218 protein-coding genes and 8 pseudogenes (2 of these 226 running past the window's edge) are annotated in these 228205 nt (G+C 62.7%); 120 read left to right on the top strand and 106 right to left on the bottom strand.

Annotated elements, in window-relative coordinates; all coding sequences use genetic code 11:
• The 5 genes from BSY239_RS14465 to BSY239_RS14445 form a co-directional block, all read left to right on the top strand.
• A protein-coding gene (locus tag BSY239_RS14465) for a DUF3375 domain-containing protein (protein WP_069047406.1) crosses the window boundary here: on the top strand, positions 1-903 show its 3' portion. 588 nt of this gene lie to the left of the window's left edge; only the last 903 of its 1491 coding nucleotides appear in the window; its start codon lies beyond the left edge, outside the window; its stop codon occupies positions 901-903.
• Positions 904-936: 33 nt separating this feature from the next.
• Complete coding sequence (locus BSY239_RS14460; RefSeq protein ID WP_069047405.1) at positions 937-1629, top strand: DUF4194 domain-containing protein; 693 nt, start codon at positions 937-939, stop codon at positions 1627-1629.
• Positions 1622-5044 (top strand): ATP-binding protein, encoded by a 3423-nt coding sequence (locus BSY239_RS14455; RefSeq protein WP_069047404.1) that lies wholly within the window; start codon positions 1622-1624, stop codon positions 5042-5044. Before BSY239_RS14460 ends, BSY239_RS14455 begins: the two co-directional genes overlap by 8 nt.
• Positions 5041-6252: a DUF3322 domain-containing protein gene (locus tag BSY239_RS14450; RefSeq protein ID WP_069047403.1), complete on the top strand. Its 1212-nt coding sequence runs from the start codon at positions 5041-5043 to the stop codon at positions 6250-6252. The genes BSY239_RS14455 and BSY239_RS14450 overlap by 4 nt, the downstream gene beginning before the upstream one ends.
• A gap of 222 nt (positions 6253-6474) precedes the next feature.
• On the top strand, positions 6475-6924 hold the full coding sequence (locus BSY239_RS14445; RefSeq protein ID WP_069047402.1) for a hypothetical protein: 450 nt from the start codon (positions 6475-6477) through the stop codon (positions 6922-6924).
• Positions 6925-7450: 526 nt separating this feature from the next.
• Here BSY239_RS14445 and BSY239_RS14440 read toward each other — a convergent pair.
• The gene (locus tag BSY239_RS14440; RefSeq protein WP_069047401.1) at positions 7451-8644 is read right to left on the bottom strand and encodes an ATP-binding protein; all 1194 of its coding nucleotides are present in this window, start codon (positions 8642-8644) and stop codon (positions 7451-7453) included.
• A gap of 735 nt (positions 8645-9379) precedes the next feature.
• Between BSY239_RS14440 and BSY239_RS14430 the strand changes: the two genes are divergently transcribed.
• Both BSY239_RS14430 and BSY239_RS14425 read left to right on the top strand, forming a co-directional pair.
• A complete protein-coding gene (locus BSY239_RS14430; RefSeq protein ID WP_069047399.1) occupies positions 9380-10726 on the top strand; it encodes a hypothetical protein in 1347 nt (448 codons plus the stop codon).
• Between the two features lie 3 nt (positions 10727-10729).
• Positions 10730-12100, top strand: coding sequence for a hypothetical protein (locus BSY239_RS14425; protein ID WP_069047398.1), 1371 nt, complete (start codon positions 10730-10732; stop codon positions 12098-12100).
• A gap of 553 nt (positions 12101-12653) precedes the next feature.
• Here BSY239_RS14425 and BSY239_RS14420 read toward each other — a convergent pair.
• Positions 12654-12926, bottom strand: coding sequence for a hypothetical protein (locus BSY239_RS14420; protein ID WP_069047397.1), 273 nt, complete (start codon positions 12924-12926; stop codon positions 12654-12656).
• A 138-nt stretch (positions 12927-13064) separates the two neighbouring features.
• On the opposite strand from BSY239_RS14420, the gene BSY239_RS14415 reads away from it, so the two are divergent.
• From BSY239_RS14415 to BSY239_RS14400, 4 genes are read left to right on the top strand one after another with little or no spacing between them, the layout of a single operon-like run.
• Positions 13065-13286 carry a type II toxin-antitoxin system RelB/DinJ family antitoxin gene (locus BSY239_RS14415; RefSeq protein ID WP_442905745.1) on the top strand — a complete coding sequence of 74 codons (222 nt, stop codon included), beginning with the start codon at positions 13065-13067 and terminating at the stop codon, positions 13284-13286.
• Between the two features lie 37 nt (positions 13287-13323).
• Positions 13324-14244, top strand: coding sequence for an ABC-three component system protein (locus tag BSY239_RS14410; protein ID WP_069047395.1), 921 nt, complete (start codon positions 13324-13326; stop codon positions 14242-14244).
• The gene (locus BSY239_RS14405) at positions 14241-14489 is read left to right on the top strand and encodes an ABC-three component system middle component 6 (RefSeq protein WP_069047394.1); all 249 of its coding nucleotides are present in this window, start codon (positions 14241-14243) and stop codon (positions 14487-14489) included. The genes BSY239_RS14410 and BSY239_RS14405 overlap by 4 nt, the downstream gene beginning before the upstream one ends.
• Positions 14486-16207, top strand: a complete 1722-nt coding sequence (locus tag BSY239_RS14400; RefSeq protein ID WP_069047393.1) for an ABC-three component system protein — start codon at positions 14486-14488, stop codon at positions 16205-16207. Before BSY239_RS14405 ends, BSY239_RS14400 begins: the two co-directional genes overlap by 4 nt.
• Positions 16208-16268: 61 nt before the next feature.
• On the opposite strand, the pseudogene BSY239_RS14395 reads toward BSY239_RS14400, so the two are convergent.
• The 3 genes and pseudogenes from BSY239_RS14395 to BSY239_RS23070 form a co-directional block, all read right to left on the bottom strand.
• Positions 16269-16544 (bottom strand): annotated as a pseudogene (locus tag BSY239_RS14395) (IS3 family transposase); the annotation flags it as partial.
• A gap of 4 nt (positions 16545-16548) precedes the next feature.
• Entirely contained in the window at positions 16549-17925 is a 1377-nt protein-coding gene (locus BSY239_RS14390; protein ID WP_083239989.1) for an IS30 family transposase, read from the bottom strand.
• A gap of 67 nt (positions 17926-17992) precedes the next feature.
• Positions 17993-18879 (bottom strand): annotated as a pseudogene (locus tag BSY239_RS23070) (IS3 family transposase); the annotation flags it as partial.
• Positions 18880-19029: 150 nt separating this feature from the next.
• Between BSY239_RS23070 and BSY239_RS14375 the strand changes: the two are divergent.
• The 17 genes and pseudogenes from BSY239_RS14375 to BSY239_RS14300 all read left to right on the top strand — a co-directional run bounded on the left by BSY239_RS14375 (position 19030) and on the right by BSY239_RS14300 (position 33698).
• A complete protein-coding gene (locus BSY239_RS14375) occupies positions 19030-19812 on the top strand; it encodes a hypothetical protein (protein WP_216637481.1) in 783 nt (260 codons plus the stop codon).
• Positions 19813-19845: 33 nt separating this feature from the next.
• A complete protein-coding gene (locus BSY239_RS14370; RefSeq protein ID WP_069047390.1) occupies positions 19846-20850 on the top strand; it encodes a DUF4917 family protein in 1005 nt (334 codons plus the stop codon).
• Between the two features lie 220 nt (positions 20851-21070).
• On the top strand, positions 21071-21343 hold the full coding sequence (locus BSY239_RS14365; RefSeq protein WP_069047389.1) for a 2Fe-2S iron-sulfur cluster-binding protein: 273 nt from the start codon (positions 21071-21073) through the stop codon (positions 21341-21343).
• A 227-nt stretch (positions 21344-21570) separates the two neighbouring features.
• Positions 21571-21768: pseudogene (locus BSY239_RS22150) on the top strand (isocitrate lyase); the annotation flags it as partial.
• A 182-nt stretch (positions 21769-21950) separates the two neighbouring features.
• Positions 21951-22619 carry an ImmA/IrrE family metallo-endopeptidase gene (locus tag BSY239_RS14360; RefSeq protein WP_083239987.1) on the top strand — a complete coding sequence of 223 codons (669 nt, stop codon included), beginning with the start codon at positions 21951-21953 and terminating at the stop codon, positions 22617-22619.
• Positions 22620-22671: 52 nt separating this feature from the next.
• A protein-coding gene (locus BSY239_RS22490) for an IS5 family transposase (RefSeq protein WP_156775492.1) occupies positions 22672-23435 on the top strand; the annotation gives its coding sequence in 2 pieces (ribosomal slippage) (positions 22672-22987 and positions 22987-23435; 765 coding nt in all).
• Between the two features lie 966 nt (positions 23436-24401).
• Positions 24402-25217 carry a hypothetical protein gene (locus BSY239_RS22145; protein WP_216637480.1) on the top strand — a complete coding sequence of 272 codons (816 nt, stop codon included), beginning with the start codon at positions 24402-24404 and terminating at the stop codon, positions 25215-25217.
• Between the two features lie 66 nt (positions 25218-25283).
• Positions 25284-25784 (top strand): hypothetical protein, encoded by a 501-nt coding sequence (locus BSY239_RS22485; protein ID WP_156775491.1) that lies wholly within the window; start codon positions 25284-25286, stop codon positions 25782-25784.
• Positions 25757-26326 (top strand): hypothetical protein, encoded by a 570-nt coding sequence (locus BSY239_RS14345; RefSeq protein WP_156775490.1) that lies wholly within the window; start codon positions 25757-25759, stop codon positions 26324-26326. Before BSY239_RS22485 ends, BSY239_RS14345 begins: the two co-directional genes overlap by 28 nt.
• Positions 26323-27240, top strand: coding sequence for a hypothetical protein (locus BSY239_RS14340; RefSeq protein ID WP_069047385.1), 918 nt, complete (start codon positions 26323-26325; stop codon positions 27238-27240). Before BSY239_RS14345 ends, BSY239_RS14340 begins: the two co-directional genes overlap by 4 nt.
• Before the next feature lie 749 nt (positions 27241-27989).
• Positions 27990-29156 carry a tyrosine-type recombinase/integrase gene (locus BSY239_RS14330; RefSeq protein ID WP_216637479.1) on the top strand — a complete coding sequence of 389 codons (1167 nt, stop codon included), beginning with the start codon at positions 27990-27992 and terminating at the stop codon, positions 29154-29156.
• A gap of 157 nt (positions 29157-29313) precedes the next feature.
• The gene (locus BSY239_RS22480; protein ID WP_156775489.1) at positions 29314-29766 is read left to right on the top strand and encodes a hypothetical protein; all 453 of its coding nucleotides are present in this window, start codon (positions 29314-29316) and stop codon (positions 29764-29766) included.
• A 296-nt stretch (positions 29767-30062) separates the two neighbouring features.
• Positions 30063-30425 (top strand): hypothetical protein, encoded by a 363-nt coding sequence (locus BSY239_RS14320; protein ID WP_069047381.1) that lies wholly within the window; start codon positions 30063-30065, stop codon positions 30423-30425.
• A 24-nt stretch (positions 30426-30449) separates the two neighbouring features.
• Positions 30450-30920: a hypothetical protein gene (locus BSY239_RS14315; protein WP_069047380.1), complete on the top strand. Its 471-nt coding sequence runs from the start codon at positions 30450-30452 to the stop codon at positions 30918-30920.
• A gap of 12 nt (positions 30921-30932) precedes the next feature.
• Positions 30933-31514 (top strand): RES family NAD+ phosphorylase, encoded by a 582-nt coding sequence (locus BSY239_RS14310; protein ID WP_083239985.1) that lies wholly within the window; start codon positions 30933-30935, stop codon positions 31512-31514.
• 194 nt (positions 31515-31708) lie between these two features.
• Positions 31709-32803: a hypothetical protein gene (locus BSY239_RS14305; protein WP_069047378.1), complete on the top strand. Its 1095-nt coding sequence runs from the start codon at positions 31709-31711 to the stop codon at positions 32801-32803.
• A complete protein-coding gene (locus BSY239_RS14300; protein ID WP_069047377.1) occupies positions 32796-33698 on the top strand; it encodes a hypothetical protein in 903 nt (300 codons plus the stop codon). The genes BSY239_RS14305 and BSY239_RS14300 overlap by 8 nt, the downstream gene beginning before the upstream one ends.
• Positions 33699-33806: 108 nt before the next feature.
• Here BSY239_RS14300 and BSY239_RS14295 read toward each other — a convergent pair whose 3' ends face one another.
• Positions 33807-34193, bottom strand: coding sequence for an HU family DNA-binding protein (locus BSY239_RS14295; RefSeq protein ID WP_056278518.1), 387 nt, complete (start codon positions 34191-34193; stop codon positions 33807-33809).
• A gap of 295 nt (positions 34194-34488) precedes the next feature.
• On the opposite strand from BSY239_RS14295, the gene BSY239_RS14290 reads away from it, so the two are divergent.
• Positions 34489-36015 (top strand): Fic family protein, encoded by a 1527-nt coding sequence (locus BSY239_RS14290; protein ID WP_056278516.1) that lies wholly within the window; start codon positions 34489-34491, stop codon positions 36013-36015.
• Between the two features lie 387 nt (positions 36016-36402).
• On the opposite strand, the gene BSY239_RS22135 is transcribed toward BSY239_RS14290, so the two are convergent.
• Positions 36403-37281 carry a P-type ATPase gene (locus BSY239_RS22135; protein ID WP_335583398.1) on the bottom strand — a complete coding sequence of 293 codons (879 nt, stop codon included), beginning with the start codon at positions 37279-37281 and terminating at the stop codon, positions 36403-36405.
• 702 nt (positions 37282-37983) lie between these two features.
• On the opposite strand from BSY239_RS22135, the gene BSY239_RS14275 reads away from it, so the two are divergent.
• The 15 genes from BSY239_RS14275 to BSY239_RS14205 all read left to right on the top strand — a co-directional run bounded on the left by BSY239_RS14275 (position 37984) and on the right by BSY239_RS14205 (position 47939).
• On the top strand, positions 37984-38469 hold the full coding sequence (locus BSY239_RS14275) for a hypothetical protein (protein WP_069047374.1): 486 nt from the start codon (positions 37984-37986) through the stop codon (positions 38467-38469).
• An 11-nt stretch (positions 38470-38480) separates the two neighbouring features.
• Positions 38481-38768, top strand: a complete 288-nt coding sequence (locus tag BSY239_RS14270) for a heavy-metal-associated domain-containing protein (protein ID WP_069048997.1) — start codon at positions 38481-38483, stop codon at positions 38766-38768.
• 47 nt (positions 38769-38815) lie between these two features.
• Complete coding sequence (locus BSY239_RS14265) at positions 38816-41008, top strand: copper-transporting P-type ATPase (protein ID WP_156775488.1); 2193 nt, start codon at positions 38816-38818, stop codon at positions 41006-41008.
• Positions 41009-41348: 340 nt separating this feature from the next.
• Positions 41349-41897, top strand: a complete 549-nt coding sequence (locus tag BSY239_RS14260) for a cation transporter (protein ID WP_335583397.1) — start codon at positions 41349-41351, stop codon at positions 41895-41897.
• Positions 41881-42267, top strand: a complete 387-nt coding sequence (locus tag BSY239_RS14255) for a DUF3703 domain-containing protein (RefSeq protein ID WP_083239979.1) — start codon at positions 41881-41883, stop codon at positions 42265-42267. The genes BSY239_RS14260 and BSY239_RS14255 overlap by 17 nt, the downstream gene beginning before the upstream one ends.
• 9 nt (positions 42268-42276) lie before the next feature.
• Positions 42277-42651: a hypothetical protein gene (locus BSY239_RS14250; protein ID WP_069047371.1), complete on the top strand. Its 375-nt coding sequence runs from the start codon at positions 42277-42279 to the stop codon at positions 42649-42651.
• 95 nt (positions 42652-42746) lie between these two features.
• Positions 42747-43271, top strand: coding sequence for a signal peptidase II (lspA, locus tag BSY239_RS14245; protein WP_069047370.1), 525 nt, complete (start codon positions 42747-42749; stop codon positions 43269-43271).
• Positions 43268-43684 carry a disulfide bond formation protein B gene (locus BSY239_RS14240; protein ID WP_069047369.1) on the top strand — a complete coding sequence of 139 codons (417 nt, stop codon included), beginning with the start codon at positions 43268-43270 and terminating at the stop codon, positions 43682-43684. Before lspA ends, BSY239_RS14240 begins: the two co-directional genes overlap by 4 nt.
• Positions 43681-44337 (top strand): DsbA family protein, encoded by a 657-nt coding sequence (locus BSY239_RS14235; protein WP_069047368.1) that lies wholly within the window; start codon positions 43681-43683, stop codon positions 44335-44337. The genes BSY239_RS14240 and BSY239_RS14235 overlap by 4 nt, the downstream gene beginning before the upstream one ends.
• Positions 44334-44966, top strand: a complete 633-nt coding sequence (locus BSY239_RS14230; protein ID WP_069047367.1) for an SCO family protein — start codon at positions 44334-44336, stop codon at positions 44964-44966. The genes BSY239_RS14235 and BSY239_RS14230 overlap by 4 nt, the downstream gene beginning before the upstream one ends.
• A 16-nt stretch (positions 44967-44982) precedes the next feature.
• Entirely contained in the window at positions 44983-45306 is a 324-nt protein-coding gene (locus BSY239_RS14225) for a YnfA family protein (protein WP_069047366.1), read from the top strand.
• Between the two features lie 163 nt (positions 45307-45469).
• Entirely contained in the window at positions 45470-45724 is a 255-nt protein-coding gene (locus BSY239_RS14220) for a hypothetical protein (RefSeq protein ID WP_236944076.1), read from the top strand.
• Between the two features lie 7 nt (positions 45725-45731).
• Positions 45732-47009, top strand: coding sequence for an MFS transporter (locus BSY239_RS14215; protein WP_069047365.1), 1278 nt, complete (start codon positions 45732-45734; stop codon positions 47007-47009).
• A gap of 27 nt (positions 47010-47036) precedes the next feature.
• Positions 47037-47495: a rhodanese-like domain-containing protein gene (locus BSY239_RS14210; protein ID WP_069047364.1), complete on the top strand. Its 459-nt coding sequence runs from the start codon at positions 47037-47039 to the stop codon at positions 47493-47495.
• Positions 47496-47588: 93 nt separating this feature from the next.
• Positions 47589-47939, top strand: a complete 351-nt coding sequence (locus BSY239_RS14205) for a hypothetical protein (RefSeq protein ID WP_156775487.1) — start codon at positions 47589-47591, stop codon at positions 47937-47939.
• Between the two features lie 23 nt (positions 47940-47962).
• Here BSY239_RS14205 and BSY239_RS14200 read toward each other — a convergent pair whose 3' ends face one another.
• Entirely contained in the window at positions 47963-48532 is a 570-nt protein-coding gene (locus BSY239_RS14200; RefSeq protein ID WP_156775486.1) for a Crp/Fnr family transcriptional regulator, read from the bottom strand.
• A 158-nt stretch (positions 48533-48690) separates the two neighbouring features.
• On the opposite strand from BSY239_RS14200, the gene BSY239_RS14195 reads away from it, so the two are divergent.
• A complete protein-coding gene (locus BSY239_RS14195) occupies positions 48691-49248 on the top strand; it encodes an aspartate carbamoyltransferase (RefSeq protein WP_069047361.1) in 558 nt (185 codons plus the stop codon).
• Between the two features lie 7 nt (positions 49249-49255).
• Here the strand turns inward: BSY239_RS14195 and BSY239_RS14190 are convergent, their stop codons facing one another.
• The 7 genes from BSY239_RS14190 to BSY239_RS14160 all read right to left on the bottom strand — a co-directional run bounded on the left by BSY239_RS14190 (position 49256) and on the right by BSY239_RS14160 (position 54532).
• Positions 49256-50005, bottom strand: a complete 750-nt coding sequence (locus BSY239_RS14190; RefSeq protein ID WP_069047360.1) for a putative sulfate/molybdate transporter — start codon at positions 50003-50005, stop codon at positions 49256-49258.
• Positions 50006-50078: 73 nt separating this feature from the next.
• The gene (locus tag BSY239_RS14185) at positions 50079-50363 is read right to left on the bottom strand and encodes a CopK family periplasmic copper-binding protein (protein WP_069047359.1); all 285 of its coding nucleotides are present in this window, start codon (positions 50361-50363) and stop codon (positions 50079-50081) included.
• Positions 50364-50469: 106 nt separating this feature from the next.
• Entirely contained in the window at positions 50470-50790 is a 321-nt protein-coding gene (locus BSY239_RS14180; RefSeq protein WP_069047358.1) for a hypothetical protein, read from the bottom strand.
• Between the two features lie 212 nt (positions 50791-51002).
• Positions 51003-51365: a copper-binding protein gene (locus BSY239_RS14175; protein WP_069047357.1), complete on the bottom strand. Its 363-nt coding sequence runs from the start codon at positions 51363-51365 to the stop codon at positions 51003-51005.
• A gap of 57 nt (positions 51366-51422) precedes the next feature.
• On the bottom strand, positions 51423-51914 hold the full coding sequence (locus BSY239_RS14170; protein ID WP_069047356.1) for a cupredoxin domain-containing protein: 492 nt from the start codon (positions 51912-51914) through the stop codon (positions 51423-51425).
• Between the two features lie 62 nt (positions 51915-51976).
• On the bottom strand, positions 51977-53365 hold the full coding sequence (locus tag BSY239_RS14165) for a multicopper oxidase family protein (RefSeq protein ID WP_069047355.1): 1389 nt from the start codon (positions 53363-53365) through the stop codon (positions 51977-51979).
• Positions 53366-53395: 30 nt separating this feature from the next.
• Positions 53396-54532 carry a hypothetical protein gene (locus BSY239_RS14160; RefSeq protein ID WP_156775485.1) on the bottom strand — a complete coding sequence of 379 codons (1137 nt, stop codon included), beginning with the start codon at positions 54530-54532 and terminating at the stop codon, positions 53396-53398.
• 113 nt (positions 54533-54645) lie between these two features.
• Between BSY239_RS14160 and BSY239_RS14155 the strand changes: the two genes are divergently transcribed.
• Both BSY239_RS14155 and BSY239_RS14150 read left to right on the top strand, forming a co-directional pair.
• Positions 54646-55329 (top strand): heavy metal response regulator transcription factor, encoded by a 684-nt coding sequence (locus BSY239_RS14155; RefSeq protein ID WP_056277296.1) that lies wholly within the window; start codon positions 54646-54648, stop codon positions 55327-55329.
• Positions 55329-56717 carry a heavy metal sensor histidine kinase gene (locus BSY239_RS14150; RefSeq protein ID WP_069047353.1) on the top strand — a complete coding sequence of 463 codons (1389 nt, stop codon included), beginning with the start codon at positions 55329-55331 and terminating at the stop codon, positions 56715-56717. The genes BSY239_RS14155 and BSY239_RS14150 overlap by 1 nt, the downstream gene beginning before the upstream one ends.
• A gap of 60 nt (positions 56718-56777) precedes the next feature.
• On the opposite strand, the gene BSY239_RS14145 is transcribed toward BSY239_RS14150, so the two are convergent.
• The 3 genes from BSY239_RS14145 to BSY239_RS14135 form a co-directional block, all read right to left on the bottom strand.
• The gene (locus BSY239_RS14145) at positions 56778-57353 is read right to left on the bottom strand and encodes a class I SAM-dependent methyltransferase (protein ID WP_069048996.1); all 576 of its coding nucleotides are present in this window, start codon (positions 57351-57353) and stop codon (positions 56778-56780) included.
• Between the two features lie 196 nt (positions 57354-57549).
• Positions 57550-58215: a transmembrane anchor protein gene (locus tag BSY239_RS14140; RefSeq protein WP_069047352.1), complete on the bottom strand. Its 666-nt coding sequence runs from the start codon at positions 58213-58215 to the stop codon at positions 57550-57552.
• 20 nt (positions 58216-58235) lie between these two features.
• Positions 58236-58973, bottom strand: coding sequence for a HupE/UreJ family protein (locus BSY239_RS14135; RefSeq protein WP_069047351.1), 738 nt, complete (start codon positions 58971-58973; stop codon positions 58236-58238).
• A gap of 182 nt (positions 58974-59155) precedes the next feature.
• Between BSY239_RS14135 and BSY239_RS22980 the strand changes: the two genes are divergently transcribed.
• From BSY239_RS22980 to BSY239_RS14105, 7 genes are all read left to right on the top strand, one after another.
• The gene (locus BSY239_RS22980; RefSeq protein WP_257784864.1) at positions 59156-59290 is read left to right on the top strand and encodes a hypothetical protein; all 135 of its coding nucleotides are present in this window, start codon (positions 59156-59158) and stop codon (positions 59288-59290) included.
• Positions 59291-59511: 221 nt separating this feature from the next.
• Positions 59512-59790: a metal-sensing transcriptional repressor gene (locus BSY239_RS14130; protein WP_069047350.1), complete on the top strand. Its 279-nt coding sequence runs from the start codon at positions 59512-59514 to the stop codon at positions 59788-59790.
• A gap of 59 nt (positions 59791-59849) precedes the next feature.
• Complete coding sequence (locus tag BSY239_RS14125; RefSeq protein WP_069047349.1) at positions 59850-61181, top strand: MFS transporter; 1332 nt, start codon at positions 59850-59852, stop codon at positions 61179-61181.
• A 214-nt stretch (positions 61182-61395) separates the two neighbouring features.
• Positions 61396-61770 carry a hypothetical protein gene (locus BSY239_RS14120; RefSeq protein WP_156775484.1) on the top strand — a complete coding sequence of 125 codons (375 nt, stop codon included), beginning with the start codon at positions 61396-61398 and terminating at the stop codon, positions 61768-61770.
• Between the two features lie 230 nt (positions 61771-62000).
• Positions 62001-62456: a DUF302 domain-containing protein gene (locus BSY239_RS14115; protein WP_083239978.1), complete on the top strand. Its 456-nt coding sequence runs from the start codon at positions 62001-62003 to the stop codon at positions 62454-62456.
• Positions 62457-62467: 11 nt separating this feature from the next.
• Entirely contained in the window at positions 62468-62701 is a 234-nt protein-coding gene (locus BSY239_RS14110) for a hypothetical protein (protein WP_083239977.1), read from the top strand.
• A 78-nt stretch (positions 62702-62779) separates the two neighbouring features.
• Positions 62780-64375, top strand: coding sequence for a multicopper oxidase family protein (locus BSY239_RS14105; protein WP_236944075.1), 1596 nt, complete (start codon positions 62780-62782; stop codon positions 64373-64375).
• A gap of 118 nt (positions 64376-64493) precedes the next feature.
• Here BSY239_RS14105 and BSY239_RS14100 read toward each other — a convergent pair whose 3' ends face one another.
• Both BSY239_RS14100 and BSY239_RS14095 read right to left on the bottom strand, forming a co-directional pair.
• Positions 64494-65867 carry a sensor histidine kinase gene (locus BSY239_RS14100; RefSeq protein WP_069047346.1) on the bottom strand — a complete coding sequence of 458 codons (1374 nt, stop codon included), beginning with the start codon at positions 65865-65867 and terminating at the stop codon, positions 64494-64496.
• Positions 65864-66547, bottom strand: a complete 684-nt coding sequence (locus tag BSY239_RS14095) for a response regulator (protein WP_069047345.1) — start codon at positions 66545-66547, stop codon at positions 65864-65866. Before BSY239_RS14095 ends, BSY239_RS14100 begins: the two co-directional genes overlap by 4 nt.
• A gap of 221 nt (positions 66548-66768) precedes the next feature.
• Between BSY239_RS14095 and dsbD the strand changes: the two genes are divergently transcribed.
• The 10 genes and pseudogenes from dsbD (at position 66769) to BSY239_RS23065 (ending at position 75373) form a co-directional block, all read left to right on the top strand.
• Positions 66769-68334: a protein-disulfide reductase DsbD gene (dsbD, locus tag BSY239_RS14090; protein WP_216637478.1), complete on the top strand. Its 1566-nt coding sequence runs from the start codon at positions 66769-66771 to the stop codon at positions 68332-68334.
• Complete coding sequence (locus BSY239_RS22860) at positions 68231-68632, top strand: thioredoxin family protein (protein ID WP_236944199.1); 402 nt, start codon at positions 68231-68233, stop codon at positions 68630-68632. The genes dsbD and BSY239_RS22860 overlap by 104 nt, the downstream gene beginning before the upstream one ends.
• On the top strand, positions 68629-69471 hold the full coding sequence (locus tag BSY239_RS14085; protein ID WP_069047344.1) for a TlpA disulfide reductase family protein: 843 nt from the start codon (positions 68629-68631) through the stop codon (positions 69469-69471). Before BSY239_RS22860 ends, BSY239_RS14085 begins: the two co-directional genes overlap by 4 nt.
• On the top strand, positions 69468-70319 hold the full coding sequence (gene dsbG, locus BSY239_RS14080) for a thiol:disulfide interchange protein DsbG (protein WP_236944074.1): 852 nt from the start codon (positions 69468-69470) through the stop codon (positions 70317-70319). Before BSY239_RS14085 ends, dsbG begins: the two co-directional genes overlap by 4 nt.
• Positions 70316-71266, top strand: a pseudogene (locus BSY239_RS22125) (substrate-binding domain-containing protein); the annotation flags it as partial. The gene dsbG and the pseudogene BSY239_RS22125, both read left to right, overlap by 4 nt.
• 66 nt (positions 71267-71332) lie before the next feature.
• Positions 71333-71668 carry a hypothetical protein gene (locus BSY239_RS22475; protein ID WP_257784879.1) on the top strand — a complete coding sequence of 112 codons (336 nt, stop codon included), beginning with the start codon at positions 71333-71335 and terminating at the stop codon, positions 71666-71668.
• A gap of 8 nt (positions 71669-71676) precedes the next feature.
• Positions 71677-72135, top strand: coding sequence for a phosphate-starvation-inducible PsiE family protein (locus BSY239_RS14065; protein ID WP_069047340.1), 459 nt, complete (start codon positions 71677-71679; stop codon positions 72133-72135).
• Positions 72136-72248: 113 nt separating this feature from the next.
• On the top strand, positions 72249-73583 hold the full coding sequence (locus BSY239_RS14060; RefSeq protein WP_069047339.1) for a bifunctional metallophosphatase/5'-nucleotidase: 1335 nt from the start codon (positions 72249-72251) through the stop codon (positions 73581-73583).
• Between the two features lie 116 nt (positions 73584-73699).
• Positions 73700-75202, top strand: a pseudogene (locus BSY239_RS14055) (IS5 family transposase).
• 24 nt (positions 75203-75226) lie between these two features.
• Complete coding sequence (locus BSY239_RS23065) at positions 75227-75373, top strand: integrase core domain-containing protein (protein WP_083239975.1); 147 nt, start codon at positions 75227-75229, stop codon at positions 75371-75373.
• 181 nt (positions 75374-75554) lie between these two features.
• Here BSY239_RS23065 and BSY239_RS14050 read toward each other — a convergent pair whose 3' ends face one another.
• The 19 genes from BSY239_RS14050 to BSY239_RS13960 form a co-directional block, all read right to left on the bottom strand.
• The gene (locus BSY239_RS14050) at positions 75555-76094 is read right to left on the bottom strand and encodes a TetR/AcrR family transcriptional regulator (protein WP_200959415.1); all 540 of its coding nucleotides are present in this window, start codon (positions 76092-76094) and stop codon (positions 75555-75557) included.
• A 34-nt stretch (positions 76095-76128) separates the two neighbouring features.
• A complete protein-coding gene (locus BSY239_RS14045) occupies positions 76129-77190 on the bottom strand; it encodes a flavin monoamine oxidase family protein (RefSeq protein WP_069047338.1) in 1062 nt (353 codons plus the stop codon).
• A gap of 130 nt (positions 77191-77320) precedes the next feature.
• On the bottom strand, positions 77321-77989 hold the full coding sequence (locus tag BSY239_RS14040; RefSeq protein WP_069048993.1) for a cupin domain-containing protein: 669 nt from the start codon (positions 77987-77989) through the stop codon (positions 77321-77323).
• A 41-nt stretch (positions 77990-78030) separates the two neighbouring features.
• Positions 78031-78651 carry a glutathione S-transferase family protein gene (locus BSY239_RS14035; protein ID WP_069047337.1) on the bottom strand — a complete coding sequence of 207 codons (621 nt, stop codon included), beginning with the start codon at positions 78649-78651 and terminating at the stop codon, positions 78031-78033.
• 451 nt (positions 78652-79102) lie between these two features.
• A complete protein-coding gene (locus tag BSY239_RS22715) occupies positions 79103-79351 on the bottom strand; it encodes a hypothetical protein (RefSeq protein WP_200959414.1) in 249 nt (82 codons plus the stop codon).
• Positions 79318-80064: a TetR/AcrR family transcriptional regulator gene (locus BSY239_RS14025; protein WP_235501463.1), complete on the bottom strand. Its 747-nt coding sequence runs from the start codon at positions 80062-80064 to the stop codon at positions 79318-79320. The genes BSY239_RS22715 and BSY239_RS14025 overlap by 34 nt, the downstream gene beginning before the upstream one ends.
• 144 nt (positions 80065-80208) lie before the next feature.
• Positions 80209-81402: an acyl-CoA dehydrogenase family protein gene (locus tag BSY239_RS14020; RefSeq protein ID WP_056278480.1), complete on the bottom strand. Its 1194-nt coding sequence runs from the start codon at positions 81400-81402 to the stop codon at positions 80209-80211.
• Between the two features lie 43 nt (positions 81403-81445).
• On the bottom strand, positions 81446-83227 hold the full coding sequence (locus tag BSY239_RS14015) for an acyclic terpene utilization AtuA family protein (protein ID WP_056278478.1): 1782 nt from the start codon (positions 83225-83227) through the stop codon (positions 81446-81448).
• A gap of 31 nt (positions 83228-83258) precedes the next feature.
• Positions 83259-83750 carry a PaaI family thioesterase gene (locus BSY239_RS22115; protein ID WP_082586013.1) on the bottom strand — a complete coding sequence of 164 codons (492 nt, stop codon included), beginning with the start codon at positions 83748-83750 and terminating at the stop codon, positions 83259-83261.
• Between the two features lie 38 nt (positions 83751-83788).
• Positions 83789-85429 carry an MBL fold metallo-hydrolase gene (locus BSY239_RS14005; protein ID WP_056278472.1) on the bottom strand — a complete coding sequence of 547 codons (1641 nt, stop codon included), beginning with the start codon at positions 85427-85429 and terminating at the stop codon, positions 83789-83791.
• A gap of 37 nt (positions 85430-85466) precedes the next feature.
• On the bottom strand, positions 85467-86921 hold the full coding sequence (locus BSY239_RS14000) for a vWA domain-containing protein (RefSeq protein WP_083239974.1): 1455 nt from the start codon (positions 86919-86921) through the stop codon (positions 85467-85469).
• Positions 86905-87873 carry an AAA family ATPase gene (locus BSY239_RS13995; protein WP_069047335.1) on the bottom strand — a complete coding sequence of 323 codons (969 nt, stop codon included), beginning with the start codon at positions 87871-87873 and terminating at the stop codon, positions 86905-86907. The genes BSY239_RS14000 and BSY239_RS13995 overlap by 17 nt, the downstream gene beginning before the upstream one ends.
• Positions 87845-88948 (bottom strand): acyl-CoA dehydrogenase family protein, encoded by a 1104-nt coding sequence (locus tag BSY239_RS13990; protein ID WP_172823115.1) that lies wholly within the window; start codon positions 88946-88948, stop codon positions 87845-87847. Before BSY239_RS13990 ends, BSY239_RS13995 begins: the two co-directional genes overlap by 29 nt.
• A 53-nt stretch (positions 88949-89001) precedes the next feature.
• Positions 89002-90177 (bottom strand): acyl-CoA dehydrogenase family protein, encoded by a 1176-nt coding sequence (locus BSY239_RS13985; RefSeq protein WP_069047333.1) that lies wholly within the window; start codon positions 90175-90177, stop codon positions 89002-89004.
• Between the two features lie 55 nt (positions 90178-90232).
• Positions 90233-92194 carry an acetyl-CoA carboxylase biotin carboxylase subunit gene (locus BSY239_RS13980; RefSeq protein ID WP_069047332.1) on the bottom strand — a complete coding sequence of 654 codons (1962 nt, stop codon included), beginning with the start codon at positions 92192-92194 and terminating at the stop codon, positions 90233-90235.
• A gap of 8 nt (positions 92195-92202) precedes the next feature.
• The gene (locus tag BSY239_RS13975) at positions 92203-93822 is read right to left on the bottom strand and encodes an acyl-CoA carboxylase subunit beta (RefSeq protein WP_056278454.1); all 1620 of its coding nucleotides are present in this window, start codon (positions 93820-93822) and stop codon (positions 92203-92205) included.
• 51 nt (positions 93823-93873) lie between these two features.
• Positions 93874-96006: a 3-hydroxyacyl-CoA dehydrogenase NAD-binding domain-containing protein gene (locus BSY239_RS13970; RefSeq protein WP_056278451.1), complete on the bottom strand. Its 2133-nt coding sequence runs from the start codon at positions 96004-96006 to the stop codon at positions 93874-93876.
• A 45-nt stretch (positions 96007-96051) separates the two neighbouring features.
• On the bottom strand, positions 96052-97260 hold the full coding sequence (locus BSY239_RS13965; protein ID WP_069047331.1) for an acetyl-CoA C-acetyltransferase: 1209 nt from the start codon (positions 97258-97260) through the stop codon (positions 96052-96054).
• A gap of 78 nt (positions 97261-97338) precedes the next feature.
• Positions 97339-98475, bottom strand: a complete 1137-nt coding sequence (locus BSY239_RS13960; protein ID WP_056278445.1) for an acyl-CoA dehydrogenase family protein — start codon at positions 98473-98475, stop codon at positions 97339-97341.
• 151 nt (positions 98476-98626) lie between these two features.
• On the opposite strand from BSY239_RS13960, the gene BSY239_RS13955 reads away from it, so the two are divergent.
• The 16 genes and pseudogenes from BSY239_RS13955 to BSY239_RS13880 form a co-directional block, all read left to right on the top strand.
• Positions 98627-99232, top strand: a complete 606-nt coding sequence (locus BSY239_RS13955; RefSeq protein ID WP_056278444.1) for a TetR/AcrR family transcriptional regulator — start codon at positions 98627-98629, stop codon at positions 99230-99232.
• Positions 99233-99297: 65 nt separating this feature from the next.
• Positions 99298-100047, top strand: coding sequence for an electron transfer flavoprotein subunit beta/FixA family protein (locus BSY239_RS13950; protein WP_056278441.1), 750 nt, complete (start codon positions 99298-99300; stop codon positions 100045-100047).
• Positions 100047-100985 (top strand): electron transfer flavoprotein subunit alpha/FixB family protein, encoded by a 939-nt coding sequence (locus BSY239_RS13945; protein ID WP_069047330.1) that lies wholly within the window; start codon positions 100047-100049, stop codon positions 100983-100985. Before BSY239_RS13950 ends, BSY239_RS13945 begins: the two co-directional genes overlap by 1 nt.
• A gap of 99 nt (positions 100986-101084) precedes the next feature.
• The gene (locus BSY239_RS13940) at positions 101085-102677 is read left to right on the top strand and encodes an AMP-binding protein (RefSeq protein WP_056278436.1); all 1593 of its coding nucleotides are present in this window, start codon (positions 101085-101087) and stop codon (positions 102675-102677) included.
• Between the two features lie 222 nt (positions 102678-102899).
• Positions 102900-103688: an enoyl-CoA hydratase/isomerase family protein gene (locus BSY239_RS13935; RefSeq protein ID WP_056278432.1), complete on the top strand. Its 789-nt coding sequence runs from the start codon at positions 102900-102902 to the stop codon at positions 103686-103688.
• 14 nt (positions 103689-103702) lie between these two features.
• A complete protein-coding gene (locus BSY239_RS13930) occupies positions 103703-104926 on the top strand; it encodes a CaiB/BaiF CoA transferase family protein (protein WP_069047329.1) in 1224 nt (407 codons plus the stop codon).
• Positions 104923-106905, top strand: coding sequence for an acetoacetate--CoA ligase (locus tag BSY239_RS13925; protein WP_069047328.1), 1983 nt, complete (start codon positions 104923-104925; stop codon positions 106903-106905). The genes BSY239_RS13930 and BSY239_RS13925 overlap by 4 nt, the downstream gene beginning before the upstream one ends.
• Before the next feature lie 31 nt (positions 106906-106936).
• On the top strand, positions 106937-107719 hold the full coding sequence (locus tag BSY239_RS13920) for an enoyl-CoA hydratase-related protein (RefSeq protein WP_056278424.1): 783 nt from the start codon (positions 106937-106939) through the stop codon (positions 107717-107719).
• A 51-nt stretch (positions 107720-107770) separates the two neighbouring features.
• Positions 107771-108928, top strand: coding sequence for an acyl-CoA dehydrogenase family protein (locus BSY239_RS13915; RefSeq protein WP_056278421.1), 1158 nt, complete (start codon positions 107771-107773; stop codon positions 108926-108928).
• A gap of 11 nt (positions 108929-108939) precedes the next feature.
• Positions 108940-110118, top strand: coding sequence for a CaiB/BaiF CoA transferase family protein (locus BSY239_RS13910; protein WP_069047327.1), 1179 nt, complete (start codon positions 108940-108942; stop codon positions 110116-110118).
• A gap of 16 nt (positions 110119-110134) precedes the next feature.
• On the top strand, positions 110135-111499 hold the full coding sequence (locus tag BSY239_RS13905; RefSeq protein WP_056278598.1) for an MmgE/PrpD family protein: 1365 nt from the start codon (positions 110135-110137) through the stop codon (positions 111497-111499).
• Positions 111496-112341, top strand: coding sequence for an HpcH/HpaI aldolase/citrate lyase family protein (locus tag BSY239_RS13900; RefSeq protein WP_236944073.1), 846 nt, complete (start codon positions 111496-111498; stop codon positions 112339-112341). Before BSY239_RS13905 ends, BSY239_RS13900 begins: the two co-directional genes overlap by 4 nt.
• A 34-nt stretch (positions 112342-112375) precedes the next feature.
• Positions 112376-113164 (top strand): citryl-CoA lyase, encoded by a 789-nt coding sequence (locus BSY239_RS13895; protein ID WP_069047325.1) that lies wholly within the window; start codon positions 112376-112378, stop codon positions 113162-113164.
• 85 nt (positions 113165-113249) lie between these two features.
• On the top strand, positions 113250-114296 hold the full coding sequence (gene bioB / locus BSY239_RS13890) for a biotin synthase BioB (protein WP_236944072.1): 1047 nt from the start codon (positions 113250-113252) through the stop codon (positions 114294-114296).
• 49 nt (positions 114297-114345) lie between these two features.
• Positions 114346-114762, top strand: a complete 417-nt coding sequence (gene panD, locus BSY239_RS13885) for an aspartate 1-decarboxylase (protein WP_069047324.1) — start codon at positions 114346-114348, stop codon at positions 114760-114762.
• Positions 114763-114787: 25 nt separating this feature from the next.
• Positions 114788-115881, top strand: a pseudogene (locus tag BSY239_RS13880) (aminotransferase class III-fold pyridoxal phosphate-dependent enzyme); the annotation flags it as partial.
• A gap of 32 nt (positions 115882-115913) precedes the next feature.
• Here BSY239_RS13880 and BSY239_RS22855 read toward each other — a convergent pair.
• The 4 genes from BSY239_RS22855 to BSY239_RS13865 form a co-directional block, all read right to left on the bottom strand.
• Positions 115914-116174, bottom strand: a complete 261-nt coding sequence (locus BSY239_RS22855; RefSeq protein ID WP_236944226.1) for a hypothetical protein — start codon at positions 116172-116174, stop codon at positions 115914-115916.
• 585 nt (positions 116175-116759) lie between these two features.
• Positions 116760-117191 (bottom strand): Zn-ribbon domain-containing OB-fold protein, encoded by a 432-nt coding sequence (locus tag BSY239_RS13875; RefSeq protein WP_083239972.1) that lies wholly within the window; start codon positions 117189-117191, stop codon positions 116760-116762.
• A complete protein-coding gene (locus BSY239_RS13870; RefSeq protein WP_069047323.1) occupies positions 117188-118390 on the bottom strand; it encodes a thiolase C-terminal domain-containing protein in 1203 nt (400 codons plus the stop codon). The genes BSY239_RS13875 and BSY239_RS13870 overlap by 4 nt, the downstream gene beginning before the upstream one ends.
• Before the next feature lie 12 nt (positions 118391-118402).
• The gene (locus tag BSY239_RS13865) at positions 118403-119086 is read right to left on the bottom strand and encodes a nitroreductase (RefSeq protein WP_069047322.1); all 684 of its coding nucleotides are present in this window, start codon (positions 119084-119086) and stop codon (positions 118403-118405) included.
• Between the two features lie 100 nt (positions 119087-119186).
• On the opposite strand from BSY239_RS13865, the gene BSY239_RS13860 reads away from it, so the two are divergent.
• Entirely contained in the window at positions 119187-121157 is a 1971-nt protein-coding gene (locus BSY239_RS13860; protein ID WP_069047321.1) for an AMP-binding protein, read from the top strand.
• A gap of 54 nt (positions 121158-121211) precedes the next feature.
• On the opposite strand, the gene BSY239_RS22710 is transcribed toward BSY239_RS13860, so the two are convergent.
• The 3 genes and pseudogenes from BSY239_RS22710 to BSY239_RS13845 all read right to left on the bottom strand — a co-directional run bounded on the left by BSY239_RS22710 (position 121212) and on the right by BSY239_RS13845 (position 122876).
• Positions 121212-121457: a luciferase domain-containing protein gene (locus tag BSY239_RS22710; RefSeq protein ID WP_083239971.1), complete on the bottom strand. Its 246-nt coding sequence runs from the start codon at positions 121455-121457 to the stop codon at positions 121212-121214.
• A 340-nt stretch (positions 121458-121797) separates the two neighbouring features.
• Positions 121798-122558, bottom strand: a pseudogene (locus tag BSY239_RS13850) (DODA-type extradiol aromatic ring-opening family dioxygenase).
• Between the two features lie 78 nt (positions 122559-122636).
• Complete coding sequence (locus BSY239_RS13845) at positions 122637-122876, bottom strand: CDGSH iron-sulfur domain-containing protein (protein WP_069047320.1); 240 nt, start codon at positions 122874-122876, stop codon at positions 122637-122639.
• A gap of 189 nt (positions 122877-123065) precedes the next feature.
• Here BSY239_RS13845 and BSY239_RS13840 point away from each other — a divergent pair, with 189 nt between their 5' ends.
• Positions 123066-123977 carry a LysR family transcriptional regulator gene (locus BSY239_RS13840; protein ID WP_069047319.1) on the top strand — a complete coding sequence of 304 codons (912 nt, stop codon included), beginning with the start codon at positions 123066-123068 and terminating at the stop codon, positions 123975-123977.
• A gap of 66 nt (positions 123978-124043) precedes the next feature.
• Here BSY239_RS13840 and BSY239_RS13835 read toward each other — a convergent pair whose 3' ends face one another.
• The 19 genes from BSY239_RS13835 to BSY239_RS13745 all read right to left on the bottom strand — a co-directional run bounded on the left by BSY239_RS13835 (position 124044) and on the right by BSY239_RS13745 (position 143990).
• Positions 124044-125021 carry an acyl-CoA dehydrogenase family protein gene (locus BSY239_RS13835; protein ID WP_069047318.1) on the bottom strand — a complete coding sequence of 326 codons (978 nt, stop codon included), beginning with the start codon at positions 125019-125021 and terminating at the stop codon, positions 124044-124046.
• Positions 125022-125036: 15 nt separating this feature from the next.
• Positions 125037-126206: an acyl-CoA dehydrogenase family protein gene (locus BSY239_RS13830; protein WP_069048990.1), complete on the bottom strand. Its 1170-nt coding sequence runs from the start codon at positions 126204-126206 to the stop codon at positions 125037-125039.
• A gap of 60 nt (positions 126207-126266) precedes the next feature.
• A complete protein-coding gene (locus tag BSY239_RS13825) occupies positions 126267-127436 on the bottom strand; it encodes an acyl-CoA dehydrogenase family protein (protein ID WP_172823114.1) in 1170 nt (389 codons plus the stop codon).
• A complete protein-coding gene (locus BSY239_RS13820; protein ID WP_069047316.1) occupies positions 127436-128860 on the bottom strand; it encodes an MmgE/PrpD family protein in 1425 nt (474 codons plus the stop codon). The genes BSY239_RS13825 and BSY239_RS13820 overlap by 1 nt, the downstream gene beginning before the upstream one ends.
• A gap of 33 nt (positions 128861-128893) precedes the next feature.
• Positions 128894-129544 (bottom strand): carbonate dehydratase, encoded by a 651-nt coding sequence (gene can, locus BSY239_RS13815; RefSeq protein ID WP_034694598.1) that lies wholly within the window; start codon positions 129542-129544, stop codon positions 128894-128896.
• A gap of 20 nt (positions 129545-129564) precedes the next feature.
• On the bottom strand, positions 129565-130353 hold the full coding sequence (locus tag BSY239_RS13810; protein WP_069047315.1) for an enoyl-CoA hydratase/isomerase family protein: 789 nt from the start codon (positions 130351-130353) through the stop codon (positions 129565-129567).
• Positions 130354-130445: 92 nt separating this feature from the next.
• Positions 130446-131366 carry an MBL fold metallo-hydrolase gene (locus BSY239_RS13805; protein ID WP_069047314.1) on the bottom strand — a complete coding sequence of 307 codons (921 nt, stop codon included), beginning with the start codon at positions 131364-131366 and terminating at the stop codon, positions 130446-130448.
• A gap of 82 nt (positions 131367-131448) precedes the next feature.
• A complete protein-coding gene (locus BSY239_RS13800) occupies positions 131449-133452 on the bottom strand; it encodes an acetyl/propionyl/methylcrotonyl-CoA carboxylase subunit alpha (protein ID WP_069047313.1) in 2004 nt (667 codons plus the stop codon).
• Position 133453: 1 nt separating this feature from the next.
• Positions 133454-134254 (bottom strand): enoyl-CoA hydratase/isomerase family protein, encoded by an 801-nt coding sequence (locus tag BSY239_RS13795; RefSeq protein ID WP_236944071.1) that lies wholly within the window; start codon positions 134252-134254, stop codon positions 133454-133456.
• A gap of 8 nt (positions 134255-134262) precedes the next feature.
• The gene (locus tag BSY239_RS13790) at positions 134263-135423 is read right to left on the bottom strand and encodes an acyl-CoA dehydrogenase family protein (protein WP_069048989.1); all 1161 of its coding nucleotides are present in this window, start codon (positions 135421-135423) and stop codon (positions 134263-134265) included.
• 20 nt (positions 135424-135443) lie between these two features.
• On the bottom strand, positions 135444-136637 hold the full coding sequence (locus BSY239_RS13785; RefSeq protein ID WP_069047311.1) for a CaiB/BaiF CoA transferase family protein: 1194 nt from the start codon (positions 136635-136637) through the stop codon (positions 135444-135446).
• Between the two features lie 23 nt (positions 136638-136660).
• Positions 136661-138268, bottom strand: a complete 1608-nt coding sequence (locus BSY239_RS13780; RefSeq protein WP_069047310.1) for an acyl-CoA carboxylase subunit beta — start codon at positions 138266-138268, stop codon at positions 136661-136663.
• Between the two features lie 46 nt (positions 138269-138314).
• Positions 138315-139457 carry an acyl-CoA dehydrogenase family protein gene (locus BSY239_RS13775; RefSeq protein WP_069047309.1) on the bottom strand — a complete coding sequence of 381 codons (1143 nt, stop codon included), beginning with the start codon at positions 139455-139457 and terminating at the stop codon, positions 138315-138317.
• A gap of 8 nt (positions 139458-139465) precedes the next feature.
• Positions 139466-140647 carry an acyl-CoA dehydrogenase family protein gene (locus BSY239_RS13770; protein WP_069047308.1) on the bottom strand — a complete coding sequence of 394 codons (1182 nt, stop codon included), beginning with the start codon at positions 140645-140647 and terminating at the stop codon, positions 139466-139468.
• Between the two features lie 29 nt (positions 140648-140676).
• On the bottom strand, positions 140677-141504 hold the full coding sequence (locus BSY239_RS13765; RefSeq protein WP_056278339.1) for an SDR family NAD(P)-dependent oxidoreductase: 828 nt from the start codon (positions 141502-141504) through the stop codon (positions 140677-140679).
• Between the two features lie 83 nt (positions 141505-141587).
• Entirely contained in the window at positions 141588-142004 is a 417-nt protein-coding gene (locus BSY239_RS13760) for a MaoC family dehydratase (protein ID WP_056278336.1), read from the bottom strand.
• A gap of 10 nt (positions 142005-142014) precedes the next feature.
• On the bottom strand, positions 142015-142458 hold the full coding sequence (locus BSY239_RS13755; protein WP_069047307.1) for a MaoC family dehydratase N-terminal domain-containing protein: 444 nt from the start codon (positions 142456-142458) through the stop codon (positions 142015-142017).
• 33 nt (positions 142459-142491) lie between these two features.
• Positions 142492-143676, bottom strand: coding sequence for a lipid-transfer protein (locus BSY239_RS13750; protein ID WP_069047306.1), 1185 nt, complete (start codon positions 143674-143676; stop codon positions 142492-142494).
• A 71-nt stretch (positions 143677-143747) separates the two neighbouring features.
• On the bottom strand, positions 143748-143990 hold the full coding sequence (locus BSY239_RS13745; RefSeq protein WP_156775483.1) for a hypothetical protein: 243 nt from the start codon (positions 143988-143990) through the stop codon (positions 143748-143750).
• A gap of 341 nt (positions 143991-144331) precedes the next feature.
• On the opposite strand from BSY239_RS13745, the gene BSY239_RS13740 reads away from it, so the two are divergent.
• From BSY239_RS13740 to BSY239_RS13685, 12 genes are all read left to right on the top strand, one after another.
• Complete coding sequence (locus tag BSY239_RS13740) at positions 144332-145510, top strand: acyl-CoA dehydrogenase family protein (protein ID WP_069047305.1); 1179 nt, start codon at positions 144332-144334, stop codon at positions 145508-145510.
• Positions 145511-145569: 59 nt separating this feature from the next.
• The gene (locus BSY239_RS13735; protein ID WP_069048988.1) at positions 145570-146370 is read left to right on the top strand and encodes an enoyl-CoA hydratase/isomerase family protein; all 801 of its coding nucleotides are present in this window, start codon (positions 145570-145572) and stop codon (positions 146368-146370) included.
• Positions 146371-146404: 34 nt separating this feature from the next.
• Positions 146405-147652 carry a thiolase family protein gene (locus BSY239_RS13730; RefSeq protein WP_069047304.1) on the top strand — a complete coding sequence of 416 codons (1248 nt, stop codon included), beginning with the start codon at positions 146405-146407 and terminating at the stop codon, positions 147650-147652.
• 9 nt (positions 147653-147661) lie between these two features.
• Positions 147662-148429, top strand: coding sequence for an SDR family NAD(P)-dependent oxidoreductase (locus BSY239_RS13725; protein WP_069047303.1), 768 nt, complete (start codon positions 147662-147664; stop codon positions 148427-148429).
• A gap of 31 nt (positions 148430-148460) precedes the next feature.
• Complete coding sequence (locus tag BSY239_RS13720) at positions 148461-149621, top strand: acyl-CoA dehydrogenase family protein (RefSeq protein WP_056278316.1); 1161 nt, start codon at positions 148461-148463, stop codon at positions 149619-149621.
• Positions 149622-149624: 3 nt separating this feature from the next.
• A complete protein-coding gene (locus tag BSY239_RS13715) occupies positions 149625-150425 on the top strand; it encodes an ABC transporter ATP-binding protein (protein WP_056278313.1) in 801 nt (266 codons plus the stop codon).
• Complete coding sequence (locus tag BSY239_RS13710) at positions 150422-152374, top strand: AMP-dependent synthetase/ligase (protein WP_236944070.1); 1953 nt, start codon at positions 150422-150424, stop codon at positions 152372-152374. Before BSY239_RS13715 ends, BSY239_RS13710 begins: the two co-directional genes overlap by 4 nt.
• Positions 152371-153258 carry a branched-chain amino acid ABC transporter permease gene (locus BSY239_RS13705; RefSeq protein ID WP_172823112.1) on the top strand — a complete coding sequence of 296 codons (888 nt, stop codon included), beginning with the start codon at positions 152371-152373 and terminating at the stop codon, positions 153256-153258. The genes BSY239_RS13710 and BSY239_RS13705 overlap by 4 nt, the downstream gene beginning before the upstream one ends.
• 3 nt (positions 153259-153261) lie before the next feature.
• Positions 153262-154314, top strand: a complete 1053-nt coding sequence (locus BSY239_RS13700; protein WP_056278306.1) for a branched-chain amino acid ABC transporter permease — start codon at positions 153262-153264, stop codon at positions 154312-154314.
• Positions 154315-154383: 69 nt separating this feature from the next.
• Positions 154384-155613, top strand: coding sequence for an ABC transporter substrate-binding protein (locus BSY239_RS13695; RefSeq protein ID WP_056278303.1), 1230 nt, complete (start codon positions 154384-154386; stop codon positions 155611-155613).
• On the top strand, positions 155607-156467 hold the full coding sequence (locus BSY239_RS13690) for an ABC transporter ATP-binding protein (protein ID WP_086124714.1): 861 nt from the start codon (positions 155607-155609) through the stop codon (positions 156465-156467). Before BSY239_RS13695 ends, BSY239_RS13690 begins: the two co-directional genes overlap by 7 nt.
• A gap of 47 nt (positions 156468-156514) precedes the next feature.
• Positions 156515-157615, top strand: coding sequence for a CaiB/BaiF CoA transferase family protein (locus BSY239_RS13685; RefSeq protein WP_056278300.1), 1101 nt, complete (start codon positions 156515-156517; stop codon positions 157613-157615).
• Positions 157616-157779: 164 nt separating this feature from the next.
• Here the strand turns inward: BSY239_RS13685 and BSY239_RS13680 are convergent, their stop codons facing one another.
• Genes BSY239_RS13680 through BSY239_RS13620 form a run of 13 tightly spaced genes read right to left on the bottom strand, consistent with a single transcriptional unit; the run spans position 157780 to position 171468 of the window.
• Positions 157780-158223 (bottom strand): PaaI family thioesterase, encoded by a 444-nt coding sequence (locus BSY239_RS13680; RefSeq protein ID WP_069047301.1) that lies wholly within the window; start codon positions 158221-158223, stop codon positions 157780-157782.
• Positions 158220-159098: an SDR family oxidoreductase gene (locus BSY239_RS13675; protein ID WP_056278294.1), complete on the bottom strand. Its 879-nt coding sequence runs from the start codon at positions 159096-159098 to the stop codon at positions 158220-158222. Before BSY239_RS13675 ends, BSY239_RS13680 begins: the two co-directional genes overlap by 4 nt.
• Positions 159095-159958 (bottom strand): SDR family oxidoreductase, encoded by an 864-nt coding sequence (locus BSY239_RS13670; RefSeq protein WP_008905438.1) that lies wholly within the window; start codon positions 159956-159958, stop codon positions 159095-159097. The genes BSY239_RS13675 and BSY239_RS13670 overlap by 4 nt, the downstream gene beginning before the upstream one ends.
• A 9-nt stretch (positions 159959-159967) precedes the next feature.
• Positions 159968-161566: an acyl-CoA carboxylase subunit beta gene (locus BSY239_RS13665; protein ID WP_069047300.1), complete on the bottom strand. Its 1599-nt coding sequence runs from the start codon at positions 161564-161566 to the stop codon at positions 159968-159970.
• 10 nt (positions 161567-161576) lie between these two features.
• The gene (locus BSY239_RS13660; protein ID WP_069047299.1) at positions 161577-162077 is read right to left on the bottom strand and encodes a biotin/lipoyl-containing protein; all 501 of its coding nucleotides are present in this window, start codon (positions 162075-162077) and stop codon (positions 161577-161579) included.
• A gap of 2 nt (positions 162078-162079) precedes the next feature.
• Positions 162080-163549, bottom strand: a complete 1470-nt coding sequence (locus BSY239_RS13655; RefSeq protein WP_069047298.1) for an acetyl-CoA carboxylase biotin carboxylase subunit — start codon at positions 163547-163549, stop codon at positions 162080-162082.
• Positions 163550-163592: 43 nt separating this feature from the next.
• Positions 163593-164801 carry an ABC transporter substrate-binding protein gene (locus BSY239_RS13650; RefSeq protein WP_069047297.1) on the bottom strand — a complete coding sequence of 403 codons (1209 nt, stop codon included), beginning with the start codon at positions 164799-164801 and terminating at the stop codon, positions 163593-163595.
• A gap of 55 nt (positions 164802-164856) precedes the next feature.
• Entirely contained in the window at positions 164857-166059 is a 1203-nt protein-coding gene (locus BSY239_RS13645; protein ID WP_069047296.1) for an ABC transporter substrate-binding protein, read from the bottom strand.
• 41 nt (positions 166060-166100) lie between these two features.
• Complete coding sequence (locus BSY239_RS13640) at positions 166101-167147, bottom strand: branched-chain amino acid ABC transporter permease (protein ID WP_056278277.1); 1047 nt, start codon at positions 167145-167147, stop codon at positions 166101-166103.
• Entirely contained in the window at positions 167147-168019 is an 873-nt protein-coding gene (locus BSY239_RS13635) for a branched-chain amino acid ABC transporter permease (RefSeq protein WP_056278272.1), read from the bottom strand. Before BSY239_RS13635 ends, BSY239_RS13640 begins: the two co-directional genes overlap by 1 nt.
• Positions 168019-169887 carry an AMP-dependent synthetase/ligase gene (locus BSY239_RS13630; protein WP_069047295.1) on the bottom strand — a complete coding sequence of 623 codons (1869 nt, stop codon included), beginning with the start codon at positions 169885-169887 and terminating at the stop codon, positions 168019-168021. Before BSY239_RS13630 ends, BSY239_RS13635 begins: the two co-directional genes overlap by 1 nt.
• The gene (locus tag BSY239_RS13625) at positions 169884-170666 is read right to left on the bottom strand and encodes an ABC transporter ATP-binding protein (protein WP_056278265.1); all 783 of its coding nucleotides are present in this window, start codon (positions 170664-170666) and stop codon (positions 169884-169886) included. Before BSY239_RS13625 ends, BSY239_RS13630 begins: the two co-directional genes overlap by 4 nt.
• Before the next feature lie 10 nt (positions 170667-170676).
• Complete coding sequence (locus tag BSY239_RS13620; protein WP_056278262.1) at positions 170677-171468, bottom strand: ABC transporter ATP-binding protein; 792 nt, start codon at positions 171466-171468, stop codon at positions 170677-170679.
• 627 nt (positions 171469-172095) lie between these two features.
• Here BSY239_RS13620 and BSY239_RS22850 point away from each other — a divergent pair.
• A pseudogene (locus BSY239_RS22850) lies at positions 172096-172555 on the top strand (IS30 family transposase); the annotation flags it as partial.
• A gap of 126 nt (positions 172556-172681) precedes the next feature.
• Here BSY239_RS22850 and BSY239_RS13610 read toward each other — a convergent pair.
• The 23 genes from BSY239_RS13610 to BSY239_RS13500 all read right to left on the bottom strand — a co-directional run bounded on the left by BSY239_RS13610 (position 172682) and on the right by BSY239_RS13500 (position 198605).
• A complete protein-coding gene (locus BSY239_RS13610) occupies positions 172682-174367 on the bottom strand; it encodes an electron transfer flavoprotein-ubiquinone oxidoreductase (protein ID WP_069047294.1) in 1686 nt (561 codons plus the stop codon).
• Between the two features lie 59 nt (positions 174368-174426).
• A complete protein-coding gene (locus BSY239_RS13605; RefSeq protein ID WP_056278252.1) occupies positions 174427-174936 on the bottom strand; it encodes a MaoC family dehydratase in 510 nt (169 codons plus the stop codon).
• A gap of 144 nt (positions 174937-175080) precedes the next feature.
• A complete protein-coding gene (locus tag BSY239_RS13600) occupies positions 175081-175785 on the bottom strand; it encodes a TetR/AcrR family transcriptional regulator (protein ID WP_236944069.1) in 705 nt (234 codons plus the stop codon).
• Positions 175786-175806: 21 nt separating this feature from the next.
• Entirely contained in the window at positions 175807-176598 is a 792-nt protein-coding gene (badI, locus tag BSY239_RS13595) for a 2-ketocyclohexanecarboxyl-CoA hydrolase (protein ID WP_056278247.1), read from the bottom strand.
• Positions 176599-176657: 59 nt separating this feature from the next.
• Positions 176658-177455, bottom strand: coding sequence for an SDR family NAD(P)-dependent oxidoreductase (locus BSY239_RS13590; RefSeq protein WP_008905455.1), 798 nt, complete (start codon positions 177453-177455; stop codon positions 176658-176660).
• 248 nt (positions 177456-177703) lie between these two features.
• Complete coding sequence (locus BSY239_RS13585) at positions 177704-178960, bottom strand: ABC transporter substrate-binding protein (RefSeq protein ID WP_056278244.1); 1257 nt, start codon at positions 178958-178960, stop codon at positions 177704-177706.
• A 93-nt stretch (positions 178961-179053) separates the two neighbouring features.
• A complete protein-coding gene (locus BSY239_RS13580; RefSeq protein ID WP_008905457.1) occupies positions 179054-180310 on the bottom strand; it encodes an ABC transporter substrate-binding protein in 1257 nt (418 codons plus the stop codon).
• A gap of 126 nt (positions 180311-180436) precedes the next feature.
• Positions 180437-181288: an ABC transporter ATP-binding protein gene (locus tag BSY239_RS13575; RefSeq protein WP_069047293.1), complete on the bottom strand. Its 852-nt coding sequence runs from the start codon at positions 181286-181288 to the stop codon at positions 180437-180439.
• A gap of 10 nt (positions 181289-181298) precedes the next feature.
• On the bottom strand, positions 181299-182291 hold the full coding sequence (locus BSY239_RS13570; RefSeq protein ID WP_210825672.1) for a branched-chain amino acid ABC transporter permease: 993 nt from the start codon (positions 182289-182291) through the stop codon (positions 181299-181301).
• An 86-nt stretch (positions 182292-182377) separates the two neighbouring features.
• The gene (locus BSY239_RS13565; protein ID WP_069047291.1) at positions 182378-183265 is read right to left on the bottom strand and encodes a branched-chain amino acid ABC transporter permease; all 888 of its coding nucleotides are present in this window, start codon (positions 183263-183265) and stop codon (positions 182378-182380) included.
• A gap of 3 nt (positions 183266-183268) precedes the next feature.
• Complete coding sequence (locus BSY239_RS13560) at positions 183269-185212, bottom strand: AMP-dependent synthetase/ligase (protein WP_069047290.1); 1944 nt, start codon at positions 185210-185212, stop codon at positions 183269-183271.
• Entirely contained in the window at positions 185199-185996 is a 798-nt protein-coding gene (locus BSY239_RS13555) for an ABC transporter ATP-binding protein (protein WP_008905462.1), read from the bottom strand. The genes BSY239_RS13560 and BSY239_RS13555 overlap by 14 nt, the downstream gene beginning before the upstream one ends.
• Positions 185997-186185: 189 nt before the next feature.
• Positions 186186-187403 (bottom strand): CaiB/BaiF CoA transferase family protein, encoded by a 1218-nt coding sequence (locus tag BSY239_RS13550; RefSeq protein WP_069047289.1) that lies wholly within the window; start codon positions 187401-187403, stop codon positions 186186-186188.
• A 9-nt stretch (positions 187404-187412) separates the two neighbouring features.
• The gene (locus BSY239_RS13545) at positions 187413-188579 is read right to left on the bottom strand and encodes an acyl-CoA dehydrogenase family protein (RefSeq protein WP_008905464.1); all 1167 of its coding nucleotides are present in this window, start codon (positions 188577-188579) and stop codon (positions 187413-187415) included.
• Positions 188580-188646: 67 nt separating this feature from the next.
• A complete protein-coding gene (locus tag BSY239_RS13540) occupies positions 188647-189450 on the bottom strand; it encodes an enoyl-CoA hydratase/isomerase family protein (protein ID WP_069047288.1) in 804 nt (267 codons plus the stop codon).
• 57 nt (positions 189451-189507) lie between these two features.
• The gene (locus BSY239_RS13535; protein ID WP_008905466.1) at positions 189508-190365 is read right to left on the bottom strand and encodes a MaoC/PaaZ C-terminal domain-containing protein; all 858 of its coding nucleotides are present in this window, start codon (positions 190363-190365) and stop codon (positions 189508-189510) included.
• An 11-nt stretch (positions 190366-190376) separates the two neighbouring features.
• Entirely contained in the window at positions 190377-191297 is a 921-nt protein-coding gene (locus tag BSY239_RS13530; protein WP_069047287.1) for an SDR family oxidoreductase, read from the bottom strand.
• 31 nt (positions 191298-191328) lie between these two features.
• Positions 191329-192486, bottom strand: coding sequence for a thiolase (locus tag BSY239_RS13525; RefSeq protein ID WP_069047286.1), 1158 nt, complete (start codon positions 192484-192486; stop codon positions 191329-191331).
• A gap of 61 nt (positions 192487-192547) precedes the next feature.
• Positions 192548-192955 carry a Zn-ribbon domain-containing OB-fold protein gene (locus BSY239_RS13520; protein ID WP_008905469.1) on the bottom strand — a complete coding sequence of 136 codons (408 nt, stop codon included), beginning with the start codon at positions 192953-192955 and terminating at the stop codon, positions 192548-192550.
• The gene (locus tag BSY239_RS13515) at positions 192952-194121 is read right to left on the bottom strand and encodes an acyl-CoA dehydrogenase family protein (RefSeq protein ID WP_069047285.1); all 1170 of its coding nucleotides are present in this window, start codon (positions 194119-194121) and stop codon (positions 192952-192954) included. Before BSY239_RS13515 ends, BSY239_RS13520 begins: the two co-directional genes overlap by 4 nt.
• The gene (locus BSY239_RS13510) at positions 194118-195284 is read right to left on the bottom strand and encodes an acyl-CoA dehydrogenase family protein (RefSeq protein ID WP_056278211.1); all 1167 of its coding nucleotides are present in this window, start codon (positions 195282-195284) and stop codon (positions 194118-194120) included. The genes BSY239_RS13515 and BSY239_RS13510 overlap by 4 nt, the downstream gene beginning before the upstream one ends.
• An 81-nt stretch (positions 195285-195365) precedes the next feature.
• A complete protein-coding gene (locus BSY239_RS13505) occupies positions 195366-196532 on the bottom strand; it encodes an acyl-CoA dehydrogenase family protein (protein ID WP_056278207.1) in 1167 nt (388 codons plus the stop codon).
• Between the two features lie 18 nt (positions 196533-196550).
• Positions 196551-198605, bottom strand: coding sequence for an NADPH-dependent 2,4-dienoyl-CoA reductase (locus BSY239_RS13500; RefSeq protein WP_069047284.1), 2055 nt, complete (start codon positions 198603-198605; stop codon positions 196551-196553).
• Positions 198606-198761: 156 nt separating this feature from the next.
• Here BSY239_RS13500 and BSY239_RS13495 point away from each other — a divergent pair, with 156 nt between their 5' ends.
• The 18 genes from BSY239_RS13495 to BSY239_RS13415 all read left to right on the top strand — a co-directional run bounded on the left by BSY239_RS13495 (position 198762) and on the right by BSY239_RS13415 (position 217621).
• On the top strand, positions 198762-199928 hold the full coding sequence (locus tag BSY239_RS13495; RefSeq protein WP_056278202.1) for an acyl-CoA dehydrogenase family protein: 1167 nt from the start codon (positions 198762-198764) through the stop codon (positions 199926-199928).
• Complete coding sequence (locus tag BSY239_RS13490) at positions 199925-200713, top strand: enoyl-CoA hydratase/isomerase family protein (protein ID WP_056278198.1); 789 nt, start codon at positions 199925-199927, stop codon at positions 200711-200713. The genes BSY239_RS13495 and BSY239_RS13490 overlap by 4 nt, the downstream gene beginning before the upstream one ends.
• Positions 200714-200753: 40 nt before the next feature.
• Positions 200754-202361: a carboxyl transferase domain-containing protein gene (locus BSY239_RS13485; RefSeq protein ID WP_056278196.1), complete on the top strand. Its 1608-nt coding sequence runs from the start codon at positions 200754-200756 to the stop codon at positions 202359-202361.
• Between the two features lie 66 nt (positions 202362-202427).
• Positions 202428-204425 (top strand): acetyl/propionyl/methylcrotonyl-CoA carboxylase subunit alpha, encoded by a 1998-nt coding sequence (locus BSY239_RS13480; protein ID WP_056278193.1) that lies wholly within the window; start codon positions 202428-202430, stop codon positions 204423-204425.
• Positions 204426-204443: 18 nt separating this feature from the next.
• Entirely contained in the window at positions 204444-205433 is a 990-nt protein-coding gene (locus BSY239_RS13475; protein WP_069047283.1) for a hydroxymethylglutaryl-CoA lyase, read from the top strand.
• Between the two features lie 173 nt (positions 205434-205606).
• Positions 205607-205720 (top strand): hypothetical protein, encoded by a 114-nt coding sequence (locus BSY239_RS22950; RefSeq protein ID WP_250637255.1) that lies wholly within the window; start codon positions 205607-205609, stop codon positions 205718-205720.
• Between the two features lie 50 nt (positions 205721-205770).
• Positions 205771-205968 carry an SDR family oxidoreductase gene (locus BSY239_RS22945; protein WP_056278186.1) on the top strand — a complete coding sequence of 66 codons (198 nt, stop codon included), beginning with the start codon at positions 205771-205773 and terminating at the stop codon, positions 205966-205968.
• Positions 205969-206050: 82 nt separating this feature from the next.
• The gene (locus tag BSY239_RS13465; protein WP_069047282.1) at positions 206051-207646 is read left to right on the top strand and encodes an acyl-CoA carboxylase subunit beta; all 1596 of its coding nucleotides are present in this window, start codon (positions 206051-206053) and stop codon (positions 207644-207646) included.
• Positions 207647-207656: 10 nt separating this feature from the next.
• Entirely contained in the window at positions 207657-208454 is a 798-nt protein-coding gene (locus BSY239_RS13460; RefSeq protein ID WP_069047281.1) for a crotonase/enoyl-CoA hydratase family protein, read from the top strand.
• Positions 208455-208479: 25 nt separating this feature from the next.
• Positions 208480-210504 (top strand): ATP-binding protein, encoded by a 2025-nt coding sequence (locus BSY239_RS13455; protein WP_069047280.1) that lies wholly within the window; start codon positions 208480-208482, stop codon positions 210502-210504.
• Positions 210501-211646 carry an acyl-CoA dehydrogenase family protein gene (locus BSY239_RS13450; RefSeq protein ID WP_056278176.1) on the top strand — a complete coding sequence of 382 codons (1146 nt, stop codon included), beginning with the start codon at positions 210501-210503 and terminating at the stop codon, positions 211644-211646. Before BSY239_RS13455 ends, BSY239_RS13450 begins: the two co-directional genes overlap by 4 nt.
• Positions 211647-211648: 2 nt before the next feature.
• Positions 211649-212710, top strand: coding sequence for an MBL fold metallo-hydrolase (locus BSY239_RS13445; protein ID WP_069047279.1), 1062 nt, complete (start codon positions 211649-211651; stop codon positions 212708-212710).
• Positions 212707-213183 carry a PaaI family thioesterase gene (locus BSY239_RS13440; protein ID WP_056278169.1) on the top strand — a complete coding sequence of 159 codons (477 nt, stop codon included), beginning with the start codon at positions 212707-212709 and terminating at the stop codon, positions 213181-213183. The genes BSY239_RS13445 and BSY239_RS13440 overlap by 4 nt, the downstream gene beginning before the upstream one ends.
• Positions 213180-213614, top strand: coding sequence for a PaaI family thioesterase (locus BSY239_RS13435; protein ID WP_056278166.1), 435 nt, complete (start codon positions 213180-213182; stop codon positions 213612-213614). The genes BSY239_RS13440 and BSY239_RS13435 overlap by 4 nt, the downstream gene beginning before the upstream one ends.
• Before the next feature lie 24 nt (positions 213615-213638).
• Positions 213639-214520, top strand: a complete 882-nt coding sequence (locus BSY239_RS13430; RefSeq protein ID WP_056278584.1) for an SDR family oxidoreductase — start codon at positions 213639-213641, stop codon at positions 214518-214520.
• 13 nt (positions 214521-214533) lie between these two features.
• Positions 214534-215229 (top strand): transglutaminase-like domain-containing protein, encoded by a 696-nt coding sequence (locus BSY239_RS13425; protein ID WP_235501454.1) that lies wholly within the window; start codon positions 214534-214536, stop codon positions 215227-215229.
• Positions 215226-216092 carry an alpha/beta fold hydrolase gene (locus tag BSY239_RS13420; protein WP_056278160.1) on the top strand — a complete coding sequence of 289 codons (867 nt, stop codon included), beginning with the start codon at positions 215226-215228 and terminating at the stop codon, positions 216090-216092. Before BSY239_RS13425 ends, BSY239_RS13420 begins: the two co-directional genes overlap by 4 nt.
• A 14-nt stretch (positions 216093-216106) precedes the next feature.
• Complete coding sequence (locus BSY239_RS13415) at positions 216107-217621, top strand: AMP-binding protein (RefSeq protein ID WP_056278157.1); 1515 nt, start codon at positions 216107-216109, stop codon at positions 217619-217621.
• Between the two features lie 8 nt (positions 217622-217629).
• Here the strand turns inward: BSY239_RS13415 and BSY239_RS13410 are convergent, their stop codons facing one another.
• Complete coding sequence (locus BSY239_RS13410) at positions 217630-218439, bottom strand: SDR family NAD(P)-dependent oxidoreductase (RefSeq protein ID WP_056278154.1); 810 nt, start codon at positions 218437-218439, stop codon at positions 217630-217632.
• A gap of 130 nt (positions 218440-218569) precedes the next feature.
• Here BSY239_RS13410 and BSY239_RS13405 point away from each other — a divergent pair, with 130 nt between their 5' ends.
• The 5 genes from BSY239_RS13405 (at position 218570) to BSY239_RS13385 (ending at position 222872) form a co-directional block, all read left to right on the top strand.
• Positions 218570-219052: a MaoC family dehydratase gene (locus BSY239_RS13405; protein ID WP_056278151.1), complete on the top strand. Its 483-nt coding sequence runs from the start codon at positions 218570-218572 to the stop codon at positions 219050-219052.
• Positions 219053-219174: 122 nt separating this feature from the next.
• Entirely contained in the window at positions 219175-220344 is a 1170-nt protein-coding gene (locus tag BSY239_RS13400; protein WP_069047277.1) for an acetyl-CoA acetyltransferase, read from the top strand.
• A gap of 5 nt (positions 220345-220349) precedes the next feature.
• Positions 220350-220751, top strand: a complete 402-nt coding sequence (locus BSY239_RS13395) for a Zn-ribbon domain-containing OB-fold protein (protein WP_034694630.1) — start codon at positions 220350-220352, stop codon at positions 220749-220751.
• Positions 220752-220767: 16 nt separating this feature from the next.
• Complete coding sequence (locus BSY239_RS13390; protein ID WP_056278144.1) at positions 220768-222000, top strand: acyl-CoA dehydrogenase family protein; 1233 nt, start codon at positions 220768-220770, stop codon at positions 221998-222000.
• A gap of 5 nt (positions 222001-222005) precedes the next feature.
• Complete coding sequence (locus BSY239_RS13385) at positions 222006-222872, top strand: alpha/beta fold hydrolase (RefSeq protein WP_156775481.1); 867 nt, start codon at positions 222006-222008, stop codon at positions 222870-222872.
• A 59-nt stretch (positions 222873-222931) separates the two neighbouring features.
• Here the strand turns inward: BSY239_RS13385 and BSY239_RS13380 are convergent, their stop codons facing one another.
• Genes BSY239_RS13380 through BSY239_RS13370 form a run of 3 tightly spaced genes read right to left on the bottom strand, consistent with a single transcriptional unit; the run spans position 222932 to position 226013 of the window.
• Positions 222932-224338 carry an MmgE/PrpD family protein gene (locus BSY239_RS13380; RefSeq protein WP_069048987.1) on the bottom strand — a complete coding sequence of 469 codons (1407 nt, stop codon included), beginning with the start codon at positions 224336-224338 and terminating at the stop codon, positions 222932-222934.
• Positions 224339-224345: 7 nt separating this feature from the next.
• The gene (locus tag BSY239_RS13375; protein ID WP_069047276.1) at positions 224346-225107 is read right to left on the bottom strand and encodes an enoyl-CoA hydratase-related protein; all 762 of its coding nucleotides are present in this window, start codon (positions 225105-225107) and stop codon (positions 224346-224348) included.
• 30 nt (positions 225108-225137) lie between these two features.
• A complete protein-coding gene (locus tag BSY239_RS13370; protein ID WP_236944068.1) occupies positions 225138-226013 on the bottom strand; it encodes an IclR family transcriptional regulator in 876 nt (291 codons plus the stop codon).
• Positions 226014-226156: 143 nt separating this feature from the next.
• On the opposite strand from BSY239_RS13370, the gene BSY239_RS13365 reads away from it, so the two are divergent.
• Complete coding sequence (locus BSY239_RS13365; protein ID WP_069047275.1) at positions 226157-227404, top strand: CaiB/BaiF CoA transferase family protein; 1248 nt, start codon at positions 226157-226159, stop codon at positions 227402-227404.
• 107 nt (positions 227405-227511) lie between these two features.
• Positions 227512-227637 (top strand): hypothetical protein, encoded by a 126-nt coding sequence (locus BSY239_RS22975; RefSeq protein ID WP_256926968.1) that lies wholly within the window; start codon positions 227512-227514, stop codon positions 227635-227637.
• A 319-nt stretch (positions 227638-227956) separates the two neighbouring features.
• Here the strand turns inward: BSY239_RS22975 and BSY239_RS13360 are convergent, their stop codons facing one another.
• Positions 227957-228205, bottom strand: the 3' portion of a protein-coding gene (locus BSY239_RS13360; protein WP_069048986.1) for a PDR/VanB family oxidoreductase. Its footprint extends 723 nt past the window's final position; the window shows 249 of its 972 coding nt (coding positions 724-972); its start codon lies off the right edge, out of view — the gene reads right to left on this strand; its stop codon occupies positions 227957-227959.

Here is a 228205-nt window from a genome sequence, read left to right as displayed (position 1 = left end):
GATTTCCGCGAGGTGGAGCACAACTTTCGCCTGCTCGATCGCAAGGTGCGCGAGAAGATTGCTCTCTGGGAAGGCTCCAAAGGAGCGCTGCTCGACGAGATCATGGGCGAGCGCGATGCGATTGGCGACTCGGACCAAGGCCGCAGTTTCCGCGCCTTCTGGGACTTTCTCATGTCCAGCAGCCGTCAGGAGGAACTCTCAGCGCGGTTGGATCAGATACTGGCGCTACCCGTGGTGGCTGCATTGAAGCCCGAGCCGCGCACCCGCCGCGTGCATCACGACTGGCTTGAAGCCGGCGAACACACGCAGCGCACCGTGGCTCAGTTGTCGCAACAGCTGCGCCGCTTTCTGGACGACCGGGCCTTTCTGGAGAATCGGCGCATCCTCGACTTGCTGCACGGCATTGAGAGCAAGGCGCTGGCCCTGCGGACTGCTCCCCCCACCGTTGGCTTGATGACGATCGATGCGATGGGGGCAGACGTTGAGCTTCCACTGGAGCGACCCATGTTCACGCTGAGTGTGAAGCCGCGTCTCGCTGATCTCGCGCTGGAGGTGGACCCAGCAGAAGACGACATCAACACCGCTCGATTGTTCGACCAGATCGTTGTGGACAAGGCGCGCCTGCGTGCAACGGTCCAGCATGCGCTTCGAGTGCGGGCGCAGATCACGTTGCGTGAGTTGATCAACGACGAGCCACTACAACAAGGGCTGGCTGAATTGGTGGCCTATCTGGAGCTGGCCCACGACGGTGACGTCGTTGGCGGTGGCTCAGCATCAGTGGATGGCGTGCGTGCTGTTGTTGACGAAACTGTTGAAGAGCCCATCCGGTGGATGGCGAGCAATCCAATGGGTGAGCCGGTGACGCGCGAGGCGCGTCTGCCCCGTGTGATCTTCACGCGATGACGTCCGTCGTCGTGGTTTGGAAGGGAGAAGAACATGACTGAATCGCTGCACGAGAGCCCGCCGGAGGGTGCTCCACTGGCCACTTTGCCGGCGGTGCCCGAGTTGACGCAACTGATGGTGCACCTGCTCAAGGGCGTGCTCTACCGTGAGGATGATGAGCGGTTGTGGGCGAGCCTCTTTCGTTTGCAGGCGCGGGTGCGAGAACAAGCAGCGGTGCTGCTGCTCGACCTGGTTCTTGATGAAGCCGAGGGTTACGCGTTTCTCAAGAGTCGCCCCGACCCAGACGAGTCGGAGGGCGTACCTCGGTTGCCCCGGCTCGTCGCGCGGCGCCCCCTGTCCTACCCGGTGAGCTTGATGCTGGCCTTGCTGCGAAAGCGCATGGCAGAGTTCGACGCCGGAGGAGGCGACACCCGCCTGGTTCTATCGCGCGACGAGATGTCCGAGCTGATGCGGGTGTTCTTGCCTGATCGGACGAACGAAGCTCGGCTCATCGATCAAGTGGACGCAACCATCACGAAGGTGGTCGATCTGGGCTTTCTGCGTCGGCTCAAACCCGCAGCCGGCAGCGGGCTGGACAGGGGGAACTACGAAGTGCGGCGCATTCTGAAAGCCTTTGTCGACGCGCAGTGGCTGGCCGACTTCGACGCGCGGTTGGAGGTTTACCGCACGGCGCTGGCCGGCGCTGTCTCTGGCAAGCCCCAGACCGAAAGGGCGGCCGATGCTTGAGTCGCCTTCGCTGTCACTGGATTTTGTGGACGACAACACCCGGGTAGGGTTTCGCTTGCATCAACTGGAGGTGCTCAACTGGGGCACCTTCGACAAGCGGGTCTGGCGATACAACCTCGAAGGCCGCAACGGCCTGCTTACTGGCGATATTGGTTCGGGCAAGTCCACCTTGGTCGATGCCATCACCACGTTGCTGGTGCCTGCGCACCGCGTGGCCTACAACAAGGCTGCAGGAGCGGATGCTCGCGAGCGCAGCCTGCGCTCCTACGTGCTTGGTCACTACAAGAGCGAGCGCAACGAGGTCACCGGTAGCGCCCGACCCGTGGCGCTGCGTGATGCGTCAAGCTATTCGGTCATCCTCGGCGTCTTCCGCAACGAGGGTTACGACCAGGCGGTGACCCTGGCCCAAGTGTTCTGGTTGAAGGATCCTCAAGGCCAACCTGCTCGCTTGTTCGTGGCGACCGAGCGGCCGATGAGCATCGCTGAGGACTTTGCCCACTTCGGCAGCGACATCACCGCATTGCGCAAGAAGCTGCGCGCCTCGGGCTGTGAGTTGTTCGACAGCTTTCCGCCTTACTGCGCCTGGTTCCGTCGTCGCTTCGGTATTGAGCACGAACAGGCATTGGAGTTGTTTCACCAGACGGTCTCGATGAAATCGGTGGGCAACCTCACCGACTTCGTGCGCAGCCACATGCTGGAACCGTTTGATGTGGGCAGCCGCATCGAGGCCTTGATCCGCCACTTTGACGACCTGGACCGCGCCCATCAAGCGGTGCTCAAGACCAAACGACAGGTTGAGCTGCTGACACCCCTGGTCGAGGACGGGCGTCGCCACAGTGCCTTGGTCTCGGAAATCCAGGGCTGGCGCGATGGGCGAGACGCGCTGCACCCGTATTTCGCAGGACTCAAGGTGGAGCTGTTGGATCGGCGGCTGGAGCTGCTTGAAGAGGACGCCTCCCGGTTTGATGTCCAACTCGAACGTTTGGGCGCCCAGCGCGATACCGAGCGATCGGAAATCGCGAAGCTGGAGCGCAACCTGCGCGAGAACGGTGGCAACCGGCTGGAGGAGCTGGCCGCCGACATTCGCCGCTTGGAGCAAGAAAAAGCTCAGCGCCAGCAGAAGGCCGATCGCCACACCACATTGCTGGCTCGCATTGACGAGATATCGCCAACCGACGAGGCAATGTTTCTCGATCAGCAACAAGCCATCGCTTCTCGCGCGGAAGGCTTGCGCGAACGCATCGCAGACTTGGACAACCGCGAGCGCGAGGAGGATTTTGCGTTTCGCAAGGGACGTGAAGAGCACACAGCCTTGTCCGAGGAGATCGACAGCCTTCAGCGGCGCAGGAGCAATATTGATGCTGCCCAGGTTCGCATCCGTGATGCGTTGTGCGCCGCACTCTCGATTGACGAAGGCGACCTGTCTTTCGCGGGTGAATTGATCCAGGTGCGCGAGGATGAGCGCGAGTGGGAGGGTGCCGCGGAGCGGCTGTTGCGAGGCTTCGGCGTCGCGTTGCTGGTGCCGGACGCGCACTACAAGGCTGTTGCGGAATGGGTGGACAGGCAGCACCTGGGCGCGCGCCTGGTGTATTTCCATGTGCGACCGAAGAAGCCTGGACAGGGTGCCAGCCTTCATCCGCAGTCGCTGGTGAGAAAGCTCGTCGTTAAACCCGATTCGCCGCACTACGAGTGGCTGGAGCAGGAACTTCGCAATCGTTTTGATGTGGCCTGTTGCGATTCGGGGGAGCAGTTTCGCCGCGAGACCCGCGCCATCACACGCTCGGGGCAGATCAAGGATCCGTCAGGCCGCCACGAGAAGGACGATCGCAGCCGCATCGACGACCGAAGCCGCTACGTACTGGGCTGGAGCAACGCTGACAAGTTGCGGGCCTTGCGTGACCAGCGCGAGCGCCTGGAAGACAAGCTGGCCACACTGGGCCAGCGCATGGGTGAGATTGGCGATGCACGCTCGGAGCTGAATGGCCGACTGGAGACGCTGGCCCGCCTGGAGGAGTTCTCGCGATTCGCAGACATCGACTGGATGAGCCTGGCGCGACAGATCGCGAACCTCGCAGAGGAGCACGCACGACTTGAGGCTGCGTCGGACACCCTGCAGGAGCTGGGCCGCCAGTTGAAAGAGGTTCAGGTCAGACTGAGCGAAACAGAGACCAAGCATGGCGATGCGTTGGGCAAGCGCGGCGAAGTAAGAGCCAAGCACACGGCGGCCGAAGATTTGCGGAATCTGGCCAGTGCTGTCTGTGATGCCGTGCCGCTCGATGGCCCCCGGGTTGATCGATTGAACGACTGGCGCGTTCAGGCACTCGGCGAGCATCAGCTCTCCGTGGAGTCCTGCGACAACCGCGAGCAGGACATGCGTCGATGGCTGCAGGAGCGCATCGACGCGGAGGACAAGCGCCTGGCACGTTTGACCGAGCGCATCGTGAACGCCATGCGTGGCTTCAAGGAGGAGTTCAAGGCAGAAACGGTCGAGATGGATGTGAGCCTGGCAGCGCTGCTCGAGTACGAACGGATGCTTGATGGTTTGAAGAGCGATGACCTGCCGCGGTTTGAAGCCCGCTTCAAGGAGCTCCTCAACGTCAACACCATCAATGAAATCGCCAACTTCAACGCCCAGCTCGCCCGTGAGCGCGAGACGATCAAGGAGCGTGTTGATCTGATCAATCAATCGCTTCAGGTGATCGACTACAACCCCGGTCGCTTCATCGTGCTGGTGGCCCAGCCCAGTCCTGATGCGGAGATCCGTGACTTCCAGCAGGATCTGCGTGCCTGTACCGAGGGTGCGCTCACGGGCTCATCTGATGAGCAGTATTCGGAGGCCAAGTTCTTGCAGGTCAAAGGCATCATTGACCGATTTCGTGGGCGAGAGGGACTGTCGGATGCCGACCGGCGATGGACCGCCAAGGTGACCGACGTGCGCAACGGATTCTTTTTTTCTGCGAGTGAGCGTTGGCGTGCTGACGGTGTGGAGCACGAACACTATTCCGACTCGGGTGGAAAGTCCGGTGGGCAGAAGGAGAAGCTCGCTTACACCGTGCTGGCCGCAAGCCTGGCCTACCAGTTCGGGCTGGAGTGGGGCGCCGTGCGTTCGCGGTCGTTTCGCTTCGTCGTCATCGATGAGGCGTTTGGGCGCGGCTCGGACGAGTCGGCGCAGTACGGGCTTCGCTTGTTCCAGCAACTCAATCTGCAACTGCTGATCGTCACACCGCTGCAAAAGATCCACATCATCGAACCTTTCGTGGCCAGTGTTGGCTTCGTCCACAACGAAGGAGGGCGGGATTCCAAGTTGCGCTGCCTGTCGATTGAAGAGTATCGCGCGCAGAAAGCGGAAATTCAGGCAGAAAGCCAGATGGCAGGAGACGCTGCGACCAGAGCTGCTGGAGGCGCAGTGACATGAACTGGACGACAACGGAAGACCTTCGCGCCCAGGTTCAACGCTTGTGGAATCGTGGGGACTTGCTGCGATCTTCGGTTTCGAGTTCTGTGATCTGGCCCGTACGTCTGTCGCTGAAGGTGCCCAGCGCAGGCGATCTCTCTGATCGCTTCGAGGCCGTGCGGGACTGGTTGAGTGCCTTCGCCGCCACTCCTCATGTGCGGATTGAGTGGCGAGATTGGAACCATCGGGTACAGGGAGCCCAGCGTCTGCCGTCTGCCGTTTGGATCGACACGCTTCAGTTGGCATTGGCTTTGATCGGAAAAACCAGTCAGGCACAACGCTTCGAGGCGATGTGGCAACGGACCGCGATCGCGCAACCCAGGCTGCTGGATTGGATGTCCCGGCGTCCGCTGCAGGCCCTGGATCTGATCGATCGGTGGGATCGCCTCTTGGCGGTTGTTCATTGGCTGCAGGCTCATCCAAGTCCCGGCGTCTACCTGCGGCAGGTGGACGCGCCAGGTGTGGACAGCAAATTCATCGAGGTCCACCGGGGGGTGTTGACCGAGCTGTTGGACCTGGCGCTACCGCCCGAGATGATTGACAACAGTGCGAGCGGGGCATCACAGTTCGCCCGCCGTTTTGGCTTCCTGGACAAGCCGGTGCGGATTCGTTTCCGATTGCTCGATCCAACCCTGCCCAGCTTGTCGGGTTGCCAGGGGTTGCCGGATATCACGCTGGACGCTTCTAGCTTCGCTGCGCTCGAGCTGCCCGTTGATCACATATTCATCACGGAAAACGAGACCAATTTTCTTGCCTTCCCGCCGGTGGCGAGAGCCATCGTTGTGTTTGGTGCGGGCTACGGCTGGGAACCGTTGGCGCGGGCTGCATGGCTGCACCGAAGCCACTTGTCCTACTGGGGTGACATCGACACCCATGGCTTTGCCATCCTTCATCAGTTGCGTAGCTACTTTCCCCACGCATCGTCTTTCCTGATGGACCGTGAGACGCTGCTCGCACATCGTTTGCAATGGGGCGAGGAGACTGAGCCTGCACGCCACGAGCTGTCGAGCCTGACGGTGGAGGAGGCTGCGGTTTATGACGAACTGCGCTTCGATCGCATCCAACCCAGGTTGAGATTGGAGCAGGAGAGGATCGGATTTGGGTGGTTCTCAGTTCACCTCAGCCGTATGTCCTCGGAGTTGCACAGAACGACGTCACAGTTCTCGTGAGGTTGGTGCTGATCTCGATGACCCGGCCTTCTCAGCCGATTTGGGGTGGCAGGGTGTTGGCCTTGCCGTCCATGGCCCACCGATGAAGCGAGTGGGTTGGCCAGCGATCACCGACAAGAAAATCTGTCCTGGGTCTCTTGACTCCGATGCTTTGTTTGAGATTCTGAAGAGAGGCAGCCGAGTGCGCCTCTGTTCATAAACCAACCAAAGCAATGGACCACCATGAAAATCATTTCCTCCTGCCGCTCGAGCCTGACCACATTGGGCGTCGCAGCTGTGCTGAGCGCATGTGGCGCTGGATCGAACGGTTACCCCTCCTCAGAAGACGTCAAGGCGTGGCACTCCAGGACGGCCAGCAATGGCTACGTCAAGCTGCGCACAGTTGAAATCACGGACCTCGACTGCACAACCCCATCCAGCAAGGAGATGGAGCAACTGACCCGTGCGGCCGCCTTCATGGGCTCAAAGGCTGAAGAGGCGATCAAAGGGGCCGTCAAATGCAGCTACACAGTCAACGCCTCGTTCAGCGGCGTTGACAAGCCGTTTCTCAAGACCGAAGGCTACGAGGTGAATGGTCTCAAGCTCAAGAACCAAGGGTTCATGCGTGTGCCCAAGGGCGACGGCTTCGAGTGGCATGGCAGTACACGTCGGCTTCCAAAGACGGCGGGGTGACCGGGCGCTTTGATGCAAGAGTCGTCCTCGCTTTCCATCCGCAGCCTCGAAGAGCGGCCGGCATCATGGCCGTGCTACAGGCCAGTGATAGTCGTCTTCGAGTTGATCACGCACTGCCGTGACGACCGCATCTGAAGCCGTCTCGCGCCAACTCACGCTCAGGTACGAAGTCGAAGAGAAGCTCGAGATCTGCCTCAGCCCCGCGAGTGAATCGAACCCGAAAGCTCACTCCTGGGTTTTCGCGGTACGGTTGCGCGCTTCATCGAGCTTGCGCTGCAACTGCTCAATCACGGTATCGGCATTGACATACTCGCCGGTGCGGTGGGCTTCATGTCCTGGCGTTCATGTCGCCGAAAACGACATGAATCCGTATACGTGTCGCAAGTTTCAGAAAAGGAGAACTTGTTTCGTTGAAACAGCTTCAGCAGGTGCCGGGTGGTGCGCTCCGGTTTTGTGGACCTTTTTGATGACATGCCTCCTGATTTTTTGTGTCGTCGGTTTGGCGTCACTGCTGTGCGCTGTCGGGTTACTCGGTGTGTTGCAGCAGATTGCCTTGCCGGCTCAGCGGTGGCCAGGTCCCGGCCGTCCCCCGGGTTTCGTACCAGCGGTGCATGGCCGCGTCCTCCACGGCGTATTCCCCTCGTGCCGATTTCCACACCAGCGCCGGCATGCGCTGGCGCAGGGACTCCAGCGCGTTTTGCGCCTGCTGCGGTGTCACCGCCTTGTCGCGCCCGGTCTTCTCGCGGTAGAAGCGCAGCGCTTCGGCGTCATACGGCCTGAAGCGAGGGCCTTGCTCCAGCATGCGCCACAGCACCGCCTGCTCCAGCGGCTTCAGGCCCAGGTAGTCTGATTCCATCTGGCCCTCATCGTCCTGCTGGCGCTGCGCAGCGGCCTGCAGCATGGCGGGCTCAAAGCGGCCTGTCAGCGCCGCCAGCGGGCTGAGCACCTGGCCCAGCGCCTCCATGAAGAACTGCGGCCTGCTGCCAAAGCCTTCAAATGCCGCCTGGAGCGTGGCCTGGTCCACCGGTGCCAACTCCGGGCGCTGCGCTTCGATCAGCTGCACGATGTGTGCAATGAAGTCTTGCCCCAGTGCCGGCATGGTCTTGATCTGCGAGCCATAGAACGGCGAGCCGTTGGTGTTCACCAGGCGCAGCAGCTTGTCGCGGTCCGAGCCTGACATCACCAGCATCAGGTTCACCACGCCTGGCCGGTTCAATTGGTCGCGGGCCGACTTCAGCGCTGTCATGGCCGCCTCGCCTGCCTCACTGGTCAGCGCGTGCTGGGCTTCGTCAATCACAAGCGCTACTGGTTTGCCTGCGGTTTCGTGCAGTGCGCGCAGGGCGTCCACCAACGTCAATCCGTCCAGCTTGCCGATGCGGCTGGTGTCCACGTCCAGCCAGCCGGCCAAGCTCACTTTGTTCAGCCCGGCCTTCTTGGCGGTGCGGGCGACCATACCCAGATGGGGCTGCAGGGAGCGGCCAATGGCATCGGCAATCAACACCCCGGGGTCGCGCGTGGCGTCGGCCCAGAGGTCCACGTACACCACCACCACGCCCGCTTTCTCCAGCGCTGGACACAGGTCACCACGCAAGAAGGTGGTTTTTCCGGTGCGCCGGGGCGCGGCCAGAAACAGGCCGTTCTGGGCGTCGCCAAAGGCGGTTTTGCCCTGGAGTTGGTGCACCAGTTCGTCGGCCAGGGCGGTGCGGGGGAAGGCGATCATGTTTATCCCATTTTATTCTGATATGGATAATTTATCAATATCGGAATAAAAGTCAATAAAAGGGTGCCGCTACCTCGAACCAGCCAAGTGCAGCCGGCCGGCAAGGCAGCCGCCATGGCCTGCTCAAAATGGCGCGTCCTTCTCAATCTGGCTTTGATTGCGGCATTCCCGCGGGGGCTCCAGGGAGAGTGCTCCATGAAGCCTACCTGCATGCCTTGTTCCCCTTGCCGCAGGCGCCCGCCTCTTCAGGCATGGAGCACGCAATCAAACGAACAGAGTGGGCCTGCGCGATCTTCGCGATAGCTTGGGTGCTGCGGCCGGTGGTGCGGTCGCAGGTATCGAAAACACCGATTATCGACACCAAGCCGGCAATGCGGGGACTGAGATGATCGGTCGAATTCGGACCGCCGCTCTCCTTCACATCTTCATTGCCGTAGGACCGTAGTGCAGCGGGTCCGGTCTTTCGACTTGATTAACTCGACGCCGTAAAGCGGTCGCTCAACGTGCAAGCTCAGCGGACGGCCAAGATGGCGAAGATGGCGAAGATGTAGAGTTCCCACAGCCTGGCGTCGAAGCCCGTGCTCTGGAACTGCTCTTTGCGGCCGCCTTTTACCTCCATAGCTTTGTTCGAAACCGATGAAAGAACCCGAGACTTCGCCCACAGCTCACGTGCCTCTCTTTACCGACGGACCCAACCCGTTCTTGAATGCATGCGTCGGTACGAATGGGGGCCAGTTGGGTGACCACGCCTATGTGCTCGGCTTCGCCCAGGCCGCGATGGCGCTGCTTCACACAGCCATCGAGCCCCCGCGTCCAAAGGAATCGGCAGGCTCTTTCGAGGACCTCGTGGACGAGGGTGATGTTGGCGCCTACATGGATGCGCTGGTCTATCCCATTTGTTTCAGCGCTCGGCATCACATTGAGCTCTTCCTGAAACGCCAAATCGCTCGCTTGGCCGAGGTTCGCGACATTGACGTGAACAGAACTGTGCTGAGGGACCACAAGCTCGCCCCGCTGCTCGATGAGCTGTTCAGGGTCTGCGACAAGACCGATTCGACGCTACGTGAGCGCCTGGAGCTCATTGAGGGTGCTATCAGGGAGCTGGATGCCTTCGACAGCCAAGGGCAGACGTTCAGATATCGACGGTCGAACGAGAAAGAGCTCCACCTCCAGGAGGTCTCCCATATCAACCTCGGCACATTGGAGGCAGGCCTCAAACGACTGTTTGCCGCCACCGAGGACTTCGACAACTACGTGGGCGCGCTCGTCTATGAGTACCAGCAGGGTTCATTCACGTCGAAGCTTTCGCGGGAGAAGCTTGTTGAGCTCGCAAAGGCGCTGCCTCCAAGAAGCTCCTGGACAAAGTCGTCAGTCTTTGATGCCGTCAAGCAGCAGTTTCGCCAGAAGTACGACCTGTCGAGCAACGATTTCCAGAAGGCCGTGAATCGCATCCTGGCGGTCCGTGGCTTGTCTGGCTACGTCGACGTTGAGCTGGCCCTTCCCCACCTGACGCCAGAGCAGCTTACCAAGCTCGTTGCGCTGGAGGTAACGAAGGAGGAACTGGACGCCATCCCCAAGGAAGTCTGGCGGGTTCTGGAGACCGTCGGAGAGGTGGGCCGGCCACATGAGTACCCGGAGTTGTTCGACCGTGTCATGGGGGAAGCGTCAACGCCTCCGGCCATGCCGAAAGAGTCGAAGCCCGCCGCGCAACCTCAAGAGTCGCCAGCAGAGGAGTCGGAGGAGTTGGAAGAGCCGAAGGAGGAGAAGGTTGACTGGGGAAAGCTGGAGTACCTGGAGGACAAAGAACCTAAGAACGGCAGGACCGGGAACGAAGGCCAGGAAGACGAGGACGATGAGGGGCTCCGAGACCCGTCGCCGCCGGACGTCGTGCGAACGATGTTTCGGGCCAGAACCCGTTTCATAAACGGTCTCAAGAAGCTTCAGCAGCCCACGCTCCTGGCCGCGTTGGACGCAGGTGAGGCGGCTCGGGCGAAGCATGGGGGCGATGAGATGGCCGAGTTCGAAAAGATGGTAAGAAAGTGGTACTACTTGGAGGTGGTGGCTGGCGCCAAGAAATACTAAGCCATGCGCTTCCCGAGGTATCAGGAGCTGTTCCGCGGTCTGTCACTGCAGCTGAAAGGCCTTCAGCGTGACTCGAAGGAACTGGGCCCGCTGCACGCACTACAGCGACAGCTGATACGCGCAGTTCTGAGCGTCGAGCGTCGCGTCCTGCGGCTGAAGCGTGCGCGTCATCGGCTGACCCGGATGAAGGCCAAGTCGAGGCTGCCGAAGGAGCGCGCCGTTGCGGTCAAGGCACTGACAGCCGCCATTGACGACCGAGTTGACGACCTCCATCAGATCATGTTCTTGCTCCGCTGCTTCGGCGATGGCATTGCCTTCACGTATCAGTCGAAGTACGCGCTGAAGCACCTCATGTTTGACGAGAAGTACCAGGCCAAGCAGCAACCCGGCTTCATGACTGGGAAGAAGGGCTTCGCCCGCGAGTACCGCGTGCTCTGCAGTGGTATCAGGGCCGGTGTGCCGGTTCTGCTCGCCGACATCACCAACATCATTCGGCACGGCGACGTGTGTGCAATGGGCGGCCCTGACCCATTGCCAATCGAGGTTAAGTCTTCTCGCACGAAGCGCGAGCGGCCCCAGCGTCAGATAAGCCAGCTGCAGGCGCTCGCCGACTTCTATGGGAACGACCGTGCTGAAAACTTCCGGGGTGCGCCCAACGTCAGGCGAACCGAGCTCCTTGTGGAGGAGGCGACCTTCGAGGGCGTGATGAACGACTGCATCCGCCAAGCCATGCTAAACGGCACTGCCATGGCAGAGCCTGAGACAGGCCTGTGGTACGTCGCAGTCCACGTAGCACGCCTCGAGCCAGGGCGGGAGACAGCCGTTCTGGATGAGTTGCTGTTGCCGTTCTTGGGTAAGGGGCGCCTGGTGGTGCATCCCACGCCGGACTCGACGTGGTGGCACATGTTGCCCTTTACGCTGACGCTGGACACTGGCAACACGCTAGCGTTCATCCAGCGGGAGGTGCTCATCTTTGTGGTGGTTGACGTGATGCACGCAAAGGAGCTGTTCCGCCAGGCCGGCGTCCATGCGGTGGCGCTGTTCGACGGCACCTGGGCATTTCAGATTTCGCAGGACGCTGAGGACTTCTCGGCTGGCGTTTTCCGCGTTTCAGAGCAGCACTTCCTACGCGTTACCCACGACTTCCTGTCTTTACGCTGGTTCGTGGAGGAAAACGCTGCGTTCCTGTCGGCATCGCTGGAAAAGTTCTTTCCGCATGCTGAGCCGGGAATCGAGGGTGAGGTAGCCGGCCGCTTCATGTTTGACGAGGCCCAAATGGCGGAGTGGAGGAGCGTCCGAGACGTTTGGGACCGGGAGGATGAGGCGATGCCCTCGGAAGAGGATGGCCGGGGGCGCCCCGGCACCACCCGCTAAGGCAGTCAAAAAAACACCTGTGTCAAGTGTGTGTGCACGTTCGCGCCGGCAGGGAGAGAACATGTACATCGAACAGGTCACGCGGGCCAACTTCCGGTGCTTCGGTCGTCAGGGGACCAAGCTTTCGCTCGATGCTCCCTAACGGCACTGGCCGGCGCCAACGGCAGCGCCAAGACCGCGGTGATGCAGTGCGTTCAGCGACTCTTCGACATGACCGCCGACCAGCGCAGGCTTTGGCGCCGCGGCATCCACATGCCATGTGGATTTAGGGCACCGGGCGATCTACGTCCGCAAGTTCAAAGGCGGCAAGGAACCCGTGGGCCACGCGGATGTGGCAATGACCATGATCTTCACCAACGTGCTGCGGAGGGGTGGCAGCGCGGTGCGCAGCCCTGTCGAAAGTCTCAACGCCAGTGCGAGCCGTGACATCCAGGGTCGAATCCGTTCCTCGCGCTTGCCCTCGTGGAGAGCAACGCACTGATGCAGTTCTCCGGCGCGTGCGAAGTCACGGAGCGGAGCCACCGCCTTTGCAGCAAAGTAACGTGGAATTCCTTCAGGCCCTGTAAGGTGCCGGAAAGCCGCCCTTGGTGTGCTTCCGCACCCAGTCTGAGGCTGAGCTCGTCCTCCGGCGGTAGCCCCAGTCGATGGTCACCTCCTTGATGCGCAGCGCGGTCTCCTGCTCGACCTGCAGCATGCTTCGCGGTGCGAGCGGCTTCGCAAGCGCACATCTGAAGCCACTTGTCGAACTGGCACAGCTGATGTCCATCATGCAGCAAACCGCTTCGACACCGATATCCAGCTCAATCTGCTTTCGCACGTAGGTCATCTGCTCCTCTGTGAACTCGCTCTCCTCCCGGCACTCTCGCGAGCCTGTTTTTATCGTTCAATGCTGCTATCGAACGACACGAAAACCTTTGGCAGAGTCACACCGGACTACAAATGGAGCACAATGTAGCTACAGCATATGTTGAGGTATGTAATGGCAACCAGCAGCGATGTCGTTCGCGCCCGAATTGACGGGCACATTAAAGATGAGGCCACGAACGTATTGGCAGGTATGGGCTTGTCCGTGTCGGACGCCATTCGGATGCTGCTCACTCGCATTGCAGCAGACAAAGCACTCCCCTTCGATATCAATCGTGTGCAGGCCCAACCTGACGCGAAGAAGCCACGAGCTTCTGCCTAAAAAAATTCCAAGAACATCAAGGCCTGGGCCTGACCGCATGGATCGCATACAGCAGCTCAATTACGAAAAGGACTTCCGCATTGCCTTCTTGGAATCCAAGGGGGATGGTTTTCAACGTCTCTTCGAGAAGCTGATGTCGAAGGTGCACCCCAACGACTTCATGGCTTGCCGGCCCTGGGGGAACGTTGGGGATCGGAAAAACGACGGCTACTTGCCTTCCGCGCGAATCCTGTTTCAGAGTTACGCCCCCAACGAGCTGAGCGCCGCCGATGCCATCAAGAAGATCAACGAGGACTTCGGGGGAGCCAAAGAGCATTGGGAAGAACACTTTGATGAGTGGGCCTTCGTTCACAATGCACCCGATGGGCGTCTGGGTCCACACATCATCGAAGCCCTGGCCCAGCTCGCGCAAGACAACCCACAGATCAAGATCGGACACTGCGGGTACGAAGAGATGCTGGCGAAGTTCCGTCAGTTAAGCCTTCAGGATCTCGAGTCCTGGTTTGGCCCATCGTTAACGATGGAAGCAAACGTCAATTTGGGCTTCAGCGATCTGGCCGCCGTGCTTACTCACATCAGCATCACGCCTGTACCCACGGCGAGCGAGGTGAAGGATGTTTCGCGCGGAAAGATCGAGGCCAATCTTCTGTCTCAGGCTGTGGCCGACTTCCTGAAGATCGGCATGCAGAAATCGCCGCTCGTTGCACAGTTCTTCAACAGCTGGAAGAACCCAACGTATGGCGAGCAGATCGCGCAGGCATTCAAGAGCGAATACGTGGGGCTGCGGGATCGAGGGCCTCAGTTCCATCCTGATGAAATATTCGGTCGCCTGGAAGCGTGGGCCGGAGGCGTTGCGAACACCTCGCCCGCGCACAAGGCAGCGGTGTTGGCCGTCATGGCGTATCTATTCGACAAGTGCGAAATTTTTGAAGATGCTCAAGCGGTGGAATCTGCATGATCCTGCCGTCCAAGCATTTGCCGCAAGATCGTGCGTTGCTGACAGTCGGCGCCCATATCCTGACGTTCCTTGCACGCCCCAAGACCGTCTCTGCACTTTGGGAGGAACTGAACAGGCATGACGCGGTCCTGGCCACAGCACCTCGACGAGTGACGTATGACTGGTTCTTGCTCGCCCTCGATCTCCTGCATGCCCTCGGAACCATCGAACTTGAAAGCGGTCTTGTGGCACGGAGGACGCCGTGATTCATCACATTTTCAGCACCCTGCCTAGTTTCAAGAATCTCGGAGATTTGAAGTCTGGCCTGATCGTACTACTCGCTCAAAAAACCGAGGGTGCTTCTACCAAGCAAACACGCAATCGCGCTGGCAAGACAAGTTTCATCGAACTGGTGCACTTTCTGCTGGGCTCCGAAGCCGGCCCAGAGTCGATCTTCCGTACCTCGGCGCTGGCTGAGCACACATTCGGCATGGACTTCGATCTGAAGTCGGAACGAACAGTTGTTGAGCGAAGCGGTAGTTCCAAAGCCAAGTTCTTCGTGACGGCACCGCCTGCCGCGAAGGTCAAGTTTTCGGCCACCGAGTGGGGTACGTTCCTCGGCGAACAGATGTTTGGCCTGAGCAGCCTTGAAGCTGCAGGCAGCAAGCCGCCTTCGTTCCGGTCGCTGTTTGCCTATTTCGTACGCCGGCAGGCGAGCGGCGCGTTCATGACGCCGGAAAAGCAGGCCGCGATGCAAGGCACTGGCGACATGCAGATGGCGCTCATGTTCTTGCTCGGCCTGGACTGGCAGATCGCCCGCGACTGGCAAGCAGTGCGCGACCGGGAGAAAACCCTTGAAGAGCTGAAGAAGGCGGCAGGGAATGGTGCGTTCGGATCAATCATCGGCAAGGCTGCCGACTTGCGCACGGAGCTGACCATTCAGGAAGCTCGTCTCAAGAAGCTTCACACGGAGATTGATATTTTCCAAGTCTTGCCGGAGTACCGGCAGCTTGAAGTCGAAAGCGCCAACCTGACTCGCCAGCTCAATGAGTTGGCCAACGCCAATACCATCGACTTCTCAGCTATTCGCGATCTGGAAAGTGCGCTGGCCTCCGAGGTCCCTCCGGACCATGAAGACCTCCAGGCGGTATATCAGGAGGCAGGTGTCGTGCTACCAGGCTTGGTCAAGCGCCGCTACGAGGACGTAAAGAGCTTTCACGAATCGGTGGTGCGCAATCGCAAAGACTACCTGTCGAGCGAGCTCGAAGCTGCAAAGCTCCGTATCGAATTGCGAGATAAAAAGAAGGCGCAGCTCGACCACAGGCGCGGCGAGATTCTGGGCATTCTCAGAAGCCATGGCGCGCTCGAACAGTTTCTCAAACTGCAAGGCGAACTGGGGCGACTGGAATCTGAAGTGGAATCGTTGCGGCAACGCTTCGAAGCCGCAGAGCAGCTCGAAGGAACAAAGAACGAATTGGATATTGAGCGCAACCGCCTCACGATCCGCCTGCGGCGTGACTTCGCCGAGCAGAAAGACCGCTTGGCGGAGGCCATCGTCGCCTTCGAGGAAACGTCTCAACAGCTGTATGAGTCAGCCGGAAGCATGACGATCGATGAAACCTCGAATGGACCGATCTTCAAGTTTCCGATGCAAGGGGAACGCAGCAAGGGAATCAAGAACATGCAGATCTTCTGCTTCGACATGATGCTCATGCGCTTGTGCGCCAAGCGGGGGATTGGGCCTGGGTTCCTGATCCATGACAGCCATCTATTCGACGGGGTCGACGGCCGCCAGGTCATTAGTGCGTTGCATCTTGGCTCGGAGATCGCTCAGGAGCTGGGCTTTCAGTACATCGTGACGATGAATGAAGACGATGCCTTCAAGGAGACCATCGAAGGCTTCGATCTCAATGACCACGTCCTTCCAACACGTTTGACCGATTCCACGGAGGATGGGGGGCTGTTCGGCATCAGATTTGGATGACTATCGGATTGATGGCGGTTGAAGCCTATATGGGCTTCCCCCAGTTTCCCGGACGGTTTGCTTAGCCCATTAAGCCTTGCTCAAAGTCGACTGGGCTGAGGAAGTCTAGCTTTGAGTGTTTGCGCACCGGGTTGTAGAAGCGCTCGATGTAATCGAACACGTCGGACCTGGCTTCTTCCCTCGTCCGGTAGACCTTGCGGCTGAGCCTCTCGGTCTTCATGGATGAGAAGAAGCTCTCCATCGCAGCGTTGTCCCAGCATTCACCACGACGGCTCATGCTGCAGGTGATGCTCTGTGCCTTGAGCAACTGCTGGAAGTCGTCGCTGGTGTACTGGGCGGATTCAACCGGTCGTCGCAACACCGGGTTGGTTAGCCGATTTTAGGTAGTCATTAAGCGCCTCTGCGGGAGTCTTCCAACCCAACGTCTTGCGTGGCCTGTTGTTCAAGGTCAGTGCCACGGCTTGAATCTCTTGCTCGCTCCAGCGAGACAGGTCGGTGCCTTTGGGGAAGTATTGGCGCAGCAGCCCGTTTGTGTTTTCGTTCGTACCGCGCTGCCATGGACTGCGAGGATCGGCAAAGAAGACTTTCACCCCAGACTCAATGGTGAATCGTGCATGGTCGGACAGCTCCTTGCCACGATCCCAAGTCAATGACTGCCATAGCTGGGTAGGCAGCTTGGTCACTGTTCTCTTGAGGGCGTTGGCCATGGTGATGGCGCCGTAACCCGCCAGCGCAGGACCATTCTTTGTTCGAGGAGTCAGTCCATAGCCTTCCTCGCGCGGCAGGTGCACGAGCATGGTGAACCGGCTTGACCGTTCCACCAGCGTACCAATGGCCGACCTGTCCAGGCCGATGATCAGGTCCCCCTCCCAGTGACCGGGTACCGCACGATCTCCTATCTCAGCAGGGCGGCTGGAGATCATCACCTCTTCACTGACATGTGCCCATGCCTTGGCTTGGGACCTGGCCCGGGGGGTGCGCAAAGCACGCCCCGTACGCAGGTAGCTCACAAGCTCACGCTTGAGGGCGCCTCTGCCCTGGATATAGAGCGCCTGGTAGATGGCTTCGTGAGAGATGCGCATGGACGGATCATCCGGGAAGTCGACCTGCAGGCGGTTTGCAATCTGCTCTGGCGACCAGCCATTGACCCATTTGCGGTCACCACGATGAGGCTTGTTGCGGCCGATGAAAGGAGCCTGTCGAGGTCCAGCCACCTCCAGCCCTTGGGCATCGCGGATCTTGCCCTCCAGGCGATCTTGGACATAGTCGCGCAAACGCTGATTCGTCACGAGCTTGGCAGGCTTGGGCCTTCTGGCGGCCAGATCGGACTTCCACTGCGCGACCGAAGGCCGGTACTCAAGCTTGCCACTGCGGGTCGCAGCGTTGCGCGTCAACTCCCGCGAAACAGTTGAGGGGCTTCGACCAATACGACGAGCGATCTCCCGCACACTGACATCTTGAGCTCGCAGAAGTCCAATCTCCTCTCGCTCCGCGAACGACAGATACCTTCCAGATACAGGTTTCGACATGAACAATGGCATGCCGCCACGATGCCGGAACCAGCGCGAGCCCACCGCCTGCGATACGCCTACCGCCTCGGCTGCCCTCTCACTGGTGATTCCGGTTGCAATCTGTACCCAGAACTGGCGCTCGACCTCTCGCCGAAGTGCAGGAGCCCCCGGAGAGGGCATCGCGTCTCTCCCTGTCAATTGCTTCATCCATCCTGCGGGTCGCCCCATAAACACCTCCTGGTTGAAGGTGTTGCGACGACCAGTTGAATCCGCCCTGACTGCCCTGGTCCGAGTGATGCATCAGTGAGCTGGGTTTGCCGCGCCGCCAAAGGGCCATCAACAAAGCGTCGCTCACCATCTTGGCCTGCATGGTGTCGCTCATCGACCACCCCACGATGCGACGTGAGTACAGGTCCATCACCGCTGCCGCATACAGCCAACCCTCAGCCGTCCAGATGTAGGTGAAGTCGGCCACCCACTTCTGGTTCGGGCCACTGGCCTCGAAGTCGCGTTGCAGATGGTTGGGCGCGATGTGGTTCTCAAGCCTGCTGCCTGTATCGCCAGGTAGCCTGCGTCGCTTGTGGCGGGCTTGCAGCTTGGCCAGGTGCATCAGCCGGATGACCCGATTCATCCCGCAACTCTCGCCCAGCGCTCTAAGGTCGTGCCAGACGCGTGGACTGCCGTAGGTTCGGTCGCTGAGCTCGAAGCTCTCTCGGATGAGGCGGGTGAGCCTGGCGTCGTCCTGGCTGCGTTGGCTCGGCGCTCTGCCCATCCATTCGTAGAAGCCGCTGTGGGAGACCGCCAGAACCCGGCACATGGTGCGGGTAGGCCAGACACTACGATGCCGCGCAATGAAGCCGTACTTCACTGCGGGTCCTTGGCAAAGTAGCCGAGCGCTTTTTTTAGGATGTCGCGCTCCGTAGTCACGCGGCGCAGTTCGCGTTGCAACCGCTCCACCTCCGTTGCAGCCTCACTGCGAAGCGGCCGGTTCGGCCTGAGGTCCAACACTCCGCCACGCTCCTGCGTGACCCACCGTCTGAGCACGCTGGTCTGAATACCCAGGTCCCGCGCAATGTGCGTGGAGGTTGCTCCTGGCTGCTTGCACAGCTTCACTGCCTCACGTTTGAACTCGTCCGTGAAGCTCCTTCGGGTTCTTGTCATGCCTATCTCCTGAACACATCATGTCATTGGATGTGTCCGGGAAACTGGGGGAAGCCCAATATGCGCCTGAGTACGGGAAGCTCCGGAGACATCTGCAAATGCAAAGACAAGACGGTGCCACGCCTCTAGAGTCTGCGAGAAACAAGAAACATGATCGGACAAAGAACCCGCTATTCGTTCGCGCAATTCCTGGAACTACAGGAGCCCATGAACTCAATCGTGCTCTTGGGCAAGTACGGCGTACAGCACTTGTCGCTGTCCCAAGGACAGCTGTTATACGGACTACTGAATACGCTGCGCGATCTCGATGACCGCACGCTGATGCTGGCGCTGGCCGAGGTCGTGGCAACCGCGGGCGATTTGCGGGCTAGAGTCAATCCGAAATATCGGTTTGACGAGCGCTTGCATGACCTGACGCAGTGCTTGCTGCTGGACGGCTACATCATCCTGGGCAAAAAGCTGACTCAAACTGATCCGTCGATTGCCGATGCGGCGCCCTTGGAGGACGACCTGATCGACGCCCTGCAGAACTCGGGGGCGCCCCGCTTGCAGGAAATCATCGCCAAGATCAACGACTCGGCCGCCGCTTTCCGTGCAACTCCGCCTGACTACAACGCTTCGCTCGTCAACGCCCGCGTGGCTCTCGAAACTTTGGCCGGCGACATAGCCGCTCAAGTTGCCTCGCAGCAGCAAACACCAGCTGCTTACAACCCATCCAAGTGGGGCGAGGTGCTAGCGTTCCTGCGTAGCAGCGGCGAGATCACCACAGAGGAGGAAAAGGGCCTTGCCGGTGTATTCGGTTTTCTCAGTCCTGGCGCTCACCGCCCGGTGGGAATCCCTGAAGATCAGATGACGCGGCTTGGCCGTTCTTTCGCGCTCAATATGTGTTGGTTCCTGCTCAAGAACCATCTCGTGCGAATTTCGCGACCTTAACCTTCCCGACTTGAATGTGCAAGGACCAACAACATGCCGTTTGAGATCAGGCCTTGGGAAGCGATTGCGGAAAATTACGACTGCACAGTTCTGCTCGGCAACGGTGCCAGCATTTCCGTCAGTCCGAGCTTCTCTTACGGATCGCTGCTGCAACATGCCGCCGAACAAAACCTGCTTCCCGAGGATGCTCAGCGGTTGTTCGAGTTCTTTCAGACCAACGATTTTGAGCTGGTTCTTCGGATCGTCTGGCAGGCATCAAACGTCAATCGTTCGCTACAAATACCCGACAAGCGAACCCATGCCGCCTACGTTGGCCTGAGGGACTGCCTCATCAAAACAGTCCGCGACATTCACCCGGAGCACGGTGCGGTAAGCATCCACCTGCCGAGCATCTATCAGTTCTTGAAGCGGTTCAAAACTGTCATCTCGCTCAACTACGACCTGGTGCTGTACTGGGCGATGACCTACGGGTTGGACATTGACGATCAGCATGCGTTCAAAGACTGCTTTGTGGGAGGTGGCGCCTTCGACGATAACTGGCAGCGATTCAGGCAGCCGATCCGAGGAGATCTTTCAACCTCGCTGGTGTTCTATGCGCATGGCAGCCTTGTTTTATGCCGAAACTTGGTCGAGCAGGAGCGCAAGATCCATAACCTTCAAGACGGGTTGCTGGAAGCGGTCCTTCAACGCTGGCAAAACGGAGAGGTCGTCCCCTTGTTCGTGAGCGAGGGAACGTGGACGCAGAAAGTTGCTTCCATCCAGAACAGCTACTACCTCTCCACTGTCTACAGAGAGGTTCTGAAATCACAGCGGGACACACTGGTGATCTATGGCTGGGGCTTCGCCGAGCAGGACATTCACCTGCTGAAGCGCATGAAAGACACGGGGATCAATCGTGTGGCGGTATCAGTATTCCGAGGGGATCAGGCTTACTGCAATCGGGTCTTTCAGATGATCCACGACGAATTGGGAGCGCATGTCGCTGTAGACTTCTTCGGCAGCGAGAGCCCCGGTTGCTGGATTCACCCAGCTCACTAAGTATTGAGTCCTGTCATATAGCCCGAAGAACGACAGTTTGCGGTGCCTGCATGTGTGTATAGCAAGCGCAGAACTTAACGGCGTGACGGTCCTAGGGTCCGCAGTGGATCGAATGTCCGGTGACGCTCGCAGCGGTCGCTTGGGCTGCCCGCGTCACACTTCCAACATTCCAGAGTGATGCGAAACGGTCCAGACCCACACCGTCTCATTTCCAACGCACATGAAAACCTTTCGTATTCGGGTTGACGGCCAAGCGTCTCACGTGGAGGCCGACAGCGAGACCAGCTTGTTCGCTGCGATGACGCGCGGAGGAATCGCATGGCCGGTGTCCTGTCGCAACGGGACTTGTCGCACGTGCATTGTTCGCTTGCTACAGGGGCAAGTGCGCTACGACATTCCTTGGCCCGGCCTGAGTGCCGAGGAAAAGTTGGAAGACTATTGCCTGCCATGCGTTGCCCTGCCAATGTCGGATGTTGTCATCGCACAAGCCTGACGCCAGCAAACGCTGTGTTGGCGCATCGACGGCATCTTCAGTCTGGTTGCCGCTACTCAGCCCCACTAGGTGGATAACAGCTGTGCTGGCGGTTGCAGTCGTTCACGGCACCGAAATGAACGACCTTGGCGGCAGCATCGCAGCCGTTCAGGAGCCGCCCAGGAAGTCGCTCCGTCAATGTCCGTCAGCGGGCATAGGGTTGCACATTCGGGCCGTCGAGGGTACGCCGCGGCGAAGGCATGAAGCACTACGTCAACGTGGTGCTTGAGTCCGAGTACGCCGCACGCGAAAAGGCTACACCTTCATTTAGCACCAGCAAAAAGTCGGCGCCGGCTGCTTCGACGACGTGACCACATCGATCCAGGGCGGCTCCTCCAGCGTGGAGGCCCTGACCCGGCTCGACCGAAGAAGAGCCGTTCCACTGATCTGACACTCAACGGAGCCCGCAGAGGCCGAGGGGACAGGAAACGCCACCCTTAGGGGTAGCTTTTTATCGGTGTTAATGAGATTCGAAGGCTGTGGCTGACTGGGGAGCACACTACCTGTAGTGGTTGACAGGGTGGCGTAACACTAGATATAGTGATTCTGCATTCATAGTGAGGTAGCCATGTGGACGCCAAGTCAAATAGAGCTTGAAGCACGGAGGCTTCTTTCTGAGATAGAAAAGCATGCCGATCGGCTGTGGCCCAACACGCCACCAGATCGATTGTTCATGTGTGAGCCCGAGGCGGCTTGTCGTGTTCTCGGGCTGAAGTACCTGCCTGACAGTCACTTGGGTACCTACGGCGGTACTGCAACCGCTGGGCTCTTGGATCGAGCCAACAAAAGAGTGATGCTGTCATCGCGGCAGAGCTATGAGGCGCAGCGTTTCACTGGGGCACATGAGGTGGGCCACTATCTGCTCCATCCGGCGCAACTTATGTTCCGGGATCGCACGCTGTCTGCACATGGAGGACCTGGACGCCCGGTCGAGGAGCAACAAGCTGACTTTTTCGCGGCTTGTTTCCTCATTCCTCCAAAGCTGCTACTCAAGGCATTCAGAGCGCGCTTCCCGGTCAACGAGCCCCTGGTGAATACGAGCGCGATCTGCTTCAACCTGTCTATCGCGAACCATCAGTACCTTGAGAGTCTTCCCCCTGGATCGATGGAATTCGCCCTCGCTGTGGCGCGCGCTGAGGCGTTCAACGGCTATCGCTTCAAGTCACTCGCGACCTTATTCAGCGTGTCAGACCATGCCATGGCAATCAGACTGCAGGAGATGGGGCTGGTGAACTAGGGCGTGTTAACACTAATAGCGATCGTGTCGTTTGCGCCGGACAATATCGGGCATGGAGATCACACCCGCACAATTCGCCACCATTGAGCACTGCCTGCCCAAGCAGCGTGGCAACGTCAGCCTGAGTAACCTGCAGGTGGTCAATGCGATCCTCTATGTGGCCGAGCATGGCTGCAAGTGGCGCGGTCTGCCCAAGCGCTTTGGCAATTGGCACACGATTTACACGCGCATGAACCGCTGGACCAAAGCCGGCGTCCTGGATCGCATGTTCGAGGAGTTGCAGCGTGCACAGGTCGTGCGAATCAAGATCGAAGCGGTCTCTCTGGACTCCACAAGCATCAAGGTCCATCCCGACGGCACGGGGGCACTAAAAAAAACGGCCCACAAGCCATCGGAAAGTCCCGAGGCGGATGGAACACCAAGATTCATATGGTTGCCGCGGATGCTCGAACGGCCGTGACGTTCTGCCTCTCGCCTGGACAGGCGCACGACGCGCCTGAAGGCCGGCGCCTGCTCAACAGTCTTGGGCCGACCAGCAGACCAGTGCACTTGTTGATGGACCGTGCCTACGAAGGCAATGAGACACGGCAGTTGGCACTGGATCTGGGTTTCATTCCAGTGGTGCCACCAATGAAGACGCGGATCGAACCTTGGGAATACGACCGCGAGATGTACAGGCGTCGCAACGAGGTCGAGCGCTTGTTCCGTCGGCTCAAGGGCTATCGCCGTATCTTCTCGCGGTTCGAGAAACTCGACCTCATGTTCCTGGGCTTCATCAGCTTCGTGCTCGTCGCTGATGGTCTGCGGTTGTGTTAACAGGCCCTAGTTGATGCATGAGATGTTGGGACCGCGGTTCGCATGACTGAAGATGCATTCACTGCACTGGCGACGGGTTTGCTCGTTCTCGTCGGAGTGGCGCAAGCGGCTGTACTTGTTGGCCAGAGACGTCAGCAACGCCTTGATTGGGTAGAGGTCTACCGAAAGAGGTGGGCGGAGATCTACAAAGACTGGGGAACAGTCGTCTTTCTCGGCAGGCCCTTTGGTTCGTACTATCAAGTGGCCCAACTGGAGGCCCTTCGCCAACTCGAGGCTGCGTCTGTCAACCATCAAGACGAGGTCGCGCTTGTTTGGGCCCGAGAGGCAGCACGGAACGTATGCGAGTTGCTTAGCGACGTGTGTACTCGGATTCTCCAAGGGCGCATGCTGGTGTCAGAAGCCTACCCAATTTTCGGCACCGGATTGCTTCGGAACAGTGCGCCGCTCCGGTCTTTGGTCGACCATCGATTTCAGGCCGGGTTTTTGTCGGCATATGGGAGCCTTGGTCCTACCAAAGATGAACGTCGTCATGACGAGATTCGATCAGAAGTGCAAGTTTGGCTATCGTGTCATGATGGAATCCGACGTCGTTGTTTGATCTTGATCGACCTGCTATGGGCGGAGGCCGTGCGGCTTGAGGATCTTTCACCCCACGATATGCTTTTAGCGGCCGAATCCAAAAGTCATACGGGAGATCAGAATCGGACGCGGCTACTTCGAGAGGTGCTGCGCTTAGACGGTCCACTATCAATACTGAGGGCGCTCCACTTGGCGGACTTTTTGAGACACTCGGAATTTAAGCGAGCTCCATGGACACGAGGGCTGACTAGAAAGAGGCTCAGTTGTTTGGAGAAGGAGTGGGTGCAGCGCTATCTGCGTCAGTAGCTTCTTTCCTTGCATGTATCGGGGGCAAGCTATGCCTTGCGAGAGCGTAGATGCAGACCCGATTCTTTTCTAATGACGTGAATGAAAGACTGGCTTAAGACTAGAACTGTCCAGGTTGCCTATGCAACTGCGCTCTTGCTATCGACGTTTGTCTTGATACTCAGCGTGTTCGGGCCTATTGACAGTGACTCGATGATGGCATTGATGGTGACCCATATCCCAATAGAAGACGTGCTTGTGAATGCAATTGGTGGATTTCTGGGTGGGGCGGCTTTACTCTGGCTCGCAATAGGCACTCGTGGACTAAAAAGCTTACGCACCAAGTTCTCGCGCCCCTCCGTTCGGCTAGAACTAGGGCGAGCACCGGAGAACATATTCAGTGGGATCGAACTTGGGGCTCCGGTCCAGTTGATTGAGCAAAAGCTCGGGCCCCCTACACGGCGCTATCGAGACTGGTGGGGATACAGATTCAGTGATGCTTTGGTTGCCCTGACCTTTGACGATGAGGGCTCACTCAGCAGCATCGCAGTCGCGCTTACCGATCCGAACACGATTTTTGAGTTTCCAGCTTGGCAATTCGATTGTCCGCCGCTCGGCAAAATTACGCTTAAAGAACTGTTGGTAGCCGATCATCTTAAGCTTAGTTTTGAAGAGTCCCTTCGTCACAGAGAACTACGTGTGACAGGTCAAGAGGGCCCGGCTGGGGTCTGGCACGGTGTATCTTTTGGCGCCCTAAGTCCTAACATTCCTGGTAGCCTTCTTGCCGCAGAATTTGAGTGGGATAGGGAGATCAGTGCGCTTGTTTCGCTACCGCAGGACGTGAGAGTCAACTGGGCCGCTGTTCACAGCGGCGCTGACTTTGATGGGTTCCCATGGGACTTTGCCATCACAATCTGAGGCGGTGTGACGACGGGAAGAAATATGCGTTCACCGGCAACTGAACTCGACACTAAGGATCGCCCTATGTCTTACATCCACAGTTCAGTAGAAATCCAACTCAATTCAGCGGGCTTCCGAGGTGCAGACATCGATGCGCTTTTGCCTGACTTCGTGACGGAGCGAAAGACCGTCGTTGGACTCACCTGGCACAGCAGCGTCAACGGCCCAGAGAGCTTTGACGTGGCTCTCACGGTGGGGGCTGTTTGGGCTGCTGCGGCCGTAAGTTCAGGGTTCCTCGAGGCACTAGGTGCTGATCTATATAAATGGGCAAAAGAAAAGCTGTTGAGTGTGCTGCGGACGAAGCATCATCCTGACTGTCATATATCGCTGAAATTCGATGATGTGGAAGTGTTTTTCCATGAGGATGGATTGTTCTCAGAGCCAAATGCTGGGGACATACTCCTCGATTTTTTTGAGCAGCTACCCAAGCTCGTCCTACAGGTTGATCCAAATCGGTCTAGAGCTTGGGAGGTCTCTCGGGGCCAGCCCAGAGGTACGTGGCTGATTCGGCCATCGGTGGAATGAGCGTGCCATTCGACTGCGTCGTCAGCACTGTCGATGGCTGTAACGCTGCTCAAAACCACATTGGGGTTTGCCTTGGTATCAAGGTTCTCGTCGATCGAGTTCTGCCAATGAACTATCAACCCGAGCATGTTGAGCTACTACTCAGAATGTCGCCACTTGAAGTGGCCTTGGACGACGAGGTCCAAGCAGTTCGTGACGACAAAGTTCAAGGAAAGGGGTACGAGCGTGAATGGCTTTATATCGAAAAGCTGGAGCACAAGGAGGAAGCTACTGGTTTTAACTGCGTCGACTTTCCCCCCGACATTGAACTGCGCGAGATCATTGCAGGGGCGCGCTATGAACGCTGCCTAGCGGATATTCGCAGACAAGTCTTCGGAAACACGGAAGTCATCACGATGTTCAGGGCGAAAGCGGCTTTCGGGACATTCAGCATAGTTCGTCAGAGGGCACAGCAGACTTTGACCATCAGCTCGGTCCATCAAGCCCGGGGTGTCATTCGGCGATTTCGCGGCTCCAATTCGCGTGATCAGGATTGGCGATGAGAGAAGCTGCTGCCGGTATCGATCGCGCCGGATACAAGGCGGCGCTCAATAGGTTCGACGCTGCTCTTTGCGAGGCGATCGCTGTCAGCCAAGCCTCGGCGGGCCGCTTTCAAGCGGCGAACGTCGGCTACGCCTCATACGTCTTCACGCAGATGTGCGGAGCGGCAACGTCCATGATCCGGGCAGCTCCGCTCACTCGCTGGGTGCGCTCGGACTTTGAAGACTGGCGATTCGGCGCGGTGGCTGGTCACGCAAGATCACTATTCGACGGGTACCTGCTATTCAACTATCTGATGGGACCTACGAGCTCTGAGGCTGAGTTGAAGGCGCGCATCAATGTTATGCACCTCAACGACTGCACACGCCGTATGGAGCTGCACAAGAACCTCGGAATCACCGACGATCTAGAGGACTTTGAGAGGCAGCGCGCGGAGTTGCAGGGGAGGCTCTCTGGCAACGAGCATTTCAAGTCCCTGCCCGCAGCGGTGCAGAAGAACTGCATGAACGGCCGGTTCCTCACAATCGACACGCGCGACGAAATGCTTGCCAAGGTCGAATTCGAGAAGGGCCAGTTCGACGCTCTCTACGACCTTTGGTCGCAACACATCCACATCCTGCCGCTGTCCTTCTACCGGATCGAGCCGAATGGCCGCGGCACCGGCCTCGAGAACGACACGGATCGCACGTACATCGCCCAGGCACTGGAGATCTGCGCGACGGTGCTCACGAATGCCACCGATATGATGGAGGAGCAGTTTCCGGATGTGGCTCCGGTCAGGAGGGGGATGAAATCCACTTTCAGCCCTGGACCGGCCGGAAACAGGCCGCGCAAGGCTAAGTCGAAAGCGGAGAATCCTCCCGCCTTTCAACAATCCTCCATTTCGGCGGCGATCAAGAAGTCGGTCGGCAGCTGAGCACGTTGCAAGCAGCTCCCGATCACGATCCTTCGAGGAGATGGAAGTCGGCAACCAGGCGCACAAGATGACTGGCGATTTCCTCCGCCCTTTGTGACAGCATTCCGACAGGTACGCTGCCACTCGACAAACCTCCGTAGCGTACCTCGACGAAAAAACATATGCCGTCGGGCAGGTCCTCAGCCTCCCCTCTAATCGCGTCCGCAATCGAGTCGTATACGCTGAGCTCGCCCTTCCGGATGGTTCCCCCTCCAATCTCGGCCTGATACAGGCCCCTGTCCAGTCGATCAATCTGAAGAGTGAGGCTCAGTGCGAGTACAGCAGTCATATGAGTTCCGTTCAAATTTGAAAGAAACCCGGCGCCCTGCGATCAGATGCAGCGCAGCGGGCGAACTAGTGGCACAACCCCAGGCAGAGTAGCAGGGTCAGCTACACCTCCAAAACCTGCCACTCGTTGTACAGAAGAGGGTGCGCACGGACGACCGCTTAGTGGCAGGAACCGCTTGACCGCTAAGCGATCATCGCTGACAGTGTTCGCTGAACACCGGCCCTACAGAAAATTGCAGAGCCGCAGAGGCTTGTGCCCTTGACGTATCGAAAACACATGTTATCGATACAGGGACCCCCACAGTTCTCTGCACCGTGCAGGGAAGGGGAGACACCCACCATCGATGTACCTTCGCGAACAACTCTCCGACCCCAGCCCCTCACGGACTCCCTCCCACGTCCACAGTCTCCCCTGCGTCCCCGTGCTCGACACCGAACGCGACAGCGCAGCCAGCCGCTTCACACAACTGGGCCTCATGGCCATCGAGAACCAGTGGCTGGCCAACTTCTCCAGCGCCTGCACCAGGCGCGCCTACGCCGCCGACGTGCGAGACTTTGCCGCGTTCTCAGGATTGCAAACCCAGTGCGAGTTGCTGCGCGTTGCGCGCTCCCATGTGCTGGCCTGGCGCCACCACCTGCAGGCCCAGGGCCTGTCGCCGAGCACCCAACGCCGCAAGCTCGCGGCCCTGTCCTCGCTGCTGGAGCGTCTGGTCGATGAGCAGCTCATCCCCACGAACCCGGCACGCGGCGTGCGCAGGCCTCGCTTGGAGAGTCACGAGGGCAAGACCCCGGCGCTGTCCCTTGAGCAAGCCCAGGCTCTGCTGGAGGCGCCCGATGCGAACACGCTCAAGGGCGTGCGAGACCGCGCGATCCTGGCCGTCATGCTGCTGGGAGGTTTGCGCCGCGCCGAGGTGGTGGCCCTCAGGGTGCGGGATTTTGATTGTCAGCGCGCGGGTGTGTCGCACCTGCGAGTGTTGGGTAAGGGTGGCAAGACGCGGTTCATTGCCGCTGCACCCCTCATGCGCGAGAGGGTGCAGCGCTACCTGGCGATGAGGGGCGCACAGCCTCAAAGCGATGAGCGCCTGTTCGTTCGGATGAAGGCTGTCCGCCGTCACTCCGGTGCCGGGTGCGATGTCAATCCTCAAGGTCGTCCTATCGAGGAAGACGGTGGGCTATTGAATGACAGCGGCAGCACCGGGCGACGCACCAGCGCGCCCCTGGACATCGCGCCGTACACCGCGTCGTTCGAGCGCAGGCCGAAGAGTCCTCAAAATCTACAGACCAACGCTTCTAATCAGTCGCGGCGTCAGGGGCAGCCCGACACACCACTCAAGTCTTCTGGACTCACTGCGGGCGCTGTGGCCCAGCGCATTGTGCAGCCCTACTTGGCGCAGATCGGAGTGGTGGGGGAGCGGTTTTCTGCGCATGCGCTGCGGGTCACGGCCGCCACGCTCGCTTTGCGTGAGCGCGCCGATCTCAACGAAGTGCGGCACTTCCTGGGGCACGCCTGCATCACGACAACCACCGCCTACGACCGGCGCTGGAGCGATGAGAACCAGCCAGTGAGCCTGGTCCTTCCGCTGGGCTGAGGTCCTCGGCGGCAGGGGGCCTGCGGCAGTGCAGTGTGTGTCGATGCCCATCTCATTTTGGTCATCGACATCTGAGCGAGAGGATCTGCAAAAAGAGGATCTTGTGGACTTGACGCGGAGAGATTTCGTGAGAGCTTGGATGAAAGGAGATCACGAAATGACAACCGTAGCGACCAAACCATCCCATTGCGTTGAACCAAAATTCACCGCCGAATGCTCGCATAAACGCATATCCAAATGCACGCCCGAGGTCGGTCTCGTGCACCGTATCGACGTCGGTATCCACATGCTCGCCACCGAGCGTCTCATCATCGAATTGCGCAGCATGGACGCAGGCGAACTGACCACCCTCTATTCTTGGGTGGGTCGGGTTGTCGATCCGGCATGGGTGCGCACTCTCATTGCAAGTCCACAGGCGCTGGAGTGGCGCGATGTCCGGCGTAACCATCTTCGTGGGGGTGAGTCGTACGCCCGTCAACACACACTGTACGTTCATATTTACGCACCTTTCGAACCTCGCGCGAACGACGCGAACACCCATGAGCGTGTTCAGCGTCGCTTCCTCGATTGGTACGCCTCAGGGGTTGCCAGTACTTCACGTCAATCCTGAGCGTGGTATCCGCAAAAGATTGAATGCGACCATTTTCAAAGTTAGCCAGCTGCGTTTTGCTCATAACGGTTGTGCCGCTGTGGTTCTTAAATGCCTATTTATTCCAGACCAGGGCCGTCCGCGGGCGACAACTGACGTTGAAAGCGTGAGCGTCCCTGAGTTGTTCTCGAACGGAACCCCAGTTCAGTCCCACAAAGCAAAGCTTCACCAGCTTTACGAACTTGACGGATAAATCGGAGTGATCGAAAATGTACCATTGTGCTGCAATGAAGCAGCTCGTGAACCGGAGAGCACACATGTTGACTTGGACTTGGGACGAAACCACGGACTCTGGCCTCCCTCAAATGTCAGGGGTTTACGCCAGCTACAAGATCATTTGCCGCAATGGCACCGTCGCGCCGTTTGAGCCCTCCAGAATCTCTAAAGCCATGATGAAGGCCTTCCTGGCGGTGCACGCCAGGACCGAGTTCGCGCAGCGCACCTGCAGTGCGTGGCTCCAAGGCATGTGGCGCGCGATCCTGCCAACCAGGGTCAGCGCACCTGCAATGGCGCGATCAACTGAGCTCGATCGCCCGCGCTATTTGGCCTCGCAGCAAGGCCAGACCAAGCCGCATCGGTTCTTCGGCAACAGCAAGCCCGACATGCGCAACGCGCCCTGAACGGGTGCTCATGACTCGATCGCCATGAACACATTGACTTCTCCTTTTTCTGTTGCCCTTGACTCTGTCAACCCACGTCGCTCCAGCACGGTCGACCCCTACGCCAGTGAGGCGCAGACGACTGCGTTGCTGCGCCGTGGTGCCGAGTACCGGCGCCAACGCATCAATGCCTCGGACATGATCACAACTGAAGAAGCGGCTGAGCTGAGCGGGACGACCCGTGTGACGATCAACGCTTGGATTAAGAGTGGCCGCTGCATTGGCGTGACGCATTTGCGTCGAGGCTTCAAGATCCCGAAGTGGCAGTTTGAGCCCTACGTCTTCCCGGTGATTCAGGCGCTGTCTGAAGCCTTGGGCACCACAGATGGTTGGCAAATGCTGTCGTTTTTGGAAACGCCGCACGAGGCACTTGACGGACTGGCGCCACGCATCGCCCTGGAGCAGGGCGTGCCTGGCCGGCGCATCGTTGACCTGGCAACAGCAGAAGGGCATTGAGCCTGACTGCCCATGAAATTCAAAGATCTCCAACCACCCGTTATAGAACTGCCTGCACCCCGCGTTTTTCATCGCGTCCAGTTGATTCGGCCCCGCGCCCACAGCGTTCGAATGAATGGCTTGTCGCTGCCGCCGGTTGGCTTGATGCAGGGGCGCTTTTGTCTGTCCAGTGAGCCGGTGGCCTATCTGGCGGATAGTCCGCAGACGGCACTGTACGAATCGCTGCTCAGGCGCGAAACGGTGAGCAGAACCCTCTCGGAACTGCGCCGCAGATGCCTGGTCGAGTTCGTCACATCAGGGCCTCTGCGTTTGGCCGACGTGCGCGGCCTGGCCGAGCCCTACCCTGTGCTGCAGTCGTTTCGTGTATCTCAAACACAGGAACTGGCCGCTGAATGCCGAGCCATGGCGCTGGATGGCGTGGTGTACGCTTCTACGCAGCATCCCCAGCACGCCTGTCTCGCGCTGTTCACTTCCGGCATCGTCCGGCTCAGCAAGCGCAGCTCCCGGCGACTCGTCAAGCCGGGGACCAATCGGCTGCTGCAGGTGTTGCAAACCGCGTTGTGGAGCTCGGGCGTGCCGTTGGACGAGCGTTGATCGTTGTCGGGAGGTGGTGAGCGGCTGCGCGCATGAGGCTGGGAGCATGGCGATGCTTGAACGCCTGCTCACAGCGTCCTCTTCTTGGCATGCGACGGTTTCATACGCTGTACAGCGTATTTGGCATTTAGAGCGTATTATCTGCTCAGGCGAATCAATACGCTGTACAGCACTTCATCCACGGAGGTTGCGCCATGCTTCTGGAACGCCACGTCACCGAAAAGCTCCTCGATCACTTCCGCACAGCACTCAGTGAACGATTCCCGATTCAGAGCATGGAGGTCGAGCACGAACCCAGGCTGCGCGACGGGCGCCGCGGTGACCTTGGTCTGGCGATCACCATCGACGGCGAGCAGAACCATGTCCTGGTTGAATTCAAACGACACGCCTTTCCGCGGGATATCGAGGTGGCGCGAAGGCAACTCGCTGACCTCGCTGGCGCTGATCCGCGCATCAACCAGGTCATGGTCTGGGCGGAATCACTCAGCGAAGGGGCCCGCAAATCGCTGGAGTCCGCCGGTATCGGCTACTTCGACGGCAGCGGCAGCCTCTCCATTCGGTTGGGCGCGCGCCAACTGCTCATCGACCGCCCCCCCCTGAAGCCCAGTTGGCGGGACGTAGGCTCTCTTTTCACTCCTGAACGCGAAAAAGTGCTGCACGCCCTGCTGCTGCACTGGGACGCCTGGCGCACAGGCTCCGACCTCGCGCAGGCGTCAGGTGCAAGCCCAAATACGGTCTCTGTGCTCATGCGCGAGTTGGAGAAGCGCAGCATGGTCCAGAGCGAAGGAAACGGGCGCAGTGTGCGCCGCCAGCTAACGGATCCAGAGGTCCTTCTGGACACATGGGCAAGGGACTGGGAGAGCAGAAAGGTCAGCAAGCCCCGCTGGTTCGCCTTCACCCAGAACCCGGCCTCCCTTGGGGAGACGCTGGCCAAACGTATGGGAGAAGGACATCACAATGACTGGGCCTTCACTGGACAGTACGCTGCGAACAGCATTGCGCAACTTCTCACCGCCGTCAGCGGCTATGACTTGATCGTGCCGCTAGGGGCGACCTCGGCTATTGCCGAGCATCTGGGACTCAAGCGCGCCGACAGAGGCTTTAACGTCACTCTCCACGAGTGCGAAGATTTCGCTCTGCAGCATCGCCTCCACCTGGCTGATCGACCGGGATGGTTTGCCAGCCCGGTTGTCCAATACTTGGAACTGGCAAACGCAGGCGGGCGCAGCGGGGAACTGGCAGGCCAAGTGAAGAAGCAACTTCTCGCTGGAGGTGCACGCGATGTCTGACTCCAAGCCAGAAAGCGCGTCGGGCTATTCACTTGAAGTCACCGAGGCTTGTGAACAGGCGCTGGTCACCGTACTCGGGTGCATGGGCAGCCTGAAGGACACGGTACGGTTGGTCGGTGGACTGGTGCCCAGGTATCTCACCCCGGAGAGCCCGCCCGAGGTGCCAGCGCACGCGGGCACCTCTGACCTTGATCTGGTGATCGACCTCGCCGTGATCGCCGCCGGCGAGGACTACACCCCCATCTCGACCCGCCTCAAAGAACGTGGGTTTTCGAAGATGAAAAGGGAGCAGGGCGGTGTGTCCTCATGGCAGTGGGAGGCCAAGACAGAGCGGGGCGTGCCGGTGCGCGTGGAGTTTCTGTGCGATGCGACTGGCGACGAACCCGCGCGGCTTCGCTCGCTGGGTGCGGAATCGATTTCGGCGATGGCCATCCCTCACATGTCGATTGCGCAAACCCTCTATGAAACGAAAGAGGTGAAAGCGCAACTGCTGGACGGCAAGGGCGTTGCCGTGGAGCGCATTCACTACGCCAACCAGCTGGCATTTGTTGTGCTCAAGGCCATCGCGTTCGACCAGCGCGGCGCGAACAAGGACGTGGGGGATCTCATCCACGTTTTGCAGTACGGCAGCGACTTGGAGGAGGGCGCTCGCGCGTTCGCGGCGCAGTTCAAACAGGGTGCCCACCGTGCTGCGCTGGAGAGCGCGTTGGACTGCCTTCGACGCAGCTTCTGCGCCCGCGGTGACACGGAGGGCCATTTCATGAAGGGCTCGGTCGCCTACGGCCGATTTCACAAGCCCGACAACGTCGACGAACGCCTGCAGTTGCAACTTCAGGCCAGTGCTCTGGTGGATATGTATGTACAGCTGGTCCAGGCGGAAATTGAAAAGGGCTGAGTCCGCGACGGCCCGCAAACGAAGCTTGGGACACGGCGAGGCTGGCCGCAGACTGCTCGAAAAGAGAAAGAGGGCACGATAGCCCCCTTTGCACGAGATCAGCGCCGATTACAGAGCGGCGTCCTTGACCTTCTTGAAGAAGCGAGCCTTGACCTTGACCGATGCGGGCTTGGCGGCAAACATGCGCTCGACCTTGGTGAATGGGTCAATTCCCTTGCGGGCCTTCTTGGCAGGCACGTGGGTGGCAGCGACTTTGAAGACGCCTGGCCAAGTGAACTCGCCCGCGCCCTTCTTGGACAAAGACGCGAGGATGGCCGCCTCCAGTGAGCCGAGCACGGCCTTGACCGTTTTGGGCTCGGCACCGGAGGCTTGCACCAGGTGGGCGACCAGCGTGGTCTTGTTGAAAGTTTCCTTGATCGGCTTGAGCACGCTCACCTGTTTGGTGACGGTCTTCTTCGCGGCTGCCTTGGGGGCTGCCTTCTTTGCAGTGGCCATTCTTTTGTGACTCCATGGTTGGGTAACAGGACGCTGCGCCATTCGCGCAGTACGTGGAGTTTATGGCGGCAGGAGAGGCGCCTTTTTCTCGCATGGCATGAGTTGCTCAATCCATGTGCTGGTCTCGACACCGCAGCCGGTCTGTTGAGCGCCACAAGTGCGGCCTCTCAGTGGAACGTTGGTCGGCGGCTGTAGACGTTTTGCCGAACGATTGATAACATGTAGATGTTTTTCCAGTTTCAAAGATGTTCTGGCGATTGCAACGTCCTGCTGGTCGCTCCAACACACAAAACCCATGCCGCATCCCACTCCTCGCCTGTACTTGGGTTACGAGTCGTTAATCCGACGTTTCGGTTTGCGCGTGCCGCCTCTGCAGCGGATTTTTGTGGCGACCGAGCAGACGCTGGAAAGGCATACCTTCACCCCAGACGGCAGTGAGCGCATCGAGTTGCCTTTGAGGCGCCTGAGCGATCCCGAGGCATATACGGGCCAACTCACCTTTGCGCTCAAGCGAGAGCACTTGAACCTGACGGTGCTGGGGGCGCTCTTTGAACATCAAGAGGCTCGTGACGGCGTACAGGAATGGCTGCATGCCATGCCCAGCTCGCGTTACTCTCGAATGGCTGGCCACCTCGTGGAATGGCTCTCTGAGCACAAGTTGGACTACGACATGCCCGCCGGCAACCCGCGAATTTTCTTGCTCGACCCGGTGCACCATGTTTGCGGGCCCAAGGTGCTGGACGCCAAGTTCGGCATCATCAACAACGTGCTTGGTGGTCGCGCGTACAGCCCGCTCGTTCGTCGAACGCCTCGGCTTACAGCCTTGCTGGAGGAGGGACTTGCTGAGAAGGTGAAAACCGCCATGAGCAGCATCGAACCCGAGATGCTGGCCCGCGCGGTGGACTACCTCTACCTGTCCGAGACTCGCTCGACCTACAACATCGAAAACGAAATCCCCGACAGCCATCGCGCGGGCCGGTTTCGCAAGCTGCTGGAATCCGCCGGCGAACCCGGCCCACTCACGGAAGAGCAACTGTGTGCCTGGCAGAACCAGATCGTCAGCGACCACGCAGCGGAGTACCAGTACCGCCCCAAGCAGAACTGGTTGTCCCGTCCAGGGCGTATGCGCAACATCGCAGACTTCATTCCACCGCCCGTCGCACTGGTCGACCCCATGATGGATGACGTTGCCGCACTGGCAACAGCCGCGTCCGCCGGCGAGCTCGATCCCGTTGTCGCGGCCACTTGCGCCTCGTTCGGTCTGGTGTTTGTGCACCCCTTCTTTGACGGCAACGGGCGACTGCACCGGTTCTTGCTCCACCACGTGCTTCGCCAGGCTGGCTTCACCCCCGGGGGAGTCGTGCTGCCTTTGTCGGCCCGCATGCTGAGCCAGCTTGAGCGCTACTCGAAGCTGTTGAAGAGCTATTCACGCCCACGCACGGATCTGCTGGAATACATGCTGGACGGCGATAGCGCAACGATCCTGGTCAAGTCACCACAGCCGCGGTGGCTGTACGCTTACTTCGACGCAACCGACCTGTGCGAATTCATCCTGGAATGCTGCAAGCTGTGCGTTGAAGAGGATCTGCTGTCCGAGGTGATCTACCTGCGCGCTCACGACAACACGGTCAAGGACTTGGAAGCCTGGCTGGACATGCGCCAGTCCCAGCTGAATACCCTCATCGATGTCATCGTTCAGGGCAACGGCACGCTGTCCAAACGCAAGCGCAAACTGGCGGAAGGCCTGACCGATGAGCAACTTGCCAGGGTGGAGTCCGTAGTAGGCGAGCACTTTGCGGCATACATCGACGCCCGCGTCTGAATAGATGTTTTTCCGTGGATGCGGACGTTGGTAGACAAATTTCCGCAGTCAAAGACGTTTTTTCAAGCGGTTGGTTTTGGAATGAACGTTTCGGCCACCGCTCGTGCTTCCGGGCTTGGCCCGTCCGAACCAAGGAATTTGCCGTATGACCTCTTGGTCGGCACGGTAAGGTCACGGCCCTGGTGTGCGTTTTCTGGTTATCTACCCAGCATGCTGCGCCTATGCACGACCCTGCACCTCGGCCGACATGCCGCGCCAGGGAACGTCGCTTACTTTGGTAGAGGAGAGCAACACTAGACTAGCTTCTTCGGCGGCGTTCATATGGCGCGCGCCAGCGGGTGCTCACTGCCGGCCTGGATAGCGGCGCTCCAGGACAGTAGACTATCTTCATGATCGGGCGCTGCCAGCGCCGTGACCAACGTCGACTTGCCTTCGGTGAACGTGCTCGCCTTGTCGATCGCGACGGTGTCGACACTGTGCGCGACCTCCAGAGTTTCGGCATCCTTGATCAGGATGCCTTGGCGAACGGCCACCCCGGTGCCGGCCATGCTGCCTGTGGACGTCGCAAGGTCCACGGCCCACGGCACGCGGACACGCGATCAACAGCACCACCGGAACAAGGACGGCACTCACGCGGTCAACGCTACGCTGTAGCGGGGCTTTCTCGGCCTGCGCCGACTCGACCATACGAACGATGCGCGAGAGCATGGACTCCGCGCCCACCGCAGTGGTTTCCACCCGCAGCAGTACCCGGGCATTGAAGGCGCCGCCGGTGACCTTGTCGCCCGCGTGCTTGGCCACCGGCAGACTCTCGCCTGTGATCAGCGATTCGTCCACCCGGCTGGAGCCGATGGTGACTACACCGTCGACCGGAATACGCTCTCCCGGGCGCACCACCACGATGCCCCCGATCTTTACCTGCGAAATCGCAATATCCACGTTGCCATAAGGCATACGTGCGCGTGCCACCTTGGGCTTGAGGGTGTTGAGCGCCGCGATGACGGCGGTGGTATGGCGCTTGGCGCGCGACTTGAGCCATTTGCCCAGCAGAACCAGTGTGACGATCACCGCTGCGGCTTCGAAGTACGGGTGCGGCGTGCCGTGCTCCGCGTGCTTGAACAGCAGATAGACGCTCAGGCCGTATCCGGCGCTGGTACCCTGGGCCACTAACAGGTCCATGTTGCCGGCACCTGCTCGCACGGCATTCCAGCCCGCGCGGTAGAGGCGCGCGTCCAGCCAGTACTGCACCGGTGTGGCCAGTGCCAACCTTCCAGTCTGTTCGGTGGCGAACCGACCATCGTGCTGCGCCGCCGCACACTTTATTGGTCGGGGACCGTCTTCCGGCCAGCTTTCTTGATTTGCATCAAGACGGCTTGAGCCCACATGTTTAGCCTTGAATTGTTTCCACAGTTCGTCTGACCAAGATGCACATTCACCGCCGCTCACTGCGCCATGCCACCAGGATCATCCTGGCGGTGTGGCTGTTTGCATTGGGCGCCGGGGTGGCCAATGCCTGCCTCTTGAGCGAGCCTGACCACGGCGGTCACGATTCTTCAACGGTGTCACCACACCATGAATCGGTTGCACAAGGCCATCACCGCGCACAAAGCGACCCTGTTGATGCGGGATGCTTGAGGTTCTGTGATGAAGCACCGCTGGCCATCACCAAGGTCGATCAGCCCCTCGCCGACGGCAGTTCGGGTTGGGTGGGCGTGCTTTCGCGGACTGGGGCGCCAACCATGGCCACACCCACCGCAGTTCAGCTGCGGGTACACGCCACCAGACCCCCGCACATGGCTTCGCCCATCGCTGCGCGACCCCATCGTTTGACCTTGTAGACCGCTTCGCAGCCCATTGCGAAGAGCGCTCTTGCTGTCTGGGTCACCCAGATGGCGTCCCATCTCCTGTCTGGCATCCCCATTTTGTTGCCGCCTGCGGCGGCTCCCCCATTCCTTCAAGAACACCATCATGAAAACCATCCACACCCTCCTCACGCTTTCGACCGCCGTCTTGCTGACCGCTTGCGCGAACCCCAACGCCCCGGCAGCGGGTCCCATGTCGGCGGCCAATGCAGATCAACACGCTGCGCATCTAGCAGCTGTGGCACCGTCTGGGGCGCCGTCAGCCATGCACGACCACATGAAAGACATGCAGGCCATGCGCGACAAGATGATGAATGCCAAGACGCCAGCTGAGCGCCAGGCCTTGATGGCCGAGCACATGAAAACCATGCACGAAGGCATGGCCATGATGAAAGGCATGAAGGACATGAAGGGGATGGGCAGCATGCACGGCAAGGCGGGCATGCCGGGAATGGCGGGCATGAAGGACATGCCCATGGACATGTCCAAGCACCATCAGATGATGGAGATGCGCATGGACCTGATGCAGACCATGATGGAAATGATGATGCAGCGCATGCCGGATGGAACCATGCCGCCCGCCGGCAAGTGAAGGAGATCACGATGAACATCATCGATCTCGATGTGCAGGGCATGACCTGCGGTGCCTGCGTCCAGCGCGTCACGACGGCCCTGGCTCCAATCGACGGTGTGCAGGACGTCGCAGTGGATCTGCGAGCTGGCCGTGTGAGGGTCACAGCTGAGGCGAACGTGGCGCCATCGCAGCTGATTTCTGCATTGGCGGCAAGGCGCTACGAAAGCGAGGTGGTCACAAATGGCGCCCCGTCGGGTCAGGCAACCGACAGTCCGCCACCGCCCGCTGCGCCCGAGGGCGGTTGCTGCTGCAGTTGACCCCACCATGGGTCCGGCACAGCCAGCCTGAAGATTGGAGCCACGCCATGGAGTCACATCGTCATCACGATCATCGTCACGCTGGAAGCCCGGGTGTGCAGGCTTCTCCACCCTTGGCATCTCCGCTGGAAGGCACGGTCTACACCTGTCCGATGCACCCGGAGATCCGCCAGGACCAGCCGGGGAATTGTCCCAAATGCGGCATGTCGCTCGAGCCGGTCATGCCGGCACTGGACGAGACCGAAAACCCCGAGTTGCTCGACTTCCAGCGCCGCTTCTGGTGGACCCTGCCACTCACCGTGGTGGTGGCAGTGCTGGCGATGTTTGGCCACAACCTCGGCTGGTTTGAGATGGCCACGCAAAGCTGGATTGAACTCGTGCTCACCGTGCCGGTGGTGCTCTGGGCAGGCTGGCCGTTCTTCGTGCGGGGCGCACAGTCGGTGCTGAATCGCAGCCCCAACATGTGGACACTGATCAGCCTGGGCACCGGCTCGGCGTTTGTCTACAGCGTTGTGGCCACGGTGGCGCCGCAGGTGTTCCCCGATTCGTTCGTCTCCATGGGACGCGTGTCGGTGTACTTTGAAGCGGCGGCCGTGATCATTTCACTCACCTTGCTGGGCCAACTGCTGGAGCTCAAGGCGCGTTCACAAACCTCTGCGGCCATCCGCTCGCTGCTGGAGCTGGCGCCAAAGACCGCGCGGCGCATCCGGTCCGATGGGCTGGAGGAAGACGTGCCGCTGGCCCACGTGCATGTGGGCGACCTGCTGCGCGTACGCCCGGGCGAGAAAGTGCCTACCGACGGCACGGTGGTCGAAGGCAGCAGCGCGGTGGACGAGTCGATGCTCACAGGCGAGCCGCTCCCGGTGACCAAGCGGATGGGCGACAAGCTGATCGGAGCCACGCTCAACACCAGCGGTGCGCTGGTGTTGAAGTCCGAGCATGTGGGATCGGCCACCGTGCTCTCGCAGATCGTGCAGATGGTCGCCATGGCCCAGCGCTCGCGTGCGCCCATGCAGCGCATGGCCGACCAGGTGGCGGGGTACTTTGTGATGGGCGTTGTTGCCGCGGCGCTGCTCACCTTTTTGGGCTGGGGGTTCTTCGGGCCCGAGCCGAGCTGGGTGCATGGGCTCATCAACGCGGTGGCGGTTCTCATCATCGCCTGCCCCTGTGCGCTGGGTCTGGCCACGCCCATGTCCATCATGGTGGCCACCGGGAGAGGCGCCACCCATGGCGTGTTGTTCCGCGACGCTGCGGCCATCGAGAACCTGCGCAAGGTCGACACGCTGATCGTCGACAAGACCGGCACCCTGACCGAAGGACATCCGAGGTTCGAGCGCGCCATCGGCTTCGGGAGTTTTGCCGAGGACGAGGTCTTGCGCCTGGCCGCCAGCCTGGACCAGGGGAGCGAACATCCGCTGGCCGCCGCCATCGTGGCTGCGGCGAAGGAACAGGGGCTTGCGCTGGACAAGCCTGAGCAGTTTGACTCCGAGTCCGGCATTGGGGTGCGCGGCCGGGTGGACGGGCAGGTGCTGGCGCTGGGCAACACGGCGCTGATGCAGCAAATCGGTGTGGACACTTCACCGCTGGACACAGAGGCCGAAGCGCTGCGAGCGCAGGGCGCCAGCGTCATGTACCTCGCGGCCAACAAGACCCTAGCCGGTTTGCTGGCTGTGTCCGATCCGATCAAAACCACCACAGCCGCTGCACTCGCATCGCTGCGCCAGGCTCACATTCGCGTCGTCATGGCCACGGGCGACGGCCTGACCACCGCGCGCTCGGTGGCCCAGCGCCTGGGCATTGAAGAGGTGTACGGAGGAGTGAAGCCGGCCGACAAACTCAAGCTGGTGGAGAAGCTGCAGGCCGAGGGCCGCGTGGTGGCCATGGCGGGCGACGGCATCAACGACGCACCGGCCCTAGCCCGCGCCGATGTGGGCATCGCCATGGGCACCGGCACCGACGTGGCCATGAACAGCGCGCAACTCACCTTGGTCAAAGGCGACCTGCGCGGCATCGCCACGGCCCGCGCGCTCTCGGTGGCCACGGTGGCCAATATGAAGCAGAACCTGGCGTTCGCCTTCGTCTACAACGCGCTGGGCATTCCGCTGGCCGCCGGCTTGCTGTATCCCTTCACCGGCTGGCTGCTCTCGCCCATGATCGCTGCCTTGGCCATGAGCCTGAGCTCGGCCTCGGTGATCGGCAATGCCCTGCGCCTACGGGCCGCTGCGATCCAGGGAGCGTGACGAGTAACAAACTACGGGGTTCTCGCTGCCTCCAGGGGCAACAGGATCCTCATCCCCTGATTGAGAAAAGATGATGCGCAGTTCGTCCATAGCTCGCCATCTTCCATTTGCGCATGGCAACCTCCCTCTTAATCGGGGCAGGACTTCTGACCTGCTTCGCCCGTAACCTCCTGGACAGCAGTGGTTGACACTGTAGCGGCTCCAGGGTTTCCAATGCAGGCATCGAAAGGAAAACCATGTCTGTCCATTGCTGTGACCACGACACCCCCAAAGCCGAGACCCTCTTCAACCTGCCGCGCTACCGCAGATCCTGTGGATCGCCCTGATCGTCAACGCCGCCATGTTTCTGATCGAGATCGGCGCCGAGGTGCAGGCCGGTTCGCTCTCGCTGCTGGCCGGCACGGTGGACTTTGCGGGCGACGCGCTCAACTACGCGGTGTCACTCGCCGTGCTGGCTTCGGCGCTGGCCTTGCGCGCGCGTGCGGCGATGCTCAAGGCCGTGAGCATGATGGGCTTTGGCCTTTATGTGCTGGGCGCGGCGTTGTGGGCGGTGTGGCACGGCGGTGTGCCGCAGGCCGTGACCATGGGCGCGGTGGCGCTGCTGGCGCTGTCGGCCAACGTGGCCGTGGCCTGGATGCTCTACGCGTTTCGCGAGGACGACGCCAACATGCGCAGCGTGTGGCTGTGCTCGCGCAACGACGCCATCGGCAACGTGGCGGTGTTCATGGCCGCGCTCGGTGTGTTCGGCACCGGCTCGGCTTGGCCCGACCTGGTGGTGGCCAGCCTGATGGCCTCGCTGGCCCTGCACGGCGGCTGGACGGTGATGCGGCAGGCACGGGGAGAGCTCGGTGATGACAGCGCAAAGGACCACCATGGCCACGTTCACTGACCTACCATCCGCTCGCCGGTTCGACGAGACGACCCATGCCCGATTGATGCACGAAGCGAAAGAGGCAAGTTCCATTGAACAAGCCTGGTTGTACCCGGAGGCAGCGCATGTGGTGCGGCAGCTCCACATCAAGCCCGACTTGCAGACGCACGCGCACATGCTGGGACTGGCCTGGCGCACGCGCGAAAGGTCTGAGGCTGCAGGCCAGGTGCTGCGTTTGGCCTTGGTTCCCTTGGGCCATTTGAGCGGACGCTTGCCGCTGGGCAACCCGGGTCGATCCACCGTGAGCGCCTTCGAGCCGCTTCCGGTGCACCCGGACTTGGCCGACTTGATCGCCCAGGCTCGCACCGGTGAAACGCCCGCCGCATAAAATCCATCTATGCGTGTTTTCCTGATCCTGCTGATGCTTACGCTGCTGCCGCTTCAGTTTTCTGCAGCTGCGGCGACCGAGTGCTGCGGCCACGGTGCGGTGGCCCAAGGACTCCAAGCCCAGCACCATCAGCCCATGCATCTGTTGCCGGTTCAGGAAACAGACGATCTGACCGCCAAAGGACAGGGGTTTGATCTTGACTGCGGAACCTGCCACGCCAACTGCGCTGCCGCTGTGACGGCGACTGCAGCGACCATGGCCGACCCTGCGGGCATTGAGCGGGTCGAACACCTCGTCGAACTGATCTTGCCGCCCTGGCACGAGCGACCCTACCGTCCTCAATGGTCTGCCCCGAAACGTTCGGGGCTGAATCTGTCCGCCTGAAGCGCTGACAGGCACCTCTTCCCCGATCCCTTGGCTTCAAGTGGCCGCCGTCGCACACGGTGGCCATTCCCGGATCGTTTTGGAAGGACCCTCTCATGAAAGTTCGCTGGACCCAGCGAAACCCGCGATGGACGTGGCTGGTTGCCGTCGCGGTTCTTTTGTTTGTTGATCAACTCAGCAAATCGTACTTCTCATCCACCCTTGCACTCGGTGAAGCCATCAAGGTGACCGAGTGGTTCAACTTCGTGCATGTGCTCAACACGGGTGCGGCCTTCTCGTTGCTGGCCGATGCGGGTGGTTGGCAGCGCTGGTTTTTTATCGGCGTGACAGCGCTGGTGGTGGGTGTTGTCTCTGTGGTGTGCCTTGCCCGGCAGGCCGAACCGCTGGATCGGTGGGTGGGTGCTTTTGTTGTGGGCGGGGGAGGTGGCAACCTGGTGGACCGCATCCAGATCGGCGCCGTGGTGGATTTCCTCGACTTGCACTGGCGCAGCATCCACTGGCCGGCCTTTAACCTAGCAGACGTTTTCATCGTGTGCTCCATGCTGGTCTGGTGCTTCGCATCACTGAAATGGTCACCGCGCCAATCGCCCCGAAAGGCGCCTGAGGAGCAGCCTTCATGAAGCACGGTTGGTTCTGGATCATGTCCGCATGGGGCATCGCCATGGTCGCCACGCTTGGCGCGCTCTTCATCGGTGAAGTCATGGGCATGACGCCCTGTCTGCTGTGCTGGTACCAGAGGATCTTCATGTTCCCGCTGGCGCTCATCCTGGGTATGGCCGCATTTGCCGAAGACCGTCGTGGAGCGGTCTATGCACTGCCGTTGGCAGCAGGTGGCGCAGTCATGGCCGGCTACCACTCAGCACTCATCGCCGGCCGGGTGCCGAAGTGGTGGGTGCCCTGTGGCACCGGCCCCTCATGCAGCGAACAAAGTCTGGAGATTCTGGGCGGCATTCAGATCCCCTGGTTGTCGCTCGCAGCCTTCATCGCCATCGTCATCCTGCTTTTTGTTTACCTGAGAAAGACCCGTTCATGAGCGCCAAAAAATTCACCGTCATTGGCCTGGTGGCCATCGTTGCCCTGTTCTTCTACCTGGGCATGAACGCGTACCAAGAGCGCGTGCAGACTGCCCAGGAAGTGCAGGTCAAGGCCGAGCAGACCCGCCTGGTGCGGATGCACTCGCCGGTGTTTGGTGCCCAAAGTGCCCCGGTCACCATCGTCGAGTTCTTTGACCCAGCCTGTGAGACCTGTCGTGCGTTCTATCCCATCGTGAAGAACCTGATGGCGCAATACCCCAACGACGTCCGACTGGTGATCCGGTATGCACCTTTCCACCAGGGCTCAGACCAGGTGGTCAAGCTGCTGGAGTCCGCCAAGAGCCAGGGCAAGTACCAACCGGTTCTTGAGGCTGTGCTGGCCGCGCAGCCCGCCTGGGCGGATCATGGTCGGCCCAACATCGAGACCGCGTTCAAGGTGGCTGAGCAAGCCGGGCTGGACCTCGTGAAAGCGCGCCAGGACATCGAGAAACCCGGCATGCAGTCCTTGTTGCAGCAGGACATCGAAGACCTCACCGCGCTGCAGGTCACCAAAACGCCCACCTTCTTTGTCAACGGCCGCAGCCTGCCGAGTTTCGGGCCTGACCAGTTGGCTGCCCTTGTGGCTGAAGAAGTGGCCAGGGCGAAGAAATGAAAGAGATGGCTCCCGCACGTCCATTCAACCGACGCAAGGTGCTGGCGTTGAGCGCATCGTGGCTCGCGGCAGGTGGTCTCCTTGCTGGCTGTTCGCCCCAGGCGCCCACTTTCAAAAGTACCGACATCACAGGGGCTGCCTTTGCACAGAACCTGAAACTGACCTACCACACCGGGCTGGTGCGCACCATGGCGGATTTCCGTGGCAAAGCGGTGGTGGTGTTCTTCGGCTTCACGCAGTGCCCCGATGTGTGCCCGACCTCGATGACCACCCTGGCCGAGGTCAAGCGCCTCATGGGCGATCAGGGCAAGCAACTGCAGGTGCTGTTCATCACCGTGGACCCAGAGCGAGACACACTTCAGCTGCTCAAGGAGTACATGACCAACTTCGATCCTACGTTTCTGGCGTTGCGTCCTGACCTGTCTGAGCTCAAGGCCGTGGCGGACAGCTTCAAGATCTATTACCGCAAGGCCGAAGGCAGCACACCGACTTCGTACACGATGGACCACTCGGCGGGCAAGTATGTGTTTGACACCGAAGGTCGGGTGCGCCTGTTCTCCAGCTATGGCACGGAGCCCGGTGTGATTGCCGAAGACATCCTCACGCTGTTGAGATCCATGGCAGGTTGAACAACCCTTTACCACCATGAAAACACTGCTGCTCTATCTCGTCACTGCCATCGCCGAGATCGTCGGTTGTTACCTCCCACTGCTGTGGCTGCGCGGCCAAGGCTCAGGCTGGTGGCTGTTGCCCGCCGCCGCCGTGAGCCTGGCCACCTTCGCTTGGTTGCTCACCCTGCACGCCGCGCCGTCGGGGCGTGTGTATGCGGCCTACGGCGGGGTCTATGTGGCCGTGGCGCTGGGGTGGCTGTGGTCGGTGGACGGCGTGCGCCCGAGCAGCTGGGATGTGGCAGGTGTGGCCGTGACATTGGCGGGCATGGCGATCATCGCGTTCCAGCCTCGAACATGAACCGCCGCTTCATTGTTTATCTCTAGGCGTTGGCCGCCTTCGCGGCGTTTGCTGCCGCTGTCTTTCCCTATCAGCGACACACCCTTCAAGTTGCAGCAATGTCGGCCTCAGATCAAACCGGTGCGATGCTCCGGCCGCACTCGCCCGTCAGCTGTACGACTCGTTGCAGTCGCGCCTTCTGTCGCTGCCGCCCGAGCTGGAAATCTATCCAGGCCACCAGGCCGGAAGCGCCTGCGGCGCCGGGCTGTCCGGCAAACCGACGTCCACCATCGGTTTTGAGAAGCGCTTCAACCCGATGTTGTCGATGTCGCGGGATGACTTTGTCACCGCGCTGACCGCTGAAATACCGCCCCAACCAGCGGACATGGCGCGCATCGTCGAGGTCAATCTGCGCGGCGTGGCGCCCGCCATTGCCTGAATCGGCCATGCAGTTCGGCATCCGCGCCAATCTGGGTCAGTTTCTGCAACAGCTGTTGCAGGTGCTGCTCGTGGGGATGACCATCGGAATGATGCGCAACGTCGTGCCAGCGCTGGCGGAGTCCGAATTCGGCGTGCCACGCGGCTCGTTCATGCTGCTCGCGGCCTTCGTCGTTGCTTTTGGGTTCGTCAAGGGAACGATGAACTTCGTGGCAGGACGCCTGGCCGAGGAAATGGGGCGAAAGCAGGTATTGCTGCTTGGCTGGCTGGTCGCCTTGCCCATCCCGTTGCTCATCTATTTCGCAACCAGCTGGGCTTGGGTGGTCTTCGCCACCGTGCTGCTGGGCATCAACCAGGGTCTCACCTGGTCAATGACGCAGACGGCCAAACTCGACATCACCCGTGCCGACCAGCGCGGTCTGGTCATCGGGTTGAACGAATTCTCGGGCTACGTGGGCGTAGCCATCGCTGGTGTCATCACGGGTTACCTCGCGTCCATGCTCGGCCCGCGGGAGGGACTGCTGTGGTTCGGCATGGTCGTGATCGGGCTGGCCTCCGCGCTGTCCTGGCTCTCCATCGCCGAGACCCTGCCCTGGGCACGAGACGAGGTGAAACGTCACGCGGGCTCTGGCGCCCCAGTGCTCAGGCCTCGGTACCCCAAGACGGTCAGCGACAAACCTTCGACGGCGGAGATGTTTGCCTTGATGACCTGGCGCGACCGCCGCATGGCGGCGATCTGTCAGGCCGGGCTGGTTGAGAAGTTCGTCGATGCATTGGTCTGGGCGTTCTGGCCGGTCTACCTGCACCAGCAGGGCGTGAGCCTGCCGGGCATCGGCTGGATCGTCGGCATTTACGGCTTCACCTGGGGTGCCGCGCAGTTCTTCACCGGTCGTCTCTCCGACCGCGTCGGACGGCACCTGTTGAATGCCTGGGGCATGTGGGTGTGCGGCGCAGGCGTGGCCCTGATGCCGCTGGGCGCGGGTTCGCTGTGGTGGGGTGCATCTGCCGCCATCGCCGGTTTGGGCATGGCCATGCTTTACCCGAATCTGAGCGCTGCCGTCGCCGACATTGCCCACCCCAACTGGCGCGCATCGGCCATCGGCATCTACCGCTTCTGGCGCGACCTGGGATATGGCATCGGGGCGCTCGGTCTCGGCGCCGCCGCTGCGCTGGGTGGTCGCATCGAGAGCGCCTTCTGGTTCGTTGCCGTGGCCATGCTGTTGTCCGGCGCCGTCTTGTTTCACTGGGGGGAAGAAACCCATCCCCGCCTCAATCCCGCCACCTGATTTCCCACAACCACCCTGGAGACAACCATGAACACGCGCCGACTCACCTTGACCCTGGCACTTGCGGCCGCTGCCTGCCTGCCGCTAGCGGTACACGCCCAGGCCGACAAAGCCACCATCAACGCATTGGAGGGGTACTTCGATTTTGCGGACGCCAACAGCGGCACCATCATGGCCGAGCAGCTGGCTGCCGAGGACTACAAGAAGTTGCTCGTGCTCGACGTGCGCGATGCAGGGCGGTTCGCCAAGGACCACATCCCGGGTGCCATGAACATCGAATGGCGCCAGGTGTTCGCGCAGCGCGCCAAACTGCCCAAGGACAAGACCATCCTTGTCTACTGCAACACGAGCTCGTTCGCGGGCCAGGTCGCCATGGCGCTGCGCATGGATGGCTATGAGAACGTGCGCCTGCTGCACGGTGGCTACAACGAATGGAAGGCCGCCGGCGGCATGAACGCCCAGGCACGTGCCGCAAAAAAGAGCTGAGGTCTTTGCATCATGAATATCCGTACATTCGCATTGACGACCGTATTCCTGGGCACCTTGGCCTCCTCGTGGGCCCAGCCCGCTCCCGGGCCTTTGGAGATCGACGGCAGGAAAGTGCTGACCCTGGTCAGCAACGACCCGCCCGGCTTGCGCTGCAACAACAACATCCAGGTTGCCGCCGAACTGGCCAACACCTATAAGGTGCCCATCCCCATCTACCCCGTGTCTTTCATGCCTGCCGGCACCAAGGCACCGATCGTCTGGTTTGGCGGGGAGAACATTGCCCAGAGTGGGGGCAAGCTCAACGGCATGATTTCATACACCGAACTGGCCGACCGGTTTGAGGTCGAGGGAGTGACGAAGCAGGACAAGTCGGGCTTGCTGATGGCCCCTGCCGTCAACGGCACTTTCGAGGCGCTGAAGCAAAGCATCAAGGGCAAATAACCGTTACCCAGGTGAGGCCGGCATCACTCCGGTGGTGAATGCCGTGTGCTGCGTGGCAGCGCGATACAGCCTGGTTCGCGGAAGATCACGCCCGCCTTCTTAAGTCCCGCCAGTGCCCTGTAGAGCGCCTCGTGGCTCACTGCCAGTTCGGTGGCCAGAGACTTGAGACCGGACGCGGTGCGAAGACGGCCATCCACGCCTTCTGTCTCGATCATGTGCAGCAGACGCTCATTCACACCCTTGAGCGACATGCGCTCGCACTGCGCCCGCAGGCGGCGAACCTCTGCGTTGAGCATACCGATCCAACGCAAGGCGAAGTCAGAGTCAGCCGCCAACTCGACCCGGAGCGGCTCTATGGGCAGCTCAACCGCTTGGCCCGGTGCGGTCACCACCGCGTCGCAGTGGTAGCTCACCGATTGCAGGCTGGCCTCGGCCAGAAACCCCTGGCGAACCCGCTGAAGTACCAGGGCGTGTCCCTGCTCGCCAGTGCGCTCCTGCACGATCTCGCCAACCACCACAAAGTACATATGCTTGGGACGCTGGCGCTGCAGGAAAAGACGATCTCCCTTGTGCAGTTCAACTTGGGACGACACGGTCGTGAGGCTGGCTGGTAGCAACTTTCGAAGCGTGTCGGGTAACGTCAATGGAGGGGGCATATGAATGTGGGTCCGTGTGATTTAAATCATATGTGGTCTGTCGCCTCATTCCGACAATCGCCCTCATCGACACACGTTCAATCCGGAAACCTCACATGCTCAAAACCACCACCTCGTCGCTCGTGCTTCTGACCTGCGTCAGCGGCGTCAACGCCCAGGCCATGGATCACTCCCGAATGGACCACGGCGCACGCATGGCCACCATGGCGCTCGGACAGCGACAGGCGGAGGTGGCGCAACGTGGCAAGGACGTCATGCCTTTCAGCCTGGCCGCGACCACGCACATCTTCACCAAGACGGCGCAAGGCGGTGTTCAACAGGTGGTGGTCAAGGACGTCCGCGACGCTGAGCAGGTGAGGCTCACGCGTCTGCACCTGCAGGAGATTCGCGACCAGTTTCTAAAGGGCGACTTCTCAGGGCCGACACGCATTCACGGGCAGGACATGCCCGGTCTGGCCGAACTGAAGGCCGCCCGCCCAGGTCAGATCGTCATCACATACAAAGACATCGACAAGGGCGCCGAGCTGAGCTACGCCACGGGCAACGGCTCCCTCGCGTCGGCGCTGCATCAGTGGTTTGATGCCCAGTTGACCGACCACGGCAAGGACGCCATGGCGGGCCATGCTGGGCATGGCGACACGAAGAAACCCTGAAGCGGACTTAGATCCGCAGCAGCTTCGACCTCAACCACGCCTCCAGCACCACGCCCACCACCACACCCACCCCCGCGTTCCACACCGACTCGGCGGCGGTGGTGAGCAGCACGGCGCGGGCTTCCTTGTCGCGCGAGCTGCCGGCGGTGCCGATGGTGAGTGAGAAGCCCGCCACGAAGAGCATGGCGCCCAGGGTGCCGGTGGGCAGCAGGCTCAGCAGGGCGGTGAGCTGACCGCTGACGAACAGGCCGGCGAGCAGCAGCACGCTGCCCAGAAGGATGGGCGCGCGGCCGGTGCGGGCGCCACAGGCCACTTGCGCGGCCATGCCGCCCGCACCAAAGCACATGGGTGGCGCGCCCAGGCCACCGGCCAGCAGGTTCATGAGGCCGGTGCCGCGTGCGGCGCGGTTTTCGTCTAGGGGCACGCCGGGGAAGAGGCGGAGGGTTTCGGCCACGATGCCGAGGATGGCGTTGCCGAAGGTCAGCGGTATCTGCGCCGCGGCCAGACCGATGCCGGCGAGCCAGACGCCACCTTGGTTGAAGGAGGGCCACTGTGGCTCGGGCTGGTGCATCGCCCAGGGTGTGTCTACCAGCGCATGCAGCAGCTCGGGTTGGCGCCAGCTGCCCACGGCCCAACCCACGGCCATGAGCACGGGCATGAGCACGGGCATGGTGAGCCAGTCACCACGGCCCAGCAACACAAGCGCCAGCGCCACCGAGAACGCGCCCAGTACCAGATCGCCTTCGATACGCCGCAAACCGGCCGTGATGGCCCCGCAGGCCCATCACGGCCGCGTCTGGACATCAACTTCTTTCAGCCTCCGTCAGGCGTCAGTTGCCGTGTCCCTTGTTCAACAGGGAACTCAGACGCGCAACTTCGTTGCCCATCGTCGTGATGCTTTTGCCATCGGCGGTCTGGACGACTTGACCCTTGCTAAGGTGAGTCACGCTTCCAAACTTGCTTTCCTTGGCCATCAGTCCGTCCTTGAAGACGTAGAGTGTCTCACCGTTCTGCAGTGCGATGACCTGCTTGGCCTCGGACCTGGCTGCGTCCATTGCGAATGCCGGGGCCAATGCTGCCAATGAGAGGACGAGGATGCTGAGCTTGCGAATCATGGGGTGTCTCCTTCAAGAACAAATCACATTGTTCGACTGAATCAATGCGGTACGAGGTACAAGTTCAATGTAGTGAGATGCCCATGACCGGCAGCTTGCGAATGCATTACATCTTGGTCAGCGCAAAGTCAGCAGACCCTCTCGCAACCCGATTGGTCTCCCCCTTCATCATCATCGCGAAGTCCCTGTCGGTATTGCCCGACATGGGCATCTTTTGCATTTCCTCCATGCCCATCATCATGGAACCTTTCATGTCGTGTGCACCTGTGGCGCCTTTGTGCATCTCGGACATGGGCATCGTCGCTGGGCCTGCGGCTGGCGTGGACTGAGCATGCGCCGACATCGACATGAGCACAGTCAGCGAAACGGCGCACAGAGCCTTGACAGGGACAGTGGTGAAGCGTTTTGTGGGGGACTGATGGTTCATGTGACTTCCTAGAAGCTACCCGAAGGCGGGTTGACCATCATCGACAATGATGCTTGGATTGACTGTGCGCCAACGTACGCCTGCCCATTGGTTGCGAGGCTGTGTCGGCTCGGCTTCACCCAGCAGGGAGGACGTCACCCATGCAAAAAAGGGATCGGTCATCACAACCGATCCCTTCACCACAACCGACCCATTGGGTCGGATTGGTGAAATCACTTCATCGCTTTGATGTCGGTGACGACCATCTTGCCGGCGTCCTGAATGACGATGAACTGGATCTTCTCGCCCACCTGGACCTTGTCCAGCATGGCCTTGTCCTTGACGTTGAACACCATAGACATCGGAGGCATGTCCATGTGCTTGATCTCGCCATGCTTGATCGTGACCTTGCCGTTCTCCTTGTCGATCTTGCGAATTTCGCCGTCGGTCATGCCGGGTGTCGCCGCCGTGCCCATCTTCCCCTGTTCCATTCCCATCTTTCCATGGTCCATGGTCATTTGAGCCAGCGCGGGTCCAGCGAAGGCAAGGGAAAGGGCGACCGCTGATGCGGCCAGACTCAGGTTCAGTGTTTTCATGAAATGTTCCTTCAATCAGGTGTGGATGTGGGGTACCGGAAAGCGCGCTTTGCCGGCTTATTTGGTGGTCACTTTGATCTGACCCTTCATGCCTGCGTCGTAGTGCCCGGGGTGAAGGCAGGCGAAATCAACGACGCCACCTTTTGTGAAACGCCAGATGACTTCGCCCTTTTGCCCAGGCTTCAAGGAAATCTTGTTGGCCTCATCGTGTTCCATACCGGGAAACTTTTTCATGACTTCGTAGTGCTCCTTCAGCTCCTTCTCCGTGCCCAGGCTGAACTCGTGCGGCACCTTGCCCGTGTTGGTGACGACGAAACGGACGGTTTCCCCTTTTTTGACGTCCACCAGTGCTGGCGTGAACCGCATGCTGTCGGCGGCGTCGACCTGAATCGTGCGGGAAGCTTTGCTGGCGACGCCGGGCTCACCGATGGGCGATTCGTTGTGGCCGCCGCCATGCGTGCCCGCCGCTGTGGCGGCCGAGGCGGCCAGAAGGGTGGCAACGAACAAAAGGCTCGAGCGCTTGGAAAGAGGGGAATGGTTGAAGATCATGTGAACTCTCTGGTTTGGTGGGTTGAGAAAGCAAGCGGAAAAGATTTTTTTAGACGTACGGTTCAGTGCTGCATGCCCTTGCCCATGGGCTTGACAGCTGTGCCCATCGCCGGGGTTGTGTCTGCACTGGCCTTGGGCCTGACGGCGGGCAAGGGCGCACCGGTCCATTCGTGCGCAACAGTGCCCTCGGGGAACTTGTACGGGCCAGGATCTTTGTAGTCGCCCGGCTTCTGATCCTTGCGCACCTTGAACACGGTGAACATACCGCCCATCTCCAGCGGGCCGAACTGGCCCGTGCCGGTCATCATGGGCGCAGTGTTGTCCGGAATGGGCATCTGCATTTCGCCCATGTCGGCCATGCCGCGCTCGCCCATGAGCATGTAGTCGGGTACCACTTTCTGGATCTTGTTGACCAGGCCGCGGTGGTCCACGCCGATCATCGTGGGCACCGCATGACCCATGGCGTTCATGGTGTGGTGGCTCTTGTGGCAGTGCATGGCCCAGTCCCCTTCTTCGTCGGCGATCAGCTCGATCTGGCGCATCTGGCCCACGGCCACGTCGGTGGTCACTTCGTACCAGCGCGTGCTGGGTGGCGTCGGGCCGCCGTCGGTGCCAGTCACCAGAAACTCGTGCCCGTGCAGGTGGATCGGGTGGTTGGTCATGGTGAGGTTTCCCACACGAATGCGCACACGATCGTTCAAGCGCACGTTGAGCGTGTCGATGGCGGGGAAGACACGGCTGTTCCAGCACCAGATGTTGAAGTCCAGCATCGTGTTGATCTTGGGCGTCTTGCTGCCCGGCTCGATGTCGAACGCGTTGAGCAGGAAGCAGAAGTCGCGATCCACCTCGCTGATGTGGGGATGCTTGCCCTTGGGGTGGGTGACCCACATGCCCATCATGCCCATGGCCATCTGGACCATTTCGTCCGCGTGCGGGTGGTACATGAAGGTACCCGGACGGCGCGCTTCAAACTCGTAGACGAAGGTCTTGCCCACGGGGATGGCTGGTTGGTTCAGACCACCCACACCGTCCATACCGCTGGGCAGGCGCTGGCCGTGCCAGTGGATGGTGGTGTGCTCGGGCAGCTTGTTGGTAACAAAGATCCGCACACGGTCGCCCTCGACCACCTCGATGGTCGGGCCCGGGCTCTGGCCGTTGTAGCCCCACATGTTGACCTTGAAGCCCGGCGAGACCTCGCGCACCACGGGTTCTGCCACCAGATGGAATTCCTTGACTCCGTTGTTCATCTTCCAGGGCAGGGTCCAGCCGTTGAGCGTGACCACCGGGTTGTAGGGTCGGCCAGTGGTGGGCACCAATGGAGGCGCCGTGTCCACAGACGTTTGGTAGACAGGCTCGGGCAAAGCGGCCATGGCGGAGCGCGCAACCGCCAGCCCGGCCACCGAAGCGGCAGCACCCGCGAAAAACTGACGACGTGAATTGAGGAGACTCATGTTGGTTTTCTTTCTATGCGTTCGATGCGATCAGTGGCCAGCGGCAGCTGCGGGCTCACCGCCTCCACCACCCAGAGAGACAAAGCTGTCGGGCGCACCTCCTTGGAGGACCCACTGCAGATCGGTCTCTGCGATCCAGAAGTCGCGCTGCGCTTCGATGGCGCTGGCCACCGCTTGTGACTGGCTGGAAACCTCACCCAACAAGTCCCACACACTCTTGAGCATGCCGTTGTAGTGAAGAACGGTTTCTTCGGTGATGAACTCGCGAACCTTCAACACCTCCTCACGCGCACTCACTGCCAATGCGTGGCTGGAGAGGTAGGCCTGGCGAGCGAGGCGGGCGTTGGCGCCATTGCGCATGCCCTCGGCGCGCGGCAGTTGTGCAGCAATGGCCGCAGCGCGCTCGTCCAGCACTTGTTGCGACAAGGCTTGGACCGGCACATCGGGCAAACGGTCAGGCAGCGCAACAGCGCTGTGCATGCCGGTGAGGCCCAACGTTTTGATGAGTGAGGCTTCGGCCTGCGTGGCGGCGTTCTGTGCGCGTCGCACGTTCATCTTGGCGGATGACTGAGCCAGTTGAACCTGGGCCTGCTGAAGCTTGCTCCAGTTGCCCACGCTCACCATGCGGCGACCCAGTTCGTTCCCGGCCTCTGCAGCGTCCAGCGTGTCGCGGTGCTGCTTGAGCACCTGACGAGCCGCCACCGCTTGAATCCAGGCCTTGCGCCCCTGTGCGGCCACCTCCAGCAGTTCGCCGAAGTCGTCCACCTTGCGCTGCCAGACCGGATCGACATCTGCCCACTGGCCTTTGGCGATCAGATCCACGTTGGCCGCACCAATTCTGTTCATCGGCTTGACCAGCCCACGGTGAAACAACCAAGCCTGCCGGACGGCGTCTTCGGGGGACATGAGGCTCAGCCGGGCAGCAGCTGATGCCTCGGGCTGCACGACGGGTGTGTTCTGTTTCTCCCACTTGAGAATGTCGGCATGGCCGCGTTTGAACTGCCCCACGGCGTCGTTGGCTTCGCGCCAGTTTTTCTCGGCGGGCGCCGGTGCAATCTGGGCCGACACCACCAAAGGCAGCGCCAGAACGCTTATTGCAATGGCCCGCAGTGCTGAGGAAGGGTAACGTCGATGAATCACTGATTTGCTCCTGTTCAACTGTTTCAAGCTGGGGGCAGTGTGCAAAAGGCCACCCGTCACGAACCTGTCGGTTTCATTACAAAGTTGTCAGGTTCGGTTGCAATGGGCCGCTGGCAGTGAAAATCGCCGCAGGAGTGAACGTGAAAATCTTGATTGTTGAAGACGAACGCAAAACGGGTGAGTACCTGTGCATGGGACTGCGCGAGGCGGGCTACGCGGTAGAGCTGCTCAACAACGGTGTGGACGGATTGCACCAGGCGCTGGAGGGCGACCACGACCTCATCATTCTGGACGTCATGCTGCCCGGCATGGACGGCTGGCAGGTGCTCAGAGGTCTGCGTGCCCAGGGTCGAGAGATGCCGGTGCTCTTCCTGACCGCCAAAGATCATGTGGACGACCGCGTCAAGGGTCTGGAGCTCGGAGCGGACGACTATCTGGTCAAGCCGTTTTCGTTCTCCGAGCTGTTGGCCAGGGTGCGCACCATCTTGCGCCGTGGGCGCTCGGGTATGGAGCCAACCACCCTGCAGGTCGCGGATCTGGAGCTGGACCTGCTGCGCCGTCGGGTCACCCGCGCGGGCAAGCGCATCGACCTGACCGCCAAGGAGTTCGGATTGCTCGAATTGCTGATGCGCCGCAAGGGTGAGGTGTTGCCACGCTCGCTGATCGCCTCCCAGGTGTGGGACGTCAACTTCGACAGCGACACCAACGTCATCGAGGTGGCCATGCGCAGGCTTCGTGTCAAGGTGGACGACGGGTTTGAGTGCCGCCTGTTGCAGACGGTTCGAGGCATGGGTTACGTGCTGGAAGTGCCGGAGCACTCCTGATGATCCGGCGCTTGACCCTCACCGCACGACTCACCTTTCTGTACACCCTGGTATCGGCTGTGGTGCTTCTTGGCCTTGGCGTCTTGGTGGCGTGGTCCACCCATTTGCACTTCATTGACCTTGACCGCGACTACCTTCTGGACAAGGTGCGGCTCATCGAGAAGATCGTCGATGAAACGCCAGAGCCAGCCGAACTCGCGGCCAAGTTGGATGAATCGCTCAACAGCCATCAAGGCCTTTTCATCTCAATTACGCGCGGTGACGAACAGCTGTTTGGAAAAGGCGGCATCACGTTTCCAGCAGAACTCGCTGCGCGAAGCGCCGCAGATCAGCCCATGGACTGGACCGATGGTGAGCGGCAACTGCGAGGCATGAGCACTGAGATCTCCTCAGCGCAGATGCCCGGCGGATTGACCAGTCCAGGTCAGAGCATGCGCCTGACGCTTGCGCTGGACACGCAACACCACACCCATTTCATGCAGATGCTGCGCCAGCAGTTGGCGATCTACGTCGTCCTGGCCACCCTGCTCAGCGGCCTCCTGGGGTGGTGGGCAGCCCGCAGCGGTCTGGCCCCGCTGCGGACCATGAGAGAACGCGCGCTCAATGTCACGGCCCACAAGCTCGACGAGCGCATGCCAATCGACGCTGTTCCCGTGGAGATGGCGGAGCTGGCGCGCAGCCTCAACACCATGCTGGAGCGTCTGCAGCAGGATTTTGCGAAGCTCATGGAATTCTCAAGCGACATCGCCCACGAACTGCGCACGCCCATCAGCAACCTGCTGACACAGACCCAAGTGTCGCTGTCGCAGCACCGTGATCCAGACACCTACCGCGACATCCTCGCCTCCAATGCCGAGGAGTTCCAGCGCTTGGCGCGCATGGTGTCCGACATGCTGTTTCTGGCCAAGACGGACCACGGTATCCAGCTGCCGAATCGCGAAGACGTCGCACTCGAAGACGAGGCGAAGAGCCTTCTGGATTTCTACGATGCGGTCGCCGAGGACAAAGAACTTCGCCTTCGGGTGGTGGGAGCGGGTAGCGTGGTGGGTGATCGACTGATGATTCGAAGAGCCATCAGCAACTTGCTGTCCAATGCGCTGCGGCACGCGCACCCTCACACCGAGGTTGAACTGACCGTTGAGTCTGAGGGAGATGGTATCAACCTGTGTGTCACGAACACCGGCGACCCTGTTGAAGCTGTCGATCTGCCGCGCCTGTTTGACCGGTTCTATCGCGCGGACAAGGCACGCGCGCACCCCTCATCCGATGGCGCGGGCTTGGGTCTGACCATCACCAAAGCCATCATGCTCGCTCATGGCGGCAGCGTTGCTGTCACATCGGTGGCAGGAAGGACGCGGTTCTGTTTGCACTTCGTCTCTCAGCAGTGACCTTTCTGGCTGCAGCGCTGTAGCACTTCGAGGACGGTTTTTCCCAGGCCAGTGCTGAACTCAAGTGTTCAGTGCGATTCGATACACCGAGGCGGGTGGCAAGTTGAGAAGCGAGCTTCCGATGCGTTCTGCCTTCAGGTTCATTCGGGTCAGTATCTCGGGTGCAATCGGGCATCGGGTCATGTAGGTGAACTGGTACAGCGCTGCCCCAGCTTGCAAGCTTTGCATGCAGGCGCCGACCACGTTCCACTGTGCGCGAACACCCATGGTCAGCAGTGGCAAGCCGGAAATCACGGCCTGCGCCTGCATCGACCGCCACGGGTCGTGCCACCTCCGCATGCGTGTCACATCCATGTCCAGCAGGCGTGCCTCGGGAAAGCGCTGTCGCAGCAGCGCCGTGAAGTCCGGGCTGTTCTCCACCAACGTGAGATCACACTGGGGCACTCCCTTGGCAAGGATGCACCGTGTGAAGGCCCCAGTTCCTGGGCCCAGTTCGATCACGGGTCCTGCGCCAGGCAAGATATCGCGCGTGATGAGACGCGCCAACGCGTTGCTGGAGGGCGCAACCGCGCCGGTCCTCATGGGACGTTTCAGCCAGCTCTTGAGGAAGACACTTTGGTCGGTGGACAAAGACACGAATGAATCCTTCCTTGGGACATCAATCACCCTCACTACGCCTGCTTTGCTTGGTGCAGCGGGTGAGTGCCTGCATTCTGATGAGCCACTTGCAGGGCGTCGTGAACGAGGAAGCCATTTCGCCAAGGTTCGCGAGGTTCTGCCAGTGGCCCGCTTTCAAGGGAACTGCCCTGGAGGCGCAGCTCCCCGCCTCAGGTCACTGAACCTGCTTGATGTCGGTGTATTGGCCGCGGGTCCGGAGCACGACCTTCACATCCGATGGACCCCGGTTGCGCCAGTACCAGCCATGGTTGCCGGTGAACGCTGCCACCAGTGCTCCGTCGTCGGCTGGCACGCTGCGGCCCTTTTCGTAGCTGATGGAGCGCCCGCCACCGTCTCCGTGCGTGTCGTAGTTGACCGAGCCGCCATTGACGATCCACTGGAACTCGGCCTTTTCACCCTCAGTCATGCGCAGTTTGATTTCTTTGCCTTCGCCCGGGGTCAGGGTGAACGTCAATTCGTCGCGCCATGTTGAGTTAGCTACAGGCGCTACCGCAGTCTTCTGAATCACATCGAGTGCCTTGGGCGTTCCGGAGACTGCCGTACCGGCGTTCGCTGGGACGGCTGCAACCGTTGAGGCAGGACTGCCAACGGGTGTGGCACTTGCATCCGCAGCGGCTTCTGCTGCCAGCTGTTGCTTGATTTCGCCCATCTCGGTCATGCGCAGCACGCGGCCAACACCGGTGGGGTCCACGCCGTACTCGGCAGGCAGCACGATCGCCACCAGAATCACGATGGCGGAGATGGCGGCCAGAAGCGTGGAGCGCAGCAGCTTTGAGGAAGATGGAAGTTCGGCGCGCAAGGGCGTTTCAGCGTTGTACATGGTCGGTATTCCTTGGGTGTTCACGATACGAAGTAACCGGTGAGCTGCATGCCCACCAAAATGAAGCCCGCGCTCATCATGGCGACGTTGGCTGTGTAGGCGTTGCGGACAAAACTGGGCGTGCGGCGCCAGTAGCTCATGCCGATCAGGATGACGGTGAGCGCCAGCAGTTGACCGATTTCTACGCCCACGTTGAAGGCGAGCAGGTTGGGCACCAGGCCGTCGGGTGAGATCTCGTACTCGATGATCTTGGTGGCCAGCCCGAAACCGTGGAACAGACCAAACACCAACGTTGCGACCTTGGTGTTGGGCTGGAATCCGAGCCAGCGTTGGAAGGCACCAAGGTTGTCCAGCGCCTTGTAGACAACCGACAAACCAATAATTGCGTCGATCAGGTAGCTGTTGATCCCGACGTTGAAATACACGCCCAGGATCATCGTGGTGGAGTGACCCAGCGCGAACAGGCTTACGTAGAGACCGATGTGCGAGAGCCGGTACAGGAAGAAGATCACCCCGAACAGGAAAAGCAGGTGGTCGTAGCCGGTCATCATGTGCTTGGCCCCGAGATACATGAAGGGCAGCAGATTGACGCCAGAGATTTCCTGTATGTAGCCCTTGTCACCAGCGGTCACCGCATGGGCCCAGACATCGGAGGTTCCGAAGAGCAAACAAAGGAAGAGGATTGAAGGAAGCAAGAGACGGGATTGCCAAATCGCCCATGGCGAACGTGGCAGCCTGTCTTGAAGAAGGCCGTGCATGAAGACTCCAATGGTCTGAAAGGAATGGGAGCACTGCGAAGGGCAGCGCAAGAGCAAGAGTGGCCTCAGGCCATCGGAGGACGTTCTAGCCGGGACGCCTGCACCATTTCAACCCATGGTCGGACCTGCCTACACCAAGCTGGCGCTTGCGTTGACGCAGCGTGCCAGCCCGCAGGCAGAGCATGGGCCTTGTCGTGCGAGTGATCTACCGCGTGATGCGCATGGTCGCCACCCAGAAGGTCTTCAACCACTGCTACCTCATCGCCTTGGTCGCCGTGCGTATGTCCATGTGGCTCGTCGGCAGCAAGTGTTGTTGAAGTGTGTCCCGCCGAAATGGCCGCCAGTCCATGGGAGCTTGTCAACCCGATCGAAGAAATGATCGTGCCGACCACGATCACGATCAACACCATCCACCGCATGCCCAGTGCCGCCTGGGAGGGCAGCAAAGAATACGGGGAGCAGTGGATCATGGAGTTGAGCGGGATTAGTGTTGAAGACCGGTGGATTATAGTAACCCCCCTGAGGGGATACGATCATCATGAAACAACCGCACACACATACCTCCCATCCGGCGATCATCAAACGCCTGCGAAGGGCCAATGGACACCTGAGCAGCACGATAGACATGTTGACACAGGGGCGCACCTGTCTTGACGTTGCGCAGCAACTGCAGGCAGTGGAGAAGGCGATTCAGCAGGCCAAGAAGGCCCTGATCCAGGACCACCTGGATCACTGCCTTGAACACCTCGTCGGACCTCTCGGCGCGGGTCAGCGCCATTCGATGGACGAGTTCAGAGAAATCACCCGTTACCTCTGAGTCGTATGCAGTTGTTGAATCGAATTCTTTGACCAAGACGCACCACACAAGACCGGCACATGCTCAAAATTCTGTCCCACCGCACCTACCGCCATCTGTTTGCCGCGCAGGTGATCGCCTTGATCGGGACCGGGCTGGCCACGGTGGCGATGGGCCTGCTGGCCTTTGAGCTTGCCGGCGACAACGCGGGCATGGTGCTGGGCACGGCGCTGGCCATCAAGATGATTGCCTATGTGGGGGTGGCGCCCGTGGCCGCTGCGTTTGCGGATCGCCTGCCCCGGCGCACCATGCTGGTCGCACTGGACCTCGTGCGCGCTGCCGTGGCGCTGCTGCTGCCGTTCGTCTCCCAGATCTGGGAGGTGTACGTGTTGATCTTTGTGTTGCAGGCGGCGTCGGCCGCTTTCACCCCCACCTTCCAGGCCACCATCCCCGATGTGCTGCCGGATGAGAAGGACTACACCAAGGCCCTGTCGCTCTCGCGCCTGGCCTACGACATGGAGAGCCTGGTCAGCCCGATGCTGGCGGCCGCCTTGCTCACCGTCATCGGTTTTCACGATCTGTTCGCGGGCACGGTGGTGGGCTTCCTGGTTTCGGCCGCGCTCGTGGTGTCGGTGGTCTTGCCGGCGCATCCGGCAGCGCCGCGCCGCGGCATCTACGACCGAACGACCCGCGGCATGCGCATCTACCTGGCCACGCCCCGCTTGCGCGGCTTGCTGGCCGTCAGTGCGGGTGTGGCTGCGGCGGGTTCCATGGTGTTTGTCAACACCGTGGTGATCGTGCAAGCGGGGTTGGGCTTGAGCCAGAGCGCGGTGGCCTTGGCGCTCGCCAGTTTCGGCGCTGGCTCCATGGTGGCCGCACTGGCCTTGCCGCGTTTGTTGGAGCAACTGACCGATCGCACGGCCATGCTCGGAGGCATCGGGGTGATGGTTGTGGGTCTGTTTGCTGGAATCTTCGTGAGCGGACACAGCTCGTTGATGGCGTTGTGGTTCGTGCTCGGTCTGGGTTACTCCACCGCGCAGACACCCTCAGGGCGCCTGTTGCGGCGCTCCGCCCACCCCGAGGACCGGCCAGCGCTTTTCGCCGCTCAGTTCGCGCTCTCGCATGCCTGCTGGTTGTTGTTCTATCCCCTGGCCGGCTGGCTGGGCGCGCGCTTCGGCATGCCTGTGAGCTTTGTAGTCCTGGGTGGAGCTGGTGCACTGGCTGCGTGGGTGGCATCTCGGGTCTGGCCGGTGCAAGACCCCGAAGTGATTGAGCATAACCACGCAGATTTGCCAGCAGGACATGCACACATGCTGGGTGCTGTCGCCAGCGGGGATAGGGTGCGCCATGCGCACACCTTTGTGCTGGATGACCAGCACCCGCATTGGCCCGGCAAGGACAGCAGAACATAAGCCTTGCGTTCGAAATCGCACATACGGCGATATCAACGTGGCGCATCATGCAAAGCATGCTGCGCACCTATATCCAGTTCGAACGGGCGGCCTATGGATCACGATTGGGTGCAGGTCACATCCCGTTGCTCACATTTCGGGATTTACTTGACGTAGATCAATCGATTTGTCGTGGTACGTCCTTAGCCTAGTCCCCAGGCAAAAGACATTCACCATGAAAATCTCCACCGGCATCCGGACGAAGCGCATCACCACATGGGTGTTGTTGATGGTGTGGGTGTTCGCGTTGGCTTCGGGCGTCGCGAACGCCTGCTTGCTTGACTCGCCTGCGCGCCACATCTCGGCAGTCCAGGACGAGCACTCGAATGCCGGCAGGGAGTCGTGCCTGAAGGTCTGCGATGAGGGAGCGCAAGCGCTGCCCAAGGCTTGCTCGATCGTTGACCACGTCGATCCAGGTTGGGCGCCTTGGTTTGCTACCCTGTGGACGGGTTCGCCGCAAAGCGCCTCGCCTCCTGGCCGAATGATCGGAGCGACGGTACCCATCGTCGGTCTCCCCCTCAGGGTTCGCTACTCGCGACTCTCGCTGTAGCCACCTTGTTGTCTGGCCCCAGCCATCGGGCTGTTCGGGACACCGTCCGCTCTTCATCGGGACTGTCTTGTCCCCGTGTGCGCAGGACTTATCCACCTGAAGCCAACCAGTGGGCAGCGCCTCGCGCCGAGCACTCGGCGCGCTCCTCTCCAACCCTCCAATGAACCAGGAGTTCCCATGAAACCAGCACGCCTACGCCTCCTTTTCACCCACACCGTGAGGACAGTGTCATGAACCACCCCAAAGACAATGCGGCCACGCCGCCTTCTTCCGGCTACGGATTTCACTGTGTCCTGCCACCGCAGGCCTTCGCGCAGGGGGTTGCCCTGGTGACCGAAGCGCTCAAGGCGGAAGGCTTCGGCATCCTTACCGAGATCGACGTCCAGGCCACCTTGAAGGCCAAGCTGGGTATTGACGGGCCACCCTACCGAATCCTGGGTGCCTGCAATCCACCGCTGGCCCACCGGGCGCTGGAGGCGGAACCCGACATCGGCCTGCTGCTGCCGTGCAACGTCATCGTGCGGGCAAAACCCGATGGCCAACTTGTTGTCGGTTTCATGGACCCGGTCGCAGTGATGCAGATGACCTGCAATCCTGAAGTGGCACGCGTCGCGCACGAAGTTCGCCAGCGGCTCGAGCGGGTGCGTTCTGCGCTGACCCCTGCGGCTTCACCTGTTCACCCTTGAAGGAGAGCTCCATGTTCAATGGCTATGGTTACATGATGGGTATGCATGGCGGATGGTGGATCCTGCTGCTGGCGATTGGCGCCGCGCTGTTTTACGTCTGGCAACGCCCGGACCCGGGTGGCAAAGAGACAGACGACACGCCTCGGGAGACGCCGCACCAGTTGCTGCGCAGGCGACTGGCCAGCGGGGCGATCACACCCCAGCAGTACGAAGAACACAAAGCATTGCTTGACCGCGACAACTGAAGAAAGTCCCTTATGTTGAAAAGAAGACAACTGATTCAGTTGGGTGGTCTGGTGGCTGTGGCCGGTGCGGGAGCCGCCGTGTGGACCGCTTTCGGGTCGCGTGGCATGCATGGCTCGCAGGCCTTGGGCGTCGGGCCGTTTCGCCACTACCCCTTTGATCCGGTGGCTGCCGAGAATTTCCGGCAAAAGCTCTTCATCCCGGTCGCCAGCGGGCCGTTCGGTGTGCTCAGCGTGTCCGGGCCGCTGACGCTGCGCGCCACGGCGGCCAGCTTCCCGCTGCTACCCGGTCCGCCATCACAAGGCCCTTCGCCCTTCTTGCAGTACCAGACCGAGCACGGTGGAGTGACTTTCCAGAACCCTATCCTGCGCATCGAGAGCGGCGCGCGTTTCACCGCCCGCTTGGACAATGGCTTGACCGAGCCGACCATCATCCACTGGCACGGACTGCACACACCGGCCAGGATGGACGGCCATCCCGGCGACACCATCGCGCCGGGAGCGCGCTATGAATACGACTTCATAGTGCGCAACCGTGGCGGCACCTACTGGTATCACACCCACGCGCACGAGCTGACCGCCAAGCAGGCTTACAACGGCCTGGCGAGTTTTTTCCTGGTGGATGACGAAGACCAACGCAAGTTGGCAAAGGCGCTCGACCTGAAGCTGGGTGTGACAGACCTCCCGCTGGTGATCCAAGACAAACGGTTCGACGCACTAGGCCACCTGGTGTACCAGCCCGACATGCACGAATCGATGATGGGCTGGCTGGGTGACATCGTGCTGGCGAACCTGACGCCGAATGCGGTGCACGAGGTCACCCCACGCACCTACCGGCTGCGGCTGCTCAACGGATCGAATGCCCGCATCTACCGACTGGCCTTCGCCCGAGGCGATACCTTGCTGCCCTTTACCGTCATCGGTACTGACGGTGGCTTGATCGAAAAACCAGAGGTGGTGACCCAAGCCTTTCTGGCGCCTGGCGAGCGCCTTGATGTGCTGTTCGATGCCGCCCAGGCACAACCCGGGGACACTGTGTTTCTGAAGAGCTTGTCTTTCGACCCGATGGAGAATGAAGGGGCTGCGGGCAACATGGGCGGCCCGGGCATGGGCCAGATGATGGCCGGCATGGGTTCGTCACGGTTGGCGCTGGGTGAGACTTTCAACGTGCTCAAGCTTTCGGTGGTGTCCGGGGAGCGCATCACAGCCCCACTGCCAGCAACGCTGTCCAGGATCCAGCCGCTGCGCAGCGAAGGCGCTGCCGAGCGACAGATCGAACTGTCGATGCAAGCCATGCGCTTCCTCATCAACGGACGCACCTTCCGCATGGACGAGATCGCCTTCGATGTGAAGCAGGGTGCGGTGGAGATATGGCGGATCAGCAACCCGGCATTGGGCATGCCGCACCCGATGCATCTCCACGGGTTTTCGTTCCAGGTACTCGAACGCTTGAACAGCCCGCCCCAGTTGTCGGACATGGCGCGTTTTGGCAAGGGCAGAACTGTCAGTGACCTGGGCTGGAAAGACACCGTCCTCGTGTGGCCGGGTGAGACGGTGCGCATCGCAATCGACTTTTCGCACGATTTCCCAGGTGACCAGACTTACCTCTTTCATTGCCACAACCTTGAACATGAAGACGCGGGGATGATGATCAATTTCAAGGTGCGCACTTTGTGACCTCCAAAGGTCGAAATGGATCAGCAGGTCGGTGTAGACGCATCCGACCGTCGGCTGGCTCTTGCGCATGACATGGCGATGCATGCGTGAGGCCGATGTAGCATGACTGCCATCTTGTTCACTCTTCAGCTGGAAAGCACAGCCGGGCTTCCATGCCTGCGACCCGGCGCGGCTCCAGGTGAAACTCGCCGCCATAGCGCCTTGCGATGGCATCGACGATGGACAGGCCCAGGCCGCTGCCGGTATCGCCCTCCACATTGCCGCTGCCGCGTCGCCAGAACCGCTGCGCCGCTTGTGCAACTTCGGCAGCGCTCATGCCTGGGCCTTCGTCGAGGACGCGGAACGCCACATGGCCTGGCAGCCGTTCGATCCGCAGCACGACCGAGCCCGGTCTGAGCGAATGTCGCAACGCGTTGTCGAGCAGGTTGCGCAAAGCCGAAACCAGCAACGCCTCGGGCATTGCCAGCGATGCTGCGTTTGCCGTGGCCTGCAACTCAACGCACCGGACGCTGGCCCCACCGACCTGTGGGGCGACGGCCGAGGCATCTTCGATCGCCTGCTGCGCTGCATGCAGCAGATCGACCCGCAGCGCATGCTCAGGCTTCACCGCTCCTTCGATCCGCGCGAGCGACAACAGTTGTTCGAGCGTGCGATGCAGCCGCGCCACACCTTGCTGCGCATTGGCCAGCGCCTCGCCCGCGGCGCCATGCAATCCAGATTCTCCGCACGCCAGGCGCAGCACCTGCAGATGCGTCTTGATGGCGGTCAGTGGCGTTCGCAGTTCGTGTGCGGCGTCGTCGGTGAAGCGCCGCTCGCGCTCGATCACGTCCTGCACGCGCACCAGCAGGTGGGCGATGGTGTCGATCAGCGGCTGCAGTTCGGGTGGCGCGTCGATGGCGGGCAGGGGCGATTGGGCATCCGCGCGCCGGTTCAGCAGCGCCGTTCGCACCCGTTCGATCGGGGCCAAGCCCCGCCCGACGCCAATCCACAGCAGCACCAGGCTGACCGCCATCGCGATGGCAAACGGTGCCGCCGCGGAGAGCGCAATTTCGCGCAGCAGGCCTTCGCGTGCATCCATGCGGTCGGCGGTGGCAATGCGCACCTCGCCGACTTGCAGCACGTAAGTGCGCCAGGGTTTGCCGCCGTAGACGGAGGTGCTGTAGCCCAAAGCCGCACCCTCCAGCCCGGGGCTGGTGGCGGTCCGCGCTATCGGCTGGATCGCAACCTCGCCGCGAACCAGGCTGACCTCGCACGCCAGGCCGTCGCGCGCGATCACATCGAGCGGCAACACGGGCGGTCCGTTGACCTGCAGGCGTTCGGCCGGAAGGCGCGCGACCAACCCAGCCACCATGCGCGCCGAGGCCGCCAGCCGCTCGTCCAGAGCGCTTCGCAGTTGCTCACGCACATCCATGAACATCCACACCGCCACGACGCTCCACAGCAGCGTCAGCGAGAACCCGATGATGGTGACCAGGCGCAGGCGCAGCGTCATCGCTTTTCCTCGACAGCAGAACCGGCCTCACCCAATCGGTAGCCCAAGCCGCGCACCGTCTCGACGATCGCAGGGCCGAGCTTGCGGCGCAGGTGGTGGATGTGTACGTTCACGGCGTTGCTTTCCACGTCGGTCTCAAAGCCGTACAGACTGGCCTGGAGTTGCTCCAGGCTCAGAATGCGGCCGGGGTTTTGCAGCAGCGCGCTCAACAACGCGAGCTCGCGTCGCGAAAGCTCGACGCGCACGCCATGCAGTCGAACCTCGGCGCTGGAGGCACTGAAGGTCAGGCTGCCGTGTTCGACAAGGTCGCTGCTGCGGCCACTGGCGCGGCGCACCAGTGCATGCAGTCGGGCCACCAGCTCGTCGAGCTCAAAAGGCTTGAGAAGGTAATCGTCGGCGCCGGCCCGCAGGCCCGCGACGCGGTGTTCGAGCGCGTCACGCGCCGTCAACACAAGCACGGGGATCGCCTGCCTCTGGGCGCGCCAGCGCGCGAGCACCGCCATGCCGTCTTCGTCTGGCAGGCCGAGGTCGAGCACACAGACATCAAAGTGCGACGCGCCTACCGCTGCACGCGCCTTCGCGGCGGTGTCGACGTGGTCCACGGTCACGCCGAGCAGACGCAGCCCGGCGACGATGCCACTGGCAACGAGACGGTCGTCTTCAATCAGCAGGACGTGCACAGTAGTTTTCGCAGGGGCCACTGACGAGGCTCACGGTCGACAATCAGCATCAACGATGCGACGACGGCGATACACGGCCTGATGGGTTTCATGGCGCAATTATGGTGGCTGGTGGTTGCCAGGCACGGGGGGATTCGCCGGGAAGGTTGTTAACGCCACCTTAATCGCGGCATTCAAGGATGGCGTTTCCGTGACACCCCGTCACGCTTTGATACCAGCCCATGCCCGTACTTTCCGATCGCCTTCGAAGCAGCCTGCGCGCTGCCCTCGCTGCCCTCGCTGCCCTGGTGCTGCTGTGGGGCGTGGCCTGGCCGGCTCACGCGGCTGAAGAGTTCCTGCAGCCCGAGCAGGCCTTTCGCCTGCAGGTGACGAAGTCCAGCGCCGACCAGTTGCACCTGAGCTGGACCATCGCGCCGGGCTACTACCTGTACCGTGATCGTATGGCGGTGACCGCATCCTCTTCTGGGACACGCGTGCAAACCGAACTCCCGCCCGGCATCCGCAAGGACGACCCCAACTTCGGCGTGATGGAGGTCTACCACGGCGCGGTCTCGATGAAGGTGTCGCCCGCCGGTGCCGCCGCACTCGACGTGACTTGGCAGGGTTGCGCTGACGCTGGGCTGTGTTATCCGCCGCAGACGCAGACGATTCAGGTGGCCGACGTCTCGTCGGACACCGCCACCGCAGCACCCGCTGACTTATCGGTACGAGCGCAAGAGCCGGGCGCCCCCGGCCTGTGGAACAGCGTTTCCGGCAGCGACACCCAGATCACCCAGTGGTTGGGAGAACGCTCGCTAGGTTGGACCTTGCCGCTCTTCTTCCTGCTCGGCATCGCGCTCGCGTTTACGCCTTGCGTGTTGCCGATGTTGCCCATCGTCTCCGGCATCGTGGTGGGTAGCCGGGCGCCGCCGCGGCGCGCGTTCGCGCTGTCCATGGCGTTCGTGCTGCCCATGGCGCTGACCTATTCGGCGCTGGGCGTGGCGGCAGCGCTGGCCGGCGCGAACCTGCAGGCGATGTTGCAGAACCGCTGGACGATGCTCGCCTTGGGCGGTATTTACGTCGTGCTCGCGCTCGGCATGTTCGGCGTCTTCACTTTGCAACTGCCCGCCCGACTGCGCGACAAGCTCGACGGCGCAAGCCGTGGCCTGCGCGGCGGATCGTTGCCGGGCGCAGCGGCCATGGGCGTGCTGTCGGCTCTGCTCGTCGGCCCGTGCATGACGGCGCCGCTGGCGGGTGCGCTGCTCTACATTGCCCAAAGTGGCAACGTTGTTCAAGGCGCGCTGCTGCTGGCGGCGCTGGGTCTGGGCATGGGCACGCCATTGGTGATCGTCGGCACACTGGGCTCGCGTTTCCTGCCGAAACCAGGTCCGTGGATGGATCGCGTGAAGGGCGCGCTCGGCTTCGCGCTGCTCGGCACGGCGGTTTGGATGCTGGAACGCGTCGTGCCCGAGCCAGCCGCATTGCTCATGTGGGGCGCGCTGCTGCTGGCTGTGGCGGTGACTCTCGTTCACACGTCGTCCCGCAGCGCTGCAGCTGTCGCTTCCAGCGGGTCCCCAAACCTGCTCGCGATCCGCACGCTGGCGGTGCTGGCCGGTCTGTGGGGCAGCAATGGTGCTCGGCGCGGCGGGCGGTGCGGTGGATCCCTGGCGGCCACTGACGTTCGCTGCGGCGTCGGCAACGGGCCTGGCGCAAACGACGAACTTAAAGTTCGAACCGATCGCCAGCGAAGCCGAACTTCAGGCCCGACTGGCCGCCGCGCGGGCGGCGGGGCAACCCACCCTCGTTGACTTCTATGCCGACTGGTGCATCTCCTGCAAGGCGATTGAGAAAGAGGTTTTCGGAGATCCCCGCGTGCAACGCTCGCTGGCCGGCGTGCTGCTCCTGCGTGCCGACGTGACCGCGAACGATGCCCGTCACCGTGAGCTGATGCGTGCCCACCAGGTGATTGGCCCGCCGACCGTGATGATGTTCGATGCAGCTGGACGCGAGCGGCGCGATGCCCGCCTGGTCGGTGAATTCACGGTCGAGCAGTTCTTGCAGCGACAGCCTGGGCCACCCACACCCGACATGGGAGCTCCCGCATGAACCAGTCCTTGCAGATCGGTCCTCTGTCGCTGCCGTATTCGGTACTGCTGGCACTGTTTGCCATCGCGCTTGGAAGGTGGGTCGCCAGATGGATGGCAAAGGCGGCAGGCATTGAGGCCGAGCCCACGTTGATGCGCATGCTGTTTGTCGGTCTGTTCGCGGCACGACTCGCCTTCGTCTGGCAATGGCACGAGCAGTATTTCGATGCTCCGCTGAGCATCCTGGACATCCGCGACGGCGGTTGGGAGCCCACTGCGGGTGTTGTGGCGGCCTTGCTGTTCGGCCTGCAACGCGCGCAACGCGATGCAGGCATGCGCAAACCCGTGTTCGCTGCTGCGATCACCACAGGCATGGTGCTCATGCTGGGTGGCTTCGCTTCCGTGTTGATGTCGACCACACCAGTGCCCTTGCCGCCGCTGGCGCTGACCTCGCTCAATGGCCAGCCGGTGTCGCTTGCGGGCTTTGCAGGCAAGCCCACCGTGGTCAACCTTTGGGCCACCTGGTGTCCGCCGTGCGTGCGCGAGATGCCCGTGATGCAACAGGCACAGACCGCCTACCCGGACGTGAACATCGTCTTCGTCAATCAAGGCGAAGACTCAAAAGCGATTACCAGCTTCCTCAACCGGCACAGCTTGACGCTGCGCAACGTGTTGCTCGATCCGAAGCGTCTGACTGGCGCGGCGCTCGGCCATCGCGCCTTGCCGACCACGTTGTTCTTCGATGCGCAAGGAAAGCTTGCCGACACCCGCATTGGCGAGCTGTCGCAAGCCACGCTCACACAGCGCCTCACAAGCCTTCGCGCCGACTCACCCCCGTCACAACAACTCACTTCGCCATGAATCATCAAGACACCCCCGCCTGCGCATCACTTCTTCCTTCCGCAACCATGTCCACCGTGGTCGTGCTGATCGCCCTCGCATCAGCCGTATCGCTGGCCTTCGCTGCCCCGCCGCTCCCCGCACCGCTGCAGGCGTTGGAGAAGAAAGGTCTGAGCCTCGTGGGTAAATTTCCCAGCCCGAGCGGAATGACGGCCTACGCTGCCCACGCGGGAACCGAGCCGATGGCGTTGTACTTGATGCCCGACGGCAAGCATGTGATCGTCGGGACGCTGTTTGACGCCACCGGCAAGAACCTCACCGTGACCGGGCTGGAAAAAGTACTCGCCCAGCCAATGACCGAGGCGGTCTGGGGCAAACTCGAGAAGAGCCACTGGATTGCCGACGGTCGCGAGGACGCGCCACGAACGGTCTACGTCTTCACCGACCCCAACTGTCCCTACTGCAACAAGCTGTGGGCCGATGCACGGCCTTGGGTCGACACGGGCAAAGTACAGCTTCGCCACGTTATGGTGGGTATTCTGACGCCGACCAGTGCCGGCAAGGCAGCAGCATTGCTGGGCGACAAGAACCCGGCAGCCGCTTTGGACGCATATGAACGCAGGCACGTCGCGTCGAATGCAAAGACGCTGGCCAGCGGGCGGCCCAAGCCCCTGGGTGATGACAGTCTGAAACCGCTGTCGGTGGTTCCTGCCGGGATCGCAGCTCAGCTCGATGCGAATGCTGCGCTGATGGCCTCTTACGGCCTGCAAGCGACCCCGGCTTTGGTCTGGAAGGACACCAAGGGCGGCGTGCAGATGCGCCAGGGCGCGCCGGAGTCCGATCTAGCTGCCATTTTCGGGCCACGATGAGCGCGGAAAGCTGCATCGATTGCACCGTTCGCCAACGCACAGAAGATTCGTCCACCGCGTGGTGCACTGTGATGCTAGGAATGCAGTCTCGAAATGATCCGCACGTCGGTATCACCTACACATCGAGTAGGTCTGTCGGGCAGGCTGAAAGAGTCACCACCGACTCACATCATTCTTTCAAGGACTCACACATGACCCACTTCTCCAGGGAGCTTTCAGCATTAACTGCGGCATTGGTGTTGGCCGCCGGTGTGGTGGGCCAGGTCCAGGCTCAAAGCGTCGTCAATGTGTACGGCCCCGGCGGCCCGGCCCCAGCAATGCAGGAGGCTGCCAAGGCGTTTGGCGCCACAAACAACATCACCGTGAACGTGGCTGCAGGACCCACCCCGCAGTGGATCGACAAGGCAAGAGAGGATGCCGACGTCATTTTCAGCGGCGCCGAAAACATGTTTACCGATTTCGCCAAGGCCTTGCCGGGCGCCTTCGAATTGAAGGACGCGTATCCGCTTTACTTGCGACCCGCGGCAATACTGGTGCGGCCCGGCAACCCGAAGAACATCCGTAGCTTTCGCGACCTGCTGACCCCATACGTCAAGCTGCTGACTGTCGCCGGTGCTGGGCAAACCGGATTGTGGGAGGACGTGGCGGGGCGCACCGGAGACATCGCGATGGTGCGGGCGTTTCGCAAGAACATGGTCTTTCCCGAGGCCGCCAGCAGTGGCGCAGCCAAGGAGCAGTAGGCACAGCAGAAAGACATCGACGCGTGGCTGATCTGGAACATCTGGCAGGTGGCCAACCCCGATCTGGCGCAGGTCGTCGAACTGGATGAGCCGTTTCGCATCTATCGCGATGCTGGCGTGGTGCTGACGCGCAAGGGAGAGACCGATCCGCAGGCCACCGCCTTTGTGGCGTTCCTGAAGTCGCCAGCCGGGCAGGAGATCTTTGCCACATGGGGTTGGGATGCGCGCCCAGTTGCCTCCGTCGGCGGTGCCCGATCCGCTGCGCCATTGAGCGTGTCGGGCCAGGCGGATGTCGAGCGGCGATTCGCGCGCATGGACACGAACCGTGACGGTGCGGTCACCTGGGAAGAGGCAGCGCCCTCGCGAGCGCGCGAATTCGACGCCATGGACAAGAACAACGACCGCCGCATCACGGGTGTCGAATTTCGTGGCCAGCTGCCGATCGGCAGTTTCGACATCAACACGGACGGCACTGTCTCGAAAGCTGAGTTCCTCGCTACGCATCGATCGATGTTCATGCAGTTCGATGCTGACGCGAATCAGCGAATCTCAATTAGCGAGTTCACTACGGCACAGCGCGCTACCGCGAAACAGGCCGTATTGAATTGATCCCCAACATGATCATCACAACACGCATCGATCGTATCGGCTCGCACTTCACCGCCGTGGTGATTGGGGCGATGCAACTCCTGCTGATGATCGTGATCACGGTAGCGGTGCTGGAGTTGTTCTGGCTGTTCTTCACCAGTGCCGCCGATTGGCTTCGCAACGTGGACTCGGTGCCAGACCTTCAACTGGCCGTCCAGAGACGCTTTGCAGGCGTGCTGCTGATCCTGCTTGGCCTGGAGATACTCGAATCGCTGAAGATCTTCTTCACTGAGCACAAGGTCCGGCTCGAATTGATTCTCATCGTGGCGGTTATCGCCGTCAGCCGCCACATCATTCAGCTTGACTTCGAACACACCGACGGGCTCGTCCTCATCGGCATCAGTGCGCTGGTGATCTCGCTGACTGCGGGTTACTTCCTGGTCAGGTGGAGAACGCTGAGCAACTCCGGGCAAAGGACCGAACCGTGACCCGACAAGCAATGTTGCAACTCGGCCTGATGCGCAGTCCGCTGCCCTAGGCAGCGCGACGCAGGTCAAGTGGACCGATTCGTGATTGCCACCTCACCGCTCGAAAGACAGACATGGCTGAACGCAAACTCACGATCCTGCAGATCAACGATCTGCACGGCTACCTCGAACCGCATCCGGAAGCCTTTCGCGGTCGAGGCAAGTTCAACTACAGGACCTGCGGCGGTCTGGCGCGAATCTCCAGCATTTTCAACCGGGTACGCGCCGAGCACCCCGGAGAAGTGCTGGCGCTGGACAACGGCGACACCTTCCATGGCACCTTCGTTGCCGGACAATCCCAAGGCGAGTCAATGCTGCCGCTGATGAATGCGCTCGAATTCGATGCGATGACGCTGCACTGGGAGTTCGCCTACGGGCCAACGCAGGTACGCAAGCTAGCCGCGGGACTGATTTACCCGGCACTGGCGATCAACATCTACGACAAGGCTTCGAACCGACTCATGTTCGATCCGAGTTGCGTGATTGAGCGCGGAGGTCTGCGCATCGGCATCATTGGCATCGCTTCGAACATCGTCGACAAGAGCATGCCGCCGAGCTATTCCGAGGGGGTGTACTTCACACTGGGCAATACCGAGCTACCAGCGCACATCGAACGGCTGCGCAGCGGCGAGAAGGTCGACTTGGTGGTGGTGTTGTCGCACCTCGGCTTCGCACAGGACGCCAAGCTTGCAGCCGAGGTGTCGGGCATCGATGCGCTGATCAGCGGCCACACCCACAACCGCTTGTATCGGCCCGTCTGGGTAGGCAGCACGCCGATCATCCAGTCGGGTTGTCATGGCTCGTTCGTCGGCCGGCTCGACCTCACGGTGGACTGCGGCAAGGTGGTCGACGCACGGCATGAGCTGATCTGCGTCGATGAGCATGTCGAACCCGACGCCGAGATGTCCCAGCGTGTCAAGGAAACCATCGCACCGCATCGCGCCTTCCTCGATCAGGTGGTCGGAAAAGTACAGAGCCCACTGGACCGTGCCACCTCACTCGAAGCGTCGATGGACAACGTGCTGCTCGACGCGATTGCCGCTGCGGCAGGCACGCGCCTGGCGTTTTCCAACGGCTGGCGCTACGGTGCGCCAATATTGCCCGGCGAAGTCACGATGGAGCACCTGTGGAACATCGTCCCAACCCATCCGCCCATATCCACTGTCGAGCTCAGCGGCGACGAGTTGCGCGCGATGCTTGAAGCCAATCTGGAGCGCACTTACTCGCCCGATCCGTACTGCCAGATGGGAGGCTTCGTCAAACGCTGTCGCGGCTTGAACCTGTATTTCAAGATGGAGAACCCGAAAGGCCAACGCATCGAAGACCTGTTGGTCGACGGCGCACCAGTCCAATCGGGCCGAATCTACCGCGCCGCGATGCTGGGCGAGCAAGGCGTGCCCATGAAGTAGTCGTCCCTGAAGAATCCCCGGAGGCCGCATAAACACTGGACTTTCGGGTGATTGCCGATGGCCGAGACTCCCAGTTTGAATTCCAATAGGGGCAAATTTCTGGGAGTTCTGCCGTGCTGTTTGCCTGTGCCGCCACCGATGATTTCTTCCGTTCGCGCATCGATCACATGATCGACCTGCGCCATCCGCTGGCTGTGCTGGCCTCGCGCATGCCCTGGCAGGAGATCGAAGCGCGGGTAGCCCAGGTCTTCTCTCGCAGGGGCCGCGCTGGTGTGGCCATGCCCGATCTGGATCTCTTCGGTGAACAGGTGCAGCGTGCCGCTGTCCCCAGCAACGCAGGACGCCCCCGTGTGCCGCTGCGCATCATGATCGCGCTGCTGTACCTCAAACACGCCTTCAACGAGTCCGACGAGGGCGTCGTTGAGCGCTGGGGCGAGACGCCAACGTGGCAGTTCTTCTCGGGCCAGGCGTACTTTGAACATCGCCGTCCCTGCGACGCCACCACCCTGATCAAGTTCCGCCAGCTCCTGGGTGAGGAAGGTGTCGAAGAACTGCTGGCGCAGACCATCAACGTGGCTGTTGCTCTCAAGCTGATCAAACCGCAGGAGTTCGCCCGCGTGATCGTGGACAGCACGGTACAGCACAAGGCCATTGCTTACCCCACCGACAGCCGCTTGCTGGAGACCGCGCGCGCCAAACTGGTGGAGGCGGCCAAGGACGCCGGGGTCGATCTGAAGCAGACCTTTGCCAAGGAGGGCAAGGAGCTGGGCCGCAAGGCTGGGCGCTACGCACATGCCCGCCAGTTCAAGCGCATGCGCCGGGCCATCAAGCGCCAGCGCACCATCGTCGGACGCCTGCAACGCGAGATTGACCGCAAGGCCAGTGCCATCGGGCAAGCTGTGCGGGAGGCGCTCGCTGAGACGTTGAACAAGGCCCGGCGCATCGTGTCCCAGAGCGGCCAACGCAAAGCGGCGGATGGACAGCCCAAGCTCTACGCTTGGCACGCGCCCGAGGTCGACTGCATCAGCAAGGGCAAGGCGAGAACGCCCTACGAGTTCGGGGTGAAGGTGGGCATTGCCAGCACGCTGCGGGGCAACCTGATCGTGGGCGCGCGTGCATTCCACGGCAACCCGTACGACGGCCACACCTTGGCCGAGCAGCTGGAGCAGGCCACGATCCTGATGCAAGACAGCGTAGCCAAACCGGCGACGGCCTTCGTGGATCTGGGCTACCGGGGCGTGGACGCTGACAACCCGTCGGTGCACATCGTGCACCGGGGCAAGGCCAAGCGGATCAGCGAGCAGGAGAGAAAGCTGCTCAAACGGCGCCAGGCCATCTAGCCCATCATTGGCCACCTCAAGAGCGACCACCGCATGGAGCGCTGTCACCTCAAGGGCGAACAGGGCGACCGGCTGCACGCGGTGCTGTGCGCGGCGGGCTACAACATCCGTTGGCTGCTGCGCATGATCGCAAGGAAGGGGGTGGCCTTCCTGCAGATGGTTTATTTGCGCGTGTGCCAGATCGCGGGCCTATCGCCGAACTGGTCTCCGATGCCGCGCATGCCGCTTGTTCACGCACTCAGCAGCTCAGCCCATCGCTTGGCCTTTGCGTCAATCTGAATAAATCAGGTCCGACTCATTACGATGCAGGACGCACGGGAGAAGTTGAAGGCTTGGCAGCATGACTACAACCATCACCGTCCGCATGGCTCTCTCGGTCACCTGACCCCGAGGGAGTTCGTCAGAAAGAGGTCAGAGCAACAGCTGCAAAGCCGCCCAACTCCCGTTTAGAAGTGACCGGATATGGGGGAGACGTCAAAAGCCGCCCAACTCCCGTTTAGAAGTGACCGGATATGGGGGAGACGTCAAAAGCTGCCCAACTCCAGTTTAGAAGTGACCGGATATGGGGGGGAAGTCAGAATTAAAGGAAGAGGGCGAGTAGCCCAATAAAAGCGCACGAACTGGACCAAAGCTACTGACAACGGGCGTTCAGCAGTCGGGTTGCGACGTCAAACGCAACAAGGTCCTCTTCAGTACGCGCTGCGAGATGGGCACCTTCCAGCATGGCCAGGGTCGCGGGCGCCTCGTATGCCGGATCAAGGATTGCCGATATGGACCCGTCCCTTTGGCCGAGTTCGAACGTCGCAGTGATCCATTGCAGGATCATTGCGCGGACGGCGCTGACTTTGGCGATGACCACTTCAGACAAGCTTTCCCGGCTGGTTGAAAAGGCAACGCACAGACAAACGGTGCGGCCATCATCCAGGGCTGCTCGGTACAGGGCAATCAGGGCCTTGAGGCGTGCACCGGCGGTGGCGTGGGTTGCTTCGATCTCGGCCAGGCGATGCTGCAGGTTGGTCTGATATCGCTCGATCAATGCTTCGGAAAGATTGGCCTTGGTCGGAAAATGGTGGTGGATCGACGCTTTTCGAATGCCGATCGCCTCTGCCATATCGCCATAGCTGAAGCCGTCGAAACCCCGTGACCGGGCTGCGTGTTCAGCAAAATCCATCAGGGCGACTCTGGTGTCTCTGTTCGTTGTCATTTCAACTTTCTATGTGTCCTAGGTTTGCCAGCGCCAGCTCCGATGCTTCCAGCGCCCCCTCAAGGTATCCTCCGAATTTAGGCGCCACCTCGGTCCCGGCAAGGATCAAATCGCCATCCCAAAGTCCATTGAGAACGCGGGGCAAACCGTATCGCGAGTTGACATGTGGCGCCTGTGCGTCCAGTTCGGTCGCTGTCAAGCGGTCATAAGCCCAGTCCTTGAGACACAGAATATTTGGTGTGGCGGCTTCTGGTCCGAACAGACGGATCAACTGGGCCTGTATCTGTCGGCGCAGGGCCTGTTGGTCGGATCGCGCCCTGGGCGGCACGCCGATGAACCCGAAAAGGGCATAAGGCCCGCCTGAGGCCGGGCTGGCATCATGGATTTCGACCACCGGACCATGACGACTCATGGCATCACCGGAAAGGCCAGCCTCAAGCCAAAAAGGCCGATCATAGACAGCCACGGCCTTGGCATGGCCTGCCATCCAGGTTGCGATTCCCTCCAGCTCTGTCAACGCAGCGATTGGCAGCGTCGGCGTAAAGGACATTCTTACGGCCATGCGCGGGGGCAGGGCCAGAACCACCCGCCGTGCCTGGATGCTCACGCCATCCTCAGACGTTGCGATGATCCCCGGTGCTGCCCGGGTTAGCATACGGATCGTTGTCGAAACACGGCGTCGTTGCGCCGGAACCTCATTCTCAAGGGCCGCGATCAAGGCGCCCAACCCCCCCTCCAGCCGCCAGGCCCCCTGCATTGAGGCATACCCTCGTCCACGATGAACACGGCCCTGCTCATTCTCGAAGATCACATCGCCCTGACAGAACTGATCGAACCGGGACAGCCCTAAGCGTTCGGTGAGCGCTGCGATCCTGGGTTGTCCTGGCCAAAACCACGTGGGACCCAGATCAAAATGAGCGGCACCCTCGCGCACGGTCAGGATGCGACCGCCCAAGCGGTCACGCGCCTCGACCAAAAGGAAATCGCGGCCTTGTGCAGCAAGCTTTGCAGCCAAGGCCAGCCCGGACAGGCCACCACCGATGATCAGGGTATCGGTCAGCATCGCTCAAGACACCTCGCCAGCGAAGGACAACCGATTCGTCTTTGTTGGCCACACAGTCGTCACGATAGACACCCGCGGGTCGGTAGCGGTGGTGCTGTAAGCTCTGCCGGGGAATCTGCCGTAGCCATGGCTAAGCAGCGGGTGCTTTGGCAAATGGCAGGTGTCCTGTCTTCATCCAGATTTTCGCGCCATCGCCCGTCGCCATCGCGGACAAGCTTTGGCCTTCGGGCAGGCGCAGCCAAGTGTGCTTTCCCAGTATCTCGCCTTCCACGGTGAGAGCGCCGTTTATCACCAGCAGCTCTATCCCGCCGGACACCTCAGACTTCAGAGTTGCGCCCGCCTCAAGCCTGCTGTAAGTGACGGTCTCACGATGGTCCTCATATAGCATTGCGCTGGCAATGCCATCCACCGGGGTGCCCAGTTCGGCTTCCATGTCCTTGCGAAACTGTGTGCGATCCGCCATGTCGAATTGCCATAATTTCACAAAGATCGTGCATCCCTCGTCAGAGCCTGGCGTATGGGACGTCGTTGGGGGGTTGCGCACATAGGTGCCGACAGGAAAATCACCGTGCTCGTCTTGAAACACTCCATCGAGCACGATGAACTCCTCGCCCCCCGTATGGGTATGTGCCGAGAACTTGCTGTCCGGCGCATACCGCACGATGGTCGTGGCGCGGGCAACTTCGCCCCCAATTCGGTCCAGCATGCGCCGCTCTACCCCCTTCATGGGCGAGGGTCGCCATTCCAACTCGCGCGAATGCACCACAACACGCTTGGAAAAATCTGCGTTGATCTCCATGAAACCCACTCCTTTGACCCCTACAACCCGGAGATCGCGCATTAACCGGCAATCGAAGGACGGGCTGCAACCTTTGCACGCCAAGCATGGAGATTGTCCAGGGACTCGGGGATTTCAACCTTGGCGAAATCCGCAAACGCCAGACCCGCAAAGGCAGTGATGTCAGCGATAGAGAAGTTGTCGCCTGCGAGAAACTCATTTTCCGACAGAACGCTATCCAGATAGGCCATGGTAGCGCTAGCAACTTCCCTCTGCTTGTTGCCCCATTCGGCGCATTGCCAGGTCTCCAGATCCGGACCAAGGCCGAGAGTAGCGTGATGGAAATAGGCGCCGACCGCGTTCATCAAACCGTTTTCTGCCCGCAGATTCATCATCGTGATGCGGGCACGCTCCTTTGGGGTTGCGCCGGTTAGGGAAGGACCATCGAAAACGCCATCGATATATTCAGTGATGGCGTTGCACTGGGCGATACAGGTGCCGTCGTCAAGCTCCAGCAGGGGCACGGTAGCATCCGGATTTTTCGCTTTGAAAGCATCGCAGCGGTGCTCGCCGCTCATCACATCCACTGGGACGAATTCAACCTTGTCCGTTGCATCCTTTTCTGCCAGAGCGATGCGGACTCGCAGTGGGTTTGGAAAGCCTTTGATGTCGTAGATTTTCATTGAGTGTTCTATTGACGATTTTTGTAACGCGTCATTGTACTACCTATCAGTAGGTTGTCAATTCTTATGTGCGGCTTTACAAACAGGCCCCAGGACCAAGCGAAATTCGCTGCTTCAGCTGAGCTGAACCGTTCGCGACATTCACATGATCGGCAGGATCAGCGCGACCCAGCGACGTCAAGTGGAACACCTTCTGCGCTGTTCGGCTCTACGACTGTGACTCGCTTTCAGGTAGTGTCATGGCGCGATCTTCTTGTCTCCACCTTGTTGTGGTGGTTGCGGCCGACAGTCATGCCGTATCTCCGCCATGGAGAAGAACGCCGGGCGCCAATGAAGACTACCGCTGATTGGAGTAGTTCGCGTAGGACGTAGTCGTGGCTGGCCAGTCCGAGAAAACGCCAATCACACCCGCCTCGCGGACGAGCACGTCGAGCACACGCATCATGTCGCCTTAGGTCTTGATGGCCGAATCGAACGTCTGGTAATACAGGCCGTTGTCGCCATCGGCCAGCAGACCCGAGCGCTCCAGGGTCCAGGCAATGATGTCCAGACCGGCCGAGCGGGCGTTTCGCGCGTACTGCGAGGGCGCGATCCACTCTGAAGTGTCGGTGCTCAGCAGGGCGAAGATCGGCGGCGCCATGATGTTGATGCCCTGGCTCTTGTACTTCACGAGTTCGGCCTGGCTGGGCAGATCGGCCACGGTGTTGGCGTCGTCCGGATACACCGCCTGACGCCCAAAGGCGCGTTCAACATCAAGTCCGGCTTTGCCGGGGGGACGTGTATGCACAGGGCCACCACTGCGTCGGTCAGGTCATCAATCGAGATTCCCATTTCAGACTTGAACCACTGCGCTGACCCGTTCAGCACACCAAAGATCAAATGGCGCGCAACCGGAACCTCGACTTGCAAGCAGCCAGTCAACGAGAGCTCTTGGAGCACGGACGTCCATGTCGCTTCGTATTCACCTTGCAGCTTCGCGATGACTTTGTGCTGCATAGCATTGAGGTAGCGCGACTCGTAGAGCACCACATGCATGAAGTCGCTGTTTGGTCCCAGAATCGTTTCGAAATGCGATCGGATCAATTGCCGCAGCGTGGTCACAGCGTCATGCTCGGCAAGTAGCACGATCATCTGGCGCGCCATCGCGCTGCGCATGCCTTCCTGAATCACTTCATGCAATAGCGCATCCTTGCTTTTGAAGTGACAAAACAGTGATCCGGAATGCATGCCGACGGCGCAGGCGATGTCGCGCGTGCTCGTGCCGTTGAAGCCGTAGCGTCGAAACAGTTTGGCCGCGGCCTTGACGACATCTTGGCGGCGATTGCCTTCATTTCGCTCCTGCGGCGTCTTGCGTGGGCGGCCTCGCGGCCGCTTGGCTGCTTCGAAAGTGGGGAGGGAGCGCACGGCACACATCATCCGAAAACGAGTAGCGAGGCCTGCCAATGATGTCGGGTCGAAAGCTCAGACGACCCCGAAAACGGCGGACGGAGGCCTCGACCGTATTGCGAACATCGGTCTCGGTCTGGGTGGTCGGTACCGGGGATGACGGCCATCGGCTCAGTATGACTTAGGCAAGCCCAATACATGTTCGCCGATGTAGTTGAGCAGCATCTCGTTGTTGATGGGCGCGATTTCCAGCAGGCGCACCATGGGCCACAACGTGATGATGTCGTAGTCGCGGTCGAATCCGTAGCCGCCGTGGGTTTGCAGCGCGGCCTCTACGGCGGCCACCGCCGCTTGCGAGCCCAGCAGCTTGGCCATGTTGGCGTGGGCACCAGCATCCTCGCCGGCGTCGAAGCGCTCGGCGGCGTTGTAGGTCATCAGCCGCGCTGCCTCGATCTGCGCCTTGGCCTGCGCCATACGGTGCTGCAGTGCCTGGTAGGAGCCAATTGGCTTGCCGAAGGGCTTACGCTCCTTCGAATAGGCTACCGCCTTGGCCAGCGCATAGTCGCCCAAGCCGATTGCGGCTCCAGCGGCCAGCAGGCGCTCCGAGTTCAGGCCTTCGAACATCAGCTTGGCGCCCTTGCCGGCTTCGCCGATCAGTGCGTCGGCGGGCAGCTTGACGTTGTCAAAGAACACCATGTACTGGCGCTCGGCGGTTTCGACCTGGATGTTGAGTTGCGTCAGCTGGATTCCGGGCGTTTTCATGTCAAGCACGAACAGCGAGATGCCGTCGGTGCGATGCTTCACCTCGCCTGCCTTGGTGGTGCGTGCGATCACCAGCATGTAGTCGGCATCGCGCGCGCCAGAAATGAAGACCTTTTGGCCATTGAGCACCCAGCCATCGCCGTCCGGTGTGGCCAGTGTGGTCATGGCAAAGCTGTTGGTGCCGGCATTGGGCTCGGTGATGGCAAAACACAACTTCTTCTCGCCGGTGCAAGTCGGCGTGACGTATTTCCTGATCTGCTCGGGTGTGCCGTGGCGCATGATCGGTACCCGGCCCAGCCCTGTGACGACCAGGAACAGCGTGGGCACGCCGGCCAAAGCCAGCGCTTCATTGAGCGCGGTGATCTCCAGTACGCCGCCTCCGGAGCCGCCATACTCTTCCGGGACGGACAGGCCGAGCAGGCCGAACTCGCCGAGCTTTTGCCACAGCTCGTCGGGGAAGCGATCTTCCTTGATGCACTGGAGGATGTAGCTGCGCGGGTACAGGGTGGTGACGCCGCGGGTGGCTTCCTGCACGTCGCGGATACGCGCGCTCAAGGCGGTGGAAGCCGTGTTGGCTATCGCGGTAGTGGCCGAGGTGTTCATGGTGTATTTCTCTGTCTTGGATTGGGGGCAGGGGCGAAAGTTGTCAAAGTGCCAAGTCGGCTGGGATCGGGACTGGAAAATCGAGCAGCATCTGCGCAAAGGCTTTGCCCTGCGAGTCCATGCGAACCGAAGCGATGCCGCCGCCGCCCAGGGCTTCGTGCATCAGAAAGTTCAGCGCGTGCGTGCCGGGCAGGTCAAAGCGCTGCACGCTGCCCTTGACGAGGTGGGCGAACCAGGCCGCCACGGCCTGCTCGGTCAGGGCGGCGCGGATGAAAGGCAGGTAGCCGGGTTGACGCGCCAGGACGCCGATGTTGGCGGCGTCGCCCTTGTCGCCGCTGCGGCCCCAGGCCAGCTTCACCAGCGGCACTATGCGCGTGCCGCGCGCATAGGCGTCGGCGGCAGGCAGCGGGCCGCCGACCTGGGGCAGGGTCGCCGGATCAAACGCCTGGCCGTGCCATGGCGGTGCCGCCACGGTCTTGTCGCCCATGTCGATGCTCGCGGCCAGCTGGGTCTTGGGGATCAGGCAGGAAAACAGCCGAACCACCGGTTGCACCTTGGGTCGACCACCGGTGAAGCCCGTGATGGCCGGGGCCGACATCAGGGCCATCGGCGCCACTTCGCGCGAAAACAGTTCGAGTGCGTCCTTGACCGGGTGGCGCACGCCGACCTTGAGCATCACTTCGCGCGCATCGGGCCGAGCGTGGGGGCCGTAGGTGTCTTCAGCGCCGATGGCCTCGACACAAGTTTCGGTGAAGTCGGGCCAACCGCGCTGTGCATAGTGTCGCCGCATGCGCGCCAGCATTGCGGCGCCGACGCGCTGCCCCTTGGCGCCGGCATTGATGCCGCCGATCATGAACAAGCTCATGGCCCGAAAGCCGTCGGCGTAGGTGACGCTGACTTTGGCCTGATCGGTCGGCGGGAGGCCGCGCGCGCCCTTGACCTCGACGCGGTCGGGGCCGATCTGCGTCAGCGTGACGCTGGTGAAGTCGCACACCACATCGGGCAGGATGTAGGCGCGCGGGTCGCCGATTTCATAGAGCATCTGCTCGCCCACCGTGGAGTGGCAGACCAGCCCGCCAGTGCCTTCGGGCTTGGTGATGACGAAGCTGCCGTCGGCGCGGCACTCGGCGATGGGAAAGCCCATGTCGTCCCAGCCCGGCACCGAATCCCAGTCAGTGTAGTTGCCGCCGGTGGCCTGCGTGCCGCACTCGATCAGGTGACCAGCCAGGCTGCCCTGCGCGAGCAGATCGTGGTCGGCGGCGGTCCAGCCAAAGGCATGGATAAGCGGCGCCAGTGTGACCGCGCTGTCGACGCAGCGGCCAGTGACCACGACGTCGGCGCCGGCATCGAGCGCCGCGGCGATCGGGAAGGCGCCCAGATAGGCGTTGGCGCTCATGACTTTTTGTGGAAAGGGGCTGCCCGCGAACATCTCTTGGATGTTGGCCGAGCGCAGGGCCTCAACCTGGGGCATCAGGTCGTCGCCCAGCACGGCGGCGATGTTCAGATCGACACCTTCGGCCTGTGCTGCAGCCACCAGCGCAGCGCGACAGGCAGACGGGTTGACACCGCCCGCGTTGGCAATGACCTTGATGCCGCGCGACTTCAGTTCCTTCATCAGGGGCTGGAGGGTGGTCACGAAATCCGGTGCATAGCCCTGTGCCGGGTCTTTGGCCTTGGCGCGGCTGAGCAGCGACATGGTGATTTCGGCCAAGTAGTCGAACACCAGGACGTCGATGTTGCCGCGCTGCACCAGTTGGGCGGCGGCGAACTCGGAGTCGCCCCAGAAGCCCGAGGCGCTGCCAATACGAAGGGTTATTTTTTTCATGGATGTCTCCGGGTTATTCGGGGGAGCGGGGTCAGCGCGGGGTGGATGCAATACTGCGCGGCCAGAACACGCGCCAGATACCCTTGGCGGTGGCGCAAACTGTGCCATTGGCATCCAGGAACTCCCCTTCGGCAAATGCCGTCGTGCGGCTGATGCGCACCACCTTGCCGCGTGCTTCGAAGCTATCGCCCACGGCGGCATTGAGGAAGGTGATGTCGAGGTTGATCGTGAACTGGCGAAGCTCGAAGGGATCAATGTCGGACGCCTCGGGCATGGCCAGCAGCGAGGAGATGATGGCCCAGCCAAGCGCACCGTCGAACATATAGGAGATGACGCCGCCATTGAGCACGGTGTCCGAACCGCCGCCGCCGCGTTGGGTGGGAAGGGCCTTAGGAAGTCGTACAACAGCTCGGCCTACAGCTGTTTCTTCAACTTCAAGCCCTTGCGCCTTCAGAAAAGGGCTATCGTTCCAGCCTTGCTTGCAAGCTGCGATGCGGTCAAGGTTGGGGGCGTTGGTATTCATATTGAGCTCCTGTGGGTTGTCTAAAAAGCGTATGGGGTTCAAAGCATCGCGAGTTGCTCGATGCGTTGCACATGGGCCGCCAACGAACGGCGCGCCAGTGGCCAGAGCGCTGCGGGGGTGTCGTCATAGGCCAGAGTTAGCCAGTCGTCCAAGCCGCCTTGCGGGACGGCGCGCATGGCCGCTAGCACCCTGGCCTCGCGCCGCAGGCGGTGCGCCTTTAGCTGCGCAATGGACTGCGCCGCCCAGCCAATGACGTGACCGTGCGCCGGCAGGATGAACTCGATACCGTCCTTCTCGCAGATCTGCGCCAGGCGGTCCAGCGAATCGAGATAGGCGCTCATGTCGCCATCGGGCGGGTCAATGATGGTGGTACTTCCGCTGAGGATGTGGTCGCCCGAAAACAGCAGACCGTCTTCTTCGAGGATGAGGCAGAGGTGGTTGGCTGCGTACCCTGGTGTATGGACCACGCGCAGGGTGCTTTTGTGCTCGCCATCGTGCAGCATCAGGCGCTCGCCGTCGGCCAGAGCTCGGTCGGGGGCGAAGACAGCCGTGGAGCGGGCAGTGGCGGCGCAAGCCAGGCCCAGCACCGGCGGAGTATGGCCTGCCAGGCGGGCGCAGGCCTGGGCCAGCGGCTGCGCGGCGGGGGAGTGGTCCGGGTGCGAGTGGGTGCAGACGATGGCCGTGATCTGGCCTGCCGTGAAAGCGAGCAGGCGCTCGATATGGTCGTTCAGCAAGGGGCCCGGATCAATGACGATGTAGCCGCTGGACGCGTCTCCAAGGATGTAGCTGTTGGTGCCGGGGCCGGTCATGATGCTGGCGTTGGGGGCGGTGAGACGATGCAGGTGCCGCAACAAGGGCACCGGCCGCTCGTGTTGCCAGTCCAGCGGGTGCTCGAGCTGGCCGTCCGGGCAGACCAGCGCGAGTTCGCCGTACGGCGCTTCATGCTCCATGAAACGCTGAAGTTGACCGCTGACCAGACCACCCCGAGGGCAGGAGTTCCACAGTGGCACGTCTTCGGTACAGGCCGCCAGGGCCTGCTCGGCTTGCTCGAAATCCGCCAACCAGTGCAGGGTGCGGATGGTTGGAAAGATCATGAAAAAGTTGCCGGCTTGGTGTTTCGTCAGCGCATCCTCGGGCCTGACCCAGACGGGCTCGAACTGTTCCATTTCGTCGGCCACCGGCTCCTGCTGGTCGGGCATCAGCGCAACGAAGAAGGCGGTGTTGAAACGCTTGGGCACGCTGCGATCGGTGGTCCAGCAGGCCAGCATGCGCGCCCGATCGAGCGTTAGTGACCAGCCCTGGCTTTGCAGTTGCGGGTACAGCGCTTCACTGCGGTCCAGCGCTTGAAGGTGGGTGCGGGTGATGGGCTTGTCATCGGCCTGCACCGCCAGCAGGATGCCCAATTCCTCGAAGGTTTCCCTCAGTGCAGCCAGTGCTGCCGTGCGGTAGCGTCCGCCCGCGTTGGGGGCGCGTGCCAGTGTATGCGCCTGGTGGTCGTCAGCGTCCACTCGCCCGCCGGGGAAAACATAGGCTCCAGGCAAGAAGCTGGCTTTTGGCGAGCGCCGGGTCATCAACACTTCGACGCCAAGCGCACCATCACGCAGCAGCAGCAGGGTGGCGGCCGGGTGCGCGGTGACCGGCTCTCTGTGGGGGTGGAGCTGCAATGTGGGGCGGACCATGGGCAGTGTCTGTTGAGCGAGGATGTGGGTTTGGGCTTCAGGCGCTGGCAGAGTGGGTGCGCAGCAAGGCGTCGAGCGTGCTTTCCAGGTGTGCGAGGGAATTGCATTCGCGCGCGATGTGGCAATAAGGGGCGTAGCGCTTCATCTCCGAATCGCCCAGGCCCCAGAACGACACCGGCTCGGGGTTGAGCCAGATGACCCGGCGCGCGCGCTGGTAGAGCAGTTGCATGACTTGAGCCTGGGCTTGACCGCGGTTGTTGCGCGCGTCGCCGAGAATCAGCACGGTGGTGCGGCGATCGATGTCCTCGAGCAACTGCGCCTCGATGTCGAGCAGCGTCTGCCCATAGTCGGTGCCACTGCCGCCCACCGCCTGCATCACTTTGTCGACCGCCTGTTCGACCGGCAGCGACTCAAAGGTGTCGCTCACCTCGACCAGGTGGTTGGTGAAAGCGAAGCTGCGCAGGTCGCTCACCTGCTCACCCAGACTGTGCAGGAACAGCAACAAAAAACGCGCGTACTGGCGCACCGAGCCGCTGACGTCGCAGATCGCCACCACGCGTGGCCGGTCCACCACTTTGGAGCGCCAGAAGGTCTCGAACATTACGCCATCGTAGGCAGCGTTTTTGCGCAGGGTCTTGCGAAAGTCGAGCTGGCCGCGCACCCGCTTCTTCTTGCGCCGCGAGTGGCGATCGGCCAGTCGCTGGGCGATTTTGCTAACGATGACGTGCATGCGCGCGAAATCACGCTTTTCGATGTTGGAGAGCTTTTGCGATTGCAGGAAGTCGTCGTGCAACTGGCGCGTCGGTGCCGTGCCGTAGAGCGCGAGTTTGCGTTCGACAAAATTGCGCACCTCCTCGAACAATTTCTTGCGCATCCGTTCGAGGTCTTTGGCACGCTCGGGCGCCAGCGTCTGGCGTTTGGCGTCAGAGATTTCGCGGTCCAGCAGCTCCAGCCCCATGGCCTGCTGGATCTTTTGGGTGTAGTAGCCCTTTTGGGTGAAAAACCAGATGTCGGTCAGGCCCACCTCGCGCGCGGCTTCCTGCATGCGCTTTGCCAGTGCCGCAGACTCACCCGACAGCAACAACTGCGACAAGGCCTGGCCACCGCTGCCCTGACAGCCGCCCGGCCCACCGGAACCGGTTGCGGTCTGTTTGTTTTGGGCTGGGTCCGGCAGGTCTTGCGCGGCCATGGCGTCTGAAGCGGGGTTGGCGTTGGGGTCGGTGTCGGGCCTGAAGGAGGGCTTGGCCGGACTGCCTTGCGCGGCCATGTTTTCGAAGGAATTGAAACGGAAGAAGCGGTCAAAGGCCTCGTCGTACAGGGCGCGATCCGGGGTGGTTTTCGCCAGTGTCGTGCCCAGTGCGCTTTTCAGGAGGGTGCGGTCGCTCCAGCCGACCAGCGCCACGGCGCGCGCCGCATCGACCTGGGCGTTGAGGCTGATCTCGAGGTCGCTGCCGCGCAGCGCCTTGAAGAAATCCTCAAGCGTGGCTTGCACGGGGAATCTCCGCATCCTTGCGCGCTTGTTGCAGCAGGGCCGGCAGTTGCTCGCTGGCCGAGGCGATGTCCTGCTCGAACTTGAGGAAGACACTGAGCGTGCCCTTCACCATGTCCAGGCTCAAGTGTTCGGCGTGCAGCAGCAGCAGCGTTTTGGCCCAGTCGATGGTCTCGCTGACCGAGGGCTGCTTTTTCAGGTCCATCTGCCGCACCGCCTGAATGAAAGCGACCAGTTCGCGGTTCAGTGTTTCCGACAGGCCTGGCACGCGGCGCTCCAGAATGCGCCGCTCCAGCTTCGCCTCGGGGAATGGAATGTGCAAGTGCAGGCAGCGGCGCTTGAGCGCGTCGCTCATCTCGCGCGTGTTGTTGCTGGTGAGAAAAACGATGGGCTTTACCTTGGCCTTGATGGTGCCGAGTTCGGGCACCGAGACCTGAAAGTCGGACAGCACTTCGAGCAGGAAAGCCTCGAACTCGGGGTCGGACTTGTCAACCTCGTCCACCAACAGCACGCAGCCGCGCTCCTGGTGCAAGGCCTGATAGAGCGGGCGCGGCTCAAGAAAGTGCTCGGAAAAGAACAGATCGTCGTGCGCATGCAGCCGCTCGATGGAGGCCGCGAGTCCCACCGCGCCTTGCATCATCTCCCCCAGTTTGTCCTTGAGGAGTTGCGTATAGAGCAATTGCTTGCCGTATTTCCACTCGTACAAGGCCTTGGATTCGTCCAGGCCTTCGTAACACTGCATGCGGATCAGGGGCACGTCGAGAATCTCGGCCATGCCCTTGGCCAGTTCGGTCTTGCCGACGCCAGCCGGGCCTTCGACAAGGATCGGCTTTTCCAGATTGAAGCCCAGATAGACCGAGGTGGCGATTTCGCGGCTGGCAATGTAGTCGACCGCAGCCAGCCGCTGCGCCAGGCCATCGATGGAGTCAAAGTGGGGTTGGTGTAGTGTTTTCACGGGGTTCCTTGGAGAGCAGCATTTTTTCGCCGGTTTGAAGTTGTCGGGATTCGGCGATGCCGCGGGCTATGCCCTGCACCAGGCGCAGATCGCGCGCCAGGTTGAGCAGGGTCGGTTCACGGTCGTCCAGGGCCGCGGCAAAGGATTCACAGGTGCCTTGCCAGCGATCAAGCAGGCGGCGCGCGCCCAGATTGAATGCCGCCAACGCCTCGTTGGGTCCGTGCTGGTCCAGGTGCTGGGCGGCATGACGTGCAACGGGCGAGAGGGCATCGAGTTCGAGTTGCAAGCCACCCAGGTCCCGGGTCAATGCAGGGGTCCGGGCGGAGCTTTGGAACCAGCGCGCCAATGTATCCAGCTCGGCTTGCATGGCGCCGAGCATGGGGCCCAGCAGCAGGGCGTCTTCGATCGCGCGCAGCGGCCGAGCGATGGTGTCGAAAGCCTGTCCAGGCTCGCCAAGGCGCTGGCTTTCCGGCACCCGGCAGCCGACAAGTTGCATGCCGCAATGGCCGAGCGGCGCCAGTCCGCGCACTTTGTCGTCCAGTTGGCGGGTCAGGCCCGGTGTGTTGACCTCAACGACGAAAGCATCGAAGCGCCTGCGCCCCTCGTGTTCGCCGCTCACGGCCAGCACGATGACGGCATCGGCTGCCGGGCCGTTGCTGACAAAGGCCTTGTGGCCGTCAAGGAGCCAGTCGCTGCCGTCCTGAATCGCCCGGCAGCTCAGGTGTTTGGGGTGTGCGCCGGTGCCGGGCTCGGAGATCGCGAGTGCCAGTAATGTGTCGCCAAGCGCCATGGATCGCAGCAGCGCACGATGCCGGTCGCTGCGCAGATTCGGCGCCAGCACGAAGCGTCCCAGCATCTGCTGCATCATCCACGCCATGCCCAGACCCAGGCTGGCGGATTCCCGGGCGACGATGCCGGCCACAGCGCTGACCTGCACGGCGTCCGTGACGGGCGCCCCGCCGTCGCTGTCGAAGCCCACACCGAGCAGGCCGCTGGCGCCGAGATGACGCCACCAGGCACGGGGGAAGCCGTGCGCGCAGTCAGGCGCTGGCGCGCCCGACAAGGCCAGGCGCATGGCCTCGGGCAGCGCCGAAGGCGGCATGTGCTGTGTGGGTGAGGCGGCGGACTTCATCCAGGGCTTCCGGCGTAAAACCCGAGCTGGCGCGCCGCCAGGTCGCGCATCACCTCTTCGGCGCCGCCACCGATGGCGTTGACCTTGACTTCGCGGTAAATGCGCTCCACCTTGACGCCGCGCATGAAACCGGCGCCGCCGTGCAGTTGCACCGCCTCGCTGGCGCAATAGGCCATGGTCTGGGTGGCCTGGTTCTTCAGCAGGCAGATTTCGCCCACCGGCGTATCGCCCTGTTCGACGCGCCAGGCGAGCAATTCCAGCATGGCCTGGGTCGCCTCGACGCGCATGGCCATGTCGGCGAGTTTGTGGCGGGTGACCTGCTGGTCGATCAGGCGGCCGCCGAACATCTCGCGCTCACGCGACCAGGCCAGCGCCTCGTCCAGGCAGACGCGGGCAAAGCCGTTGGCGCCGGCGGCGAGAAAGATGCGCTCGCGGTTGAAATTCTTCATGATGGCCTTGAAGCCCTGGTTTTCCACCCCCACCAGGTTCTCCACTGGCACGCGGCAATGGTCGAAATACAGGGCGGCGGTGTCGGAGCACCACCAGCCCATTTTTCTCAAAGGCGTTTGCGTAAAGCCGGGCGTGCCTTTCTCGATCAGCAGCAGCGACACGCCGCCTGGCCCCGGCCCGCCAGTGCGCACCGCCACGGTGTAGAAGTCGGCGCGCATGCCGGAGGTGATGAACGTTTTCGAGCCGTTGACGACATAGTGATCACCATCCCTGCGCGCCGTGGTCTTGAGGTTGGCCACGTCCGAGCCGCCGGAGGGTTCGGTGATGCCGAGTGCGCTGATCTTCTCGCCCCGCAGCACCGGCGGCAAGACGCGCTGCTTCAGCGCCTCGCTGCCCACGTTGACGATGGGCGGGCAGCCGATGGTGTGCGACAGCAGACTCGCCAGGACACCACCAGCACCGCAACGCGCCAGTTCATGCGCGGCGATGATGGTCATGAACAGGTCGCCGTCGTTGCCGCCGAAGGCTTCAGGAAAACCCAGGCCCAGCAGGCCGATTTCGGCCGCCTTGCGGTACAACGCGACAGGAAAGGACTCGGCTTCGTCCCAGGCATCCACGTGCGGACTGATTTCTCTGGCGACGAAGCGGCGCATCGCGTCGCGGAACGCCAGATGCTCGGGCGTATAGAAGGGACTCTTGGCAGGCAGGGTTTCGGCAGGCATGCGTTTTACTCTCCGTGGATGTGGCGTGTGTCGCGCGTGCCGAGCGGTGCGCGCCTCAATCAGGCTGCTCGACCAGTGACACCAACAATGCGCGCGTGGCAACCTGGTCGCCAGCGCGCACAGCTACCTGGTCCACCACGCCATCGCGACGGGCCAGCAGTTGATGCTCCATCTTCATGGCTTCGAGCACCGCCAGGCGTTGCCCCTTGGTGACCGTGTCGCCATGTTGGACGTCAACGGCCAGCACCCGTCCATTCATGGGTGCGAGCACGCGTGACTCCGTACTGCCTGCCGCCGCGGCCGGGGGGTCATAGGTCAGGTCTTCAAAGCTGGCACTCAGGTCGCCCAGCTCCAAGTGCAACACGCCGCCGGCAAACACCGCAGCCGCATGCTGCTGCACGCCATCGGCGATCAGGTGCAGGCACTCGCCTTCGCGCCCGCTGAGGGTGATGTGGTGCAGCGCCGCGCCCACTTCGAGCGTGTAGCTGTGGGTGCCAGTGACCGTGATGTGCACGGCATGGCGGTGTTCGCCCTCGCCGATCAGCATCGGCCAGCGTGCCGGTCCGCTGGAGCGCCAGGGCGCGGCTGCGACCGGCGTGGCGCTGGCTTCAAACCACAGCGTGCCGGCCAGCGCCAGCGCCAGCGAGTCGGGCTGGGGCCGCACCAGCGCCGCAGCGCCGAAGTGCTGGGCGATAAAGGCAGTGGTCGTTTCGCCAGCGGCGAAGGCCGGGTGGCTGGCCACGGCTTCGAGGAAGGCACGGTTGTGGGGCAGGCCGAGCAGGCGGGTGCGTTGCAGCGCACCGATCAGGCGCCGTCGGGCTTCGTCGCGGGTCGCGCCGTGCACAATGATTTTGGCGATCATGGGGTCGTAGTGCGGGCTGACGGTCTGGCCTGATGCCAAGCCGTGGTCAACGCGCACGCCTTCGCCCGTGGGCGGGCACCAGAGCGCAACATCGCCACTTTGCGGCAGGAAGCCGTTGTACGGATCTTCGGCGTACAGGCGCACTTCGATGGCGTGCCCGTTCAAGTGCACTTGCTCCTGCGTCAGCGGCAAGTGCTCGCCACGGGCCACGGCGATCTGCCAGGCCACCAGGTCCAGCCCGGTGATGCACTCGGTCACCGGGTGTTCGACCTGCAGCCGCGTGTTCATCTCCAGAAAGTAGAAGCGCCCTTCGCTGTCGAGCAGAAACTCCACCGTGCCGGCGCCGACGTAGTTCACGGTGCGCGCAGCCGCCACCGCCGCCGCGCCCATTTGCTCGCGCAGCTGGGGCGTGACCGCCGGGGAGGGCGCTTCCTCGAACACCTTCTGGTGCCGGCGCTGGATCGAGCAGTCGCGTTCGCCCAGGTGGATGATGTGGCCGTGCTGGTCGCCGAAGACCTGGATTTCGACATGGCGCGGCTCAATCACCGCGCGCTCCAGGATGAGCTCTTCGCTGCCGAAGGCGTTGCCTGCTTCCGAGCGGGCGCTGGCCAGGGCGACCGCGAGGTCTTGCGGGTGTTCGACCAGTCGCATGCCTCGCCCGCCACCGCCCGCCGCCGCCTTGACCATGATCGGGAAACCGATCTCGGCAGCCTTCGTGAGCAGCGTGGCATCGGACTGGTCGGTGCCCTGATAGCCCGGCACGCAGGGCACGCCCGCCGCCAGCATCAGGCGTTTGGCGCCGGCCTTGTTGCCCATTTTCAGGATGGCCTGCGGGTCCGGGCCGATGAACACCAGCCCGGCGTCCAGGCAAGCTTGCGCAAAGCCGTCGTTCTCGGACAGGAAGCCGTAGCCGGGGTGTACCGCGTCGGCACCGGTGCTGCGCGCCGCCGCCAGCAGCGCCGCAACGTTGAGGTAGCTCTCCCGTACCGGCGCCGGGCCGATGTACACTGCCTCGTCGGCCAAGGCAACATGCAGCGCTTGGGCATCTGCTTCGCTGTAAACGGCCACCGTGCGGTAGCCCAGCGCCTGGGCCGTGCGGATGATCCGGCAGGCGATCTCGCCGCGGTTGGCAATCAGGATTTTGGTGAAGTTCATCAGGGTTCTCACATCCGTGCCACGCCAAAGGTGTTCGAAAGCAAGGGCCGCAACCCGGCTTCCCGACACACCGCCAGGGTGGTGGCGAGCGCGCGGCGGGTGTCGCGCGGGTCGATGATGCCGTCGTCCCACAGGCGCGCGGTGGCAAACAGCGAATGCGATTCGAGGTCAAAACGTGCCAGGATCTCGCTTTTCATGGTGGCCATGGTTTCGGCGGGTGGCTCCTTGCCGGTGCGGGCAAATTTTTCTTCGGTGACGATGCGCATCACGGTGGCGGCCTGCTCGCCGCCCATCACAGCCACCCGCGCGTTGGGCCAGGCGAACACGAAGCGCGGATCGTAGGCGCGGCCACACATGCCGTAGTTGCCGGCACCGAAGGAGGCACCTGTCATCACGGTGATTTGCGGCACGGTGGCATTGGCCACGGCCTGGATCATCTTGGCGCCATGCTTGATCATGCCGACCTGCTCCACATCCTTGCCGACCATGAAGCCGGTGGTGTTCTGCAGATAGACGATCGGGGTGCCCGACTGGCAGCACAACTGGATGAACTGGGTCGCCTTGGTGGCGCCTTGCGGATCAATGGGCCCGTTGTTGCCGATGAAGCCGCAAGGGTATCCCTCGATGGCACCATGGCCGCACACGGTACTGGAGCCGTACAACGATTTGAATTCGAGGAAGTCGGAGTCGTCGATCACCCGCGCCAGCACTTCGCGCATGTCGTAGGGCTGGCGAAAGTCAACCGGCACCACGCCCGCCAGTTGCTCGACCGGATAACGCGGCTCTTTCCAGGTCTTCACCGCGCGCATCGGCAAGCGGTCGTTCCACGGCAGCCGCGCCAAGATGTCGCGTGCGATGCGGATGCCGTCCGCATCGTCCTCGGCCAGGTACTCGGCCACGCCCGACATCGAACAGTGCATCTCGGCGCCGCCCAGCTCTTCGTCGGTGGCGATCTCGCCGGTGGCGGCTTTTAGCAAGGGTGGGCCGGCCAGGAAAGCCTTTGCACGGCCGCGCACCATGATCACATAGTCGGACATGCCCGGAAGGTAGGCGCCGCCGGCAGTTGAGTGGCCGTGCATCACGCAGACCTGTGGAATGCCCCTGGCCGATAGCCGCGCCTGGTTGGCGAAGCCGCGGCCGCCTTCAATGAACACCTCGCCCACATGCATCAGGTTGGCGCCGCCGGACTCGACCAGTCGCACCACTGGCAGTTTGTTCTCCAGTGCGATGGCTTCGGCGCGAAGGCTCTTCTTCATGCCCATCGGTGTGATGGTGCCGCCCTTGATCGCGCTGTCGGATGCGATCACCACGCAACGGATGCCCGACACCACCCCGATGCCGCAGATGATCCCGCCCCCCAGCACGTTCTTCTCGCCGTCGTCGTCGTGCATCCTGAAGCCGGCCAGGGTCGAAAACTCCAGCCACGACGAGCCGCGGTCGAGCAGCAGCGCGATGCGCTCACGCGGCAGCAGCTGTTTGCGGGCGCGGAACTTGGCTTCTTGGCTGTTCGACGTGTTGCGCACACGGTCTTCGAGCGTGCGGAAACTGTCGATCAGCGCGAGCATCTGTGCGCGCTCGCGCTGGAAGCTCTCTGACTGCGGGTCGACTTGACTTTGAATGGCGGGCATGGGCGGTTCTCGCTGAAAGGTCGCAGTGAACGAATGGGGTCACAGGCCTGCTTACAGGTCGTAAAAACGCTCACCCTGGGCGGCCATGCGGCGCAGCAACTGCGGCGGCGCGAAGCGCGCACCGTGCCGCTCTGCCAGGCTCTCGCAGACTTTGACAAAGGCGGACACCCCCTGGCTGTGGATCTGGCCGATCGGGCCACCCAGGTAGGCTGGGAAGCCCCAGCCCAGGATCGCGCCGACATCGGCATCGATTGGTGCCAGCAGAACTTTTTCTTCGAGGCAGCGTGCTGTTTCGACGGACTGGATGAACATCAGGCGCTGCTTGACCTCTTCGACCGTGGGTTGCGTGGCCGCCAGCGGGAACGCCTGCGCCAGGCCTGCCCACAGTTGTTTCTGGCCATCTTGTGGGTAGTCGTAGAAACCTTTGCCGGTTTTTTTACCCAGTCGTCCCAGCTGGTCCACCATGCGGTCGCAGACGTCGTCGACGGCGCTGCGCTGGTAGGCCTTGCCGAGGTCGGTGGCGGTCTGTTTCCGGATGCGCGCCATCAATTCGAGCGAGACTTCGTCGGCCAGCGCCAGCGGCCCCACCGGCATGCCGGCCATGCGCCCGGCGTTGTCGATCAGCGCCGGCTTCACGCCTTCGGCCAGCAGCGCCAGGCCTTCGCCGACGTAGGTCGAGAACACCCGGCTGGTGTAGAAGCCGCGGCTGTCATTGACGACGATGGGCGTCTTGCGGATCGCCTTGACGAAGTCCATGGCACGGGCCAGGCATTCGTCACTGGTGGCCTGGCCGCGAATGATCTCCACCAGCGGCATCTTGTCGACTGGCGAGAAAAAATGCAGGCCGATGAAGTTGGCCGGACGTGCGGACGCCTCGGCCAGCCCGCTGATGGGCAGGGTGCTGGTGTTGGAGGCGAAGAGGGCGCCGGGGGCGATCACCGCCTCGGCCTTGCGCGTCACGTCGGCCTTGATGGCGCGGTCTTCAAACACCGCTTCGACCACAATGTCACAGCCTGTCAGGTCGGCGAAGTCGGTGGTCGGCTTGATCAGGGTTAGCTTGGCAGTGCACTCGGCCTCGGTCATGCGCTTGGCGGCCACGCGCTTGTTCCACAGGTTCTCGCTGTAGGCCTTGCCCTTGGCCGCGCTGTCGGTGCTGCTGTCGAGCAGCACCACTTCCATGCCGACCTCGGCGGCGGCGAAGGCAATGCCCGCGCCCATCATGCCAGCCCCCAGAATGCCGACCTTGCGGTAGCTGGCCTGAGGCACGCCCTTGGGCCGGGAGGCCAGCTTGCTGGCGGCGGGGATGCCAAAGAACAGCGAGCGGATCATGTTCTTGGCCTCTTTGCCGGTCGTCAGCTTGACGAACTCGCGCATCTCGACCTTGCAGCCGGTGTCGATGTCGATCTGGCAGCCGTTGTAGACGCAGTTCAAGATCGCCTCAGGTGCGGGATAGTTGCCAAAGGTCTTGGCGCGCAGCATGGCGTTGCCAGCGGTCAAAGTGTCGTAGCCCATGGGGCTTTGCACGGCGCCGCCCGGCAGCTTGAAACCCTTGCGGTCCCAGGGCTGAACAGCGGCAGCGGCACCGTCAGTCAGCAGCCACTGCCTGGCGCGGGCCAGCAGTTGGTCGGCCGGCACGACTTCATCGACCAGACCCGCATCCAGGGCTTTTTGCGGGGCGAGCTTTTTGCCTTCGAGCAGGAAGGGCAGCGCGTTGCGCACACCGATCATGCGCGGCAGACGCTGCGTGCCGCCGCCGCCGGGCAGCAGGCCAAGGCCCACCTCGGGCAGGCCGATCTGGGCCTTGGGGTTGTCGGCGGCGATGCGTCGGTGGCAGGCCAGCGCGACCTCGTAGCCGCCGCCCAGCGTGGTGCCGTTGAGGGCCGCGACGAAGGGCTTGCCGCTTTTCTCAATGCCGCGCATCAGGGCGTGCAACTGGGTGACGAAGTCCATCATTTCGGCAACGTCCGTGATGGCGAGCATCATGTTGAGGTCGGCACCGGCGATGAACTCGGGCTTGGAAGAGGTGACGATCACGCCCTTGACGGCAGCGTCCGCGACGGCCCTGCGCACGGCGTCGGAGAAGGCAGGAATGGATTGCTCGTTGAGGACGTTCATGGGCACGTCCTGCATGGCCCAGGTGATGGTGGCGATGCCATCGGCATCAAGCTTGTAGTCAATCGTCATGTTGGTGATCCAGGTCTGTGATGAGGTTCACGTCGTGCCGAGGCTTCAGACGCGCTCGATGATGGTGGCTGTGCCCATGCCGGCGCCCACGCACAGCGTGACCAGGCCGGTCGACAGGTTGCGCCGCTCGAGTTCGTCGAGCAGGGTGCCCAGAATCATCGCGCCAGTCGCGCCCAGGGGGTGCCCCATCGCAATCGCCCCGCCGTTGACGTTCATCTTGTCGTGCGTGACTTTCATCACTTCCATGAAACGCAGCACGACTGAGGCGAAGGCTTCGTTCAGTTCATAGAGGTCGATGTCGCTGGCCTTCATGCCAGCGAGCTTGAGCGCCTTTTCCGCCGAATAGGAGGGGCCGGTCAGCATGATGGTGGGCTCGCTGCCGATGGAGGCGAACGAGCGGATGCGGGCACGGGCTTTCAGGCTCAGCCGTTTGCCGACTTCGGCGTTGCCGACCAGCACCGCAGCCGCGCCGTCAACAATGCCCGATGAGTTGCCGGCATGGTGCACGTGCACCATGCGCTCGATCTCGGGATAACGCTGAATGGCCACCGCGTCGAAGCCGTATTTCTCGCCCTGCACCTTGAAAGCAGGCTCCAGCTTGGCCAGCGACTCCAGCGTGGTTTCGGCGCGCATGTGTTCGTCGCGCTCAAGCACGATGCAACCGTTCACATCCTTCACGGGAACGATCGAATTGGCGAAGCGGCTCTCGGCCCAGGCGAGTGCGGCGCGGCGCTGGCTTTCGACCGCGTAGCTGTCGACGTCGCTGCGGCTGTGGCCGTAAAGCGTGGCAATCAGATCGGCCGAAATGCCCTGCGGCACGAAATAGGTCGGAATCGCCACCGCTGGGTCAATCGCCCAGGCACCGCCGCTGGTGCCCATGGGCACACGGCTCATGCTCTCCACGCCGCCGCCGATGACCAGTGGCGACTGACCCGACATCACCTTGGCGGCGGCCATGTTGCAGGCCTCCAGGCCCGAGGCGCAAAAGCGATTGACCTGCACGCCGGCAGCGCTTTCGTGGTACCCGGCGGCAATGGCCGCAACGCGCGCGATGTTGGCGCCTTGCTCACCGGCGGGTTCGACGCAGCCGAGGATGATGTCGTCCACGAAGGCGGTGTCCAGGGTGTTGCGGTCGCGTAGTGCCTGCAGCGCGGTAATGGCCAAACTGATGGGCGTGGTGCCGTGCAGCGCACCCGAGCTGCGGCCCTTGCCGCGCGGCGTGCGCACGGCGTCGAAAATGAATGCTTCGGTCATGTTGGGTTTCCTTCTTTCTGAATCTGGGGATGCGATAGGCAAGAGGGCGGAAGAGCGGCAGGCGGCTGGCAGCAGTTGCTACAGCGTGCGGCTGATGATTTCCTTCATGATTTCGTTGGCGCCACCGTAGATGCGCGCGACGCGCGCATCCGCATAGGCGCGGGCAATCGGGTACTCCCACATGTAGCCGAAGCCGCCGAACATCTGCAGGCATTGGTCGATCACCTTGCAGTGCAGGTCGGTGGTCCAGTACTTGGCCATCGCGGCGGTGGCGGCATCAAGTTGACCGTCCATCAGCAGGCCGAGCAGACGGTCGACAAAGACCTGTGCGATCTGCACCTCGGTTTTCATTTCGGCGAGCTTGAAGCGGTTGTGCTGGAAATCGATCACGCGCTGGCCGAAGGCCTTGCGATCCTTGGTGTAGGCCAGGGTCCATTCGAGCGCGGCCTCGGCGCCCGCCACCGCGCCGATGGCGATCTGCATGCGCTCCCAGGCCAGTTCCTGCATCAGCAGGAAAAAGCCCTTGCCATCCCCGCCGAGGATGTTGCTGGCCGGCACGCGCACGTCTTCGAAGAAGAGTTCCGAGGTGTCCTGCGCCTTCATGCCGATTTTTTCGAGATTGCGCCCGCGCGTGAAGCCGGGGCGATTGGTCTCGACCAGCACCAGCGAGGTTCCCTTGGCGCCTTGCGTCGGGTCGGTCTTGGCGACAACGATCACCACGTCGGCGTTCTGGCCGTTGGTGATAAAGGTCTTTTGACCATTGATCACAAGTTCGTCGCCGTCACGGACCGCACTGGTGCGCACGCTTTGCAGGTCGCTGCCCGCGCCCGGCTCAGTCATGGCGATGGCGCCAATCACTTCGCCGGTGGCCATCTTCGGCAGCCAGTTGCGCTTTTGCGCCTCGGTGCCGTAGGCCAGGATGTAGGGTGCCACGATGTCGGAGTGCAGGCCGAAGCCAATGCCGCTGGTGCCGGCGCGCGAGACTTCTTCAATGAGCACAGCACTGTGCAGGCGCGTACCGCCACCGCCTCCGTATTGCTCGGGTATGGCGGGGCACAGCAGGCCGGCGGCGCCGGCCTTGCGCCAGACGGCGCGCGGCACGATGCCATCGTTTTCCCAGCCGGCGTGATGAGGTATGACTTCTTCTTCCAGAAAGCGACGTGCCTGGTCCCGGAAGAGTTCGTGTTCTTCACCGAAGAGGGTGCGGTTGAGCATGGGTCTGTCCATGAAGTTCGATTGGCATTGGCACTGGCATGGCCGACGGTCGCGAAGAGTTGCTCGTCCACGTGGGAAAGCGCCGGAAGCACCCAACGCACGATAGACAAACCAATCGACCAAACGCTTGTTAGATGATATAGTATACGGCATGGCAAAGGAGCAAGACAACCCACTCTCGCGCAGAGATGCGATCCTGGCGGCCGCGGCGAGCCGGTTCCGGCGCCAGGGTTTTGAGCGCACTTCGGTGCGCGAGATTGCCCAAGCCATGGGCATGACTTCAGGCTCGCTCTTCTACCATTTCGCGACCAAGGAGGATCTGCTGGTGGCGATCATGGAGGAGGGTGTTCGCGACATCATGCGGTCGGTGCGCGACGGGCTGGCTGGCGAAGTTCGCTTGCCCGAGCGGCTGCTGTCGATGGTGCGCAGCCACCTGAAGGCTTTGCTGGGTACGAGGCTCGACGCCATGACCGTGCTGCTCTATGAGTGGCGCAGCCTTTCGCCGGCCGCCCAGACCCGGGTGATGGCATCGCGCGACGCCTACGAGACCTTGTGGATGACGCCGATCAGCGAGGCTGCGGCGCTGGGCCTGGTCGATACAGATGTCGTGTTGGTGCGCCAGACAGTTCTCGGTGCCCTCAACTGGACGGCGCAGTGGTACCGGCCTGGCGGGCGTCTGGACATCGATGCGTTGGCGCAGCGCATGTACGCGATGCTGTTTCCTCGTGTGGCCGCATCGGGAGTGAGCCGTGATTGAACGGGCCGGATTCGGCTTTCATCTTACCGTTTTCAATTGTTTATTTTTAGTCACATGGAGATAAAGTGAAGATATTGGTCGCCGTCAAGCGGGTGCTGGACTACAACGTCAAGGCCCGCGTCAAGTCCGACGGTTCGGGAGTCGATCTCGCGAACCAGAAGTTGTCCATGAACCCTTTCGACGAGATCGCCTGCGAAGAGGCGGTGCGCCTCAGGGAGGCCGGTGTCGCTTCTGAAGTGATCGTTGTTTCCTGTGGCCCGGCGGCTTGCCAGGAAACGCTGCGCAGCGCCATGGCCATCGGCGCTGATCGCGCCGTGCTGGTTGAAACTGACGCCGCGCTCGAACCGCTCGCGGTGGCCAAGCTGATGCAGCATGTGGCCCAAAAAGAAGGTGTGCAGTTCGCCATCTTCGGCAAGCAGGCGATTGATGACGACGCTGGCCAGACTGGCCAGATGTTTGGCGCGCTGATGGGCTGGGCCCAGGCCAGCTTCGCCTCCAAGGTGCAGATCAGCGGCGACACGGCCACCATCACTCGCGAGATCGACGGTGGCCTGGAAACCCTGGCCATGAAGCTGCCGGCCGTGATCACGACCGACCTGCGCCTGAACGAGCCGCGCTTCATCACGCTGCCCAACATCATGAAGGCCAAGAAAAAGCCGATGGAGGTGATCAAGGCGGCCGAGCTCGGCATCGACATTGCGCCACGCACCGTGACCCTGCACGTCAGCGAGCCGCCGACCCGCAAGGCCGGCATCAAGGTGGCCGACCCGGCCGAACTCGTCAAACGACTCAAAGAAGAAGCGAAGGTGATCTGATGACAACCCTGATCATTGCGGAACACGACAACGCCGTACTCAAAGCGGCCACGCTGAACACGATTGCCGCCGCCACGCGCATCGGCGGCGACATTCATGTGCTGGTGGCGGGCCGCAACTGCGCTGCCGTGGCCCAGACTGCGGCGGCGGTTGCGGGCGTGAGCAAGGTGCTGCACGTTGACGCGGCGCACCTAGAGGCCCACCTGGCCGAGAACCTGGCCGAGCTGGTGCGCTCACGCGTGCGCGCCGATGTCGGCTACACCCATGTGCTGGCGCCAGCCACCGCCTTTGGCAAGAACGTGCTGCCGCGCGTGGCGGCCTTGCTGGACGCCTCCCAGGTGTCGGACGTGATCGCGATCGAGTCGCCCGACACCTTCCTGCGCCCGTTCTATGCCGGCAACGCGCTGGCCCGCGTGCAATCGAAGGATGCCATCAAGGTGCTGAGCATTCGCACCACCGCCTTCGACCCGGTCGGTGCGGGCGGCACGGCAGCGGTCGAGACGCTGGACGCGGCTGGCGATCTCGGCTTGACCACCCTGGTCGGGCGTGAGGTGGTGAAGCTGGAGCGCCCGGAACTCGCCGCTGCATCGGTCATCGTATCGGGCGGACGCGGACTGGGCGCGGCCGACAAGTTTCACGCCGTGCTGGAGCCGCTGGCCGACAAGCTTGGCGCGGCGATCGGCGCCTCGCGCGCCGCCGTCGACGCCGGCTACGCGCCCAACGACTACCAGGTCGGCCAGACCGGCAAGATCGTGGCACCCCAGTTGTACGTGGCGGTTGGCATCTCGGGCGCCATCCAGCACCTGGCCGGCATGAAGGACAGCAAGGTGATCGTTGCGATCAACAAGGACGCCGAAGCGCCGATCTTCCAGGTGGCCGACTATGGGCTGGTGGCGGATCTGTTCACAGCGGTGCCCGAATTGGTGACTGCGTTATAGGTTGCAGCGGATGCCGAGGTAAAGCAGAGGCCAGGCCTGTTCCTGGCAGTATGGTCGGCGGCACCGGCCAAACAATTCAAAAAGTAGGAGACATCGATCATGAGCCCATCAACCTCCGTCATCGCTGATGTGCCATCCCCTGGCGCAATTGCCCGCGTGGCCATCGGCGACTTCCTGCGCCGCTCGGCAGCGCGAGACCGCGCCAAGACGGCGTTCGTGCTCGGCGATCAGAGCATGAGCTACGGTGAGCTCGATGAGCGCGTGACCCGCTGCGCCAATGCCTTGCTGGCCGCTGGCTTGGTGCGAGGTGACCGCGTGACCACGCTATGCAATAACTCGCTTGAGTTCCTGGTGGCCATGTTCGGCATCCATCGCGCCGGCCTGATCTGGGTGCCGATCAACACGGGCCTGGGGCTGGATGACGTTCGCTACATCATCGACCACTCTGAGGCGCGCTTCCTGCTGGTGGATGCCGCTCTGCTGGTGCGCCCGGAGTTGCGTGCAGCCATCGAGGCGCAGCCCGGTCGCGGATGGGTGCTGGAAGGCGAGGGGGCTGGGGCTTTCTGCAGCTTCGCTGCAGCGATTGCTGCGCAGTCTGCCACTGAGTCCGAGGTCGAAATTCATGACCGCGACGTAGCCCAGATCATGTACACCAGCGGAACCACCGGCCGCCCTAAAGGGGTGATGCAAAGCCATTTGTCGGTGGTGATGGCAGCGATGAACAACGCGCTTGAGTTGGGGGTGTGGCGCGATGCCGTGAACATTGCCGTGCTGCCCCTCTTTCATTGCGCCCAGCACACGCTGATGTGCGGCGTGCTGGCGGGCGGCGGCACGGTGATTGTGATGCGCGCTTTCGAACCCGCCGCCATGCTCGACGCCATCGAGCGTGAACGGGTGACCTTGCTGGTGGGCTTGCCGCTGATGCACCAGGCCATGCTCGATCATCCCTCGCGCCCGGGGCGCGACCTGTCGAGCCTGCGCATGTGCGTGTACGCCATGGCGCCCATGGCCGAGACCCTGCTGCGCCGCCTGATCGCCGAGTTCTGCCCGAATTACTCATTGGCCACCGGCCAGACCGAGATGTACCCGCTCACCATGGCCTTCCGGCCCGAAGAGCAGCTTAAACGCTTTGGTTCCTACTGGGGCGCCAGTGCATTGATCAACGACACGGCGGTGATGGACGACGCGGGCCAGCTGCTCGGCCCCGGCGAGGTCGGCGAGATCGTGCACCGCGGTCCGAACGTGATGGAGGGCTACTACAAAAATCCCGAAGCCACCGCCGAGGCACGCGCTTTCGGCTGGCACCACACCGGTGACCTCGGCATGTGGGTCGATGGCCAGATGATGTTCAGGGACCGCAAGAAGGACATGATCAAGACCGGCGGCGAAAACGTGCCGTCCATCAAGGTCGAGGCCACGTTGCTGCGCCACCCGGCGGTGGCCAATGTGGCGGCGGTAGGTTTGCCGCACCCGCGCTGGGTCGAGGCGGTCACCGCCTTCGTGGTGCTCAAGCCAGGGGCGCAGGCCGACGAGGCCGAGTTGATCAACCACTGCAAGGAGCATCTCGGTGGCTTTGAGGTGCCCAAGGCGATCCGCATCGTCGATGCCTTGCCGATGACCTCCACCGGCAAGATTCAAAAGCATCCGCTGCGTGACAGCTATCGCGCCCTGTACGAGGACATTGAACGATAGGTGTCGGGAAGGTCATGGGGTGTGCAACACACGCCCGCGCCTGTGACCAGGCTGCTTGCAAGGCGTGCTTCGGCTTGAGGTCCTAACTAACCACCGTTCTGTCAATATGTTCGCATGACCTTTATCGAAACCAGCCGGTTTCCGGCAGGCGCGGACAGTCGCCCTTGATCCTTGATCCTTGATCCTTGATCCTTGTTCATCCCACCGTCAGAAAGGTTTTCCATGTCCGTCGTTCCTGCCATCTTGCTTGCGGTTGATGCCGACGGCATTGCGACCCTGACCCTCAACCGGCCCGATCAGCTCAATGCCTTCGATCTTGAGATGGTGGATGCTTGGCGCGCAGCACTTGAGCAGGCCGAAGCTGATGAGCGAGTCAAGGTCATCGTCGTCACCGGTGCCGGTCGTGCTTTTTGTGCCGGCGGCGATTTCGAGGAGATGGCCAAATTCAGCGAAATGGACAGCATGGGACGCAAGGATTTTCTGTACCGCCACGTGCATCGCATTGCGCTCACGCTGGAGCGGATGGAAAAACCGGTCATTGCCGCTGTCAACGGCGCTGCGCGAGGCGCTGGCTGCGACATGGCTTTGATGTGCGATATCCGTTTGATGGCCAGCTCAGCCACGCTTGCCGAGAGTTATATCAACATCGGACTGATGGCTGGTGATGCCGGTGCCTGGTACTTGCCGCGCCTGATTGGCACCGCGCGCGCGCTTGAGTTGTTCTGGACCGGTCGCGTGGTGGGGGCGGAAGAGGCCGAACGCATTGGCATGGTCAATCGCGTGGTGCCCGATGCCGAACTGATGACCGCCACCTACGATATGGCGCGCACCATTGCCGCCAAGCCGCAGCAGGCGGTACGCTTTTTTCGCCGCGCCGTCTACCAAAGCCAGACCATGGCGCTCGCCACGCACTTGGACATGGTGTCCTCGCACATGGCGGTGCTCGAAGACACGCCTGAGCATCGCGCCGGCATTGCGGCTTTCCGCACCCGCTCGCGCGCCAGCAAGTAAAAAAGGGCGGCGCCGTGCAAGGCATTCTGAGTGGCATCACCGTCATCGATCTGTCCCGCTTGATTGCCGGGCCTTACGCGGCCATGGTGCTGGCCGATCTGGGCGCGCGCGTCATCAAGGTCGAGGCGATCACCGGCGAGGAGGGGCGGCATTTTGGCCCGCCGTTTTATGGCGACTCCAGCGTCGCTTTCATGACCTGCAACCGGGGCAAGGAGTCGATCGCGCTGGACATACGCACCCCTGCCGGGCGCTCGGTGCTGGAGCGGTTGATTTCAAAAGCCCAGGTTCTGGTGCACAACTTTCGCCCCGACTTTGCCGAGACACATGCGCTGACCTACGACGCGGTGCGGCGCATCAACCCGACGCTGGTGTACTACATGGTCAGCGCCTTCGGTGAGCAGGGCGACTACCGGCTCAGGCCCTCGGTCGACAGCGTGGTGCAGGGCATGACGGGGGCCTTCTACGCCAGCGGGGAAGAGGGCAATCCACCGGTTCGTATCGGCTTGCCGATCATCGATGTGGCGTCCGGCATGTGCGGCGCGTTGGGCGTGCTGGCCGCGGTGATGCATTGGCAGCAGACCGGCCAGGGGCAGCGCGTGGAGTTGTCCCTGGTGGACACCATGTTCAATTTTCTTGCCAGCAAGGTGGGTGAATATGCGGTTGAGCAGCGCGAGCCGGTTCGTGCGGTGAACCTGCCGATTGCTGTGCCGAGCCGTCACTTTCGAGGCTCCGACGGTGCCTGGTTCAGCGTGTCGGTGGTGAATGAAGGTGCGTTCAAGCGGTTTTGCGCCGTCATCGAGCGGCTGGAGTGGCTCAACGATCCGCGTTACCAGCGCAATGCGGTGCGCATTGCCAACCGGCCGGCGCTGCTGGCTGAACTGGAGGCGATTTTCATCACCCGTTCGGCGGCTACCTGGGTGGCAGCCTTCGAGGCCGCCGATATTCCCTGTGGTCCGGTGAACACGGTGTCCGAGGCCATGGCCGACCCGGTGCTGGTCGCCCGTTTCGTGGAGCATCCTGAGATGCCGGGGCTGCCGCTAATCCCTTTTCCGGCGCAGCTTTCCGCGGGCATGCGCAAGATCGGTGACATGCTGGCACCTCCCGCGCTGGGGCAGCATACCGGGCCGGTGTTGGGCGAACTGGGCTATGGTGGGCCGGAGATTGCCCAACTGGTGCGCGACGGGGTCGTGCGCCTGCACGAAACTGCCATGGCAACCGCAGCAGTAGGGAAACCATGAGCAAAACTTCGCCCGACATTCTGTGGATCCCCAGCGCGGATCGCATCGAGGGTGCCGAGTTGACCTGTTTCCAACAATGGCTGGAACGCGAAAAAGGCGTGCGCTTTGCCGGCTACGAGGCCTTGTGGCAATGGTCCGTGGATGACTTGGAGGGTTTCTGGGGCGCCATCGTCGGCTATTTTGAGCTTCCGCTCGACGACTGGAATGGCCCGGTTCTGAGCGATCGGCAGATGCCGGGCGCGCAATGGTTTGTGGGCGCGCGCACCAACTATGCGCGGCAGGTGTTCCGGCACGCTACGGATGCCAGACCGGCCATCGTTTTTCGCAATGAAGCGGGCGAGCGGGCGGACATGTCTTGGCGCACGCTGCAGGACCAAGTGGCGGCGCTGGCGCAGTGGCTGCGCGCAGCGGGCGTGGGGCCGGGCGACCGCGTGGTGGCCTACCTGCCCAATATTCCGCAATCCATCGTGGCTTTTCTGGCCACGGTTTCCGTGGGGGCGATCTGGTCGGTGTGCTCGCCCGACATGGGGGCGCCCACGGTGCTGGACCGTTTCCGGCAAATCGATCCGAAGGTGTTGATCGCGGTCGATGGCTACCGCTGGGGTGGCAAGCGCTTCGACCGGCGCGACACCGTGGCCATGCTGCTCGACGGGCTGCCCAGCGTCGAGCGCTGCGTGCTCCTGCCCTACCTGGAGCGCAGCGCCAGCGTGGGCGCGCTGCGCGGTGGCGTGCTCTGGAGCGAGGTGGTCAGCGGCCCAGCTGAACTGCGCATTGAGTCAATGCCTTTCGACCACCCGCTGTGGGTGGTGTATTCATCGGGCACCACCGGCTTGCCCAAACCCATCGTGCACGGCCATGGCGGCATCGTGCTGGAGCAGGTCAAGCTGATGCGCCTGCACAACGACCTCGGTCCCGAAGACCGCTTCCACTGGTTTTCCACCACGGGCTGGATCATGTGGAACTGCCAGGTGGGTGGCTTGCTGGTGGGGGCGACGGTCTGCCTGTACGACGGCGCCCCGGCCTGGCCCGACTACACCACGCTGTGGCGCTTCGCGGGGGAAGTCGGCGTGACGTTTCTGGGTGCCGGTGCGGCGTTTTATGCGGCCTGCCAGAAAACAGGCGTAGAGCCGCGCGAGGTGGGCGCGCTGGGGCCGCTGCGCACCGTGGGTTCGACCGGCTCGCCACTGTCCCTGGAAAGCTACCAGTGGATTGCCAAGCATGTCGGGCGCGATGTCTGGATCAACCCGATCTCCGGCGGCACCGACTTCGCAGGGGCCTTCGTCGGCGGCGTGCCGACCCTGCCCGTTGTCGTGGGAGAAATGCAGGGGCGCTGCCTCGGGGCGCGCGTCGAGGCCTTCAACGAGCAGGGCCAGCCGGTCGTGGACGAGGTGGGTGAGTTGGTCTGCACCGCGCCCATGCCGTCCATGCCCCTCTACTTCTGGAACGACCCCGGCAACCGGCGCTATCTGGACAGTTATTTCGACATGTACCCCGGCGTCTGGCGGCATGGCGACTGGCTTCGCATCACACCGCGCGGCGGCGCAATCATCTACGGCCGCAGCGACACCACCATCAACCGCCACGGCGTGCGCATGGGCACGAGCGACATCTACAGCGTGGTCGAGGCGCTGCCCGAAGTGCTCGACAGTTTGGTGGTCGATCTTGAGTTTCTGGGGCGCGAAAGCTATATGCCGATGTTCGTCGTGCTGCGCCAGGGCGTGGCGCTGGACGCGCCGCTGATCGGGCGCATCAAGAGCGCCATCCGCGCGGCCGCGTCGCCGCGCCATGTGCCGGACGAGGTGTTTCCCGTGGCCGAGGTGCCGCGCACGCTCACCGGCAAGAAGCTCGAACTGCCGATCAAGAAGCTGCTGCTCGGCCAGCCCATCGACAAAGTGGTCAACCGCGATGCGCTGGCCAACCCCGCCAGCCTTGACTGGTTTCTTGAGTTTGCGCGCGTGCGTGCCACGCAGACCCGATAGTTTCCCCCAACCAATATCACGAAGAAACACCATGAGCGATCAGGAAGTCATTTACGACGTCAAAAATTACGTTGCCACCATCACCATCAATCGGCCCAAGACGCTCAACGCTTTCACTGGTGACACCATCAAGGACATGGAGCGACTGCTGGCCCAGGCCGGCGACGATCCGAAGGTCGGCGTGATCGTGCTGACCGGTGCTGGCGAGCGCGCCTTTTGTGTCGGCGGTGATGTCAACTGGGAAAAGGGCGAAGGTGGCAAGAGCGGCCTGCAGGACCTGGAATTCAACTTCAACCGCCAGATCGCCGAATGTCCCAAGCCGGTGATCGCGCGCGTCAACGGCTATGCCATTGGTGCCGGTCACCACATTGCCTACTTTTGTGACTTCACGATTGCCGCCGAGCATGCGATCTTTGGTCAGAACGGGCCACGCGTCGGCTCACCGGCCGGTGGCTATATCGTCTCGCACGCGGCCAATGTGCTTGGCCACAAGCGGGCGCGCGAACTGTGGATGCTGTGCCGCCGCTACAGCGCGAAGCAGGCGTTCGACTGGGGTCTGGCCAACTCGGTGGTGCCCATGGCCCAACTCGACGAAGAGGTGCAGAAGTACTGCGACGAATTGCTGTCGCTGTCGCCGACCTGCCTGAAGATTGTCAAGCGTTCGTTCTACCACCACATGGCCCCGATCATGGGCAAGGACATGAACGACCTGATCCAGGAAGTGGCACCTAACTATTTCAGTACCGGCGAGCAGCAGGAAGGGGCCAGCGCCTTTCTTGAGAAGCGCAAGCCCGACTTCAGCAAATTCCGCTAACCGGTAACCTTTGTCCTGCGCGGCTCGGCGGGGAACTTTTAGAGACTGAAAATGATGAACCAAGAACGTTACCCCGAGTTGCGTGCCGCGCTGCGCGATCTTTTCAAACGCTTCCCTGACGAGTACTTTCGCAAGATTGACGATGCCCGTGCTTACCCCGAGGCGTGTGTGGACGCGCTGACCAGGGCCGGCTGGCTGGCGGTGATGATTCCGCAGGAGTACGGCGGAGCTGGCTTGGGTCTGGCCGAAGCCTCGGTGGTGATGGAAGAGGTCAACCGCTGCGGCGGCAATGCCGGCGCCTGTCACGGCCAGATGTACAACATGGGCACCTTGCTGCGCCATGGCTCGGACGAGCAAAAGCGCCGCTACCTGCCAAAAATCGCGAGCGGCGATCTGCGCCTGCAGTCCATGGGCGTGACCGAGCCAACCACAGGCACCGACACCACCAAGATCAAGACCACCGCAGTCAAGCAGGGCGACCGCTATGTGGTCAATGGCCAGAAGGTCTGGATCTCGCGGATTCAGCACTCCGATCTGATGATTTTGCTGGCACGCACCACCCCGCTCAAGGATGTGAAGCGCAAGTCAGAGGGCATGTCGATCTTTATCGTTGACCTGCACCAGGCCATTGGCCAGGGCATGACTGTGAACCCGATCCGCAACATGGTCAACCACGAGACCAATGAGCTGTTCTTCGACAACCTCGAAATCCCGGCCGAGAACCTGATCGGCGAGGAGGGCAAAGGTTTCAAGTACATCCTGGACGGCCTGAACGCCGAGCGCACGCTGATTGCCGCCGAGTGCATTGGCGACGCCCGCTGGTTCGTCGAGCGCAGCGCCCGCTATGCCCGCGAGCGCCGCGTGTTTGACCGCCCGATTGGGCAGAACCAGGGCGTGCAGTTTCCCTTGGCCGAGGCCCACATCGAGACCGAAGCCGCTGACCTGATGCGCTGGCGTGCCTGCGAGCTGTTTGACGCCCACCAACCGTGTGGCGCAGAGGCCAATATGGCCAAGTACCTGGCCGCCAAAGCCTCCTGGGAGGCGGCCAACACCGCCATTCAGACCCATGGCGGCTTTGGCTTTGCCTGCGAATACGACATCGAGCGCAAGTTCCGCGAAACCCGGCTGTACCAAGTGGCGCCGATCTCCACCAACCTGATTCTGAGTTACGTGGCCGAGCATGTGCTCGAGTTGCCGCGCTCATTCTGAAAGAAATTGCCATGCGTCCATTGGAAGGAATGCTGATTGTCACGCTGGAGCACGCGATTGCCGCGCCGTTCTGCACCCGCCAGTTGGCCGATCTCGGCGCGCGCGTCATCAAGGTCGAGCGTCCGGGCGAGGGCGACTTCGCCCGCGCCTACGACAGCCGGGCCCACGGCTCGGCTTCCCACTTCGTCTGGTGCAACCGCTCCAAGGAAAGCCTGACGCTCGACCTCAAACACCCGGCCGCACGCGCCGTACTGCAAAAGCTGGTGGAGCGCGCCGACGTGCTGGTGCAGAATCTGGCGCCCGGTGCTGCCGCGCGCATGGGACTGGACCATGCCAGCCTGGCGCCGGTCAACCCGCGCATCGTGGTGTGCGACATCTCGGGCTACGGCGACGGCGGCCCCTACACCGCGAAAAAGGCCTATGACCTGCTGATCCAGAGCGAAGCCGGTTTTGTGTCGGTGACCGGCACGCCGGAGACGCCATCCAAGGCCGGGCTGTCGATTGCCGACATCGCCGCTGGCATGTACGCCTACAGCAGCGTGCTGGCCGCTTTGCTGGAGCGCGGGCGCACGGGGCGTGGCCAGCGGCTCGAAATCTCCATGCTCGAAGCCATGTCCGAATGGATGGGCTTCCCGCTCTACTACACGCTGGATGGCCAGCCGCCGCCGCTGCGTGCCGGCGCCTCGCACGCCGCCATTTACCCCTACGGCCCTTTTACCTGCGGCGACGGCAAGCAGGTGGTGCTGGCGGTGCAGCACGACCGCGAATGGGCCACCTTCTGCAACCAGGTGTTGCAATTGCCCGAGCTGACCGCACAGTACCTGGGCAACGCCAACCGGCTGGCCCAGCGCGAGAAACTGCGCGGCATCATCGAAGGTGTCTGCGCCACCCTGACCGCGGCGCAACTGGTGGCGCGGCTGGATGCGGCGCAAATCGCCAACGGCCAGCTCAACGAGATGGCCGACCTGTGGAAGCACCCGCAACTCGCGGCGCGTGGGCGCTGGACCGAGATCGGTTCGCCAGGCGGCACGCTGCCGGCGCTGTACCCGCCGCACCACGTCCAGGGCAGCGAGCCGCCGCCGCCCATGGGGCCGGTGCCTGCGCTGGGTCAGCACACCGAAGCCATCCTGACCGAGCTCGGCTACGGCGAGACTGACATCGCCCGGCTGCGTGCAGACCAAGCCATCTGACTGCGAGATCGATGCCATGACCCCAGATACAAACCCGAGCGCGACGCTGGCTGCCTTTGCCGCCGATCTGTCATTCGACACCATTCCGGCGCCGGTGCTGCGCCGAACCGAAGACCTGTTCCTCGACTGGTACGCCTCCGCGTTGGCGGGCAAGGGCGCCCGGCCGGTCGAGGCCATCGAAGCCTATGCCCGCACCATGGGGCCGGCCTCCGGCCGCGCCGAGGTGCTGATCTCGCGCCGCACCACCTCGCCCCATTTCGCTGCGATGGTCAACGCGGCCGCCTCGCATTTCGCCGAGCAGGATGACGTCCACAACGGCTCGGTGTTTCATCCCGCAGCCGTCGTGTTCCCGGCGGCGCTGGCCATCGCGCAGGACATCGGTGCCAGCGGCCGCGAGTTCCTGGCCGCCGTAGTGGCGGGCTATGAAGTCGGCATTCGGGTGGGCGAGTTCCTGGGCCGCTCGCACTACCGCATCTTTCACACCACGGCCACCGCCGGCACGCTGGCCGCCGCTGCGGCGGCCGGACGGCTGCTCAAGCTCGATGCGACCACCATGCTGCATGCCTTCGGCAGCGCCGGCACACAAGCCGCCGGGCTGTGGGAGTTTTTGCGCGACGCCGCCGACTCCAAGCAACTGCACACCGCGCATGCGGCGTCCAGCGGCTTGGCTTGCGCCTACTTGGCGCGCGAGGGGCTGACCGGCGCGCGCCAGATTCTGGAAGGCGCGCAAGGCATGGCTGCGGGCATGTCGAACGACGCCGATCCGGCGCGCCTGACCGACCGCCTGGGCCAGCGCTGGGCCACGGCGGAAACCTCGTTCAAATACCACGCCTCGTGCCGCCACACCCACCCCAGCGCCGACGCGCTGCTGGCGCTGATGCAGACGCATGGGCTCAAGGCCGACGATATTGCCGCGGTGACCACCCATGTGCACCAGGGCGCCATCGACGTGCTGGGCCGCGTCACCGTGCCCGCCACCGTGCACCAGGCCAAATTCTCAATGGGCACGGTGCTGGCGCTGGCCGCCGAATACGGCTTTGCCGGGCTGAATGAATTTGAAGCGCATTACCTCGCGCCGCGCGTGGCCGCCTTGCGCGACCGCGTGACGATGCAGCTCGACGCCGAGGTCGATAAGGCCTACCCGCAGCGCTGGATCGGCAAGGTAACGGTGAGCACGCGCGATGGCCACACCTTTGGCGCGCGGGTCGATGAGCCCAAAGGCGACCCTGGCAACACCCTGACACGTGCCGAGCTGGAAGACAAGGCGCAGCGCCTGGCGGCCTACGGCAAGGGGGCCACGCCTGCAGAGGTGGAGGCACTGATCGCGCGCGTCTGGGCGGTCGCCGAGGCGCCGCACATCGAGCGCTGGTTGGCGGCATGAGCATGGCGACCAGCACCCCCGGCCTCCATGTCCTTCCGCGTGCCTATCTTTTTGTGCCCGCAGACAGGCCTGAGCGTTTTGCCAAGGCGCGCGCCAGCGGCGCCGACGCGGTGATTGTTGATCTGGAAGACGCGGTTGCCCCCGAGGCGAAGGCGAGCGCACGCGACGCGTTGGCGGCGGCGCTTGATGCGTCGGCACCGCTGGTTGTGCGCATCAATGCCGCTGGCACGCCCTGGTTTGAAGACGATCTCGAACTGTGTCGCCATCCTGGTGTGGCGGCGGTGATGCTGCCCAAGGCCGAGGGTATCGATGCCGTGTGCACCGTGGTCGAGATCACCTATAAGGACGTGTTGCCGATCATCGAGTCGGCGCGCGGACTTAGGGAAATCCACAGCATTGCGAGCGTGCCGGGCGTGATCCGCCTGGCTTTTGGCAGCGTCGATCTGGCGCTCGATCTGGGCATTGACTGTGCGCCCGATGGCGCGGAGTCAGAGCTGCTGGCTTTCCGCTCACAAGTGGTGCTGGCCTCGCGGCTGGCCGGGCTGGCCGCGCCAGTTGATGGTGTCAGCACCGCGATCGAGGACCTGCAACGCTTGCAGGCGGACACTGAACGCTCACGTCGACTCGGCTTTGGTGCCAAGCTGTGCATCCACCCGAAGCAGCTTGCCATCGTCCAGGCGGTGTTCACGCCGACCCCCGAACGGCTTGACTGGGCGCGCCGCGTCTGCAAAGCATTTGAAACGGCGGGTGGTTCCGCTGTGGCGGTTGACAGCCAGATGGTCGATCTGCCGGTGTACCAGCGTGCACAAGCCGTGCTGCGCGACGCGGGTCTGAGCGCCTGATTTTTTAACCCACTCCAATCGACTGGAATTCCTTATGACTCGCAAAGCCAAACCCATCCGCTCCGACATTGCCTGGAGTACCCCCGACCGCATCGAGGTGCACGGCAAGAGTCTGCCTGACGAAATCCTCGGCCATCTCAACCTGGGTGATATGGCCTTCTTGCAGATCGTCGGGCGCATGCCAACGCAGCAGGAGTCCAACGTCTTCAACGCCATCGCGGTGACGCTGGTCGAGCACGGCATCACGCCCAGTGCGCTGGTCGCGCGACTGACCTACGCCGGTGCGCCCGAATCGCTGCAGGCCGCCGTGGCGGCCGGATTGTGCGGTCTGGGCAGCGTGTTCGTCGGCAGCACCGAAGGCACCGCCAAAATGCTGTACGAGGCCCTGCCACCCGAAACGAAAGGAGCTGATCTGGAGCGCATCGCTTGCGACACCGTGGCAGCCTTTCGCGCGCGCGGCCAGATCATTCCGGGGCTCGGCCATCCGCTGCACAAGCCGGTCGATCCGCGTGCCCCGCGCCTGTTCCAGATCGCCAAGGACAATGGCTTTTCAGGCGACTACATCCGGCTCGAACAACTGATCTGCGCCGAGGCCGAACGCGTCGCTGGCAAGTCGCTTCCCGTCAACGCGACCGGCGCCATCGGCGCCATCAGCTGCGAGCTCGGGCTACCATGGAAAATTGTGCGCGGCATCGGCGTCCTGGCGCGTGCCATCGGGCTGGTGGGACACATCCTGGAAGAGAGCAAGAACCCGATGGCGGTCGAGATCTGGCAGCGGGTCGAAGACGAGGCCACCCAGCACATCAGACCACAAGGCGCCTGAAGCGCTGTGGCTGGCCTTGCAGGCACGATGCGCCCGCGTCGACCTATCGATTGAATTTTTCTGGACACCACTGGAGTATTGCGCAATGAATGACACGATCCTGAGAGAAGAACCCATCCACTGGGTGCAATCACCCCCGCAGCCTGCCGAGGCATCGAGCGTGGGAACCTTGTCGGTCGAGGCCCGCCAGCAGGCCTGGCCGGTGGCCGAGGTGCAGGCCCTGCTGGACCTGTCATTCCCTGAGCTGATGCACCGCGCGCAGACCGTGCACCGCGAGCACCACGACCCCACCGAGATGGAGCTGGCCACGCTGCTGTCCATCAAGACCGGCGGCTGCCCGGAGGACTGCGGCTATTGCCCGCAGTCGGTGCACCACGAGACCGGCGTGCCCGCCACCAAGATGATGACGCCCGAGGAAGTGCGCGAGGCCGTGCTCGGCGCCAAGGCGGCCGGCGCCTCGCGCTTCTGCATGGGTGCCGCCTGGCGAGCGCCCAACGACCGCGACCTGGAAAAGGTCGAGGAGTTGGTGCGCGTGATCAAGGACGAGGGCCTGGAGGCCTGCTGCACCCTGGGCATGCTCACGGGCGACCAGGCGCAACGCCTCAAGGGCGCTGGTCTGGACTACTACAACCACAACCTGGACACCGCGCCCGAGCTGTACGGCGACATCATCACCACCCGCGACTACCAGGACCGGCTGGACACGCTGGGCCACGTGCGCGGGGCCGGCATCCACGTCTGCAGCGGCGGCATCGTGGGCATGGGCGAGTCCCGCGCCGGGCGCGCCGGCCTGATCGCGCAACTGGCCAACCTGGCACCGTACCCCGAGTCGGTGCCGATCAACCACCTGGTCAAGGTGCCCGGCACGCCGCTGGCCGACGAGCCCGACCTCGACCCGCTGGAGTTCGTGCGCACCGTGGCGGTGGCCCGCATCACCATGCCCAGGGCCAAGGTGCGCCTGTCGGCCGGGCGCCGGCAGATGGACGAATCGACCCAGGTGCTGTGCTTCCTGGCCGGCGCCAACTCCATCTTCTACGGTGACAAGCTGCTGGTGACCGGCAATCCCGACGTGGAAGCCGACCAGGACCTGCTGGCCCGCACGGGCATGCACACCACGCGGGCGCACGCCTGACCTTGGCCCTGTCGATGGCCGAGGCTCCCTCCGTTCAAGCAAATCCCCTATGTTCCGCACCCTGCTGAAATCCAAAATCCACCGCGCCACCGTCACCCACTGCGAGCTGCACTATGAAGGCTCTTGCGGCATCGACGAAGACCTGCTGGAGGCGAGCAACATCCGCCCCAACGAACAGGTTCACATCTGGAACGTCAACAACGGCGAACGGTTCATCACCTACGCCATCAGGTCGCCGCGCGGCAGCGGCATCATTTCGCTCAACGGCTCGGCCGCCCGGCGCGCCAGCGTGGGCGACCTGGTGATCATCGCGGCCTTCGGCATGGTGCACGAAGACAAGCTCGACGAGGCCGTGCCCCAGCTGGTGTTCCCCGACGCTGCCAACCGCATCGTCGAGACCCGCAGCGAGCCCGCAGGTCCGCAGGCCGGCGACCCGGTCATCCTGCCCCCGGGCGCCGAGCTTTGACGCAGCCCGTGTCGGCCAACGCCGCCTGGCGCCAGCGCAGCCCTGGTGGGTCAACCTGTTCGGCCACAACCACCCCGCGATCCGCGCTGCGCTGATCGACCAGCTGCACACACTGGGCCACGTGATGCTTGCAGGCTTCACCCACGGGCCAGTGGTTGAACTCTCCGAACGCCTGGCCGCGCGCACCGGCCTGGGCCACGCCTTCTACGGCAGCGACGGTGCCAGTGCCACGGAGTTCGCGCTGAAGATGAGCGCCCACCACTGGCGCAATGCGGGCCGGGCAGGCAAGTGCCGGTTTGTCAGTGTCGCCGGGGGCTACCACGGAGAGACGGTGGGCGCGCTGGCCGTGACCGACATCGCGCTGTTCCGTGAAGCCTACGCGCCGCTGGTGCGCATGGCCGCCACCGTGCCCAGCCCCGACGCCAGGCAGGCCGCGCCCGGCGACACCCCGGCCGACGTGGCTGAGGGGGCCGCCGCCTCTCTGGGCGACTGGCTGGCCGAACACGCGCACGAGACCGCTGCGGTGATCATCGAGCCGCTGATCCAGTGCGCCGCCGGCAAGGCCATGCACGACCCGCTGTACCTGAAACGTGAAACGCGCGCGTGAGCTTTGCGACCGGCACCAGGTGCACCTGGTGCTCGACGAAATCGCGGTCGGCTTCGGCCGCACCGGCACACTGTTCGCGCACGAGCAGGCGGGCATCCGCCCCGACTTTCTCTGCATCTCCAAGGGCCTGACCGGCGGCACGCTGCCACTGTCGGTGGTGCTCACCACCGACGCGGTCTATGCCGCCTTCTACGACGACGAGGTGGCGCGCGGCTTCCTGCATTCGCACAGCTACACCTGCAACCCGCTGGCCTGCCGCGCCGCGCTGGCCACGCTGGACCTCTTCGCGCAGACCGACGCGCTGCGCCAGAACCTGGGCACCAGCGAGCGGCTGGCCGCGCAGTTCGCGCCGATCTCCAAGCACCCGCGTGTGCGCTTCGATCGACGCAAGGGCATGGTCTTCGCGTGGCACGTGCTCAGCACGCCTGCCCGACTTCGGCCACCGCTATGCCTGCCGCGCGCTGGCGCAGGGGCTGCTGCTGCGCCCCATCGGCCACACGATCTACGCCATCTTATCGACGATGCCCTGGTGCGACAGTAGTGGTCACGCCACCTCCAAATCCACCATCGCCTCGATGCACAGGTTGCGTTCGTACAGCAGCAACGCGCGGATCGCGCGCAGCCTGACCGCCAGGCACGAGGCGTCGGGAGCGAAAGCCAGCTCTTCGGTCAGCGCCGAGGTGCTGTCTGCCAGGGCCTCACGATGCCGCCCCGCCTTGAACAGCAAGGCGGAAAAGATCACCCGCACCCACATGTGGCCGAAAGGCGAAGGAGCCTCCCCGAACTTCACTTGCACCTCGCGCAAGGACTGGGGGGCCTCGGTGAAACGTCAATTGCATTTGTGCGCATAGGCCAGAACCGTTTGTGCGGCGCCATAGTGGAATGGGTCCTGATCTTGTGCCTGCCGGCCAATGGCGCACAAAGACCTGGCATAGCGGCGCAAAAAAGCATCATGGGACGACGACGTTGTCCAAGGGCCTGCAACAACGCCAGCAAGCCGCTATCGACCACCGCCGCCGCGTCAATGGCCGCCATCGCGACCGGCTCCGACGGGCCTCCGACCGCATTCAACAAGGAGCGAACAAAGAACACCTGGTCGCGCCAGGAAGCATCGAGTCCCACCCACACGGGGTCTGCGTCTTTGCAAGCGCGAAACCATCCGCCCATCAATGTCGTCTTGCCATAGCCGACCGGCGCAACGATGGCCACGCTCCGATCATGCATGGACAAGGGCGCAATCGCCCGCCGCGCCACTGTGGCCGTCGTCAGGTCAGGAGGAGCCCCCTCGACTGCCGCCTGGGAGGACGGCGCAGCAAGCTGCGGCCACCGAAATCCCGCGTTGGGTTGGGTCGTGTCCTCAGACACTCAGAAGGCGCACGACGACGCTGCTTCACGCTGGAGGTCCGGCCGCCCGGAATCGCGGCAGCGACACACCAACACCGACGGGTTCGCAAACCAACTCGACAGCCATGTCGAAAGTGACTGCTGAAGGGTCTGCGCCGATGAAGGAGCTGATCATCCACGGACCTTCTTCGAGTTCGACCAGCAGCACCGCATAGGGCGTGTCCTGTTTGAAAGCCGGGCCGGGCGCCCGGTGAACCACGCTGAACGAATGCACCTTGGCGCGACCGCTGGCGGCGCGGTGCTCTAGGCGCTCGCTACCGCACTCACGGCAGATCGCCTGTTGGTAGAGCTGCACGTGGCCGCACGCTGGGCAGTGCTGCAGCAGCAGCTTGCCCTCCTGAATGCCGCGCCAATAGATGTCCGAATCTGCATCCGGCATCGGCTGTGGCTTGAGGTGGGCGTCTTTGAGGTTGATCACAGCGTGGCCTCCGTTCCCAGGATGGTGGTGGCGTTGGTCGCAAAACCGGCGCCCAGGCTATGCACCAGGCCAAGTTCAGCGCCCGCGACCTGGCGTTCACCGCAGCTTCCGCGCAGCTGGTTGACGACCTCGTAGAAATGAAACAGCGAGCCCGGCATGCCCGAGTGCGCGAACGACAGCAGGCCGCCATGGGTGTTGCAGGGGATGGCTCCGCCGTAGGTGATCTGCCCGTCCTCGACGAAGCGCCCACCCTCGCCCTTGGGGCAGAAACCGAGGTCCTCCAGCATCATGATCACCGTGCCGGTGAAGCAGTCATAGACGCCGGCCACGTCGATGTCCTTCGGCCTGCAGCCCGCCATGTCGTAGGCCCTGGCACTCGACTGCACCGCGCCCGTGGTGGTCAGCGAGGGCATCAGGAAGATGTGCTCGTGCGTGTAGCATTCGCCGCCGCCGAGGATGTAGATGGGCTTGGCAATTCCCAGCGCCCTGGCGCGCTCGGCCGAGGTGACGATGAAGGCTGCTGCGCCGTCGGAGATGAGCGAGCAGTCAAGCTTGTGGTAGGGCGTTGTCACCCAGCCGGAATTCAGCACGTCATCGACGCTCAGCGGATCGGTCATCTGCGCCCCCGGCGTGCGGCGTGCGTGTTCGCGGTGGATCACCGCCACCTTGGCAAATTGCTCGGAGGTGGTGCCGAACTCCTTCATGTGGCGATGCGCTGTCATGGCGAAGGTGTTGGCCACGGGAATGCCGAAGGGCATTTCGTATTGCTGGTCCCGGCTTTCGGTCATCGAGCGCAGGGCCAGGTCGGGCGACAGACCGGTCAGCAAGCTGTCGCCGCCCACCACCAGAACGGTCTCGGCCAGGCCGCCAGCAATGGCGGCGGCGGCGATGTTGAACAGGGTGGCCGCCGTGGCGCCGGAGACCTGCATCGTGTTGGAGAACGTCGGCTGGATGCCGAGGTACTCACTGAAGGCTACGCTGAATCGGTGAAACGGCGAGGCGAAGGCGGAGCTGGAAAGCACGCCATCGACCTCGTGCTTGCCGATGCCGGCATCGGCAAGCGCCTTGCCTGCTGCGTCGGCGGCCAGCGCGAGCGCGCTCTTGCCCGGCACGCGGCCGACGGCCGAAATGCCGGCGCCGATGATCGCGGTTTTACCGCGAAGCGTGTGCGAAGATGATACGGATTTGATGTTTGCCATGAGAGTCCTCGTTCAGCGTGCGGTGTCGAAGCCATGGAAGCTGGCAAGCGTCTCCACATCGGTTCGTTCGGTAATGAAGGCGTTCTCCGGGGCCGACAGATCCTCGTGCCCGAGGGCGATGCCGCAGGCGAGGATTTCGTGGTCACTGATCGGCAACTGGGCGCGCGCCACCTTGTGGAACCAAGCAAACGCGGCCTGCGCACAGGTGTGCAGTCCCTGCGCACGCGCGGCCACCATGATGTTCTGGATGAACATGCCCAGGTCCATGAAGCTGCCAGTGTTCAAACGGCGGTCGAGCGTGACGAGCAGCCCCACCGGCGCGTCGAAGAACGTGTAGTTGCGCAGCATCTGCCGCTCGCGTGCCGCCGCGTCGTCGCGGGCGATGCCCAGGCTGGCATACAAACCGAAACCGCAGCGACGCCGGCGCTCCAGATAAGGCTCGACCCAGGTCGTGGGGTAATACGCGTACTCGGGCTGATGCCGGTCAGGCTCGTGCGTGGCCGCCTCAATGAAGGCATCACACAGGCGCTGCCGGGCCTCACCCGCCACCGCATACACCTTCCACGGCTGCACGTTGTTGCCACTCGGGGCACGCGCCGCCACGCTCAGAATGTGCTGCACCACCGAGGAAGGAACGGAGGCAGGTAGAAACCGCCTGACCGATTTTCGGCTGCGAATCGCTTCGTCGACATGCACGGATAGACCGCCTTTCTGACTACGTAGAGCTGCGGAGAAGAAACGACGCGGTGAGAGTGCACCGCTGGACTCCAATACGACGTTCGGATAGGATTGCCCCATGAATTCTACCAAACAACCGTTTGATTGGGCGCCTTCCCCTGAACTGATGGCGCAGTCCAACCTGACCGCTTTTTTGCACAAAGTGGGCGAGTCCGACTTCGAAAACTTGAGTGCCCGTGCCGACGCCGATCCGGCCTGGCTGATGCAAGAGGTGTTCGAGTTCTGCGACTTCCGCTTCTACCAGCCCTACACGCAGATGCTTGACACCTCGCGCGGCATCGAATGGGCACGCTGGTGCATCGGCGGCACCACCAACATCGTGCTGAACTGCCTGGACCGGCACCGCGGAACGCCGGTGTGGGACCAGCCTTTCCTGGTGTGGGAGGGCGAAGACCCGAAAAACCGCAAGTCCTTGAGTTACCGCGAGTTTGATGCCGAGGTTTGCCGCCTGGCCGGAGCGTTGCAGTCGCTGGGTATTGGCCGAGGTGACCGGGTCGGCCTGTACCTGCCCAACCTGCCGGAGACCTTTGTCGCGTTCTTTGCGGTCCTGAAGATTGGCGCCGTGTTGATGCCGCTGTTTTCGGGCTTCGGGCCGCAACCCATCGTCGCTCGCCTGAACGACGGCCAAGCCAAGGCGGTGCTGACGGTGGACGGCACTTGGCGGCGCGGCACGCCCGGCGTCATGAAGTCGGTGCTGGACGAAGCCCTGCGCGAGACACCCAGCGTGCAGCACGTGATGGTGCTGCGTCACCTGGGTGAAGCGTCCCCATGCCCGATGACGCCCGGGCGCGACCACGACTGGGCCAGCCTGGTCGCCGCCCAGCCCCATGACATGCCGACCGCCGAGATGGCCTCCGAGGCCCCCGCCGTGTTGCTCTACACCTCGGGCACCACCGGCAAGCCCAAGGGCTGCATCTGGACCCACGTGAGTTTCCTGGGCTCGATGGTCACGCGCGACATGCACATCTGTGCCGATTTCAAGTCGAGCGACCGTTTCTTCTTCATGAGCGACATGGGCTGGATGGTGGGCGCCATGTGCGCCTGCATTCCGAGCTATTTCGGCGGCAGCCTGCTGGTGGCCGAAGGCACGCCCGACTTCCCCGACACGGGCCGCTTCTGGCGCCTGGTGCAAGATCACAAAGTCACCTACCTGGGTGTCGCGCCCACGCTGATCCGAAGCCTGATGCGCTACGGCGACGAAGAAGTCCAGCGCTACGACTTGTCTTCGCTGCGCATCACCTGCTCCGGCGGCGAGGCCTGGACCGAGGCGCCCTGGCGCTGGTTCTTCAAGCACATCTGCAAAGAGAAATTGCCGTTCCTCAACATCGTCGGCGGCACCGAGGTGGGCGGCTGCAACTTCACCGGCACCCTGCACCATCCCTTGCGGCCAGGCTCGTTCGGCGCGCGCGGGCTCGGCGCCGGGGTTGACATCGTCGATGAAAGCGGCCAGCCGGTCGGCGCGGGCCAGGTCGGCGAGCTGGTGCTGCGCAACCCCAACATCGGCTTCACCAAGAGCCTGTGGCGCGACGACGAACGCTACCTCGACAGCTACTGGCGCAACATTGCGGGCGTCTGGGTGCATGGCGACTTTGCGATGCGCGATGCGGACGGCCTGTTCTACATCCTCGGACGCAGCGACGACACGATTAAGGTCTCAGGCAAGCGCACCGGCCCGTCGGAGATCGAAACCCTGCTCACCGGCACCGGCAAAGTGTCAGAGGCGGCGGTGATCGGCGTGCCCGACGAGATCAAGGGCTCGGCCATCGTCTGCGTCTGCGTGCCGATGCCCGGCGTGGCGGCGGACGCGGCGCTGCAGGCCGAACTGTCCCAGGCGGTCGTCCATGGCATGGGCGCCTCCTACCGCCCCCGGCAGGTGCTGCTGGTCAGCGACCTGCCCAAGACGCGCAACATGAAGATCATGCGCCGCGTGGTGCGGGCGGTGTACAAGGGCGACAGTCCGGGCGACTTGTCGTCGCTGGTCAACCCGGAAACGGTGGCCGAGCTGCAGGGCAAACTTGCAAAAGCTTGAGCCTGGTTGTGCGCCACATCCTGCCCTGACGGGCAGGATGTGGCCCCGGATTTTTCACGCCTCTGACGATGTCGCCGCAGTATGCGACGCCGTCAGCAAATCGCAAACAACCTGCAGTTCCTCGTCGTCACGCGGCCCATAGACCATCACGATGTTCCCGGGCAGGCCATATTGACCCGCCAGCGGATGCAACTCCGCCCAGCCGTTTTCGATGACCTGGGGAACGATCTCGGGCGGCAAGGTCATGTGCAGACTGCCGTCACTGGGCGGGTGGATGTGGGCAAACTCCTTGCCGAACATGAAGGCGCCGAAGGACTGGCATCCGCATCGCGGTAAATAAAATAAAAGGCGCGCGCTCCGGGAACAGACACCTGGCTCGGACCAACTTCCACGCCGCCCAGGGACTGCCCCCTCTCGAAAACCAGCTCTTGCAGTTCTACCGGCGCATTCTGTTCAAGCTGCGTATGCGGATTGCTTGGCGTCGTCCGCGGGCGAGCGCCACGGCGCTGATGGCAGAGATAACTTGTCATGCGGTTCTCCGTCTTCGCGCTTCATCGTTTGTCGCTGCACACCTGCCGCGTGGGTTACAGGAACCCCCCCTCGGCGACAGGCGCCTACCGGCCCAGCAAGCCACCGCCACTCAGACCCCGCCTTCCTGGCCGAACCTGAAGCCGGAGACGGTGACGCCGCCAAAGAAACCTTCCTCGTGGTACACGCACACGGCTTCATCATGCCCGGCGGCACCCACCGCCACCATCAGGGGCAGCAGATGGTCTTCTTGCGGATGGGCCACGTGGGCGGCCGGCGCGTCTTGCCAGTCGATCAGCCGCTGCGCACGCTGGTGCGGCTCGGTGGTGACCAAGGTCTGCTGCAGCCAGTCGTCGAATTGCTTTGACGGCACCGCGGCGGACGGCCCCATGCGGCGCAGGTTGTGGTAGCTCAGGCCGCTGCCGACGATCAGCACGCCCTGCTCGCGCAGCGGCGCCAGGGCACGGCCGACGGCCAAATGCTCAGCCGGGTCATAGCCCGCGCGCAGTGACAGTTGCACGACCGGCACATCGGCCAGCGGGTACATCACCACCAGCGGCGCGAAGCTGCCGTGGTCAAAACCGCGCTGGGCATCAAGCAGCGCCGAGAACCTTGCGCTCTGGATCAACTGCCGCACCTGCTCGGCCAGCGCTGGCAGGCCCGGTGCCGGGTAATGGACATGGTAGGTATGTTCGGGGAAGCCAGAGTAGTCGTAAACCATGGGCGGCCGTTCGGCGGCCATCACGGTGTGAACTCGCGCTCCTCCCAATGGGCGGAGATCACGAGCACGGCCTTCGGTTGGGCGCCGAGCTGGCGTGGCATATCCCGCAGGGACTGCGCCAGACGGTCGTACATGCCGTTGGACTGCGCCATCATGTATGGCCAGGGTCCGCCGCCGTGCGAGATGAAGTAGGTCGGCAATGGCTCCGTTGTCACGGGCATGGTCCGCTCTTACAGAGCTTTATGCGTGCCGTCGCAAAGCGCGCCGTTCTTGCTTTGCTTGCAGCCGCAAAAATAGACAGTCTTGCTTTCGTCGGCGCTGTACTTGGTCGGCACGAACTCGCCGCCCTTGTGGCTGCCGTCGCAGAACGGCTGCGATTTGCTGAGACCGCAGGCACACCAGTAGTAGTCCTTGCCTTTTTCCACGTCGATTGCGAACGGCGTGGTGGCGGCGATATGCCGCTTACTCATGTTGAGCTCCTGAGGATGATTACGAAGTGATACGGCATTGGTTGAAGGCATCAACGAAAGCGCGGCTGATGGGCAGCCTCTTTGAGACTGGATGTCTACCCGACTGACCATGAGGAATAGCTTAATGTTTAATTTTGGTTAATCAATAGCTGTGTTATCAACACATCATTTCCTCACAAGAAACCATAAATGGATCGTCTGAGCAGCCTTCGCGTTTTCAGGGAAGTGGTCGAGGCTGGCAGCTTTTCCCGCGCCGCGGCGCGCTTCACCATGTCCGCTCCGATGGCCAGCAAGCATGTCGCCCAGCTCGAACGAGACCTCGGTGCGAGGTTGCTGCACAGGACCAGCCGCAAGCTCAGCCTGACGGAGGCCGGCGCGATGTACTACGCACAATGCCGCGAGGCGCTCGACACGCTGCAGGCTGCCGAAGCGGCGCTTCGGCAAAGCGCGCAGGCACCACGCGGACAGTTGAAAATCAGCGCGCCCGTCTGGTGTGCAAACCGGCATTTCGCCAGCGTACTGGCGGCCTACCGCAACACCTATTCGGAGGTGCTGGTCGACATGCGACTGGAGAACCGCAAGATCGACCTGGTCGCCGACGGCTACGACCTCGCGCTGCGCGCCACGCGCGAACTGTCCCCGGCGCTGATTGCACGGCCGATTTGTCCCGTGCAGTTCCACCTGGTCGCAACCCCGGCTTACCTGAAGCGCGAAGGCTCTCCGCGCAGACCCTCCGATCTGGCCAGGTGCAGCGCCGTGGTACCCAACTACGTGAACCTCGATGGCCTCGAAATGCAGGGACCTGCCGGCAAGGCGCGGATCAAGCTGAATGCGGTGATGCGCTCGGACGACAGCACGCTCACCTATCACCCGATGCACGCCAGCATGGGCATGGCGTTTCTCCCCGAATGGACGGTCGACGACGATCTGGCCGCGGGCTGCCTCGCGCGCGTGCTGCCGACCTACACGGTGCCCCCTTTCACGCTGTATGCGGTTTACACGAATCGGCAGTACGTGACACCCAAGCTGAGAACCTTCATCGACTTCTTCAGTGAAGCGCTTGGCGGGGGCAAGTCGTTAGCGCAACAGCCGGATCGATGAACCTAAACTGTTGCAAGCCCCGGGTGTCGATCACTTCGCCGCTGATCGTGGGCACAAAAGCGGCGGCTAAACAGACCGCACAAAATCAACGATGGACACATCGGCAGCAAGCACGCGCTGGCCGATCAACACATTCCAGTGCGCCTCCGAGCCATGCGCCATGCGCCACTCGTGCAGGCGCCGGGTCAGCAATTGCAGGTCGTATTCTTCCGCAATACCGATAGCGCCGTGCAGTGCATGCGCGATGGAGGCGACCAGAACCGCCGCCTCACTAGTGCGGGACTTGGCCATCGCTGCGGCGAGCAGGGACGGTGCCGCAGCGTCGGTGTGGAAGGCCGCTTCGGCTGCCATCGAGGCAGCAGCCACATGTTCGGCCATGACGCTCAACTGGTGCTGCACCGCCTGGAACTTGCCCAGGGTTTTGCCGAACTGGATGCGGTCATTGCAGTGTTTCAATGTCATTTCGAACACACGGGTCATGGCCCCGCTGAGCAGGGCGGCGTGCAAGGCCGCCGCGAACGTCGGCAGCAGCGGGCCAGCGCCGGGCACGTGCGTCGCGACGCGCGCATCGGACCAGCGCAGGGTGGCCGTCAGGCTCCCGTGCACGCCGCTTGCTTCACGCTGCGCCGCTGCGCAATGCAGCAGCAACAAGGCATCACCATCTTGGGCCAGCACGAAATCCGCCAGCATGCCGTAAGGTGTGAATGAGCACACGATAGCGCCACCGGCCTCGCGCCGCAACGCAGCGCCCAGCGTAATCATGCCGCTGGGCATCGCAAACTGCGACCCCAGCAGCGTTCGCGCCACAATTGTCTGCGCCACCGGCACCGGCACCGTGTAGCGGCCGAAGCTGCACAGTATCGGGAACAGATCGGCCAGCGGGAGGCCGGCACCGCCAGCGTCCTCGGACGCCAGCAGTTCGTGGAAGCCGGCACCTTGCAGCGCCTGCCACAGCTTAAGCGGCGAGCCGCCCGCTTCAATCGCGCGCACCACGGCGGGCGTGCACTGGTCCTGGAGGATATCTTCAATCGCTTGTGCAAACATGGAATGCTTTCTTTTTCAGCGCAGACCCAGACCGCGCGCGATCATGCCGCGCAGGATCTCGCGCGTGCCGCCGCGCAGGGAATAGGTGGGCGCCATCTGGCTCACATAAGCCACGGCGCGGTACAACTCGGCATCGACCAGGGCGTCCGGGTCCATGGCGAGGGCGGCTTCGATCACAGAGGGAATGCTCTGCTCGAATTCGGTGCCAATGTCCTTGACCAGGGCCGCTTCGACCAACGGGCTTTCCCCGTTGACGAGCTTGGCTGTGACGGCGATCGACATGTTGCGCAGCGTGGCCAGGTGCGTGGCGAAACGCCCGATGGTGGCGGCATGGACCGAGACCGCCGGTGTCTTGCGCAGGCAGGTGATCCAGTGCTCCAGCAGCACGATGCTGGAGTACACCCGCTCCGGGCCGCTGCGCTCGAAGGCCAGTTCGGCATTGACTTGCGCCCAGCCGCTGCCTTCATGGCCGATCAGCGCGTCGTCGGTCAGCAGCACGTTGTCGAAGAACACTTCGGAAAAATGTGCATCACCCGCCAGGTCACGGATCGGGCGCATCGTCACGCCGGGCAATGCCAGATCGACAATGAACTGCGACAAGCCTTTTTGCCGGTCCTGCGGCTCGCCCGACGAGCGCACCAGCGCGATCATGTAGTGGCAGTGCTGCGCGTTGGTGGTCCATATCTTGCGGCCGTTCAGCCGCCAGCCGCTTGAACCGTCAATTTGGCAGCGCGTGGCACGCGTGCCGACGCTGGCGAGGTCGGAGCCGGCATTGGGCTCACTCATGCCGATGCAGAAAAACGCCTCGGCGGCGCAGATTTTCGGCAGGTAGAACTGGCGTTGCGCCTCCGTGCCGAACTTGAGGATCAAGGGCCCGCTCTGGCGGTCGGCGATCCAGTGCGCGGAAACCGGGGCGCCGGCGGCCAGCAGTTCTTCCACCAGCACGAAGCGCGAGAAGGCGTCCAGGCTGGCGCCACCGTATTGCGCCGGCAAGGTCACGCCGACCCAGCCCCGTGCGGCCAGCTTCTTGCTGAAAGCGGCATTGAAACCCATCCATGAACGGGCCCGGATGTCGGCGGGCATTGGCTCAAAGCTGGATTGGAGAAAGGCCTTCACCTCGGCGCGAAATGAATTCGTCCCGGCGGGCAGGGCGGCGAACCGGAAAGCGGACAGCAGGTTGTTCAAGAAATTTTCCTCCGAGGGGTTCATTCACCGCCGAGTTGAGGCGCCGCCCCAGGCGATACATCAGATCGGGCTGCGCTCCACCAACTGGGCGGAAATGATCAGGCGCTGCAATTCGTTGGTGCCCTCGCCGATGCACAGCAGCGGCGCATCGCGGTAGTAGCGCTCGACATTCATTTCCTTCGAGTAGCCATAAGCCCCGTGGATGCGCAAGGCCTCCATCGAGTTCTCGACCGCCGCCTCGCTGGCGAACAGCTTGGCCATGCCGGCTTCCATGTCGCAACGCTGGCCGGCGTCATAAGCCCGCGCGGCCTGTTCAACCAGCAGACGCGCCGCCTCCGCCCGGGTGGCCATGTCGGCCAGCTTGAGTTGGATCGCCTGGTGTTCGCAGATCGGCTTGCCGAAGGTGCGACGCAGTTGGGCATAGGCTACCGACTCCTCCAGGCAGGCGCGCGCCACACCCACGCCGCGCGCAGCCACATTGATGCGCCCAAGTTCCAGTCCGCCCATCACGTGCTTGAAACCCTGTCCCTCCACGCCACCGGCCAAGTTGGCGGCCGGCACGCGAAAGTTGTCGAACACCAGCTCGGCGCTGTCGATGCCCTTGTAGCCGAGCTTTTCCAGCTTCTTGGTGGACGTGAAGCCCGGGCCCTTCTCGCAGATGAACAGGCTCATGCCGCGATGGCGCGGTTGCGCTTCGGGGTCGGTCTTGACCAGCACGGCAAAGACCTGGCCATGGATGCCGTTGGATATCCAGGTCTTGGTGCCGTTGATGACGTAATGGTCGCCGTCGCGGCGCGCCACCGTGCGCACCGCCTGCAAGTCGGTGCCGCAATCGGGCTCGGTCAGTGCCAACCCGCCGCGCAGTTCGCCGCTGGCAAAGCGCGGCAAAAAATGCTGGCGCTGCGCCTCGGTGCCGTTGCGCTGCACGCAGGCGGCCATTATGAGGTGCGAGTTGATGATGCCCGACACCGACATCCAGACCCGCGCGATGCGCTCCACCACCTTGGCATAGGTGCTGGCCGACAGGCCCAGGCCGCCGTACTCCTCGCGGATGATGCAGCCGAACAGGCCCATCTCGCGCATGCCGGCCACAATGTCGGCCGGCCATTCGTCGGCATGCTCGAGCCGCTGCGCCACCGGCTTGATCTCGCGGTCCACAAAGCGTTCGACGGCGTCGAGCACCATATTTTCTTTTTCGGCATCAAAGGCCACGGACTGGCTGGTCGTCATCAGAGGGTTCCGGAAGTGTTGGAATGGGTCAGGCTCTGCGCCAGGACGGCGGCATCTGGGGCGCGGTCGGCCGTCAGCAGCGCGTCGAGCAGGCGTAGCGCCTGCTCGCGCGGCAAGGTCAGTAGCGCATTGCCCATGAATTTGGCTTCGATGTCAGCGGCCGTGATGGGGCGCCCCGGCGCGCCGCGGTGCGCGGCCTCGCGGTGGCGCAGCTCGCGCCCATCGTGCGTGCGCACGCGCAGCTCGCCGGAAAAGAAGGTGGGGTAATCGGCATCGGGGTCGGCCGCGTGTTCGATGCGGTCAGCCAGCGCCTGCACCTGCGGGTCGCTCAGGTTGGCGGCATCCAGTTCGGCCAGCCCCAGCTCGCCGCGCAGCAGGGCCAGCGCGACCAGATGGTGAATGCTGAACTGCGATTCATAGACGTTGGCCGGTCGCCGCTTGGCCGCCACCGGCTCGCACACCACCGGGTGCACCCCTTGCGGCAGCAGCACCTGTACCGAAGCGATCTCGTCAGTGCGCAGACCGGCCGCGCGCAGCGCCAGCGCGGCATCGATGCTGGCGTGCGTGAAGTGGCAGGTTGGATACAACTTGACCGCCACATCCATCAGTTCCCAGCGCTCGCCCAGGCCGCGCGCGCACAAGGACAAATCGGCGTTTAGGCCGCGCGCGGCCAGGTGACTGGCGTACAGACCAAAGCGGCCTTCATAGGGCTGCGACGGGCCGCGGAATCCGGCACCGGCCAACGCCGTGGCGGTCAGCCCGCTGACACCGGCCCAGCCCGAGTGCATGCGCTTGGTCCAGGCGCCGTCGCTCAGAAATTCCATGCTGCCTGATGCCATCGACAGCACCACGCCTTGCGCGTGCTCAAGGCCCGCCTGATCCAGTCCCATCAGCTTGCCGGCCGCCAGTGCGCACCCAAAAGCCCCCACCAGGCCAGTCGGGTGAAAGCCCACGTCGTGGAAGCGCCCCTGGGCCGCTGCACCCAGACGTGCCGCCACCTCGATCGCCAGCACATAGGTCATGATCATCTCGGCCCCGCTGGCATGCCGCTGCGCCGCCAGACCCAGCGCCAGCGGAAAGGCGCTGGCGCTGGGGTGGGTGATCGCGCCGGGGTGGGTGTCGTCGAAATCCAGCCCGTGGACCAGGATGCCATTCATCAGCACCGCATCGCGCAGCGGCAGGGGGGCAAAGGCACCCATGACGGCGCTGTCACCCGCACCGCCCAGGGCGTGCAAGCCGCGGTAAGCGCAGTGCGCGAAGTCGTGCTGGGACGAAGCCAAGGCGATGCCCAGTGCGTCGAGCATCAGCAGCTTGGCCTGTTCGACTACGGCTGCGGGCAGCATGTCTGGCGTCAGGCCGTGCGCGAAGGCGGCCAGTTGGGCGGCGATGCTGGGGGCAGGGAGGGTTGTCGTGTCGGCTGGCATGTGGAATAACCTTACTTGTATTCTTCGTATCACTCAGAGTGTGCCAAGCGCGGCAAGAGACTGGGCGTATTGCTTCTGCTGGTCCTGACCGCGGTTGACGCTGCCCCCGACCGGCCGCAGCAAGCCGTCGCGCAGGCCGTAGACCAACCCGTGCACCTCGACTTGCTGCCCGCACTCCCAGGCGCGGCGCAGGGTGGTGGTGCGGCACACGTTGCTGACCTGCTCGATCACGTTCATCTCGCAAAGCCGCGCAGCGCGCTCGTCAACGCTGGAAATGCCGTCGAACCGATCAGCGTGTTTGCGCGCCACGTCCTCCAGATGGCGCAGCCAGTTCTCGGCCAGACCGGTGCGGCGCTGTTCTATCACCGCCTGCACGCCGCCGCAGCCGTAGTGGCCCACCACGAGAACATGCTCGACCTTCAACACCTCGACCGCATACTGCAGAACCGTCAGGCAGTTCAGATCGGAGTGCACCACCAGGTTGCCGACGTTGCGGTGCACGAACACCTCGCCAGGCCGCAGGCCCAGAATTTCGTTGGCCGGCACCCGGCTGTCGGAACAGCCGATCCACAGGTAGCGCGGCATCTGCTGGTGCGCCAGCCGCTCGAAGTACTGCGGATCTTCCGCAGCGCAGCGCGCCGACCAGGCACGGTTGTTCTCCAGCAGAGGGGCCAGGCTGGACATGGCATCTCCACGGAGCGACATCAACGCCCCTTCCACACCGGCTTGCGCTTCTCGGCGAAGGCACGCGGACCTTCCTGCGCGTCCTCGCTGGCGTAAGCGGCACGGTAGATGTTGTGGGCCAGCGCCATACCGGCCTCGCAGCCGGCGCTCATCGCCGTCATGATCGATTCCTTGCCCGCCATCACCGACAGCGGCGCGTTGTCGCGGATGCGTTCGGCCAATGCGGTGGCGCGAGCGCGCACGGCATCCGGCGTGTCTTCCAGGTAGTTGATGAAACCGAGCCCATGAAAGGTTTCGATCGGATACAGGTCGCCGGTCAGCACCATCTCCATCAGCAGCGGCTGCGGCAGCATCCACAGCAGGGGAATGGCCCACGGGCTACCGCGCCCGGCGATGCGGGTTTCGGTTATGCCGACCTGCGTGCCCTTGAGGCCGACGCGCAAATCCGAGTTCAGGCTCAGCATCATGCCGCCGGCAATCAGGTGCCCGGTCATGGCCGCGATGATGGGCTTGGCCACACGGCGCTGGCGGCCATGGAACGGGTCCTTCATCTTGGTCAGGATGTCCACGCCTTCTTCCTTCTTGACACGCGAAGCCTCACGCAGGTCGAGCCCGGCGCAGAAGGTGCCGCAGTCGGCAGAAGTCAGGATTGCCACGCGTACGTTTTTGTCGGCATCGACTTCACCCCACAGATCGTGCAGCCGGTTGGCGGCGGCCGGTGACAGCGCGTTACGCATCTCGGGGCGATTGATCTTCACGGTGGCAATGCCATCGCGCACTTCGTACAAAACCGTTTCTGCTTCACTCATATCCTGATCTCCTGTTAAAAAATTGCTTGCTCTGCACATACGAACGCTGATTCGTCAGCGCCTTCGTCGCATGATTCACTCCGTGACCGATTTCACGCGTTGTAGACCATGTCACCTTCTCTTCGTGCGGCTGCTGAACGCACAAGCTCTTGCGTCAACTGCTCCATCCAGCGGTCGATGGGAACAGAAGGAACAAACCTCTGGTGAATGAGCTGGAAGTAGCGGGTGTTGGCGGCCCAGTTGACAAAATCGGCAAAAGGCAGTTGCTGCTGATCCAGCAATTTGAACTTCAGCAACACCTTGACTGCGTGGTGCGCATGTCGGTCAGGGCTCTTGACAAAGGCGTTGAGGCGCGCGCGCGCGTAGGCCAGCACCTCGGCGCGGTAGCGGAATACCGGGCCGTGGCCAGGAATGACCCAGCACGGGTCAAGCCGCTCGATCAGGTCGAAGGTGGCGGCCACTTCGTCGAATGCGGCGTCGCCCTCAAGCTCCGGAAACACCACGCCGAAGCCTTTTTCCCACAAGGCATCTGCCGAGATCAGGGTTTGGGACTGCGGCTCAAACAGAATGACTGAATGGGGATCGTGGCCCGGCGCCGCATGAATTTGCCACGCCGTGTCGGCCAGCTGAATTTCCGTGCCAGGTAAAAGAAGACCATCGAACTTGAACCGGGGGCAGTGTTGCCCGGATGGCACATAGTTCAGGGCGACGGGGTCCCATGACGAGACAAGTGATGCATGGCCTGGCGGAATGAGGGTTTGAAGTTCTGGGTAATTGCCCTGGAGGACGGCATTGCCGCCGCAGTGGTCGCTGTGTAGATGCGTGTTGAGCAGCAAGTCCAGCGGACCCTGCTGCAAAGCGGCGCTGACCAGCCCGGTCGTTAGTTCCGCGTGCGTGCTGTAGCCACTGTCAACGAGTGCGCTGGACTGTGCTCCGATGAACAAAATATTGTTCGAGGACAGCCAGCCGCGCTCAAAAACCTGAATACCGTTCGGAAGTTGGATGCCGGTCATGGGCCGTCTCGGGCACGTCATTTTGAGCGGTGGATAACACCAGGTTTGCAAAGAGGGGCGCGCATGCTGGATTTGCTGCCGCTCATTCCGCGGCGCCCTCGGACTCAACCACGGCCACCACCAGGCCGCGCTCGACCATCTGCCCGGGCTGCACCGACAGCGAGCGCACCACGCCATCGTGATCGGCGTTGATGCGCATCTCCATCTTCATCGACTCCATCGTCGCCACCACGTCGCCGGCACGTACCCGCTCGCCAACCTCCACATGGGTCTTCAGGATCATTCCCATCATCGGCGTGCGCAACTGTCCGCTGGCCTGGCGGCCAGTGGCGACCTGGCTGAGGTAGGAGGTCACGCCGATGGCGTGGGCGGTGCCGCCGCTCTGCACAAACACGGTATCGTCGCTGCGCACGATGGTCAGTACCTCATGACAATCCCCTATGCGCAAACGCCAATCGCTCCCGGCGCTGGCGGTCAGCGCCAGGCGAACCCGTTCGGTGCCGATTTGCACCGTTACTTCGGACTCGGGCGAGACGGCGCCGAACCGGGCTTCGTGTGTTGTTCCTCCCGAGCGCAGCAACAGCGCCGGAACCGGCGTGAGCCGATCGTCGCCAGCGTGCATCTGCCAACCCGTCACGTCCAAGGCCGACCAGGCTCCGAATGGCTTGCTGCTGCGCCGCGCATCGAGCAACCACCAGGCCGCCGCTGCAGCCAGCCGCTCCAGCGGCGCGCTACCCGTGCCCTGACCCCCCTCTGCCAGCACCTCGTCAATCAGACGGGTGTGGAAGCTGGCGTCCCGCGTTGCAGGCAGGGCCAGCAGACGCTGCAGAAAAGCGCAATTGGTTTCGACGCCGTGCACCTGGGTTTCGCCCAGCGCCCCACTCAGACGGTCCAGCGCAGCCTCGCGCGTGGGCGCATGAACGATCAGCTTGGCCAGCATCGAGTCGTAGTAGGGCGTGACCACCATGCCGGCCCGCACCCCCGATTCAACCCGCACACCCGAAGTCGGGAACCGCACCGCGATCAGTTCACCGGTGGATGGCAGGAAATTTTGCGCTGCGTCTTCAGCGCAGACCCGCGCCTCAATCGCGTGGCCGCGCACCTGCACTTCGCTCTGACGCAAGGGTAATCCCTCGTTGGCAGCGATGCGCAGCATGACCTCCACAATGTCGATACCAGTCACCTCTTCAGTCACCGGATGCTCAACTTGCAGCCGCGGGTTGACTTCGAGAAAATGGTGACTGTCGCCCTGCACGATGAATTCCACCGTGCCGACACCGCGATAGCGCAGTCGCTGCCCCAGGCGCACCGCGTCACCGAGCATCGCCTCGCGCAGCGCCGGGGCGAGATACACCGCTGGAGCCTCTTCGATGACTTTCTGATGGCGCCGCTGCAACGTGCATTCGCGCTCGAACAGGTGAATCACTTCGCCATGGCCGTCGCCGACAATCTGCACCTCGATGTGGCGCCCGCGCTCGACAAAGGCTTCGACGATCAACGCCGCGTCGCCAAAGGAACTTTTGGCTTCGCGCATGGCCGCCTCGATGGCCTCCATCAACCCGTCCAATTGCTGCACCACCCGCATGCCCTTGCCGCCGCCACCGGCGGCCGCTTTCAGAATCACTGGCAGTGGCAGGCCGCGTACGGTGGCCGCCACTTCTGCCGCGTCGCGGCTGGGCAGCTCGCTGCCGCCGAGCACGGCCACGCCAGCGGCGCGCGCCTCGCGCTTGGCCGACGCCTTGTCGCCCAGGCGCTCAATGACCTCGGGCGTCGGGCCGATAAAGACCAGGCCGGCCGCCTCGACCGTGCGCGCGAAGACCGCGTTTTCGGCCAGAAAGCCAAAACCAGGATGAATGGCCTGCGACCCGGTCCGCCGGGCCGCATCGATCACCGCATCGATGCGCAGGTAGCTCTCGGCTGGCGTTGCCCCACCGATTTCGATCGACTCGCCGATCAGGTCAACGTGCAGCGCATCGCGATCAGCACTCGAATGCACACCGGCCACTGCAATACCGAGGCGCCGGCAGGTGTGTGCAATGCGGCAGGCGATTTCGCCGCGGTTGGCGATCAGGATTTTTTTGAACATGTCAGAGTCCGCTCCAGCGCGGTGGGCGCTTTTCATTGAAGGCCTTCACGCCCTCCAGCCTGTCGGCCGAGGACACCAGCACGTTGTAGGCGGCGATGTCGAGCATGTAGCCGCTGTGGAAGTCAATCTCGCCGCCGCGCGAGGCGGCGAGTTTGGCGTAGTGGGTGGCCATCGGTGCGGCCAGCACGATGTCGCGCGCGTCGGCGACTGCGGCGGCCAGCGCCGTACCCGGCTCGGCCAGGTCGGTGACCATGCCCCATTCGGCGGCTTCTTCGGCCGAGAAGCGGCGCGCGGTGAACAGCAGCTTCTTGGCGCGCCGCGCACCGATGGCGCGCACGAGGTTCTGGATACCCCCGCCGCCGGGCATGATGCCGCGCCGCAGCTCGGGCAGCGAAAATACCGCAGCGCGCGAAGCGACGATGTAGTCACACATCAACGCCAGTTCGCAGCCGCCGCCATGTGCGTGGCCTTCGACGGCGGCGATCACCGGTTGCGGGAAATCCTTGACCGCCAGCAACACCTCTTCGGCGAGCTGGTGTTGGCGCCGCCATTGACCGTCGGTCATGCCGTCGCGCTGCTTGAGGTCGCCGCCGGCCGAGAAAGCTCGTTCACCGGCGCCGGTGATGATCAGCACACGCAGGCCGTCGTCGAAGGCCAGTTCGTGCAGGGCGTTGCGCAGGTCGACGAACATCTGCGTGTTCATCGCGTTCATCACCTCGGGGCGGTTGAGCACCAGGCAGCGGATGCCGTCCTCCGGTGCGGTGCCCGGCGCGGGGTGGATCAGCAGGGTTTCGTGGTGCATCTGGGCCATCAGTAAGAGCGGGGCATACCCAACAGATGCTCGGCCACCTGCGCCAGCACCAGGTTGTTGGAGATCGGCGCGGTGCGGAACAGCCGGCTCTCTTTCCATTTGCGCTCGATGTCGTACTCGCAGGCCACGCCATAGCCGCCGAAGGTGGTCATGGCCGCCTCGGCTGCCTCCCAGGCGGCTTCGCTGGCCAGGTACTTGACCATGGTCGCCTCGCGCCCGCAGGGCAGGCCGGCGTCGAACAGCGTCGCGGCTTTGTTGCGCATCAGTTCGGCGGCCTCGATGTTCATGTGGGCGCGCGCGATCGGAAACTGCACGCCCTGGTTGGCGCCGATCGGGCGGTCGAAGACGACACGCTCGCTGCCGTAGCGCGCGGCCTTGCCGACGAACCAGTGGCCGTCGCCGATGGCCTCGCTGGCCACCAGCAGCCGCTCGGAATGCAGCGAATCCAGCAGGTAGTAAAAGCCCTTGCCTTCCTCGCCGATGCGGTCGTCGTCGCTCAGTTCGAGGTTGTCGATGAAGACCTGGAAGGTGTGGTGATTGATCATCGTGCGGATCGGCGTGGCCTTGAGCGACGCGCCCGCCTTCTTGATGTCGATCAGGAACAGGCTCAGGCCATCGGTCTTCTTCTTCACCGCGTCGATCGGCGTGGTGCGCGCGATCAGCAGATACATGTGCGAGTGGCTGTAGCGCGAGGTCCAGATCTTCTGGCCATTGACGACGTAGCCGCCCGGCACCTTGCGCGCGAAGGTCTTGATCGCCAGCGTGTTGGAGCCCGCGTCGGGCTCGGTCACGCCGAAGGCCTGCAGCCGCAGGCTGCCGTCAGCGATGCGCGGCAGCGTGCGGCGCTTCTGTGCCTCGGAGCCGTGGCGCATGATTGACGCCATCGTGTACATCTGCGCATGGCAGTGCACCGCGCTGCCGCCGTTCTGGTTGATCTCCTGCAGGATCAGGCAGGCGTCGAGCAGCGGCAACCCGGCGCCGCCGTATTCCTCGGGAATCAGCGCAGCCAGCCAGCCGGCCTTGGCCATCGCGTCGACGAAGGCTTCCGGATAGGCGCCGTCCTGCGCGCACTGGCGCCAGTATTCGGGGCCGAAGCCCTTGCACAACTCCTTGACGGCGGCGCGGATCTGGCCCTGGGTCTCGGTGTAGTCGAAGTTCATTGTGATGTCGGCCTTGTCATTCAATCGACGACGCGTTGCTGTCGCAGCGCCGCCAGTTCATCGGCATGCAGGCCCAGTGCCGTCAACACCTCGTCGGTGTTCCCGCCCAGCACTGGCGGCGGCGGGCCGCTGCGCCCGCGACGGCCCTGCGAACTGATGGGCAGGCCCATCGTCTGGTGTTGCGGTGCGCCCGGCAGCGGCAGCGCGCCCAGCATGCCGATCGCTTGCACCTGTTCGTGCGCCAGCATCTGGGCCACGTCGTGCATCTCGCTGCAGGGCGCACCGGCCGCGCGCAGCGCCGCCACGCAGTCGGCGGTGCTGCGCTGCCGGGTGCGCGCTTCCAGCGCGTCGTGCAGCGCCTCGCGGTGGCCGATGCGCGCCGACATGTCGATGAAGCGCGGGTCCTGCGCCAGCTCTGGGCAAGCCAGCGCGCTGCAGATGCGGCCGAACAGCCGGTCGTTGGCCGCGGCGATGAAGACCTTGCCGTCGGCACTGTCGAAGAGCTCGTAGGGCGCCATCATCGCCATGGCCGAACCCATCTTGCGCGGTAGGCGCTGGGTGGCCAGGTAGTTCGCCACCGGCACCGTCATCCACGACAGCCCGGTCTCGAGCAGGCTGGCGTGCACGCGCATGCCTGCGCCCGTGCTGGCGCGGCGCAGCAGCGCGGCCAGGATCGCCAACGTGGCCCACATGCCGGTGCCCATGTCGATCAGCGACACGCCGACGCGCGCCGGCTCGTCGCCTTCGTGGCCGCTGACGCTCATGATGCCGGTGAAGGCCTGCATCAGCGGGTCGTAGCCGGGCAGCGCGCGCATCGGGCCGACCTCGCCGAAGGCGCTGATCGCGCAGTACACGAGGCGCGGATTGGTCGGTCGCAGGTGTTCGTCGCCGAGGCCGCGCGCTTCGGCGCTGCCGGGCTTGAGCGAATGCACCAGCACGTCGGCACCGGCCGCCAGGCGCGCAACCAGCTGCTGGCCGGCCGCGCTGTCGAGGTCGATGCAGACGCTCTTCTTGTTGCGGTTCAGCGCCGCGAAGCCGGTCGAGACGCCGGCCACTTCGGGCGGTTTCCACTGGCGCGCATCGTCGCCGCTGCCGGGGCGTTCGATCTTGATAACCTCGGCGCCGAGGTCGCCGAGGGTCTGGGTGCAAAACGGGCCGGCCACGTTTTGGGTCAGGTCGAGCACGCGGCAGCCGGAGAGAATGGCGTCGAGCATGTTCAATTCGGTGGGCCAAAGGATTACATGCGGAACACGCCGAAGTGCGTGTCGCGCGCCGGCACGCGGCCCGCCAGCTCCAGCAGCAAAGCCATGGTGTCGCGTGTTTCCAGCGGGTCAATCACCATGTCGCACCACAGGTTGGAGGCGTAGTTGTAGGGACTGGAAAAGCTCTCGAACTGCTCGCGTATCGGTTGCTTGAATTGCTCGCGTTCTTCGTCGCTCCAGCTAGTGCCCTCGCGCCGGTGGATGTTCTCGCGCACCAGGCCCAGGGTGGTGGCGGCCTGCTCTGGGCCCATCAGCGCGGCGCGGCCGGTAGGCCACATCATCATCACGTTGGGCTTGAACGGGCGCCCGCACATCGCCAAGTAGGCCGCCGCGTACGAGCCTCCGGTGATCAGCGTGTAGCGCGGCACGTTGGCCGAGGCCATGGCCGTCATGAACTTGGCGCCGTGCTTGGCAATGCCCTGCTGCTCCACGGCTTTGCCGACCATGAAGCCCGACACATCGGCCATGAACAGCAGCGGAATGTCGCGCTGGCAGCACAACTCAATGAAGTGCGCGCCCTTGAGCGCGCTCTCGGAGAAGATCACGCCGTTGTTGGCCAGAATGCCGATCTGAAAGCCCTTGATGCGAGCAAAGCCGCAGATCATGGTGTCGCCGTACAGGGGTTTGAACTCCTGCAGGTCACTGTCGTCGATCAACCGCAGCAGCACTTCGCGGTTGTCGGTCGGATGCCGGTTGTCGGCGCTGACAATGCCGTAGATCTCGCGCGGGTCATGGCGCGGCGGCAGCGGCGGCACCACGTCCCAGCGCTGCTTGGCTGCGGTACCGAGGTTGGCCACGATGCCGCGCACGATGGCGATGGCATGGCCATCGTTCTCGGCCAGGTGGTCAGTGACGCCGCTGATGCGGCTGTGCATCTCGCCGCCGCCCAGGGTTTCAATGTCAACCTCTTCCTTGGTGGCGGCGTACACCAGCTCGGGCCCGGCGAGGAACATCGCACCCTGGTTGCGCACGATCACCGCCTCGTCGCACAGCGCCGGGAGATAGGCGCCGCCGGCGGTAGACGGCCCGTGCACGGTCGCGATCTGGGTGATGCCCTCGGCCGACATGCGGATCTGGTTGTAGAAAATGGAACCGAACTGGCCGTCGTCGGGGAAAATATGCGCCTGCTCCGGCAGGTTGGCGCCGCCCGACTGGACCATGGTGATGCACGGCAGCCGGTGCTGCCAGGCGAACATCTGGGCCCGCACATGCTTTTTAGCGGTGATGCCGTAGTAGGTGCCGCCCTTGACCGTGGCATCGTGGATCATCAGCATGCAGGCGCGCCCGCACACCAGCCCCACGCCGGTGATGATGCTGCCGCCCGGCGGCACGCCCTCGTACAGGCCGTCGCCGGCAAGCTGCCCGAACTCGAGGAAGGGCGAGCCGGGGTCGAGTACGGCAGCCAGGCGCTCGCGCGGCAGCAATTGCTTGCGCTTCTTGTGCAGCAGGCGCGCCTTTTCGGGGCCGCCGATCAGGGCACGTGCGCGGCGTTCATGCAAGTCGTCAATGCGCAGCTCATAGGCTTCGCGGTTGCGCTGAAATTCGGGCGAGTTCGGCGTGGCGGTGGATGTCATCAAGCTCATTTAGGCAGCCCTTCCAGTGACTCGGTATGGGTCGGTCATCAGGCAATCAGGCCACCGCACGCAGCGTCGCAAAGCGCTGCAGGTGGTGGTCGGTGCTGCCCAACAGGTTGCAAAAGAGCGTCAGGCGGCGAAAGTAATGGCCGATGTCCAGCTCCTCGGTCATGCCCACGCCGCCGTGCAACTGCACCGCTTGCTGTGCCACGAAGCGGGCGCGCTCACCAATGGCGGCCTTGGCGGCCGAGACGGCGCGCGAACGGGTGGCCGCGTCGGGGTGCTCGGCATGCAGGGCCGCCATCAGCACCAGGGAGCGGCTGGCCTCGACCGCGGCGAACATATCGACCAGCCGGTGCTGGATGACCTGGAAGCTGGCAATCGGCACGTCAAATTGTTTGCGCGTGCTGACGTATTCGCCAGTTTTGCGCAACAGCGCGCCCATGGCACCCAGGGCGTCGGCGCAGGCGGCAACAATGCCAAGATCAACCAGGTGCTCGAGCAGTCCCAGGCTTTCGCCTTCCATGCCCAGCAATGCGTCCGGGCCCAGCACGACAGCATCAAGCTGCAGATCACCAGCCCGACTGCCGTCGTAGACCTTGTAGCCCGCCACCTGCACCCCCGGCGTGTGGGCCTCGACCAGAAACAAGCTGATTCCCCGGCGTTCACTGACGGTCCCCGAGGTTCTGGCGGCCACAACAAAGCCGTCGGCCCAGGGCGCGCCCAGCACACCGCTCTTGCGGCCCGACAGCACCCAGCGGCCGCCCTTGGCCATGGCGCTGGTGTGAACATGGGCGAGGTCGTGGCGCGCATCGGCCTCGGTGTGCGCTAGGCTGACAATGCGCTGGCCCGAGACCAGCCCGGGCAGCCAGGTCGCGCGCTGCGCCGCGGTGCCCGCGCGTGCCACCGCCTGCGCGCCGAGCACGGCGCTGACGAGGTAGGGTTCGACCACCAGCGCGGCGCCCAGGGCCTCGGCGACCTGGATCGTCTCGAGCATGCCGCCGCCAAAACCGCCATCGGCCTCGGGCAGTCCGAGCCCAAGCCAGCCGAATTCCCCGAATCGCTGCCAGTGCTCGTGGCTCATGCCGGACGCCGACGCGACGATCTGGTTGCGCGCATCGAAGCGGTATTCGGCGCGCAGAAATTTCTGTGCCGCGTCGCGCAGCATCTTTTGTTCTTCGGAGAGATCAAAGTTCATGACGATCCTTACCGCGTGCCGCCGGCCAGCAGCATCTTGGCCAATACATTCTTTTGCACCTCGTCGCTGCCGCCGTAAATCGTGGCGGCGCGCGAAAAACAGTAGTGCGGCATCGCATGGGCATGGCGTCCGCTTCCAAACTCGCCGCCGTCATGCCAGGGCCAGGCTTGCTCGGCGGCGATCTCGACGCCCAGCTCGGCCAAGGTCTGTTGCACCGCCGTGCCCATGGTCTTGAGCAGCGAGGATTCCGGCCCCGGCGCCTTGCCCGAGGCGGTGGCGGCCAGCACGCGAAAGTTGGTGTGTTCGAGCGCCATCAGTTCGATCTCGGCGCGCGCCAGCTTGAGCCGCATCGCCGCGTCCTCCATCAGCGGTTGGCCACCCGAGCGGCGCTCACCTGCCGCGGCATACAAGTTGGCTAAATGCGCCTTGCAGTCGGCCACGCCGGCGATGCTGGTGCGCTCGTGCGTGAGCAGGTACTTGGCAATGTCCCAACCCTGGCCTTCGCGACCGACCAGGTTTTTTCTGGGCACCCGAACGTCGGTGAGAAACACCTGGTTCAGGTGGTGTTCGCCGTCGATCGAGACAATGGGTTTGACATCGATGCCGGAGCGGTCCATCTCGATCAGCAGGAAGGAGATGCCTTCCTGCTTCTTGCCGGTGTTGGCGGTACGCACCAGGCAGAACATGTGCGTGGCCCAATGCGCATAAGTGGTCCAGATCTTGGAGCCGTTGATGATGTAATCGCTGCCATCGGCCACGGCCGTGGTCTTCAGGCTGGCCAAGTCGGAGCCTGCACCCGGCTCGGAATAGCCTTGGCACCACCAGTCCTCGCAGCGACGGATGCGCGGCAGGTACTGCGCCTTTTGCTCTGGCGTGCCGAAGGCAATCAGCACCGGCCCGAGCATGATGACGCCCATCGACAGCCCCACCGGCGCACTGGCCGCCGCGCGCTCAAGGTCGAAAATATAGCGCTGCGTCGGCGTCCAGCCCGGCCCCCCATGCTCCTTGGGCCAGCCGGTGACCAGCCAGCCCTGGCCATCGAGTCGGCGCTGCCATTGAACGATGTCGTTCTTCTGCAGCATTTCCCCGGTGACGGTCTTGCGCTTGAGATCGGACGGTGTGTGGGCTTTGAACCAAGTGCGAACCTCTTGCTGGAACGCCATGTCTTCCGGGCTGAAATCGATGTCCATCGTGGGCCTTTCTGCGTTCGGCTTGCGCTTTAGATCGAGATGCCGCCGCCGCAGATCAGCGTCTGGCCGCTTACGTAGTTCGACTCGGGAATACACAGCAGGTAGACCGATCCGGCCGCTTCCTCGGGCGTGCCGCCGCGACCCAGCGGAATGGTGCGCTCCATCATTTCCAGCAGATCAGGGTTGACGCCGACCTTGATCTTTTGGCCCTGGATGTCAATGGATGCGTCGCCGCTGGCCGAAGCTTCGGTCAGCCGCGTTTTGATCATGCCAAAAGCGACGGCGTTGACGTTCACCTTGTAACGCCCCCACTCCTTGGAGAGCGCCTTGGTCAGGCCAATGATGCCGGCCTTGCCCGCTGAGTAGTTAGCCTGGCCGGCGTTGCCGCCGGTGCCGGCGATAGACGAGATGTTGACCACCTTGCGGAACACCTCCTGCCCGGCTTCGGCTTCCTTGCGCGAGGCGACGCGAATGAACTCTGCGGCAGCGCGCAAAATTTTGAACGGCGCGGTCAGATGCACGTCGATGATCGCGTTCCATTGCTCGTCCGTCATCTTCTGAACCACGTTGTCCCAGGTGTAGCCGGCGTTGTTGATGATGATGTCCAGGCCGCCGAAGCTGTCAATCGCGGTCTTGACGAAGCGATCAGCAAAATCGCCGGCAGTGACGCTGCCCACGCAGGCCACGGCCATGCCGCCTGCCTTCTTGATGTCGGCCACGGTCTGCTCTGCTGGAGCTGCGTCGAGGTCGTTGACCACGATCTTGGCGCCTTCGATGGCCAACTTCATGGCGATCGCACGGCCGATGCCGCGGCCCGAACCTGAAACGATGGCCACTTTGCCTTCGAGTTTTTTCATGATGTGTGTCCTTGTTTTTGATGAAAAGGAAATGAAAGGGAAAAGAATAAGGAGCCGGGCTGCCAAACGGCGGTCTCAGCCTCTCAGTTCAGGGCAACCAGCGCCTCGCCGGACAGCGTGATTTCGCCTGTCGCTTTCGTAGCGCTGATTTGAACGCGCACGCAGGGTCGGCCTGCATGCTCAATCTGTTCAAGCACCTTGCCGGTGCAGCGCACGCGGTCGCCGAGATGGGTCAGGGCCGCGAAGCGCACGCCATAGCTGAGGATCTGGCGCTGCGGCACCCATTCGGTGAGCGCGCGCCCGAGGTAGGCCATCGACAGCATGCCGTGCGCGAACACATCCTTCATCCCCGCACCGTGGGCGAAGTCGATGTCGATGTGGATCGGGTTGTGGTCGCCCGACGCACCGGCGAACAGTGCCAGGGTGGTGCGGCTGATCGGCGGCAATTCCAGCACGGGCATGTCGGCACCGACATCCATGATTTTTACTTGAGCGTTCATGAATATTCCTTCAGGCGTGGCGCACGACGATCACTGAGTGCATGTCGGAGACATGCTCGCCAAGTTGATTGGTGACCTTCGTGTCGTTGACGACAAACTCGAGCGCGCCGCCCTTCTTGTCGTAGATGTCGGCGACCCGGGTCTGAAAACGCAGCGTGTCGCCAGCGCACACCGGGGCGTGGTAGTCGAAGCGCTGCTCACCGTGCAAGACCTCCCGCAGATCGATCTTGAGCGTGTCGAGCAACGTCATCAACACCCCCGAATCGCTCTCGGCGCCAAAGATGAAAGTCGGTGTCGCCACGACGTCGCGGTAGCCAGCGGCCTTGGCGGCAGTCGTGTCGAAGTAGATCGGGTCGGTGGCACCGATCACCTGGGCGAAAAAGCGGATGCGCCCCTTCTCCACATCCCATAGCGTGGGCGGCACCTCGTAACCGATGAATTGTTTGTCAATCATGGGACTTCAGTTCCTGGTTTGCTGCGTCTGAGCTCAGCCGGCCTGGTAAAGCGTGACGACGCAAGCGCCGCCCAGCCCGAGGTTGTGCTGCAAGGCCACACGCGCACCCTTGACCTGGCGTTTGTCCGCCGTGCCGCGGAGTTGATGGGTCAGCTCGAAACATTGCGCCAGGCCGGTCGCGCCCAGCGGATGACCTTTCGACAACAGGCCACCCGACGGGTTGGTCACCACCTTGCCGCCATAGGTGTTGTCGCCGTCCAGCACGAATTTCTCGGCGCCGCCCTCCGGGCACAGGCCCAACGCCTCGTAGGTGATCAGTTCGTTCTGCGCGAAGCAGTCGTGCAGCTCAACCACGCTCACGTCCTGCGGGCCGATGCCGGCCTGCTTGTAGACCTTTTGCGCCGCATCGCGCGCCATGTCGAAGCCGACCACGCGCATCATGTCGTGCGACTCGAAGGTGCTGGGGAAATCGGTCGTCATTGCCTGGGCGGTAATCGACACGCGGGTGTCGAGCCCATGCTTTTTGGCGAAGGCTTCGGAGCAAATCACCGCAGCAGCGGCGCCGCAGGTCGGCGGGCAAGCCATCAGGCGGGTCATCACGCCCTCCCACAGCATCGGTGCGTTCATCACGTCATCGACCGAGACCTCCTTGCGAAACAGCGCCAGCGGGTTGTTGGCGGCATGGCGGCTGGCCTTGGCGCGAATGCTGGCAAAGGTCGACAGTTGGGTGCCGTACTTGTCCATGTGCGCCTTGCCGGCGCCGCCGAAGTAACGAAGGGCCAGCGGAATTTCCGGGTGCCCGACGAGCTCGGCGGTGGCCCGGTCAAACTCCTCGAACGGCGTTGGCCTGTCCTCGAACTGGGCCTTGATGGCACCGGCGGCCATCTGCTCGAAGCCCAGGGCCAGCACGCACTCGGCGGCACCGCTTTGAATTGCCTGGCGCGCCAGGAACAGCGCCGACGAGCCGGTGGAGCAATTGTTGTTGACGTTGACGATGGGGATGCCACTCATGCCCACCGGGTAGAGCGCCCGCTGGCCGCAGGTGGAATCGCCATACACATAGCCCACATAGGCTTGCTGGATCATGGGGTATTCGACGCGCGCATCGGCCATGGCCTGGCGCACCGCCTTTTCTCCCATCACGTGATAGGGCTCGCTGGCGCCCGGTTTGGTGAACGGGATCATGCCCACACCGGCAACAATAACTTTCTGGTTCATCGCACTGACACCTTGGGTTGAAATGTTTCGATCGAAACGTTTTGGACTCGGACACTGGGAGGCCGACGGCCTCAGCCGCCCTTGTCCGCGTTGGCATACTCGGTTTTGAGGTCCTTCTTGAGGATCTTGTTGGCCGCACTGATTGGCAGCGAGCTGCGGAAGTGAATCCGCTTCGGCGCCTCGAAGCCGGGCAGGCGGCCACGACAGAACTCGAAGATGACCGTATGTTTTTCTCCGGTTGCCTTCACCGCGCGGCGCAAGTTGTCGCCCACGTTCTGGCGGCGCAGCAGGTTCATCCCGAGTTCGTGGGTCAAGGCTGTTTCCTTAGGTCGAAGCGTCGTTTGTCACTGATGAAGGGTCGCGCCGCGAGCGGCGTGATCCGATAGGTGTCACGGGTGAATGCGGCACGGGTGACCACCTGCTTGAGCAACAGGTCGGCCCCCGCCAATGAATCCGCACCGATTCCGCCTCCCATGGCCGAAGTCTCCAGATCTCTGGCATTTCAGGTGAGCGCCTGCAACGAATCCTACCTAACGCTTGACAGTTTGGCAATCCCTCATTAAATTCGCGCAAACCCAAAGAGACCTCGTCCCCGCAGCTTGGGCGCGCGTCGTGACACCTTGACCCGCAGCCCACGCATTGATAGGCATCCTTTATGTCCACGCCTCGCAGTTTTGCCCTCTCCGCCGACGACCGTGCCGTGCTCGAAGCCGCCGACAAGTTCGCGCGCAAGGAATTCGTGCCACTCGCGCGCCGCATGGACGACGAGGAGTGGTGGCCGTCGGATATCTTCCAGAAAATTGGCAAAGCTGGCTTCATGGGGGCCACCGTGCCTGCCGAGCATGGCGGCGCGGGTATGGACCTGTTCAGCTCGGGCCTGATCTGCCAAGCCTTTGCACGCTGGAACCCCGCCATCGCCTTGTCCTGGGCGGCGCACGACAACCTGTGCGTCAACAACATCTTCCGCAACGCCAACGAGGCGCAGCGCCGCCAATACCTGCCCGATCTGTGCAACGGCACAAAAATAGGCGCTCTCGGCCTGACCGAACCCGGCGCCGGCTCCGATGCGCTGGGCGCCATGCGCACCAGCGCGCGCCGCGAGGGCGATCACTACATCCTCAACGGCACCAAGATCTACATCACCAACGGCCCGGTGGCGGATGTGCTGTTGGTTTACGCCAAGACCGCGCCGGAGTTAGGTGCCAAGGGCATTTCAGCCTTCATCGTCGAGAATAATTTCCCCGGCTTCAAGGTGGCTCAAAAACTCATCAAGATGGGTTTTCGCGGCAGCCAGACCGGCGAACTGGTGTTCGATAACTGCCGCGTGCCGGCAGCCAACCTGGTGGGCAAGGAAAACGAAGGCGTCAAAATCGTCATGAGCGGGCTCGATCTGGAGCGCGCGCTGGTGGCTGGCTTATGCGTGGGCATCTGCGAACGTGCACTCGAATTGAGCGTCGAATACGCCAGGACGCGCGTGCAGTTCGGCAAGCCCATCGGCAGCTTCCAGATGGTGCAGGCCATGCTGGCCGAGATGTACACCGAGATTGAAGCCATGAAAACCCTGGTCTGGCGCACCCTGGCCGAGGTCAATGATCTGGAGGTGGGCGGCGGAGGCCGCGGCGATGTGCACAAGCTCACCGCAGCGTCCATCCTCTACGCCGGCGAAGCCTGCAACCGGGTGCTCAACAAGGCCGTACAAGTGCATGGCGGTAGCGGCTACATCTGGGAGTCCGAGATCAACCGGCTGTTCCGTTGCATCAAGATCCTCGAAATCGGTGCAGGCACATCCGAGGTGCGCAAGATGATCATCGCCGAAGAGCTGCTGCGCGGTTGATTCCCCAAACCCGCATGGCAAGCGCAGCTGACCACCACACAAACAAGCAGGCCTTGAAGATGCAACCCTCGTTGACCATCCGCTTTGAGCAACGTGGCGCCGTGGCGTGGATCACGCTGAACCGGCCCGATGCGATGAATGCTCTGTCGGAGTCAATGTGCGCCGAATTGCGCAATGCGACCGAGCGTTGCGAGCGTGACCCGGCCATCCGCGTCATCGTGCTGACCGGTGCGGGCCGAGCCTTCTGCGCAGGCGCCGACCTCAAAGGTGTGTTCGAGAGCAGCGCTGGCGACCCCGGCCCAAGCGACCCGATGGGCGAGTTTCTCGATCTTGTCGGCGGCATGATGGATCGGCTGCGCGTTTGCCCCAAACCCACCATCGCCGCGCTGAACGGCCTGACGATGGCCGGCGGGCTGGAATTGGCCATGGCCTGCGACCTCATCGTCGCCGCCGAAAGTGCCCGCATCGGCGATGCGCATGCCAACTTCGGCGTGTTTCCGGGCGCGGGCGGCGCGGCGATCCTGCCACGGCGCATCGGCGCCACCGCCGCCAAATACCTGCTGTTCACCGGCGACACCATGCCCGCGCGCGAACTGGTTCCGCTTGGCCTGGTGAACCGTGTGGTGCCGGATGCCGAGCTGGCGTCCGAGGTCGAAAAAATCGCCTTGCGTATCGCCAGCAAGAGCCCGTTGGTGCTGCGCCGCATGAAACAGGCCGTGGCCGATGGGCTGGAGCAGCCACAGGCTTCGGCACTGCGGCTTGAGCGCCTGGTGCTCGACGCGCACCGCCATTCGCACGACATACAAGAGGGCCTCGCGGCTTTCGTCGGCAAGCGCACACCCGATTTCAAGGGCTACTGATTTCACACCGCTTCTTCTGAATGGACGCATTACCATGACCAACCCGCAAGCCGCCGTTTACATAGTCGGCGTCGGCATGACGCCGACCGGCAAGTTTCTTGACCGCGATATCAAGCAACTGACCGCCGCTGCCGTGAACGCCGCGCTGGCCGATGCCGGACTGTCCATCAGCGACATCCAGTCGGCATACTTTTCCAACGCAACACAGGGCGCACTCGAAGGCCAGACCATGATCCGTGGCCAGGTTGTGTTGCGTTCGATGGGCTTCGAGTCCATCCCGATCTTCAACATTGAGAACGCCTGCGCCAGTGCCAGCTCGGCTTTCAACCTGGCGGTGCAGTACGTGCGCTCGGGGGCAGGCGAGATCGCGCTGGCCATTGGTGCCGAGAAAATGTTCTGCGCCGACAAAGCCAAAATGTTCAGCGTCTTCGACGGTGCCTGGGACGTGGCCACGGTCGAGGAGAATAAACGCAGGCTGCTTCAAATGGGGCACGGTATTGAGCCGCCGGAAGGGTCCATGTCCAAGGCGCCCTACAGCCTGTTCATGGACATTTACGCCGCCTTTGGTCGCTTTCACATGCGCGAGTTCGGCACCACGCAGCGACAAATTGCCGCCGTGTCGGCCAAGAATCATGGCCATTCGGTGCACAACCCGCTGGCGCAATACCGCAATGCATACACCATTGACGAGGTACTGGCCGCGCCCCCCATCACCTACCCGTTGACGCTGCCGATGTGCGCACCCATCAGCGACGGCGCTGCCGCGGTCGTCGTGTGTTCCGAGGCAGCATTGGCGCGCATGGCAAAGCGTGAGCGCGCCATCAAGGTGCTGGCATCGGTCATTGCCACTGGCAGCACCCGCCGCTCTGAAGACCTGGATCAACACATCACCGTCAAGGCTGCCAAACAAGCCTACGAACTCGCAGCCGTTGGCCCGCAAGACATTTCGCTGGCCGAGGTCCACGATGCCACCGCCATCGGCGAAATCGTGCAGAGTGAAAACCTTGGCTTCTGTGCGTTCGGCGAAGGCGGGCCACTCGCCGAGCGCGGCGACACCACGATTGGCGGCCGCATCCCGATCAACACCTCGGGTGGTCTGGAGTCCAAGGGGCACCCGATCGGCGCCACCGGGCTGGGTCAGTTGCATGAACTGGTCGTGCAGTTGCGCGGCGAAGCGGGGGCTCGCCAGGTGCAAGGGGCCCGCCTTGCCATCGCAGAAAACGGTGGGGGCCTGTTCGGAATTGAAGAAGCCGTGGCCGCCATCACCATCCTCGGTCGCTGAAGGACAAAAATGATTCTGCATGACAAGGTGGCCATCATCACAGGTGGTGCTTCAGGCTTGGGGCGCGCGGTGGTTGATGCGCTCGCCGCAGGCGGCGCACGGGTGTCATTGTTCGACCGCGACAGCGAGCGTGGTGTACAGGCAGCCACCGAACTGGGTTCTGCCGCCATGTTCGAGCAGGTAGATGTCACCAGTGAGTCACAGGTGCAGGCGGGCATCGACGCAACCCTGGCCCGTTTTGGCGCCATTCACATTTGCATCAACTGCGCTGGCGTGCCCGACGCAGCCAAGACCGTGGCCGATGGAAAACCCTTTCCCCTGGCACTGTGGGACAAGGTGATTGCCGTCAACCTGACCGGCACTTTCAACGTGCTGCGCCTGGCAGCCGTGGCGATGGCGCGCAATGAGCCTGAGGGTGATGAGCGCGGCGTCATCATTAACCTGTCGTCCGGTGCCGCACAGGACGGCCAGATGGGACAGGCGGCCTACGCCGCCAGCAAGGCCGGGGTGATCGGCCTCACGCTGCCGGTGGCACGGGACCTGGCCGGTCTGGGCATCCGCTGCGTAGCGGTTGCGCCGGGCTTGTTCGAAACGCCAATGGTCGCGGGCCTGCCAAAGAAGGTCGCACAGGCCATCGTTGACCGCATGATTCTGTTCCCGCGCCGCATGGGTCAAGCCAGCGAGCTGGCCCACCTGGTGCGTTCCATCGTCGAGAACCCCTATATCAACGCGACCTGTTTGCACATTGATGCCGGTGCACGCATGAGCACTCGCTGAACGAGACCGACAACACACCGAGACCAGCACCATGAATTTCCTCCCCACCGAAGAACAGCGCATGGCCGTGGAAGGCTTCACTCGCTTCCTGGAGACCGAACTGCGTCCGATTGTCGAACGCTACCAGCCCGACAAGCTAATTGAAAAAGAGGTGATGCTGGAGATCTTCCAGAAGATGCTGCCCTACGGCATGGGCGGCAACGGCATCATTGCCGAGGAACATGGTGGTCTGGGCATGCCCTGGCTCACCTATGCACTGATGTATGAGCAACTCGCGCGCATCTCCGGCGACGTGGCAATCTCGCTGTTGATTCAGCAGCTCGGCGCCTATTCGCTGGAGGTCTGCACGAACGTGGCCATGCGTGAGAAATATTTGCCACGCATGGTACGCGCCGAAATCATTGCCTGCAGCGGCATCAGCGAGCCCGGGGTCGGCTCCAACGTAGCTGAAGTCACCTGCCGTGCCCAGCGCGATGGCGACCACTACATTGTCACCGGGGAGAAAACCTGGATATCCAACGGCCACTACTCCGACTTTTGCATGGTCATCGTGCGTACCTCACAAGAAGGTTCTGGCGCCATCTCGATGATCTTGGTGGACCGCGCCGAACACGGCTACGAAAGCCGCAACATCGACAAGCTCGGGCTCAACAGCACCTCGACCGCTCAGCTGTTCTTCGATGGCGCGCGCGTGCCGGCCGCCAACATGATGATAGCCCCCGGCACCGGCCTGAAGAACACCATGGTGCTGTTCGAGAAAGCGCGTCCTATGGTCGGTCTTACCTCGGTGGGCATCGCACAGGCGGCGCTCGACAAGGCGGTGGCCTATTCGAAGGAACGCCGCCAGCATGGCAAGCCCATCGGCGGCCATCAATTGATCCAGGGCATGCTTGCCGAAGCCGCGACCGAACTCGACGCCGCGCGTCTGCTGGTCTACCGCGCCTTCAACCTGATCGACCACGGCGTGCGCAGCGAGGTGCAAAGCGCCATGGCCAAATGGTACGCGACCGAGATGGCGGTCAATGTCACGTCGAAAGCAGTGCAGATTCACGGCGGCAACGGCATTACCAAAGACTTCGGCGTTGAATTGTTGTTCAGAAACGCACGCATGATGCCGATTCCCGACGGCACCACCGAAATCCAGAAACTCATCATTGGCCGCGCCTTGACCGGCATCAACGCCTTCTCCTAACCCATGACCTCTAACTCCTCGATTAGCCCATCCAGCGAGGCTTCGGTGCTGCAGGCGCGGGACATCACCTTGCGCTTTGGCGGTGTCACCGCGCTGGCCGAGGTCGCCATCGATGTGCGTGACAACGAGCTGCTGGCCATCATTGGGCCCAACGGCGCGGGCAAGAGCTCTTTGATGAACGTGCTCAGCGGCTTCTACCTGCCGCAACAAGGCAGCGTTCACTACCGTGGTCAAGACATCAAAGGCCGCGCGGTGCACCAGATCGCGCGCGAAGGCGTGGTGCGCACTTTTCAGGGCACCCATTTGTTCTCCAACATGAGCGTGATCGACAACATCCTGGTCGGCCGCTACAGCAAGATGCGATCAAATCTGGCGCAGGCATTTCTCTACTTTCCCTGGACCCAGCGTGAAGAAACGCTGCACCGGGAGGCAGTCGAGGAAATCATCGACTTCCTTGAAATTGAGAATATCCGCCACCAGCCGGTAGGCGCGCTCGGCTACGGTCTTCGCAAGCGCGTTGACCTGGGCCGTGCGTTGGCGATGGAACCCAAGGTTCTGTTAATGGATGAACCCATGGCCGGCATGAACACCGAAGAAAAAGAAGATCTGGCCCGTTTCATCATAGACGTGCGCGAGGCCAAGCGCATCCCGGTTGTGCTAGTGGAGCACGACATGGGGGTGGTCATGGATCTGGCAGACCGCGTGGCGGTGCTCGACTTTGGCCGCAAGATCGCCGACGGCACACCTGCACAAGTGCAGGCCGACCCGGCCGTGATCCAGGCCTACTTGGGAGCAGCGGCATGAGTGCGACCGACCCCGCCCCAGAAGTCGTCATGACCCTGCCGCAGAAGTTGTTCGCCCACGCCCGGGAACATCCACAGTTGCTGGCGCAGCGCGTCAAGCGCAAAGGTATGTGGCGCTGCCATACATGGGCCGACGTGTTTGATCGAACGCGCAGCATTGCGCTTGGCGCGGCGGCGCAGGGCCTGCAGCGTGGCGAAACCGCGATTGTGATCGGCGAGAACGAACCAGAGCACTACTGGGCGCTGTTTGCGGCCCAGTCACTGGGCGTCAAAATCGTATCGGTCTACCCTGACGCCACCGTCGACGAGTTGCACTACCTGTGCGAGGATTCAAAGGCCCGCTTCATCTTCGCGCAGGATCAGGAGCAGGTTGACAAGGCGCTTGCGCTGCTGGAGCGGCTGCCCGACATCCGGGGCATCGCCTACTGGGACAACTCGGGCATGTGGTCGTACCGGCATACGCTGCTGCAATCCTTTGATGACCTGACCGCTGAAGGTCGGCGCCAGCACGAGAGGCACCCGCAGCGCTTCGAACGTGAAGTTAACGCCGGCCAAGCGGACGATTTGGCACTACTGACCTACACCTCCGGCACCACCAGCAAGCCCAAGGGCGTGATGATCAGCCACCGCTGGCTGATGGACAACGCGGTTCGGATGAGCAGCGCGTTGCCGCTGGAAGCCGGCATGGAATATTTGTCTTACACGCCGCTGGCCTGGATCACCGAGCAGTTGCTGGGCGTGACCCTCGGGCTGATCACGCCGCTGGTGGTCAACTTCCCGGAAGGCCCCGACCAGGTCTTGCCCAACGTGCGCGAACTTGCGCCGCACATCGTGCTGTTTGGCCCGCGCCAATGGGAGAACATCGCCGCCACCATCGAGGCGCGCATGCTCGCCGCGAGTTGGATGGCACGCGGCATCTACCGCTGGGGCATCCGCATCGGCCATGACGTGCATGTGGCGCGACTCGAAGGGCGCGCGGCACCGTGGCTGTCGCGCCTGCTGCTGCCTGTGGCCGAGGCGCTGGCCCTGCGCCCGGTGCGCGATCAGTTCGGCTTTATTCGCAGCGATGTCGCGGTTTCAGGCGGCACCGCCATGGCACCCGACGTGTTTCGCTTATTTCACGCCATGGGCGTCCACTTGCGCAATATTTATGGCTGCTCGGAGTTTGGTCTGATTGCTGGCCACCGCGGCGAGCGCTACGACCTCGAAACCGTGGGCCCGCTACTGGATGTGGACCCTGCCTTCGGCGCGCCGCTGGAATCGCGCATTGAGGACAATGGCGAACTGTTGCTGCGCGGAGGTACCGGCTTTCTCGGCTACTGGGGCAAGCCCGAGAAAACCGCCACCATCCAGCGCGACGGCTGGTACGTCAGCGGTGACGCAGTGCGCAAGACCGAGCGCGGAGAACTTGTCTACCTCGACCGGGTGGAACACTTGGTCAATCTCGCCAGCGGTCACCCGTATCCCCCGCAGTTCATCGAGACCCGCTTGCGCTTTTCGCCCTTTATCAAGGACGTGATGGTGCTGGGCGACGCCACCCGGCCCTGGGTTGGCGCGCTGATCAACATCGACATGGCTGTGACCAGCCGCTGGGCCGAGGAGCGGCGCATCGCATTCTCCACCTTCACCGACCTATCGCAGCGGCCCGAGGTGCGGCAACTGGTGCAGGGCGAAATCCGCCGCATCAACAAACTGCTGCCCGAAGGCTCGCGGGTGGTGCGTTTTGCCAATTTTCCGAAGGAGCTTGATCCCGACGAAGGCGAACTGACGCGCACGCGCAAGCTGCGTCGAGAGTTTCTCGAGGTGCGCTACGGGGCGCTGATTGACGGACTGTATGCAGGTCCCGCCGACATTGCCTGCGAAATAGCCGTGACCTACCAGGACGGCCGCCAGGGCGTGTTGCGCGCAACCGTGGTGGCCACCGACATCGACCAGACACACACACCATGATCATCGAATTCATCAACTACACCATCAACGGCGCGCTGCTTGGCCTGCTGTATTCGCTGGTGGCCATGGGCTTTGTCGTCATCTACCGCGCCAGCAAGGTCTTCAATATGGCAATTGGCGAGATGATCGTGCTGGGCGCCTTTCTGCTGTGGTGGGCCATCCAGTCGCGCGGCATGCATCCGGTGCTGGGCATCGCTGTTGCACTGTGCATTTCGGTGCTGATCGGGCTAGTGATTGAACGCCTGCTGTTCAGGCGCCTGATTGGCGAGTCGGTGTTCTCTATGATCATGGTCACCATCGGGCTACTGATCCTGATGCGTGGACTGGTGCTGGCGATCTGGGGTCCGCAGGAGCGTCAGTTCCCCGCCATCTTTCCCCTCACGCCAATCATCTTGGGCGAGATGATCATCCCGCGCTCGCTCGCCATTGGTGGCCTCATCGCGGTGCTGGCGGCCGTGGCGCTGCACTGGTTCTTCAACCGCAGTCGCAGCGGGCTGGCGATGTCGGCGGTGGCCGAAGACCACCAGATCGCTCTGGCCATGGGCATTAGCGTGCGCCGCTCCATCGCCTTCGCTTGGGCGCTTGGAGGCGTTCTGTCGGTCATCACTTCGATGGTCTACCTGAGCGGCAAGTCGCTGACCTTCCTGTCCTCTGAAATCGGCTTCGCCGCCCTGCCGGTGGCCCTGCTGGCCGGGCTCGAGTCCATCGGCGGTCTGCTGCTGGCGGGCATTATCGTCGGGGTCGTGCAGGGACTGACCGCCGCCTACATCGACCCGCTGATCGGCGGCAATGCCGCCGCCGTCGTCCCCTATATCTTCATGCTGGTGGTGCTGGTGGTTCGTCCGACCGGCATGTTCGGCTGGAAACGCATTGAAAGAGTCTGACCCATGGATCCCTCCGGCATTTTTTCCACCAGTTATGCGCGCGACCGCGCGCTGATCCGTACGCGCGCCCAATGGGTCACCCTGGGACTGTTCATCGCAATTCTCCTGTTCCTCCCCTGGTTCGCCTCGGCGCGTCTGGTAGCCGTAGCCAACCTGATGCTGGTCACGTCCATCGTGGTGGTCGGGCTGCAGATCACCACCGGCTACGCCGGGCAAATCAACCTGGGCCAGGCCGCCTTCATGGGCGTCGGCGCCTACGCCGCCAGCGTGGTCGAGGTCAAGGCCGGGCTGCCGTTCTGGGTGGCGGTGCCGGTGGCGGGCCTGGTAGCGGCGCTGGCCGGCTGGTTGTTTGGCATGACGGCGGCGCGCATCAAGGGCTTTTACCTCGCGCTGACCACCATCGCGGCCCAGTTCATCTTTCACTTCATTGTGCTGAATCTGCCTTCAGCCTGGCTCGGCGGCGTGAATGGCTTCAGCCTGGAGCCGGCGCGGATGGGCACATTTTTGTTCAACACCGACCGCTCGCTGTACTACCTGTTTCTTGTCGTCACCATGGTGATGGTCATCGGCGCTTTCGGTATCCTGCGCAGCCGCCACGGGCGCGCCTTTGTCGCCGTGCGCGACGACGATGTGGCCGCCGGCATGATGGGCGTCGACGTGGCCGGCGCCAAGTCGCGCGCCTTCGTGCTCGGCGCTTTTTACGCTGGCATCGGTGGTGCCCTGTGGGCCTACCAGGTGCGCTTCGTCTCGGTCGATCAGTTCACGCTGTTCAACTCGATCTGGTTCATTGCCATGATGATCGTCGGCGGGCTCGGCTCGATCGTCGGGGCACTGATAGGCACCGTGCTCATCCGTGGTGTGCAGGAAACCATCACCAGCCTCGGGCCCGACCTGGTCGAGCGCATCCCCAGCCTGAGCAGCGACCTGATCTTCGCCAGCATGAATGTGTTTCTCGGCCTCATCATCACGCTGTTCCTGCTGCTTGAACCGAAAGGCCTGATGCACCGCTGGAACATCCTGAAAACCAACTACCGGCTCTGGCCGTTTCACCACTGAGCCCGCCCGGCACAGCGAGTCGCAATCCCCCGCCCCTTTTCCTCACCACCACCACAATTGGAGACAAGCATGCAACGCAATACCTTTCTCAAACTCACGGCCGCCCTGGCCTCTGGTCTGCTGCTGAATGCGCCCGCCCATGCGCAATCGACGACGATCAACGTGGCCGCCTTTGCCGACTTCGCCGGCCCCTACGCCAACGTCATGTCCCAGATGCAGGGCGGGCGACTCGCAGTGATCGAGTGGTGGAACAAGGAAGTCGGCAGCAAACTCAACGTGCAGATCGTCGTCAAAACCTTCGACACCCGCTACGACGTGGCGCAAACCGCCAGCCTGTGGCCCGGCATCAAGGCCGAAGTCAAACCCGCGATCCTGCTCGGCCTCGGTGGCCCGGATGCCGCCGCGTTGCAGCAGCGCTTGCCGGAAGACAAGATTCCCATGGTCATGGCCACCGCCACCTACGGCTTCGGCTGGAAACCCAACCAATGGGCCCTGAACCTGCGCCCCACCTACGCCCACGAGGCGGGCGGATTCCTGGAATGGTTCCGCACCACCAAACTCGATGGCAAGCGCCCTGTCAAGGTGGCGATCATCACCTCCGAAGCCACCCCCGCTTATGCCGACATGGCCAAGGGCCTGCAAAGCTACACCAAGGCCAACCCGGACAAAGCCACCTTCGTCGAGGCGATCTGGACCGAAGTGCAACCGGCCGACCTGACCCTGGCGGTGCGTCGCCTGGTCAATGCTGGCACCGATGTGATCGTGATCCAGACCAACACCGCCCAGGCCGTGGCCACCAAACGTGCGCTGCAGGCGCTGGGCAAAAACGTCCCGATCATGCTCTCGCTGCACAACGGCGTGGTGGGATCATCTAAGGCACTGGGCGACCCGAATGGCTTTGCCGGTGATTTCGAAGTGGGCGCCATCGCCGATGCCAGCGAAGACGACACGACCGCACGCAAGTTCTACAGCATGTTGCAGGAAAAGCATGGCCTGAAATCGGGCTGGAATGCCATGACCATCATGGGCCTGGGCCAAAGCGTCGTGGCAGTGCGCGCGATTGAGGCCACCATCAAGGCCAAGGGTGCCGGCAAAGTCACTGGCGAAGCGGTGCGCGAGACCTTGATGAACAGCCAGTTCACCAGCAACGACCTGATGGGCATACTGCCAGGCGTGGACTTCAGCAACGACACCCCCTTTCCCACCGGCACCGCCAAGGTCAACATCGCGACCATGAAGGACGGCAAGGTCGTTCGGGCTGCAGCCGATGTGAACGTGCCAGTGGTGCCTAAATGGTGAATTCAGCCATTGCTGCAGCACCGGATCAACGGACCACGCCCCATGCGGCTGCCGATCCGGCGGTGCTGACTCTATCCAACGTTGAGGTGTTGTATGCCGAGGTGATCCTGGCGCTCAAGGGCGTGTCGATGAAGGTCCCCGAAGGCGGGTGCGTGGCGCTGCTGGGCGCCAACGGCGCAGGTAAGAGCACCACCCTGAAAGCCATCTCCGGCGTCATTGACTCGGAAGATGGCCGCGTCTCGGGCGGGTCGATCACCTTCGACGGCCGACCGATTCAGGGGCACGATCCGGCGACCGTGGTGCGCGGTGGTCTGGTTCATGTGATGGAAGGGCGGCGCGTGCTGCAGCACATGACGGTCGAGCAAAACCTCATCATCGGCGGCCACATGTTTCCATCGGCGCAGGCGATGCGCCAGGCGATGGACAGCGTGTACGAAGCGATTCCGCGCCTGGCCGAACTGCGAAAACGCACGGCCGGCTATCTGTCGGGCGGCGAGCAGCAGATGCTGGTGATCGGGCGCGCAATCATGGCCGAGCCCAAACTCATGCTGATCGACGAGCCGTCACTCGGGCTGGCGCCGCGCATGGTCGAGGAAGTCTTCAGCGTGCTGCGCCACCTGCGTGAGCAGGGGCTGTCGCTGCTCATCGTCGAGCAAAACACACGCGTCGCCCTGGAGATCGCCGACTATGGTTATGTCATGGAGAGCGGTCGCATCGTGCTGGAGGGGCAGGCCCAGGAACTCCGCGACAACGAGGATGTGCGCGAGTTTTATCTCGGCCTGGACCGCGAGGGGGTGCGCAAGAGCTTTCGCGAGGTAAAGCACTACAAGCGACGCAAGCGCTGGTTGGGGTAGCAGTCGGTTGGCTGGTGGTTTTAGTTCGGTTTGAGGAGCAACAACAAATGAGTGGTCCCTTGCAAGGTTTGAAAGTGATCGAGTTCGGCGGCATTGGCCCCGGACCGTTCTGCGCAATGTTGCTGTCCGACATGGGCGCCGACGTGATCCGCCTGGATCGCAAGGCCGACAAGGGAAAAGACCGCGGAGATGGCACCTTCCTTGCCAGTGGGCGGCGCAGCGTGTTGCACCGCGGTCGCCGTTCGGTGGCGGTCGACCTGAAGTCGCCCGCAGACGTGCAGCGGGTGCTGGCACTTGTCGACGGGGCCGACGCGATCATTGAAGGTTTTCGCCCGGGCGTGATGGAGCGGCTGGGTTTGGGCCCAGACGTGCTGCTGGCACGCCACCCACGACTCGTCTACGGGCGCATGACCGGCTGGGGCCAGGACGGCCCGCTCGCGCAGGCCGCCGGTCATGACATCAACTACATCGCGCTGTCGGGCGCGCTCAGCATGATTGGCCGCTCGGACGGCGGGCCAGTCGCGCCGCCGGCGATGGTCGGCGACCTGGGCGGCGGCGGCATGATGCTTGCCTTTGGCATCGTTTGCGCTTTGCTTGAAGCGCGCACCTCTGGCCGTGGTCAGGTGGTCGATGCTGCGATCACCGACGGCGCGGCGCTGCTGACCTCCATCGTCTGCGACCTCAAAGCGCTGGGAATGTGGAAGAATGAACGGCAGGCCAATCTGTTGGATGGCGGATCGCATTTCTACGACACCTATGAGTGCGCTGACGGGAAATGGATCTCGATCGCATCACTGGAACCCCAATTCTATGTGTTGCTGCTGGAGAAGCTGGGCATCAACGATCCCGAGTTTCAACGGCAACGCGATCCGGCCGTCTGGCCGACGCTCAAACGCCAGATCGCCGACATCTTCCGCATCCAGCCGAGAGCGCACTGGTGTGCGTTGCTGGAAGGGACCGACGTGTGCTTTGCACCGGTGCTGACTCTGGAAGAGGCTGCACATCATCCACACAACAGTGCGCGCGGCACTTTCTTTGAGCGAGACGGCGTGCTCCAACCTTCACCGGCACCGAGGTTCAGCCGGACGGTGACTGATCGCCCAAGCCCCGCGCCGTTCATTGGCGAACACGACGACGAACTCTTGTAGTCGAAGAATGGTGGGGGCTGGGGAAAATGGACCACAGGCATTCGACGCAGTTTCAGCCCGACCAAATCGAACGCATCAACCGCGAGCTGAAAATCCTTCCGCCGCCCGATGATCATTTGCATTGAGCCGCAGTGCTTTGCCGGGCGGTCTCCGCCGAGCACCGATCAGACCGCTTTGACCAGTGACTTGGTGTAGATGCGGTAGGTGCCGATGCCGCGCGACACGATGTCTCCGTCGAGTGCGTCGAGCGTGACCTTCACCGACACATAGGCCACCGTCTTGCCGATGTGGTCAGGCGTTGCCGATGCAAACAGGATTCCTGTGCCGACCGCACGCATGAAATCCACAGTGAGCGTGACCGTTACCGACGACTGGATGAACTGGCCGCTGCCCGGGATCGGCCGGTCGATCAGGGTTCTGCCCCCGACCGCATCGAGCAAGGTCAGGGGCACGCCGCCGTGGAGCACGCCGTGGGGGTTGAGGTGGTCGCGCCGGATCGGCAGCCGGAAATACAGGCCGCGCTCGTTGTGCAGGATGTCGTACCCGACGAGCTGCTGAAAAGGCCCGTGGGAGTACGTTGCCGACGGAAGAGGAGGCTGCGAGGTCACTCTTGATCGACCTTGAAGTAGTCGGGCTTTCCGGCTGGCCAGAACTCGCCCCACAGCAGCATCCCGCCTTCGACGTTGAGCACCTCGCCGGTGATGAACTTGCCCGAGGGTGCGGCGAGGTAGACCACCGCCTCCGCGATGTCCTGCACGTCGCCGGCCCGTTTCATCGGATTGCACGAGTAGAAAGTGGAAACGTTTTCCTCGCGGTAGTTGTTGAAACCGTTGCTCTCGATGGCGCCGGCGCCAATGCAGTTCAGGCGGATGCCGTGCTCTGCCCACTCGATGGCCAGCGTGCGGGACAGCGCAATGACGCCCGCGCGCGAGGCGGTGGTGTGCGCCATGCCCGTGAGGCCGCGGTCGATGGCGGCGGTGATGTTGACGATGTTGCCGGGCCGGCCTTGCTCCACCCAGCGCCTGGCCGCGCCCTGCATCATGTACCAGCTGCCATTGAGGTTGGTGTCGATCACCGCGTTCCAGCCCTTAACGTTGAAGTCCATCGCATGGGCGGCAAACTGGCCGCCAGCGTTGTTGACCAGCACGTCGACGCCGCCCAAACGTTCCCACACGGCACTGAGCATGGCGTCCACCTGCTCGGGGTCGCGGATGGTCATCGGGTAGGTGATTACCTCACGGCCCGACAGCGCGCGCAGTTTTTCGGCGCAGTCCTCGAGTTTGTCGGCCTTGCGCCCGCAGATGGCGAGCGTGGCACCCAGCCGCGCGAACAGGAAGGCAATCGCCTTGCCGATGCCACTGCCGGCGCCCGACACCAGCACCACTTTGCCGGCGAAAAGGTCGTCGCGATAGACCGTCGGGAGTGCGGCCAGGGCCTCGTCGCCCGGGCCGAACTTGGGGTGTTGCGAGTCAGCCGAATTCATGTGTTCACCTTGAAGTAATCGGGTTTGGCGATGGTCCAGACTTCGCCCCAGAGCACGCCGCCGCCATCCACCGTGAGCAGTTCGCCGGTGACGAACTTGCCGCTGGGCGCGCTGAGGTAGACCGCGGCCTCGGCCACGTCCTGCACGTCACCGACATGTTTCATCGGGTTGGCTCCGGCGAAGGCCTTCACCGCCTCGGGGGAGTACTGACGAAAGCCGGTGCTGGCGATCGCTCCAGGCGCTATGCAATTGACGCGGATGCCATGCTGCGCCCACTCCACTGCAACAGTTTTAGACAGGTGAGTCACCGCGGCGCGCGCAGCGCAGGTGTGCGCCACGCCCGGCATGCCCCGCTGGAAGGTGGCGACGATGTTGACGATGTTGCCCCGCGTGCCGGTGCCCTGCCAGCGGCGCGCCATCGCATGCATCATGTACCAGGTTCCGTTCAGGTTGGTGTCGATCACCGCCTTCCAGCCCTTGACGCTGTAGTCCAGCGCCCGCTGCGGGAATTGCCCGCCGGCGTTGTTGACGAGCACGTCGATGCGTCCGAAGTGCAGCCAGGCCACGTCGATCAACTGTTCCACCTGCTCGGGATCACGGATCGTCATGGGGTGCACCAGCACATCAGGGCTGCCGAGCCGGCGCAGCCATTCGGCGCAGCTCTCTAGCTTGGCTGGGTCGCGCCCGCAGATGACCAGCTTGGCGCCCAGGCGCGCGTACAGGAAGGCGATGGCTTTGCCGATGCCGCTGCCGGCGCCGCTGACCATCACCACCTGGCCTTCGAAGAGTCCGCTCTGGTAGACGGTGGGGCGGGTTGCGAGGGCTTCATCGTCGAAGCCGAAGGTGGTGTCTTCTGTCATGTTGTCCCTTCAGAATCGGAAAATTCCGTAGTGCGGGTCGGCGATCGGGGCGTGTGCGGCGGCTGAGAGTGCCATGCCCAGTGCGTTGCGGGTGTCAGTGGGCGCCAGCAGACCGTCGTCCCACAAGCGCGAGGTGGCAAAGTAGGCGTTGGATTCGCGTTCGGCCTTTTCGTACACGCGCTGGCGCAATTGCGCCATCTCGGCCTCATCGGGCGTGTGGCCCTTGCGGCGCAACTGGGCGATTTTCACGTCGGCGAGGGTGTTGGCGGCCTGATCGGGGCCCATCACCCCCATGTGCACGTTCGGCCAGGCCCAGATCATCCGTGGATCCCACGCCCGTCCGCACATGCCGTAATAGCCCGCACCGAAAGCTGCGCTGGTGATGACGGTGAACTTGGGCACCTCGCTGCCAGCCTGCGCCATCAACATCTTGGCGCCGTCCTTGGTGATGCCTTCCATTTCGTAGTTGCGGCCGATCATGTAGCCGGTGGTGTTTTGAAGAAACACGAGCGGTGTACGGTTCTGATTGCACAGCGAGATGAAGTGCGCCGCTTTCTTGGAACTGTCGCTGAACAACACGCCGTTGTTGGCGAGGATGCCCACGCGGTACCCCCAGATGTAGGCGTAGCCGCAGATCAGCGTGGTGCCATAAGCGGGTTGGTATTCGTGGAAGCGGCTGCCGTCGACGATGCGGGCAATGAGTTCGCGCTGGTCAAACTGCACCCGGTGGTCGGGCGAGACGATGCCCAGCATTTCGTCGGGGTCGTAGTAGGGTGGCTCGGCATCGCGTTCTGGCAGGTAGCTTTTCGTCGCGGGCTTGAACTGCGCAACGATCTCGCGGCAAATCGCGATGGCGTGGGCCTCATTGTCAGCCGGGTAGTCGACCGTGCCGGATACCTGGGTGTGTAAATCACAGCCTCCGATCTCGTCGGCGGTGTGCTCCTCACCGGTGGCGGCCTTCACGAGCGGTGGCCCGCCGAGGAACACGCCGCCGGTGCCACGCACGATGATGCTGTAATCGCACAGCGCCGGGATGTAGGCACCGCCGGCGGTGCAGTTGCCGAACACCATCGCGACCTGCGGCACGCCGGCCTTGGATAGCAGGCATTGGTTGCGGAACACCCGGCCACCCTCGATGTACACGCCTGACAGTTCTTCAAGGAAGGCGCCGCCGCTGTCGCACAAATGCAGGACCGGCAACTGGTTCTCCAGCGCGATGTCCAGCAGTCGTGCCAGCTTGCGTGGCGTGAGCGTGTACCAGACACCGCCCTTGACGCTGGAATCGTCGGCGTGGATCAGCACCTCGCGGCCACTGACCACGCCCAGGCCAGTGACCACGTTGGCACCCGGGACCTCGCCGTTGTAGTCCTCGCAGGCAGCCAGCGCCGAGAACTCAAGAAAGGGCGTACCGGGATCTAGTAGCAGGTCCAGCCGTTCACGTACCAGTAATTTGCCCTGCGCGCGCACGCGCTTGATCTCATGCGGCGGACGTTGGTGGCGCGTGATTTCCATGCGCTCGCGAAAATTCGCGACGATGGCGCTCATGGCTTGATGGTTTCGCCGGAACGCTTCGAATGCGGTGTCGATGCGGGAGTCGATGCGTTTCATCAATCGGTTCTCAGGGGTCTTGCAGCGTCACGAGGGTGGACTTGAGAGCGAAGGTGTTGCCAACGGCAAAGTGCACAGTCTTGACCCGGGCGTCGCGCGGTGCCGTCAGCGTGGTTTCCAGCTTCATGCTTTCGATCACGATGAGCGGTTGGCCCGTGTGCACGGCATCGCCGGCTGCCACATGAACCGCGATCACCGTGCCGGGCATTGGCGCCTGCAGCAAGTCGGAAGCGGCACCGGCCCGGTCGCCGCCGGAGGCTGCGCTGAGATCGATCACCTCGACTTCAAGGGCACCGGTGGCCGCACTGTGCACGAATCGACTGTCGCCTTGCGCGGCGATCCAGACGGCTTGCGGGCGCTGATCCACGGTGACCCGCCAACGGCCATCAGGCAGCGTCTTCCCCTGCATCTCGAATTTGCGTTCGCCATGGCTGACGTGGAACACGCCATTCGCTCCACGTGTTACCACGAGGTCATGGACCTTGCCATTGATGACATAGCGGCGGCGCATCGTCAATTCCTCCAGGGTCCCATGGCGGCGTGCATCGCGGGAATGGAGTGAACGGCGCGCAACAGTTCGCGGTCGGCGAGCACCGCCGATGCCAGTACCAGGTCGATGTCATCGGGGGTGAGAGACTCGCGCAGCTCGTCGGCGCAGCGTGCCAGCATGCCGGTGTCGGCCTGCCCAGCACGGAACTCGGCATGGCGCAGTACCCGCGTGATGTAGCGTGCGTTGGTGGTCAGACCCAACAGCACCGATTGCTCAAGCGCCAGGATGGCGCGTTCGATAGCCTGTGCACGCGTGTTTCCATGGCAAATAATTTTGGCGATCATGGGGTCAAATGCGGCAGTTACCGCCTGTCCTTCGCGCACGCCGGCATCAACCCGCACGCCGGGACCAGAGGGTGGTCGCCAGCACAGGATGTCACCGGTGGAGGGGCGAAAATCATGCTCGGCGTCTTCGGCGTAAAGCCTGCATTCGATGGCGTGACCAAGCTGCACGATGTCCGCCTGGGTGTAGCCGAGCGGCTCACCCTGGGCGACGCGTACCTGTTCGCGAACGAGGTCAAAGCCCGTCACCATTTCGGTGACCGGGTGTTCGACCTGCAGACGCGTGTTCATCTCAAGAAAGTAAAACTCGCCACCGGCGCCGTAGATGAACTCCACGGTGCCGGCGCCGCGATAGTTGGCGGCGCGGGCAATGCCGGCTGCGGCTTCGCAAATATCGTGGCGCTGCACCGTTGAAAGGGCCGGGGAGGGGGTTTCTTCAATGATTTTCTGGAAGCGTCGCTGCACTGAACATTCACGCTCCCAGAAATGCACCAACTGGCCATGCGCGTCGCCCATCACCTGCACCTCGATGTGCCGCGGGCGCTCCACATAGCGCTCGACAAACAGCCGACCGTCGCCAAAATAGCGCTTACCTTCGCGCCGTGCGGTCTCGATCTCGCGATCCAACACGGCGAGGTCACGCACGATGCGCATGCCCTTGCCGCCACCGCCGGCTGAAGGCTTGATTAGCAGCGGCGCGCCGAGCGCCCTGGCGCGCTCGACGAAGCTGGCCGGGTCATCGTCCTCGATGGCGCTCGGTGCCACCGGAAAGCCGCGTTGGGCGACGAAGCTGCGCGCGCGCACCTTGTCGCCCATCAGTTCGATGCTGTCCGGACGCGGGCCAATGAAGACGATGCCAGCAGCTTCCAGCGCACGCGCAAACGCCGCGTTTTCAGACAGGAAGCCGTAACCGGGATGCAGCGCCTGTGCCCCACTGCGCCGACACGCTTCAACCAACTGCGCGATATCGAGGTAGGCCGCCACGGACGTCAAGCCGTGCAATTCGACCGACTCGTCAGCCTCCAGCACGGCCGGGCTATCGGCGTCCACCGCGTGGTGGGCCACCACGGTGGCGAGCCCCATGCCCTTGAGTGTGTGCAGGATCCGCAGCGCGATCTCGCCACGGTTGGCGATCAGAACTTTTTGAAACACGGGCGGAACCAGTTGTACGGCGGGTGACGAACGGCGTCTGGTGTCAATCGAGCACGGGGATGGGTTCGGACACGCGCTCGAAGCGGGAGTTTTTGGCGTCCGAGCGCAACACGAGCACGCTGCTCGGCGAGTGCCGGTCATTGGGGCCGAAACTGATGGGAGAAGCCAGCCCATCGGTGCTGAAGTTCTTGGTTGTCTCCAGCTTCTCGACGACACAGGCGCGGGTCAGCGCCTTGCCACAGCGGCGGATCGCGTCTTCCATTAGCAGCGCACCGACGTAGGCTGTGATCGAATAGCGGTTGAGCGACTTCAACTCGTCGGCTGTCAGATATTTCTGTGCCAACCCCATGAACTTGGCCATGCCTGGCACCGACAGGTCGGTCAGAGGCGGGACATAGTCTGCGACGAAGTAGCCGTCGCCCGCGGCACCGGCGAGCGCCTGAACAGGGGTCAGGTGGGCCGAATGCACGGCAAGGAAGGTCAGCGACATCTGGTTTTTAGCGGATTCCTTCATCAGCATCGAATGCTCGGCTACCACGCCGCCCGACGCGAGAAAGGTCGCTCCCACCTGCTTCAGACTCAGCATCTCAGCCGAGAAGTCCTTGGTGCCACGCTTGAAGGAGATCTCGGACACGCTGTTAAGCCCCAGATCCTTGATCGCCTTCTGGTAGCCGCAACGCACGTCGCTGCCAAACTCGTCATCCTGATAGACCAGCGCAAACTTCTCCTTTTGCAACTTCTTGCTAGCGACCATGTTTTTCATGGCGGAGCTCAACTCCTGACAATAGGTTGGCCCGATCACAAATACCGTTTTGTTCGGTGGAGTGAAGTGCGCTGCTGCCACGGCCATCGCGTTGATAGTTGGCAAGCCTTGCTCGTTGATGTAGGGCAGCATGGCTTGCAGCATCGCTGAGCCCGAGGTGCCGATGAGGCCGAAGATGCCTTCCACGTCGACCAGTCGCTTGACGCCTTGCACAGCACGCTGAGGCACATAGCCGTCATCTTCCTGGCGAATTTCCACCTTGCGGCCGTTGATGCCACCACGGGCGTTGACATCCTGCTCCCATACCCGCAAGGCAAGCATGTGGGCCTTGCCCAGCAGGCTAGGGGGGCCGCTGACGGGCGTCACCGAGCCGAGGACGATTTTGGCGTCGGTCACACCGGGGTCGGCAGCAGCGGCGGTCGTGGCCGTCAGGCTGATAACCATGCTGAGCAGACTGGTGGCGGCATATCGAAAGTATTTGCGTGTCATGAAAAGGCACTCCTGGTTGAGTAATGGGGGAGGGGCTGGTGGCACGTCGTCTTGATTACTTGGAACTCAGAAATTCAGAGGCTCGCTCGAATTTCCCGGCGCTGGCATTCGCCTTGAGCAAAATGGGGCGGGTCCCCGACTGTCGAATATTGGGCCCGAAGGTCAATGGGGCCATGATGCCGTCGCTGGTGAAATTTTTGGTCTGCTCGAGCTTTTCGACCACGCAGGCACGTGTGAGGTTTTTGGCACATGCGTTGAGCGCTGATTCGAGCAACTGGACACCTACATAGGCGGTCAATGAATACCGGTTCATGTCCTTGACCTCATTGGCTGAAAAATATTTGTAGGTCAGTGCGGTGAGTTTGCCAATGCCTTGTGTTTGTATGTCGGTCACTGGAGGCACATACTCGGCGACGTACACGCCGTCTGCTGCCGGGCCGGCCAGGGCCAGTACCGCAGGCAGATGCGAAGGGTGAGCGGCCAGGCGCACGGCTTGCATCTGGTTCTTCGCGATCTCTTTGAGCATGGCGGCGGTTTCGGTGATGATGCCGCCGGTCAGCACGAAGGTGGCGCCGGCGCGCTGCACGCTCAACACCTCGGCGGAAAAATCCTTCGCCCCGCGTTTGTAGGCAACTTCGATGCTGCTTTTCAAGCCGAGCTCTTTCAGGGCCTGTTCGTAGCCGCATTTGACGTCGGTGCCGTAATCGTCTTCCTGGAAGATCAGGCCGAACTTCGATCCCTGCAGCTTCTGGGATGTGACCAGATGCTTCATGCTGGCAGAGACCTCCTGGCAGTAAGTTGCCCCGATATTGAACAGCGTCTTGTGCGGTGGGTTGAAGTGGGCGCTGTTGACGGCGATATGGTTGATGGCGGGAATTTTCTGCTCGTCGATGATGGGCAGCATGGCCAGCAACTGCGACGAGCCGGAGGTGCCGATCAATGCAAAGATCTGTTCGACATCAATCAGTTTTTTCAGACCCTGGACAGCGCGCTGCGGCACATAGCCGTCGTCCTCAATGCGAATGTCGACTTTGCGTCCGCCGATGCCGCCGCGCGAATTGACGTCCTGCTCCCAAACTTTCAGGGTCGTGGCAATGGCCTTGCCAATGATGCTGGGCGGGCCGCTCAGCGGGATGACCGCGCCAAGCACGAGTTTCTCGTTCGTGACCCCGGGATCTGCCGCCAGTGCGCTGCCGAAGGTCAGTGCGGCGAGGGCGCCGAGGCAAAAGCGCTGGGTCAGCTTCTGTAGTGTTCGCATCGCAGGTCTCCTATGGAATAAGCAGCGCGTGTGCTGCGGGGTCAGAATCGGAAGGGCCAATGGGTCCAGTAATGCTTGATGTCGCGCCATCGCCCCATCAGGCCATCGGGCTCAAAACGCAGGAACAACACAATCGCGAGTCCATAAATGACGCCTTTGATCTCATAGGCGGCAGTGGAGCCCGACCCGCCGAAGCTGGCGCCGATCATGCCGAACACGAAGCCCAGGCTTTCGTTGAGCAGGACGATGAAAGCCGTTCCGAGCAAGGCGCCGGCTACAGAACCCAGGCCGCCGACGATGAGCATGGAGAGCGCCTCGATCGATATCAGCAGGCTGAAGCTGTCGACATTCAGGTAGCGTGTGTAGTAGGCCAGCAAGCCCCCGGCGATGCCGGTGTAGAAGGCGCTGACCATGAACGCCAGCAACTTGTAGCGCACCAGGTTGACGCCCATGGCCTTGGCTGCGATGTCGTGCTCCCGAATCGCCTGGAACGCCCGGCCAATGCGGCTGCGCAGGATGTTCAGGGTGATGAAGGTGAACACCACCACAAAGCACAGCACCACGTAGTAGTAGCCACGTTCTGCCCCCAGCGCCTGACCGAACAGCGAGGGTTGCGGCACCGTCAAGCCTTCCGAGCCTCCGGTCAGGTCGCCACCGTTGAGGATCAGGTGGTTGATGATCACGGCAAATGCCATCGTCGTGATGGCCAGGTACAGCCCTTTGAGACGCAGCGAGGGTATGCCCACGATGATCCCGGCGATGGCCGCGCTCACGCCACCGGCAAAGATGGACGCCAGCATTGGCCAGCCAAGTTTGCTGGCCACGATGCCGGCCGTGTAGGCGCCGACCGCCAGAAACCCCGAGTGCCCGAGCGAGATCAGCCCGGTGGTCCCGGTCAGCAGGTTCAGGCCCAACACCCCCACCGCTGTGATCAGCAGCAGCAGAATGACGGAGACATAGTACTTGGCCAGCAGCAGTGGCGCGGCCGCCAGCAGCGCCACCAGCAGACACGACCAGACGATGACAGGAACCGAGTCGGTCAGTGCCAGCAGCTGACGATAGTTTTGTTTGAAGTTTCCGCTACGCATCAGACACGCTCGATTTCAGGTTTGCCGAACAGGCCATAGGGTCTGACCATAAGGACGACGAGGATCAAAACAAAACCGGCGATCTCCTTCATGCCGCGGCCGATATAGCCTTCCGACAGATTCTCGACCACCCCGATCAGGATGCCGCCGAGTGCGGCGCCGAACACCGAGTCCAGCCCGCCCAAGATGACCGCGGGAAAGCTGCGCAGACCTGTCGTCCACATGCCGGGATTCACGTCGTAGATCACGCCGATCAACACGCCCGCAATGGCGGCGAGCCCCGCCGACAGGGCCCAGGACAAGGCGAAAATGCGCTTGACATTGATGCCCATCAGCAGGGCTGCAGTTTGCACGTTGGCGGTGGCACGCATGGCGATACCGACCCGCGAATAGCGAAAGAAGGTCCACAGGCCGAGCAGTACGGCCGCCATCAGCCCAACGGAATACAGCTGCGCCGGGTACAGGCCGGCCGGGCCGATCTTGATGACCTCCGTTGGCAGGCCGGCATTGAGCGGCATGGGGTCTGCGCCCCAGATCAGCACCACCACCGAGCGCAGGATCACGGCCAGGCCAATGGTCACCATCACCGTGGAAAACACCGGCTGACCAAGCATCGGACGGATCAGCAAGACCTCGATCAGCAGGCCGATCAGCACCGAGGCCGCGACAGTTGCTGCCAGCATGAGCCAGAAGCCAAATTGGAAGGTGCCGGCCAGGGTGAAGGCGATGTAGGACACCAGCATCATCAGCTCGCCCTGGGCGAAGTTCACCACGCCGGTGGCGCGGTAAATCATCGCAAAGCCCATGCCGATGAAGCCGTAGAGCAGGCCGACGGCGATGCCGGAAATGACCAGTTGCAGAAAATAGTCCATCAGCCCGCTCCTGCGCCGTAGATGATCGCGATCTCTTTCGCGAAGGTTTTTTCGATGACGTTGCGGCGCACCTTCTGGGTGGCGGTGAGTTCGCCGTCGTCGTGGTCGAGTTCTTTTTCCAGGATCAGGAACTTGCGGATGTTCTCGACCCGGGCAAACAGCTTGTTCACACGCTTGACGTCCTCGTCGATCAGTTCGCGCACCTCGGGCAGCGCGGCCAGGCTCTTGTAGGTGGTGTAGGCCAGTTTGCGTTCTTGTGCCCACTTGCCGACTGTTTCGTAGTCGACCTGGATCAGCGCCGCCAAATAGTGGCGTCCGTCGCCCAGGATGATCGCCTCGCGCACATACAGGCTGTCCTTGAGCGCGTTTTCGATCTCCGAGGGAGCGATGTTCTTGCCGCCGCTGGTGATGATGATGGCCTTCTTGCGGTCAACGATCATCAGCTCGCCGTTGTCGGCCAGTGCCACGATGTCGCCGGTGTGCAGCCAGCCGTCCACCACGGTCTTGGCGGTGGCGCCTTCGTCGTGGATGTAGCCCTTGAACACGGCGGGGTGCTTGACGACGAGCTCGCCGTCCTCCGCGATCTTCCAGTTCAGGCCGTCGATGGGCAGGCCGGTGGCGCCCAGTTTGATCGCTTTTTCATGCTGGAAGAAGATCACCCCGCCGGACTCGGTCATGCCGTAGACCTGGTACACCGGAATGCCGAGGATGCGGAAGAACTTCAGTACCTCGGGTGAGACGCTGGCGCCGCCACAGAAGCCGCACTGCATGCGGTCCAGGCCGACGAATTTCTGCAGATTGCGAAACATCAGCAACCACAGAACGAAGAAGTGCAGGCGATCCGACAGACTGCGCTGGCCCCCTTGCGCCTCGACCTTTTCGAACAGACGGCGCCCGGCATCGAAGCAGCGCTGGAAAGCCCAGCGCTGAAAGCGCGAGGCGTCCTGCATGCGGATCAAAATGCCTTGCTGCAGCTTCTCCCAGATGCGCGGCACGCCCAAAAACACCGTGGGTGCGATCTCGCGCAGATTGACGGCTACCGTGTCGATCGATTCGGCGTAATTGACCACGCCACCGGTGAGCAGGTGCATGACCGTCGAGAAGGCACGCTCGGCCACGTGGCACAACGGCAGGTAGCAGACCACTTCGTAGTTGTGCCGGTCGAGCTTGAAATGGGTTTTGAGCTTGTCAACGGTGACGATCAGGTTGCGGTGCGACAGCATCGCGCCCTTGGGCGGCCCGGTGGTGCCCGAGGTGTAGACCAGCATGCAGGTGTCGTCGGGTTGGGTGTCCTCGATGGCGCGATCAAAGGTTCCCGCGTGCTGGGGCGATGCCGCGGCGTATTGGTCGCCAAGCTCAAGCACGTCCTCGAACGACATCAGCTTGTCGTGTTTGTAGCCGCGCATGCCCTTCATGTCGACGCAGATGATCTTCACCAGGTCGGGCAGGCCGGTGGCGTGCTTGTCCATGGCGTCGAGCACTTTGTCGACCTGTTCCTGGTCGCCGCAGACCACGAACTTGCTGTTCGAGTGGTGCACGATGTACTGCAGCTCCGGCCACGGGTTGGTGGGGTAGATGCCCACCACGACGCCGCCGATGGCTTGCGTGGCCAGGTCGGTGAACATCCACTGCGGACTGTCCTCGCTGGCAATCGCCAGCCGGTCGCCCTTGTCGAAGCCCAGAGACTTGAGACCGAGTGCGAAGCGGCGCGCCGTTTCGAAATAGTGCTGCCAGGTCATCCGGTTCCAGATACCGTAATCCTTCTCGCGAAACGCGAGCGCATCCGGAAAGCGCTGTGCCCAGTGCTGGAGCAGCTTGGGGAATGTGGTGTTGCCGTCGCGCAGTAACGCGTCCAGGTTGTCGATCACGCGGCCTCCTTGGTTTTGCTGCCCAGGTAGGCGTCGATCACGGCCGGGTTGGCCGATATCTCGGCCGGCGTGCCCTCGCCGATCTTGCGGCCGAAGTTGAGCACGCAGACGCGGTCGGAGATGTCCATCACGATGCCCATGTCATGCTCGACCATGAGGACCGAAATGCCGAGTTCGTCGCGGATGTCCAGCACGAAGCGGGCAATGTCTTCGGTCTCCTCGCTGTTCATGCCCGACACCATTTCGTCCAGCAGCAGCAACTTGGGCTCGGTGGCCAGTGCGCGTCCCAACTCGACCCGCTTTTGCAGGCCATAGGACAGGGTGCCCACCGGCATGTCGCGAATTTCCTCGATTTCGAGAAAATCGATGATCTCTTCCACCTTGCGACGGTGTTCGAGCTCCTCGCGCCGCGCCCGTCCGAAGAACCACGAGGCATCCAGCACGTTGGTGGCCATGTGGCAGTGGCGGCCGACCAGCAGGTTGTCCACCACGCTGGCATGTTTGAACACCGCCAGATTCTGGAAGGTCCGACCGATGCCGATGGCGGCCAGGCGGTGTGCCGGCATGCCGGTGATGTCGCTGCCATCGAAATGCACGGTGCCGCTGCTGGGCTTGACGACGCCGCTGATCATGTTGAAGGTGGTCGTCTTGCCGGCCCCGTTGGGGCCGATCAGGGAATAGATTTCACCGCGCCGAACGTGAAAACTGACACCGGCAACGGCTTCGACGCCGCCGAAGCGCTTGGACAGGGTTTCGACCCTTAACAATGTGTCGTTCATGTTTTTTTTCTCAGGACAGCCAGCGTTTGCGCCGCTTGTAATGCTTCACCTCGCGCATGTTCTTGCGCGATCCACCTTCGCCGAAGCCTAGGTAGAACTCGCGCACGTCGTCGTTGCGCAGCATCTTGTCGGCCTCACCGTCGAGCACCACGCGGCCGTTTTCCATGATGTAGCCATAGTCGGCAATGGCCAGCGCCATCTGTGCGTTCTGCTCCACCAGGAGAATGCCCATGCCTTCCTGGCGGCACAGGCGGGTGATGATGTCGAAAATCTCTTCGCTGATCTGTGGCGCCAGACCGAGCGTGGGCTCGTCGAGCATCAGCAGTTTCGGGGACGACATCAGCGCGCGGCCGATGGCCACCATCTGCTGTTCGCCGCCCGACAGGTAGCCCGACACCGTGCTGCGTTTTTGCACCAGACGCGGGAACAGCCCATACACCATCTCCATCTGGCGCCTGGCGTCGGTCAGACTGCGTGTGTAGCCGCCCATCACGAGGTTTTCCTCGACCGTCAACTGGTCGAACAGGCGGCGCCCCTCGGGCACCATGACCACGCCGGCGCGCACGATTTCGTCCGGCGCCAGGCCGGTCAGCTGGCGGTTTTCAAACGTGATCTGGCCACCCTTGATCTCACCGTCTTCCGGATACAGAACGCCCGAAATGCCTTTGAGCGTGGTTGATTTCCCGGCCCCGTTGGAACCGAGCAGGGCGACTATGCGACCTTTGCCGACGGCCAATGAGACCTCTCGCACCGCCTCGATGGTGTTGTCGTAAACGATCTGGACATTGGTGAGATTCAGCATGACAGGCCGCTACTTGCGCTGTGCTGCGGCGACTTAACCATTGAACGGGTTTGCCGGTCGAGCGTAGTGGAGGGGTGCGCCAGGATGGCAGCCGCAGTCGTGCAGACCTTCGGCTCGGATGGGCCGGGTGCATGGGCGCGACCATGGTCTCTGGTTGCCAGGGTGCCGTTCGAGGGGGCAGTTAATTTTCTCAAAGGTTGTCTCGTGTTGGCCGTGTTGGGCAGCGTGCCTGCCATGTGCCTTGCCGTTCGGTAGGCGCGATGCCTTGTTTGCATGGCGTTAATCTAACGGTAGTTAGTCTGGCTTCAACTCGGGAAATCCCTATGCAGGTGCCATCAAGTCCGGGTGCGAGTGCGGGCGGGAACTTCTGGCCAGGTTCGCTTCAGCATGAATGCCGGTGATTCACCGTCAGCGGATTCAAGACTGAAGTGCAACACCTGCCCCCGAGTACGGTCCGCAGATGCAAAGCAGCCCACCCAAGCGCAAACGACTACCTCGCAACAAAGGAAAAGGCCGAAGAGCTCAGATACTATTGCTCCGGCCCCATGAATTTTGAACTTTCGTGGATCGTTTGCCTGTGGCAGTCGGTCCACGACTCGCGACTTCAAAGGGCCGGAACAATAGATGGACATGGTGAGCATCCATGTGCGTCCGCCCGAGATTGAAGACCGGCAGTTGCCCGGGCACGGGGAGGGTGACCTGATCAAGGGTGCTGCGAACGCCAGCGCGGTGGGCACCCTGGTGGAGTGCACCAGTCGGGCTGCTCATGCTCATCAAGCTGCACGGGTTCAAGCCCGCCAGCGCGGTCAATGTCCTGCAGGCCTTTTCTGACAAGCTGCTGAGGCTCGCTGAGCCTATGTGCCAGAGCATGACGTACGACCAGTGCCGGGAGAAGGCGATGCGCAGGGAACTGAGCCGACGCACGGACATTGCGGTGTACTTCTGTTACCCCCACAGCCCTTGGCAGCGAGGCTCTAACGAGAACTCCAACGAGCTGGTGCGCCAGTACCAGCCCAAGGGCTCGGACCTCTCAGGGTACAGCCAAGAGCAGCTCGATGCGATTGCCGATCAGATCAACAACCCGCCCTGGAAGGGGTAGGGCGCACGATCCCCCTCTGGCAGTCTATCGGGACCTCCTGCTCAATAGCACGCAACACCCACCCTCGTTCATTGAAACCCAGGGTATTGCACTTTAGATTTGAATCACTCTCGGCTACATTCCCGCGTAGTTCGGCCCGCCGCCGCCTTCGGGCGTCACCCAGACGATGTTCTGCGTCGGATCCTTGATGTCGCAGGTTTTGCAGTGCACGCAGTTCTGCGCGTTGATCTGCAGCCGGTCCGAGCCGTCGTCGTTCTTTACGAATTCGTAAACGCCGGCCGGGCAGTAACGGCTCTCGGGGCCGGCGTATTTCGCCAGATTGATCTGCACCGGCACGCTGGCGTCCTTGAGCGTCAGGTGCGCGGGCTGGTTTTCTTCGTGGTTGGTGTTGCTGACGAACACGCTGGAGAGCCGGTCGAAGGTGAGCTTGCCGTCGGGCTTGGGGTAGCTGATCTGCGGCATCTCGGCGGCCGGGCGCAGGCTGGCGTGGTCGGCCTGGGTGCGGTGGATCGTCCAGGGCGGACGCTTGATGCCAAGCCTGGGCAGCAGCCACTGTTCAATGCCGGTCATCAGGGCTCCGACGAGGCTGCCCTTCTTGAACCACTGTTTGAAGTTGCGCGACTGGTCGAGTTCGGTGTGCAGCCAGCTGTTTTCGAACGCAGCGGGGTAGGCGCTGAGTTCGTCGCCGCTGCGTCCGGCGGCCAGGGCTTCAAACGCGGCTTCGGCGGCCAGCATGCCGCTCTTGATGGCGGCGTGGCTGCCTTTGATGCGTGCGGCGTTCAGGTAGCCGGCATCACAGCCGATCAGCGCGCCGCCCGGGAACACGGTCTTGGGCAGGCTGAGCAGGCCACCGGCGGTGATGGCGCGCGCGCCGTAGCCGATGCGCTTGCCGCCTTCGATGTGGGCGCGAATGGCGGGGTGGGCCTTCCAGCGCTGCATTTCCTCAAAGGGGCTGAGCCATGGGTTCTTGTAGTCGAGCCCGGTGACGAAGCCAAGCGTGACCTTGTTTCCTTCCAAGTGGTAGAGAAAACCGCCGCCGTAGGTCTGGGTGTCCATTGGCCAGCCGGCCGTGTGTACCACACGGCCGGGTTGGGCGCGGGTCGGGTCGATCTCCCAAAGTTCCTTGATGCCGATGGCATGGCTTTGCGGATCGCGGCCTTCGTCAAGCTTGTATTTAGCGATGAGTTGCTTGCCCAGGTGGCCGCGCGCGCCTTCGGCAAAGATGGTGTATTTGGCATGCAACTCCATGCCGAGCTGGAAGCCGTCGTGCGGCAGGCCGTCCTTGCCAATGCCAAGGTTGCCGGTAGCTACTCCTTTGACCGAATCGTTGTCGTCGTACAGAACCTCGGTGGCTGTGAAGCCCGGGAAGATTTCCACGCCCAAGCCTTCAGCCTGCTCGCCCAGCCATTGGGTCAGGGCGCCCAGGCTGATGACGTAGTTGCCCTCGTTGTGGAAGCAGTCGGGCACCAGGAAGTTGGGTGTGCGCCTGGCACCGGTTTCGCTCAGGAAAAGCACGTCGTCGCCGGTAACGGGTTGGTTCAGCGGTGCGCCCAGATCCTTCCAGTTGGGGAATAGTTCGTTCAGTGCGATTGGGTCCATGACCGCGCCGGAAAGAATGTGAGCGCCGGGCGCGGAGCCTTTTTCCAGCAGCACCACCGAGACGTCCTCGCCCTTTTCAGCCGCGAGCTGCTTGAGGTGGATGGCCGTGGCCAAACCTCCGGGGCCGGCGCCCACCACCACCACGTCATACTCCATCGCTTCGCGGGGACCGTATTGTTCGAGCAGGGAGGTGGGCTTCATGCGGAGAGGGTCAAAAAGGTGGCGACCCTGGGGCCGAAGTTGACGAAAAAAAGGGGGGGTCAGGGTCGGTTGTCGACCGGCAGCGGCGGTGCGGTGCGCGGTGCGCCGTCACGTTTGTAGACCATCACCGTGCGTTTGAAGGTGCAGACAATGACGCCGCTCTGGTTATAGCCTTCGGTGCGCACCGTGACGACGCCGACATTGGTTCGCGACCGCGACTCGCGCCTGTCCAGCACCGTGGAACGTGAATAGAGCGTGTCGCCTTCAAACACCGGATTCGGAAGTCGAACTTCGTCCCACCCCAGGTTGGCCATGACGTTTTGCGAGACATCGCTCACCGTCTGCCCCGTCACGAGGGCCAGCGTGAGGCAGGAATTGATGAGCGGACGGCCGAACTCCGTCTGCGCGGCGTAGTGGGCATCGAAGTGCAGCGGAGCCGTGTTTTGCGTCAGCAACGTGAACCAGATGTTGTCGTTCTGGGTCAGTGTGCGACCGAGGCCATGCCGATACTCGTCGCCGACCTCGAAGTCTTCATAGAATCGGCCGCGCCAGCCTTCTTTGATGGTCATTTGCTGCTCCTGCGGCGGGTTGTCCAATTTGGGAGTCCCCAGACGCAGCCGGTCAGCGTGCCACTGCGCAATGTAGGCGACATGTGGACTATTGCTGTCAGTTTCTCGGCCCGGCTTGTTGAAGTTGCCGGCAATGCATCGCGACTATGCTTTGTCATGCGTGAGAATTCCATCGAACACGATCCCCGTTATTTGACGCGAGAAGTCACGAAAAGAGCCGCGTTGGGGGTTGTACCATTCGACGGTCCAGTTCAATGCCCCAATCACGAAAAGCCGAATCATGGCCGTGCTGGTGTCGTCGCGCAATTCGCCACTGGCGAGCGCTGATTCGAGAAGCTGATCCCAATAGTCTGCGTAAGCCCGCCGCACGACCCGGTGGCGATTTTTTGCGCTGGTCGGGATTTGGCCGTAGATGCGGATGTTGGCTGACGTGAAGTCGCCATAATGCAGCATTCCCCAGAGATGGCCTTCAATGCCAGCGGCGATTCGATCTCGCCAGGGTGCACTTTCGGGAAGAGCCGCAACACGGGTGCGTACGGCATCTGCGACGATGGTGATGCCTTTGTCCAATACCTCGCCCAGGATCTGCTCTTTCGATTCGAAGTGATAGTAGATACTGCCGGCTTTGACGCCGGCAGCATCCGCAACCTCGCGCAAAGTAGTTGCTGCATAACCATGATGCCTGAATAGCCTTGCAGCTTCGAGCAGCACGCGTTCGCGTGTGGCGGGACCATCCACCTCATTTTTGCTGGGTTTTGCGTCTGTATTTGACATCATTTGACCGTTTGGTAGATCCAAATTTCGAATCGTATCAAACCTAGCTTTGGTCGAAGGGGCGGCCTTGAGCAACGTCTCGTCGCGCGGGGTTGCTCACTTGCGACCATTCGCCCACTGCCTGAAATCAGGCCGGCGTTTTTCCAGGAAAGCGCTCACGCCTTCTTTGGACTCTGCCGTGTCGTAGTACAGGCTCAGCGCTTGAAGTCCCAGGCTGCCGATCCCGCGAATGTGCTCGGTGGATGCATTGAACGAACGTTTCGCGATCGCCAGAGCCGTCGGACTTTTTTCGACAATTTCCTTGCACCAGCGGGCGACTTCGGCGTCGAGCTGGTCGTGGGGCACGACGGTGTTGCACAGACCCATGGCCAAGGCCTCCTGTGCACTGTAGCGGCGGCACATGTACCAGATCTCGCGGGCTTTCTTTTCGCCAACCACATGGCTCAGGTAAGCTGTGCCCCAGCCAGGGTCGACCGAGCCTACTTTCGGGCCGACTTGGCCAAACACGGCCTTTTCCGAGGCAATGGTCATGTCGCACAAGGTGGCCAGGACATTGCCGCCGCCAATGGCGTAACCCTGCACGCGGGCGATCACGGGCTTGGGCACGTCACGAATGGCGCTGTGAAACTCTTCCACCGGGATACCGATGGTGCCCCGGCCGTCGTACTGGCCGGCATGAGCCGACTGATCGCCGCCGGTGCAGAAAGCACGGTCACCCGTCCCGGTGAGCACAATGGCGGCGATTCGCTTGTCCCAGCCTGCTTTCATGAATGCCTGCAGCAGTTCCTCGACGGTCTGGCCGCGAAACGCATTCATCACTTCGGGGCGGTTGATCGCGATGTAGGCCACCGAGTCGAGTTCTTCGTAGAGGATGTCCTTGAATTCCATGGGTTTTCCTTTTTGTCTGTTATTTCAATGCCGCATGTCTTTCGACCGTGCCCGGGCGTTTACCCAATCATGCTGTAACCACCAGACACTGAAAGAACCTGCCCGGTGACATGGCCCGCAGCCTTCGCTGAAGACAGGAAGACGACGGCATTGGCAATATCCTGCGGCCGTCCCACCTTGCGCAACGGCAGCGCCTTGGCGACTTTTTCCAGTTGCTCCGGCGTGAACATACTGTCGGCATCAATCCACATGCTGCTTCCGCCCACTTCGTCGGTGGTACTGGGGATAGTGACGCCGGGGCATACCACGTTGCAGCGGATGCCGTAACGCCCGTTTTCCTTGGCGATCGTTTTCATGAAGCTGTTGATGGCAGCCTTGACGCCGCCATACACCGCTTCACGTGGCTCACCTTGCCGACTGGCATCAGAGCTGATGGAGACGATTGAGCCGGCGTTGCGAGGAACCATGACTTCAAGCGCGGTCTTGGTGCAGTTGAGAACGCCGAGGTAGTTGATGTTGATGATCTTTTGCCACAGATCGGGGGTCGTCTGCGTGAAGAACATCAACTGGTCCCAGCCGACGTTGTTGACGAGGACATCGACGCCGCCGAACTTGTCCGAGGCTGCCTTGAACATGGCTTGCACCTGGTCAAGTTGGGTGACATCGGTCTTGACAACCTGCGCCGACGCCGCGCCGCTCGCCAGCGCGAGTTCTGCCGTCTTTTGCGCCTGACTTTCGTCGATGTCGCCGATGGTGATGTTGGCGCCTTCCGCGGCGAAGCCGAGCACGATGCCGCGGCCAATGTTCGAGCCGCCACCCGTGACGATGACCGATTTTCCTTTTAGTTCGAGATCCATACTGATTGCTCCTTGCGCTTTAGGCGCCACATTGGTGAGGATGAAATTATGACTATCTAACGATAGTTAGATAGCGGGCGAGATTTCCTGTGTTGGATGGTGCGCCTGGCAGCTACCACTGCAATCCACTGTGGCATAGGCTGCCACCTGTCGATTCAAGAGAGGGATGAAAATCCGAGAAACAAGATGGGATGGTTCACTATCAGTGCGCAACGCGTCTGACCGTGATCCATCCCAAGGGAAGGCAATTACTGTTTGTTCTTGGCGAACTCGCCAGATTCTTTCTTCACGATGTCCTGGACCACATCGTCATACGCCGAGAACCAGTCAGTCTGGGGCACCCACTTGGCGCCGTCCCACATGTCGATGCGGGTTTTGCCGCCGCCGCCATGGTCTTTGGCGGTCACCGTCACGGGGGCGATCAGGCCTTCGGCATCAAAGTTTTTCAAGCTTTCCAGTCCGCGCTTCATTTTGTCAGGGTTGAGGGGCCAGCCACTTTGTTTGATGGCTAGGCGAGCGCCTTCGAAAACGCTGGCATAGATGGCCAGACCGGTGTTGTAGTAAACATCGTTGAGATGCTTGCGGTCACCGCTGCCCTTGTTTTTCTCATACAGGTCCTTGATGATCTGCTGAATCAGCGGGTGGCTCTGTCCACCCGTCACGTTGGTGCCGCGCTTGAGGCCTTTTGCGTTTTCCAGACCAATGTTGGCAAGGTCAACTTCGTTGAGCCAATTGACGGAAATGTACTTGTCCATCGGGATGCCGTTGCGCTTCATTTCGCGCGAGGCGACGACGTGCATGCCGGCCAGGTTCCAGCTGATCACCCAGTCGGGGTTGTTGCGGCGGATCTGGGACCAAGCGGCGGCCTGGTCATTGCCCGGCATCGGGTTGGGAACCAACTGCAGGTCAAAGCCCTCTTTGGCCGCAAGTGTCGTCAACACGCCGATCGGTTCCTGCCCGAACGGATAGTCGGGGTAGATGAACGAAATCTTCACGCCCTTGAGGTTGTTGTTGGACTTGGTTTTGATGTAGTGGATATTGTTGGCCATTTGACCCCAGTAGGTGGGCCCAATGGGGAAAATCCACTTGAACACATCACCATCGACCGCATCGCCACGACCTACAAAGGATTGCACCATCACATTGCCATCCGCCATGGCGCGCGGCAGAACGGCGCGGGAAACCGGCGTGGACAGGAAATCAAAGGCAACGGCGCCTTCGCGTTTCATCTTTTCGTAGCACTCAATGCCACGCTGCGGCTCGTTGCCATGGTCTTGAACCAGTATCTCGATGGGGTGGCCTTCAATGCCGCCTTTCTGATTCAATATCTTGGCATAGTCATTCGCCGCCTGGGCAATTTGTGGCGTCACAAAGCCGTAGGATTTACTCAGGTCATAACAAAGCGCGAATTTGACGGGCTGGGCTGGTGCCTGCGCCTGCGCGGACTGCAGACCGGCCAGCGCCAATCCCAGGCCAGCAAGAATGGAAAGCTGTTTGATTTTCATGATGATGTTTCCTGTTTGGTTAGTACGGGGTGAAATGCAGTCTGTAGAAGGCACGCCGTACAGTCGTGCCCGAGGCCTGACCGAGGCGTATCGCTACTGCTTCGACTTGGCGAACTCCGCCGATTCCTTCTTGGCGCTTTCCTGGACTACATCGTCGTATGCGGAGAACCAGCCAGTCTCTGGCACCCACTTCGCGCCATCCCACATGTCGATGCGCGTCTTGCCGCCGCCGCCATGGTCCTTGGCCGTCACAGTTACTGGGGCGATGAGGCCGTTAGCGTCGAAGTTGCGCAGGCTCTCCAGCCCGCGCTTCATCTTGTCGGATGTCAGAGGCCAGCCATACTGCTTGATTGCCAGACGCGCGCCTTCGAAAACAGGAGCGTAGGTGGCCAGCCCAGTGTTGTAGAAGATGTCATTGGTATGCTTGCGGTCGCCGTTGCCCTTTCCCTTGTCATACAGATCCTTCAGGATCTGCTGGATCAGCGGGTGCTCCTGACCGCCCACCACATTAGTGCCGCGCTTGATGCCCTTGGCTGCGTCGGCGCCAATGTTCGCGATGTCCACTTCGTTGAACCAATTGACGGCGATGTACTTGTCCATCGGCATGGCGTTGCGTTTCATTTCGCGCGAGGCAACAACGTGCATGTTGCCCAGATTCCAGCTGATGACCCAATCGGGGTTGAAGCGGCGGATCTGGGACCACGCCCCTGACTGATTGTTACCAGGCAGCGGGTTCGGGAACAATTGGAGGTCGAAGCCTTCCTTGGCCGCGAGTGTCTTCAACACGCCGATGGGCTCCAACCCAAACGCGGTGTCCAGGTAAAAGAATGCGATCTTCACCCCCTTCAGGTTGTTGTTCGACTTGGACTTGATGTACTGGATGTTATTGGCTGCTTGGCTCCAATAGGTGGGCCCGATCGGGAATATCCACTTGAACACATCGCCGTCGACTGCATCGCTGCGGCCAGTAAAGGATGAAATCATCACATTGTTGTCCTGCATTGCGCGCGGCAGCAGCGCGCGCCCGACCGGCGTGGAAAAGAAGTCGAAGGTGATCGCACCCTCGCGCTTCATCTTTTCATAGCACTCGATGCCCCGCTGCGGTTCGTTGCCATGGTCTTGAACCAGAATCTCGACCGGATGGCCTTCGATGCCGCCTTTCTGGTTGAGTATCTGCGCATAGTCGCGCGCGGCCTGGGCAACTTGCGGTACGGCGAAGGCGTAAACCTTGCTCAGGTCGTAACATAGCGCAAATTTAATCGGTTCGGTCTGGGCCTGGGCCAGCGCGGGCTGGACGTTGGACATCGCCATCCCCACGCCAGCAAGAATTGAAAGCAGTTTGATTTTCATGGTGATGTCTCCTGTTTAGCTAGCACGGGGTGAAATGCAGTCTGTAGTAGGCATGCCGGTCGTGCCCAAGACTTAATGCGAGAGCTCGACGCGATGTGGAGGTGTCCATGCTACGAGAAACTAGTTTCAGGTGAGCCAGCGTTTGCGCCGACTATAGTGTTTGATGTCATGGAAGCTTCGCCCTTCGGTGCCTCCTAGATAGAACTCCTGGATGTCCGGGTTTTTCTTCATGGCTTCTGCGCTGTCATGCATCACCACGCGTCCGTTCTCGATCAGATAGCCATGCGAGACGACCTCTAAAGCTGCAATTGCGTTTTGTTCCACCAGCAGAACGGACAGGCCTTCTTCCTTGTTGATGCGCCGAACAATGTCGAAAATCTCGGCCACCAGAAAAGGCGCGAGACCAAGACTCGGCTCGTCAAGCATCAGCAGCTTGGGTTGCGTCATCAAGGCACGGCCAATGGCCAGCATCTGCTGCTCGCCGCCTGACAGGTAGCCGGACTGCGCGGTGCGCCGCTGATGCAAGCGCGGGAAGTAGCTGTAAACCATATCCTTGTTACGCAGCATGTCTTGGCGGGTGCCACGAACAGCCGAGGCCGCCACCAGGTTTTCGTCAGGCGTCATGTGTTCGAACACACGCCGCCCTTCCAGCACATGCACGATACCGAGCTTGACGCGCTCCTGCGGCGCCAGTGCATCGATGTTCTGACCCAGGAATTGCACCTCACCGCGGGTTACCAGGCCGCGCTCAGGGCGCAGCAGGCCACTGATCGACTTCAGCGTCGTGCTTTTGCCAGCGCCGTTGGCGCCCAGCAGTGCCACCATGGCGCCTTGCGGCACATCGATCGAAACGCCCTTGATGGCGAGCGATACATGATCGTAGATGACCTCGACATTGTTCAGTGACAATATCAAGGCAGGTTCCGCAGACTGGTTTTGCATCAGCGTTGGGGTGGAAGTCAAGTTGTCAGTCGCCATGATGTCGTTTTTACTTTCGGGCGTAGCCGAAGGGCCAGACCAGCAGGTAGTTGCGCAGATTGGTGTACATCTTGCCCAGCCCCATAGGCTCAACCAGCAGGAAAATAATGATCAGCGCGCCATAAACCGCATGTGGAATGTGGGCCAGCGTTTCGATCCCGAGCGAGATGCCCAGGAGCTGCGCCAGCCAGCCGATCAGACTGTTCATCAGGCCGGGCATCAACAGAATGAAGGCGGCCCCAAAATAGCTGCCGATGATGCTGCCCAGTCCGCCGACGATCACCATGGCCAGCAACTCGATGGAGACATTGACGGCAAATTGCTCCGGTGTGGCTGCTCGGTAGAAGGTGAAGATCAGGATGGCGCCGCTGATGCCGCCAATGAAGGACGAGGTGGCGAACGCCACCAGCTTGTAATACAGGCTGTGCACGCCAATGACCGCCGCAGCGAAGTCCTTTTCACGCACCGCAATGAGCGCGCGGCCAAGCCCGGTGCGGCGCAAGTTGAGCATGAACACGGTGACGATCAGGCACCAGCCCAGCGCCACGTAATAGAGTCCGGTATCCGAGGTGATGGCCTGGCCGAGCAGGTTGATGTCAGGTGCCTGCAGTGTGGCCTGGGTGCCGCCGCTGATGGCCGGCACGTGGGAGATCACCCAGTCCATCACGAACTGCAGGGCCAGCGTGCTGAGCGCCAGATACAGGCCTTTCACGCGCAGCGCCGCGAAAGCGAAAACGATGCCGATCACAGCGGCCATCACGCCGCCGAGCACCATCGCGATCTCCCAGGGAATGCCGTTGCGTACGCCGTGCACCGCCGTGTAGGCGCCGATGCCCATGATGGCGGCATAGCCGAAGTGGAACTGCCCGGTCCAGCCCAGGATCAGGTTCAAGCCGAGCACGGCCGCAGTCCACACCAGCCACGGTAACAACTGGGTGCTGAGGACGAGCGTGCTCATGGTGAATGGCGCAGTTAACGCAAAGGCCAGCAACAAGCCGATCATCCAGCGATCCGCGGGGAGCGGAAAAAGCGAGCGCGCGTTGGCGTAATTGGTATGGAAAATTCCTGATTGACGAAATAGCATGACCTTCAGATCCTTTCAATGTCGTGGCGCCCGAACAGGCCATGCGGCCGAATCAGGATGGTCAGAATCAGTATTGTGGCAACCACCAGGTCGCGGCTACCACCGCCAACCAAGGGGTCGAGATAGCCAGATGCAACGCCTTCAAGAAGGCCCAGCAGCAAGCCGGCCAGAATGGCGCCGCCGATGCTGTCAAGACCGCCCAAAACTGCGACGGTCAAGCCCTTGAGCAAAAGCAGCGCCAGCGCCTGGCTGACCCCTTGAACCGAGCCCCACAACACGCCGGCCGTGGTGGCCAGAACCGAGGACATGGCCCAGGAAAACGCCACCCCGCGTTCAACCGAAATACCGATCGACCACGATGCGATGTAATCGTCGGAGATGGCGCGCAGAACAATGCCCCTGCGCGTGCGAAAGAAGAACATCAAGACCAAAAACAGCGCGATGGCCACCACGGCGCCCACCACATAAGCCCGACTGAGCAGCACCGGCCCCAGAAACAGCGGGTCGTCGCTGATGCCAATGGACAGCGGAAGGCCAGAGCCGCCCCAGATGGCCATTGTTGTCGCGCGTATAAAGATGTCCAGCCCCAGTGTCATCATCAGGATCATGATGATGGGGCGGCCCGCCAGCCGGCGCAACGCCACCCGCTCGATGCCCATTCCGACAAAGAACATCGTTCCCATGGCCAGCGGGATGGCGATCCACATCGACACGCCCAATCCATTGGCGATGGCCAGCACGACATAGGCACCCAGCATGGTCATCGCACCTTGCGCCAGGTTAGGCACCGAGGATGACTTGTAGATGATCACGATGCCCATGGCGACCAGTGAATACATGAGCCCCGACAGCGCGCCATTGATGGCCAATTCGGCAAACAGTGAAAAATCCATAATTTAAATCTCCTGCACCGAGAGTTGGCGCTCGATGGTGCCGACTTCACCGGATTCATACGTGATCTGCGCCTTCATCGTGACCGTCTGCTGGCCGCCGTAGATCGCATCTATGATGGGCGCATAACGCTCCTCGACCACGTTGCGGCGCAGCTTGCGGGTTCGCGTGACCTCTCCGTCGTCTGGGTCGAACTCCTTGTGTAAGGACACGAAGTGATGCAGTTTCAACCCGTCTGGCAGGATGCTGTTGACGCGCTTGACCGCTGCCGTGACCAGTTCGATCACCTCGGGTTTTTGCGACAGGTCGGCATAGGACATGTAGGAAATGCCCCGTACCTCAGCCCAATGGCCCACCGGCTCCATGTCGATGCAGATGATGGCCGCCAGCGTGTCGCGGCCGCTCCCGAGCACGGCCACATCCTTGATGTACGGACTGAATTTGAGGCGGTTCTCAATGTAGTTCGGAATGTAGCGTTCGCCTTTGGAGGTATACACCACCTCCGACAACCGTCCGAGCACCACCATGTGTCCATCAGGCTCGATATAACCTGCATCGCCCGTGTGCAGCCAGCCGTCCTCAAGTGCTTCACGGGTGGCATTTTCAAGTTTGTAGTAACCGGAAAACACGCTCCCGGAGCGAATCAAGACCTCTCCGTTGTCGCCGATCTTGACTTCCACACCGGGCAGCGGTTTGCCGACCGTGTGCAGGCGTACTTCTTCGGTGTCCTGCAAGGCAGTGAAGGCGCTGCTTTCAGTTTGACCATAAAACTGTCGCAATTTCACGCCCAGTGCGCGGTAAAAAACAAAAGTGTCTTCGCCAATGGCCTCGCCGCCGGTGAAAGCACCTCGCAGGCGGGTGAGGCCCAACTGGTCCTTGATCGGTCCGAAGATCAACCACTCTCCCAGTTGCCGCTTCAGACGCTCTGTCAGGCTGGGCTGTTTTCCCTCGAGCTTGCGTCGTTCGGACGCCAGCGCCGAGTTCATGAAAACATCGTAGAGCCATTTCTTGAGCGGCGTCGAATCCTCCATGCGAACCTGGATGGTGGTCAGCATGTTGTCCCAGCTGCGGGGTGCCGCCAGATAGAAAGTGGGAGCCACCTCGCGCAGGTCGTGCAGCACCGTTTCCTGGCGTTCGGGGATATTGATGGTGAAGTGCAGCGCAACACCGGCGCCGACCGTGATGGCAAAGTCGCCCACCCAGGCCATGGGCAGATAGGCGAGGATGGTCTCGCCAAATGTGAAGGCGCCCCCGCGATGGGCGTTGCGCACCCCCGCGAGGAAATTGCGGTGGCTCAGTACCACGCCCTTCGGCTTGCCCGTGGTCCCCGACGAGTGCACGAACACCGCCGGTCCGTCGGGCAGCGCCCGTTCGATCAAGGCATTTCGCAGTTTCGGCTCGGCACGCAAGCGATCTGCACCGATGGCCTGCAACTTTTCCCACGAAATCAGTCCGGGATTCGAATAGTTGGTCAAGCCGCGTGGCTCGTCGTAAATGATGTTCTTGATCGTTGCACCCTGATCGCCCAGATCAAGCACCTTGTCGACTTGCTCCTGGTCTTCTGCCAGGACAAAGCGGACATGCGTCTCATGCATGAAGTGACGGATTTCGTCGGGTGTTGCAGTAGAGTAGACGGGCATCGCGTAGCCGCCCAGCACGCCGGCCGCGAGCATGCCCATGTAGAGCCGGGGTCGGTTGTCGCCCAGGACCAGCAAGGCATCCTCTGCGCTAAAACCCAGGCTTTCCATGCCGGCCGCGCAGGCGAGCGTGGTATCCAGCATCTGCGACCAGGTGGTCTCCTGCCATATTCCCAGGTGCTTTTCGCGCATGGCCACGCGATTGCCCAGCAACTCGGCGTTGCGAGCCAGAATGTGGATGAGGGTGGTGTCGGTGCCCATATCCCATGTGGTGTTGCTGCCCTCGGCAGCATTGGTTTCAGTGCTTTGCATGCGCACCCCCCAGGTAGGCCTTGATCACACGTTCATCCTTCATCACGTCGGCAGGAATACCGGTTCCGATGGTTTCACCATAGCTGAGCACCATCATGCGGTCGCAGATGCCGGTGATCACATCCATGTGGTGCTCGATCAGCAGCACAGTGACATTGCGCTCGGCACGCGCATCGAGGATAAAACGGGCCATGTATTCCTTTTCCTCCTGGTTCATGCCAGCCATCGGTTCGTCGAGAACCAGAAAGCTGGGTTCGGCCACCAACGCGCGTGCCAGTTCGACGCGCTTTTTCAGTCCGATCGGAATGCTGTCCACCAGCTCGTCGCGCACGCTCTGCAGCTGCAGGAAATCGATAATCTCTTCGACCTTGAGCCGGCTCGCCATCTCATCCTTGCGACCCAGCCACCAGTAGAGGGCGGTTTTTGCCACGCCGGGCTTCATGTGGATGTGACGCCCCAGCAGGATGTTGTCAAGCACGCTCATGCCGTTGAAGAGCGCCAGGTTCTGGAACGTGCGCGCGACGCCCAGAGCTGCGACCTTGTGCGGCGCCATGCCGGTGATGTCGCGGCCATTGAGCCATATGCTGCCGACTTGGGGTGGAAAGAAGCCGGTGATGGCGTTGGTCATGGTCGTCTTGCCGCTGCCGTTGGGGCCAACCAAGCCGAAGATCTCTCCACGCTCAATGCGCAAATTGGCATCCTTCAACGCGACGAGGCCGCCGAATCGCCGCTCCAGCCCTCGGCATTCGAGGGCGGGCACTGCCGCCGCGTTGCTGGCTTTCATCGGAGTTGGCCGCTGCTCTTTGGTATTGATGGTGTTTATCACTGAGGGTGCCTATGACATAGCACGGTCGACCAACTGCCTGTGCACAGCTTGCCGATCCGATTTTCTGTTCTGCATAAAAGTTTTTCATTGTTGCACCTAACATTAGTTAGGTATATGGGGTTTGCCCTAATCTCTGGCACGCGGAGTTCATGTCGCAACGTGTTCTACGATGCTTCCCCGTGCGATCAGGGCATCAATGGTGGCGGCGCCGTAGCCGTGCTCCGTCAGCAGCTCACGTGTATGTTGGCCGAAGCGCGGCGGCGCGCTGTGGGCGCGCCCCGGTGTGCGTGACAGCTTGACCGGGATGCCGATGCCAGGCACACCCTCGACCTGCACCACCATGTCCCGATGCAGGGTGTGGGGGTCCGTCAATACCTGCGGAATGGCCCTGACGGCGCCGGCCGGAATACCGGCGGCCAGTAGGTCACGGCACAGCTGTTCGCCATCCACCTCTTGCAACTGCGCCTCTAGCAAGGCACGCAGTTCGTCGCGATGGCGAAAACGCTCGGCGTTGGTGGCAAAGCGCGGCTCGCTGGCCATGTCGGGATGGCCGAGGAACTCGCACAGTTTTTTCCACTGCCCGTTGTTGCCGATGCCCAGGAAGACCTCGCAGGTCCGGGTCGGAAACTTGTCGTAGGGCACGATGTTGGAGTGCGCATTGCCGCTGAGCCTGGGTGTCTGGCCCGACTGCAACCAGTTTGCACTTTGCGGATGCAGCAGCGACACGGCGGTGTCGTACAGCGTGGCCTCGACGAACTGCCCTCGCCCGGAGCGCTGCCGCTCGATCACCGCCAGTAGCACGCCTATCACGGCCGACAGGCCGGTGGTGATGTCGACCACCGGGACACCGACCCGCAGCGGGCCGGTGTCCGGCGTGCCGTTGACGCTCATCAGGCCGCCCAGTGCCTGCGCCACCGCGTCGTAGCCAGGCGCGCCGCCGAGCGGCCCATCGGCGCCGAAGCCGCTGACCCGGCAGTGGATCAGGCGCGGGAAGCGCTCGCGCAGCGTTTGTTCATAGCCGATGCCCCAGCGCTCCAGCGTGCCGATCTTGAAGTTCTCGATCAGCACGTCGGCGTCCGCCAGCAGCTTGAGAACGATCTCGCGCCCTTCGGGCTTGGACAGGTCGATCACGATGTCGCGCTTGTTGCGGTTCAGGCCGTTGTAGTAGGCCGCCGTGCCGTCGTCGGCAAAGGGTGGGCCCCAGGCGCGGGTCTCGTCGCCAGCGGGCGGCTCGACCTTGATGACCTGCGCGCCGTGGTCGGCCAAAATCTGTCCACAGTACGGGCCACCGAGCACGCGTGAGAGGTCAATCACCTTCAGGCCGGCCAGGGCACCAAAGGCGGGCAGGGGAGCGCTGTTACCCATGGTGGCCTGTCAATAGGAGCGCGGCAGGCCCATCACATGCTCCGCGATGTAGTTCAACACCAGCTCGCGGTTCAACGGAGCCGTGCGCAGCAGCCGCACCAGACCGTACAAGTCGTAAATGCCGTATTCCTTGGTGAAACCGTTGCCGCCATGGGTCTGGATGGCCGCGTCAACGGCATGGATGCCGGCTTCGGCACCCGCGTACTTGGCGATGTTGGCAAACTCCCCGGCAGGCAGACCCTGGTCGAAGGCCCAGGCGGCCTTGAGCGCCATCAGCGAGGCCATCTCGATCTCGCTGCGGGCTATCGCGAGCGGGTGCTGAACGCCCTGGTAGGCGCCGATGGGGGTGTTGTTGAACACCTTGCGGTCGTTGGCGTAGGCCACCGCCTTCTTCAAGGCGAAGCGCCCGACACCGGTACACAAGCCAGAGAGGATGATGCGCTCGGGGTTGAGCGTGTCGAACAGGATGTTGAAGCCTTTGCCGACTTCGCCCAGCACATCGGCCTCGGTGAGCTCCACGTTGTCGAAGAACAGTTGCCATTGTGTTTCGGGCACCGGGAAGGCAACTTCAATCAGCGTCTTGCTGATGCCTTTTTTCTTCATGTCGACCATGAAGATGGTGAAGCCGTCGGTTTTCTTTTTCACGTCAGCGCGCGCTGTGGTGCGGGTCACGACCATGGCGTAGTCGGCGCAGTTGGCGTCGGTGATGAAGACCTTCTGGCCGTTGAGCTTGAAGCCGCCCTTGCCGTCGGACTTGGCGATGCTGGTGATCTCGATCGAGTTCGAGCCGGCGTTCGGTTCGGTGATGGCGAAGCAGAACTTGATGTCGCCGGTGCAGCCGCCCGGCAGAAAGCGGCGCTTCATGTCCTCGCTGGCGTGCTTGGCCAGCAGACCCATGGTCATGGTCGGTCCGACCACCAGGTTCAGCAGCGGAATGCCGTTGTTGGCCAGTCCCTCCATGAACAGCAGCATCTCGGTCATGCCCTGGCCGGCACCGCCATAGGCTTCGGGCACCATGATGCCGAGAAAACCGTCGTTGGTGATCTGCTCGTACAACTCGGTGGGGCGTTCGTTCTTGTTGGCGTAGCCGCGCCAGTAATTGTGGTCGAACTGCTTCGAGATACGGTCGCCGTACTCGTAGATCATCCGTTGTTCTTGGGTCAGCGCGAAATCCATGGGGTGTTCTCCTGTGTACTTGGGAAATTCAGGCTCCTTCCCCGAGAGGGAGAAGGAGCGAACTCAATCAGTTCTGGGCCGAGGGGAACTCGGGCGCGCGCTTCTCGCGCACCGAGGCCACGCCCTCCTTGGCGTCTTCGCCCAGGAAGCACAGCATTTCCATCGCCAGCGAGCTCTCGAAGATCGGGCGCGCCACGTTCATCCAGCCGTTGAGCGAGCGCTTGGTGAAGCGGATCGCCTGCTGGCTGCCATTGGCCAGTTTGTTGGCCACGGCCATGGCCTTGTCCATCAGCTCGGCGCGCGGCACGCACAGGCTGACCAGACCGATGCGCTCGGCTTCCTTGCCGTTCACGAACTCGGCCGTCATCAGGTAGTACTTGGCCTTGGCCATGCCGCACAGCAGCGGCCACAGAATGGCTGCGTGGTCGCCGGCGGCGACGCCGATCTTGACATGGCCGTCGGTAATCTTGGCCTCCTCGGCCATGATGCTGATGTCGGCCAGGAAGGCGACTGCCAGACCGGCACCGACGGCCACGCCGTTGATGGCCGAGATGATGGGCTTGTCGCAGGCCATCATGTTGTAGACCACGTCCGAAGCCTCGGTCATGGTGTTGGCGATTTCCTTCGGGTTGCCGACCATGCCGGCCACCCATTCCAGGTCGCCGCCGGCCGAGAAGGCCTGGTCGCCCGCGCCGGTGATGACCGCCACCTTGGTCTTGGCATCGTCAGTGACCACGCCCCAGATCTTGGTCAGCTCCCAGTGCAGCCGGCCATTGGTGGCATTCATGACCTCGGGGCGGTTGATGGTGATGACCAGCACGCCGTTGGGCTTGTGGTCGAACTTGAGGAATTGAAAGTCAGCGTAGTTCATGTTGAGGCTCCTTGAAAAAAATTGAAAACGAAAACGAAAATGAAAGGCAAAGGACGGTCAGCGCAGCTCGGCGCGTCCGTTGTTCAGCACGACGATGTCGCGTTCGACGGCGCGGGCGCGAAAGGAAACGACCTTGCCATCCACCCAGAGCTCGGTGCGTATCGTTTCGCCGGGGTAAACGGGTGACGAAAAACGCACATCCAGCGACTGCAGGGCGCTCGGGTCGCCGCCGCAGACGCGCTGGGTGAGTGCCCAGCCGGCGATGCCGTAGGTGGCCAGGCCGTGCAGGATGGGCTGCTTGAAACCAGCGGCGCTTGCCACCGCGGGTTCGGCGTGCAGCGGGTTGTAGTCGCCCGAGAGGCGGTAGATCAGCGCGGCACGCGGCTGGGTGGCGAAATCGTCGCTGTGATCAGGCGCGCGCGTGGGCAGCTCATGCACGGTTTTGACCGGCCCGGCCGGGCCGCCAAAGCCACCGTCGGCGCGGCAGAAGGTGGTCGAGGTCAGCGTGGCCAGCAGTTCGCCGCTGGTGGCGTCCGTCACCGTGCGCTCGGTGTAGATCAGAGCCCCCTTGTCCGGCCCCTTGTCGATGATCTGGCTCACCCGCGTGCGCCCGATCACTTCACCCTCGGGCGGCACCGGCCGGTGCAGGCGCAAGCCCTGTTCGCCATGCACCAGCCGCACCCAGTCAACGCCGGTGGCCGGGTCCTTGAGCCACATGCCGGGATAGCCCAGCACCACCGGCAGAGTGGGCAGCGCCAGCAGGTTCTTTTCATAGACAAAGCGCAGCTCGGTCTCGTTGGTCGGGTCGGTGCCCAGGCCCACGCCCAATGCGTAGAGCATGGTGTCGCGCTGGGTGTAGCGATGGCGAACGTCCTCGAACGGCCATGCCATCAGTTTCTCGTAGTTGATCGCCATGGCAGATGACGTCAGACGGGATCCCAGGAGAACACGATGTTCGAGCTCTCCAGCGGATAGAAGTTCTGCTTCATGGCGGGCAACACGCGCTCGGCGATGGTCTCGGGTGTCCAGCCCTCGGCGGTGTGCATGCCGCGGATCGGGCGCGACTGGCTCATGAGGAAAATCTCGTTGCCGCGCACGGCGAAGATCTGGGCCGTGACGTCGGCTGCAGCATCGCTGGCCAGGAAGGTGGCCATGGGCGCAATCTGCTCGGTACCGAGTTTTTTCAGTTTTTCCACGCGTGCCTGTTGCTCGGGTGTGTCGGTGGGGATGGCGCCGATCATGCGGCTCCAGGCGAACGGCGAGATGCAGTTGGAACGCACGTTGTAGCGTTGCATGTCGCCGGCGATGTGGCGCGACATGGCCACGATGCCCAGCTTGGCAGCGGCGTAGTTGGCCTGGCCCAGATTGCCGATCAGGCCGGACGTGGAAGTCATGTGCACATAGGCGCCCGACTTCTGCGTCTTGAAATGTGGCGCGGCGGCGCGCGAGGTGAAGAAGCTGCCGTTGAGGTGCACGTCGATGACGGCGCTCCACTCCTCGGGCGACATGTTGAAGAACAAGCGGTCGCGCAGGATGCCGGCGTTGTTGACGACGATGTCGATGCGCCCGAAGGTGTCGGCCGCGCATTCGATGATGCGGTTGGCCGTGGGCCAGGTCGAGACGCTGTCGGTGCTGAGAATGGCCTGGCCGCCAGCGGCCTTGATCTCGTTGACCACCTGCTGGCCGTGGCTGGCGTCATTGCCTTCGCCGCCGACCGAGGCGCCGATGTCGTTGACCACCACCTTGGCGCCTTGCGCCGCCATCATCAGTGCGATGTCGCGGCCGATGCCCCGGCCCGCGCCGGTGACCACGGCGACTTTGTCTTGCAGCATGATGCCTTTGTTCATGAAATGACTCCTGGTTGTTGATGTAAAAAAATCAGACGGTGGCGGCCGTGCCCAGCAGGGCCGTCACCTGGCTTGAGAGAACGCCGCCGTTGCCGTGGCACAGGGCGATCTGCGCATTTGGCACCTGGCGCGCGCCGGCCTCGGCGCGCAGTTGCTGCACCGCTTCGATTAGCAGGAACATGCCGTACATGCCCGGGTGACAACACGACAGGCCGCCACCATTGGTGTTGACCGGCAATGCGCCGCCCGGCGCGATGCGCCCGTTGCGCACGAAAGCGCCGCCTTCGCCCTTGGCGCAAAAGCCCAGGTCTTCGAGGAACAGCAGCGTGTTGATGGTGAAGGCGTCGTACAACTCCAGCACGTCCACGTCCTTCGGTGCCAGTCCGGCCATGGCGAAGGCGCGCGGCCCCGACTCGGCGGCGGCGGTGACCGTCAGGTCGGGCATGGAGCCGATCTGGCGGTGCCAGGTGGCGGCGGCCGCGCCCAGCACATAGACCGGTGGTTTGGGAAAGTCTTTCGCCCGCTCGCTGCGCACCAGCACCAGGGCGCCGCCGCCGTCGGTGACCAGGCAGCAATCGAGCACCGACAGCGGATCGCTCACCAGGCGCGAAGCCAGCACCTGTTCGATGCTGAGCGGATCGCGCGCGTAGGCCAGCGGATTGAGTTGCGCCCACTGGCGCGCCGCCACCGCGATGTGCGCCAGGTCCTCGCGCGTGGTGCCGTACTGGTGCATGTGGCGCGCTGCGGCCAGGGCGTAGCTGGAGATCGGGTAGCGCGGCTCGTAGGGCGCTTCGTACAAGGGCGTTTCGGCCATCGACTTGAGCTTGCCAAAGCCCGAGCCCTGGTTGCTGCCGTAGCAGATCAGCGCTACCTCGCACTGGCCGGTGTGCAACGCCATGGCAGCGGTGAGAAGGTGGCCCACATAAGACGAGCCGCCGACCATGGTGGATTCGCAAAACTTGGGATGGATGCCCAGATATTCGGCCACCGACAAACCGGCGAGGAAGTGGTAGGACGAGCCGGTGAACAGGCCATCGACATCGGACAGCTTCAAGCCGGCATCGGCCAGCGCGCCGTGCACCGCTTCGCCCAGAATTTCGAGCGCGCTGCGACCGGGGGTCATGGGCACGCCGCCCAGGCTGGCACCCACGATGGCGGCCGCGCCGCGCAGGGGAGATGTGGTGCTCATGGAGGACCTTCGTGCTGCGCACTGCGGTGCGAGCTTGCTTGGGAACGGCCCGACGCGGCGCTCATGGTGTGGCGCCCGCGGGGAAGAAGACCAGCAACTTGCCCTTGGCCGGATCGTCGATCACGCGCGCCTGCACGCGCATGCCGATGCGCACCTGGTCAGGCGCAATGCCATCGATGCGCGACATCAGCCGCGGCCCTTCGGCCAGGTCCACCAGCGCCACGTTGTAGTCGCCACCGGCTTGCGGCTTGCGGCGCACCGTGGTGCTGGAATAGACGCAGCCGACCCCGCTGGGTTCAATCCAGTCGAGCTGGGCCGAGCCGCAATGGGTGCACAGCGCGCGCGGATAAAACACATGCTGGCCGCAGGCCATGCAGTGCTGGATCTGAAAGCGGCCTTGCGCCAGCGCCTGCACGAACTGAGCATCCGGGCCGGGGCCGTCAAATGCCGGATAGCCCGATGCGCTCATGACGGCAGCTTCAGCACGCTGGCAGCCAGGATGTTGCGTTGCACCTCGTTGCTGCCGCCGTAGATGGTGGCTGGGCGCGCGTTGTAGAAGCTGGTCAACGCATCGGTTTTGCCACCGGGCAGGGCGGTGGATCCGGGCGTGCCACCACTCGATCCCATGACATCGACCAGCAGGTCGGCCAGGCGCGAATAGGTTTCGGTGCCGAACAGCTTGAGCATGGAGACATCGGGGCCCAGGGTTTCGCCACGTTTGACCTGCTCGATGAAGCGGCCATAGAGCGCGCCCAGGTCGGCCACGTCCAGCGCCAGCTTGGTGTAGCGGTCCACGAAGCCGGTGTCTTCGAACAGGCCGAGCCGCTGCGCGGCTTCCTGCACGCGCGCCAGCGCGTACTGGCTTTGTTTGGGGCTGCCCAGGAAGATGCGTTCGAAGCCGAGCAGCGCCTTGGCGATGGTCCAGCCCTTGTTGAGCTCGCCCACGATGTTGCTGCGCGGCACGCGCACGTTTTCCAGGAAGACCTCGCAGAAGTCTTCGCTGCCCGCGATGTTGCGGATGGGGCGCACCGTGATGCCCGGCGTTTTCATGTCGGCCAGCAGGAAACTGATGCCTTCCTGCTTCTTGGCCGTTTTGTCGGTGCGCACCAGCAGGAAGATGTGGGTGGCGTCCTGCGCCAGCGTGGTCCAGGTCTTTTGCCCGTTGACGATGAAGTCGTCGCCGTCGACCACCGCTTCGGTGCGCAGGCTGGCCAGGTCGGAGCCCGAATTGGGTTCCGAGTAACCCTGGCACCAGATGTGCTCGCCGGCAATGATTTTGGGCAGGTAGTAGGCGCGCTGGGTCTGGTTGCCGTGGTTGATCAGCAGCGGGCCGACCATGGTGATGCCCATGTCGGGCGCGCGCGCCACGCCCCAGCGCTCCTGCTCTTCGATGAAGATGATGAGTTTCTCGGGGCTCAGGCCCATGCCGCCGTACTGCGTGGGCCAGCTCGGCGCGACCCAGCCTCTTTCCGACAGCTTCAGGTACCAAGGGCCGATTTCGGACCAGCGCAGGCGCCGTTGCGGGTAGCGCCATTCGCTGGGGAAATGTTTTTCAAAAAATTCGCGCAGGGCGGCGCGGAAGCTGGCGTTGTCGAGTGCATTCCAGTCGGTGGCCCTGGAGGCGGTGGTGTTCATGCGTGCTCCTGCGCGGTGGCGTTTTGGGTGAGGTTGGCGTAGCGGCGGCGCTGCTGGTTGCCATTGCCCAGCCAGGCGGCCAACACCAGAGCACGCTGCAGATACAGGCCCAGGTCGTATTCGTCGGTGACGCCGATGGCGCCGTGCAGTTGCACCGCCTCCCGCGCCACCTGCAGCCCCGCATCCGACGCGCGCGACTTGACGCGGCTTGCCAGGGCAGAGCGCGCGCTGGCGTCGGCGGCCGGGTCATCTAGCAGGGCCAGAGCCTGCGTCACCACGCTGGCAGTCAGTTCCTGCTGAATCAACAGGTCCACAGTGCGGTGCTGCAGTGACTGGAAGCTGCCTATCGGCTTGCCGAACTGGATCCGCGTTCGCAGGTAGTCTTGTGTCATGGTCAGCATGCTGCGCACAAGGGCCAGCAGTTCAACGCTGGCCAGTACCAGGGTTTCGTCGTAGGCGCGGGTCAGCGCGGCCGCGGCGGCGGCCCCTTCGGCCAGCAGGTGGCTGGCGGGCAGGCGAACGCTGTTCAAGTTGAGCTGTGCTGCATAGCTGCCGTCGGCCAGCGGCTGGCTCGACAGGGTAAGGCCGGATGCATCTGCCGGCACCCACACCAGGACCAGACCTTGTGGGTTGGTGGCGCTGACGATGTAGCCGTCGGCCCCGGCACCGGGGCGTACATGGCGCTTGTAGCCATGTATCAGCAGGGAGTCGCCCTGGCGCTCCAGCCGGGTCGCGGCCAGACCGGGCTGGTCTTTCGCGCCGGTTACATCTTCCTGCCAGGCCACGGCGGGTAGCGTGCGACCCTCGGCGAGTTCGGTCAAGAGACGCATCGATAGCTCGGTGGCACCCACATGGGACAGCAGCCGGCCGGCAAACACCAGCACCGGCACCACCGGTTCGGGCGCGACCTGAGAAGCCAGGGCGGCCGCCACCTCGGCCATCTCAGCGAAACCCTGGGCGTAGCCGCCCAATTGTTCGGGCACCAGCAGCCCGGTCCAGCCCTGCTCGGCCAGGGCGCTCCAGAAGCGGCGGTCGTAGCCCGGCACCTGTTGGCGCAGGGCGCGGGCACGGTTGAGTGGTGATTCTTTGGTGACGAAACTTAGCGCGCTTTCGCGCAGCATGGTCAGTTGTTCAGCGCGTTCGCTGTCGTGGGTGGTAGTCATGATGGGGTGGGTGCTGGCCTGGGTAAAAATTGGGTATTGCTGGCCTCAGCGGGAAGAAAATCGGTCGCGAGCTCGTGAATGTCAATAGGATTTAGGCAGGCCCAGCACCTTCTCAGCGATGAAGCACAGGATGAGTTGCGGGCTGATCGGCGCGATGCGCGGAATCATCATTTCGCGCAGATAACGCTCGACGTGGTATTCCTTGGCATAGCCATAGCCGCCCAGCGTGGCCATGGCGCGCTGGCAGGCGTTGAAACCAGCCTCGGCCGCCATGTACTTGGCAGCATTTGCGTCGGCGCCGCAGGGCAGGCTGTTGTCGTATTTCCAGGCCGCGCGCATCGCCATCATTTCAGCGGCCTCAAGCTCCATCCATGATTGCGCCAGCGGATGCTGGATAGACTGGTTCTGCCCGATGGGCCGGTCAAAGACCACGCGCTCGCGGGCGTACTTGACGGCTACCTGCAGCGCCGCCCGACCCAGGCCGACGGCCTCGCCCGCGATCAGCACCCGCTCCGGGTTCATGCCATGCAGGATGTACTCAAAGCCGCGGCCTTCTTCGCCGATGCGGTCTCCTACCGGCACGCGCAAGCCGTCGATGAAGAGTTCGTTCGAGTCGACCGATTTGCGTCCCATCTTTTCGATTTCGCGCACCTCGACAAAACTGCGGTCGAGGTCGGTGTAGAACAGGCTCAGGCCGAAGGTCGGTTTCTTGCAGTCCTCGATCGGAGTGGTGCGCGCCAGAATGAGCATCTTCTCTGCCACCTGGGCGGTCGATATCCAGACCTTCTGGCCAGACAGCACATAGTGGTCGCCTGCCCGTTCGGCGCGGGTTTTCAGACGGGTGGTGTTCAGGCCGGTGTTGGGCTCGGTGACGGCGAAGCAGGCCTTCTCCTTGCCCTGGATCAGCGGAGGCAGCATGCGGCGTTTCTGCTCCTCGTTGCCAAACACCGCCACGGGCTGCAAGCCGAAAATGTTCATGTGCACCGCCGATGCGCCAGACAGCCCCGCACCCGACTGTGAGATGGTCTGCATCATCACGGTCGCTTCACTGATGCCCAGTCCGACGCCGCCATATTCCTGTGGCAGACAAACGCCGAGCCAGCCGCCGTCGGCTAGAGCGCGGTGCAGCTCATGCGGAAAGCCGCCCAGCCGGTCCCGTTCGAGCCAGTAGCTGTCGTCAAAGCGAGCGCAGATTTTGCCGATTGCTTCGCGTATCGCTTCATGTTCCTGGTTGTGGGCGAAATCCATGGTGGTGTTCCAGTGGACTCAAATCGCCAGACCGAGGCGTGTGCCTTGGTCAATGGCGCGCAAGGCGTCGAGTTCGGCGGCCAGCTCGGCGCCGCCGATGACATCGGGCGCCAGGCCGAGCGCGCGCAATTCGGCGACCAGCGCGTTCTCGCTGTCCTGGCCGGCGCAAATCACGATGGTGTCCACGTTCAGCGTCTGCGGTACACCGTTGACGCGCAGGTGCAGCCCGGCGTCATCGATGTGTTCATAGACGCATCCTGGCAGCGTGCGCAGGCCGCGCCGCGCCAGCTCGGCCTTGAGTGCCCAGCCAGTGGACATACCCAGACTGCGTCCAGGCTTTTCAGGTTTTCTCTGCAACAGGGTGACTTCGCGTGGCGCGCTGATTGGCTGTGCCGGTTTGAGGCCACCCGCAGCTGCGGGCGAGGTATCGACGCCCCATTCAGCGTAAAACTGCTCAAGCGCCTGAGGCGCGTTGGCAGCATTACCCTCATGCTCGTCATGCAGCAGGAAGGTGGCTACATCGAAACCGATGCCACCGGCGCCGATCACCGCGACCCGGCGGCCTGCCTGCACCCGACCCGACAGCAGATCGGCATAGCTCATCACTTTCGGGTGAGCCATGCCCAGGAGCTGCGGCAGGCGCGGGCGCACGCCGGTGGCTATCACGATGCGGTCGTAGTGACCGGCAGCTAGAGATGGGGCATCCGCCCGGCTGTTGAGCCTGAGCGTCACGCCATGCCGAGCCACGCCTTGCCTGAAATAGCGCAACAGTTCGTTGAACTCCTGCTTGCCCGGCACGGCCCGGGCCAGGTTTAACTGGCCGCCAATCTCGGGTCCAGCCTCGAACAGGGTGACCGCATGACCGCGTTCCGCCGCAGTCAGCGCGCAGGCCAGTCCGGCCGCGCCGGCACCGATCACCGCCACCTTGCGCTGCATGGCCCGTGACGGCATCAGCGAGAACTCCAGCTCGCGCCCGGCGCGTGGATTGACCAGACAGGTGGCGGGGCGGTCGGCGAAGATGTAGTCGAGACAGGCTTGGTTGCAGGCGATGCAGGTGTTGATCTCATCGGCGCGGCCCTGCGCCGCCTTGCGTACGAAGTCGGCATCGGCCAGGAAGGGGCGCGCCATCGACACCATATCGGCGTCACCGCTGGCCAGGATTTCTTCGGCCAGATCGGGCGTGTTGATCCGGTTGGAGACGATGACAGGAATCGTCACTGCTTGTTTGATGCGGGCCGCCGCAAAGCGCCACGCCGCGCGCGGCACCACGTAGGCAATGGTCGGGATGCGCGCTTCGTGCCAGCCGATGCCTGTATTGAGGATGTCAGCGCCTGCGGCCTGCACCGCCTGGGCGAGCTGGATGATGTCGTCAGCCGGGGCACCGCCCTCGACCAGATCGAGCGCCGAAACCCGATACATGAGCAGAAACTGCGACCCCAGGCGTTCGCGCGTGCGCCGCACGATCTCCACCGGCAGGCGATGACGATTTTCCATGCTGCCGCCAAATTCGTCGCTGCGGTTGTTCGTGCGCGTGACGGTGAACTGGTTGAGCAGGTAGCCCTCCGAGCCCATGATCTCGACGCCGTCGAAGCCGGCGCGTTGCGCCAGTTCGGCACAGCGTACATAGTCTTCCACCGTTTGCCAGACTTCGGCCGTGCTCAAGGCGCGAGGCGCGCGGGAGTTGATCGGGGAGGGGATGTCAGAAGCGCCCACTGGCCTGGCGACTTTTGCGTAGCGCCCTGTGTGCAGGATTTGCAGAATGATCTTGCCGCCCTCGGCGTGCACCGCCTGAGGGATCGGTCTGAGCACATCGGCTTGTGCCGTCGTGATAAGCAGGGGACCCGTTTCATCCAGCAGGCCATCCTGGCAGGGGGCATAGCCGCCCGTGACAATCAGGCCCGCGCCGCCGCGTGCGCGCTCGGCATAGAACAGGGACAGCCGGTCGATCGACCGGTCCAGCGACTCCAGACGTGTGTGCATCGATCCCATCAGCGTTCGGTTGCGAAGGGTGTGCGCGCCTACCTTCAGGACGGAGAGTAGCGTCGGAAAGAAAACAGTGGCTTCGGTGGACATGGGGAACGCCTCTTTAAAAATCTAACTAACACCTGTTCGATGATATCATGCGACAACGACCAGCCATGCAATTGGCGAGCACCTCAAATTCTTCGTCCGGATTGACGGTGTGATGCAGGCGGCGATTTCGACAACAGTCAGTCAGGAGATTTACCCATGATGTTCGACGATGACCAGATTGCGCTGCGTGACGTGGCGCGCCGCTTTGCACGAGAGAAGCTCAGGCCCGATTACCAGAAGCGCGAATCGCAACCTGGCATCGACCGGGCCTTGTTCAAGGAAATGGGTTCGCTCGGTCTGATCGGTGTTGATCTGCCCGAGGAATATGGCGGCTTGGGCCTCAGTGGCGTCACGGCCGGCATGATCACCGAGGAAATTGCCTATGGTGACTTCAACGTCAGCTACATGCAGCTGCTCAGTTCGCTGATGGGCGCCATCATCCATGCCAATGCGTCCCCCGAGCTGGCGCGCACCTGGAACAGCCGGATCGTGGCGGGCGAGGCCATCGTCGCGCTGGGTCTGACCGAACCACGGGGCGGCTCGGATGCCGCCAATCTGCAACTCAAGGCGCGTCGCGTGGGCGACGAGTACGTGCTTTCCGGCGAGAAAACCTCCATCACTTTTGCCGACCAGGCCGATGCCATGGTGTTGTTCGCACGCACCGGAAAGCCCGAGGATGTCGCACGAGGCATCAGCGCCTTCCTGGTCGATCTGAATCAGCCCGGCGTGCAACGCACGCGCTTCAACGATGTTGGTAGCAAGATCATCGGCCGTGGTTCGGTGTTTTTCGACGATGTGCGGGTGCCGGTCGAGAACCGGCTGGGCGAGGAGGGCAAAGGCTTCACGCAGGTGATGCAGGGCTTTGACTTCAGCCGCATCCTGATCGCGCTGCAGTGCGTGGCCGCCGCGCAGGCCTCGATCGACGAAGCCTGGGAATACGTGAAGGAACGCCAGACCTTTGGCGCGCCGCTGGCGCAGTACCAGGGCGTGAGCTTTCCCCTTGTCGAGTTCGAGACCCTGATCGCCGCTTGCCGCCAGCTCTGCTACCACGGCCTGGCCCTGCGCGATGCCGGTCAGCCGCACACCGCGGAAGCGGCCATGGTCAAGTGGATGGGCCCCAAGACCGCTTTTGACGCGATTCACCAGTGCCTGCTGACCTTTGGGCACTATGGCTGGTCGATGGACCTGCCTCACCAGCAGCGCCTGCGCGACGTGATGGGCCTGGAAATCGGCGACGGAACGGCGCAAATCATGAAGCTGATCGTTGCCCGCGAGCGCGTGGGACGCGCCGCCGTGCAGTACGCCAAGGAGAGCAAGAAATGATTCAGACATCCCCAGTGGAGATCAGCCGTGCCGGCGCCGTTGGAATTATCGAGTTAGCCCGCCCCGAAAAATTCAATTGCCTGTCGATGTCCGTTCATGCGGCCATCGAGGCCGCCATCGACGGATTCGAGAAATCCGACTCCGGTGTGCGCGCCATTCTGATCCGGGCGCAAGGCAAGCACTTCTGCACCGGCGCCGATCTGGATGAGGTGAAGTCGCTGCGTGGCGATCCAGCCAGGCTCAAGCACTTCATCAGCTATGGTCACAGCGTGCTCAAGCGCCTGGAACGCAGCGATTTGCCGGTGGTGGCGGCCTGCCAGGGTCTGACCCTGGCCGGTGGCAGCGAACTGATGCTGGCCTGCGACATCATCTTTGCGGCCAAGGACGCGCGCTTTGGCGACCAGCATGCCCAGTTCGGCCTGATTCCCGGGTGGGGCGGCAGCCAGCGCATGCCACGCATTGCGGGTCTGCGCCGTGGCCTGGACCTGTTCTTTTCGGCGCGCTGGATCGATGCCGCCACCGCCGAGCAGTGGGGGCTGGTGAACTATGTGGTCGAGCCTGAGCAGTTGGGTGAAGCGGCGCTGGCGTATTGCAGCAAGATCGCCACGCGCAGCCGCATCGGCATGGCCACCATGAAACGTTTGGCACGGCAAGGCATGGAGGGTTCGTCGGAGGTCGGTCTCCAGCTTGAGGAAGACCTGGCCAGCGCGGCTCTGCTCGATGACGACGTCAGCGAAGGTCTGGCGGCCTTCGAGGCACGCCGTACACCGGTGTTCAAGGCCTGAGCGGCTGAATGCTTTGTCTCGCGAATAGGCGCAATCACATATGACCATCCTTTCCTCCCGCATATCGACTTCCGACGACGAATTTCGGCTCAACCAAAAAGCCTACCAGGCCGTGATTGCGGACCTGCAAAGCCGTCGCCAACTGGCGCTGGCCGGAGGCCCCCCGAAAGCGCGGGAAAAACACCTGGCGCGCAACAAGATCCTGCCGCGCCATCGCGTCGAAGTGCTGCTCGATCCAGGTTCGCCTTTCCTAGAGGTCGGCATGCTTGCCGGCGAGGGCATGTACGACGGCGTGCCGCCGGGTGCCAGCATCATCACCGGCATCGGTCTGGTGCAGGGCCGTCCGTGCATGATCATTGCCAACGACGCCACCGTGAAGGGTGGCACCTACTACGGCATGACCTGCAAGAAGCATGTGCGGGCGCAGCAAATTGCCTGGGCACACCGCTTGCCCTGCATCACGCTGGTGGACAGCGGTGGCGCCTTCCTGCCTGAGATGGCCAACATCTTTCCCGATGTGGGGCAGTTCGGCAGCATTTTCAACAACCAGGTACGCATGTCGGCCGAGGGTATCCAGCAGATTGCCGTGGTGATGGGGCCTTGCACGGCGGGTGGCGCCTACATCCCGGCGCTGTGCGACGAGGCGGTGATTGTCAAGGAACAAGGCTATATGTACCTCGGTGGCCCCGAGTTGACCTTTGCCGCCACCGGCGAGACGGTGGATGCAGAGTCGCTGGGCGGCGCCAAGATGCACTGCAGCGTCAGCGGTGTCACTGATCATATTGCCGAAGATGACCGCCACGCGCTGGCCATCACGCGTGAAATCGTACGGGACCTGGGTGAGCAGCCCAAGCCACGCTGGACGCGTCAGCCGTCGGTGCCTCCGCGCTTCGATCCGCGCGAGATTTACGGCATCATCAGCCGCGACACCAAAATCCCGACCGACACGCGCGAGATTCTGGCGCGTTTCGTCGATGACAGCCGGTTCCAGGAATTCAAGCCGATGTACGGCGACACCCTGCTGACCGGCTTTGCTCGCATCCATGGCCACGAGGTTGGCATCCTGGCCAACCAGGGCGTGCTGTTCCCGGAAAGCGCGATGAAGGCGGCGCACTTCATCGATCTGTGCTGCCAGCGAGACATCCCTCTGCTGTTCATGGCCGACGTGACCGGCTTCATGGTCGGGCGCGCCGCCGAGCAGGCTGGCATTGCCAAAGCCGGGGCCAAGATGATCACGGCGATGGCCTCGGCCAACGTGCCCAAGTACACCATCATCATGGGCGCCTCTTACGGTGCAGGTTACCTGGCGATGTGTGGCCGCCCGTTCAACCCGACCGCGATGTTTGCTTGGCCGACCGGCCGCGCGGCCATCATGGGTCCGGATCAGGCCGCCACGGTGATGGCACTGGTGCGCAGACAGATCAACAAGACCGAGGGAAAAGAGTGGACGCCCGAGGAAGAAGAGGCGTTCAAGGCGCCGGTACGCAAGATTTACGAAGACTTCCAGCCTGCTGCGAACTTCTCCTCGAATTTGTGGGTGGACGGCATCATCGATCCGGTGGAAACACGCGACGCCATGGGACTGCTGCTCGACCTCGCATCCCGGACTGCCGCCAAACCGACGCCGTTCGGTGTCTTCCGTTTTTAACCAGGACGCCAGCCATGCAACGCATCCACACCGTCTTGATGACCCACTTCGCCGCAGGAGTTGGGCATGCTTAAGAAAGTCCTCATTGCCAACCGCGGCGAGATCGCCTGCCGCATTGCCCGCACCTGCCGCAAGCTCGGCCTGGAAGTGGCCACCGTGCACTCCAGTGCCGACCGGTTTGCCCGCCATGTGCGTGAGATCGGTGAATCGGTCGAACTCGGGGGTGCAGCGCCCAGCGAGAGTTATCTGAACATCGATGCCATCATCGCGGCGGCCCGGCGTGTGGGCGCCGACGCCGTTCATCCGGGCTACGGTTTTGTCTCGGAAAATCCCGCCTTTGTGCGCGCACTGGATGCGGCTGGCTTGACCTTCATTGGACCCCGGGCCGACACCATCGAGCGCGTCGGCGGCAAAGCCAGTGCCAAGCGCGAGGCAGCCCGTCTCGGCGTGCCGGTCATTCCCGGCAGCGAAAGCGGCATGACCGACCCAGCCGAGGTGTTGAATCTGGTGCGCGGTATGAAGCTGCCCGTGCTGCTCAAGGCCGTGGCTGGTGGCGGTGGCCGTGGCATGGCGGTGGTCGAGACGCTGGAGGGGCTGGAGTCGCGCATCGAGAGTGCCATGCGTGAGGCCGAAAAAGCCTTCGGCAACGGCGAACTGATCGTCGAGCGCTACCTGCCGCATGTGCGCCACCTGGAGGTGCAGGTGGCCGGTGACGGCCAGGGCCACGCCATTCACCTGTTCGAGCGCGAGTGCACCTTGCAGCGACGCCATCAAAAAGTGATCGAAGAAGCGCCGTCAAGCGGTCTGAGCCCGCGTCTGCGTGAAGCTATCCTGGCCGATGCGGTCAAGCTGGCCTCTGGCGTGAATTACCGCGGCCTGGGCACGGTTGAGTTTGTCGTCACGGGTGAAGAATATTATTTCCTGGAGGTCAATCCTCGCTTGCAGGTCGAACACCCGGTGACCGAAGAAGTCACCGGCCTCGATCTGGTCGAACTGCAACTGCGCATTGCCGACACGGACAGCCTGCCGCTGGCGCAAGCCGACGTGCGGTGCACCGGTCACGCCTTCGAGGCCAGGCTGTGCGCTGAAGACGCCGCTGCGGGATTTTTGCCGGCTACCGGGCGGTTGCAGGTGGTCGATTTTTCGCGCGCGGGCGTGCGCGTCGAGTCCGGGGTAGACAGTGGCGACGAAATCTCGCCGCACTACGACTCGATGATCGCCAAGCTCATCGCGCACGGGCCCGACCGCGAGTCGGCGCGCCGGGCGCTGGTGGCCGGATTGCGCGAAAGCACGGTGATCGGCCTGGTCACCAACCTGGAATTTCTGCATGAACTGCTGGAATGGCCGGAGACCCGCGATGCCACATTTCACACCCGCCTGATCGACGAGCGCCACGCGCAGCGCGGCGTGGTGGCTCCCGCCGCGCCGCCTCTTGAGCATCTGGCTGCTGCCGCGCTGCACTGGCTGGCGCAACGGCGTGCCGAGTCGTCCGCGCTGGGCTGCTGGACCCTCTGGGACGGTTTCACGGGCTGGCGCCTGAGCAGTGGGCCGATTCAGGCCGCACCCCAGCCGGTCCTTGTGTTGAAGGCGGGCGCGGCGGAATGGCCCGTGCGGTTTTCGATGCGCGATGACCAGGGCAGCAGTGCGCTGGTCATTGGCGAGCAAAAGGTGCGCGCTACGCTGCAGCCGCTCGCGGGCGGACGCTTCCTGCTGCAATGTGGTGGGCGGGCGCTGGAACTGACGATCCGGGGCGACGCGTGGCAGGCCGAGCTCGCCAGCGCGTTGGGCAGCAGCTTGTTCACGGCACGACCCTATCTGGGGGGGGGCGCCGGTGACGCTGCCGCCAGCGGTCAATTGGGCGCGCCAATGATGGGCAAGGTGGTGGCGGTCAAGTCGGCGGTCGGTGAGAAGGTTTCCATCGGCCAGACCGTGATCGTGCTCGAATCGATGAAGATGGAGCTGCACGTCATGGCGCCATTCGAAGGCAGCCTGAGCAGCCTGCGCTGCCGGGTCGGCGACATGGTTGAGCGCCACCAAGTGCTGGCCGAAGTCAGCCCGGCTTGATCGAAGGAGGTACAAGCGATGAGCAACTTGCCTACCTCCGTCGAGTTCCATGAGGAGGGACCGCGCGAGGGCTTCCAGATGGAGCCAAAAACCTATCCGCTGGCGGACCGCGCCGCGCTGATTGATGCCTTGAGCCTCTCGGGTCTGAGGCAGATCCAGGTTGCGTCCTTTGTCAGTGCGCGCGCGGTGCCGCAGATGGCCGACACGTCCGAATTGTTCGCCGCCATCATCAAGCGCCCTGGTACCCGCTACACGGCGCTTTGGCTCAACGACAACGGCTTCGAGCGGGCGCGCGCCTGTGAACAGGTGGATCTGGACGGCAAGCTGATGTTCTACACAACCGAGCCGTTTTCGCAGCGCAACAACAATTGCAGCGTGGCCGAGATGCGTGAACGCCAGCTCGGCTGGCTGGACCGCTACATCGCCCTGGGCATTCCGGTGGAAAAGGCCTACGTGATCACGGCCTTTGGCTGCAATCTCGGTGGCGCCGTGCCGCTGTCGGTCCTCACCGATCAGGTCCGCTGGCTGGTCGATGCCTGCGCCGACCGGCGTGTGCCGCTGCCGGCGGTCTACTTGGCCGACACCATGGGCTGGGCAAATCCCGAGGAGATCAAGCGCCGCGTCGGCGCGGTGCGCGCGATCCTGCCGGAGGCTCAGATCGGCCTGCACCTGCACGACACGCGCGGCGTCGGCGGTGCCAACGTTTATGCCGCCTTGCAAATGGGCGTGCGGCTGTTCGACAGTTCGGTCGCCGGTCTGGGCGGCTGTCCGTTCGCGGGTCACACGCACGGTGGCGCGGCCGGCAATATCTGCACCGAAGACATGGTGTTCATGTGCCAGGAACTGGGCATCGAGACCGGCATCGATTTAGAGGCGCTGATCGAGGCGTCCCTTCTGGCCGAACGCGTCATCGGCCGCACCCTGTCGGGCCATGTGATGCACAGCGGCTCGCTCAAGGGATTTCGCGCCGGCCAGCGAATGCAAGAGATTTGTGGGGCGGTGCGCTGAATCACATGACAAGGAGAAGGTCATTGGTCGAGTACAGGACAAGGTCATTCTTGTGACGGGCAGTGCGATGGGCATGGGCCAGGTCCACTGCGAGCTGCCTGTCGCGGACATGAACGCCGGGATTGGCGAAACCGTCGCGGCGGGCGTTCGCCAGCGCGGCGGAGTGGGACCGCATGTTCAACGTCAACGTGCGCTACCCCTTTTTCGGCACGCGGACGGGGGTGCCGACGATGAAGCAGGCAGGTGGTGGCTCGATCATCAACATCCTGTCTATCTACGGCCGTTAGGCGCACCCTGTGCCTATGGGGCTTCCAAGGGCGAGGTACGGCTGTTCAGTATGGCCAGCGCGCCCTATCTCGCCCCTTTCAATATTCGTGTCAATTCGGTTCACCTTGGCGCCATCGAGACGCCGATGACCAAGGACTTGTTGAGCGATCCGGCCGATCACAAATCGCTGCTCGGCACCACTCCAATTGGGCGGGCGGTGCAGCATCAGGAAGTGTCGGCGGTGGTGCTGTTCCGGGGCCTCCGATGAGTCGTCCACCGTCATGGGTGCCGAGTTGGTGGTCGATGGTGGCTACGCCGCGGTCTGACCGCGCTTCAAAGGACGAAACAGGATGTCCGTGATTCAAACGCTGGTCGATGTGCAAGGTCCGAGCTTCCGCGACAACCTTGCACACCACGCGGGCCAGATCGCTCTTCTGCGCGCACGCCTGGCCGAGGTGGCCACCGGCGGGCGCGACGCGCACATCCAGCGCCACCGCGAGCGCGGCAAGCTGCTGGTGCGCGAGCGCATCGACTTCATCGTCGATGACGGTAGCGCCTTCCTGGAACTCTCGCCGCTGGCGGCCTGGGATCAGTATGGCAACGAGGTGCCGGGTGCGGGCATCGTCACCGGCGTCGGGATGGTGGCCGGGCGGCCCTGCATGTTCATTGCCAACGATGCCACCGTCAAGGGCGGCTCGTTCTTCCATGAAACCGTTAAAAAACACATACGGGCGCAGGAGATTGCCCAGCGCCTGCGCCTGCCTTGCCTGTACCTGGTGGATTGCGGCGGCGCCTTTTTGCCGGAGCAGGACCGCGTGTTTCCCGACAAGGACCACTTCGGCAACAGCTTCCACCGCCAGTGCCGCATGTCGCAGGCTGGCCTGCCGCAGCTCTCGGCCGTGTTCGGCGGTTGCACCGCGGGCGGCGCCTACATTCCCGCGCTGTCGGACGAAGTGGTGATGGTGCGCGGTAACGCACGCATTCATCTGGGTGGCCCGTCCATCGTCAAGATCGCGATCAACGAAGTGGTAGACGGCGAAACCCTGGGCGGCGCGGAGATGCACAGCCGTGTCTCCGGTGTCAGCGACCACCTGGCCGAGGACGAGCATCAGGCGCTGGCCATGCTGCGTCAGATCGTCGCCAGCCTGCCGCCCGAGCCGCCCATGGTGCCGCCGCTGCCGCCCAGCGCACCACGTTACGACCCGATTGAGCTCGATGGCGTCGTACCGGTCGACCCCAAACAGCCCTACGACGCGCGCGAAATCATTGCGCGGCTGCTCGACGGCAGCGCTTTCCACGAGTTCAAACCGTTGTGGGGAGATACGCTGGTGACCGGCTTTGGCGCGATCCACGGCCAGCCGGTCGCCATCCTCGCCAACAACGGCGCGCTGCTGTCCGAGTCGGCCCTGAAGGGCGCGCATTTCATCGAACTGGCCAACCAGCGCGGAGTACCGCTGCTGTTTTTGCAGAACATCCCCGGCTTCATGGTTGGCACCGAGGCCGAGCGTGGCGGTATTGCCAAGCACAGCGCCAAGATGGTGTATGCCATGGCTTGCGCGCGCGTGCCCAAGCTCACGTTGGTGGTTGGCGGCTCTTATGGCGCCGGCAACTACGGCATGTGCGGCCGCGGCTTTGAGCCCGAATTCCTGTTCGCCTGGCCCAGTGCCAGAGTTGCCACGATGAGCGCCGACATTGCCAGCAACGTGATGGTCGAGCTGGCGCGCTCTAACCTGCGCGGCCCGGCTGATGAGGCGCGGCTGCTGGATATCGAACGCAAGGTACGCGAGCAGTACGCGCGCCAGAGCGATCCCTATTACGCCACCTCCCGGCTGTGGGACGACGGTCTGATCGAACCCTCGGCCTCGCGCGACGTGCTGGGCCTGGCGCTGGCGCTGGCGGCGCGCCGTGCGTTGCCGAGTACGGCAACCCCTGTTTACCGCATGTAAGAGAACCTCTATGAACACCCCCACCTACGAGACCCTGCAACTGGTCGTCGACGCGCGCGGCGTGGCCCGCCTCACGCTCAACCGCCCCGACACTCATAACGCGCTCAACGCCACCCTGATCAGCGAGTTGCGCCGTGCCGTCGATTGGCTGGCCGTAGCGCCGGGCGTGCGCGCGGTGGTGCTCACCGGCACCGGCAAGACCTTTTGCGCCGGTGGTGACCTGGGCTGGATGCAGGACAACATGAAAAAGAGCCGGACCGAGCGCGTGGGCGAAAGCGGCGATCTGGCGCTCATGCTGCGCGCCCTGAACGAGCTGCCTATGCCCGTCATTGGCCGCATCAATGGCCCCGCGTATGGCGGCGGCGTCGGCATGATCTCTGTCTGTGACATCACGATCGCGGTCGATACCGGCATCTACTCGCTGACCGAGGTGCGCCTGGGCCTGCTGCCGGCCAACATCGCGCCCTACGTTGTGGCGCGCATGGGTGAAGCCAACGCCCGGCGCACCTTTCTGACGGCGCGCCGCATGAGCGCGGCAGAGGCGCAGCGCCTGGGCCTGCTCTCAGAAGTGGTGGCGGCCGATCAGCTCGACGCGGCCATTGAACGCGAACTCGCCGACCTGCTGCAGTGCGCGCCCGGCGCGGTGGCGGCCACCAAGAAGCTGGTGGCCTATGTGCAGGCGCACGATCTGCCCACCAACATGATCTACACCGCTGACAAGCTGGCCGACGCCTGGGAAACCGAAGAAGGGCGCGACGGCATTGCAGCCTTTTTTGGCAAGCGGCTGCCGGTGTGGCGGCAGGTCTGAGTGTTGGCATGAAGGCGTGCGACTGATGTTTAACACCCTCCTGATTGCCAATCGCGGGGAGATCGCCTGCCGCATCGCCCGCACCGCGCGCCGCATGGGCTTGCGCACGGTGGCGGTCTATTCCGACGCCGACCGCGAGGCGCTGCACGTGGCCCTGTGCGATACGGCCGTGCGCATCGGAGCGCCGGAGGCCGCGCGCAGCTACCTTGATGCCGCTGCCATCGTGGCCGCGGCGCGTGCCGCCGGTGCGCAGGCCATCCATCCGGGCTACGGCTTTTTGTCGGAAAGCCTGGCCCTGATTGACGCCTGCGAAGCCGTCGGGCTCATTTTTGTGGGCCCCTCGCGCGAAGCGATTCGGCGCATGGGCTCGAAGATCGAATCCAAGCGCATCGCGCTCGGAGCCGGCGTGCCGGTGGTGCCGGGCTACCACGCCGACGACCAGGACTCTGCGGTCTTGCAGGCGGCGGCCGGGGGCATCGGCTACCCGGTGCTGATCAAGGCCTCGGCCGGCGGCGGCGGCAAGGGCATGCGGGTGGTGCGCAGCGCGGCTGACTTCTCGGCCGCGCTGGATACCGTGCGACGCGAAGCGAAGGCTTCGTTCGGCGACGACCGCGTGCTGCTGGAACGCTACCTCGACGAGCCACGCCACCTCGAAGTGCAGTTGCTGGGCGACAAGCACGGGCATCTGGTCCATTTGTTCGAGCGCGAATGTTCGATCCAGCGCAACCACCAGAAAGTGATTGAGGAAGCGCCCGCGCCACACCTGCCTCCCGCCGTGCGCGAGGCCCTGTTTTCGCACGCGCTGACGATCGGGCACGCCATCGGCTACGACAGCACCGGCACCATCGAGTTCATCCACGACAGCCGCAGCGGCGACACCTTCTTCCTGGAAATGAACACCCGGCTGCAGGTCGAGCACCCGGTGACCGAGTTGACGGTCGGTATCGATTTGGTCGAATGGCAGCTGCGGGTGGCCACTGGTGAGCCGCTCGGCTTCGCCCAGCCGGACCTGACGCAGCGCGGCTGCGCGATCGAGGCGCGTGTCTGCGCGGAGAATCCGGCGGCGGGTTTCGCGCCCGAGATCGGCGCCCTGATCGACTACCGCGAGCCGCGCGGCGAGGGCGTTCGGGTCGACAGCGGCATGCGCAACGGCAGTCACGTTACGCCTTATTACGACTCCATGCTGGCCAAGGTAATTGCCCATGCCGACGACCGGCCGACCGCCGCACGGCGGCTCGCCACGGCATTGGACGACACGGTGCTGCTCGGCGTGCACAGCAACCTCGGTTTTCTGGCCGATCTGCTGCGCCATGACCACTTCGCGCAAGTACTCACCACACATTACATCGAACGCGCCTTTCCCACAGGCTGGCAGCCGCGCACGGACGATGGGCTGGCCATCGCGGCTGCCGCCGTGCACGGCGTGCTGATCAAACAGGCGACGGCCGGGCGCTCGGCCTGGCAGTCGCTCGGGGCCTGGCGCGCGGCCGGCGCTGGGAGTGGCACTGGCAGCACACAGGTGCTGCTCGAAGACGAGCAGCGCTGCGTGCATGAAGTCAGCGTCTCGCCGCAGGTTGACAGCTGGCGTGTGTGCGTCGGCGATCGGGAGTTGACCCTGGCGGCGGTATTGGTCGGCGACACCCTGGCGTTGCAGTGCGACGGCCTGACGGTTCGCTTCACGGTGGCGGTGGAGCAGCACGCCAAGCAAGGCGAACGCGTGTGGCTCTCTGGCCTGAGCGGCACGTGGGCCTGGCGCCGGCTCGATCGCTGGCAGCGCGCACTCAAGGGCGCGGCGGGTGCCGATGAGCCGGGCGGCAATCTCCTGCTCGCCCCCATGCCCGGTCTGGTGACGCAGGTGCAGGTCAGTGTAGGCATGAGTGTGAACGCGGGCGACACGCTGGTGCAGATGGAAGCTATGAAGATGGTGCATACGCTGAGCGCGGTAGCGCCGGGACGTGTGGCCGAGCTGCGTTGCCGCGTCGGCGACGCGGTGCGCGGTGGTGATGTGCTGGCGATCATGGAAACAATCGAATCCGAGGAAAAGCAATGAACGAGCCGATTTATTTTGACGAGCAACACCGGCAGTTCCGGGACAACCTGCGCCGCTTTGTCGAGCAGGAAGTAGTGCCGCACGCCGCGCTCTGGGAAGATCAGGGCATGGTGCCGCGCGCGCTGCTGCGCAAGATGGGCGAACTGGGCTATCTGGGCATACGCTACGACGAAAAGTACGGCGGCTCGAAACTCGACACCGTGTACAGCGCCATCCTGGCCGAAGAACTCGGCCGTTCCACTTACGGCGGCTTCGCCGTGACGGTGATGGTGCACACCGACATGGCCTCGCCGCACCTGGCCAACTTTGGCACGCCAGAGCAGCTCGCACGCTACCTGCCGCCCATCATCGGTGGCGAGAAGATCTGCGCTGTGGCGGTCACCGAGCCCGATGCCGGCTCCGACGTGGCCGGCATCCGCACACGCGCGGTGCGCGACGGTGAGCACTGGGTCATCAACGGAAGCAAGATGTTCATCACCAACGGCGTGCATGGCGACGTGTACTTTGTCGCCGCCAAGACCGATCCGAGCGCCAAGGGTTCGCGCGGTATCTCGATCTTCATCGTCGAGAAGGGCACCCCGGGTTTTCGGGTCGGGCGTGCGCTCAACAAGAGCGGCTGGCTGTGCAGCGACACCGCCGAGCTGGTGTTCGAGGACTGCCGCGTGCCGTCCGCCAACCTGCTGGGCGAAGAGAACAAGGGCTTCTACCAGATCATGCGCAACTTCCAGAACGAGCGCATGGTGCTAGGTGCGCAGGTGATGGGCGAGGCCGCACGCGCGATCGAGCTGACGCTGGCCTATGTGCGCGAGCGCAAGGCCTTCGGCGCCACGCTGTGGGACAAGCAGGCGATTCGCCAGCGCATGGCCATGCGGGCAGCGCAGGTGGCGGCGGCCCGCCAGTTGGTTTACCACGCGGCCTGGCTGGACGCGCAGGGGCGCGACTGCGTCAAGGAGGTGTCGATGGTCAAGGCGCTGTGCGGCGAGCTGGTCAACGATGTGGTCTATGACTGCCAGCAGTTCCACGGCGGCTTCGGCTACATGCGCGAGGCCGCGATCGAGCGTATGGTGCGCGACGCACGCGTCCAAGCTATCGGTGGCGGTGCCACCGAGGTCATGCTCGAAGAAGTGGCGAAACGGTTGTGAACATGAGCACCTCTCGAGCTACTTCAGTCATTGACGGGTTGGTCGAGCTGCCTCTGAAGGAGGTCCTGCCCGGCATCCTGATGTTCACGCTGCCGGTGGACTATGGCATCGACCACGTCAACATCTACCTGATTCGCGACAGCGAGGGTTGGTGCCTATTCGACACGGGTGCCGATTGCGAGGCGGCGCGGGCCTTGTGGCTGCGCGCATTGGAAGGCCCGCTGGCGGCTGGCTTGACGCGCATCATCGTCTCGCACCACCACCCCGACCACCTCGGGCTGGCGGTGTGGCTGCACGAGCGCACCGGGGCTCCGATCCTGATGCGCGAGGAGGAGGTGGCGGTGGCGCGGCAGACGCACGTGGTCAGCATCGATGACCGCGCTTACTGTATCGACTTCATGTGCCGCCATGGGGTGGCGCCGGAAGATGCGCATCAGGTGGTGGGCGGGGTGTTGCAAAGCAATATGGCCTGTGCCGTGCCGACTCGCGTCGAGCCGCTCGAAGCCGCCCAGACCTTGCACATCGGCGATCATGCTTTCGACGTGCTGGTGCTTGGTGGACACAGCATTGCCCAAATCTGCTTGTACGAGCCCAAGCTGAAATTGCTGCTCACGGGCGACCAGTTGCTCGAGCGCATCACACCCAACATTGGTGTCTGGCCCTATGGCGAAACCGATCCGCTGCCACGTTACCTGGATAGCCTGCGCACCATTGCGGGACTGGACATCGAGTACGTCTTGCCAGCCCACCACGGCGTCTACCACGCCGGGGTCGAGCGCGCGCATGGACTGGTGGCGCACCACCAGAGGGCACTGCGCAAGTTCTTGGCGCGTCTGGGCGAGGGGGGCATGAATGCCACCGAACTCGGCTACGCCGTTTATGGCGCGCAGAGCGACCCGCTGCATGCTTACCTGGCCATGGGCGAAACCCTGGCGCACCTGCTGTGGCTGCAGCGTGCCGGCCATGTGCGCCATGAAGAAACGCCAGCCGCGACCCGCTGGTATCCGGTGACGGCGGCCAGCGAAGAGCCCACCCTCACCTTGTCTGGAGACATGTCGAGATGACAGAAACACACATCATCAAAGAAGAAGAAATCGCCAAGCGATGGCAAAAGTTCGCCCATGTGTCGCCGTATAACCGCGAACTGGGCTTCCTGCCGCACGCGGTGCACACCGACTGGTGCGTGCTCAAAGTCGAGTACCAGGAAGCACTGGTGGGCGATCCGCAGACCAGGGTTTTGCATGGCGGAGTCATCACTGCGCTGCTCGACGCCGCGCTCGGATTCGCGATTTTCGTCAAGCTGCCGGAGATACGGCCGATGGCCACGCTGGACTTGCGCATCGACTACCTCAAGCCCGCGACGCCCGGGCGGGCGATTCTGGGGGGAGCCGTTTGCTACAAGTTGACTGCAGAACTGGCGTTCGTCCGTGGCGCCGCTTACCACGACACGTTGGACGACCCAATAGCCACCGCAGTCGGCATTTACATGTTTACTTCCGGGCGACCGGTATTGCGCAACGAGGATGTGCCACGATGAAATGGACCGAACAAATTGACCATGCGCGCGCCCAGGGTGACTGGAGCGAAGTGATCCAGGCGGTGCCCTTTGCGCGTTTTCTGGACCTGCGCATTGATGTCAAGGGCGAGGAGTTCACCTGCGTCTTGCCTTTCCAGGAAAAACTGATAGGCAACCCCATGCTGCCGGCTCTGCATGGCGGTGCCACCGGAGGGTTTCTGGAATGCGCCGGATTGTTCTACCTGCTGTGGCACATGGACAGCCGGGACTTGCCCAAGACCATCGATTTCAACATTGATTACCTGCGCTCGGGCCGTCCGCAGGACACCTATGCCAACGTCGTGATGGTCAAGCTGGGCCAGCGTGTGGCGAACCTGCGCATCCAGGCATGGCAATCCAGCCCCGATAAGCCCATCGCCCTTGGCCACGGCAATTTCATGCTGCGAGCCTGAGGGTGCAGAAAGGAAATGTCCATCATGTCTCAATCTACCTACCGTTCCGTGTTCCGCCCTGGCCTGTTTGTTGGTCAAACCGTTATCGTCACCGGTGGTGGCAGTGGCATTGGCCGCTGCACCGCGCACGAACTGGCCAACCTAGGGGCCAGCGTCGCGCTTGTCGGTCGCCGCGTCGAGAAGCTGGAAGCTGTGCAAGCTGAAATCACGCAGGCCGGCGGCCGGGCCAGTATCCACGCTTGCGACATTCGCGACGAGGCGGGCGTCAAGGCCATGATCGCCGACGTGATCGCACAGCACGGCAAGATCGATGGTCTCGTCAACAACGCGGGTGGCCAGTACCCGCAGCCGGTCAAGGACATCAGCCTGAAGGGCTGGGATGCGGTGGTGCGCAGCAACCTCACCGGCGGCTTCCTGGTGGCGCGCGAAGCCTTCAACCAGTCCATGGAGTTCCATGGCGGCGCCATTGTCAACATCATCGCCGACATCTGGGGCGGCATGCCGACCATGGCGCACAGCGGTGCGGCGCGTGCCGGCATGCTGTCGTTCACCGAGACGGCGGCTTGCGAATGGGCCTGCGCCGGCGTGCGTGTCAACGCCGTGGCACCGGGCTGGATTGCCAGCAGCGGCTTTGATACCTACAGCCCCGAGATGCAGGCCGAACTGCGCAGCCTGAAGACCAAGGTGCCGCTGCAACGTTATGGCACCGAGGCCGAGATTTCGGCGGCGATTGTGTTTTTGCTGTGCGAGGCGGCGGCTTTCATCACGGGTTCTTGCATTCGGGTCGATGGTGGCGTGCCCAATGCCCGACCGACCTGGAAATTGCAGGCTCATGATCGATCCAAACCCTTCAATGGCTTTGCGCTGGCCGAACCGCCAAAGTGCCTGAGCGTCAAGGATCAATGACATGGAAGTGACTATGCAAACCCCAATCACCCCTTCGAACGATCCGTCGGCTTATCTCGCGCCCGGCCGCTACGTGGACAGCGATCACTCGGCGGTGATCGCGTTCGCGCACCGGGTGGCCGACCCTGCCATGGCGCCGCGCGAGATCGCAGTCAAGCTCTATTACGCCGTGCGTGACGAGTTTCTCTACGACCCCTACTGCTTTGACACCACGGTCGAGGGTTTGAAGGGCAGTCGCGTGATCGAGGCCGGGCGTGGCTTTTGCGTGCCCAAGGCGGCGCTGCTGGCAGCGGCAGCCCGCGTCCTGGGCGTGCCGGCACGGCTGGGCTATGCCGACGTTCGCAACCACCTGAGCAGCAAGCGCCTGCAAGACATGATGGGCACCGATCTGTTCGTCTTTCACGGTTACACCGAGCTGTGGGTTGACGGGCAGTGGCTCAAGGCCACGCCCGCCTTCAACCGCTCCTTGTGCGAGAAGGCCGGTATCCATCCACTGGAATTCGATGGCCGCGCCGATTCGGTCTTTCATGAATTCGATGTCAGCGGCCGCAGGCACATGGAGTATGTGCACGACCACGGCACTTACGCCGACTTGCCGCGCGATGAACTGCTGGCCTCTTGGCGCGCACATTACAAAACCTTCGCCGACTGGGGACAGACCGCGGACAGCGGGGCCGACTTCGCCCAGGAAGTGGGGCCGTCATCATGACGACGCGCCGGGAATTTCCCGGCTTTGCCGGTGGCTCTCTGGTGGCCGACGTCTATGGCCCAGTCGGCGCGCCCACGGTGTTGCTGCTGCACGGTGGCGGGCAAACCCGCCATGCATGGGGCAAGGCGGCACAGGTGCTGGGCGATGCGGGTTGGTACACCGTGGCGCTGGACTTGCCGGGCCACGGCGACAGCGCCTGGGCCAAGGATGGCGATTACCGCATCGAGACGCTGGCCGACACCATGTGCTGCATCTGGCGCGAACTGGGCACACCGCTGGCGGTGGTCGGTGCCTCGCTGGGTGGCCTCATCAGCATGGCCACCGTGGGCCGCGCCGATGCGCCGCCGATCAACGCGCTGGTGCTGGTGGACATTGCGCCGCGCATGGAAGAAGTCGGTGTCGAGCGCATCGTGCGCTTCATGCGGGCTCGGCCCGATGGTTTTGCGTCACTTGAAGAGGCCGCCCAGCATATCGCCGCCTACCGGGGCCGACCCATGGAAGGACCGGTTGAGGGGCTGAAGAAAAACCTGCGCATGAATGCGCAAGGTCTCTGGAATTGGCATTGGGACCCGCAACTGATGAGCGAGGCCAACCACAACCACCGGCGCGATGCGGACGGCTACGAGCGCGCTTTGCGCGGCCTGCAGGCGCCCACTTTGCTGCTGCGCGGCCAGCGCAGCGACGTCATCAGCGAAGAAGATGCGCGCGCCCTGGTGCAAACCCTGCCGCGGGCGCGTTTTATCGATCTGAAGGGTGCTGGTCACATGATCGCTGGTGATGCCAACGACGCCTTCGCCGCCAGCGTGGCGGCGTTTCTGCACGAAGTGATGCCGTCGACACAGTCCCCGTCGGGTGAAATCTGAACCAGGAGCCTGAAATGAGTTTGCGATCTTTTACGCTGCACGATCTCATCAACCGCAACGCGCGGTTGTACGGATCGAACACCGCTCTGGTGTTCGGCAATCAGCGGATCACGCACGCCCAGTACGCCGGGCGCACAGCGCGCCTGGCAGCCGGTCTGGCGGACGCAGGCGTGGGCCAGGGTGACCGGCTGGCGATACTGGCCCCCAACTGCCTGGAATACGTCGATCTGTTCGGCGCCGCAGCCCAGTTGGGCGCGATCGTGGTGCCGATCAACTGGCGGCTGTCGGCCGAGGAGGTCGCCTATGTCATCGAGGACGTGGCACCGCGGGTGCTGATCGTGGCCGATGAATTCCAGGCCCTGCTGCCGCAGCGCGGTTTGGACGACACGCTGCGCTACACGCTGGGCGCCGCGCCAGCGCCATGGCAACCCGTCAGTGAGCTGTATCGGGAGTGCGATACGCAGGCGGCGGATCTGCCCGGTCTGGCCGACGACAGCGGTTTGCTCATCATCCACACCGCCGCCGTGGGCGGTCGGCCGCGCGGCGCGCTGCTCTCGCACCGCGGCCTGATTGCCGCCAGCCTGCAGACGCAACTGGCCTGGCACCTGACGCCGACGGACGTCAATCTGGGCGTTTTGCCGCTGTTTCACGTGGCCGCCATCGGCTTCATGCTGGCCACGCAGCAGGCGGGCGGGGCGACGCTGCTGTTGACACGTTTCGATCCGCCCAGTCTGGTCAAACATATCGACGAGGACGGGGGCAGCCTGATCGGCACCTTTCCACCGATGCTGGGTGCCCTGCTGGACGCCGCAGCCGCCCAAGGCTCTTCACTGGCCAGGTTGCGCGTGGTGTCGGGGATCGATGTGCCCGAGACCATCGCGCGCTTGCGCACCACCTGTCCCCAGGCGACCTTCTGGAGTGCCTACGGCCAGACCGAGACCTCGGGCTCGGTCAGCCTGGCGCCATTTGACGAGCGCCCCGGCAGCGCCGGGCGTCCCACCGCGCTGAACATGGTCGCGGTGGTGGACGAACTGGACCGCCCGTTGCCCACAGGCGCCACCGGCGAAATTGTGGTGCGGGGGCCGATGGTGTTCCAGGGCTACTGGCGCTGTGAAGCAGACAACGCCTTCACGCTGCGCAACGGCTGGCACCACACGGGCGACATGGGGCGCGTCGATGCCGAGGGCTACCTCTGGTACAGCGGGCGTTCACCGGCCAAGGAGTTGATCAAGCCGGGGGGCGAGAACGTTTATCCGGCTGAAGTCGAGCGGGTCATTATGGAGCACCCGGCGCTGGCGCAGGTGGTGGTCCTCGGTGTGCCGGACGTTCAGTGGGGCGAGGCGGTCAAGGCTGTCTGCGTGCTGAAGGCGGGGTGCACGCTGAGTGCCGAGGAGTTGATCGAGTTTGTGGGCGGTCGCATCGCACGCTACAAAAAACCCAAGCACGTGGTGTTTGTATCGGCACTCCCCTTGGGCGGTGCCGATAGCATTGACCGCGCGGCCGTCAAGGCCGCGCACGGTGGCGCCTGATGGCCATGTCAGCCCGGTGTGCTCAAACCGCCGTTGACGCTGAGCGTCTGGCCGGTGATGGCATCGGACTCCGGTCCGGCCAAGAACGCCGCCGAGTTGGCGATGTTCTGGCAATGCACTGGAAACAGCATGCGCTTGCGCGGGTTCTCGATCATGCCCGCACCATGGCCGTCTTCGAGCGCTGGCGAGCCCGGACCCCAGCGCGGCTCGGCATCCCAGATGTAGCTCATCGCCACCGCGTTGACGCGAATGCCGTCGCGCCCCTGTTCACGTGCCAGCACGCGGCACATTTGCATCATGCCGCCTGTGGCACCGCCAATGAAAGATTCGCCGACCGTGGCCACGCGGCCCGCGGCGGTACCCACCGCGACGATCTTGCCGCGACCGTGCAGTGCCATGACGCGGGCGGCCGCCTGGATCGCATACACGCGGGTGAGCCAGTGGGCGCGGATGTAGTTGTCGAAGCCGCCGTCGCGCATTTCCTTGAAAAGGCGAAAGAACGGCAAGTCGGCACTGGCATCTGCGCCGCTGGCCACCAGGATGTCAAGGCGACCGTGGCGCTCGGCAACTCGATCCACCATGGCATGAACCGCATCGCTATTGGTCAGGTCGGCTTGTTCAAACGTGGCGCTGTAGCCGTTCGCAGCGATCTCGTTGATCACCGCCTGCCCGGCTTCGGGATTGCGGCCGTTGACGACCACGTGCGCGCCGCGCCGCGCCAACTCCAGCGCTATGGCACGACCGATGAAGGCCGTGGCACCGGTGACGAGGGCGATCTGGCCCTGAAGTGGACCGCCAGTCAAGGGTGCTGGGTTCATCCGCTGTTCTCCGGCGCTGGATACATAAAAACCCGACTTTGTCAAAACAGCGGGACAGGCCGATCGAGGGATTGCCCGCAGAGGACCACTTTCATCCATCACCACCCCCCATCCATCACCGGACTTCAAAATGACCAAGCTGACCGACAGTGCCAAGTCGCATCATTTCAAGACGCACCGGCGCACCATCAGCGAAACCGACATCGTCACCTTCGTCAATGTGGTCGGCTTGCATGAACCATTTTTCATCGACATGGAGTACATCCGGGAGAACATGACCGGATCGCATCGCAGCCGCTTTGCGCCCGGCCCGATGGTCATCTCGCTAGGCATGGGGCTGCTGGCGACTTACGTGGCGGGCATCATCAAGGGCACGCTCAAAGGCCACGAAGTCGGCCCGTTCGGCGGTATGACCGGCGTACAGGCGCGCCTGCGCGGTGCGCTGTTTCCGGGCGACACCATTCATGTCGAAGGGGAGGCCCGGTTGCTCCCCACGACCTCGCGCGGCTACACCCTGATGGAGTTGCAACATTTGGTGATCAATCAGCGTGGCGAGACCATTGCCGACTTCACTGAAACCATTACTTTTTTGCCTGCTGCTCCGGCTCCATGAATTTTGAACTTTCGTGAGTCGTTTGCCTGTGGCAGCCCGTCTACGACTCGCGACGTCAAAGGGCCGGATCAACAGTACAGACCGGGTGGACCGGGATATTCAACACTAGGAAACTTCCAACTATGACAAAACGAGAAGCTGTGATCGTCGGCGTTGCCGACCTGCCACTGAAGGACGGCAAGGTCCTTGCGCCCATGTCGGTCCTGCAGGCCCAGGCGCTGGTCGCCCGCGACGCCTTGAAGGACGCCGGCATCGCCATGCACGAAGTCGATGGGTTGCTGACCGCCGGTATGTGGGGGGTGCCCGGTCCGGGCCAGTTGCCGACCGTGACGCTGTCGGAGTACCTGGGGATTACGCCGCGCTTCGTCGACGGCACCAACATCGGCGGCTCGGCCTTCGAGGCGCATGTGGCGCATGCCGCCACCGCCATCGAGGCTGGCCGCTGCGAGGTGGCGCTGATCACTTACGGTAGCCTGCAGAAGAGCGAGATGAGCCGCAACCTCGCCGGGCGCCCGGCGGTGCTGACCATGCAGTACGAGACGCCTTGGGGCATGCCCACGCCGGTGGGCGGCTATGCGATGGCGGCCAAGCGCCACATGCACGAATATGGCACCACCTCCGAGAACCTGGCCGAGATCGCGGTGGCCACGCGCAAGTGGGCGGCGATCAATCCCGCGGCCACCATGCGCGAGCCGCTGTCGATCGAGGATGTGCTCCAGAGCACGATGATCTCCGACCCGCTGCACCTGCTCGATATCTGTCTGGTCACCGACGGTGGTGGCGCGTTGGTCATGACCACCGCCGAGCACGCCAAGGCGCTCGGTCACAAGCCGGTGTTCGTGCGCGGTTACGGCGAATCACACACCCACTGGACCATCGCCGCCATGCCCGACCTAGCGCGCCTGACGGCCGCCGAAGTGGCCGGTCGGGACGCCTTTGCCATGGCGGGCATCCGGCATGACGCCATTGACGTGGTTGAGGTCTATGACTCGTTCACCATCACCGTGCTGCTGACGCTCGAAGCGCTGGGCTTTTGCAAGCGTGGCGAGGGTGGAGCCTTTGTCGCCAACCAGCGCACCGCGCCGGGCGGTGTATTCCCGCTTAACACCAACGGCGGCGGTCTGTCTTACGCACACCCCGGCATGTACGGCATCTTCCTGCTGATCGAGGCGGTGCGCCAGTTGCGCGGTGAATGCGGCCCGCGCCAGATCCAGGACGCCGTGACCGCGCTGGTCCACGGCACCGGCGGCACGCTCTCCAGCGGTGCCACTTGCATTCTCTCCACCCGGTGAACACCATGTACGACAAACCCCTGCCCGTCATCGATGGCGAGAGCCGCTCCTATTGGGACGCCCTGAAACAACATCGCCTGACACTCAAGCGCTGCCATGACTGTGGCAAGCACCATTTCTATCCGCGCGTCCTGTGCCCGCACTGCCATTCCGACGCCGTCGAATGGGTCGATGCGCGCGGCACCGGCACCATTTACAGCTACACCATCGCGCGCCGGCCGGCCGGTCCGGCCTTCAAGGCCGACACCCCCTACGTGGTGGCGGTGATCGACCTCGACGAGGGCGCGCGCATGATGACCAACATCGTCACCGACGATGTGGAGGCGGTGCGCATCGGCCAGCGTGTGACGGTGCAGTACGACGACGTGACCGACGAGGTCACGCTGCCGAAGTTCCGGCTGTTGTAGCGCCGAGGTTTCCCATATGGACTTCACCATCGATCCCGATACCGTGGCGATTGCCGAGGCAGTGCTGCGCTTCGTGGAGCGCGAAGTGCTGCCACTGCAGCAGCGCCACCACGATCTGCTGGGCAGCGAACGCACTTTGTTCGACGCCAGCGGCCGTTATGTGCCCGAGGCGCTGGCGCTGCGCCAGCAGGTGCGCAAGCGCTCCGCGGAACTGGGCTTCTACACCTTGTTCGGCGACGAAAAACTGGGTGGTGGCGGGCAGGGCGCGCAGGTCATGGCCCATGTGCAGGAGAGCCTCAACCACTGCGTGGGTCCGGCCCAGCCGCTGGTGCAGACGGTGGTGCTGCCCTCGCCCTTCACCAACGGTCTGTCGCCTGTGCTGCGGCATCTGAAGCCGGACATCTTCGCGCAGTACCGCGACGACATCGCCAGCGGCGACAAGACCCTGTGTTTTGGTCTGAGCGAGCCCGATGCGGGCTCCGATGTATTCGGCATGCAAACCCGCGCCGTGCGCGACGGTGACGAATGGGTGCTCACCGGCACCAAGCAGTGGATAACCAACTCGCCCTACGCCGATTACGCCATGGTGTTCGCGCTGACCGACCCCGAAGCCGCAGCGCGCCACAAGGGTGGTGTCACCGGTTTCTTCGTCGACACGCGCGCGTCAGGTTTTTCAGTGCCGCGCATCATCAACACCATGGGTCACCTAGGCGGCGACACCGGCGTCATCGTGCTCGACGGCGTGCGTGTGCGCGACGACCACCGGCTCGGCGACGTCGGGCACGGCTTGGCGGTGGCCATGGACGGCGTCAACGCCGGGCGCATGGGCATGGCTGCATCCTGCCTGGGCTTGGCCCGCTGGGCGCTGGACCAGGCGGTGGACTACGCCAAGGTGCGAAAAACCTTTGGCGTGCCCATTGCCGAGCACCAGGCCATCCAGCTCATGCTGGCCGACAGCGCGATGGACATCTACGCTGCCAAGACCATGATTCAGAACTGTGCCTGGCGCCTGGACAGCGGCCGCTCAGCCAACGCACAGGTCAGTATGGTCAAGGCATTTTCGACCGAGATGCTGGGGCGCGTGATGGACCGCAGCATCCAGATCCACGGCGGCATGGGCCTGACCAACGAACTGCGCCTGGAAGAGGGCTACCGCTTCGCCCGCGTGATGCGTATACCCGACGGTACGGGCGAAATCCAGCGCCGCACCGTCGCGCGCCAACTGCTGACTGGACAGGCCGACCTGTAGGCTGTGTGGATCCTCTGCAATGCCCAACCCGGAGGCAGATTGACATGATGAAAAAGAACGAAATGAAGGAACACGAACTGTTTGCGGGAGGCCATCGGCTGGCCGCCACCACCTGGGGTGATGTGGGCAACGGGCAGCCGACCATCGTGATGATGCATGGCGGTCTGGACTGCATCACCACCTGGAAAGACCTGCCTCAGGTGTTGGCCGAAGCCAGCGGCTGGCCGGTGCTGGCCTATGACCGGTATGGTTATGGGCGATCCGAGAGTCTGGTGGGTGGGCGCGAGCCCAGCTACCGGCGTGAAGAGGCTGGGCCGGTGCTTGGCGAGGTGTTGCGCCACTTTGGAATCCACAAGGCGTTGATGTTCGGCCACAGTGATGGAGGAGCCATGTCGGTGCTGGCTGCGGCGGCGCATCCTGAGCTGGTATGCGGCGTTTTTGCCTGCTCGCCAACCATGGCTGTGGATCAGTTCATGGTGGACGCCATGGCCGTCGCGCGGCGCGCGTTTGAGCAAGACGGCTTGCGCGAAAAACTTCGTCGCCACCATGGCGACAACACCGACACCATGTTCTGGGGCTGGTACGAGCCCTGGGCCAGCCCGCAGGCACTTCAATGGGACATGAGCGTCGAGCTTGCCGCAGTGCGTTGTCCGGTCTCCGTGTTGTTCGGCAATGACGATGAATATGGCTGGCGGCCCAGCGCGATTGCATTGTTTCGCCACGGTCTGATGCCGCTTGAAGTGACGGCGCTGCCTGGAGTTGGTCACCATCCGCAGCAGCTGGCCCGTGGGGAGACCAGGAGCATGTTGCAGCGCTTGTTTTGCCGCATTGGGCGCAGCCCTTCCGCGGAGAGCAAAAACGCCGACCAATGAGGGGTATTGCACGTCTCTTTTTTTTCCGCACGCCAGCCTGCCCGCACCAATAAACGCTGTTAGTGTCGATCAGCGCACGCTTGGCGAGCCAGCATGCCTGCCAGCGGCGAGAGGTCGGTCAGTTCGTCGAGCCGTGCCACCAGGTCTATCAGCTCGTCGCACTCGTCAGGTATGAGCACAGACTTGACCAGCAGGCGAAACTTTTCCTCCAGGCGCTGCTGCTGCTCCAGCAGGTCGCTGGCTGGGCGCCCACTGTCGTAGCGTTGGCGCAGCACTGTGCCGCTCTGAGTCTCGATCACCACCTCGCTGAGGGTGAGGTCCGGGCATTGAGGTGCGAGCAAAACCTGCACCCGATCACGCAGCGCCACCACCTCGGGCGCGTATACGGCTTCGTCACTGAACGCGTCCAATCCGGCGGTGTCGACCCCGGCCAGCGCCATCGCTACCGTGTGACGGAGACTGAACTTGGCCTCCAGCCCGGTGCGCGGCTCCGCGATGTTGCATACACCCTCGCAGGCGGAACTGGCACGCACCGTCACGCGGCACACGTCATCAACCCGCAGTGCGTGTTGCAGGCGCAAGTGGCTCGCGGACTCAATGGCGGCATGTGTGCCATAACAGGCGGCGTGGAACTTGAACAGGTTGTGGCGCAGATGCCAGCCGCCGTTCGGCGTGGCCACCGCAGCTCCCAGCGACGCGGTACCACCGTGCGTGGCGATGAGGCCTTGCGGACATTCAATCGCATCGGCACGGCTGGTGAAGCCGCGTGCGGCCAACTGGGCCGCCTGCAGGCCGTCGGCACTGGCCCGCCCGGCATGCAAGGGTTTGCACATGGTGCCGAACATCGATTTCAGCCCAGCCGCCATGGTGCTGGCGATGCCCAGCGCGGTCGCGGTGTCGTCGGCATCGAGTTGCAGCAAGCGTGCGCAGGCGGCGGCCGCACCGAGCGTGCCTAGCGTGGCTGTGGTGTGGAAGCCGTTGGAATACTGTGCGTCGCCGCACACCAACCCCAACTGGCACATGGTTTCGTAGCCGGCGGCGAAGGCCGTCATGAAGTCGCGTCCGCTGGCGCCGCGCGATTCGGCCAGGGCGAGCAAGGCCGGGATCAGGACCACCGAGGGGTGGCCGGTGCAGGCCATGTTGACGTCGTCATAGTCGAGTGCGTGCGAGGCCGAGCCATTGATCAATGCCGCCTGCCGGCTGGAGGTCGTCATGGCGTGCCCGACGACGGTGGCCTGGGCATGCCCACCCTGTTCACGGGCTTCTTCGGCCAGCATGTGAACCAGTGGCTCGCACGCGCCAGCCAGCGTCACCCCGATCCAGTCGAGCAGGCATTGCCGGACCCGCAGGCGCACGTCCTCCGGGAGATCGGTGTAGCACAGGTCAGCGCAGCGCGCGGCCAGTTCCCGCGTGATGTCAGCGATTTGGATAGCGGACGACGGTGCGGGTTTTCTGGTTGTGGTCATGCTCATTTCAGTGCCCCTTCCAGACCGGTTTGCGCTTTTCCCGGAAAGATTGCGGGCCTTCCAGGGCATCTTCACTGAGGTAGACGGCATCAAACGCTCGGTTGGAGGCGCGCAGCGCGGCGGTGCGGCCCATCTCGGTGGACAGGCGCACCATTTCTTTGGCCGCGCGCACCGTCAGTGGCGCATTGGCCATGAGCCGGGTCGCCAGCTCTTTGGCCCCTTGCAATGCTTGCCCCTTGGGCATCAGGCGGTTGATGTAGCCGAGTTCGTAGGCGCGCTGCGCTGTCAGCGGGTCGCCGGTCATCGCGACTTCCATCAGAATGCGCTGCGGCAGCATGTGGATGACCGGCGAGGCCCACGGCATGCCGCGCCCGACCTTGGCCTCCGTGATGGCGAATTTGGCGGTTTGGTCGGCCACGCACAGGTCGCACATCTGCGAGAGCAGCCAACCGCCTGCATAGGCATAGCCCTGCACGGCAGCGATGACGGGCTTGGTGACCTCGATGTTGTCGCCGAGCACGGCGATGAAGCCCGCTGGCGGGATGCGCAGTTGAGTGTCTGCGGCTTCCACCAGGTCCATGCCGGCGCAGAAATTGTCACCGGCGCCGGTGAGGATGGCCACCTGCGCCTGCCCGTCAGCTTCGAAGCGGCGCCAGACCTCAAAAAAGCCTTCGCGCACGGCGCGATTCAGCGCATTGCGGCGCTCGGGCCGGTTGATGGTGATGACGGCAATGCCGTCGTTCACTTCGTAGAGCAGTTCATTGTTCATGGGGGTGTCTCCTTTTGACGTTTGTGTCTGTTACCGCGAGCGGCGGGTCTGGGGCATTGGTCTGGCTTGATTCGTTGCCACCTCACGCGATTCCGGTCCCGCACGGTAGCCGAGTGCCCCCGAGATGCTTGCGGCGAGTTCCATCACCAGGTGCTGCAGCGCATCGGCGACGGCGCGACCGCGCTCGATCGGCGCGGCGATGATCAGCGCTGCGTTCACGCGCCCGTCAGGTTCGAAGATCGGGGCCGAAAAGCCGGCAACGTCAGGTGTCACTTCTCCGAATGTGACCGCCACCCCTCTCACCCGGGCTTCCTCGATGATCCGCGCCAGTTGCGCCGGGTCGGTGACCGAGTGCTCGGTCATGGCCCGCAGATCGGCCCGGCGCAGGTAGTCACGCCGCCATGCCTCTTCCTGGAACGCGAGCAGCACGCGCCCGGCGGACGAGGCAAACAGCGGCCGTGTCGTGCCGACTGGCACGGCGTATCGAATCGTCCGGGTGCTCTCGAAGATCGGGTTGTAGACGAGCCGATCGGCGGTGCGGTCGATTCTGGCGATCAGGGCGGTCTCGCCGGATCGCGCCACTGCCTCCCGCAGGAAGGGCAGGGCCACAACGTCGAGCGAGCGGGCCGACACCAGAGATGCCCCTAGTGAGAACGCCTCGGGGCCCAGTTCATACAGGTCATTGCTGCGCTGCAGGTAGCCATGCGCCGTGAGGCCGCGCAACAGCGAGAGTACGCTGGTTTTTGGTGCATTCAACGCCAAGCACAACGGGGTCAGGGCCAAGCCAGCAGGGCGGTCGGCCAGTATCCGCAGCAGCCGCAGCACGCGGGTCACGGCCAAGGGAGAAGCCTCCGCGCGGGTATTGATGCCTGTGCATTCGCGCAAGCTGGCCGTGGGCATGTTCATAGAATCGAAGCCTCCTTGTGTTCTGATATGGGAACATTTGTTTGGTAATCAGAATATCGTTAGGATGGACGGTCGTCAATCCGGTTTTTCCTCAGCACTCGGCGCTGAGGCAGCCTGGCATCGAGAAATCAGAGGAGACACAGATGACAAGCCAACACAAGCAGGCAGCACCCGCCGGGCCACTCGAGGGCGTGCGGGTGATCGACCTCAGCGCGGTGCTGATGGGGCCCTACGCCACCCAGATCTTTGGCGACCATGGCGCGGACGTGATCAAGATTGAATCCCCTGAGGGCGACTCGACACGCTGGATCGGCCCCGGACGCCATCCCGGCATGGGTCCGCTGTTCCTGCACCTGAACCGCAACAAGCGCAGCGTGGCGCTTGACCTCAAATCGCCGGAGGGCGCGGCTGCGATGCGGCGCCTGATCGAAGGCGCCGATGTCTTCGTGCACAACCTCCGCCCGGCCTCCATCGCCCGGCTCGGGCTGGACTACGAGAGCATCTCGATGATCAATCCACGCATCATCTGGTGCGGCGTGTACGGTTACGGCGAGGACGGTCCCTACGCCGGCCGCCCGGCCTATGACGACCTGATCCAGGGCGCGGTCGGCATCGCCGCCTTACAGCAGCAAAGCGGGGCGAGCGAGCCGCGCTACGTGCCGCTGACGATTGCCGACCGCATGGTCGGCCTGCATGCAGCGCACAGCGTGGCCATGGCGCTGTACGGGCGCGAGCGCAACGGACGCGGCTGCCGTATCGATGTGCCGATGTTCGAAACCATGGCCAGCGTGGTGCTTTCGGACCACCTATATGGGCGCACCTTCGAGCCGCCCAGTGGTGACGCTGGCTACGTGCGGCTGTTGTCGCCCGGGCGCCGGCCATACGAAACCAGCGACGGCTACATCTGCGCGCTGGTATACAACGACGGCCACTGGCAGCGTTTTCTGCATGCCATCGAGCGCGACGATTTGCGGGTCGATCCGCGCTTCGCCGACTTGGCCAGCCGCACCCGCCACATTGACGAGGTGTACGGCTTTCTGGGCCAGACGCTATGCGTGCAAAGCACCGCGCACTGGTTGGAGCTGTTCGAAGACATCGACGTGCCGGCGGTGCCTCTGAACACCGTCGAATCACTGTTGGATGACCCACACTTGGCGGCGGTGGGCTTCTTCCGTCAGGTCGAGCACCCGAGCGAAGGAGCGATGCGTACCTTTGGCGCGCCAGCGCGCTGGGTGGGTTACGACGTCAGCAAGCTGGCGCCCGCGCCGCGATTGGGGGAGCACACCGAATCGGTGCTGCGCGAATGCGGCTTTGATGCAGTTGCGCTGGCGTCCTTGCTGGTCGGTGGCGCAGCGGTTCCACTCCTCGCCGATGCGGAGGTGTCAGAATGAGGCTTCCGGCATCAAACGCGACTCGACTGGTCAGCGCGTTGGGCCCCAATTCCGTGGATGGGCAAATGCATGGATAGCGTTGATGAAGCGGGCTGGAAGATGTTTTTTTGACCATTGATGACCCTGCCCGTATCGCGTTCATCGACATCCACCCCGACCAGAAGGCGCTCAACGCGGTGCAGTTCTCGTGCAACGCCCACGCCTACTACGCCAGTCTGGGTGTGCGCATCTAGCTCCCGCTCATCGACAACGGAGCGGCCTTCCGCTTAAGAGACTTCGCACAGGCCTGCCAAGATTTGGGTATTTGTGACCGATTCCCAGCTCGTGGCGGTCCCAAACCAGCGGCAAGGTCGAGCGCTTCATCCAGTCGGATCTGAGCGAATGGGCCTATGGCTTCGCTTACCAGAACTCCAGCGAGCACACCGCTGCGTCGGACCATTGGAATCACCACCACAACTGGCACCTTGGAGTTGGAGTTGACCCGATTTCGTGACCTGCTCGGCGGTGTGTTCAAACCGGCCAAGCGCGCAACCTATCCAAACAACACCGGTCTTAGAGATCCAGTACCAACAAATTGGAACGACAACCCGACACACAGATCATCATCGACTTGTTGGCTGCTCGCTCTTGCTGTGTCAGGATGCTGTCCCGGTGATCCACCTCGCCAGCCAGAACTTTGGTTTCGCAGGCACCGCAGATCCCCTCCTTGCAGCTGTAGCTAGGAATGATGCCCGCATCCATCATGGCGTCGAGAATGGTCGAACCAGCCGGCACTTGAATGATCCTCTGACTTCGGCGCAG

It is taken from the genome of Hydrogenophaga sp. RAC07 (assembly GCF_001713375.1).
Lineage (GTDB): Bacteria > Pseudomonadota > Gammaproteobacteria > Burkholderiales > Burkholderiaceae_C > Hydrogenophaga.
This window is presented reverse-complemented; position numbering and strand designations above follow the sequence as displayed.

Coding starts and splice junctions, on each gene's coding strand:
- BSY239_RS14460 (WP_069047405.1), top strand. CDS start 937: ATGACTGAATCGCTGCACGAGAGCCCGCCGGAGGGTGCTCCACTGGCC.
- BSY239_RS14455 (WP_069047404.1), top strand. CDS start 1,622: ATGCTTGAGTCGCCTTCGCTGTCACTGGATTTTGTGGACGACAACACC.
- BSY239_RS14450 (WP_069047403.1), top strand. CDS start 5,041: ATGAACTGGACGACAACGGAAGACCTTCGCGCCCAGGTTCAACGCTTG.
- BSY239_RS14445 (WP_069047402.1), top strand. CDS start 6,475: ATGAAAATCATTTCCTCCTGCCGCTCGAGCCTGACCACATTGGGCGTC.
- BSY239_RS14440 (WP_069047401.1), bottom strand. CDS start 8,644: ATGATCGCCTTCCCCCGCACCGCCCTGGCCGACGAACTGGTGCACCAA.
- BSY239_RS14425 (WP_069047398.1), top strand. CDS start 10,730: ATGCGCTTCCCGAGGTATCAGGAGCTGTTCCGCGGTCTGTCACTGCAG.
- BSY239_RS14420 (WP_069047397.1), bottom strand. CDS start 12,926: ATGACCTACGTGCGAAAGCAGATTGAGCTGGATATCGGTGTCGAAGCG.
- BSY239_RS14415 (WP_442905745.1), top strand. CDS start 13,065: ATGTTGAGGTATGTAATGGCAACCAGCAGCGATGTCGTTCGCGCCCGA.
- BSY239_RS14410 (WP_069047395.1), top strand. CDS start 13,324: ATGGATCGCATACAGCAGCTCAATTACGAAAAGGACTTCCGCATTGCC.
- BSY239_RS14405 (WP_069047394.1), top strand. CDS start 14,241: ATGATCCTGCCGTCCAAGCATTTGCCGCAAGATCGTGCGTTGCTGACA.
- BSY239_RS14390 (WP_083239989.1), bottom strand. CDS start 17,925: ATGAAGCAATTGACAGGGAGAGACGCGATGCCCTCTCCGGGGGCTCCT.
- BSY239_RS14375 (WP_216637481.1), top strand. CDS start 19,030: ATGATCGGACAAAGAACCCGCTATTCGTTCGCGCAATTCCTGGAACTA.
- BSY239_RS14370 (WP_069047390.1), top strand. CDS start 19,846: ATGCCGTTTGAGATCAGGCCTTGGGAAGCGATTGCGGAAAATTACGAC.
- BSY239_RS14365 (WP_069047389.1), top strand. CDS start 21,071: ATGAAAACCTTTCGTATTCGGGTTGACGGCCAAGCGTCTCACGTGGAG.
- BSY239_RS14360 (WP_083239987.1), top strand. CDS start 21,951: ATGTGGACGCCAAGTCAAATAGAGCTTGAAGCACGGAGGCTTCTTTCT.
- BSY239_RS22145 (WP_216637480.1), top strand. CDS start 24,402: ATGAAAGACTGGCTTAAGACTAGAACTGTCCAGGTTGCCTATGCAACT.
- BSY239_RS22485 (WP_156775491.1), top strand. CDS start 25,284: ATGTCTTACATCCACAGTTCAGTAGAAATCCAACTCAATTCAGCGGGC.
- BSY239_RS14340 (WP_069047385.1), top strand. CDS start 26,323: ATGAGAGAAGCTGCTGCCGGTATCGATCGCGCCGGATACAAGGCGGCG.
- BSY239_RS22480 (WP_156775489.1), top strand. CDS start 29,314: ATGACAACCGTAGCGACCAAACCATCCCATTGCGTTGAACCAAAATTC.
- BSY239_RS14320 (WP_069047381.1), top strand. CDS start 30,063: ATGTTGACTTGGACTTGGGACGAAACCACGGACTCTGGCCTCCCTCAA.
- BSY239_RS14315 (WP_069047380.1), top strand. CDS start 30,450: ATGAACACATTGACTTCTCCTTTTTCTGTTGCCCTTGACTCTGTCAAC.
- BSY239_RS14310 (WP_083239985.1), top strand. CDS start 30,933: ATGAAATTCAAAGATCTCCAACCACCCGTTATAGAACTGCCTGCACCC.
- BSY239_RS14305 (WP_069047378.1), top strand. CDS start 31,709: ATGCTTCTGGAACGCCACGTCACCGAAAAGCTCCTCGATCACTTCCGC.
- BSY239_RS14300 (WP_069047377.1), top strand. CDS start 32,796: ATGTCTGACTCCAAGCCAGAAAGCGCGTCGGGCTATTCACTTGAAGTC.
- BSY239_RS14295 (WP_056278518.1), bottom strand. CDS start 34,193: ATGGCCACTGCAAAGAAGGCAGCCCCCAAGGCAGCCGCGAAGAAGACC.
- BSY239_RS14290 (WP_056278516.1), top strand. CDS start 34,489: ATGCCGCATCCCACTCCTCGCCTGTACTTGGGTTACGAGTCGTTAATC.
- BSY239_RS14275 (WP_069047374.1), top strand. CDS start 37,984: ATGAAAACCATCCACACCCTCCTCACGCTTTCGACCGCCGTCTTGCTG.
- BSY239_RS14270 (WP_069048997.1), top strand. CDS start 38,481: ATGAACATCATCGATCTCGATGTGCAGGGCATGACCTGCGGTGCCTGC.
- BSY239_RS14265 (WP_156775488.1), top strand. CDS start 38,816: ATGGAGTCACATCGTCATCACGATCATCGTCACGCTGGAAGCCCGGGT.
- BSY239_RS14260 (WP_335583397.1), top strand. CDS start 41,349: ATGTTTCTGATCGAGATCGGCGCCGAGGTGCAGGCCGGTTCGCTCTCG.
- BSY239_RS14255 (WP_083239979.1), top strand. CDS start 41,881: ATGGCCACGTTCACTGACCTACCATCCGCTCGCCGGTTCGACGAGACG.
- BSY239_RS14250 (WP_069047371.1), top strand. CDS start 42,277: ATGCGTGTTTTCCTGATCCTGCTGATGCTTACGCTGCTGCCGCTTCAG.
- lspA (WP_069047370.1), top strand. CDS start 42,747: ATGAAAGTTCGCTGGACCCAGCGAAACCCGCGATGGACGTGGCTGGTT.
- BSY239_RS14240 (WP_069047369.1), top strand. CDS start 43,268: ATGAAGCACGGTTGGTTCTGGATCATGTCCGCATGGGGCATCGCCATG.
- BSY239_RS14235 (WP_069047368.1), top strand. CDS start 43,681: ATGAGCGCCAAAAAATTCACCGTCATTGGCCTGGTGGCCATCGTTGCC.
- BSY239_RS14230 (WP_069047367.1), top strand. CDS start 44,334: ATGAAAGAGATGGCTCCCGCACGTCCATTCAACCGACGCAAGGTGCTG.
- BSY239_RS14225 (WP_069047366.1), top strand. CDS start 44,983: ATGAAAACACTGCTGCTCTATCTCGTCACTGCCATCGCCGAGATCGTC.
- BSY239_RS14215 (WP_069047365.1), top strand. CDS start 45,732: ATGCAGTTCGGCATCCGCGCCAATCTGGGTCAGTTTCTGCAACAGCTG.
- BSY239_RS14210 (WP_069047364.1), top strand. CDS start 47,037: ATGAACACGCGCCGACTCACCTTGACCCTGGCACTTGCGGCCGCTGCC.
- BSY239_RS14195 (WP_069047361.1), top strand. CDS start 48,691: ATGCTCAAAACCACCACCTCGTCGCTCGTGCTTCTGACCTGCGTCAGC.
- BSY239_RS14185 (WP_069047359.1), bottom strand. CDS start 50,363: ATGATTCGCAAGCTCAGCATCCTCGTCCTCTCATTGGCAGCATTGGCC.
- BSY239_RS14180 (WP_069047358.1), bottom strand. CDS start 50,790: ATGAACCATCAGTCCCCCACAAAACGCTTCACCACTGTCCCTGTCAAG.
- BSY239_RS14175 (WP_069047357.1), bottom strand. CDS start 51,365: ATGAAAACACTGAACCTGAGTCTGGCCGCATCAGCGGTCGCCCTTTCC.
- BSY239_RS14170 (WP_069047356.1), bottom strand. CDS start 51,914: ATGATCTTCAACCATTCCCCTCTTTCCAAGCGCTCGAGCCTTTTGTTC.
- BSY239_RS14165 (WP_069047355.1), bottom strand. CDS start 53,365: ATGAGTCTCCTCAATTCACGTCGTCAGTTTTTCGCGGGTGCTGCCGCT.
- BSY239_RS14150 (WP_069047353.1), top strand. CDS start 55,329: ATGATCCGGCGCTTGACCCTCACCGCACGACTCACCTTTCTGTACACC.
- BSY239_RS14140 (WP_069047352.1), bottom strand. CDS start 58,215: ATGTACAACGCTGAAACGCCCTTGCGCGCCGAACTTCCATCTTCCTCA.
- BSY239_RS14135 (WP_069047351.1), bottom strand. CDS start 58,973: ATGCACGGCCTTCTTCAAGACAGGCTGCCACGTTCGCCATGGGCGATT.
- BSY239_RS22980 (WP_257784864.1), top strand. CDS start 59,156: ATGGGCCTTGTCGTGCGAGTGATCTACCGCGTGATGCGCATGGTCGCC.
- BSY239_RS14130 (WP_069047350.1), top strand. CDS start 59,512: ATGAAACAACCGCACACACATACCTCCCATCCGGCGATCATCAAACGC.
- BSY239_RS14125 (WP_069047349.1), top strand. CDS start 59,850: ATGCTCAAAATTCTGTCCCACCGCACCTACCGCCATCTGTTTGCCGCG.
- BSY239_RS14120 (WP_156775484.1), top strand. CDS start 61,396: ATGAAAATCTCCACCGGCATCCGGACGAAGCGCATCACCACATGGGTG.
- BSY239_RS14115 (WP_083239978.1), top strand. CDS start 62,001: ATGAACCACCCCAAAGACAATGCGGCCACGCCGCCTTCTTCCGGCTAC.
- BSY239_RS14110 (WP_083239977.1), top strand. CDS start 62,468: ATGTTCAATGGCTATGGTTACATGATGGGTATGCATGGCGGATGGTGG.
- BSY239_RS14100 (WP_069047346.1), bottom strand. CDS start 65,867: ATGACGCTGCGCCTGCGCCTGGTCACCATCATCGGGTTCTCGCTGACG.
- dsbD (WP_216637478.1), top strand. CDS start 66,769: ATGCCCGTACTTTCCGATCGCCTTCGAAGCAGCCTGCGCGCTGCCCTC.
- BSY239_RS14085 (WP_069047344.1), top strand. CDS start 68,629: ATGAACCAGTCCTTGCAGATCGGTCCTCTGTCGCTGCCGTATTCGGTA.
- dsbG (WP_236944074.1), top strand. CDS start 69,468: ATGAATCATCAAGACACCCCCGCCTGCGCATCACTTCTTCCTTCCGCA.
- BSY239_RS14065 (WP_069047340.1), top strand. CDS start 71,677: ATGATCATCACAACACGCATCGATCGTATCGGCTCGCACTTCACCGCC.
- BSY239_RS14060 (WP_069047339.1), top strand. CDS start 72,249: ATGGCTGAACGCAAACTCACGATCCTGCAGATCAACGATCTGCACGGC.
- BSY239_RS23065 (WP_083239975.1), top strand. CDS start 75,227: ATGCAGGACGCACGGGAGAAGTTGAAGGCTTGGCAGCATGACTACAAC.
- BSY239_RS14050 (WP_200959415.1), bottom strand. CDS start 76,094: ATGGATTTTGCTGAACACGCAGCCCGGTCACGGGGTTTCGACGGCTTC.
- BSY239_RS14045 (WP_069047338.1), bottom strand. CDS start 77,190: ATGCTGACCGATACCCTGATCATCGGTGGTGGCCTGTCCGGGCTGGCC.
- BSY239_RS14040 (WP_069048993.1), bottom strand. CDS start 77,989: ATGGAGATCAACGCAGATTTTTCCAAGCGTGTTGTGGTGCATTCGCGC.
- BSY239_RS14035 (WP_069047337.1), bottom strand. CDS start 78,651: ATGAAAATCTACGACATCAAAGGCTTTCCAAACCCACTGCGAGTCCGC.
- BSY239_RS14025 (WP_235501463.1), bottom strand. CDS start 80,064: ATGTGTGCCGTGCGCTCCCTCCCCACTTTCGAAGCAGCCAAGCGGCCG.
- BSY239_RS14020 (WP_056278480.1), bottom strand. CDS start 81,402: ATGAACACCTCGGCCACTACCGCGATAGCCAACACGGCTTCCACCGCC.
- BSY239_RS14015 (WP_056278478.1), bottom strand. CDS start 83,227: ATGAAAAAAATAACCCTTCGTATTGGCAGCGCCTCGGGCTTCTGGGGC.
- BSY239_RS22115 (WP_082586013.1), bottom strand. CDS start 83,750: ATGAATACCAACGCCCCCAACCTTGACCGCATCGCAGCTTGCAAGCAA.
- BSY239_RS14005 (WP_056278472.1), bottom strand. CDS start 85,429: ATGGTCCGCCCCACATTGCAGCTCCACCCCCACAGAGAGCCGGTCACC.
- BSY239_RS13990 (WP_172823115.1), bottom strand. CDS start 88,948: ATGCGCCTGGCCTTGTCGGGCGCGCCAGCGCCTGACTGCGCGCACGGC.
- BSY239_RS13985 (WP_069047333.1), bottom strand. CDS start 90,177: ATGCCTGCCGAAACCCTGCCTGCCAAGAGTCCCTTCTATACGCCCGAG.
- BSY239_RS13980 (WP_069047332.1), bottom strand. CDS start 92,194: ATGAACTTCACCAAAATCCTGATTGCCAACCGCGGCGAGATCGCCTGC.
- BSY239_RS13975 (WP_056278454.1), bottom strand. CDS start 93,822: ATGCCCGCCATTCAAAGTCAAGTCGACCCGCAGTCAGAGAGCTTCCAG.
- BSY239_RS13970 (WP_056278451.1), bottom strand. CDS start 96,006: ATGACGATTGACTACAAGCTTGATGCCGATGGCATCGCCACCATCACC.
- BSY239_RS13965 (WP_069047331.1), bottom strand. CDS start 97,260: ATGACCGAAGCATTCATTTTCGACGCCGTGCGCACGCCGCGCGGCAAG.
- BSY239_RS13960 (WP_056278445.1), bottom strand. CDS start 98,475: ATGCTCAACCGCACCCTCTTCGGTGAAGAACACGAACTCTTCCGGGAC.
- BSY239_RS13955 (WP_056278444.1), top strand. CDS start 98,627: ATGGCAAAGGAGCAAGACAACCCACTCTCGCGCAGAGATGCGATCCTG.
- BSY239_RS13945 (WP_069047330.1), top strand. CDS start 100,047: ATGACAACCCTGATCATTGCGGAACACGACAACGCCGTACTCAAAGCG.
- BSY239_RS13940 (WP_056278436.1), top strand. CDS start 101,085: ATGAGCCCATCAACCTCCGTCATCGCTGATGTGCCATCCCCTGGCGCA.
- BSY239_RS13935 (WP_056278432.1), top strand. CDS start 102,900: ATGTCCGTCGTTCCTGCCATCTTGCTTGCGGTTGATGCCGACGGCATT.
- BSY239_RS13925 (WP_069047328.1), top strand. CDS start 104,923: ATGAGCAAAACTTCGCCCGACATTCTGTGGATCCCCAGCGCGGATCGC.
- BSY239_RS13920 (WP_056278424.1), top strand. CDS start 106,937: ATGAGCGATCAGGAAGTCATTTACGACGTCAAAAATTACGTTGCCACC.
- BSY239_RS13915 (WP_056278421.1), top strand. CDS start 107,771: ATGATGAACCAAGAACGTTACCCCGAGTTGCGTGCCGCGCTGCGCGAT.
- BSY239_RS13910 (WP_069047327.1), top strand. CDS start 108,940: ATGCGTCCATTGGAAGGAATGCTGATTGTCACGCTGGAGCACGCGATT.
- BSY239_RS13905 (WP_056278598.1), top strand. CDS start 110,135: ATGACCCCAGATACAAACCCGAGCGCGACGCTGGCTGCCTTTGCCGCC.
- BSY239_RS13900 (WP_236944073.1), top strand. CDS start 111,496: ATGAGCATGGCGACCAGCACCCCCGGCCTCCATGTCCTTCCGCGTGCC.
- BSY239_RS13895 (WP_069047325.1), top strand. CDS start 112,376: ATGACTCGCAAAGCCAAACCCATCCGCTCCGACATTGCCTGGAGTACC.
- bioB (WP_236944072.1), top strand. CDS start 113,250: ATGAATGACACGATCCTGAGAGAAGAACCCATCCACTGGGTGCAATCA.
- panD (WP_069047324.1), top strand. CDS start 114,346: ATGTTCCGCACCCTGCTGAAATCCAAAATCCACCGCGCCACCGTCACC.
- BSY239_RS13870 (WP_069047323.1), bottom strand. CDS start 118,390: ATGGCAAACATCAAATCCGTATCATCTTCGCACACGCTTCGCGGTAAA.
- BSY239_RS13860 (WP_069047321.1), top strand. CDS start 119,187: ATGAATTCTACCAAACAACCGTTTGATTGGGCGCCTTCCCCTGAACTG.
- BSY239_RS22710 (WP_083239971.1), bottom strand. CDS start 121,457: ATGTTCGGCAAGGAGTTTGCCCACATCCACCCGCCCAGTGACGGCAGT.
- BSY239_RS13845 (WP_069047320.1), bottom strand. CDS start 122,876: ATGAGTAAGCGGCATATCGCCGCCACCACGCCGTTCGCAATCGACGTG.
- BSY239_RS13840 (WP_069047319.1), top strand. CDS start 123,066: ATGGATCGTCTGAGCAGCCTTCGCGTTTTCAGGGAAGTGGTCGAGGCT.
- BSY239_RS13835 (WP_069047318.1), bottom strand. CDS start 125,021: ATGTTTGCACAAGCGATTGAAGATATCCTCCAGGACCAGTGCACGCCC.
- BSY239_RS13825 (WP_172823114.1), bottom strand. CDS start 127,436: ATGACGACCAGCCAGTCCGTGGCCTTTGATGCCGAAAAAGAAAATATG.
- BSY239_RS13820 (WP_069047316.1), bottom strand. CDS start 128,860: ATGCCAGCCGACACGACAACCCTCCCTGCCCCCAGCATCGCCGCCCAA.
- can (WP_034694598.1), bottom strand. CDS start 129,544: ATGTCCAGCCTGGCCCCTCTGCTGGAGAACAACCGTGCCTGGTCGGCG.
- BSY239_RS13810 (WP_069047315.1), bottom strand. CDS start 130,353: ATGAGTGAAGCAGAAACGGTTTTGTACGAAGTGCGCGATGGCATTGCC.
- BSY239_RS13805 (WP_069047314.1), bottom strand. CDS start 131,366: ATGACCGGCATCCAACTTCCGAACGGTATTCAGGTTTTTGAGCGCGGC.
- BSY239_RS13800 (WP_069047313.1), bottom strand. CDS start 133,452: ATGTTCAAAAAAATCCTGATCGCCAACCGCGGCGAAATCGCCTGCCGC.
- BSY239_RS13795 (WP_236944071.1), bottom strand. CDS start 134,254: ATGCACCACGAAACCCTGCTGATCCACCCCGCGCCGGGCACCGCACCG.
- BSY239_RS13790 (WP_069048989.1), bottom strand. CDS start 135,423: ATGAACTTCGACTACACCGAGACCCAGGGCCAGATCCGCGCCGCCGTC.
- BSY239_RS13785 (WP_069047311.1), bottom strand. CDS start 136,637: ATGCTCGACGCCATTCTCTCCGGCTGCCGCGTGCTCGACCTGACCCAA.
- BSY239_RS13780 (WP_069047310.1), bottom strand. CDS start 138,268: ATGAGCTTGATGACATCCACCGCCACGCCGAACTCGCCCGAATTTCAG.
- BSY239_RS13775 (WP_069047309.1), bottom strand. CDS start 139,457: ATGAACTTTGATCTCTCCGAAGAACAAAAGATGCTGCGCGACGCGGCA.
- BSY239_RS13770 (WP_069047308.1), bottom strand. CDS start 140,647: ATGGACATCGATTTCAGCCCGGAAGACATGGCGTTCCAGCAAGAGGTT.
- BSY239_RS13765 (WP_056278339.1), bottom strand. CDS start 141,504: ATGAAAAAACTCGAAGGCAAAGTGGCCATCGTTTCAGGTTCGGGCCGC.
- BSY239_RS13760 (WP_056278336.1), bottom strand. CDS start 142,004: ATGAACGCTCAAGTAAAAATCATGGATGTCGGTGCCGACATGCCCGTG.
- BSY239_RS13755 (WP_069047307.1), bottom strand. CDS start 142,458: ATGATTGACAAACAATTCATCGGTTACGAGGTGCCGCCCACGCTATGG.
- BSY239_RS13750 (WP_069047306.1), bottom strand. CDS start 143,676: ATGAACCAGAAAGTTATTGTTGCCGGTGTGGGCATGATCCCGTTCACC.
- BSY239_RS13740 (WP_069047305.1), top strand. CDS start 144,332: ATGTCCACGCCTCGCAGTTTTGCCCTCTCCGCCGACGACCGTGCCGTG.
- BSY239_RS13735 (WP_069048988.1), top strand. CDS start 145,570: ATGCAACCCTCGTTGACCATCCGCTTTGAGCAACGTGGCGCCGTGGCG.
- BSY239_RS13730 (WP_069047304.1), top strand. CDS start 146,405: ATGACCAACCCGCAAGCCGCCGTTTACATAGTCGGCGTCGGCATGACG.
- BSY239_RS13725 (WP_069047303.1), top strand. CDS start 147,662: ATGATTCTGCATGACAAGGTGGCCATCATCACAGGTGGTGCTTCAGGC.
- BSY239_RS13720 (WP_056278316.1), top strand. CDS start 148,461: ATGAATTTCCTCCCCACCGAAGAACAGCGCATGGCCGTGGAAGGCTTC.
- BSY239_RS13715 (WP_056278313.1), top strand. CDS start 149,625: ATGACCTCTAACTCCTCGATTAGCCCATCCAGCGAGGCTTCGGTGCTG.
- BSY239_RS13710 (WP_236944070.1), top strand. CDS start 150,422: ATGAGTGCGACCGACCCCGCCCCAGAAGTCGTCATGACCCTGCCGCAG.
- BSY239_RS13705 (WP_172823112.1), top strand. CDS start 152,371: ATGATCATCGAATTCATCAACTACACCATCAACGGCGCGCTGCTTGGC.
- BSY239_RS13700 (WP_056278306.1), top strand. CDS start 153,262: ATGGATCCCTCCGGCATTTTTTCCACCAGTTATGCGCGCGACCGCGCG.
- BSY239_RS13695 (WP_056278303.1), top strand. CDS start 154,384: ATGCAACGCAATACCTTTCTCAAACTCACGGCCGCCCTGGCCTCTGGT.
- BSY239_RS13690 (WP_086124714.1), top strand. CDS start 155,607: ATGGTGAATTCAGCCATTGCTGCAGCACCGGATCAACGGACCACGCCC.
- BSY239_RS13685 (WP_056278300.1), top strand. CDS start 156,515: ATGAGTGGTCCCTTGCAAGGTTTGAAAGTGATCGAGTTCGGCGGCATT.
- BSY239_RS13675 (WP_056278294.1), bottom strand. CDS start 159,098: ATGAATTCGGCTGACTCGCAACACCCCAAGTTCGGCCCGGGCGACGAG.
- BSY239_RS13670 (WP_008905438.1), bottom strand. CDS start 159,958: ATGACAGAAGACACCACCTTCGGCTTCGACGATGAAGCCCTCGCAACC.
- BSY239_RS13665 (WP_069047300.1), bottom strand. CDS start 161,566: ATGAAACGCATCGACTCCCGCATCGACACCGCATTCGAAGCGTTCCGG.
- BSY239_RS13660 (WP_069047299.1), bottom strand. CDS start 162,077: ATGCGCCGCCGCTATGTCATCAATGGCAAGGTCCATGACCTCGTGGTA.
- BSY239_RS13650 (WP_069047297.1), bottom strand. CDS start 164,801: ATGACACGCAAATACTTTCGATATGCCGCCACCAGTCTGCTCAGCATG.
- BSY239_RS13645 (WP_069047296.1), bottom strand. CDS start 166,059: ATGCGAACACTACAGAAGCTGACCCAGCGCTTTTGCCTCGGCGCCCTC.
- BSY239_RS13640 (WP_056278277.1), bottom strand. CDS start 167,147: ATGCGTAGCGGAAACTTCAAACAAAACTATCGTCAGCTGCTGGCACTG.
- BSY239_RS13635 (WP_056278272.1), bottom strand. CDS start 168,019: ATGGACTATTTTCTGCAACTGGTCATTTCCGGCATCGCCGTCGGCCTG.
- BSY239_RS13625 (WP_056278265.1), bottom strand. CDS start 170,666: ATGAACGACACATTGTTAAGGGTCGAAACCCTGTCCAAGCGCTTCGGC.
- BSY239_RS13620 (WP_056278262.1), bottom strand. CDS start 171,468: ATGCTGAATCTCACCAATGTCCAGATCGTTTACGACAACACCATCGAG.
- BSY239_RS13610 (WP_069047294.1), bottom strand. CDS start 174,367: ATGAAGCCCACCTCCCTGCTCGAACAATACGGTCCCCGCGAAGCGATG.
- BSY239_RS13605 (WP_056278252.1), bottom strand. CDS start 174,936: ATGACCATCAAAGAAGGCTGGCGCGGCCGATTCTATGAAGACTTCGAG.
- badI (WP_056278247.1), bottom strand. CDS start 176,598: ATGGAATTCAAGGACATCCTCTACGAAGAACTCGACTCGGTGGCCTAC.
- BSY239_RS13590 (WP_008905455.1), bottom strand. CDS start 177,455: ATGGATCTCGAACTAAAAGGAAAATCGGTCATCGTCACGGGTGGCGGC.
- BSY239_RS13585 (WP_056278244.1), bottom strand. CDS start 178,960: ATGAAAATCAAACAGCTTTCCATTCTTGCTGGCCTGGGATTGGCGCTG.
- BSY239_RS13580 (WP_008905457.1), bottom strand. CDS start 180,310: ATGAAAATCAAACTGCTTTCAATTCTTGCTGGCGTGGGGATGGCGATG.
- BSY239_RS13575 (WP_069047293.1), bottom strand. CDS start 181,288: ATGGCGACTGACAACTTGACTTCCACCCCAACGCTGATGCAAAACCAG.
- BSY239_RS13570 (WP_210825672.1), bottom strand. CDS start 182,291: ATGATCGGCTTGTTGCTGGCCTTTGCGTTAACTGCGCCATTCACCATG.
- BSY239_RS13565 (WP_069047291.1), bottom strand. CDS start 183,265: ATGGATTTTTCACTGTTTGCCGAATTGGCCATCAATGGCGCGCTGTCG.
- BSY239_RS13560 (WP_069047290.1), bottom strand. CDS start 185,212: ATGCAAAGCACTGAAACCAATGCTGCCGAGGGCAGCAACACCACATGG.
- BSY239_RS13555 (WP_008905462.1), bottom strand. CDS start 185,996: ATGAAAGCCAGCAACGCGGCGGCAGTGCCCGCCCTCGAATGCCGAGGG.
- BSY239_RS13550 (WP_069047289.1), bottom strand. CDS start 187,403: ATGGGTAACAGCGCTCCCCTGCCCGCCTTTGGTGCCCTGGCCGGCCTG.
- BSY239_RS13545 (WP_008905464.1), bottom strand. CDS start 188,579: ATGGATTTCGCGCTGACCCAAGAACAACGGATGATCTACGAGTACGGC.
- BSY239_RS13540 (WP_069047288.1), bottom strand. CDS start 189,450: ATGAACTACGCTGACTTTCAATTCCTCAAGTTCGACCACAAGCCCAAC.
- BSY239_RS13535 (WP_008905466.1), bottom strand. CDS start 190,365: ATGGCGATCAACTACGAGAAACTGATGGCATGGCCGTTCGAGGACGTT.
- BSY239_RS13530 (WP_069047287.1), bottom strand. CDS start 191,297: ATGAACAAAGGCATCATGCTGCAAGACAAAGTCGCCGTGGTCACCGGC.
- BSY239_RS13525 (WP_069047286.1), bottom strand. CDS start 192,486: ATGAGCACCACATCTCCCCTGCGCGGCGCGGCCGCCATCGTGGGTGCC.
- BSY239_RS13520 (WP_008905469.1), bottom strand. CDS start 192,955: ATGAGCGCATCGGGCTATCCGGCATTTGACGGCCCCGGCCCGGATGCT.
- BSY239_RS13515 (WP_069047285.1), bottom strand. CDS start 194,121: ATGAACACCACCGCCTCCAGGGCCACCGACTGGAATGCACTCGACAAC.
- BSY239_RS13510 (WP_056278211.1), bottom strand. CDS start 195,284: ATGACTACCACCCACGACAGCGAACGCGCTGAACAACTGACCATGCTG.
- BSY239_RS13505 (WP_056278207.1), bottom strand. CDS start 196,532: ATGGATTTCGCCCACAACCAGGAACATGAAGCGATACGCGAAGCAATC.
- BSY239_RS13500 (WP_069047284.1), bottom strand. CDS start 198,605: ATGTCCACCGAAGCCACTGTTTTCTTTCCGACGCTACTCTCCGTCCTG.
- BSY239_RS13495 (WP_056278202.1), top strand. CDS start 198,762: ATGATGTTCGACGATGACCAGATTGCGCTGCGTGACGTGGCGCGCCGC.
- BSY239_RS13490 (WP_056278198.1), top strand. CDS start 199,925: ATGATTCAGACATCCCCAGTGGAGATCAGCCGTGCCGGCGCCGTTGGA.
- BSY239_RS13485 (WP_056278196.1), top strand. CDS start 200,754: ATGACCATCCTTTCCTCCCGCATATCGACTTCCGACGACGAATTTCGG.
- BSY239_RS13480 (WP_056278193.1), top strand. CDS start 202,428: ATGCTTAAGAAAGTCCTCATTGCCAACCGCGGCGAGATCGCCTGCCGC.
- BSY239_RS13475 (WP_069047283.1), top strand. CDS start 204,444: ATGAGCAACTTGCCTACCTCCGTCGAGTTCCATGAGGAGGGACCGCGC.
- BSY239_RS22950 (WP_250637255.1), top strand. CDS start 205,607: ATGTTCAACGTCAACGTGCGCTACCCCTTTTTCGGCACGCGGACGGGG.
- BSY239_RS22945 (WP_056278186.1), top strand. CDS start 205,771: ATGGCCAGCGCGCCCTATCTCGCCCCTTTCAATATTCGTGTCAATTCG.
- BSY239_RS13465 (WP_069047282.1), top strand. CDS start 206,051: ATGTCCGTGATTCAAACGCTGGTCGATGTGCAAGGTCCGAGCTTCCGC.
- BSY239_RS13460 (WP_069047281.1), top strand. CDS start 207,657: ATGAACACCCCCACCTACGAGACCCTGCAACTGGTCGTCGACGCGCGC.
- BSY239_RS13455 (WP_069047280.1), top strand. CDS start 208,480: ATGTTTAACACCCTCCTGATTGCCAATCGCGGGGAGATCGCCTGCCGC.
- BSY239_RS13450 (WP_056278176.1), top strand. CDS start 210,501: ATGAACGAGCCGATTTATTTTGACGAGCAACACCGGCAGTTCCGGGAC.
- BSY239_RS13445 (WP_069047279.1), top strand. CDS start 211,649: ATGAGCACCTCTCGAGCTACTTCAGTCATTGACGGGTTGGTCGAGCTG.
- BSY239_RS13440 (WP_056278169.1), top strand. CDS start 212,707: ATGACAGAAACACACATCATCAAAGAAGAAGAAATCGCCAAGCGATGG.
- BSY239_RS13435 (WP_056278166.1), top strand. CDS start 213,180: ATGAAATGGACCGAACAAATTGACCATGCGCGCGCCCAGGGTGACTGG.
- BSY239_RS13430 (WP_056278584.1), top strand. CDS start 213,639: ATGTCTCAATCTACCTACCGTTCCGTGTTCCGCCCTGGCCTGTTTGTT.
- BSY239_RS13425 (WP_235501454.1), top strand. CDS start 214,534: ATGCAAACCCCAATCACCCCTTCGAACGATCCGTCGGCTTATCTCGCG.
- BSY239_RS13420 (WP_056278160.1), top strand. CDS start 215,226: ATGACGACGCGCCGGGAATTTCCCGGCTTTGCCGGTGGCTCTCTGGTG.
- BSY239_RS13415 (WP_056278157.1), top strand. CDS start 216,107: ATGAGTTTGCGATCTTTTACGCTGCACGATCTCATCAACCGCAACGCG.
- BSY239_RS13410 (WP_056278154.1), bottom strand. CDS start 218,439: ATGAACCCAGCACCCTTGACTGGCGGTCCACTTCAGGGCCAGATCGCC.
- BSY239_RS13405 (WP_056278151.1), top strand. CDS start 218,570: ATGACCAAGCTGACCGACAGTGCCAAGTCGCATCATTTCAAGACGCAC.
- BSY239_RS13400 (WP_069047277.1), top strand. CDS start 219,175: ATGACAAAACGAGAAGCTGTGATCGTCGGCGTTGCCGACCTGCCACTG.
- BSY239_RS13395 (WP_034694630.1), top strand. CDS start 220,350: ATGTACGACAAACCCCTGCCCGTCATCGATGGCGAGAGCCGCTCCTAT.
- BSY239_RS13390 (WP_056278144.1), top strand. CDS start 220,768: ATGGACTTCACCATCGATCCCGATACCGTGGCGATTGCCGAGGCAGTG.
- BSY239_RS13380 (WP_069048987.1), bottom strand. CDS start 224,338: ATGACCACAACCAGAAAACCCGCACCGTCGTCCGCTATCCAAATCGCT.
- BSY239_RS13375 (WP_069047276.1), bottom strand. CDS start 225,107: ATGAACAATGAACTGCTCTACGAAGTGAACGACGGCATTGCCGTCATC.
- BSY239_RS13370 (WP_236944068.1), bottom strand. CDS start 226,013: ATGAACATGCCCACGGCCAGCTTGCGCGAATGCACAGGCATCAATACC.
- BSY239_RS13365 (WP_069047275.1), top strand. CDS start 226,157: ATGACAAGCCAACACAAGCAGGCAGCACCCGCCGGGCCACTCGAGGGC.